This is a genomic window from Streptomyces sp. LN549 (genome assembly GCF_043203805.1).
Classification (GTDB): Bacteria; Actinomycetota; Actinomycetes; order Streptomycetales; family Streptomycetaceae; genus Streptomyces.
Genome location: NZ_JAZHRI010000002.1, coordinates 4916695 through 5143092 on the forward strand (window position 1 = coordinate 4916695; position 226398 = coordinate 5143092).

The 226398-nt window shown below is 71.4% G+C and carries 218 protein-coding genes and 3 pseudogenes (2 of these 221 cut by a window edge); 113 read left to right on the forward strand and 108 right to left on the reverse strand.

All coding sequences use genetic code 11. The features are described 5' to 3' along the window. The 3 genes in view from SH922_RS22250 to SH922_RS22260 are tightly spaced (at most 29 nt apart) and all read right to left on the reverse strand, a layout consistent with a single transcriptional unit that may run on beyond the window. A protein-coding gene (locus SH922_RS22250) for a transporter substrate-binding domain-containing protein (protein ID WP_393059649.1) crosses the window boundary here: on the reverse strand, positions 1 to 833 show its 5' portion. It extends 61 nt beyond the left edge of the window; 833 of the gene's 894 nt are visible here — the first part of the coding sequence; its start codon is at positions 831 to 833; its stop codon lies beyond the left edge, outside the window. A gap of 29 nt (positions 834 to 862) precedes the next feature. Continuing rightward, positions 863 to 1642 (reverse strand): hypothetical protein, encoded by a 780-nt coding sequence (locus tag SH922_RS22255; RefSeq protein WP_393059650.1) that lies wholly within the window; start codon positions 1640 to 1642, stop codon positions 863 to 865. Further along, complete coding sequence (locus SH922_RS22260) at positions 1639 to 2076, reverse strand: hypothetical protein (protein ID WP_393059651.1); 438 nt, start codon at positions 2074 to 2076, stop codon at positions 1639 to 1641. Before SH922_RS22260 ends, SH922_RS22255 begins: the two co-directional genes overlap by 4 nt. Positions 2077 to 2193: 117 nt before the next feature. On the opposite strand from SH922_RS22260, the gene SH922_RS22265 reads away from it, so the two are divergent. The 5 genes from SH922_RS22265 to SH922_RS22285 all read left to right on the forward strand — a co-directional run bounded on the left by SH922_RS22265 (position 2194) and on the right by SH922_RS22285 (position 6001). Continuing rightward, the gene (locus SH922_RS22265; protein ID WP_393059652.1) at positions 2194 to 2850 is read left to right on the forward strand and encodes a maleylpyruvate isomerase family mycothiol-dependent enzyme; all 657 of its coding nucleotides are present in this window, start codon (positions 2194 to 2196) and stop codon (positions 2848 to 2850) included. A 124-nt stretch (positions 2851 to 2974) separates the two neighbouring features. Further along, on the forward strand, positions 2975 to 3724 hold the full coding sequence (locus SH922_RS22270; RefSeq protein WP_393063652.1) for a LamB/YcsF family protein: 750 nt from the start codon (positions 2975 to 2977) through the stop codon (positions 3722 to 3724). Next, on the forward strand, positions 3721 to 4377 hold the full coding sequence (locus tag SH922_RS22275; RefSeq protein WP_393059653.1) for an allophanate hydrolase subunit 1: 657 nt from the start codon (positions 3721 to 3723) through the stop codon (positions 4375 to 4377). The genes SH922_RS22270 and SH922_RS22275 overlap by 4 nt, the downstream gene beginning before the upstream one ends. Further along, the gene (locus SH922_RS22280) at positions 4374 to 5240 is read left to right on the forward strand and encodes a biotin-dependent carboxyltransferase family protein (RefSeq protein WP_393059654.1); all 867 of its coding nucleotides are present in this window, start codon (positions 4374 to 4376) and stop codon (positions 5238 to 5240) included. The genes SH922_RS22275 and SH922_RS22280 overlap by 4 nt, the downstream gene beginning before the upstream one ends. A gap of 107 nt (positions 5241 to 5347) precedes the next feature. Next, positions 5348 to 6001 carry a GNAT family N-acetyltransferase gene (locus SH922_RS22285; protein WP_393059655.1) on the forward strand — a complete coding sequence of 218 codons (654 nt, stop codon included), beginning with the start codon at positions 5348 to 5350 and terminating at the stop codon, positions 5999 to 6001. Between the two features lie 30 nt (positions 6002 to 6031). Here the strand turns inward: SH922_RS22285 and SH922_RS22290 are convergent, their stop codons facing one another. Continuing rightward, on the reverse strand, positions 6032 to 8326 hold the full coding sequence (locus SH922_RS22290; RefSeq protein ID WP_393059656.1) for a heavy metal translocating P-type ATPase: 2295 nt from the start codon (positions 8324 to 8326) through the stop codon (positions 6032 to 6034). 248 nt (positions 8327 to 8574) lie between these two features. Here SH922_RS22290 and SH922_RS22295 point away from each other — a divergent pair, with 248 nt between their 5' ends. Together SH922_RS22295 and SH922_RS22300 are read left to right on the forward strand one after the other, a co-directional pair. Then, a complete protein-coding gene (locus SH922_RS22295) occupies positions 8575 to 9264 on the forward strand; it encodes a copper homeostasis protein CutC (protein ID WP_393059657.1) in 690 nt (229 codons plus the stop codon). Positions 9265 to 9590: 326 nt separating this feature from the next. Then, entirely contained in the window at positions 9591 to 12182 is a 2592-nt protein-coding gene (locus SH922_RS22300; RefSeq protein ID WP_393059658.1) for a glycoside hydrolase family 9 protein, read from the forward strand. A gap of 52 nt (positions 12183 to 12234) precedes the next feature. On the opposite strand, the gene SH922_RS22305 is transcribed toward SH922_RS22300, so the two are convergent. Continuing rightward, on the reverse strand, positions 12235 to 14313 hold the full coding sequence (locus SH922_RS22305; protein WP_393059659.1) for a HelD family protein: 2079 nt from the start codon (positions 14311 to 14313) through the stop codon (positions 12235 to 12237). A 350-nt stretch (positions 14314 to 14663) separates the two neighbouring features. Between SH922_RS22305 and SH922_RS22310 the strand changes: the two genes are divergently transcribed. After that, the gene (locus tag SH922_RS22310; RefSeq protein ID WP_393059660.1) at positions 14664 to 14849 is read left to right on the forward strand and encodes a hypothetical protein; all 186 of its coding nucleotides are present in this window, start codon (positions 14664 to 14666) and stop codon (positions 14847 to 14849) included. Positions 14850 to 14875: 26 nt separating this feature from the next. On the opposite strand, the gene SH922_RS22315 is transcribed toward SH922_RS22310, so the two are convergent. Continuing rightward, positions 14876 to 16519: a DNA repair helicase XPB gene (locus SH922_RS22315; RefSeq protein WP_393059661.1), complete on the reverse strand. Its 1644-nt coding sequence runs from the start codon at positions 16517 to 16519 to the stop codon at positions 14876 to 14878. 533 nt (positions 16520 to 17052) lie between these two features. Further along, the gene (locus SH922_RS22320) at positions 17053 to 19503 is read right to left on the reverse strand and encodes a helicase C-terminal domain-containing protein (RefSeq protein WP_393059662.1); all 2451 of its coding nucleotides are present in this window, start codon (positions 19501 to 19503) and stop codon (positions 17053 to 17055) included. A 75-nt stretch (positions 19504 to 19578) separates the two neighbouring features. Here SH922_RS22320 and SH922_RS22325 point away from each other — a divergent pair, with 75 nt between their 5' ends. Then, entirely contained in the window at positions 19579 to 20655 is a 1077-nt protein-coding gene (locus SH922_RS22325) for a hypothetical protein (protein ID WP_393059663.1), read from the forward strand. Between the two features lie 541 nt (positions 20656 to 21196). On the opposite strand, the gene SH922_RS22330 is transcribed toward SH922_RS22325, so the two are convergent. Genes SH922_RS22330 through SH922_RS22345 form a run of 4 tightly spaced genes read right to left on the reverse strand, consistent with a single transcriptional unit; the run spans position 21197 to position 25123 of the window. Beyond that, on the reverse strand, positions 21197 to 22174 hold the full coding sequence (locus SH922_RS22330; RefSeq protein ID WP_393059664.1) for an ABC transporter substrate-binding protein: 978 nt from the start codon (positions 22172 to 22174) through the stop codon (positions 21197 to 21199). 29 nt (positions 22175 to 22203) lie between these two features. Further along, complete coding sequence (locus SH922_RS22335) at positions 22204 to 23049, reverse strand: ABC transporter ATP-binding protein (RefSeq protein WP_393059665.1); 846 nt, start codon at positions 23047 to 23049, stop codon at positions 22204 to 22206. Beyond that, positions 23046 to 24116: a FecCD family ABC transporter permease gene (locus SH922_RS22340; protein ID WP_393059666.1), complete on the reverse strand. Its 1071-nt coding sequence runs from the start codon at positions 24114 to 24116 to the stop codon at positions 23046 to 23048. Before SH922_RS22340 ends, SH922_RS22335 begins: the two co-directional genes overlap by 4 nt. Next, positions 24113 to 25123 (reverse strand): FecCD family ABC transporter permease, encoded by a 1011-nt coding sequence (locus tag SH922_RS22345; RefSeq protein WP_393059667.1) that lies wholly within the window; start codon positions 25121 to 25123, stop codon positions 24113 to 24115. Before SH922_RS22345 ends, SH922_RS22340 begins: the two co-directional genes overlap by 4 nt. 122 nt (positions 25124 to 25245) lie before the next feature. Between SH922_RS22345 and SH922_RS22350 the strand changes: the two genes are divergently transcribed. After that, on the forward strand, positions 25246 to 25869 hold the full coding sequence (locus SH922_RS22350) for an HAD family hydrolase (protein WP_393059668.1): 624 nt from the start codon (positions 25246 to 25248) through the stop codon (positions 25867 to 25869). Here SH922_RS22350 and SH922_RS22355 read toward each other — a convergent pair. Beyond that, a complete protein-coding gene (locus SH922_RS22355; protein WP_393059669.1) occupies positions 25858 to 26292 on the reverse strand; it encodes a MerR family transcriptional regulator in 435 nt (144 codons plus the stop codon). The two genes, SH922_RS22350 and SH922_RS22355, sit on opposite strands and share 12 nt — an antisense overlap. A 48-nt stretch (positions 26293 to 26340) precedes the next feature. On the opposite strand from SH922_RS22355, the gene SH922_RS22360 reads away from it, so the two are divergent. After that, positions 26341 to 27168 carry an MBL fold metallo-hydrolase gene (locus SH922_RS22360; RefSeq protein ID WP_393059670.1) on the forward strand — a complete coding sequence of 276 codons (828 nt, stop codon included), beginning with the start codon at positions 26341 to 26343 and terminating at the stop codon, positions 27166 to 27168. Positions 27169 to 27373: 205 nt separating this feature from the next. Here SH922_RS22360 and SH922_RS22365 read toward each other — a convergent pair whose 3' ends face one another. Beyond that, a complete protein-coding gene (locus tag SH922_RS22365) occupies positions 27374 to 27598 on the reverse strand; it encodes a hypothetical protein (protein ID WP_393059671.1) in 225 nt (74 codons plus the stop codon). A gap of 210 nt (positions 27599 to 27808) precedes the next feature. On the opposite strand from SH922_RS22365, the gene SH922_RS22370 reads away from it, so the two are divergent. Then, positions 27809 to 28192 (forward strand): cold-shock protein, encoded by a 384-nt coding sequence (locus SH922_RS22370; RefSeq protein WP_285574602.1) that lies wholly within the window; start codon positions 27809 to 27811, stop codon positions 28190 to 28192. A gap of 18 nt (positions 28193 to 28210) precedes the next feature. Here the strand turns inward: SH922_RS22370 and SH922_RS22375 are convergent, their stop codons facing one another. From SH922_RS22375 to SH922_RS22390, 4 genes are read right to left on the reverse strand one after another with little or no spacing between them, the layout of a single operon-like run. Next, positions 28211 to 29068 (reverse strand): 1,4-dihydroxy-6-naphthoate synthase, encoded by an 858-nt coding sequence (locus SH922_RS22375; protein WP_393059672.1) that lies wholly within the window; start codon positions 29066 to 29068, stop codon positions 28211 to 28213. Further along, positions 29049 to 29753 (reverse strand): futalosine hydrolase, encoded by a 705-nt coding sequence (locus SH922_RS22380; protein WP_393059673.1) that lies wholly within the window; start codon positions 29751 to 29753, stop codon positions 29049 to 29051. The genes SH922_RS22375 and SH922_RS22380 overlap by 20 nt, the downstream gene beginning before the upstream one ends. 28 nt (positions 29754 to 29781) lie before the next feature. Further along, positions 29782 to 30261, reverse strand: coding sequence for a DUF2771 domain-containing protein (locus SH922_RS22385; RefSeq protein WP_393059674.1), 480 nt, complete (start codon positions 30259 to 30261; stop codon positions 29782 to 29784). 27 nt (positions 30262 to 30288) lie between these two features. Next, positions 30289 to 31737 carry an MFS transporter gene (locus SH922_RS22390; RefSeq protein WP_393059675.1) on the reverse strand — a complete coding sequence of 483 codons (1449 nt, stop codon included), beginning with the start codon at positions 31735 to 31737 and terminating at the stop codon, positions 30289 to 30291. Between the two features lie 419 nt (positions 31738 to 32156). Here SH922_RS22390 and SH922_RS22395 point away from each other — a divergent pair, with 419 nt between their 5' ends. From SH922_RS22395 to SH922_RS22405, 3 genes are all read left to right on the forward strand, one after another. After that, positions 32157 to 33092 (forward strand): DUF3027 domain-containing protein, encoded by a 936-nt coding sequence (locus tag SH922_RS22395; RefSeq protein ID WP_393059676.1) that lies wholly within the window; start codon positions 32157 to 32159, stop codon positions 33090 to 33092. A 578-nt stretch (positions 33093 to 33670) separates the two neighbouring features. After that, positions 33671 to 36883 (forward strand): sacsin N-terminal ATP-binding-like domain-containing protein, encoded by a 3213-nt coding sequence (locus tag SH922_RS22400; protein ID WP_393059677.1) that lies wholly within the window; start codon positions 33671 to 33673, stop codon positions 36881 to 36883. Between the two features lie 303 nt (positions 36884 to 37186). Continuing rightward, entirely contained in the window at positions 37187 to 37870 is a 684-nt protein-coding gene (locus SH922_RS22405; protein ID WP_393059678.1) for a calcium-binding protein, read from the forward strand. A 27-nt stretch (positions 37871 to 37897) separates the two neighbouring features. Here SH922_RS22405 and SH922_RS22410 read toward each other — a convergent pair whose 3' ends face one another. Then, positions 37898 to 40384, reverse strand: coding sequence for an HAD-IC family P-type ATPase (locus SH922_RS22410; protein WP_393059679.1), 2487 nt, complete (start codon positions 40382 to 40384; stop codon positions 37898 to 37900). 113 nt (positions 40385 to 40497) lie between these two features. Continuing rightward, positions 40498 to 40791, reverse strand: a complete 294-nt coding sequence (locus SH922_RS22415) for a DUF2530 domain-containing protein (RefSeq protein WP_393059680.1) — start codon at positions 40789 to 40791, stop codon at positions 40498 to 40500. Positions 40792 to 40973: 182 nt separating this feature from the next. Here SH922_RS22415 and SH922_RS22420 point away from each other — a divergent pair, with 182 nt between their 5' ends. After that, positions 40974 to 41429: a VOC family protein gene (locus SH922_RS22420; RefSeq protein WP_393059681.1), complete on the forward strand. Its 456-nt coding sequence runs from the start codon at positions 40974 to 40976 to the stop codon at positions 41427 to 41429. A gap of 373 nt (positions 41430 to 41802) precedes the next feature. Here the strand turns inward: SH922_RS22420 and SH922_RS22425 are convergent, their stop codons facing one another. Further along, positions 41803 to 42735 carry a LysR family transcriptional regulator gene (locus tag SH922_RS22425; protein WP_393059682.1) on the reverse strand — a complete coding sequence of 311 codons (933 nt, stop codon included), beginning with the start codon at positions 42733 to 42735 and terminating at the stop codon, positions 41803 to 41805. Between the two features lie 138 nt (positions 42736 to 42873). Here SH922_RS22425 and SH922_RS22430 point away from each other — a divergent pair, with 138 nt between their 5' ends. The 4 genes from SH922_RS22430 (at position 42874) to SH922_RS22445 (ending at position 47839) form a co-directional block, all read left to right on the forward strand. Continuing rightward, complete coding sequence (locus SH922_RS22430) at positions 42874 to 44124, forward strand: MFS transporter (RefSeq protein WP_393063653.1); 1251 nt, start codon at positions 42874 to 42876, stop codon at positions 44122 to 44124. Between the two features lie 244 nt (positions 44125 to 44368). Then, positions 44369 to 44968: a cysteine hydrolase family protein gene (locus tag SH922_RS22435; RefSeq protein WP_393059683.1), complete on the forward strand. Its 600-nt coding sequence runs from the start codon at positions 44369 to 44371 to the stop codon at positions 44966 to 44968. Positions 44969 to 45241: 273 nt separating this feature from the next. After that, the gene (locus SH922_RS22440; protein ID WP_393059684.1) at positions 45242 to 46186 is read left to right on the forward strand and encodes a recombinase family protein; all 945 of its coding nucleotides are present in this window, start codon (positions 45242 to 45244) and stop codon (positions 46184 to 46186) included. A gap of 204 nt (positions 46187 to 46390) precedes the next feature. Next, positions 46391 to 47839, forward strand: coding sequence for an NCS2 family permease (locus tag SH922_RS22445; RefSeq protein ID WP_393059685.1), 1449 nt, complete (start codon positions 46391 to 46393; stop codon positions 47837 to 47839). A gap of 52 nt (positions 47840 to 47891) precedes the next feature. Here the strand turns inward: SH922_RS22445 and SH922_RS22450 are convergent, their stop codons facing one another. Beyond that, positions 47892 to 48098, reverse strand: coding sequence for a ribbon-helix-helix protein, CopG family (locus SH922_RS22450; protein WP_326737854.1), 207 nt, complete (start codon positions 48096 to 48098; stop codon positions 47892 to 47894). Positions 48099 to 48243: 145 nt separating this feature from the next. Between SH922_RS22450 and SH922_RS22455 the strand changes: the two genes are divergently transcribed. From SH922_RS22455 to thpR, 3 genes are all read left to right on the forward strand, one after another. Beyond that, positions 48244 to 48684, forward strand: coding sequence for a MarR family transcriptional regulator (locus tag SH922_RS22455; RefSeq protein WP_350996774.1), 441 nt, complete (start codon positions 48244 to 48246; stop codon positions 48682 to 48684). Between the two features lie 96 nt (positions 48685 to 48780). Continuing rightward, positions 48781 to 50115: an MFS transporter gene (locus SH922_RS22460; RefSeq protein ID WP_393059686.1), complete on the forward strand. Its 1335-nt coding sequence runs from the start codon at positions 48781 to 48783 to the stop codon at positions 50113 to 50115. A 95-nt stretch (positions 50116 to 50210) separates the two neighbouring features. Continuing rightward, positions 50211 to 50774, forward strand: coding sequence for an RNA 2',3'-cyclic phosphodiesterase (thpR, locus tag SH922_RS22465; RefSeq protein ID WP_393059687.1), 564 nt, complete (start codon positions 50211 to 50213; stop codon positions 50772 to 50774). 121 nt (positions 50775 to 50895) lie between these two features. Here thpR and SH922_RS22470 read toward each other — a convergent pair whose 3' ends face one another. Next, the gene (locus SH922_RS22470; RefSeq protein ID WP_393059688.1) at positions 50896 to 51672 is read right to left on the reverse strand and encodes an alpha/beta fold hydrolase; all 777 of its coding nucleotides are present in this window, start codon (positions 51670 to 51672) and stop codon (positions 50896 to 50898) included. 90 nt (positions 51673 to 51762) lie between these two features. On the opposite strand from SH922_RS22470, the gene SH922_RS22475 reads away from it, so the two are divergent. Both SH922_RS22475 and SH922_RS22480 read left to right on the forward strand, forming a co-directional pair. Then, positions 51763 to 52287: a PadR family transcriptional regulator gene (locus SH922_RS22475; protein WP_393063654.1), complete on the forward strand. Its 525-nt coding sequence runs from the start codon at positions 51763 to 51765 to the stop codon at positions 52285 to 52287. 63 nt (positions 52288 to 52350) lie between these two features. Next, the gene (locus SH922_RS22480; protein ID WP_393059689.1) at positions 52351 to 53346 is read left to right on the forward strand and encodes an aldo/keto reductase; all 996 of its coding nucleotides are present in this window, start codon (positions 52351 to 52353) and stop codon (positions 53344 to 53346) included. A gap of 37 nt (positions 53347 to 53383) precedes the next feature. Here the strand turns inward: SH922_RS22480 and SH922_RS22485 are convergent, their stop codons facing one another. Continuing rightward, entirely contained in the window at positions 53384 to 53515 is a 132-nt protein-coding gene (locus tag SH922_RS22485; protein ID WP_393059690.1) for a hypothetical protein, read from the reverse strand. A 150-nt stretch (positions 53516 to 53665) separates the two neighbouring features. After that, complete coding sequence (locus SH922_RS22490) at positions 53666 to 54643, reverse strand: peptidoglycan-binding protein (protein WP_393059691.1); 978 nt, start codon at positions 54641 to 54643, stop codon at positions 53666 to 53668. Between the two features lie 374 nt (positions 54644 to 55017). Here SH922_RS22490 and SH922_RS22495 point away from each other — a divergent pair, with 374 nt between their 5' ends. After that, the gene (locus tag SH922_RS22495; protein WP_393059692.1) at positions 55018 to 55515 is read left to right on the forward strand and encodes a hypothetical protein; all 498 of its coding nucleotides are present in this window, start codon (positions 55018 to 55020) and stop codon (positions 55513 to 55515) included. A gap of 9 nt (positions 55516 to 55524) precedes the next feature. Here the strand turns inward: SH922_RS22495 and SH922_RS22500 are convergent, their stop codons facing one another. Then, positions 55525 to 56208 carry a glycoside hydrolase family 11 protein gene (locus tag SH922_RS22500; RefSeq protein WP_393063655.1) on the reverse strand — a complete coding sequence of 228 codons (684 nt, stop codon included), beginning with the start codon at positions 56206 to 56208 and terminating at the stop codon, positions 55525 to 55527. A 274-nt stretch (positions 56209 to 56482) separates the two neighbouring features. Continuing rightward, complete coding sequence (locus SH922_RS22505; RefSeq protein WP_393059693.1) at positions 56483 to 56752, reverse strand: LPXTG cell wall anchor domain-containing protein; 270 nt, start codon at positions 56750 to 56752, stop codon at positions 56483 to 56485. Between the two features lie 176 nt (positions 56753 to 56928). Here SH922_RS22505 and SH922_RS22510 point away from each other — a divergent pair, with 176 nt between their 5' ends. Continuing rightward, complete coding sequence (locus SH922_RS22510) at positions 56929 to 57930, forward strand: endonuclease/exonuclease/phosphatase family protein (RefSeq protein ID WP_393059694.1); 1002 nt, start codon at positions 56929 to 56931, stop codon at positions 57928 to 57930. A 95-nt stretch (positions 57931 to 58025) separates the two neighbouring features. Further along, the gene (locus SH922_RS22515; protein WP_393059695.1) at positions 58026 to 59126 is read left to right on the forward strand and encodes a hypothetical protein; all 1101 of its coding nucleotides are present in this window, start codon (positions 58026 to 58028) and stop codon (positions 59124 to 59126) included. 40 nt (positions 59127 to 59166) lie between these two features. Here SH922_RS22515 and SH922_RS22520 read toward each other — a convergent pair whose 3' ends face one another. Together SH922_RS22520 and SH922_RS22525 are read right to left on the reverse strand one after the other, a co-directional pair. Next, entirely contained in the window at positions 59167 to 59826 is a 660-nt protein-coding gene (locus SH922_RS22520) for a GNAT family N-acetyltransferase (RefSeq protein ID WP_393059696.1), read from the reverse strand. 226 nt (positions 59827 to 60052) lie between these two features. Next, a complete protein-coding gene (locus SH922_RS22525; RefSeq protein ID WP_393059697.1) occupies positions 60053 to 60808 on the reverse strand; it encodes an SDR family oxidoreductase in 756 nt (251 codons plus the stop codon). 95 nt (positions 60809 to 60903) lie between these two features. Between SH922_RS22525 and SH922_RS22530 the strand changes: the two genes are divergently transcribed. After that, positions 60904 to 61503, forward strand: coding sequence for a TetR/AcrR family transcriptional regulator C-terminal ligand-binding domain-containing protein (locus SH922_RS22530; protein WP_393059698.1), 600 nt, complete (start codon positions 60904 to 60906; stop codon positions 61501 to 61503). Positions 61504 to 61606: 103 nt separating this feature from the next. Here the strand turns inward: SH922_RS22530 and SH922_RS22535 are convergent, their stop codons facing one another. Beyond that, a complete protein-coding gene (locus tag SH922_RS22535; protein ID WP_393059699.1) occupies positions 61607 to 62620 on the reverse strand; it encodes an SGNH/GDSL hydrolase family protein in 1014 nt (337 codons plus the stop codon). 389 nt (positions 62621 to 63009) lie between these two features. Between SH922_RS22535 and SH922_RS22540 the strand changes: the two genes are divergently transcribed. Together SH922_RS22540 and SH922_RS22545 are read left to right on the forward strand one after the other, a co-directional pair. Next, entirely contained in the window at positions 63010 to 63588 is a 579-nt protein-coding gene (locus tag SH922_RS22540; RefSeq protein WP_393059700.1) for a dihydrofolate reductase family protein, read from the forward strand. A 91-nt stretch (positions 63589 to 63679) separates the two neighbouring features. Further along, on the forward strand, positions 63680 to 64267 hold the full coding sequence (locus SH922_RS22545; protein WP_393059701.1) for a hypothetical protein: 588 nt from the start codon (positions 63680 to 63682) through the stop codon (positions 64265 to 64267). A 39-nt stretch (positions 64268 to 64306) separates the two neighbouring features. Here the strand turns inward: SH922_RS22545 and sigJ are convergent, their stop codons facing one another. Beyond that, positions 64307 to 65251, reverse strand: a complete 945-nt coding sequence (gene sigJ, locus SH922_RS22550) for an RNA polymerase sigma factor SigJ (RefSeq protein WP_393059702.1) — start codon at positions 65249 to 65251, stop codon at positions 64307 to 64309. A 102-nt stretch (positions 65252 to 65353) separates the two neighbouring features. On the opposite strand from sigJ, the gene SH922_RS22555 reads away from it, so the two are divergent. Continuing rightward, positions 65354 to 65719: a hypothetical protein gene (locus SH922_RS22555; RefSeq protein ID WP_393059703.1), complete on the forward strand. Its 366-nt coding sequence runs from the start codon at positions 65354 to 65356 to the stop codon at positions 65717 to 65719. A 121-nt stretch (positions 65720 to 65840) separates the two neighbouring features. Here the strand turns inward: SH922_RS22555 and SH922_RS22560 are convergent, their stop codons facing one another. The 11 genes from SH922_RS22560 to SH922_RS22610 form a co-directional block, all read right to left on the reverse strand. Further along, positions 65841 to 66389, reverse strand: coding sequence for a DUF1062 domain-containing protein (locus tag SH922_RS22560; RefSeq protein ID WP_393059704.1), 549 nt, complete (start codon positions 66387 to 66389; stop codon positions 65841 to 65843). A 256-nt stretch (positions 66390 to 66645) separates the two neighbouring features. Then, on the reverse strand, positions 66646 to 67215 hold the full coding sequence (locus SH922_RS22565) for a hypothetical protein (RefSeq protein ID WP_393059705.1): 570 nt from the start codon (positions 67213 to 67215) through the stop codon (positions 66646 to 66648). Between the two features lie 263 nt (positions 67216 to 67478). Further along, positions 67479 to 68219, reverse strand: coding sequence for a dienelactone hydrolase family protein (locus SH922_RS22570; protein WP_393059706.1), 741 nt, complete (start codon positions 68217 to 68219; stop codon positions 67479 to 67481). Between the two features lie 318 nt (positions 68220 to 68537). Next, entirely contained in the window at positions 68538 to 69329 is a 792-nt protein-coding gene (locus SH922_RS22575; protein WP_393059707.1) for a class I SAM-dependent methyltransferase, read from the reverse strand. Positions 69330 to 69420: 91 nt separating this feature from the next. After that, positions 69421 to 70446 carry a hypothetical protein gene (locus tag SH922_RS22580; protein ID WP_393059708.1) on the reverse strand — a complete coding sequence of 342 codons (1026 nt, stop codon included), beginning with the start codon at positions 70444 to 70446 and terminating at the stop codon, positions 69421 to 69423. A 711-nt stretch (positions 70447 to 71157) separates the two neighbouring features. Then, a complete protein-coding gene (locus SH922_RS22585) occupies positions 71158 to 71631 on the reverse strand; it encodes a hypothetical protein (RefSeq protein ID WP_393059709.1) in 474 nt (157 codons plus the stop codon). 75 nt (positions 71632 to 71706) lie between these two features. Continuing rightward, a complete protein-coding gene (locus tag SH922_RS22590) occupies positions 71707 to 71922 on the reverse strand; it encodes a hypothetical protein (RefSeq protein ID WP_393059710.1) in 216 nt (71 codons plus the stop codon). Positions 71923 to 72345: 423 nt separating this feature from the next. Beyond that, positions 72346 to 73620, reverse strand: coding sequence for a DUF6357 family protein (locus SH922_RS22595; protein ID WP_393059711.1), 1275 nt, complete (start codon positions 73618 to 73620; stop codon positions 72346 to 72348). A gap of 95 nt (positions 73621 to 73715) precedes the next feature. Further along, entirely contained in the window at positions 73716 to 74336 is a 621-nt protein-coding gene (locus tag SH922_RS22600; RefSeq protein ID WP_393059712.1) for a hypothetical protein, read from the reverse strand. A 4-nt stretch (positions 74337 to 74340) separates the two neighbouring features. Next, positions 74341 to 74580, reverse strand: coding sequence for a DUF397 domain-containing protein (locus SH922_RS22605; protein WP_393059713.1), 240 nt, complete (start codon positions 74578 to 74580; stop codon positions 74341 to 74343). Further along, positions 74577 to 75389 (reverse strand): helix-turn-helix domain-containing protein, encoded by an 813-nt coding sequence (locus SH922_RS22610; protein ID WP_393059714.1) that lies wholly within the window; start codon positions 75387 to 75389, stop codon positions 74577 to 74579. The genes SH922_RS22605 and SH922_RS22610 overlap by 4 nt, the downstream gene beginning before the upstream one ends. A gap of 82 nt (positions 75390 to 75471) precedes the next feature. Here SH922_RS22610 and SH922_RS22615 point away from each other — a divergent pair, with 82 nt between their 5' ends. From SH922_RS22615 to SH922_RS22630, 4 genes are all read left to right on the forward strand, one after another. After that, positions 75472 to 75897 carry a hypothetical protein gene (locus SH922_RS22615; protein WP_393059715.1) on the forward strand — a complete coding sequence of 142 codons (426 nt, stop codon included), beginning with the start codon at positions 75472 to 75474 and terminating at the stop codon, positions 75895 to 75897. A gap of 110 nt (positions 75898 to 76007) precedes the next feature. Next, the gene (locus SH922_RS22620) at positions 76008 to 77012 is read left to right on the forward strand and encodes a hypothetical protein (protein ID WP_393059716.1); all 1005 of its coding nucleotides are present in this window, start codon (positions 76008 to 76010) and stop codon (positions 77010 to 77012) included. A 93-nt stretch (positions 77013 to 77105) separates the two neighbouring features. Next, positions 77106 to 77765 carry a TetR/AcrR family transcriptional regulator gene (locus SH922_RS22625; protein ID WP_393059717.1) on the forward strand — a complete coding sequence of 220 codons (660 nt, stop codon included), beginning with the start codon at positions 77106 to 77108 and terminating at the stop codon, positions 77763 to 77765. Between the two features lie 68 nt (positions 77766 to 77833). Then, positions 77834 to 78424, forward strand: a complete 591-nt coding sequence (locus SH922_RS22630) for a helix-turn-helix domain-containing protein (RefSeq protein WP_393063656.1) — start codon at positions 77834 to 77836, stop codon at positions 78422 to 78424. 1081 nt (positions 78425 to 79505) lie between these two features. Here the strand turns inward: SH922_RS22630 and SH922_RS22635 are convergent. The 5 genes from SH922_RS22635 to SH922_RS22655 form a co-directional block, all read right to left on the reverse strand. Continuing rightward, entirely contained in the window at positions 79506 to 79664 is a 159-nt protein-coding gene (locus tag SH922_RS22635) for a hypothetical protein (RefSeq protein ID WP_393059718.1), read from the reverse strand. Between the two features lie 205 nt (positions 79665 to 79869). Next, positions 79870 to 80040, reverse strand: a complete 171-nt coding sequence (locus SH922_RS22640; RefSeq protein ID WP_393059719.1) for a transposase — start codon at positions 80038 to 80040, stop codon at positions 79870 to 79872. A gap of 317 nt (positions 80041 to 80357) precedes the next feature. After that, positions 80358 to 80864, reverse strand: coding sequence for a hypothetical protein (locus SH922_RS22645; protein WP_393059720.1), 507 nt, complete (start codon positions 80862 to 80864; stop codon positions 80358 to 80360). 4 nt (positions 80865 to 80868) lie between these two features. Continuing rightward, entirely contained in the window at positions 80869 to 81480 is a 612-nt protein-coding gene (locus SH922_RS22650) for a DNA-directed RNA polymerase I subunit RPA34 (protein WP_393059721.1), read from the reverse strand. Positions 81481 to 81978: 498 nt separating this feature from the next. Continuing rightward, positions 81979 to 82209, reverse strand: coding sequence for a transposase (locus SH922_RS22655; protein WP_393059722.1), 231 nt, complete (start codon positions 82207 to 82209; stop codon positions 81979 to 81981). 43 nt (positions 82210 to 82252) lie between these two features. Between SH922_RS22655 and SH922_RS22660 the strand changes: the two genes are divergently transcribed. Further along, on the forward strand, positions 82253 to 82549 hold the full coding sequence (locus SH922_RS22660; RefSeq protein ID WP_393059723.1) for a hypothetical protein: 297 nt from the start codon (positions 82253 to 82255) through the stop codon (positions 82547 to 82549). A 262-nt stretch (positions 82550 to 82811) separates the two neighbouring features. Here the strand turns inward: SH922_RS22660 and SH922_RS22665 are convergent, their stop codons facing one another. After that, positions 82812 to 83567 (reverse strand): GDSL-type esterase/lipase family protein, encoded by a 756-nt coding sequence (locus tag SH922_RS22665; protein ID WP_393059724.1) that lies wholly within the window; start codon positions 83565 to 83567, stop codon positions 82812 to 82814. A gap of 58 nt (positions 83568 to 83625) precedes the next feature. On the opposite strand from SH922_RS22665, the gene SH922_RS22670 reads away from it, so the two are divergent. Further along, positions 83626 to 84627, forward strand: coding sequence for a WD40 repeat domain-containing protein (locus tag SH922_RS22670; RefSeq protein WP_393059725.1), 1002 nt, complete (start codon positions 83626 to 83628; stop codon positions 84625 to 84627). Positions 84628 to 84631: 4 nt separating this feature from the next. Here the strand turns inward: SH922_RS22670 and SH922_RS22675 are convergent, their stop codons facing one another. Then, positions 84632 to 85027 carry a PPOX class F420-dependent oxidoreductase gene (locus SH922_RS22675; RefSeq protein ID WP_393059726.1) on the reverse strand — a complete coding sequence of 132 codons (396 nt, stop codon included), beginning with the start codon at positions 85025 to 85027 and terminating at the stop codon, positions 84632 to 84634. Positions 85028 to 85128: 101 nt separating this feature from the next. On the opposite strand from SH922_RS22675, the gene SH922_RS22680 reads away from it, so the two are divergent. Continuing rightward, positions 85129 to 85638, forward strand: a complete 510-nt coding sequence (locus SH922_RS22680) for a GNAT family N-acetyltransferase (protein WP_393059727.1) — start codon at positions 85129 to 85131, stop codon at positions 85636 to 85638. 10 nt (positions 85639 to 85648) lie between these two features. On the opposite strand, the gene SH922_RS22685 is transcribed toward SH922_RS22680, so the two are convergent. The 9 genes from SH922_RS22685 to SH922_RS22725 all read right to left on the reverse strand — a co-directional run bounded on the left by SH922_RS22685 (position 85649) and on the right by SH922_RS22725 (position 93587). Then, on the reverse strand, positions 85649 to 86146 hold the full coding sequence (locus tag SH922_RS22685) for a DinB family protein (protein ID WP_393059728.1): 498 nt from the start codon (positions 86144 to 86146) through the stop codon (positions 85649 to 85651). 44 nt (positions 86147 to 86190) lie between these two features. Continuing rightward, positions 86191 to 86802 carry a Uma2 family endonuclease gene (locus tag SH922_RS22690; RefSeq protein WP_393059729.1) on the reverse strand — a complete coding sequence of 204 codons (612 nt, stop codon included), beginning with the start codon at positions 86800 to 86802 and terminating at the stop codon, positions 86191 to 86193. A 158-nt stretch (positions 86803 to 86960) separates the two neighbouring features. Beyond that, positions 86961 to 88079, reverse strand: coding sequence for a phosphoserine transaminase (gene serC / locus SH922_RS22695; protein WP_393059730.1), 1119 nt, complete (start codon positions 88077 to 88079; stop codon positions 86961 to 86963). 132 nt (positions 88080 to 88211) lie between these two features. Continuing rightward, on the reverse strand, positions 88212 to 89420 hold the full coding sequence (locus SH922_RS22700; protein WP_393059731.1) for a cytochrome P450: 1209 nt from the start codon (positions 89418 to 89420) through the stop codon (positions 88212 to 88214). Then, on the reverse strand, positions 89417 to 90682 hold the full coding sequence (locus tag SH922_RS22705; protein WP_393059732.1) for a cytochrome P450: 1266 nt from the start codon (positions 90680 to 90682) through the stop codon (positions 89417 to 89419). Before SH922_RS22705 ends, SH922_RS22700 begins: the two co-directional genes overlap by 4 nt. Beyond that, positions 90679 to 91326 (reverse strand): ATP/GTP-binding protein, encoded by a 648-nt coding sequence (locus SH922_RS22710; RefSeq protein ID WP_393059733.1) that lies wholly within the window; start codon positions 91324 to 91326, stop codon positions 90679 to 90681. Before SH922_RS22710 ends, SH922_RS22705 begins: the two co-directional genes overlap by 4 nt. Then, entirely contained in the window at positions 91307 to 91672 is a 366-nt protein-coding gene (locus SH922_RS22715) for a DUF742 domain-containing protein (RefSeq protein WP_219573777.1), read from the reverse strand. The genes SH922_RS22710 and SH922_RS22715 overlap by 20 nt, the downstream gene beginning before the upstream one ends. Further along, positions 91669 to 92097: a roadblock/LC7 domain-containing protein gene (locus tag SH922_RS22720; protein WP_393059734.1), complete on the reverse strand. Its 429-nt coding sequence runs from the start codon at positions 92095 to 92097 to the stop codon at positions 91669 to 91671. The genes SH922_RS22715 and SH922_RS22720 overlap by 4 nt, the downstream gene beginning before the upstream one ends. Further along, complete coding sequence (locus SH922_RS22725; RefSeq protein WP_393059735.1) at positions 92094 to 93587, reverse strand: sensor histidine kinase; 1494 nt, start codon at positions 93585 to 93587, stop codon at positions 92094 to 92096. The genes SH922_RS22720 and SH922_RS22725 overlap by 4 nt, the downstream gene beginning before the upstream one ends. Positions 93588 to 93867: 280 nt before the next feature. Here SH922_RS22725 and SH922_RS22730 point away from each other — a divergent pair, with 280 nt between their 5' ends. Continuing rightward, positions 93868 to 96795: an FAD-binding and (Fe-S)-binding domain-containing protein gene (locus SH922_RS22730; RefSeq protein WP_393059736.1), complete on the forward strand. Its 2928-nt coding sequence runs from the start codon at positions 93868 to 93870 to the stop codon at positions 96793 to 96795. On the opposite strand, the gene SH922_RS22735 is transcribed toward SH922_RS22730, so the two are convergent. Together SH922_RS22735 and SH922_RS22740 are read right to left on the reverse strand one after the other, a co-directional pair. Further along, a complete protein-coding gene (locus SH922_RS22735) occupies positions 96775 to 97938 on the reverse strand; it encodes a serine hydrolase domain-containing protein (RefSeq protein WP_393059737.1) in 1164 nt (387 codons plus the stop codon). The two genes, SH922_RS22730 and SH922_RS22735, sit on opposite strands and share 21 nt — an antisense overlap. Before the next feature lie 77 nt (positions 97939 to 98015). Continuing rightward, positions 98016 to 98954: a LysR family transcriptional regulator gene (locus tag SH922_RS22740; protein WP_393059738.1), complete on the reverse strand. Its 939-nt coding sequence runs from the start codon at positions 98952 to 98954 to the stop codon at positions 98016 to 98018. Positions 98955 to 99114: 160 nt separating this feature from the next. On the opposite strand from SH922_RS22740, the gene SH922_RS22745 reads away from it, so the two are divergent. The 11 genes from SH922_RS22745 to SH922_RS22795 all read left to right on the forward strand — a co-directional run bounded on the left by SH922_RS22745 (position 99115) and on the right by SH922_RS22795 (position 111501). Then, on the forward strand, positions 99115 to 100071 hold the full coding sequence (locus SH922_RS22745; RefSeq protein WP_393059739.1) for a DMT family transporter: 957 nt from the start codon (positions 99115 to 99117) through the stop codon (positions 100069 to 100071). A gap of 196 nt (positions 100072 to 100267) precedes the next feature. Then, positions 100268 to 100786 (forward strand): DinB family protein, encoded by a 519-nt coding sequence (locus tag SH922_RS22750; RefSeq protein WP_393059740.1) that lies wholly within the window; start codon positions 100268 to 100270, stop codon positions 100784 to 100786. 56 nt (positions 100787 to 100842) lie between these two features. Continuing rightward, the gene (locus tag SH922_RS22755; RefSeq protein ID WP_393059741.1) at positions 100843 to 100965 is read left to right on the forward strand and encodes a hypothetical protein; all 123 of its coding nucleotides are present in this window, start codon (positions 100843 to 100845) and stop codon (positions 100963 to 100965) included. 222 nt (positions 100966 to 101187) lie between these two features. Next, positions 101188 to 101982: a TIGR03084 family metal-binding protein gene (locus SH922_RS22760; RefSeq protein WP_393059742.1), complete on the forward strand. Its 795-nt coding sequence runs from the start codon at positions 101188 to 101190 to the stop codon at positions 101980 to 101982. After that, entirely contained in the window at positions 101979 to 103691 is a 1713-nt protein-coding gene (locus SH922_RS22765) for an acyclic terpene utilization AtuA family protein (RefSeq protein ID WP_393059743.1), read from the forward strand. The genes SH922_RS22760 and SH922_RS22765 overlap by 4 nt, the downstream gene beginning before the upstream one ends. Beyond that, the gene (locus SH922_RS22770; protein ID WP_393059744.1) at positions 103688 to 105286 is read left to right on the forward strand and encodes an acyl-CoA carboxylase subunit beta; all 1599 of its coding nucleotides are present in this window, start codon (positions 103688 to 103690) and stop codon (positions 105284 to 105286) included. Before SH922_RS22765 ends, SH922_RS22770 begins: the two co-directional genes overlap by 4 nt. Before the next feature lie 11 nt (positions 105287 to 105297). Continuing rightward, entirely contained in the window at positions 105298 to 107268 is a 1971-nt protein-coding gene (locus tag SH922_RS22775; RefSeq protein WP_393059745.1) for an acetyl/propionyl/methylcrotonyl-CoA carboxylase subunit alpha, read from the forward strand. Next, on the forward strand, positions 107265 to 108425 hold the full coding sequence (locus tag SH922_RS22780) for an acyl-CoA dehydrogenase family protein (RefSeq protein WP_393059746.1): 1161 nt from the start codon (positions 107265 to 107267) through the stop codon (positions 108423 to 108425). The genes SH922_RS22775 and SH922_RS22780 overlap by 4 nt, the downstream gene beginning before the upstream one ends. A gap of 204 nt (positions 108426 to 108629) precedes the next feature. Continuing rightward, on the forward strand, positions 108630 to 110204 hold the full coding sequence (locus SH922_RS22785; RefSeq protein WP_393059747.1) for a 4-coumarate--CoA ligase family protein: 1575 nt from the start codon (positions 108630 to 108632) through the stop codon (positions 110202 to 110204). Further along, complete coding sequence (locus SH922_RS22790; protein WP_393059748.1) at positions 110201 to 110935, forward strand: enoyl-CoA hydratase family protein; 735 nt, start codon at positions 110201 to 110203, stop codon at positions 110933 to 110935. Before SH922_RS22785 ends, SH922_RS22790 begins: the two co-directional genes overlap by 4 nt. Beyond that, complete coding sequence (locus SH922_RS22795; RefSeq protein WP_393059749.1) at positions 110923 to 111501, forward strand: TetR/AcrR family transcriptional regulator; 579 nt, start codon at positions 110923 to 110925, stop codon at positions 111499 to 111501. Before SH922_RS22790 ends, SH922_RS22795 begins: the two co-directional genes overlap by 13 nt. A gap of 10 nt (positions 111502 to 111511) precedes the next feature. Here SH922_RS22795 and SH922_RS22800 read toward each other — a convergent pair whose 3' ends face one another. Continuing rightward, on the reverse strand, positions 111512 to 111823 hold the full coding sequence (locus tag SH922_RS22800) for a hypothetical protein (RefSeq protein WP_393059750.1): 312 nt from the start codon (positions 111821 to 111823) through the stop codon (positions 111512 to 111514). A 152-nt stretch (positions 111824 to 111975) separates the two neighbouring features. Between SH922_RS22800 and SH922_RS22805 the strand changes: the two genes are divergently transcribed. From SH922_RS22805 to SH922_RS22835, 7 genes and pseudogenes are all read left to right on the forward strand, one after another. Further along, on the forward strand, positions 111976 to 112518 hold the full coding sequence (locus SH922_RS22805; protein WP_393059751.1) for a GNAT family N-acetyltransferase: 543 nt from the start codon (positions 111976 to 111978) through the stop codon (positions 112516 to 112518). Between the two features lie 50 nt (positions 112519 to 112568). Further along, positions 112569 to 112646: pseudogene (locus SH922_RS22810) on the forward strand (GNAT family N-acetyltransferase); the annotation flags it as partial. A gap of 302 nt (positions 112647 to 112948) precedes the next feature. After that, positions 112949 to 113707, forward strand: a complete 759-nt coding sequence (locus SH922_RS22815) for a GntR family transcriptional regulator (RefSeq protein WP_393059752.1) — start codon at positions 112949 to 112951, stop codon at positions 113705 to 113707. 2 nt (positions 113708 to 113709) lie between these two features. Further along, positions 113710 to 115017, forward strand: a complete 1308-nt coding sequence (locus SH922_RS22820) for an MFS transporter (RefSeq protein WP_393059753.1) — start codon at positions 113710 to 113712, stop codon at positions 115015 to 115017. A gap of 147 nt (positions 115018 to 115164) precedes the next feature. Then, positions 115165 to 115257 (forward strand): annotated as a pseudogene (locus SH922_RS22825) (transcriptional regulator); the annotation flags it as partial. Between the two features lie 81 nt (positions 115258 to 115338). Continuing rightward, positions 115339 to 115578 carry a DUF397 domain-containing protein gene (locus SH922_RS22830; protein ID WP_393059754.1) on the forward strand — a complete coding sequence of 80 codons (240 nt, stop codon included), beginning with the start codon at positions 115339 to 115341 and terminating at the stop codon, positions 115576 to 115578. Between the two features lie 15 nt (positions 115579 to 115593). After that, positions 115594 to 116181, forward strand: coding sequence for a hypothetical protein (locus SH922_RS22835; RefSeq protein ID WP_393059755.1), 588 nt, complete (start codon positions 115594 to 115596; stop codon positions 116179 to 116181). Between the two features lie 77 nt (positions 116182 to 116258). Here SH922_RS22835 and SH922_RS22840 read toward each other — a convergent pair whose 3' ends face one another. Beyond that, a complete protein-coding gene (locus tag SH922_RS22840) occupies positions 116259 to 116903 on the reverse strand; it encodes a hypothetical protein (protein WP_393059756.1) in 645 nt (214 codons plus the stop codon). Positions 116904 to 117091: 188 nt separating this feature from the next. On the opposite strand from SH922_RS22840, the gene SH922_RS22845 reads away from it, so the two are divergent. Next, positions 117092 to 117736, forward strand: a complete 645-nt coding sequence (locus SH922_RS22845) for a hypothetical protein (RefSeq protein ID WP_393059757.1) — start codon at positions 117092 to 117094, stop codon at positions 117734 to 117736. A 37-nt stretch (positions 117737 to 117773) separates the two neighbouring features. Here SH922_RS22845 and SH922_RS22850 read toward each other — a convergent pair whose 3' ends face one another. Then, positions 117774 to 118883, reverse strand: a complete 1110-nt coding sequence (locus SH922_RS22850) for a citrate synthase 2 (RefSeq protein WP_393059758.1) — start codon at positions 118881 to 118883, stop codon at positions 117774 to 117776. Between the two features lie 216 nt (positions 118884 to 119099). On the opposite strand from SH922_RS22850, the gene pdxH reads away from it, so the two are divergent. Both pdxH and SH922_RS22860 read left to right on the forward strand, forming a co-directional pair. Next, entirely contained in the window at positions 119100 to 119732 is a 633-nt protein-coding gene (pdxH, locus tag SH922_RS22855; RefSeq protein WP_393063657.1) for a pyridoxamine 5'-phosphate oxidase, read from the forward strand. Between the two features lie 364 nt (positions 119733 to 120096). Then, a complete protein-coding gene (locus SH922_RS22860; protein ID WP_393059759.1) occupies positions 120097 to 121458 on the forward strand; it encodes a PAS domain-containing protein in 1362 nt (453 codons plus the stop codon). A gap of 138 nt (positions 121459 to 121596) precedes the next feature. Here the strand turns inward: SH922_RS22860 and SH922_RS22865 are convergent, their stop codons facing one another. Next, on the reverse strand, positions 121597 to 122352 hold the full coding sequence (locus SH922_RS22865) for an SIS domain-containing protein (protein WP_393059760.1): 756 nt from the start codon (positions 122350 to 122352) through the stop codon (positions 121597 to 121599). A 207-nt stretch (positions 122353 to 122559) separates the two neighbouring features. Here SH922_RS22865 and SH922_RS22870 point away from each other — a divergent pair, with 207 nt between their 5' ends. Together SH922_RS22870 and SH922_RS22875 are read left to right on the forward strand one after the other, a co-directional pair. Next, on the forward strand, positions 122560 to 123252 hold the full coding sequence (locus SH922_RS22870; protein ID WP_136328905.1) for a metal-dependent transcriptional regulator: 693 nt from the start codon (positions 122560 to 122562) through the stop codon (positions 123250 to 123252). A gap of 638 nt (positions 123253 to 123890) precedes the next feature. Then, positions 123891 to 124784 (forward strand): alpha/beta fold hydrolase, encoded by an 894-nt coding sequence (locus SH922_RS22875; RefSeq protein ID WP_393063658.1) that lies wholly within the window; start codon positions 123891 to 123893, stop codon positions 124782 to 124784. A 31-nt stretch (positions 124785 to 124815) separates the two neighbouring features. Here the strand turns inward: SH922_RS22875 and SH922_RS22880 are convergent, their stop codons facing one another. The 3 genes from SH922_RS22880 to SH922_RS22890 form a co-directional block, all read right to left on the reverse strand. Then, a complete protein-coding gene (locus tag SH922_RS22880) occupies positions 124816 to 126465 on the reverse strand; it encodes a transporter (protein ID WP_393059761.1) in 1650 nt (549 codons plus the stop codon). Continuing rightward, on the reverse strand, positions 126462 to 127292 hold the full coding sequence (locus SH922_RS22885) for an ABC transporter ATP-binding protein (protein WP_393059762.1): 831 nt from the start codon (positions 127290 to 127292) through the stop codon (positions 126462 to 126464). Before SH922_RS22885 ends, SH922_RS22880 begins: the two co-directional genes overlap by 4 nt. A 94-nt stretch (positions 127293 to 127386) precedes the next feature. Next, a complete protein-coding gene (locus SH922_RS22890; protein ID WP_393063659.1) occupies positions 127387 to 128043 on the reverse strand; it encodes a bifunctional DNA primase/polymerase in 657 nt (218 codons plus the stop codon). Positions 128044 to 128365: 322 nt separating this feature from the next. On the opposite strand from SH922_RS22890, the gene SH922_RS22895 reads away from it, so the two are divergent. Together SH922_RS22895 and SH922_RS22900 are read left to right on the forward strand one after the other, a co-directional pair. Beyond that, positions 128366 to 129748 (forward strand): transcriptional regulator, encoded by a 1383-nt coding sequence (locus SH922_RS22895; RefSeq protein ID WP_393059763.1) that lies wholly within the window; start codon positions 128366 to 128368, stop codon positions 129746 to 129748. Between the two features lie 289 nt (positions 129749 to 130037). Further along, complete coding sequence (locus SH922_RS22900; protein ID WP_393059764.1) at positions 130038 to 131522, forward strand: hypothetical protein; 1485 nt, start codon at positions 130038 to 130040, stop codon at positions 131520 to 131522. 43 nt (positions 131523 to 131565) lie between these two features. On the opposite strand, the gene SH922_RS22905 is transcribed toward SH922_RS22900, so the two are convergent. After that, the gene (locus SH922_RS22905) at positions 131566 to 132846 is read right to left on the reverse strand and encodes an ABC transporter substrate-binding protein (protein WP_393059765.1); all 1281 of its coding nucleotides are present in this window, start codon (positions 132844 to 132846) and stop codon (positions 131566 to 131568) included. 174 nt (positions 132847 to 133020) lie between these two features. Between SH922_RS22905 and SH922_RS22910 the strand changes: the two genes are divergently transcribed. Both SH922_RS22910 and purU read left to right on the forward strand, forming a co-directional pair. Next, complete coding sequence (locus tag SH922_RS22910) at positions 133021 to 133467, forward strand: hypothetical protein (protein ID WP_266786353.1); 447 nt, start codon at positions 133021 to 133023, stop codon at positions 133465 to 133467. A 28-nt stretch (positions 133468 to 133495) separates the two neighbouring features. Beyond that, on the forward strand, positions 133496 to 134374 hold the full coding sequence (gene purU, locus SH922_RS22915) for a formyltetrahydrofolate deformylase (RefSeq protein WP_393059766.1): 879 nt from the start codon (positions 133496 to 133498) through the stop codon (positions 134372 to 134374). Positions 134375 to 134383: 9 nt separating this feature from the next. Here the strand turns inward: purU and SH922_RS22920 are convergent, their stop codons facing one another. Together SH922_RS22920 and SH922_RS22925 are read right to left on the reverse strand one after the other, a co-directional pair. After that, the gene (locus tag SH922_RS22920) at positions 134384 to 135748 is read right to left on the reverse strand and encodes a zf-HC2 domain-containing protein (RefSeq protein ID WP_393059767.1); all 1365 of its coding nucleotides are present in this window, start codon (positions 135746 to 135748) and stop codon (positions 134384 to 134386) included. Beyond that, a complete protein-coding gene (locus SH922_RS22925) occupies positions 135745 to 136374 on the reverse strand; it encodes an RNA polymerase sigma factor (RefSeq protein WP_393059768.1) in 630 nt (209 codons plus the stop codon). Before SH922_RS22925 ends, SH922_RS22920 begins: the two co-directional genes overlap by 4 nt. A gap of 405 nt (positions 136375 to 136779) precedes the next feature. On the opposite strand from SH922_RS22925, the gene SH922_RS22930 reads away from it, so the two are divergent. Next, positions 136780 to 137142, forward strand: coding sequence for an STAS domain-containing protein (locus SH922_RS22930; protein WP_393059769.1), 363 nt, complete (start codon positions 136780 to 136782; stop codon positions 137140 to 137142). A 104-nt stretch (positions 137143 to 137246) separates the two neighbouring features. Then, the gene (locus tag SH922_RS22935) at positions 137247 to 137768 is read left to right on the forward strand and encodes an EF-hand domain-containing protein (RefSeq protein ID WP_393059770.1); all 522 of its coding nucleotides are present in this window, start codon (positions 137247 to 137249) and stop codon (positions 137766 to 137768) included. A gap of 510 nt (positions 137769 to 138278) precedes the next feature. On the opposite strand, the gene SH922_RS22940 is transcribed toward SH922_RS22935, so the two are convergent. Further along, positions 138279 to 139817 (reverse strand): class I adenylate-forming enzyme family protein, encoded by a 1539-nt coding sequence (locus SH922_RS22940; protein WP_393059771.1) that lies wholly within the window; start codon positions 139815 to 139817, stop codon positions 138279 to 138281. Positions 139818 to 139961: 144 nt separating this feature from the next. Here SH922_RS22940 and SH922_RS22945 point away from each other — a divergent pair, with 144 nt between their 5' ends. From SH922_RS22945 to SH922_RS22960, 4 genes are all read left to right on the forward strand, one after another. Then, positions 139962 to 141155, forward strand: coding sequence for an amidohydrolase family protein (locus SH922_RS22945; RefSeq protein WP_393059772.1), 1194 nt, complete (start codon positions 139962 to 139964; stop codon positions 141153 to 141155). Positions 141156 to 141162: 7 nt separating this feature from the next. After that, positions 141163 to 142320 (forward strand): acyl-CoA dehydrogenase, encoded by a 1158-nt coding sequence (locus tag SH922_RS22950; RefSeq protein WP_393059773.1) that lies wholly within the window; start codon positions 141163 to 141165, stop codon positions 142318 to 142320. Positions 142321 to 142327: 7 nt separating this feature from the next. Next, positions 142328 to 143275 (forward strand): acyl-CoA dehydrogenase family protein, encoded by a 948-nt coding sequence (locus SH922_RS22955; RefSeq protein ID WP_393059774.1) that lies wholly within the window; start codon positions 142328 to 142330, stop codon positions 143273 to 143275. Positions 143276 to 143761: 486 nt separating this feature from the next. Further along, positions 143762 to 144277: an ATP-binding protein gene (locus SH922_RS22960; RefSeq protein ID WP_393059775.1), complete on the forward strand. Its 516-nt coding sequence runs from the start codon at positions 143762 to 143764 to the stop codon at positions 144275 to 144277. Between the two features lie 60 nt (positions 144278 to 144337). Here the strand turns inward: SH922_RS22960 and SH922_RS22965 are convergent, their stop codons facing one another. After that, complete coding sequence (locus SH922_RS22965; protein ID WP_393059776.1) at positions 144338 to 145264, reverse strand: cyclase family protein; 927 nt, start codon at positions 145262 to 145264, stop codon at positions 144338 to 144340. 83 nt (positions 145265 to 145347) lie between these two features. Here SH922_RS22965 and SH922_RS22970 point away from each other — a divergent pair, with 83 nt between their 5' ends. Beyond that, complete coding sequence (locus SH922_RS22970; RefSeq protein ID WP_393059777.1) at positions 145348 to 146265, forward strand: SDR family oxidoreductase; 918 nt, start codon at positions 145348 to 145350, stop codon at positions 146263 to 146265. Positions 146266 to 146619: 354 nt separating this feature from the next. Further along, a complete protein-coding gene (locus SH922_RS22975; RefSeq protein ID WP_393059778.1) occupies positions 146620 to 147669 on the forward strand; it encodes a Zn-dependent alcohol dehydrogenase in 1050 nt (349 codons plus the stop codon). A 50-nt stretch (positions 147670 to 147719) separates the two neighbouring features. On the opposite strand, the gene SH922_RS22980 is transcribed toward SH922_RS22975, so the two are convergent. Further along, a complete protein-coding gene (locus SH922_RS22980) occupies positions 147720 to 149192 on the reverse strand; it encodes an MFS transporter (protein WP_393059779.1) in 1473 nt (490 codons plus the stop codon). 122 nt (positions 149193 to 149314) lie between these two features. Here SH922_RS22980 and SH922_RS22985 point away from each other — a divergent pair, with 122 nt between their 5' ends. Then, positions 149315 to 150028: a TetR/AcrR family transcriptional regulator gene (locus SH922_RS22985; RefSeq protein WP_393059780.1), complete on the forward strand. Its 714-nt coding sequence runs from the start codon at positions 149315 to 149317 to the stop codon at positions 150026 to 150028. A 10-nt stretch (positions 150029 to 150038) separates the two neighbouring features. On the opposite strand, the gene SH922_RS22990 is transcribed toward SH922_RS22985, so the two are convergent. Continuing rightward, positions 150039 to 151031: a GlxA family transcriptional regulator gene (locus tag SH922_RS22990; protein WP_393059781.1), complete on the reverse strand. Its 993-nt coding sequence runs from the start codon at positions 151029 to 151031 to the stop codon at positions 150039 to 150041. A gap of 98 nt (positions 151032 to 151129) precedes the next feature. On the opposite strand from SH922_RS22990, the gene SH922_RS22995 reads away from it, so the two are divergent. Further along, the gene (locus tag SH922_RS22995; RefSeq protein ID WP_393063660.1) at positions 151130 to 152380 is read left to right on the forward strand and encodes an MFS transporter; all 1251 of its coding nucleotides are present in this window, start codon (positions 151130 to 151132) and stop codon (positions 152378 to 152380) included. Beyond that, entirely contained in the window at positions 152377 to 152796 is a 420-nt protein-coding gene (locus SH922_RS23000) for a DUF2809 domain-containing protein (RefSeq protein ID WP_393059782.1), read from the forward strand. The genes SH922_RS22995 and SH922_RS23000 overlap by 4 nt, the downstream gene beginning before the upstream one ends. On the opposite strand, the gene SH922_RS23005 is transcribed toward SH922_RS23000, so the two are convergent. Then, positions 152753 to 153085 (reverse strand): hypothetical protein, encoded by a 333-nt coding sequence (locus SH922_RS23005; RefSeq protein ID WP_393059783.1) that lies wholly within the window; start codon positions 153083 to 153085, stop codon positions 152753 to 152755. The genes SH922_RS23000 and SH922_RS23005 overlap by 44 nt on opposite strands. A 203-nt stretch (positions 153086 to 153288) precedes the next feature. On the opposite strand from SH922_RS23005, the gene SH922_RS23010 reads away from it, so the two are divergent. Continuing rightward, on the forward strand, positions 153289 to 154608 hold the full coding sequence (locus SH922_RS23010; RefSeq protein ID WP_393059784.1) for an MFS transporter: 1320 nt from the start codon (positions 153289 to 153291) through the stop codon (positions 154606 to 154608). A 5-nt stretch (positions 154609 to 154613) separates the two neighbouring features. Here the strand turns inward: SH922_RS23010 and SH922_RS23015 are convergent, their stop codons facing one another. Continuing rightward, complete coding sequence (locus SH922_RS23015) at positions 154614 to 155228, reverse strand: flavin reductase family protein (RefSeq protein ID WP_393059785.1); 615 nt, start codon at positions 155226 to 155228, stop codon at positions 154614 to 154616. Positions 155229 to 155493: 265 nt separating this feature from the next. On the opposite strand from SH922_RS23015, the pseudogene SH922_RS23020 reads away from it, so the two are divergent. Continuing rightward, a pseudogene (locus tag SH922_RS23020) lies at positions 155494 to 156006 on the forward strand (phosphatase PAP2 family protein); the annotation flags it as partial. A gap of 45 nt (positions 156007 to 156051) precedes the next feature. Here SH922_RS23020 and SH922_RS23025 read toward each other — a convergent pair. The 7 genes from SH922_RS23025 to SH922_RS23055 form a co-directional block, all read right to left on the reverse strand. After that, complete coding sequence (locus SH922_RS23025) at positions 156052 to 156738, reverse strand: response regulator (protein ID WP_393059786.1); 687 nt, start codon at positions 156736 to 156738, stop codon at positions 156052 to 156054. Between the two features lie 31 nt (positions 156739 to 156769). Next, entirely contained in the window at positions 156770 to 157483 is a 714-nt protein-coding gene (locus tag SH922_RS23030) for an ATP-binding protein (RefSeq protein WP_393059787.1), read from the reverse strand. Then, on the reverse strand, positions 157432 to 158205 hold the full coding sequence (locus tag SH922_RS23035; protein WP_393059788.1) for a sensor histidine kinase: 774 nt from the start codon (positions 158203 to 158205) through the stop codon (positions 157432 to 157434). Before SH922_RS23035 ends, SH922_RS23030 begins: the two co-directional genes overlap by 52 nt. A gap of 355 nt (positions 158206 to 158560) precedes the next feature. Beyond that, positions 158561 to 159400, reverse strand: a complete 840-nt coding sequence (locus SH922_RS23040; RefSeq protein ID WP_393059789.1) for an enoyl-CoA hydratase/isomerase family protein — start codon at positions 159398 to 159400, stop codon at positions 158561 to 158563. Positions 159401 to 159455: 55 nt separating this feature from the next. Further along, complete coding sequence (locus SH922_RS23045) at positions 159456 to 161684, reverse strand: acetate--CoA ligase family protein (RefSeq protein WP_393059790.1); 2229 nt, start codon at positions 161682 to 161684, stop codon at positions 159456 to 159458. A gap of 295 nt (positions 161685 to 161979) precedes the next feature. Next, on the reverse strand, positions 161980 to 162450 hold the full coding sequence (locus SH922_RS23050) for an FAD-dependent oxidoreductase (RefSeq protein ID WP_393059791.1): 471 nt from the start codon (positions 162448 to 162450) through the stop codon (positions 161980 to 161982). Positions 162451 to 162559: 109 nt separating this feature from the next. Next, positions 162560 to 163750 (reverse strand): flavin-containing monooxygenase, encoded by a 1191-nt coding sequence (locus SH922_RS23055; protein WP_393059792.1) that lies wholly within the window; start codon positions 163748 to 163750, stop codon positions 162560 to 162562. A gap of 148 nt (positions 163751 to 163898) precedes the next feature. On the opposite strand from SH922_RS23055, the gene SH922_RS23060 reads away from it, so the two are divergent. Both SH922_RS23060 and SH922_RS23065 read left to right on the forward strand, forming a co-directional pair. Further along, positions 163899 to 164351, forward strand: coding sequence for a DoxX family protein (locus SH922_RS23060; protein ID WP_393059793.1), 453 nt, complete (start codon positions 163899 to 163901; stop codon positions 164349 to 164351). Next, complete coding sequence (locus SH922_RS23065; protein ID WP_393059794.1) at positions 164348 to 164821, forward strand: Zn-ribbon domain-containing OB-fold protein; 474 nt, start codon at positions 164348 to 164350, stop codon at positions 164819 to 164821. The genes SH922_RS23060 and SH922_RS23065 overlap by 4 nt, the downstream gene beginning before the upstream one ends. Positions 164822 to 164893: 72 nt before the next feature. Here the strand turns inward: SH922_RS23065 and SH922_RS23070 are convergent, their stop codons facing one another. From SH922_RS23070 to SH922_RS23090, 5 genes are all read right to left on the reverse strand, one after another. Next, on the reverse strand, positions 164894 to 165484 hold the full coding sequence (locus SH922_RS23070) for a DUF1707 domain-containing protein (protein WP_393059795.1): 591 nt from the start codon (positions 165482 to 165484) through the stop codon (positions 164894 to 164896). Positions 165485 to 165555: 71 nt separating this feature from the next. Then, complete coding sequence (locus SH922_RS23075) at positions 165556 to 167640, reverse strand: ATP-binding protein (protein WP_393063661.1); 2085 nt, start codon at positions 167638 to 167640, stop codon at positions 165556 to 165558. Between the two features lie 77 nt (positions 167641 to 167717). Continuing rightward, positions 167718 to 168425, reverse strand: coding sequence for a DUF4255 domain-containing protein (locus SH922_RS23080; RefSeq protein WP_393059796.1), 708 nt, complete (start codon positions 168423 to 168425; stop codon positions 167718 to 167720). Continuing rightward, entirely contained in the window at positions 168422 to 171598 is a 3177-nt protein-coding gene (locus SH922_RS23085; RefSeq protein WP_393059797.1) for a hypothetical protein, read from the reverse strand. The genes SH922_RS23080 and SH922_RS23085 overlap by 4 nt, the downstream gene beginning before the upstream one ends. Positions 171599 to 171962: 364 nt before the next feature. Continuing rightward, entirely contained in the window at positions 171963 to 172694 is a 732-nt protein-coding gene (locus SH922_RS23090; protein WP_393059798.1) for a response regulator transcription factor, read from the reverse strand. 250 nt (positions 172695 to 172944) lie between these two features. Between SH922_RS23090 and SH922_RS23095 the strand changes: the two genes are divergently transcribed. The 14 genes from SH922_RS23095 (at position 172945) to SH922_RS23160 (ending at position 188077) form a co-directional block, all read left to right on the forward strand. Beyond that, positions 172945 to 174240 carry a hydrolytic protein gene (locus SH922_RS23095; RefSeq protein WP_393063662.1) on the forward strand — a complete coding sequence of 432 codons (1296 nt, stop codon included), beginning with the start codon at positions 172945 to 172947 and terminating at the stop codon, positions 174238 to 174240. A gap of 567 nt (positions 174241 to 174807) precedes the next feature. Further along, entirely contained in the window at positions 174808 to 176334 is a 1527-nt protein-coding gene (locus SH922_RS23100; protein ID WP_393059799.1) for a phage tail sheath family protein, read from the forward strand. A gap of 59 nt (positions 176335 to 176393) precedes the next feature. Next, positions 176394 to 176834 carry a phage tail protein gene (locus SH922_RS23105; RefSeq protein WP_124720830.1) on the forward strand — a complete coding sequence of 147 codons (441 nt, stop codon included), beginning with the start codon at positions 176394 to 176396 and terminating at the stop codon, positions 176832 to 176834. Next, positions 176831 to 177325 carry a hypothetical protein gene (locus tag SH922_RS23110; RefSeq protein WP_393059800.1) on the forward strand — a complete coding sequence of 165 codons (495 nt, stop codon included), beginning with the start codon at positions 176831 to 176833 and terminating at the stop codon, positions 177323 to 177325. Before SH922_RS23105 ends, SH922_RS23110 begins: the two co-directional genes overlap by 4 nt. After that, a complete protein-coding gene (locus SH922_RS23115) occupies positions 177322 to 177480 on the forward strand; it encodes a DUF6760 family protein (protein WP_393059801.1) in 159 nt (52 codons plus the stop codon). The genes SH922_RS23110 and SH922_RS23115 overlap by 4 nt, the downstream gene beginning before the upstream one ends. Before the next feature lie 4 nt (positions 177481 to 177484). Next, positions 177485 to 180478, forward strand: coding sequence for a hypothetical protein (locus SH922_RS23120; RefSeq protein WP_393059802.1), 2994 nt, complete (start codon positions 177485 to 177487; stop codon positions 180476 to 180478). Between the two features lie 82 nt (positions 180479 to 180560). After that, positions 180561 to 180986: a phage tail protein gene (locus SH922_RS23125; protein WP_326737971.1), complete on the forward strand. Its 426-nt coding sequence runs from the start codon at positions 180561 to 180563 to the stop codon at positions 180984 to 180986. Between the two features lie 109 nt (positions 180987 to 181095). Beyond that, complete coding sequence (locus SH922_RS23130) at positions 181096 to 181770, forward strand: LysM peptidoglycan-binding domain-containing protein (RefSeq protein WP_393063663.1); 675 nt, start codon at positions 181096 to 181098, stop codon at positions 181768 to 181770. Then, positions 181767 to 183539, forward strand: a complete 1773-nt coding sequence (locus SH922_RS23135; protein WP_393059803.1) for a VgrG-related protein — start codon at positions 181767 to 181769, stop codon at positions 183537 to 183539. Before SH922_RS23130 ends, SH922_RS23135 begins: the two co-directional genes overlap by 4 nt. A gap of 55 nt (positions 183540 to 183594) precedes the next feature. Further along, a complete protein-coding gene (locus SH922_RS23140) occupies positions 183595 to 183912 on the forward strand; it encodes a PAAR domain-containing protein (RefSeq protein WP_393059804.1) in 318 nt (105 codons plus the stop codon). Then, entirely contained in the window at positions 183909 to 184346 is a 438-nt protein-coding gene (locus SH922_RS23145; protein WP_393059805.1) for a GPW/gp25 family protein, read from the forward strand. The genes SH922_RS23140 and SH922_RS23145 overlap by 4 nt, the downstream gene beginning before the upstream one ends. Next, the gene (locus tag SH922_RS23150) at positions 184346 to 186307 is read left to right on the forward strand and encodes a putative baseplate assembly protein (protein WP_393059806.1); all 1962 of its coding nucleotides are present in this window, start codon (positions 184346 to 184348) and stop codon (positions 186305 to 186307) included. The genes SH922_RS23145 and SH922_RS23150 overlap by 1 nt, the downstream gene beginning before the upstream one ends. Continuing rightward, positions 186304 to 186867: a phage tail protein I gene (locus tag SH922_RS23155; RefSeq protein WP_393059807.1), complete on the forward strand. Its 564-nt coding sequence runs from the start codon at positions 186304 to 186306 to the stop codon at positions 186865 to 186867. The genes SH922_RS23150 and SH922_RS23155 overlap by 4 nt, the downstream gene beginning before the upstream one ends. A gap of 436 nt (positions 186868 to 187303) precedes the next feature. Further along, positions 187304 to 188077, forward strand: coding sequence for an NADase-type glycan-binding domain-containing protein (locus SH922_RS23160; protein WP_393059808.1), 774 nt, complete (start codon positions 187304 to 187306; stop codon positions 188075 to 188077). Between the two features lie 89 nt (positions 188078 to 188166). On the opposite strand, the gene SH922_RS23165 is transcribed toward SH922_RS23160, so the two are convergent. Further along, positions 188167 to 188916: an SDR family NAD(P)-dependent oxidoreductase gene (locus SH922_RS23165; protein ID WP_393059809.1), complete on the reverse strand. Its 750-nt coding sequence runs from the start codon at positions 188914 to 188916 to the stop codon at positions 188167 to 188169. 94 nt (positions 188917 to 189010) lie between these two features. Between SH922_RS23165 and SH922_RS23170 the strand changes: the two genes are divergently transcribed. After that, complete coding sequence (locus tag SH922_RS23170; RefSeq protein ID WP_393059810.1) at positions 189011 to 189619, forward strand: TetR/AcrR family transcriptional regulator; 609 nt, start codon at positions 189011 to 189013, stop codon at positions 189617 to 189619. A gap of 221 nt (positions 189620 to 189840) precedes the next feature. Here SH922_RS23170 and SH922_RS23175 read toward each other — a convergent pair whose 3' ends face one another. Then, positions 189841 to 190776: a LysR family transcriptional regulator gene (locus tag SH922_RS23175; protein ID WP_393059811.1), complete on the reverse strand. Its 936-nt coding sequence runs from the start codon at positions 190774 to 190776 to the stop codon at positions 189841 to 189843. 127 nt (positions 190777 to 190903) lie between these two features. Between SH922_RS23175 and SH922_RS23180 the strand changes: the two genes are divergently transcribed. Next, the gene (locus SH922_RS23180; RefSeq protein ID WP_393059812.1) at positions 190904 to 192148 is read left to right on the forward strand and encodes an MFS transporter; all 1245 of its coding nucleotides are present in this window, start codon (positions 190904 to 190906) and stop codon (positions 192146 to 192148) included. 468 nt (positions 192149 to 192616) lie between these two features. Here SH922_RS23180 and SH922_RS23185 read toward each other — a convergent pair whose 3' ends face one another. Next, positions 192617 to 193303 (reverse strand): alpha/beta fold hydrolase, encoded by a 687-nt coding sequence (locus SH922_RS23185; RefSeq protein ID WP_393059813.1) that lies wholly within the window; start codon positions 193301 to 193303, stop codon positions 192617 to 192619. A 150-nt stretch (positions 193304 to 193453) separates the two neighbouring features. On the opposite strand from SH922_RS23185, the gene SH922_RS23190 reads away from it, so the two are divergent. Beyond that, positions 193454 to 194467: a helix-turn-helix transcriptional regulator gene (locus SH922_RS23190; RefSeq protein WP_393059814.1), complete on the forward strand. Its 1014-nt coding sequence runs from the start codon at positions 193454 to 193456 to the stop codon at positions 194465 to 194467. Positions 194468 to 194693: 226 nt separating this feature from the next. Here the strand turns inward: SH922_RS23190 and SH922_RS23195 are convergent, their stop codons facing one another. Then, a complete protein-coding gene (locus tag SH922_RS23195; protein WP_393059815.1) occupies positions 194694 to 195278 on the reverse strand; it encodes a hypothetical protein in 585 nt (194 codons plus the stop codon). Positions 195279 to 195287: 9 nt separating this feature from the next. After that, complete coding sequence (gene htpX / locus SH922_RS23200) at positions 195288 to 196199, reverse strand: zinc metalloprotease HtpX (protein WP_393059816.1); 912 nt, start codon at positions 196197 to 196199, stop codon at positions 195288 to 195290. Between the two features lie 179 nt (positions 196200 to 196378). Here htpX and SH922_RS23205 point away from each other — a divergent pair, with 179 nt between their 5' ends. Then, positions 196379 to 197611: a cytochrome P450 gene (locus SH922_RS23205; protein WP_393059817.1), complete on the forward strand. Its 1233-nt coding sequence runs from the start codon at positions 196379 to 196381 to the stop codon at positions 197609 to 197611. A gap of 29 nt (positions 197612 to 197640) precedes the next feature. Further along, on the forward strand, positions 197641 to 197820 hold the full coding sequence (locus SH922_RS23210; protein WP_393059818.1) for a ferredoxin: 180 nt from the start codon (positions 197641 to 197643) through the stop codon (positions 197818 to 197820). A gap of 26 nt (positions 197821 to 197846) precedes the next feature. On the opposite strand, the gene SH922_RS23215 is transcribed toward SH922_RS23210, so the two are convergent. Both SH922_RS23215 and SH922_RS23220 read right to left on the reverse strand, forming a co-directional pair. Then, positions 197847 to 198512 carry a pyridoxal 5'-phosphate synthase gene (locus tag SH922_RS23215; protein ID WP_393059819.1) on the reverse strand — a complete coding sequence of 222 codons (666 nt, stop codon included), beginning with the start codon at positions 198510 to 198512 and terminating at the stop codon, positions 197847 to 197849. A 90-nt stretch (positions 198513 to 198602) separates the two neighbouring features. Next, on the reverse strand, positions 198603 to 199781 hold the full coding sequence (locus SH922_RS23220; RefSeq protein WP_393059820.1) for an acetyl-CoA acetyltransferase: 1179 nt from the start codon (positions 199779 to 199781) through the stop codon (positions 198603 to 198605). Between the two features lie 165 nt (positions 199782 to 199946). On the opposite strand from SH922_RS23220, the gene SH922_RS23225 reads away from it, so the two are divergent. Both SH922_RS23225 and SH922_RS23230 read left to right on the forward strand, forming a co-directional pair. After that, positions 199947 to 201221, forward strand: a complete 1275-nt coding sequence (locus SH922_RS23225; RefSeq protein ID WP_393059821.1) for an acyl-CoA dehydrogenase family protein — start codon at positions 199947 to 199949, stop codon at positions 201219 to 201221. Then, positions 201221 to 201772: a nitroreductase/quinone reductase family protein gene (locus SH922_RS23230; protein ID WP_393059822.1), complete on the forward strand. Its 552-nt coding sequence runs from the start codon at positions 201221 to 201223 to the stop codon at positions 201770 to 201772. Before SH922_RS23225 ends, SH922_RS23230 begins: the two co-directional genes overlap by 1 nt. A gap of 143 nt (positions 201773 to 201915) precedes the next feature. Here SH922_RS23230 and SH922_RS23235 read toward each other — a convergent pair whose 3' ends face one another. Beyond that, the gene (locus SH922_RS23235) at positions 201916 to 202563 is read right to left on the reverse strand and encodes a TetR family transcriptional regulator (protein ID WP_148019260.1); all 648 of its coding nucleotides are present in this window, start codon (positions 202561 to 202563) and stop codon (positions 201916 to 201918) included. A 321-nt stretch (positions 202564 to 202884) separates the two neighbouring features. On the opposite strand from SH922_RS23235, the gene SH922_RS23240 reads away from it, so the two are divergent. Together SH922_RS23240 and SH922_RS23245 are read left to right on the forward strand one after the other, a co-directional pair. Beyond that, complete coding sequence (locus tag SH922_RS23240) at positions 202885 to 203685, forward strand: VOC family protein (protein ID WP_393059823.1); 801 nt, start codon at positions 202885 to 202887, stop codon at positions 203683 to 203685. A 179-nt stretch (positions 203686 to 203864) separates the two neighbouring features. Further along, entirely contained in the window at positions 203865 to 206243 is a 2379-nt protein-coding gene (locus SH922_RS23245; RefSeq protein WP_393063664.1) for a PQQ-binding-like beta-propeller repeat protein, read from the forward strand. 138 nt (positions 206244 to 206381) lie between these two features. On the opposite strand, the gene SH922_RS23250 is transcribed toward SH922_RS23245, so the two are convergent. Next, complete coding sequence (locus SH922_RS23250) at positions 206382 to 207086, reverse strand: hypothetical protein (protein WP_393059824.1); 705 nt, start codon at positions 207084 to 207086, stop codon at positions 206382 to 206384. Positions 207087 to 207338: 252 nt separating this feature from the next. Between SH922_RS23250 and SH922_RS23255 the strand changes: the two genes are divergently transcribed. Then, positions 207339 to 207884 (forward strand): hypothetical protein, encoded by a 546-nt coding sequence (locus SH922_RS23255; RefSeq protein WP_393059825.1) that lies wholly within the window; start codon positions 207339 to 207341, stop codon positions 207882 to 207884. A gap of 54 nt (positions 207885 to 207938) precedes the next feature. On the opposite strand, the gene SH922_RS23260 is transcribed toward SH922_RS23255, so the two are convergent. Genes SH922_RS23260 through SH922_RS23270 form a run of 3 tightly spaced genes read right to left on the reverse strand, consistent with a single transcriptional unit; the run spans position 207939 to position 210324 of the window. Then, positions 207939 to 208715 (reverse strand): enoyl-CoA hydratase/isomerase family protein, encoded by a 777-nt coding sequence (locus tag SH922_RS23260; protein ID WP_393059826.1) that lies wholly within the window; start codon positions 208713 to 208715, stop codon positions 207939 to 207941. Positions 208716 to 208721: 6 nt separating this feature from the next. Further along, the gene (locus tag SH922_RS23265) at positions 208722 to 209162 is read right to left on the reverse strand and encodes a Zn-ribbon domain-containing OB-fold protein (RefSeq protein ID WP_393059827.1); all 441 of its coding nucleotides are present in this window, start codon (positions 209160 to 209162) and stop codon (positions 208722 to 208724) included. Between the two features lie 13 nt (positions 209163 to 209175). Next, positions 209176 to 210324 (reverse strand): lipid-transfer protein, encoded by a 1149-nt coding sequence (locus tag SH922_RS23270; RefSeq protein WP_393059828.1) that lies wholly within the window; start codon positions 210322 to 210324, stop codon positions 209176 to 209178. A 116-nt stretch (positions 210325 to 210440) separates the two neighbouring features. On the opposite strand from SH922_RS23270, the gene SH922_RS23275 reads away from it, so the two are divergent. Continuing rightward, a complete protein-coding gene (locus tag SH922_RS23275) occupies positions 210441 to 212000 on the forward strand; it encodes a FadD3 family acyl-CoA ligase (RefSeq protein ID WP_393059829.1) in 1560 nt (519 codons plus the stop codon). 5 nt (positions 212001 to 212005) lie between these two features. Here the strand turns inward: SH922_RS23275 and SH922_RS23280 are convergent, their stop codons facing one another. The 4 genes from SH922_RS23280 to SH922_RS23295 all read right to left on the reverse strand — a co-directional run bounded on the left by SH922_RS23280 (position 212006) and on the right by SH922_RS23295 (position 216212). After that, positions 212006 to 212302 carry a hypothetical protein gene (locus tag SH922_RS23280; protein ID WP_393059830.1) on the reverse strand — a complete coding sequence of 99 codons (297 nt, stop codon included), beginning with the start codon at positions 212300 to 212302 and terminating at the stop codon, positions 212006 to 212008. A gap of 106 nt (positions 212303 to 212408) precedes the next feature. Beyond that, positions 212409 to 212576: a hypothetical protein gene (locus tag SH922_RS23285; RefSeq protein WP_393059831.1), complete on the reverse strand. Its 168-nt coding sequence runs from the start codon at positions 212574 to 212576 to the stop codon at positions 212409 to 212411. A gap of 203 nt (positions 212577 to 212779) precedes the next feature. Continuing rightward, positions 212780 to 212992, reverse strand: a complete 213-nt coding sequence (locus tag SH922_RS23290) for a hypothetical protein (protein ID WP_393059832.1) — start codon at positions 212990 to 212992, stop codon at positions 212780 to 212782. Positions 212993 to 213209: 217 nt separating this feature from the next. Beyond that, positions 213210 to 216212, reverse strand: coding sequence for a BTAD domain-containing putative transcriptional regulator (locus tag SH922_RS23295; RefSeq protein WP_393059833.1), 3003 nt, complete (start codon positions 216210 to 216212; stop codon positions 213210 to 213212). Positions 216213 to 216446: 234 nt separating this feature from the next. Between SH922_RS23295 and SH922_RS23300 the strand changes: the two genes are divergently transcribed. After that, the gene (locus SH922_RS23300) at positions 216447 to 217679 is read left to right on the forward strand and encodes an amidohydrolase family protein (RefSeq protein ID WP_393059834.1); all 1233 of its coding nucleotides are present in this window, start codon (positions 216447 to 216449) and stop codon (positions 217677 to 217679) included. A gap of 52 nt (positions 217680 to 217731) precedes the next feature. On the opposite strand, the gene SH922_RS23305 is transcribed toward SH922_RS23300, so the two are convergent. Continuing rightward, on the reverse strand, positions 217732 to 218559 hold the full coding sequence (locus SH922_RS23305) for a MerR family transcriptional regulator (protein ID WP_393059835.1): 828 nt from the start codon (positions 218557 to 218559) through the stop codon (positions 217732 to 217734). Between the two features lie 65 nt (positions 218560 to 218624). Between SH922_RS23305 and SH922_RS23310 the strand changes: the two genes are divergently transcribed. Continuing rightward, positions 218625 to 218885, forward strand: coding sequence for a hypothetical protein (locus SH922_RS23310; protein WP_393059836.1), 261 nt, complete (start codon positions 218625 to 218627; stop codon positions 218883 to 218885). A 95-nt stretch (positions 218886 to 218980) separates the two neighbouring features. On the opposite strand, the gene SH922_RS23315 is transcribed toward SH922_RS23310, so the two are convergent. Next, positions 218981 to 219184: a cold-shock protein gene (locus tag SH922_RS23315; RefSeq protein ID WP_003967102.1), complete on the reverse strand. Its 204-nt coding sequence runs from the start codon at positions 219182 to 219184 to the stop codon at positions 218981 to 218983. 353 nt (positions 219185 to 219537) lie between these two features. Here SH922_RS23315 and SH922_RS23320 point away from each other — a divergent pair, with 353 nt between their 5' ends. From SH922_RS23320 to SH922_RS23335, 4 genes are all read left to right on the forward strand, one after another. Beyond that, on the forward strand, positions 219538 to 220416 hold the full coding sequence (locus tag SH922_RS23320) for a menaquinone biosynthetic enzyme MqnA/MqnD family protein (protein ID WP_393059837.1): 879 nt from the start codon (positions 219538 to 219540) through the stop codon (positions 220414 to 220416). Between the two features lie 366 nt (positions 220417 to 220782). Beyond that, positions 220783 to 222525: a serine/threonine-protein kinase gene (locus SH922_RS23325; protein WP_393059838.1), complete on the forward strand. Its 1743-nt coding sequence runs from the start codon at positions 220783 to 220785 to the stop codon at positions 222523 to 222525. Positions 222526 to 222597: 72 nt separating this feature from the next. Further along, positions 222598 to 223797, forward strand: coding sequence for a cyclic dehypoxanthinyl futalosine synthase (gene mqnC, locus SH922_RS23330; RefSeq protein ID WP_350991924.1), 1200 nt, complete (start codon positions 222598 to 222600; stop codon positions 223795 to 223797). Positions 223798 to 223808: 11 nt separating this feature from the next. After that, entirely contained in the window at positions 223809 to 224453 is a 645-nt protein-coding gene (locus SH922_RS23335; protein WP_393059839.1) for a hypothetical protein, read from the forward strand. A gap of 18 nt (positions 224454 to 224471) precedes the next feature. Here the strand turns inward: SH922_RS23335 and SH922_RS23340 are convergent, their stop codons facing one another. The 3 genes from SH922_RS23340 to SH922_RS23350 all read right to left on the reverse strand — a co-directional run. Then, positions 224472 to 225167 carry a DUF3152 domain-containing protein gene (locus SH922_RS23340; RefSeq protein ID WP_393059840.1) on the reverse strand — a complete coding sequence of 232 codons (696 nt, stop codon included), beginning with the start codon at positions 225165 to 225167 and terminating at the stop codon, positions 224472 to 224474. Positions 225168 to 225284: 117 nt separating this feature from the next. Then, complete coding sequence (locus SH922_RS23345; protein ID WP_393063665.1) at positions 225285 to 226097, reverse strand: DUF3152 domain-containing protein; 813 nt, start codon at positions 226095 to 226097, stop codon at positions 225285 to 225287. Between the two features lie 85 nt (positions 226098 to 226182). Continuing rightward, on the reverse strand, positions 226183 to 226398 hold the 3' portion of the coding sequence (locus SH922_RS23350; RefSeq protein ID WP_393059841.1) for a hypothetical protein. The gene runs 687 nt beyond the window's last position; the window shows 216 of its 903 coding nt (coding positions 688–903); its start codon lies beyond the right edge, outside the window; its stop codon occupies positions 226183 to 226185.

The following is a 226398-nucleotide window of genomic DNA, read 5'->3' on the forward strand; positions in this document are numbered from 1 at the left end:
GTGGGTTTGGCCTCGTCCCGAACGGCCTTGGGAACGGCGGGGAGGCTGTTCTGGAAATCGCGCTCCCACGAGGTCGCCTGGCGCACGTACTCCGTGAGCTTGTCGCGGAGCCGGACACAGTCCTTGCGGTGCCCCTTGGCCATGGCGATGCCGTAGTCGTTGGGCTCCCCGAACTTGATGCCGGGCACGACCTTGAGCGAGGGGTTGACCTGCATGAACCCGTAGAGGATCAGCTGGTCCGTGGAGACCGCGTCGACCTCCTTCTCCCTGAGCGCGTTCACGCAGTAGTTGGCGTCGTCCTCCGTACGCTTGACGATCTTGTCGTACGCCGCCTTGCTGAGCTCGTTGGCGGAGGTCGTGCCCTCCCAGACACAGACCACCTTGCCGTCGAGATCGCCCAGGTTTCGGATGCTCCGGTCGTTCGCACGGACGAGGAAGCCCTGGTGGGTGGAGGCGTACGGGCCGACGAAGTCGAGGTCGTCGCCGCCCTTGCTCTTGGGCGCCATCCGGGTCGGGGTGATCGAGAACGTCGCGGCCACCAGTTGGACGTCCCCGTCGTGCAGCAGACGGGCCCTGTTCTTGGACAGCACACCGCTGAACCGCGGGGTGTCGTAGCCGAGCATGTTCATGAGCGTTCCGACGACGGCGATGTCGAAGCCGTTGTACTCGCCGTCGTGCGGGGAGAAGCTCGTGCCCGGCTGGTCGCTCTTGGCTCCCACCTCCGTGTCGTTCCCCAGGATCGACGGGGGGTCGGAACTGCATCCGGTCGCGGTCACGTACAGGAGGGCCGCTGCGGTGAGGGCCGCCCAGCGGCGCTGAGCTGGTCCTGCCATCTCATACCTCGCTCCGTGTGAGTTGTCCGTCAGTCGTTGTGCAGGACGCCCTGCCGGTGCACCAGCCGAAGGGCGCAGCCCTCGGCGGTCCGCACCCGCAGCTCGAAGGTCACATCGGCCCGGTCCGCGAGATCACCGAGGCCGAAGTCGGTGGTGGACCGGGCGGGCAGTTCGGCCCTGCGCGGGGTGACGCTGTCGGTGACCGCGGTGAGCACGACCCTCGTCTTGTGGGAGCAGGCCGGTGCGTCCGGGTCGTCCTCTCCGATCTCCAGGGTGAGACGCAGCCGGGCTCGTCGGTCGGCACGGTCCGGCTGGGCCATCGTCAGGGTGAGCACGCTGTCCGGGGCGCCGGTCAGCGGCTGGGCCCCGCGCACATGGAACGTCGCCGCCACCTCACCGCTCCGCACGACGTTCTGGAACGCCCACCAGCTGATCAGGGCACAGACGAGTGAGGCGACGAGGAGCAGGTCGGGAAGCCGGAGCCCCGAGCCGTCCTTGGTGCCCCGCCCCTGCGGTCCGGGCGCCGCGCCGCGGTCGGGCCGGCGCAGGCTGATGTGGACGACGGAGGCGAGGAAGGCGAGCAGCAGGAAGGCGAAGAAGGCGACGTACTGGCTGCGAGAGCCGCCGGGCCAGTTCCAGATGGCGTAGCCGGCAAGGGCGACGGCGAGGAGCAGGAACAGCCAGCCCGTGACGAAGGAGGCGCGCTGGGTGAAGATCTGAAGAAGGGTGTCGGCCCTTCCCACCACCGTGTTGTTGGCACCGAACGACTGGTTGGAGACGTCTCCCCGGCCGCCTGGGTCCTGACTCACGGCCGGTCGTCTCTCAGATGCTGGTTGAAGTTTCCGACGCTCCCGATCACGGTGTTGTGATTGCCCCGGGAGGTGACCGAGACGGACGGGGCGGGCGCGGGCTCCGGGGCACGCAGCAGGTCCACGAGATCGTGATGGCCGGGTGGGCCGTTCAGCCACGTGGCCAGCGCCGCCGCGAGCCGCGCCCGATCGGTGTCGGTCAACTGGTTCAGCAGACGGTCCAGTTCGGCGGCGTCCGGTGCGGTGGGACCGGCCTCGTCGTCCGGGTCCTGTCCGCCCCCGCCGACGAGGCCGCGGAAGGCGCCCTCGCCCGCGTCCACGCTCCGGTCGGCGATGCGTTGCACGGTGCTGTCCATCAGTCCGTCGACCATGCGGCCGGCGAAGAAGGAGAAGTGAGGGGCAAGTTGGCCGGCAAGGTCGAACAACGGGGACACGATGGCTCCATGATTCGTCAGAGATCTGCCAACACTCTTGATTCCGAGGGTAGTTGAATGACTGCGAATAGTGCAGGGCTTCGAACGGCGACGGGTGAACGATGATTAGCTGGGTGCATGGCTGACGAACGTGATCCCGAGCTGCCAGGTCTCCTCCTGCGCACCGAGCGGGATGCCCTTCTCCCGCTGCTGCGGTCCGCCGCGGACGGCGACTTCGAACTGCGTACCGCGTGTCCGGGCTGGACGGTGCGGGACGTGCTCGCGCACTGCGGGTCCGTGCTGAGCCGGGTGGTGGAGAGCCGGTTCGGGCCGGATGTGTTCAGCCCCGAGTGCAACGACCGGGACATCGCCGAACGGGCCGGCTGGACGGACACGCAGGTGGTGGACGAACTGGAGCGGGGGATGACCGACGCCGGTCCGGTGATCGCCGCGGCGGGCGGGGTGCTGGACGCGGTGGCGCTGGGGGAGTGGGTGCACGCCGGGGACGTACGCGCGGCATGGGGGCTGGCCGGAGCGTACGAGGGCCCGGGGTTGCCGCACGCGCTCGGCCTCCTCGTCCCGCGTTCCCTGCGCCGGAAGGTGCCGCTGCTCGTCGCGGAGCTCACGGACAGCGGGCAGAACGTGGTCATCGGTGCGGAGCGGGACGGCCGGGCCCCCGGGCGGTACCGGGGCGACGGCGCGACGCTGATCAGGCTGTGCGCGGGTCGCCCGCTGGTGGGGACGCGGTACGAGCTGGAGGGTGTCCGGGAGCGCGAGCTCTCCCTCTTCGACTGAGAGGCCGTCCGAGACGCGAGGGCCTGCCGGCCGGGACGGGCGCTACGGTGCGCCCGTGACGAATATGACGAACCTGCCCGGCAGGACGGACGGGTTGGACCCGCTGGGTGAGCCGGTCGCGGTGATGGACCTCAACGCGGACCTGGGCGAGGGCTTCGGACGCTGGACGCTCACCGACGACGAGGCGCTCCTCGCGTGTGTGACCAGCGCCAACGTGGCGTGCGGCTTCCACGCGGGGGACGCCTCGGTGATGCGGCGGGTCTGTGACTCGGCGGCCGCCCGGGGCGTACGGATCGGCGCGCAGGTCTCGTACCGCGACCTGGCGGGCTTCGGGCGCCGCGCCATGGATGTGCCGGCTGCCGAACTGGCCGCCGAAGTCGCGTACCAGATCGGTGCGTTGCGGGTGTTCGCGGAGGCTGCCGGGTCCCGCGTCTCGTACGTCAAACCGCATGGCGCCCTCTACAACCGCACCGTCCGGGACGACGAGCAGGCCGCCGCCGTGATCGAGGGCGTCCGGCTGGCGGGCGGGGACCCGGCCGTCCTCGGACTGCCCGGCTCCCGGCTCCTCGTACGGGCCGCAGAGGGTGGTCTGACCGCCGTCGAGGAGGCCTTCGCCGACCGTGCGTACACCCCGCAGGGCACGCTCGTGCCGCGCGGGGAGCCGGGCGCGGTGGTGCACGACGCGGACGAGGTCGTTCGCCGCAGCGTGGGCTTCGCGGTGGACCGGTGTGTGACCGGGGCCGACGGCGGCCGGATACCCGTCGTCGCCCGCTCCCTGTGCGTCCACGGCGACACCCCGGGGGCCGCCGCGCTCGCCCGGCGGGTCCGGGCCGCGCTGGAAGAGGCGGGCGTCACGGTACGGGCGTTCGCATGAGTACGGCGGGACGGACCGGCCCGCCGCTCGTCGTGCTGCCCGCCGGGCCACGGGCGCTGCTGGTCGAGCTCGACGGCCGGGAGGACACGGAGGCGTTCCACGCGGAGGTGCTGCGGCGCCGCGCGGCGGGCGGACTGCCGTACGTGCGCGACATCGTGCCCGGCGAGCGGACGGTGCTGCTCGACGGCATCGCGCGGGGCACGGCCGCGCTCGCCCGGGAGCTGCGGACCTGGCACATACCGCCGCCGCTCCGCGACACGACCGCGGCGGTGGAGCTCCCCGTCGTCTACGACGGGCCGGATCTGGCCGACGTGGCCGAGGCATGGGGAGTGGCCGTCGCCGACGTGCCCCGCATGCACTCCGGAACCGAATTCCGGGTCGCCTTCTGCGGGTTCGCCCCCGGCTTCGGCTATCTGACCGGCCTGCCGGACCACCTTCACCTGCCGCGCCGGGCGACGCCGCGCACCCGGGTCCCGGCGGGCGCGGTCGCGCTGGCCGGCCCGTACACCGGGGTGTACCCGCGCCCGTCCCCCGGCGGCTGGCAGCTCATCGGCCGGATGCCGGACCCCGGCCCGCTGTGGGACCCGCACCGCGAACCGGCCGCCCTGCTGGGGCCGGGCGCGCGGGTGCGGTTCGTGGAGGCGGCGCGGTGACGGGGTCCGTCGAGGTCGTGCGCGCCGGGGCCCTGACCACGGTGCAGGACGAGGGCCGCGCCGGACTCGCGCACCTGGGGGTCGGACGGGCGGGCGCCCTGGACGCGCCCGCTGCCGCGCTCGCCAACCGGCTGGCCGGCAACCCGGTCACCGCCGCGGTCCTGGAGACGACCGCCACCGGCTGTGCCGTCCGCCCGGACCGCGCCGTGCGTGTGGTCGTCGGCGGTGCGCCGTGCCGGGTGGCGGTGGGCGGGCGGCCGGTGGCGTGGGGGGCCGCGGTGCACGTGCCGGCGGGTGCGGTGCTGGACGTGGGGCCCGCCGTGCACGGGCTGCGCAGCTACCTGGCGTTCGCGGGCGGCGTGGCGGCGGAGCTGGTGCTCGGCAGCAGATCCGCCGACCTGCTCTCCGGGCTGGGCCCGGCGCCCCTGCGCGACGGGGACGTGCTGCCGCTGGGGCCGCCCCCGCCGGCCGGCGCACCGCCCGTCGACGCGGTGCCGTGGCCGGGCGCGCCCGCCGTGCTCGTGCTCCCGGTGCACCTCGGCCCCCGCCACACGTGGTTCACGCCCGCCGCTCTCCGTACGCTCACCACCGAGGCGTACCGCGTCTCCGCGCAGAGCAACCGCATCGGCCTGCGCACCGAGGGCCCGGCGCTGGAGCGTTCCCGTACGGGTGAACTGCCCAGCGAGGGCATGGTGCTCGGCGCCGTCCAGGTGCCGCCGGACGGCCGCCCGGTGGTGTTCCTCAACGACCATCCGACGACGGGCGGTTACCCGGTGGTGGGCGTGGTCCCCGAACCGGCGCTGGCGGCGGCGGCACAGGCGGGCACGGGGACGGTGGTGCGGTTCGTGCGCGCCGGGAGGTGAGCGCGGGCGCGGTGATATTCGCAGGACACGGCCTGGTGTCTCTGGAACGCTCGGCACGCGGGTCCGCGCCCGCGTACGAAGCGTCCGAGCGACTGGATGGGTGAGCGATGGCTTTCGCGTTGGAAGGGCCGGTTCTGGAGGGCGTGCGCGTGCGCCTGGAGCCGCTGGAGCACCGTCATGCCGAGGGTCTGCTCAGGGCGGCCGAGGAGGACCGGAGCTCGTACCGGTTCACGTGGGTGCCCGGCCCCGACGAGGTCGACGGGTACATCGACGCCCAGCTCGCCCGCGCCGCCGCCGGAAAGCTGTCCCCTTACGTCCAGGTGGACCGGGCGTCCGGGCGGGTGGTCGGGGCCACGGCGTACTGGGAGCCCCGGTACTGGCTGGACGAGAACACGCTGAGCGCGATCGAGGTCGGCTTCACCTGGCTCGCCGCCTCCGCCCAGGGTTCGGGGATCAACGCCGAGGCCAAGTACCTGCTGTTCCGGCATGCGTTCGAGGTGTGGGGGGTGGCACGCGTCGACCTGAAGACGGATGCCCGCAACAGCCGTTCCCGGGCCGCGATCGAAGCGGCGGGAGCGAGCTTCGAGGGCGTGCTGCGGAACTGGTCCCGGTCGTGGGCCCCGGGCGAGGACGGGCTCCTGCGGGACTCCGCGGTCTTCTCGATCACGGCGGACGAGTGGCCGGACCGCCGGGCGCGGCTCGAGGAGCGCATCGCACGCGGCAGCGGACGGCCGGAGGCCCGGCTCCCCGTCGGAAGCTGAGTCCGGCCGCCCGCGGGGAGGGCGGGGGCGCTACGCCTTCGCCCGGAACCCGCGCAGCCGCAGCGAGTTGCCGACCACGAACACCGACGAGAACGCCATCGCCGCGCCCGCGATCATCGGGTTCAGCAGACCCGTCGCGGCCAGCGGCAGCGCCGCCACGTTGTAGGCGAAGGCCCAGAACAGGTTCGTACGGATGGTGCCGAGCGTCCTGCGCGACAGCCGGATCGCGTCCGCGGCGGCCCGCAGGTCCCCGCGCACCAGGGTCAGGTCGCCGGCCTCGATCGCGGCGTCCGTGCCCGTGCCCATCGCGAGGCCCAGGTCGGCCTGGGCGAGGGCGGCCGCGTCGTTCACGCCGTCACCGACCATCGCGACCGAACGGCCCTCCGCCTGAAGGCGCTTGACGACGTCGACCTTGTCCTGCGGCATGACCTCCGCGTACACCTCGTCGATGCCGACCTCGGCCGCGACCGCCTCCGCCACCGCCCGGTTGTCGCCGGTCAGCAGGATCGGCTTCAGACCGAGTGCGCGCAGCCGCAGAATCGCCTCCGCGCTGGTGTCCTTCACCGCGTCGGCCACCTCCAGGACCGCTCGCGCCTCACCGTCCCAGGCGACCGTGACCGCGGTCCGGCCCGCGGCCTCCGCTTCGGCCTTGCGGCGGGCCAGTTCCACGGGCAGGTGGATCTCCCACTCGGTCAGCAGCTGCTCGCGGCCGACGAGGACAGCGTGGCCCTCGACGACGCCCTGGACGCCGAGGCCGGGGATGTTGGCGAAGTCCTCGGGGGTGGGGAGGGGTGCTTGGGTGCGGTCGGTGGCTCCGGTGGCGACGGCCTGGGCGATGGGGTGTTCGGAGGCGTGTTCGAGGGCGCCGGCGAGGCGCAGGACGTCGGTCTCGGTGACTCCGTCGGCGGTGTGGACGGCCTGGAGGGTCATCCTGCCGGTGGTGACGGTGCCGGTCTTGTCGAGGACGATGGTGTCCACCCGACGCGTGGTCTCCAGCACTTCGGGGCCCTTGATCAGGATGCCGAGCTGGGCCCCGCGTCCGGTGCCGACCATGAGGGCGGTCGGGGTGGCGAGGCCCAGGGCGCACGGGCAGGCGATGATCAGTACGGCGACGGCAGCCGTGAACGCGGCCGTCAGCCCTTCCCCGCTGCCCAGCCAGAAGCCGAGCGTGCCGAGCGCGAGCGCGATCACGACCGGGACGAACACCGCGGAGATCCGGTCGGCCAGCCGCTGCGCCGCCGCCTTGCCGTTCTGCGCGTCCTCGACCAGCTTCGCCATCCGGGCCAGCTGGGTGTCGGCGCCGATCCGGGTCGCCTCGACGACGAGCCGGCCGCCGGCGTTCAGCGTCGCGCCGGTCACCGCGTCGCCGACCGTGACCTCGACGGGGACGGACTCACCGGTGAGCATCGACGCGTCCACCGCCGAACTGCCCTCCACCACGGTGCCGTCCGTGGCGATCTTCTCGCCCGGGCGGACCAGGAACCGGTCCCCGACCCGGAGATCCTCCGTGCCCACGGTGACCTCGCGGCCGTCGCGCAGGACGGTGACCTCCTTCGCGCCCAGTTCGAGCAGCGCCTTCAGCGCGGCGCCCGCCTTCCGCTTGGAGCGGGCCTCGAAGTAGCGCCCGGCCAGGATGAACGCGGTGACTCCGGCGGCTGCTTCGAGGTAGATGTTCCCGGAGCCGTCGCTGCGGCCGATCGTCAGCTCGAAGGGGTGCGTCATGCCGGTCATCCCGGCGGTGCCGAAGAACAGTGCCCACAGCGACCACAGGAACGCGGCCGAGGTGCCGACCGAGATCAGCGTGTCCATGGTGGCCGCGCCGTGCCGGGCGTTGGTCCACGCGGCGCGGTGGAAGGGCCAGGCTGCGTAGGTGACGACCGGGGCGGTGAGGGTGAGGGAGAGCCACTGCCAGTTGTCGAACTGGAGCGCCGGGATCATCGCCATCGCGATGACCGGCACCGCGAGCAGGACAGCGGTGACCAGCCGTTGCCGCAGCGGGCGGAGCTCGTCCGTCGCCTCGGCGGGCGCGTCGCCGGTCCGTACCGGGGGAGCGGGCTCCTGCGCTGTGTAGCCGGTCTTCTCGACCGTGGCGATCAGGTCCTGCACGGAGACGTCCTCGCCCCGGTAGCTGACCTTGGCCTTCTCGGTGGCGTAGTTGACGGTGGCCTCGACCCCGTCCATCCGGTTGAGCTTCTTCTCGATCCGGGCCGCGCACGAGGCACAGGTCATGCCGCCGATCGCGAGCTCGACCTCTGCGGCGACGCCGGTACCGGCGGTGCCGCTGGGGACAGCGGTGCCGGTGGTGGCTGCGGTCTGCGCGGACACGGGGCCTCCTCATTCGATGGCTCCATACCCCTGGGGGGTATGTATTACTGACTCAGGTATACCCCCTGCCCCTATGTGGGCGCAAGGGCGATTCCTCGTGGAAGTGCGGACCGCGCGCCTCCGGTCGCCTGTCGCGCGTCCGGCCTCGCGTATGTTCACGTTCGCGGTGAGGCTGCGCTCTCGGCCTACCGCCCCGTAGGCTGGCATTGGACTAGACCTATAGATGCTTCCTGGAGGATTGGGTTCCCATGAGCAACCGTGCAGTCCTGGAGGTGATCGCTCTCGACGCGGAGGACGCGGTCGCTGCCCAGGCGGGTGGTGCGGACCGGCTTGAGCTGGTCACCGACATGGCGGCGGACGGCCTCACCCCGTCCTGCGCGACGTTCGCGGCGATCCGCGCCGCGGTGGACATTCCGCTGCGGGTGATGCTCAGGGTGGCGGACGGCTTCGCGGCCGGCGACGTCGGCGTACTCGTACGCAAGGCGCGTGAACTGCGGGCGGAGGGTGCGGACGAGTTCGTGCTCGGCTTCCTGGACGAGGACGGCCACCCCGACCTCGTCGCGGTCGAGCGGATCGTCGCCGAGCTGGACGGCTGCAGGTGGACGTTCCACCGCGCGATCGACCGCGCCGCCGACCGGGACGCCCTGCGCAAGGCCCTCGCCGACCTGCCGGGCCTGGACACGTACCTCACCGCGGGTTCGGCCGCCGGGGTGGACGACGGCATCCCCACGCTGCTGGTCGAGGCGGCCCGCAAGGGTGAGCCGGGGTACGAGCCGCAGATCCTCGTCGGCGGCGGCCTGCGGCTGGAGCACCTGCCGGAGCTGCTGGGCGCGGGCATCGACGCCGTCCACATCGGCGGAGCCGCCCGGCCGGGCGGCTGGTCGGGTCCGGTGGACGCGGCGGCGGTCAGGGAGTGGCGGACGATTCTCGACGCGTAGGGGCCTCGGCGGTCGTGTGCGGGCGCAACGGGCGGGGGCGGGATGCCGGGACACGGCATCCCGCCCCCGCCCGTTGCGCGAGGGCGGTCCGCCAGCTCGTGCTGTCGCGACCCTGGCGCAACAAACGTCACCGGCTTCACAATGGCGGTACGGCGGTGTGGGAACGCTCCCACGGTGCCTCCCCGGCTGTGTTCACTGCTTGTGGGAGCGTTCCCACCGCTCATTCGTCACGTGTCGGACCGTCGACCTCTACCGAAAGGCCCCCGGTGAACGCCTCTCCGCCCCCGTCCCCCACCGGTCGCACCCGCGCCCGGCGCGGGCGCCGTGTGCTCGGGACATTAGCCCTCACCGCACTGTTCGGCGGTGCCCTCGCCGCACCCGGCGCCGCCGCCGAGGACCCCGACCCGGCCCCGGAGCAGATCACCAACGGTGACTTCGCCGCCGGCACCGCGCCCTGGTGGTGGACCGCCAACACCGCCGCCGCCGTCACGGACGGCCGGCTCTGCACCGACGTACCGGCCGGAACGGCCAACCCGTGGGACGTGATCGTCGGCCAGAACGACATCCCGCTCGTCGCGGGGGAGACGTACAGCCTCACCTACACGGCCACCTCCACCACCCCGCTGTCCATCCACACCAATGTGCAGATGGCCACCGACCCGTGGACCACGGACCTCTCCGCGACCGACTCGATCGGCACGGATGCGGCCCCCGTCACCCATGTCTTCACCGCCACCGCGGACCGCGACGCCGCCCAGCTCGCCTTCCAGATAGGCGGCAGCGACGAGGCGGCCACCTTCTGTCTCGACGACGTGTCCCTGCGCGGCGGCGCGGAGCCGCCCGTGTACGTGCCCGACACCGGATCGACCGTCCGCGTCAACCAGGTGGGCTACCTCCCGCAGGGCCCCAAGAGCGGCACCCTGGTCACCGAGGCGACCGAGCCGCTGCCCTGGACCCTCAGGGCCGCCGACGGATCGGCCGCCGCCACCGGCACCACCGTCCCGGGCGGAGTGGACCCGACCTCGCGCCAGAACGTCCACACGTTCGACTTCAGCGACGTCACGACCGCCGGTGACGGCTACACCGTCGAGGCGGACGGGCAGGTCAGCGAACCGTTCTCGATCCGGTCCGACCTGTACGACACCCTGCGCAGCGACTCGCTCGCGTACTTCTACCAGAACCGCAGCGGCATCGAGATCGACGCCGGCCTCGTCGGCGAGCAGTACGCACGCCCGGCCGGACACCTCGGCGTCGCCCCCAACAAGGGCGACACGGACGTACCCTGCCAGCCGGGAGTCTGCGACTACCGGCTCGATGTGCGGGGCGGCTGGTACGACGCCGGCGACCAGGGCAAGTACGTGGTCAACGGCGGCATCGCGGTCGCCGAACTGATGGACACCTACGAGCGGACCCTGACGGCCGACGGAGCGGAGTCCGCCGAACTCGGCGACGGCGCGCTGCAGGTGCCCGAGCACGGAAACAACGTGCCGGACATCCTCGACGAGGCGCGCTGGGAGCTCGACTTCATGATGCGCATGCAGGTCCCGGCCGGGCAGCCGCTCGCCGGAATGGTCCACCACAAGATGCACGACGCCCAGTGGACCGGCCTGCCGATGATGCCCCATCTCGACCCCCAGCAGCGCGAGCTGCACCCGCCGTCCACCGCCGCGACACTCAACCTGGCCGCCGCGGCCGCCCAGTGCGCCCGGCTCTTCGCCCCGTACGACGCGGAGTTCGCCGACCGTTGCCGTACGGCCGCCGAGACGGCGTGGACCGCGGCGAAGGCCCACCCGGACGTGCTCGCCGACCCCAACGACGGGACCGGCGGCGGGACGTACAGCGACAACGACGTATCCGACGAGTTCTACTGGGCCGCCGCCGAACTCTTCACCACCACCGGCGCCGCCCCCTACCGCCAGGCGCTCCTCGACTCGCCCCTGCACGGCGACACCGACGCGGCCTTCCCGGCCGACGGCGGCATGTGGTGGGGCGGGACCGCCGGACTCGGCGTGCTGACCCTGGCCACCGTGCCCAACGACCTGACCGCCGACCAGCTGGCACAGGTCCGCTCCGTGGTGACCACGGCCGCCGACCGCTACGCCGCCCAGACGGAGGACCAGCTGTACGGCGTCCCGTACGCCCCGGTCGGTCAGAACTACGTCTGGGGCTCCAACAGCCAGGTGCTCAACAACATGATCGTGCTGGCCACCGCGGCCGACCTCACCGGGAAAGCGGGATACCGCGACGCCGTACTGCGCGGCGCCGACTACCTCTTCGGGCGCAACCCGCTGAACCAGTCGTACGTCACCGGGTACGGCGAGCGCAGCTCCGAGAACCAGCACCACCGGGTCTGGGCGCACCAGAGCGACCCCGCCCTGCCCCACCCGCCCGCCGGCTCCCTCGCGGGCGGGCCGAACCTCACCGCCCCCACCTCCGGGGACCCGGAGGCCGCGGCCAAGCTCAACGGCTGTGCGGCGGCGATGTGTTACCTCGACGACAACGGTTCGTACGCCACCAACGAGGTCGCCGTCAACTGGAACGCGCCGCTGGCCTTCGTCGCGTCCTACCTGGACGACGCCGGTGACGGGGAAGGCCCGGCCCGCTCCTGCCGCGTCACGTACTCCTCGCACCCGTGGAGCACCGGCTCCACGACCACGGTCACGGTGAAGAACACCGGAACCCAGGCGCTCACCCCCTGGTCCCTGACCTGGCTGCTGCCGGGTGACCAGAAGCTCAGCCACACCTGGAGCGCCGAACTCGCCCAGTACGGGCGGACGGTCACCGCCGCACCGCTGTCCTGGAACCGCACCCTCGCACCGGGCGCGGCGGTCGACTTCGGGTTCAACAGCAGCGTCTCGGGCGCGGCCGTCGACCCCGGCACGGTCAAGCTGAACGGGAGGGCCTGCACGACGGGCTGACCGGACACCGGACACAGGGGTGGGGCGGCGTCACACCGCCCCACCCCCCGTTCTAGCCCAACTCCTGTGGCAACGGCGCCGCGTGAAGGACGATCAGCCCCGAAACCGCACGGGTCAGGGCGACGTACAGCCGGCGCAGCCCCGTCCGCTCGTCGGGCTCGCCGTCGACCACCGCGGCCGGTTCGTCCAGCACCACGTAGTCGTACTCCAGGCCCTTCGCCAGCGACGCCGGGACCAGCGTCAGCCGGGACTCCGCGGTCGTCTCCTGGCCGGGGGAGAGGTAGGCGTGACCTGCCGCCGTCAGCGCCTCGGCCAACGCGGGGATACGCGCGTCGGCGGCGATCAGACCGGTCGACCCCTCCTGCTCCAGCGACTCGTCACACGCCGCGACCACCGCCGCGTCCAGCGCGTCGGTGTCTGCGGCCCCCACCTCCCGGACCGACAGCGAGCCGGGCGACTCACGCACCGACTCCACCGCCGCGAGGCCGGGCGAGATCACGGGCAGCAGCCGGGAGGCGTACGCGATCACCTCGCGCGGCACACGGAAGCCCGCCGTCAGCTCCTCCACCACCGCGTCCGACTTCCCCAGGTGGTGCAGCGCCTGCTCCCAGCTCTGCGTCGACCACGGCGTCGTGCCCTGCGCCAGGTCGCCGAGGACGGTCGCCGACCCGGTCGAGCAGCGCCGGCCCACCGCCCGGTACTGCATGGGGGAGAGGTCCTGGGCCTCGTCGATCACCACGTGGCCGAGCGAATGCGTGCGCGCCACCAGATCGTTCGCCTCGTCGATCAGCACCGCGTCCGCCGCCGACCACTTCGCGGACTTCACACTGCGGGCCGGCTTCGTCCACAGGATCGTCTTCCGCTCGTCCTCGCTGAGCAGCCCGTCCGACTGCGCGGCCAGGAACTCCGGATCGGACAGCAGCCGCAGCACCAGCTTCGACGGGTCGACCGCGGGCCAGATCGCCTTCACCGCCGCCTTCACCGCCGGATTCCGCGCCACCGCGTTCTGCACCCGGTCGTCGGGCGCCTCGCCGGCCTCCTCCATCCGCACCAGCACGGCGTGCGCGATGCGCTGCGGCAGGGCCTCGTGCGCGGCCCCGTACCGCATGTCGCGGGCCAGCAGCTCCTTGACCATCTCCTCGATCTCGTACGCAGGCACCCGCCAGCGCCGGGACCCGCGCACCACCATCACCGGCTCCGTCGGCAGCGTCACGTGCGAACGGATCGCCCGCCTCAGGACCTCCGCCATCCGGGCGTCCCCCTTCACGACGGCGGCCCGCGCCTCGTCCGTGCCCCGGACCTCGACCTGTGCGGTCACCAGGTCGTCGACGGTCGCCTGCTTCACCTCCAGCTCACCGAGAGCCGGCAGCACCTGCTCGATGTAGTGCAGGAACGACTTGTTCGGCCCGATGACGAGCGTGCCGGTGCGGGCGAGGCGCTCCCGGTGCGCGTACAGCAGATACGCGACCCGGTGCAGGCCGACAGCGGTCTTCCCGGTGCCGGGACCGCCCTGCACGCACACGGTGCCGCCGAGCTCACTGCGGACGATCTCGTCCTGCTCGGGCTGGATCGTCGCGACGATGTCACGCATCGGACCGACACGGGGCCGCTCGATCTCCGCCTGGAGCAGCTTGCTGGTCTGCGCCGCCTCCGACGGGTCGGTGAGGTGTTCGTCCTCGTACGCGGTCAGCTCACCGCCGGTGTAGCCGAAGCGGCGCCGCTGACCGACGTCCAGGGGCTCGTTGCGGGAGGCCCGGTAGAACGGCTGCGAGACCGGCGCACGCCAGTCGATGACCATCGGATCGCCGTCGGCGTCGTGGACGTGGCGGCGCCCGATGTAGAACTGCTCGCCCTCCGCGCCCTCGGCCTGCGCCGCACCGACCACATGGAGGTAGTCCAGCCGCCCGAAGAAGAGCGGGGTGTGGGCGAGGTCGGCGAGCGACTTGATGCGGTCGGTGATCTGGGCCTGCAGCACTGCGGCGTTCACCCAGTTCGCCGTGACATCACGGATGTCGAGAGCCTGGGCGTCCTCGCGCATGGCGCGGAGCGCGGCGCGCGAGGCGGCGAGATGGGCGCGCTCATGGGCGAGGGGATCGGTGGTGGTGTCGCTTTCGTGTTCGTGCGCGGGCACGGTGTTGCCTCCGGCATTCAACGCAGGACGGCGGACCGCACCCCGCCCCGGTCACTGCGCGGGGGCGATGCGGTCCGCTCGGGGATCGATCACTGGCTGTCGGCCGGTTTCCGTCCGGTCGGCGGCGCTCCCCCGGCTGCCGGCGCGGGTCCTTGCGGACGGCCGGTACCACGGTGCGGGAGGCGGGCAGAGCGGCGATTGTAGCGACCGCCCGAGCCGGGCGCGAACGAATATCGGCACGCCTCCACCCCGTAGGGGACGGCATGCGACTACAGACGTAGCCGCGCCTCCGCGGGCTTCAGCCTCCGGGCCGACGCGGCGACGCACCCGTCCGGAGCACCATGGAAGACATGAGCACCGTCACCCTGAACCCGCGAAGGACCGGCCCCGCGCACGGCGCGACCGCGGCCACCGGTCAGCCCCACAACCACCGCACCGGAGAAGCCCTCCGCGCCGTCAAGGTCTTCGTACGGGCCGCGTTCGGCGTCGTCGTCCTCGGCGAGTACGCGGAGGAGGCGGGCGTCCGCCGGCACTGAGCGCGACGCCTCGCCCCCTCCGGCCCTCAGTTGTCCGTCAGCAGCTCGTCCGCGTCCACGATCCGGTACGCGTAGCCCTGCTCGGCCAGGAAACGCTGGCGGTGCGCCGCGAAGTCCTGGTCGATCGTGTCGCGGGCGACCACCGAGTAGAACCGGGCCTCGTGCCCGTCCGCCTTCGGCCGCAGCACCCGGCCCAGCCGCTGGGCCTCCTCCTGACGTGAGCCGAAGGTGCCCGACACCTGAATGGCGACGGTGGCCTCGGGCAGGTCGATCGAGAAGTTCGCCACCTTCGACACGACCAGCACGCTGATCTCGCCCTCGCGGAAGGCGCCGAACAGCTTCTCGCGCTGGGCGTTGCTCGTCTCGCCCTTGATCACCGGGGCGTTCAGGTGTTCACCCAGCTCGTCGAGCTGGTCGATGTACTGCCCGATGACCAGCGTCTGCTCGCCCTGGTGCTTGCGCACCAGAGCCTCGGTGACCTTCCGCTTCGTCGCGGTGGTCGCACAGAACCGGTACTTCTCCTCGGCCTCGGCGGTCGCGTACGCGAGCCGCTCGGAGTCCGTCAGGTTGACCCGCACCTCGACGCAGTCGGCGGGCGCGATGTAGCCCTGCGCCTCGATCTCCTTCCACGGTGCGTCGAACCGCTTCGGCCCGATCAGCGAGAAGACGTCCGACTCACGCCCGTCCTCGCGCACCAGTGTCGCGGTGAGGCCTAGCCGGCGGCGGGCCTGGAGATCGGCGGTGAACTTGAAGACGGGCGCGGGCAGCAGATGCACCTCGTCGTAGATCACGAGCCCCCAGTCGCGGGAGTCGAACAGCTCCAGGTGCGCGTAGACGCCCTTACGACGGGTCGTCAGCACCTGGTACGTGGCGATGGTGACCGGACGGATCTCCTTGCGCGTACCGCTGTACTCGCCGATCTCGTCCTCGGTCAGCGAGGTCCGCTTGACCAGCTCGTGCTTCCACTGCCGGGCCGAGACGGTGTTCGTGACCAGGATCAGCGTGGTCGCCTTGGCCTGCGCCATCGCGCCGGCCCCGACCAGCGTCTTGCCCGCGCCACAGGGCAGCACGACGACCCCGGACCCACCGTGCCAGAACCCCTCGACGGCCTGCTGCTGGTAGGGCCGCAGCGCCCAGCCGTTCTCGTCCAGCTCGATCGGGTGCGCCTCGCCGTCCACGTACCCGGCCAGGTCCTCGGCGGGCCAGCCCAGCTTCAGCAGCGTCTGCTTGACCTGCCCGCGCTCGGACGGGTGCACGGCCACGGTGTCCGGGTCGATCCGGGCCCCGACCAGGGGCTGGACCTTCTTCGACCGGAGGATCTCCTCGAGGACCGGCCGGTCCGTGGAGGTCAGCACCAGCCCGTGGACCGGGTGCTTGGAGAGGGTGAGGCGGCCGTACCGGTCCATCGTCTCGGCGATGTCGACGAGCAGCGCGTGCGGTACGGGGTAACGCGAGTACTTCACGAGCGCGTCGACGACCTGCTCGGCGTCGTGCCCCGCTGCGCGGGCGTTCCACAGGCCGAGGGGGGTCAGCCGGTAGGTGTGGATGTGCTCGGGCGCACGCTCCAGCTCCGCGAAGGGGGCGATCACACGACGGCAGGCGTCGGCCTGCTCGTGGTCGACTTCGAGGAGCAGCGTCTTGTCGCTCTGGACGATGAGGGGTCCGGTCACGCGCTTCGGCCCTTTCTACGGCGGGGTGGCCGTGTACCGGCCAAACGTCCAGTGTGCCGTATGTGGGGGCGGGGCGGTTCTGTGTGCCCCGGTCCGGGGCGCGGGGTTCCGTCCTCAATCGCCGGACGGGCTTGTTTGCGCGGGTGCTCCGCGGGGTTTGCCACGTCCGGTGGGTGGGGGTCCGGGGCCCCTCCGGGGCGTCTCCTCAAACGACGAACGTTCCGCGGGTACGCGGCGTGACCCGGGTATCTGTTCGTCGTCCTGCGGGGACTCCCCTGCACGGCCCCGGACCCGGCCGCCTTGTGTCTGCGGCAGTCGTATCGCCGGTGTGCAGACGCGGGCGAGGCCGGGTGGGGCCGTGCAGGGGAGTCCCCGCAGGAAATGGCGTACGACCCGGGTCCCCCGCGTCACCGGGTGCACACGCCATTTCTGAGGAGACGCCCCGGAGGGGCCCCACCCCCACCCGCGGGGCAAGCCGCACCCGAGCCCGTCCGGCGGCTGAGGACGATAACCCGCAGCCGCCCGCCCGAGGGCTACGTCTGGTCGTCCGCCAGTTCCGCCACGCCCGTGATCCGGTGGAGGGGATACGTGCGGACCTCGTCCGCCGTGTGGTCGTACGCCGTCACGTAGCCGCCCTCGACGCGGACCGGGGCGATCACCCGCTGGCTGGCCGCGCCCTCCGCGTTGACGTAGCCGATCCAGATCGCGGAGCCCGTCATCGCGGCGGCCTGGACGGTGACCAGGGTCTCGGCTGAGGTCGTACGCGGCAGGGTGCCCGCCGGAGCCGCGGGGCCGGTGTCCTTGTGGACGACCGTCGCGGCCGTGTCCCCGGCCCGGATCGCCCGGACGGCCGCGCCCAGCAGCGTGGGGTCGGGCACCGGAGGGCCCTCGGGTACCGGGACGGGAGCCGTGCGTGGCGGCGTGCGGCGGGCACCGGCGCGGGTGATCAGGACATCGCCGTCGGCGGACTCCGCGGCGGGCGCGTACCCCATCTCGCGCAGGCCGTCGAGGAGGGACGCCGGGTCGATCTGGGCGGCCAGGGCCGTCGGGGCGAGCCGGCGCAGCCGCAGGGTGGCGGAACGCTTGTCGGCGAGGATCTCGTTGAGGACGGCCTCGTCGTCGCAGCGGACGTACGAGGAGGCGGCGCCGATCCGCAGATGACCGTGGCGGCGGGCCACGTCGTCGATGAGGTAGCTGAGCGGCTGCGGCACCGGGGTGCGGCTGTGCGCGGCGAGGAAGGCGTGCAGGTCGGCGGCGGACTGCCCGGCGTCCAGGGCGCGGCGCACGGAGCCGGGCGTGAAGCGGTAGACCGTCGCGCCGCCCTTCGACTCGATGTCCGCGAGGGCGGCGAGCATGTCCGCGAGGGGGCGTTCCAGGGGGCCGGGGGCGACGGCTGTCAGGTCGGCCTGGAGCAGGACGTGGTCGAGGGGTTCCGGGATGAGCGGGGCGAGCCGGGCGGCGGCCTCGACGGGGCCGCCGGAGAGCAGGGCGCGGGTCTGCGAGGCGAGGGCGCCGCGGCCGGTGATGCCGAGGATCTCCGACTCGTTCAGCGTCCACAGGGCGATCCGGGACCGCAGATCGGTGGTGTCCCCGGCCGAGACGGAGGCGCCGCGCAGCGGGCGTTCCCAGCGGAGCCGGGCGAGCAGGGACTCCGGGTCCGGGGCGGTGCCGGGCGGCAGCGCGGCGAGCAGGGCCAGGACCCGGTGGCGGATCTCGGGCGCGGCGGACCGGTCCAGGTCGGGGCCGAGTGTGGACAGGGCGCGGCCCTTGGCGTCCTGGCCGCCGACCAGTCCCGAGGTGCGGGTGGCGGCGAGCCAGGCGGAGGCGAGCTCCACCCAGCGGTCCTGGGCGGACAGTTCCGTCCAGTCGTCGTATGCGGGGGTCGGTGCGTACCGTTCGTCCGCTTCGCCGTCGGAGGCCAGCAGCCCGGCCGCGTAGGCGAGTTCGATCCAGAACGCGGCGACGGGTTCCGAGACGTCCAGGGCGGCGGCGGTCTTCTTCAGCTCGCGGACGCTGAGGCCGCCGGCCCGCAGTATGGCGGGGCCGCCGCCGTTCCAGCTCTTCAGCAGCTCCTCGACGGTGGACACCGCGAGGAACGCCTGGCCCGCCGCCGCACTGTCCACACCCTGTGGATCGCGTTCGGCGACGGCCTCGACGGCGGGCGGCTGCGGTTCGGGCACGCGGTGGGCGCGCCCCGCGCGCAGATGCAGTGCGGCCTCGCGCGGCAGGACGACGGTGCGGGTCGACACGGGCAGCAGGAGCCCGCGGTCGCGCAGCCACTTCACGGGCGGGGTGGGGTTCGGGGTCACTTCGCCGTACGGCGGGCCCCAGACCAGCCGGTCCAGCACCGACAGCGCCTCCACCGGAGCGGTGTCGAGGAGTTCGCCCATCCGGGTGCGGTCGGTGAACAGCGCGGACAGGGCGCTCACCGCGGAGACCGGGTCATGGGTGGCGTGCAGCCCGGCCGCCGTCAGGATTTCCTGGAGCCGGCCCGGCGACATGCCGGCGGTGGCCTCGGCGACGGTCGGCCCGAGACCGGTGGGGGAGGGGTGCTGCGGGGACGGCGACAGCAGTTCGCGGGCGGTGCGCACCAGGCGCAGCCGGTCGTTCTCCCCCCAGACGAGGGCCTGTTCGCGCAGCGTGGCGAGGGCTCCGGGCAGCGCGGCCACGATCGCGGCGCCGGCGTCGTTCCGGTGCTCGCCGTCGTCCCGGCCGTCGCCGGTGAGCAGACCGAGCAGGATGTCGTACGGGGCGGGGTCGGGTGCGACCGCCAGCGCCTCGGCGGTCTGCAGGGCGAAGCGGTCGAGGTGTTCCAGGGCGCGGACGACGGAGGCACGGGTGCCGGCGCGCGTCGCGAGCTGGGTGATGTCGCCGGGCACGGGGGTGAGGAGATCCGGCCGGGCACGCAGCAGCCCGGCCAGTGACTCGTCGTCCCGGGCGCGCAGAGCCTCGGCGAGCGTCCGCGGTGGTGTGGTCATCCCCATCCGTCCCACGGTAGTCGCTCCGGACAGGCCCGAGGGCGCTACCGTCGGTGCAGGGCGGTAGAGGGGAACCATCGCGTGGGCATCGAGAGCGACCAGCTGGTCTATGACTACCTGAGCCGGGTCGGCGACCTGGCGCAGCAACAACAGCTGTCCTCGGGCGCCCGGATGAGGCTCGTTTCGGCGCTGCGGGGCGAGATCGACCGGCAGCGTGTGGCGCAGGCGGCGGACACGCCCGGGGCGGTGCGCCGCATCATCGGGAAGCTCGGCACCCCCGACGAACTGGTCGCGGCGGCGGCCTCGTCGGCCTCGTCGGCCTCGTCGGCCGAGGGGACTCCGCCGCTGCCGCAGGAGCCTGACCGGGGCGGCGCGCAGGGGGCGGGAATCCCGCGTCCCCGCCGGGCGAGGCTCCGGAAAGACAGTTCGCGCAAGGGCGCGTCGGAGGTGCGGGGAGAGGCTTCGCGGACGGCATCCTCCCCGCCGCACCGGGCGGGTTCGGACGAACTCGGGGCGTCCGGGGACGACACGGACTGGTGGAGCGTCGCCCCGGGTCGGTTCGGTGACGTCGGCGAGTTCGGCGCGGGGACCGATGTGCCGGGCTTCCGGGGCGGGGTGGAGATCCCGGCCGTGCTGAGGCCGCCGGTGCCGGATGACGACGAGGACGAGGACGACGGCGAGGACGACGCGTACGAGGACGCGGAGGAGTACGAGGAGGAGGCCGAGGAGGGGCGGGGCCGGCGGAGGTGGCTGCCGCGGCTGCGTCGGGGCCGCGACAGCGCCGAGGACGCCGCTCCCCGCGGCTTCTCGCACCCACTGCTCCTGCTGGCCGCCTTGCTGCTGGTGGCCGGTGCGGTGCTGGACACCCCGCAGGCGCTGCTTGCCCTGGCGGGCGGCTGGGGGCTCGCGTACGGCACGCGCAAACTGTCGCGGGCGCAGGCGAAGTGGGCGGTGATGGGGCTGCCAGGGGCGGTCGCGGTGGGCGCCCTCGTCTGGCTGTGGGGCCGGATGGACGGCCGATGGGGCGCGCCCATCGCGGAGGGGCAGATGGGGCCCGCGATCGGCGAGACGTGGCCGTGGGTGGTGCGGGGCGCGGCCGTGGCCTCCGCGCTCTACCTGGTGTGGCGTGCGCGGGGCCCTCGGCCGGGCGGGCGGTGAGGTCGCGGCGGTCCGGGGTGCGGGGCCCTTGGGCGGGCGGCTGCGTTGTTCACCCCGGTCCGGGGTGCGGGTTTTCGTCCTCAAGCGCCGGACGGGCTTGGGTGCGGCTTGCCCCGCGGCGTGCGCCTGCTTGGTGGGTGGGGGTGGGGCCCCTCCGGGGCGTCTCCTCAGAAATGGCGTGTGCACCCGGGTGACGCGGGGGACCCGGGTCGTACGCCATTTCCTGCGGGGACTCCCCTGCACGGCCCCACCCGGTCTCGCCCGCGTGTGCACGCCGGCTGTACTGCTGCCGCAGACGCGAGGCGGCCGGGTTCGGGGCCGTGAAGGGGAGTCCCCGCAGGACGACGAACAGATACCCGGGTCACGCCGCGTACCTGCGGAACGTTCGTCGTTTGAGGAGACGCCCCGGAGGGGCCCCGGACCCCCCACCACCGGGCCCCGCGGAGCACCCGCACGAACAAGCCCGTCGAGGGGGTCCCCCCATGCCCTTGAGGCTGTGGGGGAGATTGAGGACGGAACCCCGCGCCACAGAACCCCGTCGTCAGCCGGCCATCTTCGTCTGGAACTCGTCGAGGATCTGGCCCGCCGCCGTGTAGCCGATGCCGGCGATCCACAGGCGGTCGTCGACCTTGAAGACCTTGCCGTTCTTGGCGGCGGTCAGCCCCTTCCACAGGCCGCTCTTCATCGTCTTCGTCGTCCCCGCCTTGTCCGGGTCGCCGTACGTGGAGGTGAAGACGACGTCCGCGTCGGCGAGGTCGATCTTCTCGGGGGAGACGTCGTAGGAGAAGCCGTCCTTGGCCTTGTCGGTGATGGCGGGGCGGCCCATGCCGAGGTCGGCGAGGATCGAGCCGATGTAGTTCTGCTTGCCGTAGATGCGGATGTCGGCGCCCTCGACGAAGCGGACGAAGTTGACGTCCTTGGCCGCCGCCTTCTCCTTGCCGCCGATCGCCTCGGTCACCTTGGCGACATGGGCGTCGTACGCGGCGACGATCTTCTTCGCCTCGGCCTGCTTGCCGAGCGCCTCGGCGTGGACCTGGAAGTTCTCCTTCCAGGCGGTGCCGGTGGACTCCGTCATCACGGTGGGGGCGATGGCGCTGAGCTGCTCGTAACGGTCGCCGTCACGCACCTTGCTGGTGAGGATCAGGTCCGGCTTCAGGGAGGCGACGGTCTCCATGTTGGGGTTGGCGATCTCGCCGACCTCCGTGAGCTTCTTCGTCTTGTCCGCCGGCAGGTACGTGGGGAAGCCGTCCTCCGTCGCCGAGTGCGTCGCGCCGACGGGCTGCACGCCCAGGGTGAGGGCGGAGTCCAGCTCTCCCGTGTCGAGGACCACGACGCGCTTGGGTGCCACGGGGACCTTCACGTCGCCCATGGCCGTCTTGACGGTGTGGGTCGTGGCGGCGTCGGTCTTGGCGCTGCTGTCGGAGTCCGAGTCGGAGGAACCGCAGGCGGAGAGCGCGAGCACGCCGGTCAGGGCGAGGGCGCCGAGGGGGATGCCGCGACGGCGCAGGGCGGTGGACATGAAGTGCCTTTCGTGGGTGGTGGGCGGTGTCAGAAGGAAGGCGTGGGCTGCCAGGGCGCACCCGGTACGACGAGCGGCGATCCCGTCACCGGGTCCGGCACGATCACGGCTTCGAGGCCGAAGACCTCGCGCACGAGTGCGGCGGTGACGACGTCCTGCGGGTCGCCCTCGGCGACGATCCGGCCCGCCTTCATGGCGACCAGGTGGTCGGCGTAGCGGGCGGCCTGGTTCAGGTCGTGCAGCACCGTCACCACGGTCCGGCCGCGCGTGCCGTCGGCCGCCGGGGCGGCGAGCCGGCGCACCAGGTCGAGGACCTCCACCTGGTGGGCGATGTCGAGGTACGTGGTCGGTTCGTCGAGCAGCAGCAGATCGGTGTCCTGGGCCAGTGCCATCGCGATCCAGACGCGCTGGCGCTGACCACCGGAGAGCTCGTCCACCGACCGGGAGCCGAGCGCCGTGATGTCCGTGCGCTCCATGGCCTCGGTCACCGCCCGCTCGTCCTCCTGGGACCACTGCTGCCACCAGTGCTGGTGGGGCTGTCGGCCGCGGGCGACGAGGTCGGAGACGGTGATCGCCTCGGGGGCCACGGGGGTCTGCGGAAGCAGCCCGATCGACTGGGCGATCTTCTTCGTGGGGATCCTCGACAGCTCGGTGCCGTCCAGGAGCACCGCTCCGCCGCGCGGCTTGAGGAGCCGGCCGAGCGCGCGCAGCGTCGTCGACTTGCCGCAGGCGTTCGGCCCGACGATGACGGTCACCTTGCCGTCGGGGACGGCGAGGTCCAGCTCGTGGACGACGGTGCGGTCCTCGTACGCGAGAGTCAGCTCGCGCACCGTCAGCCGGCTGGTCGCGGCGTCCTGCTGCCGGGTCGTGGTCATGCGTTGCCTCCCGAGCGGCCACCGTGACCGCGGATGATCAGCCAGATCAGATACGGGGCGCCGACCGCCGCCGTCAGGACGCCCACCGGCAGTTCGGTGGGGGAGAAGAGTCTGCGGGCCAGCAGGTCCGCGAAGACGACGATCACCGCGCCGAGCAGGGCCGAGCAGAGCAGCGGGATCTGTGCGGTGCGGGTCATGCGGCGGGCGATCTGCGGGGCGAGCAGCGCCACGAAGTCGACAGGCCCGGCCGTGCCCGTGGCCACGGAGGCCAGGATCACGCCGAGGGCGACGAGCCCCAGCCGTACCCGCCCCAGCCGTACCCCGAGCGCGGTCGCCGTGTCGTCGTCCATGGAGACGCTGCGCTGGGCGCGTGCCGCCCACAGGACGGCGGGCAGCAGGATCAGCAGGGTCCAGCCGATGGGCGCGGCCTCGTCGTAGCCGCGGCCGTTGAGCGACCCGGTCATCCAGATCTGCGCCTGCTGGGCGACGAGGTAGTCGCCCTTGGTCAGGAACAGTGTGGTGACCGAGCGCAGCGCGATCGCGAAGCCGATGCCGATGAGGACGAAGCGGGTGGCGTGCAGCCCGCCGCGCCACGCGAAGGCGTAGACGAGCGCCGCGGCCGCGACCCCGCCGATCACCGACAGATAGGGCAGCACGGTGTACGAGGTGATGCCGAACGTCATCGCGCCGACCGTGAGCGCGCTCGCGCCCTGGCTGATGCCGATGATGTCGGGGCTGGCGAGAGGGTTGCGGGCCACGGTCTGGATCAGCGCACCGGCGATCCCGAACGCGAGGCCGACGAGCAGCCCGACCACCATGCGCGGCAGCCGCAGCGTGCCGACGACGAGTTCGTCGGCGGACGGCCGGCCCAGGAGCACGTTCATGACCTCGGACGGTGCGACGAAGCTCTCGCCGACGCAGAGGTAAGCGACACAGACGACGGCCAGCAGCGCGACGAGTGAGGCGGCGACGACGGAGGCCCGGCGGTGCAGCAGGAACCGTCCGCGCGCCCCTATGCGTACGAGGCTGTACCCGGCGGGCCGCACGGCGGCCGTCGGGGCGCTCATGCGGGCACCGCCTTCCGGCGCACCAGCGTGACCAGGAACGGCACCCCGATCAGGGCCGTCATGACCCCGGCGGGCACCTCGCTCGGCGGGAAGACGATCCGGCCGATGACATCGGAGACGAGCAGCATCACGGGTCCGATCAGGGCGGCCATCGGCAGGACCCAGCGGTGGTCGCTGCCGACGACGGCGCGGGCGATGTGCGGTACGGCGAGACCGATGAACGCGATCGGACCGGCGGCGGCGACCCCGGCCCCGGTGAGCACGGTCGCGCCGATACCGCCGACGATCCGTACGGTCGCGATCTTCTGCCCCAGCCCCTTCGCCATGTCCTCGCCGAGCGCGAGCGCGTCGAGGCCGCGGGCGACGCAGAGCACGAGAACCGTGCCCAACAGCAGGAACGGCCAGATCTGCTGGGCCACGTCGGCCTCGCGGCCGGCGATCGAGCCGACCTGCCAGAACCGGAACTCGTCCAGCGCGGACGCCTTCGTGGTCAGCACGGCCATGGTCACGGAGACCAGCAGCGCGTTGATCGCGGCGCCGCCGAGCGCGAGCTTCACCGGGGTGGCGCCACCGCGCCCGCTGGACGCGATGGCGTACACGGCGACGGAGGCGATGGCCGCCCCGGCGAAGGCGAACCAGACGTACCCGGTGAGTGTGTGGATCCCGGCGTACGCGATGGCGAGCACCACACCGACGGAGGCGCCCTGGCTGATGCCGAGGATGCCGGGGTCGGCGATGGGGTTACGGGTGATGCCCTGGAGCACCGTGCCCGCGAGCGCGAGCGAGGCGCCGACCATGAGGCCGATCAGGGTGCGGGGCACCCGCATGTTCCGGATGACCTCGGCGGCGTCGGAGTGCCCGCCGTGGAGCAGGGCGTCGATCACCTCGGACGGGGGTATGGAGCGCGCCCCGACGGCGAGGCTGAGCACTATGGAGATCAGCAGCGCCGCGACGGCCGCCGCCGTCGCGAGAGCGCGTCTGGAACGGCGTGGTGCGGCGGCTGGCATCGGACCCCATCGACAAGCGAGACAAGCGAAGCAAAGTAAGGCTTGGCTAAGTCTAAGTGCCGCCTGTGAGGGGCCGTCCGGCGGTGTACCGGGGTGGGCACGGGCTCGGCACAATGGACGGCATGGCTTCCCACGCACTGACGGTCGGCTTCGACCTGGACATGACGCTCATCGACTCCCGGCCCGGTATCAAGGCCGCCTTCCTGGCGCTCTCCGCCGAGACGGGTGCGGTCATCGACACCGATCTGGTGGTGAGCCGGCTGGGCCCGCCGCTGGATCAGGAGATCGCGCACTGGTTCCCGGCCGCCGACGTGGCCGCGATGGTCGACCGCTACCGCGAGATCTATCCCACTTATGCGATCGGATCCTCGCTCGCGATGCCCGGAGCGAGGGAGTCGATCGAAGCGATACGCGCGCTGGGCGGCCGGACGATGGTCGTCACCGCCAAGTACGAACCGAACGCGAAGCTGCACCTGACCCACCTGGGCATCCAGCCCGACGTGATCGTGGGCGGCCTGTGGGCCGAGGCGAAGGCGGAGGCGCTGCGGGAGCACGGGGCAGGCGTGTACGTGGGCGACCACACCGGTGACGTACGCGGCGCGCAGGCCGCGGACGCCGTCTCGGTGGGCGTGACGACGGGCCCGTGCGACGAGGCGGAGCTGCGTGCGGCGGGCGCGGACGTCGTCCTGTCGTCGCTGACGGAGTTCCCGGCGTGGCTGGAGACGTACATGTCGTCAAAGGGCTGACGCACCGGGGCCGCCGGGGCCGAACGCGGGTGAAGCGACATTGCCGACGGCCCGTTTGAAGTCGGGGCAGTCGACGATCGGCTCGTGGTCGCAGACGGCCGCGTGGCGAAGGCTGTCACGGAGGCGCGTGAGCCGGCCGAGCTGCTCGTCGAGGTCACGGGCCCGGGCGGCCATGCGCGTACGCAGGTCCGGATCCGACGGCTGGGCCACGAGGAACCGTCCGATCTCGGCGACCGAGAGCCCGGCGCTGCGCGCGCACGTGATCAGGGCCAGGTGCGCCAGCACGTCCGGGTGGTACGTACGCCGCAGGCCGTTGCGGCCCGCGGGAGCGATGAGGCCTTTCCTCTCGTAGAACCTCAGCGCCGAGGGCGCCAGTCCGGACGACCGTGCGACCTCGGAGATGTCCAGCAACGGCTCAGCCATCAAAGCCCCCTTGACTTGAATCGCGGTTCAAGTTGCAGCCTAATCGCCATGAAGATTCATCACCTGAACTGCGGATCCGTACGGACGATCGAGCCCACCTACGCCGGCCCGCAGCCCGCTCCCGCGGTGAACCACTGCCTGCTGATCGAGACCCCTGCCGACGGCCTGGTCCTGGTCGAGACGGGACTCGGGCTCGGTGACGTCCGGGATCCGGCAGGCACGCTCGGCACGGACTGGGTCGAGATGGCCGATCCCGCGCTCGACGAGGAGGAGACGGCCGTACGGCAGGTCGCCCGGCTGGGATACGCACCGTCGGACGTGCGCCACATCCTCGTCACGCACCTGGACGTGGACCACAGCGGCGGCCTGCCCGACTTCCCCGGTGCCCATGTCCACGTACTCGCACCCGAACTCGACGCGGCGCGCTCCGAGGCGCCCAACTTCCGCTACCGACCGGCCCACTGGTCACACGAGCCCCACTGGATCACCTACGGTCCCGAGTCCGATGAGCAGTGGTTCGGGTTCACCGCATTGCAGCCGAAGGGGCTGGGACCGGAGATCAAGCTCGTCCCCCTCGGCGGCCACACCGCCGGCCACACGGGGATCGCCGTACAGAACGGCGACCGCTGGCTTCTCCACTGCGGCGACGCCTACTACTACCACCGAGAGGTCGGCCCCCTGAAGGAACCCCATCCCCTGCTCGACGTCGTCCAGACGACCTCACAGGTCCACAGGGACCTGCGCCTCGGAACCCAGGCCCGGCTCCGCGAACTGCTCCGCGACCACGGTGACGAGGTCGAACTCTTCTCCGCGCACGACCCATGGGAACTGGCCCGCTACACGAGCGCCACGGGGGAGCCGCAGGCGACGGGTTGAGAGACATCCGGTCAGAAGCGGTCGGTCACGTCGAGGCCCATGCCGTCGGCGTCCGGGGAACCGGCGGCCGTCTCGCGTCTGCGGCAGTCGCAGGGCCGGTGTGCGGACGCGCGTGATTCAGGGTGGGGGCGCACCCCGCGGGGGACCCGCACCACTCAGCCCGTCCGGCGATCGAGGACGCAACCCCCGTCCCGGGCCGGGGCGACTACGGCTTCGCCGACCCCGCCCGTACCGAACGGACCACGCCGGCGGCGGCGATCAGGAAGCCGACGCCCATGAGCATGCACAGGGACCAGAAGACGGACGGAAGCGGGTGGGTGCCGAGGAAGAGCGGGGCCATGGTGGCCAGGGTCGACAGGGCGCCGAGGAAGAAGACGATCGCGCCGATGCGGACCAGCCGGTCCCCTGCGCCGGAAGATGTAGTACTCACCCCGCGATGGTAGTTCCCGGAGGCGGCGGACCACCCCCGGGCCGCCGGTGGGTGAAGCAGGCGCCGTTTCCGGACAGAGTCCGGATGACCAGGCTTGACGAGGGGTACTTCACCTGTGGAGGCTTCTGCCAGCAGGGGAAGCACGACCACAGGACGGCCTGACCTGCTGAGGCTTTGTTCCGGCATACGGGTTGAGATGGGGTGCGTGCTTTGCCGACTGGCAAGGTCAAGTGGTTCAACAGTGAGAAGGGCTTCGGCTTCCTCTCCCGCGACGACGGCAGTGACGTCTTCGTGCACTCGTCCGTGCTTCCCGACGGAGTCGACGCACTCAAGCCCGGCCAGCGCGTCGAGTTCGGCGTGGTCGCCGGACAACGCGGTGACCAGGCACTTTCCGTGGCGATCCTCGACCCCACCCCGTCCGTCGCGGCAGCCCAGCGCCGCAAGCCGGACGAGTTGGCGTCGATCGTGCAGGATCTGACGACCGTGCTGGAGAACATCACGCCGATGCTGGAGCGTGGCCGCTACCCCGACAAGGCTGCGGGCGCCAAGATCGCCGGTCTGCTGCGCGCGGTCGCGGACCAGCTCGACGTGTAGGACGGGTCCGCGGAGCCGTCAGACGAAAGACAGTGCGTCCGGGCCGAGCGGCGGAACCAGCCCCTCGGCCGCGGCGCGTGTCAGCAGGCCTCGGATCGCCGCGTAGCCGCTCTCGCCGAGGTCGGCGGTGAACTCGTTCACGTACAGACCGATGTGCTGGTCGGCGACGGACGGGTCCATCTCCTGTGCGTGCTCCAGGACGTACGGGCGCGAGGTCTCCGGGTCGTCCCACGCCATCCGGACCGATGTGCGCACCGACTCGGCGAGGAGCTTCAGCGTGTCCGCGCCCAGTGACCGCTTGGCGATGATCGCGCCGAGCGGGATCGGCAGCCCGGTCGTGTCCTCCCAGTGGCGGCCCATGTCGGCGAGGTTGTGCAGGCCGTAGTTCTGGTACGTGAAGCGCGCCTCGTGGATGACGAGACCGGCGTCGACCTTCCCGTCCCGCACCGCCGGCATGATCTCGTCGAACGGCATGACGACGATCTCGCCGACCCCGCCCGGGACGACCTCAGCCGCCCAGAGGCGGAACAGCAGATACGCGGTGGAGCGCTCGCTCGGCACGGCGACGGTCCTGCCCGTCAGGTCCGTGCCCGCCTCCTTCGTGAGGACGAGCGGCCCGCAGCCCCGGCCCAGTGCGCCGCCGCACGGCAGCAGCGCGTACTCGTCGAGGACCCACGGCAGCACGGCGTACGACACCTTGAGCACGTCCAGTTCGCCGCGCTCGGCCATGCCGTTCGTGATGTCGATGTCCGCGAAGGTGACATCGAGCGCGGGCGCGTCGGGGACCCTTCCGTGCGCCCAGGCGTCGAAGACGAACGTGTCGTTCGGGCACGGCGAGAAGGCGATCCGGAGGGGGTCAGGAGTCGTGTCGGTCATGGTGCGTCCAGCCTTCCAGTACGGGGGTGAGCTTCCCGAACGCCGCGGTGAGCGCGGCCAGCGCGTCGCCGATGCGCCAGGCGTCGCGGTCGCGGGGGCCGACGGCGTTGGAGACGGCCCTGATCTCCAGGACGGGCACGCCGGTCAGGGCGGCGGCCTCCGCGACGCCGAAGCCCTCCATGGCCTCGGCCACGGCGTCGGGGTGTGCGGTGAGGAGGGCGGCGGCGCGTCCGGCGCTGCCGGTCACGGTGGAGACGGTGAGGACGTCACCGGTCACCGCACGGGTCGCGGCGACCACCGCCTTCACCAGCGAACGGGGCGGGAAGTGCCAGACCCGGCCGAAGCCGAGTCCGGTGACGGGAACGAAGCCTGCGGGCGTCTCCGCGCCAAGGTCCGCCGCGCCGATGCGGCCGGCCACGACGAGGGAGCCGACCGGGGCCACCGGGGCGAAGCCGCCGCCGATGCCGGCCGAGATGACCAGGTCGTAGCGGTCCGCGGCCAGGGCGAACGCGGCCGAGGCCGCCGCGGCGGCCGGTCCCACGCCGCCCGCGAGGACGTCGTACGGGCCGGCGCGGTGGATCTCCGCGCCAGGCACCTTATGGACGGAGACCTCGCCGTCGGCCCCGGACGCACGCGTGACCGCGTCCCGTTCCACCGGGACAGCGGTCACGACAAGCACACGCACGGGGGGAGTCCTCCGAGGTCAGGAGGGGTTAGTCGGTCTTCTCGAGCTTGAAGTGCCAGATGCCGGTCAGCTTCTTGCCGTCGGTCTCCACGATGCTGATCTGCGTCGAGTTCGTGGTCTCGCCGGTCTGGCTGGAGAAGAAGGCGCTGCCCGGGATGGACCGGTAGGTCTTCTTGTACGGCTCCTGCTCGGCCTGCTGGCCGTTGATGAAGAGGGTCCAGCCGTTGTCCGCGACCTCGGGGTCGACGCCGAAGCGGACCTTGTCGTCCATCGCGACCTTGACGGTCTTCTCCGCCTTCTTGTTGAGGCAGCCCTGGATTTCGGATTCCTTGAGGGCCTTGCCGTCGTTGTAGCAGGACGCCTCGGTACTCACCGAGTTGTCGCCGACCGTCACGGTGGCGAGCGGCGTCGGCTTGTCGCAGGCGGAGAGGACAAGGAGTCCCGCGGACACGGCACCAAGAGCGACGCCGATTCGACGGCCCTTACCGGAGAAGAACGCAACGGTCATGGGCCGAAGGCTATCGGTCGCTCCGGCTCACGCCACGCGGGGGTGCGGCGAGCCGCGCCGCGCGGCGCCCAGCAGACCCCGTACGGACGTGGCGGCACCGAGTGCGAGGATGCCCGCGGCGACCGACATGCCCAGTACTCCGTTGAGGGGGAGGGCGATCCCGATCGCCCCGCCGGCCACCCAGGCCATCTGGAGCAGCGTCTCCGAGCGGGCGAAGGCGGACGTCCGCACTTCCTCCGGTACGTCCCGCTGGATCATCGCGTCCAGCGACAGCTTCGACAGGGCCTGGGTGAAGCCCGCCATGGCCGCGAGCGCGGCGACCATGACCGTGCTGAAGAAGACGGCGGCCAGCACGGCGACGGCCAGGGCCAGGCCCAGGACCGAGGCGATGATGATCTCGGGGCCGCGGGCCCTGAGCCAGGATCCGACGGCGGTGCCCAGCGCGTTGCCCACCCCGGCCGCCACCCCGACGATGCCGAGCGAGATCGCTGCGCTCTGCCCGGCCAGGGGGTGCTCGCGCAGCAGGAACGCGAGGAAGAAGATCAGGAAGCCGGAGAGTGCCCGGTGCGAGGCGTTGGCCTGCAGTCCGTGCAGGACCGACGGGCCGACGGAGCGCAGCCCCGGCCGCTTCTCGCCGTTCTTCTCCTTGGACTTCTCCTTGGACCTGGCCGGTCTGCTCCCGGTCCTGGGCGCGTCGGACTTCCTCGGCGGCTCCGGCCGGACCGTGTCCTCGCCGTGCGGCGGCACCAGGTGGGCCTTCCGCTCACCCTTCGCCGAGTCCACCTTGTGCGGCAGCGTGAAGGCGAGGACGGCGCCGCCGACGAAGATCGCGCACGCGCCGTACAGCGGCCACGGCGGCCCGATGGTCTGCAGCCCCGCCCCGATGGGCGCGGCGGCGCCGGTCGCCAGGAGACCGGCGAGGGTGACCCGCGAATTCGCCTTCACCAGGGAGAAGCGGGGCGGCAGCAGACGCGGTACGACGGCGCTGCGCACCACTCCGTACGCCTTCGAGCAGACCAGTACGCCCAGGGCGGCCGGATACAGCTCCAGGCCGCCCGTGGCGACCGCCCCCGACATGGTGAGCGCCAGCAGCGCCCGCGCCAGCATGGAGCCCGCCATGGCGGCGCGGCGGCCGTGCGGCAGGCGGTCCAGGAGCGGGCCGATGACCGGGGCCAGGAGGATGAACGGCGCCATGGTGACGGCGAGGTAGAGCGCGACCCGGCCGCGGGCCTGGTCCGTCGGTACGGAGAAGAACACGGTGGACGCGAGCGCGACGGTGATCATCACGTCGCCCGCACCGTTCACCGCGTGCAGCTCGATCAGCTTGCCCAGACCGGACTCACCCGCCCCGTGGGCGTGCGTCGCCTTCCGGATGCCTCGGGCGGTTCCGGTGAACGGGGTGTGGAGGGCATGACCGATCGACCGGCCCGTTCTGCGGAGCGGGCCGGATTCGTCGTGCGACCTGGCAGAAGCCACTTGGTCATAGTGCCCCAGTCCCCGGCATCACGAACCGAGATCGGGGCGGGGCGCGGCGTGCACCGCCCTGTCGGGTCAGTGATCGGGCAGGTGGCAGGGGGTGCGACACCACTGATCGGGGTGGCCGGAGTGCGCTCTTCACACGGGACACGGCGTCGGATACGGCGTCGTTTGGGACGGGCAGGTGGGCGGGGAGCGGCGGAGAGGGTAGCGTGCGTAGCGCGCCACCGGCGGTTGTTCTTGGCCGCGCGTCTCTCGGCGATCCCGCAGAATGGATCGCAGAAGGTGCGCCCGAGGCAGGCACAACGGGTGTGGACGTCGACGCGGCCCCCAGGTCCGCTCCGCCCGCAACCGTATGGCCGAAATCGATGGATGTGCTGGCGCGCTCGTGAGACTGGCGTAGGAGAGAAGCGAGACCTGTGAGTGCTGCGACGACGCGAAGCCGTACGGCCCGTACCCCCGTTCCCGACCGTCTGTGCGCCGAGGCCGTAGACCTCGCCCGCGCGGCGGCCGAGGAGGCGGCCGCGCCAGGGGTGGTGGGTGAGCATGTGGCCGTGGTCCCCGAGGGGGACCGGGTCGTCACCCACTACTTCGAGTGCAAGGACCCGGCCTACCGGGGCTGGCGCTGGGCGGTGACGGTCGCCAGGGCCTCTCGCGCGAAGAACGTCACGCTGGACGAGACGGTGCTGTTGCCGGGCACCGACGCGCTGCTCGCGCCGGAGTGGGTGCCGTGGAGCGAGCGGCTGCGGCCGGGCGACATGGGGCCGGGCGATCTGCTGCCCACCGAGGCGGACGACCTGCGCCTGGAGCCGGGCTACAGCGGCGAGGACGAGCTGCCGCCGAACTCCGCCGTCGCCGTGGTCTCGGGCGAGCTGGCCGATCTCGTCGAGTCCGAGGACGCGGAACTGACGACGCGCCCGGAGCCGCCGCGCCGCGGTTCGATCGCGGCGGTCGCGGACGAGCTGGGCATGCGGCGTGCGCGGGTGCTGTCCCGGTACGGGCTCCACGCGGCGGCCGACCGCTGGGACGAGGAGTTCGGCGCGAAGACGCCCATGGCGCAGGCGGCCCCGGCCACCTGCGTGACGTGTGCCTTCCTGGTGCCGCTCACGGGTTCGCTGAAGCAGGCCTTCGGGGTGTGCGCGAACGAGTTCGGTCCGGCGGACGGGCACGTGGTGTCCCTGTCGTACGGCTGCGGTGGGCACTCCGAGGCCGCGGTGATGCCGAAGCCGCCGAAGCCGGCGCCGCATGCGCTGGACACGATGCAGGTGGACGAGTACCCGCTGCGTCCGGCGCGGGATTCCGGCTCCGTGCCGGTGGAGACGGACGGTCCGTCGGAGGACCTCGGCCACTCCTGAGGCGACGGCCACGGGGTCCGGGGCTCTGCGGGGCCGCGGCCCGGGGGTGCCGCTTTCGGGGTGCGGGTTTTGTCCTCAAGCGCCGGACGGGCTGGTTCTGTGCGGGTTCCCCGCGGGGTGCGCCATTGTCCGGTGGGTGGGGGGTGGTGCCCCTCCGGGGCGTCTCCTCAGAAACGGCGTGTGCACCCGGCGACGCGGGGGACCCGGGTCGTACGCCATTTTCTGCGGGGAGACTCCCCTGCACGGCCCCACCCCACGTCTCCTGCGTCTGCGACACCGGCTCTGCGACGGTCGCAGACGCGGGGCGGCCGGGTCCGGGGGCGTGCAGGGGAGTCCCCGCAGGACGACGAACGGATACCCGGGTCCGCTGCGTACCCGCCGAACGCTCGTCGTTCGAGGAGAAGCCCCGGAGGGCCCCGGACCCCCACCCACCGGGCAAGCGCACCACCGGCGGGGAACCCGCACAAAACCAGCCCGTCCGGCGACTGAGGACGGAACCCCGAACCCAGGGGGGCGCACACTGGGCAGCGCGGGGTACGCGCAACCGGAGCACGGACAACGGACGAGGGAGTCACAGCGTGAGCATCATGGCGACCGAAGGGGCCGACCCATTCGGGACCGCGCGGCTGCGACGCGGCGTGCTCGATGCCTGGGGTGCGGGCCCCGCCCGCTTCCGTGAGGACGCCAACGCCGAGGAGGACCTCGCGCTCGGCGGCTACCGCGACCGCCTCGTCGTCGAGCTGGCCCAGAACGCCGCCGACGCCGCAGCCCGCGCCCACGTGCCCGGCCGGCTCCGGCTGACCCTGCACCCGGCGACCGCGGTCGCCCCCGCCGTCCTCGCCGCCGCGAACACCGGCGCGCCCCTGGACGCCACCGGCGTGGAGTCGCTGTCCACCCTGCGGGCCTCCGCCAAGCGCGAGGGCCACGAGGGGGCCGTCGGCAGGTTCGGCGTCGGGTTCGCCGCCGTGCTCGCGGTGAGCGACGAGCCGGCCGTCGTCGGCCGGCACGGCGGCGTGCGCTGGTCCCTCGCCGAGGCCCGCGAGCTCGCCCGCGGGGCGGCCGTCGGCAGTCCCGGACTCGGCGACGAACTCCGCCGCCGCGACGGACACGTACCGCTGCTGCGGCTTCCGCTGCCGGCCGAGGGCACCGCCCCCGACGGCTACGACACCGTCGTCGTCCTGCCGCTGCGCGACGGAGTCGCCGAGGACCTCGTCGGCCGGCTGCTCGACGCCGTCGACGACGCCCTGCTCCTCACGCTGGCCGGCCTCGACGAGATCGTCGTCGAAACCCCGGACTCCGTACGGACGTTGCGCCGCTCGCAGCACGGCCCGTACACGCACGTCGAGGACTCCGCACACGGCACGAACCGCTGGCGCACCGTCACCCACCACGGCCCCGTCGAGCCCGCCCTGCTCGCCGACCGGCCGCTGGAGGAACGGCTGCGCCCGCACTGGTCGGTGACCTGGGCCGTCCCCGTGGACGCGGAGGGCGCCCCGCTCACCCCCCGTACCGCCCCCGTCGTGCACGCACCGACGCCCACCGACGAACCCCTCGGCATTCCCGCACTGCTCATCGCCTCGCTGCCGCTGGACACCACCCGCCGGCACCCCGCGCCCGGCCCGCTCACCGACTTCCTGGTGCAGCGCGCGGCCGACGCGTACGCGGAACTGCTCGCCGACTGGCAGCCGGTGTCCGTCGCCACCATCGGCCTGGTGCCCGACAGGCTCGGCAAGGGCGAACTGGACGGTGCGCTGCGGGGCGCCGTGCTGGAGCGGCTGCCGCGCGTCGCGTTCCTGGAACCGGCCGCCCCCCGCGACCTCGCCGCCGAACCCGACCGGTGGGACAACTGGGACGCGGGGACGGAGAGCGCCCGCAAGGCCACCACCGCGCTGCGGCCCCTCGAGGCCGAGGTGCTGGAGGGGGTCGGCGCCGAGACGGTCTCCGTACTGGCCGAGGTGCTGCCCTGCCTGCTGCCCGCGGGACTTGAGCGCCGCAGCGAACTGCGGACGCTCGGCGTGGCCCGCGTCCCGCTGACCGAGGCGATCGACCGGCTCGCGGGCCTGGAGCGCGACCCCGGCTGGTGGCGGCGGCTGTACGACAGCCTGGCCGGAGTCGAGCCGGACCGGCTGTCCGGGCTTCCGGTGCCGCTCGCCGGGGCGGTGTCCCAGGGCGCGGACCCCGAGGCCCCGGCCGTCCCGCGTACGACGATCGGCCCCCGCCAGGTCCTGCTCCCGCTGCCCGGAGCGCTGACCGGCCCGGTCCTGGAGCGGCTCGGCCGGCTCGGGCTGAAGGTCGCGCATCCGGACGCCGCGCACCCGCTCCTGGAGAAGCTGGGCGCCCTGCCCGCCACCCCGCGCGCCGTGCTGACGACCCCGCAGGTGCGGGCCGCCGTCGCCGGTTCGCTGGACGCGGGCGAGATCTGGGACGAGGACGCGCTGGACGGCGACGAGCTCGTGGAGACCGTCCTCAGCCTGGTCCGGGACGCCGACCTGGCACCCGGCGACGAGCCCTGGCTCGGGGCGCTCGCCCTGCCCGACGAGGACGGCGAGCTCGCGCCGGCCGGTGAGCTGGTGCTGCCCGGCAGCCCGTTCGCCGCCGTCATGCGTGAGGGCGAACTGGCCTTCTGTGACGCGGAGCTGGCCGCCCGCTGGGGCGAGCAACCGCTCACCGCCTGCGGGGTGCTCGCCACGTTCGCGCTCGTCCGGGCCACCGACGTGGTCCTGGACCCGGACGAACTGGAGCCCCGGGACAGCGACTTCGCCGAGCCCGACGACGCCGGGCTGCTCGACGCCGTCGACGTGTGGTGCGAGGACATCCTCGACCAGCTCCCGGACACTTCCGTGCCGCCGGTCGCCACCGAGATCGTCGCCGTCCGCGACCTCGACCTCGTCGACGACGACGCCTGGCCCCAGGCGCTCGCCCTCCTCGCCCGGCCGCCGCTGCGTGACGCGCTGACCCAGCCGGTGCGCGTGCTGCTCCCGGACGGCACCACGCAGTCCGTACGCCCGTACACCGCCTGGTGGCTGCGCGACCACCCGGTGCTGGACGGCCGCCGCCCGGCCGGTCTGCGCGCCCACGGGGGCGATCCCCGGCTGGCGGGCCTGTACGACTCCGCCGACGCGACCGGCTTCGACGACGCGCAGGTACTGCGGGCCCTCGGCGTGCGGACCTCGGTGGCAGCCCTGCTGGACGAGCCCGGTGGCGCGGCCGAACTCCTCGGCCGGCTCGCGGACGAGGACCGCCCGGTCGGTCCCGTACAACTGCACTCCCTGTACACGGCGCTCGCCGATCTCGACCCGGAGCAGGTGACGCTGCCGGACGAGCTGCGGGCCGTCGTCGACGGCGAGGTGCGGGTCGTCGACGCGGCGGACGCGGTGATCGCGGACGCCCCGGACCTGCTGCCGCTGACCGAGGGCGTGGCGCTCCTGCCCGTCGCCCCGGCGAGCGCGGCGGAGCTGGCCGAGCTGTTCCAGGTGCGGCGGCTCGGCGAGAGCGTCGAGGCGGAGGTGACGTCCGAGGGCGAGGAGCACCAGGTCCCGGACCCGGTCCGCATCCTGCTCGGCGCCGGCACCCCGGACACGTACGTCGAGCACGGCGAACTGCGGGCGGGCGGCGTCGAACTGGACTGGCGCCGCACCCCGGACGGTGTGGTGCACGCCTCGACCTTGGAAGGTGTCGCGGCGGGCCTGGCCTGGGCGGCGGGCCAGTGGCCACGCCGCTTCGAGGTCGCGGCCCTGCTGGAGGACCCGTCGCGTACGGAGGAACTGGCCCGGGACCGCTGGTTCGACTGAGGCGCCCGGGACCGCTGGTTCGACGAAGGCGCCTCAGTCCGCTGGTTCGACTGAGACGCCCGAGTCCGCTGGTCGTCCCAGGCGCCCCGGACCGCCGACGTGTGATCTTCGCGGAATCTTCAGATTCCCGTACAACCCTTCACATGCGTTGCCTGTCTGGTCTGTTGAGTCAACGGACTCAACAGACCGATCGGCCCCACCGGTGCGCTGGCGCACCAGGGGCCCTTTCCCACGGGGAAACACATGCGCATGCGTACCTCCGCGACCGTTGCCGTCGGCGCTCTGGGCCTGCTGGCCCTCGCTGTGCCGGCCGCCCAGGCCAACGGCTCCTACGGCGACACCGCCATCACCAAGGTGTCGGTCAACGGTGGCAAGAACGTCGTGGTCGGCACCAGCCTCGTCAAGAAGTTCACCGTCGCGGTGACCGCCAAGGACAACTCCGGCATCAAGGGCATCGACATCGACCTGGAGGGCCCGGCGTTCGGCTACCTGTCGCCGGACAGCACCAAGTGCTCCGGGAGCACCTGCACCGCGTCGTTCACCGTCGACCCCAAGGTCGACCTGCCGTACTCGAACGACGTCGCCGGCACCTGGTACGTCAACGTCTGGGTGGACGCCAAGGACGGCGACTACAACTGGAAGGACAAGGCCGGCACCTTCAAGTTCCAGCGGGCGGCTTCGCAGACCGTCAACGCCGCCCCGGAGCCGGTGAAGAAGGGGAAGACCATCACGGTCACCGGCAAGCTGGCGCGGGCCAACTGGGACGACTTCAAGTACCACGGTTACACCAACCAGCCGGTCAAGCTGCAGTTCCTCAAGAAGGGCGGCACGGCCTGGACCACGGTGAAGACCGCCAAGACGAGCAGCATCGGCACCCTGAAGACCACGGTCACGGCCTCGGTCGACGGTTACTGGCGCTACAGCTTCGCCGGTACGGCCTCCACTCCGGCCGTCAACTCCACGGGTGACTTCGTCGACGTGCAGTAACCCCCGCGCGGTGGGCCGGCGCTCTCCCTACACCGGGAAGCGGCGGCCCACCAGGCGCCAGGCGTACTCCAGGGCGACCGAGGCCGCCACGGCGATGCCCACCGCCGTCCACGGCATCGTCGTGCCCACCAGTTTCAGGGCGAAGAAGTCCTGGAGCCACGGCACCACGAGCACGATCAGGAACGCCAGCCCCATGGCCGCCACCAGGCAGATCCGCCACCAGGTGTACGGGCGGGCGATGATCGCCAGGACCCACATCGAGACGAGGAACAGCGTGAGCGTCGCCGCGCTCGTCTCCGCGTCCAGCGCGCCCGTACCGGAGTAGTGGTTCCGGGCGATCAGGTACATCGCGAAGGTGGCGGCGGCCGCGATGGTGCCCGACGGGATCGCGTACCGCATGACGCGGCGCACGAAGTGCGGATGGGCCCGCTCCTTGTTGGGGGCCAGGGCGAGGAAGAACGCCGGGATGCCGATCGTCAGCGTCGACAGCAGTGTCAGATGGCGGGGCAGGAACGGGTACTCGACCTGGAAGCAGACGACCAGGACGGCCAGCAGCACCGAGTAGACGGTCTTCGTCAGGAACAGGGTGGCGACCCGGGTGATGTTGCCGATGACCCGGCGGCCCTCGGCGACGACGGACGGCAGGGTCGCGAAGCTGTTGTTGAGCAGCACGATCTGGGCGACGGCCCGGGTCGCCTCCGAGCCGGAACCCATCGAGACGCCGATGTCGGCGTCCTTGAGGGCGAGGACGTCGTTGACGCCGTCGCCCGTCATCGCGACGGTGTGGCCGCGGGACTGGAGGGCGGCGACCATCTCCCGCTTCTGCTGCGGGGTGACGCGGCCGAAGACCGTGTTCTCCTCCATGGCCGTGGCCATGGCGTCCGGGTCGGTGGGCAGCTTGCGCGCGTCCAGGGTGTGCTCGGCGCCCGGCAGCCCGAGCTTCGCGGCGACGGCACCGACCGAGACGGCGTTGTCCCCGGAGATGACCTTCGTGGCGACCCGCTGGTCGGCGAAGTAGGCGAGGGTCTTCCCGGCGTCGGGCCGCAGCCGCTGCTCCAGGACGATCAGCGCGCTCGGTACGGCTCCGGCGGCGATGTCCGGGGCGTCGAGCTCGCCCCGTACCCGGGCCAGCAGCAGCACCCGCAGGCCCTGCTCGTTGAGCTGCTCGATCTCGGTGAGTGCCGGGTCGCTCTCGGGGAGCAGCACGTCGGGGGCGCCGAGCAGCCAGGACGACTCGCGCCCGCCGCCCTCGTCGAACGTGGCGCCGCTGTACTTGCGGGCCGAGGAGAACGGCAGGGCCCCGGTGACTCCCCAGGCCCTCCCGTCCGGGACCGGGTAGGCGTCGATGATGGCCTGGAGGCTGGCGTTGGGGCGCGGGTCGGAGGCGCCGAGGGCGCCCAGGACGCGGTGCAGGTACGGCTCCTCGGCCCCGTTCAGCGCACGGACCTCGGTGACGTCCATGCCGCCCTCGGTGAGGGTGCCGGTCTTGTCCAGGCAGACGACGTCGACCCGGGCCAGGCCCTCGATGGCGGGGAGCTCCTGGACGAGGCACTGCTTGCGCCCCAGTCGTACGACACCGATCGCGAAGGCGACCGAGGTGAGCAGGACCAGGCCCTCCGGGATCATCGGGACGATGCCGCCGACGGTCCGGGCGACCGAGTCCTTGAAGTTGTTGTCCTTGACGACGAGCTGGCTGATGATCAGGCCGATCGCGGTCGGGATCATCATCCAGGTGACGTACTTGAGGATGGTCGAGATGCCGCTGCGCAGCTCGGACTGGACGAGGGTGAAGCGGGAGGCCTCCTCGGCGAGCTGTGCGGCGTAGGCCTCGCGGCCGACCTTGGTGGCGGCGAAGGCTCCGCCGCCGGCGACGACGAAGCTGCCGGACATGACGGGGTCGCCGGCCCGTTTCAGTACCGGGTCGGCCTCGCCGGTGAGCAGTGACTCGTCGATCTCCAGGCTGTCGGCCTCGGCGACGGTGCCGTCCACGACGACCTTGTCGCCCGGGCCGAGCTCGACGAGGTCGCCGAGGACGATCTCGGAGGTGGAGATCTCGGCCGCGACACCGTCCCGGCGCACCGTCGGTTTCGCCTCGCCGATGACGGCGAGGCTGTCCAGGGTCTTCTTGGCCCGCCACTCCTGCACGATGCCGATGCCGGTGTTGGCGATGATCACGAAGCCGAAGAGGCTGTCCTGGATCGGCGCGACGAACAGCATGATCAGCCAGAGGACACCGATGATCAGGTTGAACCGGGTGAGGACGTTGGCGCGGACGATCTCGGTCACGGACCGGGAGGAGCGCACGGGTACGTCGTTGACCTCGCCGCGGGCGATCCGCTCGGCGACCTCGGCCGCGGTCAGTCCGCGCGCGCCGGTGGCCGGAGCGGGCAGGTCCACCGGGTGGACCGGGTCGAGTTCGGAACCGGCGTCGATCTTCACCGGCCGTCCGGGGCCTGAGGATCCGGAGGAGCCGGTCGGCTGTTCCCCGGAGGGATCGAGTGCCCGCTGCGTCATGGTTCCGACGGTACGGGCGGAACGTCCGGTTCACCCACCGGGGGGCCGGAAGATCAGACCGGGGGAGGAGGGGAATGGTCCCGTGGCAGTACGGAGCCGGTCGAGCGGCCCGCTCAGGCGGTGGCGCCCGGGGCGTCCCCGGTGTCCCCGGCCTCGCCGCTCGCCGCGGCGGCCCGCTTGAGTGCCGCGTCGCGGCCCCGCACGTACCAGATGCCGATCAGTCCGAGCCCGGCACCGGCCAGGCAGGTCCAGACCCACCACAGGTGTCCGTGGTCGTCGAACCAGCCGTAGAAGGGGAGCTGGACCAGGAAGAGGACGAACCAGAGGATCGTGCCGCCGGTGATGGTCGCGACGACCGGCCCCTCCAGGGGCTCGGGTGCCTCGTGCTTCGGTGTCCACTTCGCCATGAGCTCAGTGTATGCGGCGCATGTGCAAAGGCTGTCGGGCCACGGCCATGGGGACCAGCGGTGCAGCCGTTGGCGCTAAGGACTTGATCTTGGTCGTCTAGGGCCTGTTGCGAAGGTGGAAGTGGATCGCCTGCGAAGGTGGAAGTGGATCGCCTGTCAGACCTGCCTGGGATGCTCCGAGCATGGAGATGACAGTGCAGCTGACGATCGACTGCTCCGATCCGCAGAGAATGGTGACTTTCTGGGCCGAGGCCCTGGGCTACGTGCCTGAGCCTCCGCCGGGCGGGCACGCCACCTGGCGTGCCTACTGGGCGGCCATGGGGGTGCCCGAAGCAGAGTTGCCGGCCGGTGCCGGGGACATTCCGGAGTCGATCATCGATCCCGCGGGACGTGGACCGAGGGTGTGGTTCCAGCAGGTTCCGGAGCCGAAGGTCGCCAAGAACCGGTGGCACTTCGACCTGAAGGTCGGTGGGGGCCGTGACGTCCCGCTGGACGTCCGCACACAGCGGGTCAAGGCTACGGTGGAACGGCTGGTCAAAGCTGGTGCCGCCGTGCTGCGGATCAAGGATGAGCCGGACATGGGGCTCTACGCCGCCGCTATGCAGGACCCCGAGGGCAACGAATTCGACGTCGTCTGAGCGCCGTTGCGACGGCCCGGCAGGTCTCCGAGGTCCGCGCCATCGCGGAGAAGCGGCTGCACACGACGGTCGCGAAGGCCGCCCGGCGGGCGGACCCGGCATTGCCCGGCGATCTGGTGGCCACGCTGAAGACGCCGGAGGGCAGGCGGTACTCGGAGCTGGAGCGGATGCGTCAGCCCGCGGCTGTCCCCGCTCAAGCACAAGAACCTCAACGTCCTGGGCCGCTATGGCTTCACCGCCTCCATCCCGGTCGGCGGCGGCCTGCGTCCGTTGCGCGACCCGGACGCGGTCGAACTCGACGATGACGACGAGGGGACGGAGGACTAGCTGTTGCGGCTCACGAGGCCGTTGCCGATGGTTGACGCGGTGCTGCCTACCGCTGTGTCCATGTGGGTGTCCAAGTCTCGCTGTCGAGGCGGTCGGGATGCGTGGAGCCGAGGTGGTTGCGGAGTGTGGTGAGCGCGGGGTGCGGGTTGTCGGGGCGCCAGATCAGTGAGTGCGGGTAGACGGGCGTCGGGTCGGTCACCGGGATGCGGCGCAGGTCGTGGCCGGTGGGCCAGACGAGGCGGGTGTGTTCGCCCATGAAGGTGGCCAGGGCCGGGGTGTCGGCGATGGTGTCGAGGAGCGCGTCGGAGCCGAAGTTGGGGCCGGTCGCCTCGATGGTGAGGCCGAACTCGGCGACGAGATCGTCGTAGTAGGCGGCCCACTCGGTGCCGGGGACGATGCCGGGCATCCAGATTCGGTGCCCGGCGAGCTGGGCGACGGTCACCGACCGGGCGCCCGCCAGCGCGTGGGCGGGGCCGGTGAGGAGCTGGAGCGGCTCGTCGAGCACCCGGACGGACTCCATGTCCTCGGGAAGGGGCCGGCCGGGTACGGCGACGGCGCGGAAGGACGCGTCGATCGCACCGGACCGGATCGCGGCGACGGCCGTCTCGATGTCGAGCAGCATCAGCACGTCGAGGTCGATCTCGGGGTGCGCGCGGTGGAAGCCGCGCATCAGGCCGGATGCCGCGCCGCGCGAGTTGATCACGTCGACGCGCAGCGGACGGCTGCCGGTGCGTACGGATGCGACCGCGCGTTCGGCGATGCGCAGCAGCTCGCGCGCGTGGGGCAGGAACGCCTGCCCGTCGATGGTGAGCTCGGCGCCGCGGGCGGTGCGGGTGAACAGTCGTGCGCCGAGGTTGCGCTCCAGCGTGGCGATGCGTTTGGAGACGGCCTGCTGGGTGACCGCCAGCTCGGCGGCGGCTTCCTGGAACTGCCCCGCGTCGGCGGCGGCGACGAAGGTCCGGACGGTGTCGAGGTCCATGCCGATCCACCTTAGTGCACAACGTTTGGTTGTGAATTGCTGGCAGATTGGTTGTTTGACCTGCTGTTGCACTGCGGGCTTTGCTCCTACTGGTCAACGTTGGTTTGTTCGGTTGGGACATTGGGGGGTGCGCTGAGCGTGGTGGGCAGGAGACGGTTGGGCCGGCAGTTCGGGTGGCTGTGGGCGGCGTATGGGGTCAGCACATTCGGCACGTGGCTCGCGTTCGACGCGTTCGCTCTGATCGCGATCCTTGTGTTGCGCGCCGGGCCGACCGAGGTGTCGGTGCTGGCAGCCGCGGGGCTGGCGGTGGGGGCCGCGGTGGCGGTGCCGCTCGGGCCGTGGGTGGAGTTTCGTCGCAAACGGCCCGTGATGGTCGCGATGGACCTGATCCGGTTCGTGGCACTGATGAGTGTCCCCGCCGCATACGCGCTCGGTCTGCTCAGTTTCGTCCAGCTCCTGGTTGTGTCCGTCGTCGTCGGTGCGGCCGACATCGCCTTCAACGCGGCCAGTGGCGCGTATCTGAAGGCGCTCGTGCGGCCGGAGGACCTGCTCGTCGCGAACGGGCGGTTCGAGTCCACGACCTGGACCGCCACCGTGCTCGGACCGCCGGTCGGCACGGCCGCGATCGGGCTGTTCGGCCCGGCGATGACCCTGGTGGCCAATGCGGTCAGCTATCTGCTCTCGGCCGCGGGAATCCGTACGATCGGCGGCAGTGAGCCGCGCCCCGTGCGCACCGGTACGCACGGGGCGCGGCTCCGGCCCGGCGACCTGCTCGAAGGGTGGCGGTACATCCTGACCCACCCGACCCTGCGCCCCTTGTTCTTCAACACGGTCCTGGTCAACGGCCTGATCCTGGCAACCTCGCCGCTGCTTGCCGTCCTCATGCTCGGCGACCTCGAGTTCGCACCCTGGCAGTACGGTCTCGCGTTCGGCCTGCCCTGCGTCGGCGGCATCATCGGCTCACGGCTGGTCCGCCGACTCGTCGCACGGTTCGGACGGCACAGGGTCCTGCTCACCGCCGGGACACTGCGCGCGTGCTGGTCGCTCGGGTTGACCTTCATCCAGCCCGGGATGGCCGGGCTCGTGCTCGTCATCGCGGTCGAGTTCGGACTGATCACCTGCATGGGCGTTTTCAACCCGGTGTTCGCCACTTACCGGCTCGAGCAAGTCCCGACGGACCGGATCGCCCGCACCCTGTCAGCGTGGTCGGTCACCAGCAAACTCACCATCGCAGCCCTAACCGCGATGTGGGGTCTGCTGGCCGGCGTCACCGGCCCCCGCACCGCGATCGCCATCGCCGGTCTTCTCATCCTGATCACCCCCTTCCTGCTTCCCCGGCACGACCACGCGCCGCACCACGAGGGAGATCTGATCCGGAGTAAAACGTGACACACCGCAACCCACAGCCCGCCGCCCGCCGCCCGCCCGAGAACAGGCTGCGGCCGGTCCGCCGATGCGCGTCCCGTCCAATCACTGGCTCTCCGCGAGTAACTCGGCGGCGCGCCAACTGCACTGTCGGACGTTCTGATCACAGCCGCAGCCGCCCTGCCGTCAATGCCCCTGCTCGACCTCCGCCTGAAACCACCAGTCGGCATGAGCGCCGACCAGCACCACCAGCAAGGAGAAAACTCGCGTGAGCACTGCCCCCGCGCTCGACCCCGCGCGCACCGCCCTTCTCGTCATGGACTACCAGCCCGCGATCCTGGCCCATCTGCCCGAAGGCTGGGACTACGAAGCCCTGCTGGCCCGGGTGGAAGGGGCCATCTCCGACATCCGCGCCAAGGGCGGCACCATCGCCTACGTCCGCGTCGGCTTCACCGAAGCCGACTGGGACGCGATCCCGGCCACCAACAAGTCCTTCGCCCCGCTGGCCCAGCACCGCCTCATGCACCACGAGGACCCTGCCACCGCCATACACGAGCGCCTGGCGCCCCAGGACGGCGACATCATCGTGCGCAAGATCCGCTTCGGCGGCATGTCCACCACCGACCTCGACGAGCAGCTACGCGAGCGCGAGATCACCACTCTGGTCATCTCCGGCTTCAGTACCAGCGGCGTCGTCCTGTCCACCGTCATCGACGCGGCCGACCGCGACTACCAGCTCTACGTCCTGTCCGACGGTGTCGCCGACCCCGACATCGAAGTCCACAACATCCTGCTCCATCGCGTCTTCCCCACACAGGCCAACATCATCGATACCGCCGAGTTGCACACCCTCCTCAGGGCCGACTGACTCCAACCGCCGAGCCAATCCCACGCACGGCCGCCACACCCACACTGTGCGGCGGCCGCCTGCACCAGTAGCACTCCAGAACTCTCATAAATGGTCATCTGTGAGAGTTCTGAGAACGGCCCGCGAGTGATCACGTTTCCGCAGGTCGCCACTCGCAAGAGTCCCCTCAGAACCCGCGCGTTGTGCGAGGCACTTCTGAGAGATTTCCCGCATGGATCTCACGCCGATCAGGCAGCAATCGCGGTAGAACGTCACGACTGCGCGAAATGTGACGTGCCCGCCGGCAGCGCCTGCCGCACGAGGGCCGGGAAGACCGCCGCGAAGTACCACACCCCGCGCTTCGTCCTCGTCCCCGCGCTCCGCGAGGAACTGGACCCAGTGCCCGCCGACCGCTGCCCCGGCCGGGTGTGGAAGCAGGGGCCTGCGCTCGCGGTGGTGCCCGCGCCCCGAACCGAACGGCCGGTGCGAATCGGATACGCCCGTACGTCGACCGCCCGGCAGGAACTGGCGAGCCAGCTCGAAGCCCTCCGCCGGGCGGAGTGCCACAAAGTCTTCTCCGAGCAGATCAGCACCCGCGTCAAGGTCCGGCCCGAGCTGGAGAAGGCGCTCGCGCTGGCCCACCAGTTCAGGGAGGCCGCACCCGAGACGCCGGTCATCTTCACCGTCCACGAGCTCAAGCGCCTCGCGCGCAACGCGGCCGAGCTGATGACGTTGTCCGCAGAGCTCCAGGCCGGCGGCATCCAGCTCGAACTCCTGACCGGCCCGCTCACCGGCGTCTACGACCCGAACGGCATGGGCGCCATGTTTTTCGCCGTACTCGCCGTCGCCGGGCAGATCGAGCGCAACTACATCCGGGAGAAGACCCTCGAAGGCCAGGTCATCGCCGCGTCCAAGCGCAACCACGGCGGACGCCCGAAGGTCATCGACGACGACATGCTCACCTTCGCCGTCGCCCGCAAGGACAAGGGCGTCCCCGTCCCCGAGATCGCAAAGAAGCTCACCATCAGGGTCGGGAAGAACGCGGGTAAGCACCCCTCGGTGGCCTCGCTGTATCGGGCGCTCGCGGAAGCCGAGTCTGCCGTGGTGGACAATGGCCTGCCGCTGCGGCCCAATTCCGTACGCATCCGTCGGCCCGAGGACCCGCTCACCCTCGAGGAGATCGACCTGCGCGAGCGGCTCCAGGCCCAGCCCCATCCGAACGCGGAGATCCGCAGCTAACGGCAGCGATCACGTGCTTAGCGCCAACGGCTGTACTGCTGGTCCCCATGGCCGGGCCAGTCGGCGCAAGGGTCTACGCGCGGAGATAGCGATATTTGCCTTATGTATTCATACTGAATCTGCTTACGACTGTCTCGAATTATTCGTATGAAAGTCCAAAGCTGACCATTTTTTACCCCCCTCTACGCACGACTGAGGTCATACATGTCCCCCTCGGCCACCGCTCCGGTCGACTCCACACCGCCCCCGTCGCCCACCGGCGGCCTGGACGGTTTCTTCAAGATCTCCGAGCGGGGGTCGTCGGTCGCGCGTGAGATCCGCGGTGGCTTCGCCACGTTCTTCGCGATGGCGTACATCATCGTGCTGAACCCGATCATCCTGGGCAGCGCGAAGGACATGTACGGCCACCAGCTCGACAGTGGCCAGCTGGTCACCGCGACGGTGCTGACCGCGGCGTTCTCCACCCTGCTCATGGGCGTCATCGGCAACGTGCCGATCGCGCTGGCCGCGGGCCTCGGCGTCAACACCGTGGTCGCCCTCCAGCTCGCCCCCCGGATGAGCTGGCCCGACGCGATGGGCATGGTCGTCCTCGCGGGCATCGTGGTCATGCTGCTCGTCGCGACCGGGCTGCGGGAACGCGTGATGAACGCCGTACCGACCTCGCTCCGCAAGGGCATCGCGATCGGTATCGGTCTCTTCATCCTGCTGATCGGTCTGGTCGACTCGGGCTTCGTCTCCCGTATCCCGGACATCGCGCACACCACCGTGCCGCTCCAGCTCGGCAACGACGGTCACCTCAACGGCTGGCCGGTCCTGGTCTTCATCCTCGGAGCGCTGCTCACCCTCGCGCTCATCGTCCGCAAGGTGCCGGGCGCGATCCTGATCTCCATCGTGGCGATGACGGTCGTCGCGCTGATCATCGACGCGGTCGCCGACCTGCCGGGCGAGGCCTGGGGCCTGACCGTGCCCCAGTGGCCGGGCAACCCGGTCGCCTCGCCCGACTTCGGGCTGATCGGCGAGGTCAGCCTGTTCGGCGGCTTCGACAAGGTCGGTGTCCTCACCGGCGTCCTGTTCGTCTTCACCGTGCTGCTGTCCTGCTTCTTCGACGCGATGGGCACCATCCTCGGCGTCGGCGACGAGGCCAGGCTGACCGACAAGGACGGCAACTTCCCCGGCATCAACAAGGTGCTGTTCGTCGACGGCATCGCGGTCGCCGCGGGCGGTGCGAGCTCCGCCTCGGCGGGCACCTGCTTCGTGGAGTCCACGGCGGGCGTCGGAGAGGGGGCCCGCACCGGCTTCGCGAGCATCGTGACGGGTCTGCTGTTCACGGCGGCGCTGTTCCTCACGCCGCTGGCGACCATGGTCCCCTCGCAGGCGGCCACTCCGGCTCTGCTGGCGGTCGGCTTCCTGATCATCGCGGGCTCGGTACGGGACATCGACTGGAGCGACTACACGCTCGCGATCCCGGCGTTCCTCGCCATGGTGATGATGCCGTTCACCTACTCGATCACCAACGGGATCGGGATCGGCTTCATCACGTTCTGTGTGCTGCGGCTGGCCGCCGGCCGCGGTCGCGAGGTGCCGGTGGCCATGTATGTGGTGTCGGCGGTCTTCGTCTTCTACTACGCGATGCCGGCGCTCGGCCTCACGTGATCCCGGGAGGGACACGGACGCGGGAGCGGGCTCACGGCCCGGGAGGTCTCCGTCAGGTGACCTCCTCGGCCGCGACCCCCTCCGCTCCGTAGAACTTCTCCGTCTCGTCGACGGCCGCCTGGAAGCGCTCGTCGAAATCGTCGCGAATGAGCGTCCGGACCACATAGTCCTGGACGCTCATTCCGCGTTTGGCGGCGTGCTGCTTGAGCCGGTCGAGCAGCTCACCGTCTATCCGCAGGCTGAGCACTGTCGATCCCATGGCAAGCAGGGTTACGTCCCGCGGGCCCGACGCGCGTGACTTTCCGGAATCGACTCACTCGTTTGGGTGATCGATTGGTGATCTGGCCCTCGCGCGTGTACCACCGAGTGGTCTTTAGGGTAGGTAATGAGTTACGCTAACAAACATGCCTGACCTGATCCACGACAGCGACAGTGCCGCCGCCGTGAGCTCCCTTCGTTCCGCCGTCATGCTGCTCGGCCGGCGCCTCAAGCACCAGCGCGTCGACGAGTCGCTGAGCCCCACCGAGATGTCGGTGCTCGGCACACTCGCGCGTTGCGGATCGGCCACCCCCGGTGAGCTGGCCCGCAAGGAGCATGTGCAGCCGCCGTCGATGACCCGCATCGTCGCGCTGCTGGAAGCCAAGGGACTGGTCAGACTGGAACCGCACCCCGATGACCGTCGTCAGAAGATGGTCAGCCAGACCGAGCAGGCCGAAGCCATGCTCGCCGAGAGCCGCGACAAGCGGAACGCCTGGCTGACCACCCTCGCCGAAGGCCTGGACGAGGACGAGTGGGAGACGCTGCGCAACGCGGCGCCCGTGCTGGAGAAGCTCGCCCACCTGTAGCGGAGCGGGCCGCGCCGGGCAGCGACCGGCGCACCGCCCCCACCGCCGCATCCCCGTCAGTCAGCGCAATGTCCACGCCCGAGGAGGCGAACCCTTTTGAGTACGGGATCCGGAGCAGACTCCGCCCCCGCACCGACTTCCACCCACGAGAGCAAGCCCGGCGGGACCTTCTCGTCGCTGAAGATCCGCAACTACCGCCTGTTCGCAACCGGCGCCGTGATCTCCAACACCGGTACCTGGATGTCCCGCATCACGCAGGACTGGCTCGTTCTGAGCCTCACCGGGTCCGCCGCAGCCGTCGGCATCACCACGGCACTCCAGTTCCTCCCCATGCTGCTCTTCGGCCTGTACGGCGGCGTCATCGCCGACCGGCTCCCGAAGCGCAAGCTCCTGCTCATCAGCCAGGCGGCACTCGGCCTGTGCGGGATCGCGCTCGCCGTGCTCACGCTCTCCGGTGTGGTCCAGGTGTGGCACGTCTACCTGATCGCGTTCCTGCTCGGCATGGTCACGGTCGTGGACAACCCGGCCCGCCAGGCGTTCGTCTCCGAGATGGTCGGCCCCGCCCAGCTGCGGAACGCGGTCAGCCTGAACTCGGCGAACTTCCAGTCCGCCCGGCTCATCGGTCCCGCCGTCGCGGGTGTGCTGATCACCTCGGTCGGGAGTGGCTGGGCCTTCATGTTCAACGGCCTGTCGTTCCTCGCCCCCCTCGTCGGCCTGCTGATGATGCGTACGAGCGAGCTGCACAAGGCCGTCGTCATCCCACGCGCCAAGGGGCAGCTCCGTGAAGGGCTGCGTTACGTCTCCGGACGCCCCGAGCTGATCTGGCCGATCGTCCTCGTCGGCTTCGTCGGCACGTTCGGCTTCAACTTCCCGATCTGGCTGACGGCCTTCGCGGACGAGATCTTCCACGGCGGCGCCGGGATGTACTCGTTCTTCAACATCCTCATGGCGGCCGGCTCCCTCGTCGGCGCGCTCCTCGCAGCCCGCCGCCGCTCCTCGCGGCTGCGGATGCTGGTGGCCGCCGGTACGGCGTTCGGCGTGCTGGAGATCATCGCCTCCATGGCGCCGTCCGTCTGGCTCTTCGCGATCCTGCTCGTCCCGATCGGCATGATCGGCCTGACGACCAACATCAGCGCGAACACCAGCGTGCAGATGGCGGCCGACCCGGCCATGCGCGGCCGGGTGATGAGCCTGTACATGATGGTCTTCGCCGGCGGTACGCCGGTGGGCGCCCCGATCGTCGGCTGGATCAGCGACGCGTACGGCGTCCGGACGGGTATGGCGGTCGGCGGGGCGTTCTCCCTGGTGGCCGCGCTCGGTGTCGGCTTCATGCTGGCCCGCGTCGGCGGCCTGCGCCTCAAGGTCGACCTGCGCCCGGGCCGCCCGCACGTGCGGTTCGTCCCGCGCGAGCAGCTGGCGACGGCGGCCTGAGAGCCGCCGCCGCACGGACGCGATACGGCCCCGCCCGGGGAATCGGGCGGGGCCGTACGCGCAGGACGGCGCGCCGGGCCTGCCAGACTCGCCGCATGAGACTCTTCGCCGCCGTCCTGCCACCGGCCCCCGCGGTCGAGGAGCTGCGCCGTGCCGTGGTCCCTCTGCGCTCCCTGCCCGGCGCCGACACGTTGCGCTGGACCGGGACCCCGGGCTGGCACTACACGCTGGCCTTCCTCGGGGAGGTCGACGAGGAGCTGCTCCCGGACCTGTACAGCCGGCTGGAGCGGGCCGCGCACCGGACCGAGGCGTTCGGGATGCGCGTCCACGGCAGCGGCCGGTTCGACGGGCGGGCGCTGTGGGCGGGGGCCGCGGGCGCGCTCGACACCCTGCGGCTGCTGGCCGAGCGCGCCCACGCCGCCGCGCGCCGGGCCGGGGTGCCGATGGAGGAGCACCGCCGCTACACCCCGCACCTGACCCTGGCCCGAAGCCGGGTCCCGGCGGACCTGACCCCTTTCACCGCAGCGCTCGAGGGCTTCGAGGGCCTGCACTGGGAGGCGGGTGAGCTCAGTCTCGTACGCAGTAGTCTGCCGGTGGACGGGGTGCCGGGGGAGCAGCCCAGGTACGAGGTGGTGCGGGCCTGGGGCCTGGGACGCTGAGCGGGGCGGTTACGCTCGACGGGTGGACCCGAAGACCAGAAACCGCATCATGGCCGCCGTGCTCGTGCTGATGTTCGCCGTCGTCGCCGTGGCGGCCGCGGTCGGCTGATGACGGCCTGCCTCAGCTGAACCCCCGCGCCGTCTCCTTCGCGAACGCCCCGGGGTTGTCGAGCATGATGTTGTGCCCGCAGTCCGGGACCGCGACCACGCGTACCCCGCCTGCCGTGAGCGCGTCCTCGCCGGGCAGCGGCCCGTCGCTCTCCGGCCGCAGGTAGGTCGCCGGGATCGGCAGCTCCAGCAGGAGCGCACGCATCGTCGGTGTCGTCCCGCGCGCCAGGTGGACCGCGCTGCGGTGCAGGGCCTCGGGCCCGGCGAGCCGCATGGTCGACCACCAGTGCGCGCCCACCCGCTCGCGCACCTCGTCCCGGCCGTGGGCCAGGAACTCCTCCTCCGTGTACGCGGCGATGCCGCTGCTGCCCGCCGGCGGCACCGGCGACGGGACGACCGGGTCGAGATTCGCGTCCACCAGCACCAGCCGTGCCACCAGGTGCGGGTGGCGGGCCGCGAGGACGATCGCCACCGCGCCGCCCATGCTGTGCGCGACGACCTCCGCGGCCCGGACGCCGGCCGTCTCCAGCGCGTCCGCGACGGCGTCCGCGTGCTCCTCCAGGGTGTAGCCGAAGTCCGTGGGCCGGTCGCTGATGCCGAAGCCGAGCAGGTCCATCAGCAGGGCGCGGCCGCCGGCGAGCAGCGGGTGGGTGGCGCTCGCCGTGAAGTAGGGGCCGCTGGAGGCGCCGAGTCCGTGCAGATAGAGCCGGGGCGGTGCGGCGGCGTCGTGGCCCGCGATCTCCACCCACCGGATACGCGCGCCGCCGGCCGTCACCTGTGCGTCCTGCATGTCTCCTCCTCGGATCCCGCTGCCCCTCGCAAGCATCGATGAGACTATACATCGGCATCGAGGTATAACGACATGGGGGAAGATACGGGAATGCTGGAACTGGCCATCCTGGGATTTCTGTACGAGCAGCCGCTGCACGGGTACGAGCTGAAGCGGCGGGTCGCCCACCTCACCGGCCATGTGCGCCCGATCGCCGACGGCACCCTCTACCCCGCGATCAAGCGGCTGGAGCGCGCCGGCTGGCTCGACCGCCGCACCGAACCCGGCAGTAGAGCCGCACCCCGGCACACGCTCACCCTCACCGACGAGGGCCGCGACGAGCTGCGCCGCCGGCTGCGCGAGGCCGGTGACCTGGACATCAGCGACGAGAACCGCTGGTTCACCGTCCTCGCCTTCCTGCGCCACCTCACGGACCCGGCCGAGCAGGCGGCCGTACTGCGCCGGCGGCTGGCGTTCCTGGAGGAGCCGAGCAGCTTCTTCTACGAGGGGGAGCGGCCGCTCGGAGCGGAGGCGTTCGACGACCCCTTCCGCCGGGGCCTGTTGGGGATCGCCCGCGCGACCAGTGAGGCGGAGCTGGGCTGGCTGGCCGGGACGCTGGCCGGACTCGAGGGCTGACCTCTGCGCGGATGCCGACGGGTGCTTGCTTCGAGCGGACTCGAAGGCGTTGGCTTGGGCCTCATGAAGTACACACATCTGGGACGCACCGGACTCGAAGTCAGCCGCCTCGTACTCGGCACCATGAACTTCGGCCCGCAGACCAATGAGTCCGACAGCCACACCATCATGGACGCCGCACTCGACGCGGGCGTCAACTTCTTCGACACCGCCAACGTCTACGGCTGGGGCGAGAACAAGGGCCGCACCGAGGAGATCCTCGGCACCTGGTTCGCCCGGGGCGGCGAGCGCCGGGACAAGGTGGTCCTGGCCACGAAGGTGTACGGGAACATGGCCGCCGACGGCGACGCCTGGCCCAACCACCACAAGCTCTCCGCGCTGAACATCCGGCGTGCCGTCGACGCCAGCCTCAAGCGGCTGCAGACGGACCACATCGACCTGTACCAGTTCCACCACATCGACCGGGACACCCCGGTCGACGAGATCTGGCAGGCCGTCGACGTCCTGATCCAGCAGGGCAAGATCCTTTACGCGGGCTCGTCCAACTTCGCCGGCTGGAAGATCGCGCAGGCCAACGAGACGGCACAGCGCCGGGGCTCGTTCGGTCTGGTCAGTGAGCAGTGCCTCTACAACCTCGCGGAGCGCCGCGCGGAGATGGAGGTCATCCCGGCCGCTCAGGAGTACGGCCTCGGCGTCATCCCGTGGTCGCCGCTGCACGGCGGGCTGCTCGGCGGCGCGATCCGCAAGGAGAGCGCGGGCGGCTCCGCCCGCTCGACCACCGGCCGGTCCGCCGAGGTGCTCGCCGACCCCGTGGCGCGGGCGCAGATCCAGGCGTACGAGGACCTGCTCGACAAGCACGGCCTGGAGCCGGGCGAGGTGGGCCTGGCCTGGCTGCTGACCCGTCCCGGTGTCACGGGCCCGATCAGCGGTCCGCGCACCCTGGAGCAGCTGGAGTCCGCGGTGCGCGCGGTCGACCTGGAGCTCTCGGACGAGCTGCTGGCCGGCCTCGACGAGATCTTCCCGGGCCCGGGCCCGTCGCCGGAGGCCTTCGCCTGGTAGACCCGGCAGGCCGGGCGGCCCGGGGTGCTGCGCGCACTCAGGCCGTCCGGCCGCTCCGGTGCGCGGAGGGGGCCAGGATCTGCCCGAGCACCCCGGCGGTGAGGAGCCGGACGGCGCAGCCGACCGGCAGCGCGCCGAGGGGCCCGAGCGGGGAGAGGTGGGCGGGCACTCCCCAGACGGTGAGGCCGTTGATCCAGCCGATGAGCTGACAGGCAGTGAGTGGCCCAGCGCGTCCCGGTACCGACCGGTGGGGGACCGCAGGTCGGTCCCCCACCCGCACGAGCGGCGTCACGAGGGTGCCTCAGGGGTCCGGCGCGCGTCAGCCGACCAGCGCCTGCCAGGTCACCGGGCCCGCCTCGCCGTCGACGACCAGCCGGTTGAGTCCCTGGTAGGTGCGCACGGCGGACGTGGTGACCGCGCCGAACGTGCCGTCGACCGCCAGGCCGGCGCTGCGCTTGTTCAGCGCGTTCTGCAGGGCCCGTACGTGGGAGCCGCTGCCGCCCTGCCGCAGGGTGTGGACGAGATGCGGCCAGGTCGCCGGTCCCACCTGGCCGTCGGCCACCAGGCCCTTGGCCTTCTGGAAACGCTTGACGGCATCGGACGAGACCGAGCCGTACTGCCCGTCGGCCACCAGGCCGTAGCCGCGCTGCGTCATCAGGTACTGAATGACGACGACCGTCTTTCCGCTCGCGCCGGGATCGATCCTGGGCCAGCCGCCGCCCAGGTCCACGCCCCGGGCGGCCATGAAGGTGACCGGGTTGCTCGTGACGCCGAGCCCTCCCGTATGTGTCTCGAAGTGCAGGTGGGGCCCCGTCACATTGCCGGTGGCTCCCATGTCGGCGATGCGCTGGCCGGCGGCGACCGTGGCGTTGAGCGCGACCCGGTAGGCGCTGAGGTGGCCGTAATAGGTGTACTGGCCGCTGCCGTGCGAGACGACCAGGGCGTTGCCGGTCCGGCCGGTGAGGCCGCCTCCCCATGAACGGCGGACGACCGTGCCGGCCGCCGCCGCGTACACCCCGGTGCCCGTCGAGTTCGAGACGTCCTGACCGGCGTGCGCGGCACCGCCCCGGGAGGCGCCGTAGTGGCCGCCGGCGGGGAAGCGGCCGAGAGCGGGGTTGGCCCATCTGCCGTTCTTCGGCGTGGCCGCGGAGGCCGTCGTGGCTCCGGTCTGCAGGCCCAGCACGGACAGGCCGAATCCGAGTCCCGTCCCGGCGATCAGTCCGCGGCGGGACAGCCCGCCGCGCCGCTCGGTCTCTTGCGTCGTCGCCTCGATCGCCGCTGCGCAGGAATCGCACATGTTCGCTCCCTCAGGTCCGCTGAATCGGGCACGGGTTGTCGACGTGGGCACCTCGTGAAACAGGTGATTGAAGTGAGCGCGTCAAGCGTGTCCACTCGCATGGACACTAGGGAAGCGGCACCGGTCGGGCCATAGGTCCACGGGCCCGGTCCGGGCCCATTACCGGCGGAACCGTTCCATGTGCCGGCCCTGCCCTAGCCCTTGATCGCGACGCGATACGCGGAGGCCCGCAGCACCACGGCGGATGCCGGGCCCGCCACGGCCCGCACAGTACAGCGATCATGCTGTCCGGCTGTCCGGCTGTCCGGCAGGCGGGATTTCCGGGGGCCGGTGGGTGCCGGATGGCGCACAGCCCGCGGCGTAGCCTGGGAACCGTGAATTCCACTCCCGCGGTACTGGCCGTTCTCGGCGACCTGCTCGCCGCCGCAGCTCCCGACGACCGCGGAGCTCTCTGGCAACTGGCCGAGCAGGGAAGGGAATTGGATGCCAACCTGGTCCGCCTGCCACCGGGCGCCGAGGTGGGGGAGCATCAGGAGGACGTACTGGACGTGCTTCTCGTGGTCCTGGAAGGCGACGGCCGCCTCACTCCGGGCGGCGGCGAGCCCCTCGCTCTGAGCCCCACCACTGTGATGTGGCTCCCGCGCACCTCGCGCCGCTCCCTGGCCGCGGGCCCGGACGGCCTCGCCTACCTCACGGTGCACCGCCGCCGTCCGGGTCTCCGGATCAGGAGTGCGCCGGCTGCTGCGGTGACGTACGAGGGGGGCGAGGCGCCCTGTGCCCTGGACCGGGTCTGCCCCGAGTGCGGCCGCATGGCGCAGGAGTCCGCACCGAAGTACTGCAGCGAGTGCGGTGGGCGCTTCCCGGGCCGCTGACCCCGGAGGTTATCCGCTCACGGTGATACGGGAGTTACCGCTGCTCTGGTAGCCCTCGGTCGCGAGGATCATGTAGTAGTTGAAGCTGCCCATGGGCATTCCGTGACTGGCCCACGCGTCGAAGTGGTTGCCCGTGGTGATGCTGCCGCCGGTCCGCTTCGACTGCCGGACGCTCCAGTACTGGTTGAACGTCTTGGTGCCCTCGACGGAGGGGGCGTTGGTCCGGGTCGTCTGGTAGATGTCGTACGTACCGCCGTCACTGCTGACCGTGCCCTTGTACGTGCCCGTGGGCCGGTAGGTGCCCCAGTTGTCGACGATGTAGTACTCCACCAGCGGGTTGGCCGTCCAGCCGTAGAGGGCCAGGTAGGCGTTGCCCGACGGGTTGAAGCTGCCCGAGTAGTTCACGGTCCGGCGTGCGCCGTTGCTCCAGCCCTTGCCGGCGACGAAGTTGCCGACGTTGCTCCATGAGGTGCCGTAACTGCCGCCGGACCCCAGGGTCATGGATACCGATCCGCCGCCGTCGGTCCAGAACGAGTAGTAGAAGCCGTTGTTGGTGCCGGTCTGGTTCGTGGTGATGGTCGTGTCGGCGTGGGCGGTGCCGGGCAGGACGAGCGCGGTCGTCGCCAGCGCCAGGGCGCCGGCTCCCCCGATGAAACCGCGGCGGCTGATCGGCTGGGCGGGAGTGCTGTCCATGTTCATGGTTCCTCCTCGTGAAGGCTGACCGGTGTGACGCCGACAGGCTCGTGCGACGTCATGTCCGTGTCAACAGTTTCGGCAAGTATTGCGAAACTACTTCTCCGGTTCGTTAGCCCTTGAGGGGAATACTCCCTGTTCAAAAGTCCCGCGCGGACGGCCGGGCGGGACTTTGTCAGCGGAAGCCCGGATTCAGGGTGCTTGTGAGGGTCGTGAAATTCCGAAAGTTTCGAGAAATGAACCGATCACACTCGGGGTAGTCGGATGGTGGGCGTCAGCGCTTCGGGCGACGGCGTCCCAGGAGGAAGAGGCCGGCGGCGACGAGGAGGAGGCTTCCGCTCGCCGCGAAGAGTGTGGCGGATGCGCCGGTGTCGGCGAGCCCGCCGACCGGTCCGTGGTGGTGCCCACCGTGGCCCGGTGGCGGGGTGGGGCGGCCATACGTGTGAGTCGGCGTCAGCCCGGTGAGTGCGGGTGCCGGGGCGGCACGGGATCGGTGGGAGTCGGTGTCGGCTCGGTCGGCGTCGGGTCCCCCGTGCATGGACATGGGCCGTGAAGCTCCGGCCGGACGCTCAAGTCCGTCGCGGATGCGCCACGTTGACGCGATGTCCGGGCCCCCCTTCTGCCGGCGTCGGGAGGGTCGCGCGAACGCGTCCGGAACTGCCCGCCCCCCGCAGCCCGTCCTGGACAGCAAGGTCAAGCAGACGGGAATCACGGAACATCATGGCGGAGCGGACGGACAGCGTTGTGACCACGACGGCGAAAGCCGGTGTCTCCTGGTGGGCGTGGGAGCGCCCGGGGCGCTGGGCGCGAGGCCGGGTGATCGCCGGGTTCGCCCTGCTCACGGCGCTCCTGATCGCGTTCCCCCGGGTACTGCCCAACCGGCCCGGACACCTGGGCAGTCTGCTGGATGCGTTCCTGCCGTGGCTCGGCCTGGCGGTCGTCCCCCTGCTCGCTCTGGCCCTGCTGCGCCGCTCGGCCACCGCACTGCTGTCCCTGCTCCTGCCGGTGGCGGCGTGGGCGTACGTGTTCGGCGGGCTGTTCCTCGCCGCGCCGGAGCCCGGTGAGCGCGACCTGGTCGTGGTGCAGCACAACGTGAGCGACGTGAACACGGACCCGGCCGGCACGGCCCGAACCCTGGCCGAGGCCGAGCCGGACCTGATCGCGCTGGAGGAACTGGTCCCGGCCGCCCTTCCGGCGTACGAGAAGGCCCTCGCCCCGCACTTCCGGTTCCACGAGGTCCGGGGCACCGTCGGGATCTGGTCGAAGCACCCGCTCTCCGACACGCGTGCCGTGGACATCAAGCCCAAGGAGATCACGGAGGGCTGGAGCCGTGGCCTGCGCACCGTGGTCCACACCCCGTACGGCGAAGTCGCGGCCTACGTCGCCCACTTGCCCTCGATCCGCGTCGGCGCGAGCGGGTTCGCCTCCTCCTGGCGGGACGAGAGCGCCCACCTGCTGGGCAGGGCCGTCGCCGCCGAGACGGTCGGCAAGGTGATCGTGCTGGGCGACCTCAACAGCACGGTCGACGACCGCGGACTCTCCCCCCTGACTTCGCAGCTGAACGCATCGGAGCGCGGCTTCGCGTTCAGCTACCCCGCGTCCTTCCCCCTGGCCCGGATCGATCAGGTCCTGGCCCGCGCGGCGACGGTCGGCCGCATCCACACCCTGCCCGCCACGGGCAGCGACCACCTCCCGGTCACCGCCCGCGTCACGCTGAGGTGAGGAGAACTGCCGGGCTGTCGGGCTGTGTGAAGATGCACGCATCATTGGCCGGTCCTGGGGAGGGTCCGGCGCGTAGCAGGGGTGGGAGCGCAGCAATGGGCAAGGGTGAGACGTCCATACCGGACGAGGAGTGGGAGCGCTTCCTGCGGGACGCGGAGGCGGGGGTCTCCGGTGCGCCCGAGGAGCCGTCGGCGCGGGCCCGGATGGTGACGCAGCGGCTGGGGGCGGAGTCGGGGTCTCCGGCAGGGTGGCGTACTCACCAGCCGCCGTCCCGGCAGAAGAGCAAGGTCTGGTACGTCGTGGGGTTCTTCGTCGCCGTCGCCCTGCTCGTCGTATCGCTGATTCCGGGGTGGGCGACCGGCTGGTTCGACGGTGGAGGCGGTGACACCGCGCCCCTCGCCGCCGAGTCGGAACGCCCGACCCGGCCGCCGGCGACGGAGCCCGCCGCGGAACTCCCCACCCTCGACGAACCGTTCAGAGGTTCTCCCGCAGCCCGGTGGGGAGACGGAGCGGCCGCGCTCACCCTGCCCGGGGCGCGGGCCACGGGCTGGATGAGCAAGGCGCAGGTCGCCCAGGCGCTCGAACGGTCGCGGGACTTCCTCGCCGCGTCCGGCCTCGATCACCGCGTGCTGCGCGGGGAGCGGCCCAGGAACGCGATCGTGCTGATGAATCCGCATCAGAAGGACGTCCAGGAGTACGTGACCGCGGCGCTGCGCACGCCCAGCGCCGAGAACGATCCGCTGCTGCTCTTCAGCCGCTTCGCGCCGTCGAAGGTGCGGGTCGTCGGGGACGTGGTGAAGACCCGCGGCCTGATCACGTACCGCGAAGGCAAGCGCGGTGCGGTCGAGGTGACGGCCGATGTCACGTACGTGTACCCGGTGGTACGCGCCGCCGCCGGCAGCGACGAGGTCACGCGCACGATCGTGCGCCGCGAGATCGTCATGAGCTGGGACGACCCGGCGAAGATCATCATCAAGCCGGGGACGTTCTCCCTGGTGTCCTATCGGTCGGACAGCGCCAACAGCGGCTGCGACAACCACACCGGTTACTTCGCCCCCGAGTTCGCCGCAGACCGTGCCGCCGACGACGACAGGCACGACGGTGCCGTGGTCGATCCGTACGACCGGAGCGTGTCGATGGACGTACTGGTGCCGGAGGGCGGCGATGGGGAATGCGGGACCGCCACCCGGCTGTGAGCGGGACGCGGATCGTGAACGCGGCCCGGGAACAGCCACGTCAGCCCGGGTTCCGGTCCCGCCCCTGAAGGTTCATCCCCAGGATGAACGCGGCGGGCTCCTCCACGAGCTCCTCGAACCCGAGGTGCCGGTAGAAGCCGACCGCGGCGGCGTTCGCCTTGCCCACGCCGAGGTGGACGCCGCGGACGCCGCGGGTGCGCAACTCCCCGAGCAAGGTGTGGATCAGACGGGATCCGTTGCCGCCGCCCTGTGCCTCGGGCAGGAGATCGATGTGCAGATGGGCGGGGTACGCGGCCGCCACATCGGCCGGCGCCGTAGGGGGGCGGTCGATCCACTTTCGCGCGAAGGCGTCGGCCGAGCCCTCGCGGCTCGGTGCTCCGCTGTGCCGGGCGCGGAGGGCGGGCCACCATTCCCGTTCGAGGGTCTCCTCGAACGCGACCGTGTCGGCGACGCCGAGGACGTACCCGGAGGCGGGCTCACCCGGGCGGGCGAGGACCCAGGCGAGGTCGGGGGCGTAGCGGAGGTAGGGGCCGAGGAAGACGTCGCCGGGGAGGCGGGGGTCCTCGAACGAGTCCGTCGCGTCCTTGCCCGACGCCGCGGTGCGCAGGCAGATCTCGTAGAGCCGGTCGGCCTCCGCCGTGTCGTCGGTGCGGGCGGCACGGATCCCGAACTCTGCGGCTGGTTGCGGACGGTCGTTCACGGGTGCCTCTCGGGGAGCGGACGGGGAGTCGAGGACCGGGGCCCCACGACCTCGGAACGATACGGCGCCCCCGCTCGTCGCGGCACTGCGCCCGCATCGCTCTCCACTCGGCCCGGACGCCACCGCCTCGCGGCACAGCCCGCCCCACAGCGTAGATCCGGCGAAACGATCAATGGCGACGGGAGAGTCGCGAGCGATGTGGGCGTTCCGCCGGACGGCCGCGGGCTCAGGCGATCCCGCCGTTCGCGTAGAGGACCTGCCCGTTGATCCAGCGGCCGGGGCCGGCGAGGAACGCGACAGCTTCGGCGATGTCGGCCGGCGTGCCGAGGCGCTCCAGCGGGGTACGGGACGCGATCGCGTCGACGACCTCCTTCGGCTTCCCCTCCAGGAAGAGGGGTGTGGCCGTCGGGCCGGGTGCGACGGCGTTCACCGTCACGTCGCGGCCGTTCAGTTCGCGGGCCAGGATCAGTGTCATCGCCTCGACGGCGCCCTTAGTGGCGGCGTAGGCCCCGTAGGTGGGCTGCTGCAGGCGGGTCACCGAGGTCGAGAAGTTGACGAGTGCGCCGCCGGTCCGGAGCGTACGGGCGGCGAGCTGCGACACGACGAACGTGCCGCGCACGTTGGTGCGGTGCATGCGGTCGAAGTCGGCGAGGTCGAGCTCGGCGATCGGAGCGAGGAGCATGATCCCGGCCGTGTTCACGACCACGTCGACGCCGCCGTACAGCTGCTCGACCGTCTCGAAGAGTGCGGCCATCGCGTCCTCGTCGGCGACATCGCCGCCGACCGCGGTCGCGACCCCGCCGGCTGCCACGACGGCGGCCACGACCTCGTCGGCGCGGGACTTGTCCCGGCCGTAGTGCACGACCACGGCGAGCCCGTCGGAGGCCAGCCGCTCGGCGACGGCGCGGCCGATGCCGCCGGAGGCGCCGGTGACGATCGCGACGCGGGGCGCGGATTCTGCGGATCCTGCGGTGGGGTTCATGGGGTGCGGCCTCCCTCAATATTTATGGACGACTCGTCCATAAAATAAATGTAGACTGATCGTCCATATACGGCAAGCCCGGAGGTCGAGCACAGGTGGACGAGCCGAAGGAGCCCGGCAGGCGCGGCCGCGGACGCCGCCCGGCCGCGGAAGTGCGGCAGGCCGTACTGGAGACCGCAGGGGCGATGCTGTTCGAGGCGGGGCTGACCGGGATCACCTTCGAGAAGGTGGCCGCCCGTGCCGGTGCGAGCAAGATGACGCTCTACAAGTGGTGGCCCTCGCCGGGGGCGCTCGCCTTCGAGGCCTACTTCGCGGCCGTCGAGGACACCCTCGCGTTCGCGGACACCGGCGACATCGAGCGGGACCTCACGGCCCAGCTCCACTCCTTCGTCGGCCTGCTCACCGCCCCGGCCACCGGCCATGTGATCGCCCAGCTCGTCGGTGCGTCGCAGACCGACCCCGCCCTGGCGGACGCGCTCGCGGAGCACTACACGCACCCGCGCCGGCGACTCGCGGTGGACCGGCTCACCCGCGCGCAGCGCGCGGGCCAGATCCGCGCCGAGGTCGATCCCCAAGTGGTCGTGGACCAGCTCTGGGGTGCCTGCTACCACCGCCTGCTGCTGCCGGACGAGCCCCTCGACACCGCCTTCGCCGACGCCTTGATCGGCAACCTCCTGCGCGGCATCCGGGGGTGAGGCCGCTCCGCGTGCGGGCCCGAACCGTGTCGACCGCCGACGTGGCAGAGGTCGCGCGGACGCCCCGTCCCATCGCGGCCGGGGCGTCCCGCCGTGCAGCCGCCTACTGGGAGGCGAGGGTCTTCCCGATCGTGTCCGCCACGGCTGCGGCCTGGATGTCGCGGCCGGTGCGGTTGGGGTGGACGTACCAGGGCAGCTTGATGCCTGAGAACTCCGCCTCGGACGTCTCCAGCATCGCGCCGATGCCGCGCCGGGCGCCGTCACACGCGGTGTTGGAGCCGGTCTGGCTGTAGAGGTCGGTGTAGGCGGCCCCGGCGTCCTCGGCGACCTCCTTCATGAGGTCGTTGAGAGGCTTCTGCACTCCGGTGTCCAGGAACTTCAGTGCGTCCTGCTCGATGTCCGCGAGCGGCTTCTCGGTCCCGCCCGGGATGTTGCTCAGACACTTGGTGGTGTCCGCCGGGACGATCCGCGGGTAGCCGACGAGCACGATGCGGGCGTCCGGGGATTCCTGCTTGATCTCGTCGATCATGTGGTGGAGATCCCCGAAGACCGTACCGAATTGGTGGTTGAGCCAGTCGGCTCCCTCTTCCCCCTTGAAGAACGTGGCGCACTCCGAGGCGGGCTGGGACGCGTCGACGGGCTCGGCGGGCAGGAGGAGACCCTCGTTGCCCCGGAGCCGTTCCGAGCACTGCTTCATGATGTTCGCGAAGCCGAGCGTGTTGCCGCCCATGCTGCCGACCACCAACTTCGTGTCCGGCTTGAGGGCGGTGATCTGTGCGGGCACGGACTCGAGCCCGAAGGGCGGGAGCGGCTGCGGGCGCCACACGTGGTGGATCTGGGCCGCACCGCAGGACACATCTGCCTGGACGTCGAGCGGAGTGCCGGCGGATGCGAGCTGCTCGGCCGCCTTGGCGGGGTAGTTCTCGGTGGCCCGGAAGCACGTTGCGGGGGTGCCGGCCGGGGAGATGCCGAAGTTGGCGGTGTACGAGTCACCGATGAACACGGTCGGCACGGGAGCGGCGGCGGGGGCAGCGGCAGGAGCGGCGACGGCGGCCGGGACGGCTGCCGACACGCACAGCCCGAGGGTCACGAGTGCGGCCACAGAGGTCTTGCGCACAGAGGTTCCTTCCGGAGTGCCCAGAAAAGGCACGTGATGGTTACTCAGCGCATTTAAGCGGCTCTGTAGAGTGACGCTTCGTGCAGTCGTTCCGTTCATGCCCCCGAATGAACCTGTCACCGAGGCGGTCGCGTCGGATCGCCACGTACGGATCGGCGCCGGAATCTGCGACCTGACCAGCACTTATCCACCGAAGGCATCGAGTGTCGCCCCGGAGAGAGTCTGCGCCTCGCTCGATGATCAACATCACCCGACCGTGGCTGTGGACTCCTGCCGGCGGACGCGCCGACGGCCGGCGTCCCGCCGGCAGGAGTCCACGGGCGATGAGTTCTGCCGTGGGCGCCGGTCAGTAAGAGCAGTAAGTGATCAGCGCACGTGAGGAGAACATCATGACCACCACCTACACCTTCGACGTCTTCTCCAGCCTCGACGGCTTCGGCGCCGCCGGCGGCGACTGGACCGGGTACTGGGGCAAGCAGGGCCCGGAGCTCCTCGACCACCGCCTCGGCCTGTACCGGGACGAGCAGCGGATGGTCTTCGGGGCCAACACGTACAAGCTGTTCGCGCAGATGCTGGCCGCGAGCACCGAGGAGTCCGATGTGCGGGACCCCTGGGTGACCCGGATGAGGAGCCTGCCTGCGACGGTGGTGTCGACCACGCTGGAGGGGCCCCTCGACTGGCCGGACGCGACCGTCGCGAGCGGCGATGCCGTCGACGTCGTCGCCCGGCTCAAGGAGGAGTCCGAGGTGCCGTTGCGCTCGCACGGCAGCCTGTCGATGAACAGGGCGCTGATGGCCGCCGGACTGGTCGACCGCGTCCAGGTCACGCTCTTTCCCGTGATCACCGGGCGGACCGGCCTGGACCCGATCTTCAAGGGTGCGGCCGACTTCGACCTCGAACTCATCGAGCATCGAACGCTCGACGGCCACATCCAGGAGCTCACTTACCGGCCCACGCTGCATGCCTGAGCCGACCGCGTAGGCGCCAAGGCTCCCGGGTCCAGCCCGTCGTACCAGGCGCCCCGGTCGGGGTGTCAGTGGCGCGCTGTACGTTGCGGCCATGGGCGTATACCTGATCAGTGTCGGCGCGGAGGAGTGGTTCGGCGAGGAGGAGGGGTGGGGGGAGATCGCTACGGCGCTCAACCACGAGTTGCGGCAACAAGGGCTGCCACCCTACGAGTCCGTGCCGAAGGAGAAGAGCTTCGTTCGCGATTCCGGGCAGGCCTTCGAGGAGAAGTTGATTTCCTCGATGGACGGGTTCGAGGCGCTGTGCGAGACGCACCTCTCGCGCGAGGAAACCGAGACTCTCTCCGGCTGGTCCGTGCTGGTGCCGTTCTCGCTCGACGAGGAGATCTGGTTGCCCATCGGATCCGCCTACAGCGAGTCGTCGACCATGGTCGCGGGCGCTCCCCAGGTGCTGGCACTCGCGGAACGGCTGGCGGCAGCCATCGAGTTGCCGGCCGAGACCCCTCGCATGTGCGACAACCTCGATCTGACCATGTGGTTCATGGACGGAGCAGCGAAGGAACTGGCCGCGGTCCGACCGGGGCCATGGAGCGGCGACCTGGACACAGCCTTCTACGTCGCACTGTTCCTGCGCGCTGCTGAGCACTCGGTGCGGCGGGGCTGCCCCATCGTCTACTCCTGAGCCGAGCAGACCACGGCGGCTGCCGAGGACGTGAGACCGTCACGTCGTCGGCTGCATCGCCGTCTCGTCACCGTCCCGCGCCCACGGCCGCAGCTTCTCCGGATTGCGGACCGCCCAGATCCGGGTGATGCGGCCGTCCACGATCTCGAACGAGGCCACGGTCATGACGGCACCGGCCCGCTGGGCCACCAGGCCCGGCACACCGTTGACCGACCGCTCCAGGAGTTCGAGCCCCGGGGCCTTGTCGGCGATGGCGACCATGTACTGGGCGATGAGTGCCCCGCCCTCGATCGGGCGCAGCGCGGTACCGACCAGGCCTCCGCCGTCGGCGGTCATCACGGCGGCCGGGTCGAGGAGGTCGACGAGGGCCGCGACGTTCTTGGTCTCCCACGCCTCCTTGACGTGCCGCACCGCCTCGGCCTGGCCCGACGTCGCCACCGGGGTGTGCGCGACGCGGACCCGCCGACGGGCGGAGGCCGCGAGCTGCTTGCACGCCGCGGAGGTCCGGCCGAGGACGTCGGCGATCTCGGCGAAGGGGTACCGGAACACGTCGTGCAGGACGAACGCCACCCGCTCGGCGGGCGTCATCGACTCCAGTACGACGAGGAAGGCCATGGTCACCGATTCGTCCAGGACCATCTGGTCGGCGGGGTCGGAGTGGTCGGTGCCGCGGCCCTGGTGCCACTCCGTGCGGTCGGGCAGCGGCTCCGGCAACCACGCGCCGACATAGCGTTCCCGGCGGGCCCGCGCCGAGCCGAGCACGTCCAGGCAGATGCGACCGGTCACCGTCGACAGCCAGGCGCCCGGGGACACGATCTCGGCCTGCCGGCTGCGTGGCAGCGCGTACCAGCGCGCGTAGGCCTCCTGCACGGCGTCCTCCGCCTCGGCCAGTGAACCCAGCAACCGATAGGCCACATTCAGCAGTTGGCGCCGCTCACCGGCTATGTCATCGGTACTCGTTCCCGCCGCCCCCGCCGTCCCCATGCTCCCGAACGCCCTCTCGCCTTACCTTTCGCGGGCCCGCGTCGTCGGGCTGGTAAGACCCTATCGATCTACTGCCCCCCGGGCGGAAAAGGGGACCGTGGCATGACAACCCAGGCGACGGCGACACAGCGCCGCATCTCGTTCCTGCAGATCGCGATCGCCCTGCAGACCCTGACCATCTTCCTTCAGGCGATCTCTGCCGGACTGCTGCTGACCTCGTCGTACGGAGAGACGCTGCACAGCGCCGGAGCCCGCGTCATGTACGGGGCCTCGATGCTGTACGTGATCGCGGCGGTGCTGGCATGGAAGCCGGGAGGCGGCTCGCCCCGGCCGATCTGGTACGCGTCCGGCTTCCTCGTCCTCGCCTCGGTCCAGGTCGTGCTCGGGATCGCCCACGTTCCGTCGGTCCATCTCCCTCTGGGCGTCCTGATGTTCGGCCTGAGCCTGCTGGCACTGGCCCGGCGCTGAAGCCCGGTACGGGCGCGTCGGGGGCGTCGGTGCGGGGGCTCCCGCGGGGGCGAGGTTCAGGCGGTTCAGGCGGGCCTGTCCGGCGGATCGTGCCGGACAGGCCCTGTGCCCCGGGGGCGGATCAGCGCTTGAGCGTGAAGGTGAAGTCGCCCGAGAGCCTGCCGCTCAGCCGTACGGCCGAGACGAGCTTCCCCTCCTTGATCAGCCGCTCGACCTCGGCCCGCGAAAGACCGCAGCCCTCAGCGATCAGCCGCGCCGGCCTGACCGGGATCTGCGCCCCGAAACGGACCGCTATGTCGATCACCTCGCGATCCAGGTGATCCGATCCGCCGGTGTCGAGACGCCAGGCGTCGTCCCAGTCGAGGGCGATGTGATTACGGCGTCGTACGACCGGATCCTGGAGCAGCTCGGCGGCCAGGCCGGGATCGTTGTCGTGCATCCGGTCCAGCAACTCCGGTCGTACGGAACGCACATGCGTCCGCTCCAGGATCGTGAGCCTGGTGGTCTCCCCGCATGAGGTGCAGAGGGCGAGGAGCCAGGCATCGAGCAGCTTGTGGTTCGCGTTGACGCGGAACTTGCCGTTCGCCCGGAAGCTCTCGGACGCGCACGTGTGGCAGCGGCGGAGGACGAGTGGCAGGCAAGTGGGCATGACAAACCAGGTGTTGAGCACAGGGGTACACCGATTTCAGGTGAGAAGTCCGCAGCAGAAATCAGCGCGGCGCACAGGTGCGACGCGCGACAGGTCAGCAGTGGGGAGGTCTCACGCGGTGTACAACGGAACGCCTTTGCCTAGACGACGTGGTTCGGCTTCGGCAGCACGATAGGGGTGCACAGCGGTGCCGTTCCACCGGTTTTTGTGCGCCTCGCCGGTGGGCCGTCGACGAGGCCCGCGCCCCGGGGCGATCGGCTCCGGCGGCGCCGGGACATCAGGAAGCGCTCGCGGACGCGCGAAGGTTGCGGGTACGGGCCAGGGGTGCGAGGCCGGCCATGAGGACGAGGGCGGCGAGCGGGATCAGATCAAGGTTCACGGCGATGAGGAGGAAGGCGACGAAGACGAGCACGGGGCTCCACACGGGAAGCCGCCGGGGCCGGGACGCGACCAGCATGGCCAGCAGGGTCAGGATGCCGAGCTGGAAGGCCAGGGGACCCGCCATCTCCAGAGGTTCGGGCAGCGGGGCGGCGTCGTCGAAGCGGGGGAACAGGTCGCCGAGGATCACCCAGAGGAAGCACCCGGCGCCGAACACCCCCGCGACCATGGCCGCACCGGCGGCCGCCGCTCTTCGCCCTGTGCCGGCGGGGACCATGCTGCGCAGCTCCACGACCAGGGCGCCCAGCAGGAGGAAGGCGGCGAAGAAGAAGGTGTGGCCGATGTTCCAGGCAGGCCCGGGCCCGTGGTCGCCGTCCCTGCCGTCGATGAGGCGGAACACGCCGTACAGGAGCAGGAACAGCGGAACGAGTAGGGCGAACAGGCGAGTTGAGCGCGTTGTCTCGGTCATACGACCACGGTCGCGGAGGGGCGGCTCGCGGGCTATCGGGATGACCCCCGGTGCGGCCCGGAGGTATCGCCCTGAGAAGTCCCTGACGAGGGGACCTGACAGGTCCGTGTCCCGGGCCCTGAGCCCCGGGTCTTCACGGAGTGGGACGGCTGACGGAAGCGCCGGTGGCCGAGCGCCGCCCCGACCGGCTGGTACCGCCGATGGCGGGTACGCCTCCGATCGGGGCGACTCCTACCGTCTGCTGCCGGCCCGGCAGCCCGGTCTCACTTCAGGTGCCGGGTGAAGAACTGACCCGCGGCGTCCCCGGCGAACTGCGGGACGCCGGTGTGACCGCCCATATTGGCGTTCAGGGACTTCTCCTCGGAGCCGAAGGCGTCGAACAGGTCCAGGGCCGCCTGCCGGTCGTTCCCCTCGTCGTCCCACTGCAGCAGGACGTGCAGGGGAACGGTGACCCGGCGTGCCTCCTCGAATATGGCGCGAGGCACGAGACTCCCGGCGAACAGAACGGCGGCCGAGATGCGCGGCTCGACCACCGCCAGCCGGATACCGATGGACATCACGCCCCCCGAGTACCCGACGGGGCCGTCGATCTCGGGCATCGCAAGGAGGGCGTCCAGGGCGGCCTGCCATTCCGGGACCACCTTGTCGACCAGCGGGAGGACGAGCGCGTCGACGATCTCGTCGCTGACCGGCTCGCCGGCCTTCATCACCCGCTGCAGATCGGCGCGGGCCTGCTCGATGGCGGGCCAACGGGGCCGGTCACCGCTCCCGGGGAGCTCGATGGTGGCCGAGGCGAAGCCATCCGCCGCGGCGTGCCGGGCCCGGTCCACCAGTCGGGGGTACATCCTGCGCAGACCGAGGGGAGGGTGGCCGAGCAGGATCAGCGGCGCCGGAGTGGATGCGGATGCCGATGCGGGTGTCCACAGGATGCCGGGGATCTCGCCGAGGGTGAATTCGCGTTCGAGGACGCCGTCGTCGAGGCGTTGCTCGGAAGTGAAGTGCATGGTCGTGCCTTTCGGGAGTGCTCACAGACGGCGCTCCCGGACGACCTATCGCCCGACCATGACTCCAGAGGGGAGCACCCATGTCGATACTGCGTTCACGGGTACCACCTCCTCGTTCTCTCGCACGGCCTCCGGGAGATTAGCAGGGGCCGCTGTGCCCCGCCAACGGGCTTTTGCGGAGGCTCCGTGGCCGGATGTTCGCGGAGCCGCTCACCACAAAGGAGGGCACGGCCCCTTCCGCCAGGGCTGGAGTTCGTGGGAGGCGTCGGCACTTGGCCATTCGGAGACACGGCCGTCTCGGCATGCCTCACGGCCGGGTCAGCCCGGCTTGACCGCCCGCGTTGCAAAATAGTTCGACATGTATGGAGCGGATGCGTTGGATTGGTGCGGCGCTTCCGCGAAGCCGGTGAGGACGAACCCCGCGGTGATTTGCCCGCCGATCTGGTCGGTGAGGGTGTGGCTGTATTCAAGAGGGGCATCCGCGCCGAACTTCGTGGCGCGTTCCTCGGCGGAGTACTGCGTGACATCGCTGTAGGGCAGCTTGTGCACGACGATCAGCTCGCCGCGCTCGTCGAGCGCCTCGTGGTCGAACAAGTACGCATCAGGGTTGAGGAAGCCCACGAGCAGAGTTCCGCCCGGTCGCAGGACGCGGAAGCACTCACGCCACACCGGTGCCAAGTCTGGTACGAAGAGGTTGGAGACCGGATGGAATACGACGTCGAATGTTGCGTCGCCGAAGGCGCTGAGGTCGCGCATGTCGCCCAGGACGGTGCGCAGCTCGAGTCCGTCGCGCGCCGCCACCATCTGGTCCTGGCCGAGCTGGCGGGGTGAGTTGTCGAATACGGTGACCCGCGCCCCTGCGGCGGCGAGGATCGGACCCTGCTGGCCACCGCCGGAGGCCAGGCCCAACACGTCCTTGCCGGTCAGGTCCGTCGGCAGCCAGGAGCGGTCGACTGGCTCACGCCCGATGAGAACAATCGACCAGTCGCCCATGCGGGCGCGCTCGACATCCTCAGCACTCACCGGCCTCGACCACTCGTTGCCCTCTTGGACACACTTGTCCCAGGCTGCCCGATTGTGGGCAACGGGGTCGACAACAATGTCCTGCACGTTCAACTCCCTGGTACAGCCAAGCGGACACCTGCGGTACTGACAGTTCGGTGCCGCCAGCCTGGCTCCGAACATGATCTCCGGACAGGTCCTAATCGGTCATGACGGCGCTGGGGGCCTCGCCGTTCAGCGCCTGTTGGGCGCGGGCGGTCGTGGTTGCGGCGAAGGACTGGAGAATTCCGAGGTCCGTGCCGCCGGCGCCCTCGTCCAGCATGACGATATTGATGACCACCGTTCCCACTCGGACCACTGCCATCGCGCCGGTCGCTTCGGTGATGCCGGACGTCGGGCTGTTGGCCCAATCGAAGGCGGCAGAGTCGTCGCCACCGACGTTCGGCAGAGCCACCGGTGTCGGCGTGGACCCGAAGTTCGCGTGCTGTCGCTTGCTCTCGGTGTATCCGGCGGTCGCCGCTTTGACGCTCTTGTAGGTCAGTACTTCGATCTGCGCCTGGTCGAACTCGAAGCCCGGAGTGTAGGCGGTCTGGACGTTGAGCACCGCGTCCGTGCACTTGTCACCCGCTCGGCAGTCGAACTCCCTGGGATAGTCGTCCCGCACGCCCCAGCCGGTCGGCAGGCTGTTCATGCCGGGCGAGATCTCCTTGACCACCGCAGGGTCCTTGAGGACTGTCACAGTGCTTCCGGACCCGGGTCCCTGTGCGGGGGAATCATCCGCATTGATCAACTGCTTTCCGCCGTAGAGGCCCAGGGCCAGCAACGCGACGAGCACAACAGCCGCGGCCAGCAGGGACAGGCGAACGTTGCGGGTGTTGGTGACGGTCACCCCTGCCGTGGAGATGATGGTCCGGCCCCGTACCGGGCTGTTGTCGAACGAGATGCCCGTGTTGATGCGGGGCTGGGCGGCAGGCGGCGGTCCCGCCAGGGCGAGGGCTATCCGCTCGGCGAAACGCGGGTCGGCGTCCACCTCCGCCTGGATCACGTTCCGCAACTCCGCGACGGCCGCGGGGTCGGTGGGACTGGCGTCGATGGTGCTGATCGCCGTACGGCCCCGATCGGTCGCCACGAGGCGGTCGCGCACGATCGTCGTGACGGTCTGTCCCACTTCGGCCCCGACCGCGGCGGCCGTGCCACTCGCAACCTGCGCGAAGATGGCTAACACTTGCTCGACCATGCGCCGTCGCCCCCTGATATCCGCACTGACAAGGGCCTCATTGTCCTCGCAGGCGCCCTGCCCCGCGGCAGTATCACCCATTCGACTTCCGCAAACGGCTCCAGGCCCAGCCCCACTCGAATACGGAGATCCGCGGCCAGGCCCTCGTGACGGAGCCCGAGTGCCTCACCGATCCGGATCCCGGTCTCCCACAGCAGCGCGAACAGAAACCGGTTCCGCAGCCGGGTGTACGCGTCCAGGATCGCCTGGACCTGGACGGCGGTCAGGATCGTCGGGTGGGTGCGGGGCGACTTCAGCTTGATCGTGCGGCGTCTCCAGGGCCGGCCGCCGACTAAGGGCTGTCCCGCAATTCCTGGCGGGCGCGCGACGACAGCTACGGCACCTCGCGGCGTTGTCGGGACGCCCGAATACATCCAGTATTCGGGCGTCCCTCCGCCTTGCGATGCACCGCATCTGACGCCGCGCGCTGATCCACCAGGAATTGCGGGACAGCCCTTGGGTGATACAGAAACGGCTTCCAGCCCGTGCGACGGGCGCGGAGCGGCTGCAGCTCGGTGACCAGATCGCCCAGGTCCACGCCGTGACGGGCGCGAAAGGCATAGAGACCGCTGACCGCCGACAGCCGCCAATGGGCTTTTGCGGAGGCTCCGTGGCCGGATGATCGCGGAGCCGCTCACCACAAAGGAGGGCGCGGCCCCTTCAGCCGGAAGTCAGGCTGCGGTGCGCTGCGGCCATGAACGCGGCCTTGTATGTCTCAAGGTGCTCGTTCACCTCGGTATCGCCGATCTCGCGCCACACCGCCTGGTTGAGCGCGTGCCCGTAGGCGCGGACGGGCTCGTGCAGCCGCTGGTCGCACATCAGCATCACATTGCCCGATGCGGTCCACAGCGCGGTCATGACGGGCCCGGCACCGGTCATCCACCCGTTCTCGTCGTCACCCCACGGCTCAGGACGGCTGTACGCGACCTGCTCGGCCTGCTGCGCTCGCGCGACGAACTCCTTGAGCACCGCCAACTGTTCCGCCCGGCGGCCCTCCGCCGTGGCCGCCGCCAGCCTGTGTCGCTCGGTGCGCTCGGCGGACCGCTGCGTCGCGCGCTGGGCAAAGGCGGTCAACCCGCCGCCGAGCAGGACACCGGCGAGCGACAGAACGGGTGCCCAGATCTCACCGGTCATCGCGAACCCCCTCCGAGACCACATGCATGATCATGGACATGCTATGCAGCGCAGGGGTGGCCCGGAGGGCAGTCGTCAGAAGATCCCGAAGAAGCGATCCGACCAGGTGGGCCGCTCAACATAAAGGAGGCTCGGCCCGTCGTACGCGCTCTCCAGCAGTTCCTCGGGAACCACCGAGTAGCCGAGCTCGACCGACGCTCGATCGACCTTGGCGAGATCGCCGTCGACCCGTTCGCCCTCGTTTCGAGCAGCTGGTGCAGCATCTGTACCTGGCCGAAGGCGGCCGTCCACTCAAGCGGTGTTCTGCCCTTCATCGCCTCGTGGATGTCCGCTCCGTGGCGCAGGAGCATGTCCACGGAGCTGTGGATGGCCCCGTTCCCCGGCCGTCGCTGCCAGCCCCAGCGGCACGGATCATCCGGATCATTCCTGGACCGTCCAAGGAGCGTCGACCTGTGCGGCGGAGTATTCGCCCGGGCCCGCGGGCCTCAGGCGGCTATCGGCGCTTCCGGGAAGGCCAGGGCGGGAGAGCCGCCCGTCCACCACGCACCGATCGCGAACGCGGCAGTGGCCTCCACGTACGCCGCACGGTCCACGCCGCCCGCCGGCGTCGGACTCTGGGCCGCGCGATACGCGGACAGCGTGCTCGACGCGCAGGACCGGTACGAGGCCCGCTGAGCCCATGTCGTACGGGCGCGGTCTGTGACGGTGGCGGGGCTACTCGGCGGCGGCGGCGGCGTCGCGTCGTCGGCGCGCGCGTTCGAGATCGGCGGCGTCCGACATCCAGGAGCCGTGCTCGTCGAGCGCGGCGCAGCCGCCCCGGACGAAGGCGCCCAGCAGCTTCCGGTATCCGCTCATCCCGTCGACCAGGCTGTACTCGACCCGGTACTCCGGATCCGACCCGTTCTCGCCCTTGCGCGCTGTCGTGATCCGGGCGAGCGAGTCCGCGTAGAAATGGAACTGGAGCCCCTCGCCCATCTCCTCGTCCTCGATGGTGAACACCTGGTTTTCCGAGCCGTAGCGGTCGGCGACGAACTCCCAGAACTCCGCGGTGGCGGTGCGGGGGTGGCTCCGGAGCCACTTCTTCTCGCCGTCCTTGTCGTCGGTGAACAACAGGCTCGTCTTCCTCGCGCTCTCACCGGACGTGGCGCTGTCGCCGACAGCCTCCTCGTCATCGTCCATGGGCGTGCTCCTGGTGCGGTCGACGGCCTCCGAGCACATCAGGAAGCTCACCGTCCGTACCGCGTCGTCGACGAGCTCAGGGTGCGCACGGCGTACGGCCGCTTCGACCGTCGCCGCCATCCGCTCCCAGTCGCGTTTGTCCGTGCCGCGCTTTCCCCGTCGCGGGTCGCGGCCGATCCGCATGCCGGCGCACGCCTGCTCCGCGGTGGCGATCACCCGCATGACCTCGGGCAGGAGCGCGGGGTTGACGGCATCGGGCAGCCGCCTCGGAATCGTCGCGCCGTGCAGGTACTGGCCCGTGTACATCAGAAGCGCGGTGTCGAGTACATCGAGTACCTGTCCGCGCTCGGCGCGACGGCGGTCCGCGTAGTACACCTGAGTTCGTTTCGCGTCTGACGTCTCTGTCGCCGATCGCATCGCCGCGCAGACCTGGCCGCGCTCCAGCAGATTGATGTCGGCTCCGTGGGAGATGAGAGGGCCCTTGGCCCACTGGATCCGTTGGAAGGTCGCGTCGACGTCCGCCGGTGCGGAAAGGAGGATCGGGTCCAGGAGCGCGACGGCGGCGTTCTCGTCGAGCGGGCCGCGGGTTCCGGCCGCGTCGCACAGCGGGATGACCGCGCTCCACAGCAGCAGGTGTCGGGCCAGATCCTCCCGGATCACCGCAAGATGGGCTTCCCCGATCGAGAACGTGAACGTGCGCGGGTCGTGGTTGGCGTCGGCCCCGGCGCCGAGCATCAGCTTCAGCTCGCCGTCCTCGCGGACCACGTTCGGGATCCAGCCGCTCCGGCGGGTGAAAACGACGTCTGTCATGGGCTCAGTCTTCACCATCGGACGAGACCGGCGAGAGCTGGCCGCCCTTGGTTCGTCGAACCAGCGGACCCGGCAAACGAGAACACTGTTTGGGCCTACTTCCGGGAAGGGAACGCCTCGTCGAGCGTGGGGACCGCGAGGTGGTCGGACGTCATCGCGTCCAGGACGTCGTCCACCCGCAGGTAGCGGCCCTGCTGGATCGCCGGCGTGATCCTGCCGATCGTGCCAGCCTCCCTGAGGTGGAACACGGTCCATCGACCCGGGAACGTGTCCGTGTCCAGGGGCTTCCCGTCACGCAGGATCTGCCGCGTCTGCTTGCTCGCGTTGCGGGTCCCCTCGATCTCCTGGTTGATGGTCTCCACCGCATCGACCCCGAAGACCGTTCCTCCGCCGCCTCGTTGATACATCACAAGCATCCGGGGGCGGGCAAGAGCCACGTGCTTGCTGTCGAGCGGGCAGATGTACGCGCGGTGCGTGGAGAGGTCGAGCATGGCCTGCTCGTTCGCCGGCACGATCACCGCGTGGTTGTGCAGAGAGCGGAACCAGCCGATCGCGGCTTCCTCGTTCCACACGAGCTTGTTGCGATTGCGGAACGCGGGATCTGCGACCAGGCCTCGGTACGCCATCAGCTCGATGCTGCGCGGCGGGCGTCCCACCAGGGCTCCGAAGTCGGCCCTGGTCAGGACCTCGGGCAGCTCGTCGAACCAGGTCGTCATCGAGCTATACCGCCGTGTGCTTGAGGAAGGCCGTCCAGGCGGCGGGGGAGAGGGTGAGCGCGGGGGCGGTGAGGTCCTTGGAGTCGCGGACGTGGACGGTGTGGGGGCAGGTGGCCACCTCTACGCAGTTGCCGCCCTCGCTACCGCTGTGGCTGGATTTGGTCCACGCCACGGCAACCTCGATGCAGTTGCCACTGTCGTTGCCGCTGTAGGTGCTCTTGGACCAGCGGAGACCGGTGCTCATATTTTCTGTGCCACCTGTTCGATCAGTTCCAGCGATTCTTCCGGGCTGAGAGCCTGCGCTCGCAGAGTCCCATACTTGCCGAACAGGTTGGCCAGGTCAGGTTGTTTGTCGACGAAGAAGCTGCCTCCCTGACCTTCGATGTAAGCGAGCTGGCGCCGCTGTTCCGTCTCCAGCAGGACGAAGGGGCCGTCCAGTCCGGCATGACTCTCTCGTTCCGGTGGCATCACCTGGATCTGTACGTGCCGTAGCTGCGCGACTTCGAGCACGTGACGCAACTGCTCCTTCTGCACGGCCTGCCCGCCGATAGGGCGGCTGAGGGCAATCAGTTCCACGACGAAGGTGATGTCCGGCAGCGGCTTCCTGGCCAGAAGGCTCTGTCTGTCCAGCCGGGCGGCTACTTTCCCTGCGATGTCCTCGTCGTCGTACGCGGGGTGGCGGCTCTCGAAGACCGCGTGTGCGTACGCCTCCGTCTGGAGTAGCCCCGGCATCACATGGGTCTCGTACGTGTGGAGGGCCGCAGCCATCGCTTCCTCCTCGGCGAACTCTGCGAACCAGGAGGCCAAGTGGGTGGTGTCCAGCTTCCGTGCAGCTGCCATCAGTGCACCTTGTGCACCAAGGACGTCGTCCGCGCGCGCGACGAAATTTCCCTTCGGCGGCCGGGCCCCTCGCTCCACCATCGCCACCTGCGACTTGGAGAATCCGATCTTCAGCCCTAATGCCTCCTGTGAAAGGCCGGCGCGCAGACGGAAGAAGCGCAGCAACTCCCCGAACATCTCGGCGCTACCGGCCCCGTTATTACTGGAGTGCACAGCCCTGACCCCCAAGTGCACAACAGTGCACAGACGCCTTGTGTCCCTGGTCACGGTACGTGCGAGTGCCGACGCTTTCCGTATGGAACAGAAAAATTCACCGGACCTGATGCCCTCCTGGATCCCCGCGACGGGCCACGCGCTCCGTCACGCCGGGATCCACTTCGACGCCGTACGGATCATCGGCATCCTGGGCGAGCAAGTTGCGTACGAAGTAATGCAGTTCACCGACTTTCGGGCCGGACCCATCGTCCGCTCGCGGATCGGGGAGCGGAGCATGTACTTCCTGCTGCCGCCCGGGAGCGCCCGTGAGTACCGATGGCCCGTCGGGGCCGAGGCGTTGGTGCGGGAGGGGGCGGCCTTCGTCGGGGTGCCCGCCTTGCACGGGCTGACGTACCCGCTGGACTGGCGTTCCCTGCCTACCGCCCAAGTCCCGTTCGTGGATGCGGAACTGCTGTTCGAGCTGCTGCGGGAGGTGGTCGACGACGAGATCCGTGCTGTACGGTGATCGCGTCATTACGCTCCGTGCGCTTCTGCGCATGGGGCGGCCCCCGGCGGTGCTACCAACACCGTATGCCGAGGGCCTTCACCCCACGATGGATCTGAGGTCCACCGAGAATGCTTTGTCATGCTATCTCGCCGTCCTACGGCTACGTGAAGGCCGCGCACGACATCGTGCGGCATCCGAAGCTCACCAGTGACGCGAAGATTCTCATCACCTACGTGCAGGGCCTCCCCGAGAAGTGGTCCGGTAGGCCTCTCGGTGAGCACGCCAAGAGGCTCGGCATCAAAGGGCGCGCCTACCAGAAGGCGAAGGGCCTACTCAAGGAGAACGGGTTCGTCCACGAGTGGCGGCGCCAGGACGGCGGCGGGCTCTGGGTGACCGATCAGCTCCTGTCCAATGTTCCGCTCACGGACCACGAGGCCCGGCGCATCCATGACAAAAGGGCTGAATCACCGCAGGTGGGACCGAATGAGCACTATCCGACGGTCGGTCATCCGAGTACTCGGTCCGTCGGTGGTTACCTACCCAAGGGTGAAGAACAGGAGAAGAACTCCTCCCACCCACCCACCGAAGAGCCGAAGCCTGCGGACGAAGCCGTGGAGCCCGAACCCACGGACCCGCAAGTCATCCAGGCCGAGCGCGTGTTGCTCTCTCTCAAACGCGTCGACGACCAGCTGCGCCTCGGGGCCCGTGAGGCCCGGGGGCTGGCCGGGACGGCCGCCGAATGGCTGCGGCGCGGGGTCGATGTTGCCGGGCTGCGGCTCGCGCTCACCAGGGGGCTGCCCAAGGACGGAGTGAGGTTTCCGTTCGGGTTCCTGGGCAAGCGGCTCGAAACCATGATGCCGTCGCCGGTACGCGTGGAGGAGCCCGCTCCCGTCCTCGCCGCCGTCAGGGAGTTCATCGCGTGCGAGGCGCAGCAAGAGGGCGCTGAGCACGTCTTCCGGCCCAAGGGGACCGAGACCGTGTGCCGGCCGTGTACGCAGCAGGCCGCCTGGGAGGCGCACACGGTCAAGTGGGACCCGCCGCCCCTGGACGACGACTTCGAGGAGCCCGAGTCGTTGCCCTGGCGGGAGCGGATCGCGGCGTTGCAGGCGGCGGATGCGGCTGCCGCCGAGTGAGGCGTACGGCTGTTCGCCGTGTGGCGGTAGCACCGTCTGCGCCGTGGAGCGAGCAAAGTGGGCGCGGGGGCCTGGACGGACCGAGGAGGACCGATGACGGATGCCGTAGTGGAGCTTTGGAGCGGAGTGCGGGCGGCGCGGGACCCTGCGTGGGTGCGTGCGCAACTCATGGCGGCCGGGCGGACCTTGTTCGCCGTGTACGGCTACGCCCGTACCACCGTCGAGGATCTGTGTGCCTCCGCGCACGTGGAAGTGCGGGACTTCCACCGCGAGTTCGAGTCGCGCGAGGCCCTGCTCGTCGATCTGTACGACGAGGTGGCGACGCGGGGCATGCGGGCGTCCGAGACGGAGTTGTCCGCCGAGGGCATGGAGACCTGCCCGACCGAGGAACGGGTCCGCAGGCTCTTCGACGCCTATGTGCAGGCCGTCACGCGGGACCCGCGCGAGGCGAGGGTGGCGTTCGTCGAGGTGCTCGGGGTCAGCAGGGAGATGGACGCCCACCTCACGATGTGGCGCTCGGTGTGGATCGAGTTCCTGACCCAGGAGGCCGAGCGCGCGAGGAGGCGGGGCCACTGCGTCGACGGCAACCTTGCCGTGGTGGTGAAGGTGCTGACGCGGTCCGTCGACGAGCTCCTCGCACACCACGGCCGTCGTCCGCGCCAGGTGCCGCCTGCCTGGCTGACCAGCGAGTTCACCCGGCTGTCCATGGCCATGATCGGACCGGTGGGCGGGTCGACGGACGTCTCCGGTTGACAGCACCACTTGCCGGGTCGGCAAATGGAGGGATGGCAGAAGACAAGGTTGGAGCAGAGGGCAGCGCGATGGGGGACGACGAGTTGTCGTCCGTCCTGACCGGCGTCGGGCCGCGGCTGCGCGCGCTGCGCACCGAGCGCGGGACGACGCTGGCGCAGCTGAGCGAGACGACCGGCATCTCGCTCAGCACGCTGTCCCGGCTGGAGTCCGGTGGCCGCAAGCCCACCCTGGAGCTGCTGCTCCCGCTGGCGAAGGCGTACGGGGTGCAGCTGGACGAGCTGGTCGGGGCTCCGGAGACCGGGGATCCGCGGGTGACCTTCCGGCCCTTCAAGCGGCACGGCATGACGTTCGTGCCGCTGACCCGGCACCTCAGCGGGGTGAACGCGTACAAGCAGGTCATGCCCGGGGCGACGGGTATGGAAGGGCCGGTCGAGCAGCGGGTGCACGAGGGGTACGAGTGGCTGTACGTGCTCTCGGGGCGGCTGCGGCTGGTGCTGGGGGACCACGACCTGGTGCTCACGGCGGGGGAGGTGGCGGAGTTCGACACGCACACCCCGCACTGGTGGGGGGCGGCCGGGCCGGAGCCGGTGGAGTTCCTCAGCCTGTTCGGACCGCAGGGGGAGCGGATGCACGTACGGGCGAAGCCGACGGGGAAGTAGGCGGGTACTCCTGTCCGATGTCTGTTCTCAGCGCCATCCTGCGGAGACTCCTGGGCTCGGAGCACCGGCCCCGCGGAATGTCCCCAGATTTGCAGCATTCCGGACGGAGTTGATCAGCAGTCGTGCCAGCAGGGAGTTCGCCATCCAGGCCGATATCCCTCATTCCGTTGGCGGTCGCCCGCTATTTCTGCCCGGCATTTTCGCATTTCAACTGGTCGTTTACCCGCTGTCGACTGACGATCTTTCCCTCTGATGTCATGTATTTGCCTGACTTCAAGGGGGATGAGGGTCGGACTGACTGGTCTATCCAGTCATCCCTGGAGGAATCAGGATGTCCGTCCAATGTGGTTTCTTCGACTCCGACGTAGAACCCTTCTGGAAGTTTCCTATTGAGGGGTTTCCCTTCGACGTGAAAGCTTTTGGGTGCCCCCACCGTGAAAACGCCCTGCGCAACCTCATCGGAATCGGATCCGCTGGCACTTCACAATGTTTGAAACGTGCTTTTGTCTCCACGTACTATGCGGATACTGATATTCGCGGCGGATACCCTGTCCCAGGAGCAGATGGGGTAGGCGATCACGACGTTCCCCTGGTCGTCCCAGCGATATCCGAATCTCACTGAACTTGGATCCGGCCCTCTGCAAGAGGTGAGTGTGAAGTTACTGAGAAGAAGTGCTGTGATTGCCAGCCTTCCCGGCCTGCTCAACACTTATAACCACCCTTTGTCGATCGGCAGCGATCTCGTACTGGTGTTTCGCGCCGGCGCCCACAGACCGCTTCCGCGGCCGCTACGCAAGTCTGGCCTGGTGCTGTTCATGCCACAACGGCCCTACATCGACAACTTCGGCGATCACTGCGGTCGGCAGCCTCGTGATCCTCTGGTCGCTGATGATCGCTGTGCGCGTCACGTTCCCCACCACGCAGCCATGATCGCCGATCCGAGATCGACGTCTCACCGCTAACCGTGCACGAGCTCGTTAGTAACGACTTCGATGGGGCCCCGCCTCGTCCTCGCGTGGGGACGGATTTAGTCTTCACTTCGGCGGCCCGCTGGCCTCGGCGGAATCGTAGAGTGACCAAGTCACCCATAGATGCCCACAGCCAGAGATATGACAGCGACTACCAGCATGGCGATTCTGATTGCCTTCATAGGAGATTCCCTACCCCCTACCTTCTCGATAATTATCCCAGCCACTACCAGCCCGAATAGGCAGCCGTAGCTGAAGCCCTCAAGGTTCATTTCGCCCTACCTCTGCACACAGGCCGATGTAGCGGATCAATTCTGCACGCTCCGCTACATTCCTTACGGGTGACGTTCATCTTAGCGTTGCTGGAGGAGCGAGCCTGTAGACCGCAAAAGCGTTCCGAGCGGCCCACAGGCTCCCCCATCTCTCACCTGCATACGCAGCCGCTTCAGCTCCTCACGCTCCGCCGGAGTCATCGGCTCACCACCCCCGCAGACCTGGGCGGCTTCGGCCGCACGTGCCCATTCCGCAGGGACTCGGTGTTGACACCAAGGTCCGTGGCGCCACCGAGTTGATGGACCGGCCGGTGGAGGCCACCAGCTTGATCGCATCCTGCTTGAACTCTTCCGAATACCGGGCTGTACCCACCACGACACCTCCATGCCAGATCCCACGATCTGATCCTCAAGAGATGTCCACAAACACGGACATACTTCACAGAAAGCGATTGCTATGCAGGCTGCAGTCCCGAAGGCTGCGACAAATGTAGTGCCGATCTCGACAACTTTCGTGAACCCGTCTACCAGGAGCTTTCTTCTTGCCCACCGCCGGGGTGACCCGTCCAACCACCCGTCAGGATGGAAACGGCTCACTGTACTCGGAGGTCAGAGCAGGCGTAATGGCCCGCCGAAGAATCCGACGGGCCAAAACGAAAGATCGAGGTTAAAGATGGACTGTCCTGGTTAGTGTCAGTCCATCCCGTCCAGGAGATCTCTGATGACAGACCTCTGTGGACGGGAGGCAGCCGGTGCCAGTTCCGCCAGGATCTCCACAGCCGTAGAAATCCATTCGGGATCACCGAGACGAACGGCTGCACCTTTTTCGACCGTTTGCCGTAGAAGTTCGTCCACTAGCTTGATGTGGTGTCGTGGATATTTTCGCGAATGATGGTCAAAATCGGCGGACCAGTCCTCGTATGGGCGGCGCAATGTCGCGGCGACGCTGGCACCACCACTTGCCGAGTATCCGGCACCTGAAAGGTTTGCAAGAATCTTCGCTGTTCGCGCAAGTCCCTTCGAGCTGGCAACTTTACCTGGTTGGGCCTCCAGGCTGAAGTTCATCAGGCGCGACCAGGCGATGGTCTCACGATCGGATTCGTCGACGCGATGGACGAGCCCTTCTGGTTCCAGCGCGAGGTGTTCCCCCGACGGGTCACCGATAACCCAAACATCTTGCACAAACTCCAGTGGGCCCATTTCGCTATGCATGATCGCCCGCAAACTGCCATGCGGCCCCAAGACTTGCCACATGCCCCTTCATGATGTTCTCTTCAAGTCGACTCAAGACTGACCTCATACCTGTTGAGAATGCCGCCAGAAGTTCCACAAACTTGGTGAATGCGTAGTCGAGCGCGAGTCCTCCTGCAACTGCACACACGCCGGCAGTCCCGAACGTGCAGGCCGCGATAGCTCCGTAGCCGAGAACGGTTCCCATACAGGCCCGATGCTTAGCCGTCCAGTCATACGCCTGGCTGATACCTCGCCCAACGGCAGATTCTATGGTGTTTTTCCGCGCATCACTAAAGTGCCCCTTTCGTGAGACTGCCGAAGGTGCCGTCCTTTTGGCGGCGTTCCTTATCTGCGGCCTTCTTTGCAGCGACAATTGCGGCACGCGCTTTTTGCGTGGCGTCGACTTGCTTTTTGTCTTTTTGCCCGGGAAGGTGACGGCTTTTCCGCTCTTGTTGATGTAGGGGCCGAGTTGCCACCGGATTCCGGTGGAGGCGTTTTTGGTGTAGCGGGTTTTGTCGCCCTTGACCTGGCCGGTGCCGCCGATGGGGTAGCCGTTGCCGCAGAGGTCTGCGGGGCGTATCAACGGCCCTGCGTGTCACGTGGCCCAGCGAGTGCGAGGCGGGATCGCAACCAGCGGAAATGCGAGCGCAGAAGTAAGGTGCGCTCGGTGCCACGGAAGGCGGGTCGCGATGCTATGTGAAATTTACGGAGTCCCTAATAAGGCGGCGCATCTTCTTGTAGACGGTCGCAGACTCGCGCCAGCTCGATTCCCGCTTGAGGCTTTCCTTGGTCACCCCCGCCTCTCCATCAGGATTATGTGCGGGAGACAAGTGATCTACGGAAATCAGAACCCCAATCCGAACTACGGAGATCCCAAGAAAGCGAGCCGCTTCAGGTTGAGAGGCCCAAGCATCATGAGAGACGGTCGGAACCCTCAACAACCCCTTCGGGTATCCTTTACCACTACCCATCGCGATAAATCTCCAAATCTAGTGCCAGAAACTCCGACATAGATAGACAAAAAATGCCACCTGCTCCAGCGGCCCATGACGCGCCCCTGCGCTCCAACGGCCCAAGTCGATCAGTCATCTATTGATCCCCTACGAATTGCCATGCGCAGTTCCGTGCTTTTCTGGCTGGTCGTACCGGGCTTCGTCCCGGCGTCGACGTCCGCCCGGCGCATCCACTTCCACAGCGTCATCGCGTGAACGCCGAAGTCGGCGGCCACCTGCTCGACCGTCACACCCGGGCCGCGGTTCCTCGCGACCCGCACGACATCCTCGCGGAACTCTTCCGGATAAGGCTTGGGCACAGCGACATCATTCCCACCTGCCCTACAGGGCAAGCCAGTTCAGATGTCACCCGATCGTGCATCAGACCCAGGCGACCGCCTCTGGCTCTACTTCGGCTCGGACACCTTCTACCTCGATGAGGTTGCCGACCTGATCCTCATAGGTGCCGTCTCCTGGGGTAACTACGACATGATCGCGCCCGGCGACGTCAACGCTGACGGCCGAGTCGACCTGTTGCCAGACAGAAGTCAGACGGAAGACTCCGTCTCTACGCCGGAACCGGACCGTCCGGCGAAGGTCTCGGCCACCCCATTACTGATATTCAAGCCACCGGTTGGGACGAAAACACCCACCCGCTGATCACCTCTGACGGCGACAGCGACGGAGACGGGAAACCCGACCTCTTCGCCACAAGCCACGACACCGGCAAGGAGCTCTACTTCTACCCCTCCCTCACGCCCACCACGATTGGCACGCCTACTGCCGTCGGCACTACCGACTGGCTCAACGTCCAGGCACTCAGCTGAACCAGCCAGGGAATCCAGCGGGGTCACCTCGTTGAGTGGCCCCCGCTGCGGTCATGGCTGGTGGGGGGCGGCAGGTCCGGAGCCGGTGGAGTTCCTCAGCCTGTTCGGACCGCAGGGGGAGCGGATGCACGTACGGGCGAAGCCGACGGGGAAGGGATGAGGGAGCCCTGCACGGCGCGGTACGGGCCGCCGATCCCCCACGCCTGGTGCATCGCGTCGGCGTAGGCGGCCGCGAGGCGGTGTTCGCCGGACGGGCCCGGGTGCGTGCCGTCGTACGTGTCCGTGTGGATGTCGTAGCCGGTCGGGTGCGAGGCCAGCAGGATCGGGGACGCCGGGGTGTCGAGGCCGGCCACGGTCTTGGCGAGGAGTTCGTTGAAGCGGGCGCACTCGGCGGCGAAGGGGGCGTCGGACTCCGCCCGGATGTTCGGTATGACGGGGAGCAGCACGCATTTGATGTGCGGGTTCGCCGTGCGGGCGGCGGTGAGGAACGCGTGGGCGTTCAGCGCGGTCTGCTCGCTGTCCGTGTAGAAGCCGAGGTCTATCAGGCCGAGGGAGACGAGCAGGATGTCCGCCCGGTGCTCGGCGACCGTGTCCGCGATCACCGGGGCCATGTGCAGCCAGCCCTCGCCCCAGCCGGCCAGGTGGCGGCGGGCCTCGGCGGGGAAGCCGGGGGCGGCGTACGCGGTCGAGACGGGCGTGCCCGTGTCGGTGTCGTGCAGCTCGGTGCGCGGGCCGACGATCGCGTACGGACCGTCGAAGGTCGCGTCGAGGTGCTGCCACATGCGGTAGCGCCATGTGAAGTCTCCGGCGCGTCCGATGGTCATGGAATCGCCGACACACATGAAACGCATGGCGCCATCATCGCGGATCATGACGCCGGCCTGCGACGTGACGATGGACACTTGTGCCATGCGTTCGTACCGACTGACCGTTTCCGCCACCGTTGCCGCGCTGCTGTCCTTCGCGGCGGTGGCCCCTGCCCTGGCCGACGACGGGGAGGCCGACCGGAGCTTCACGATCGAGGACCCGCAGATCACCGAGTCCAGCGGGCTGGCCGCCAGCCGCGCCCACCCGGGGATCTACTGGACGCACAACGACAGCGACGACGGGCCGTACGTCTTCGCCGTCGACTCCCGGACCGGGAAGACCGTCGCGCGGATCGCCATGAAGGGTGTGGGCGCGCCCCGGGACGTGGAGGCGATCTCGCTGGGGCCCGACGGGAATCTGTACGTCGGTGACATCGGCGACAACCTGAACGGCAGCTGGGACCACGTCTGGATCTACCGCTTCCCCGAGCCCAAGGAGCTCCGGGACGCGACGGTCCGGGCCACGCAGTTCGATGTGAAGTACGCCGACGGTCCGCGCAACGCCGAGGCGTTGATGGTCCACCCGAAGACGGGCCGCGTGTACATCGCGTCGAAGAACGAGGACGGCGGCGGGCTGTACGAAGGCCCCGCGAAGCTCACGACGGGTGGGGACAACGTGTTCCGGCGGGTCGGCGAGGTGCCGTGGGTGACGGACGGGGCGTTCTCGCCGGACGGCAAGGAACTGGTGCTGCGCTCGTACTTCAGCGCGCGCGGTTACCCCTTCGCGAACGGGAGGCTCGGCAAGGACTACCCGGTGGAGTCGCCGCTGCTCGGGCAGTCCGAGTCCGTGACGTACACGGCGGACGGCTCGGCGCTGATGTACGGCTCCGAGGGGGAGCAGAGCGATGTCGTGCGGGTGGACCTGAAGAACGGCGGGGGCGACGGGCCCGCCCGGGCGGGCGGCACGTCGCCGTCGGCCACCGGTGCGGGCGGTGCCGGGGGCGGGGACGGGGTGCCGGTGAAGGGCACCACGCTGACCGGGGTCGCCGTGCTCGCCGGGATCGGGCTGCTGCTGTTCCTGGGCAGGCGGCGCCGACAGGGGTGATCCCCTAGGCCTCGATCGGGCGGATCTCGTAGTGCAGGGTCCTGTCCCGCTTGATCTTGTGCGCGAGCGGGACGAGCACGCCGTGCATGGCCGGGTACTTGCGGGAGAGCATCCGGGCGGCGTGCGTGTTCTCCTTCGAACCGGCCTGGAGGAGGCGGGCGTGCGCGGTGATCTGCGGTCCCGTCGGCCGGCCGCGCAGGGTGCACGGGCCGATCCTCACGACGGGGTGGTTGCGCATCCGCTCCACCTTCCAGGCCGAGGAGAACGTACGGATGTAGGCGTGGTCGCCCTCGACGGCGATGTTGACGGGGGTGTCCGCGTGCGTTCCGTCCTGCCGCCGCGTGCTGAGCAGCACGGCGTACTGCTTCACGAACGGCTTCAGCTCAGGAATCGTCTGCATACCTTCCATGGTCCGCCGCCCCGGCGTCGTGTCATCCGCGCGGGCGGCGCCGGACGGGCTTTTCGAAGCCGTCGGTGAGCCCGGAGTAGGGTCGGCGGTCCATGACGACGAACAACGGGCCCGCGCCGTTCTCCACCGCCCGCCTCGATGCCCTGCCCCTGCGGGTGGCGTACGCGGACGAGATGGCGGCGGTGCTGGACGATCCCGGCCTCCACACCTTCACCGGCGGCGCCCCGGAGTCGGCCGAAGAACTGCGGGCCCGCTACGAGCGGCAGACCGCAGGATCCCCGGACCCGGACGAGCTGTGGTGGAACTGGGTGCTGCGGATCCGGGGCGAGGACTGTCTGGTGGGCTATGTGCAGGCCACGGTGCGCGGGTCCCGGGCGGAGATCGCCTGGGTGATCGGGACGCAGCGGCAGGGGCGGTGGTACGCGAAGGAGGCGGCGCGGGGCCTCGTCGCCCACCTGATGGGCGGGCGAGTGGTCCGTACCGTCGTCGCCCACATCCACCCCGACCATGCGGCGTCGGCCGCGGTGGCCGCGTCGGCCGGGCTGGTGCGGACCGGTGAGTGGGAGGACGGGGAGGAGCGGTGGGTGCTGGGGGAGCGGTGAGCCCGGTGCCTCAGCCGGCGGCGGGGTGGGTGCCCGTCGCCCCGTCGATCAGTTCGCGCACGATGTCCATGTGCCCGGCGTGCCGTACGACGTCCTCCAGCATGTGGATGAGGACCCAGCGCATCGACACCGTCCGCCCGTTCCACGACGTGCCCGTCGTGTCCAGGTCCGTGGCCTCGATGGCGCGGTCGGCGGCGGTGCGGGCGCGGTCGTAGAACGCCAGGATGTCCGCGGTCGTCTCGTCCGGGGCGATCGTCATGTCCTCGGTGGCCGAGTCGAACCAGAGCTTCTCGATCTCGAACCCGAACGGTGCGCAGAACCAGCCGTACTCGACGGTCGCCAGATGCTTGACCAGGCCCAGGAGATTCGTCCCCGTCGGGGTCATCGGGCGGCGCAGCTGTTCGTCGTCCAGCCCTTCGAGCTTCCACAGCACCGCATCGCGGTGCCGGTCGAGGGCGATGTGCAGGGACTCCTTCTCGCCACCGGTGTACGGCACGGTCTTCGTCATGGGCCGGACGGTAGCAACTGCCTCTGAAGGCCTGCCAGGCAGTTTCAGCTCCGGGCCCGGCCGGCCTTGATCAGTCCGGCGACGTCGAGGACCACTTCGGCGCCGATCGAGTCGGGGAGCGGGGCCTCCTGGCCGGGGGCGTACACCTCGTGGCGGTCGTAGGTGCCGCCGACGGGTTCTGTCAGGACGTGGACCCGACTGTGCTTGCGGTCGAGGATCACGTAGACGGGGATCTTGGCGCCGGCGTACGCGGCGACCTTGTGCCGCAGGTCGCTGCTGTAGTTGCTGGAGGTGACCTCCAGGACCAGGCGGAAGACGGCCGGGTCGTAGCAGTTGTTCTCGAGTCTGTGCTCGTCGAGATCGGCGTCGACGAGGGCCAGGTCGGGGATCGCGTAGTCCTCGGGGCCCTCGGGAAGCCAGAGACCGATGCCCTGGAGGACTCTCGACTCCTCGCCGTGGAGTCCTGCGGCGAGGAACGGGATCATGAGTGTGGTCAGTGCATCGGCGTGCGGGCCGTCCGGGGGTGGGGCCACGGTGATGACGCCTCCGATGATCTCGACGCGGTGACCCGGAAGCTGTTCCGCGAGCCTGTTGGCTGCTTCGAGCAACGGCTCCGGCTCATCGTCACAGGGGTGCTCGACTGCTGCTGCAGACATTGCGGGCCTCCTGGAATGGCTGGTGTCGAGAGCATCATCGTAGGACGGTGTGGCCGCATGCGGCGGGTAGGTGCCGCCGTCACCTCGCGGAGTGAAGCAGAAACGGCCCTGCGCACACACGGGCGTGTGCGCAGGGCCGTTTCTCGGGTGCGGAGGCGTTACAGCTTCTCGATCACGTAGTCGATGCACGCCGTCAGCGCCTGGACGTCCGACGGGTCGATCGCCGGGAACATCGCCACGCGCAGCTGGTTGCGGCCCAGCTTGCGGTACGGCTCCGTGTCGACGATGCCGTTGGCGCGCAGCACCTTGGCGATCGCGGCGGCGTCGATCTCGTCCGCGAAGTCGATCGTGCCGATGACCTGCGAGCGCTTGGCCGCGTCCGTGACGAACGGGGTCGCGTACTTCGACTCCTCGGCCCAGCCGTACAGGTGGCCGGAGGAGGCGGCCGTGCGGCCGGTGGTGAAGTCCAGGCCGCCCTGGGTGTTCATCCAGGTCAGCTGCTCGTTCAGGAGGAACAGCGTGGCCAGGGCCGGGGTGTTGTACGTCTGGTTCTTCAGGGAGTTGTCGATCGCCGTGGGCAGCGAGAAGAACTCCGGGATGTGACGACCGGAGGCGTGGATGCGCCCCGCGCGCTCCAGGGCCGCCGGGGAGAAGACGCCGATCCACAGGCCGCCGTCGGAGGCGAAGGACTTCTGCGGGGCGAAGTAGTAGACGTCCGTCTCGGTGATGTCGACGGGCAGGCCGCCCGCGCCGGAGGTGGCGTCCACCAGGACCAGGGAGCCGTCGTCGGCGCCCGCGACGCGCTTGACGGGCGCGGCGACACCGGTCGAGGTCTCGTTGTGCGTGAAGGCGTAGACGTCGACGCCCGCCTCGGCCTTCGGGTCCGGGTGGGTGCCCGGGTCGGAGGCGATGACGGTCGGGTCGGCCAGCCACGGGGCGAGCTTGGCGGCCTTCGCGAACTTCGACGAGAACTCGCCGAAGTTGAGGTGCTGGGACTTCGACTCGATCAGGCCGTGCGTCGCGATGTCCCAGAAGGCGGTGGAGCCGCCGTTGCCCAGGATCACCTCGTATCCCTCGGGGAGGGAGAAGAGGTCGCGCACGCCGTCACGTACCGCGCCGACCAGGTTCTTCACCGGGGCCTGGCGGTGGGACGTACCGAGAAGAGACGTACCGGTGGCGGCCAGCGCGTCGAGCGCCTCCGTCCGCACCTTGGAAGGACCGGCGCCGAAGCGTCCGTCGGCGGGCTTGATGTCAGCGGGAATCTGGATGTCGGCCACGAGTCGGAGCGTAGCCGCTCGCTGCGGCGGCTACGCATCCTGTCCGTCGGATGAGACAGGGGATCCGACTCGTGGACCTTGGAGGTACGTCCGTACGGGGCCGGGGCAGCCCATCGTCCGTACGGGGCCGGGTCAGCCCAGGTTGACCGGGAGGTCGAACAGGTCGTTCTGGGTGACGATCGGCTTGTTGCGCAGCTCGGAGGCCGGTACGGCCAGCTCCAGCTCCGGGAAGCGCTCGTAGAGGGCGGGGAGTGCGACCCCCGCCTCCAGGCGCGAGAGCGCGGCACCCGGGCAGACGTGCGGGCCGTGGCCGAAGGCGATGTGGCGGTTGGGGGAGCGGGTCGCGTCGAACTCGCCGGCGGTGGGGCCGTACTGCGCCTCGTCCCGGCCCAGCGCGCCGAAGGACACGATCAGGGCCTCGCCCTTGGGGAGGACCTTGTCTCCGACGGCGACGTCCTCCGTTGCGAAACGGATCAGGACGTGGGAGGTCGGGGTGTTCCAGCGCAGGGTCTCCTCGATCACGTTCTCCCACGGCAGCTCGCCGGAGAGGACCTGCTCGCGCTGCTCGGGGTGGGTCTGGAGCGCGGTCACGGCGTTCACGATCAGGCTGATCGTCGTCTCGTGGCCCGCCGCGATGATCAGCTGGAGGGTGTTGACGATCTCCTCGTTGGTGAGGTGGTCGCCGTCCTCGGAGGCCGCGATCAGGGCGCTGGTCAGGTCGTCGCCCGGCTCGGCCCGCTTCGCGTCGACGATCTTCGTGAAGAGCGTGCCGAGGTCCGCCATCATCTGCGGGACCTCCTCCGGCGGCGTCTGCGTCGAGAAGAACTTCTCGAAGAGCTCCTTGAGGCGGGGGTGGTCGGCGCCGTCCACGCCCATCAGCTCGCTGATCACGTTCATGGGCAGCGGGTAGGCGAACTCCGCCTTCAGGTCGACCTTCTCGCCCTTGGGCAGGGCCGAGAGGCGGTCCAGGCTCGCGGTCGTCAGCGCCTCGATGCCCGCGCGCAGCCGCTCCACCCGCTTCACGGTGAGGGCCTGCGCCACCAGGGTGCGCAGCCGGCGGTGGTCGGCGCCGTCGACGGTCAGCATGGAGCGGCCCGGGTTGGCGAGGCCGATCAGCGGCCAGTCCATCGGGATCTCGCCGCGCTGCCAGGCACCCCAGACGTTGATGTCCTTCACGATCCGGGAGTCGGTCAGCAGCTGCCGCGCCTCCGCGTGGTGCGTGACCGCGTAGCAGTGCACCCCGCCGGGCAGTTCCACCTCGGCGAGCGGGCCCGCGGCGCGCAGGGCGGCGCTCTCGCCGTCGAGGTCGGCGACGAAGGGGTCGAGGACGATGCGAGTCATATCTGGCCTCCGTTGGCGGATCCTGTGGCGGGGGTGGGTGTGAAGGCGACGGGCAGGTCCGTCAGACCCCGCAGCCACGGGGAAGGGCGCCGGCTGAGTTGTTCGGCGGGGACGTCCAGATCGATGTCCGGGAGGCGGTCCAGCAGGACCTCGATGCCGGTACGGGCGATGACCTCGGCGGTCTCCTGGGCCGGGAACGGGCAGCGGTGCTCGCCGTGGCCGAAGGACAGGAACGCGTTGTTGCCACCGGTCAGCGAGGAGCCGTCGGTGCGTACCTGCGGGTCGGCGTTGGCGGCGGCGAAGCCCAGGACCAGCAGGTCGCCCGCCTGGATGTGACGTCCCCCGATGTGGGTGTCGCGCGACGCCCAGCGGCCCGCGATGTTCTGCGTCGGGGTGTCCTCCCACAGGACTTCGTTCATGGCCTCGGCGACGCTGTGCCGGCCGCCGGAGAGCGAGGCGGCGAACCGGTCGTCGGTGAGCATCAGCCGCAGCGAGTTGCCCATCCAGTCCGCGGTCGGCTGGTGGCCCGCGGCCATCATGACCATGAGGTCCTGGGCGACCTCCTCGTCCGTGAAGCCGCCCGGGTCCGCCAGCATCCGGGTGGCGACGTCGTCGCCCGGCTCGGCATGCTTGTCGGCCAGCAGCTGGAACATCGACGTGGCGAGGTGCTGCTGGCCGGCCAGGGCGCGTTCGCGGCCGTCGATCATGTCGTTGATCGAGCCGACGAGCGCGTCGCCGACCGCGTCGCTGAAGCCGTAGATCCTGGCCAGGATCCGGGCGGGGAGCAGCATCGCGAACTCGGCGATGATGTCGGTCGAGCCCTTGGAGCAGAACCGGTCGATCAGTTCGTCGGCGAACTGCTCCGCGTACCGCTTGAGGGCGAACGGGTCGACCGCCTCCAGGGCGTTGCTGATCATGCGGGCGCGTTCGACGTGCCGGGGGCCGACCGTGTAGAGGATCGACGGCTGGTTGCGGCCGATCATCGGGAGCAGCGGCCAGTCGTCGGGGATGTGCTCCCACTGGCTCCAGAGGCCGGAGTCGCGGCTGAACAGCACCGGGTCGCTGGTGACCTGGTGCAGTTCGCGGTAGCCGAGGACGAGCCAGGCCGGGACGTCGCCGTCCAGGGCGATGGGTGCCACGGCGCCGTGGTCGCGGCGCATCTCCCGGTACAGCTGGGTGGGTTCGGTCTGGAACCGTGGCCCGGACAGGGGGATGCGTCCGTGTGCGGGGCAGCCCGGAGGCGGTTCGGGGGGCTGGGTCACGGGGTGGGCTCCGGGGTCTTCTCCGGAGCGACTTCCGGACGGGCGGCGGTGGAGCCGGCAGAGCCCCGCGAGAGGGCGTAGAGGTGCTCCACCAGGGTGATCAGGACGTACTTGCTGGAGGACCGGTCCCGGGCGTCGCACTCCACGAGCGGGACGTCGTCCGAGAGGGCGAGCGCCTCGCGGATCTGCTGCTCGGTGTGGAGCGGGCCGCCGAAGTCGTTGCACGCCACGATGAACGGCGTGCCGTGGTGCTCCAGCCGGTCGATGGCGTACCAGGAGTCGGCGAGACGCCGGGTGTCGACGAGGACGACCGCGCCGAGGGTCCCGGAGAACAGCCGGTCCCACAGGAACCAGAAGCGCTCCTGGCCGGGTGCGCCGAAGAGGTACAGCACGGAGCGGGCGTCGAGCGTGATCCGGCCGAAGTCGAAGGCGACGGTGGTGGACGTCTTCGACTGCACCCCGTCGAGGTGGTCGACGGCCTCGCCCGCGCGGGTCATCGTCTCCTCCGTGTTGAGCGGACGGATCTCGCTCACGGATCGGACCATGGTGGTCTTGCCGACCCCGAAGCCGCCGACGACGACTATCTTCAGTCCGTTGTCGGCCGTGGCCTGCAGGGCGGCACGGTCAGAGGTTGCGGAGTCCAACGAGCACCTGTTCCAGGATGTCGGGGTCGGGGAGCCGGTCCGCGACACGTGCGGTACGGGGGTGGCGGGCGCTGATCCGGCCGGTGTCGAGCAGATCGCACAGCAGGATGCGCACGATGCTGACGGGCAGGTTCAGTCCGGCGGCGAGTTCGACGACCGCGGTGGGCCGTTCGCACATCCGCAGGATCGTGACGTGCTCCGACTGCATGCCGGGGGCCGGCTCGCATTCGGAGACGACCAGCGTCACCAGGTCGAAGGCGGCCGAATCGGACCGGCTGCGGCCACCGGTGAGGGTGTACAGCCGGTCCGGGTCGTCATCCCGGCCGGGGCGGGGGCGGGGAGTCATACGCTCGCGGTTTCGGAGACCTCTGCGGACTCGCGCGGCGGGGCGACCAGGTGCTCGCCGAGCTGCTCGACGAGCTCGCTCATGTTGTGGCCGACGAGGCCGACGTCGGCGTTGTCGGAGGCGACGACCGCGAGGTGGGCGCCTGCCCCCGCCTCCACGATGAACAGCACCCCGCCGTAGAACTCGGCCATCGCGGACCGTACACCGCCGGTGCCGTCACCGAACTCGACGGACGCGCCGTGCGAGAGGCTCTGGATTCCGGCCGAGATCGCGGCCAGCTGGTCGGCCTGGTCGACGGAGAGCTCGGGCGTACGGCACAGCTTGAGGCCGTCCCGGGACAGCACGAGGGCGTGGCGGGCGCCGGGGGTGCGCTCAAGGAGCCCCTCCAGCAGCCAGTTGAGCTTCTCGTCGGTGGTCGCGGTCATGGGGTGTTGCCTTCCGGGTGCGGGGAGTTGGGCCGTACGGCCTGGCGGAAGCTGCTGAAGCGGGCTGCCTGGGCCTTGGGGTCGGACGTACGGGGCCGGGGGGTGGTGCCGTCGGTGGTCTCGGAGTCCGAAGCGTCGGGGGCGGTCGCGGCCCGGGCGCGGGACTCGGCGGCGGCCAGGGTGCGGCCGCGCGAGCGCTTGGGCAGGCCGCTCTCGCCGATCCGGGGGAGGCTGCCGGTGGTCTCCGAGCCGGAGTCGGAGCGCAGGGGCTCCTCGGGGCGGGCGGAGCCGGAGGAGGTGTCGGTGGTGCCGGTGCGGTCGGCGCCGGAGGCGTGGACCGGCTCGGGCTCGTGCGCGCGCGGCGTGGGGACCGCCGGGCCGGCGACGGGGGCGGGGGCCGGGGTGCGGGTGATGATCTCCTGGGGGAGCATCATGAGCGCGCCCGTGCCGCCGCGCGCCGACGGCCGGAACGAGACGGTCAGTCCGTGCTTGCGGGCGAGGCGGCCGACGACGGCGAGGCCGAGGCGGGTGCCGGAGAGGCCGGCCAGGTCCTGGTCGGTCGCGGAGACGGCGCGCTCCGCGCGGCGCAGCTGCACGTCGCTCATGACCAGACCGCTGTCCTCGACGGTCAGCACGATGCCGGCCGGGACCTCCTCCACGTACACATGGACCTCGGCCGTGGGCGGCGAGAAGTTCGCGGCGTTGTCGAGGAGTTCGGCCAGGGCGTGCATGACGCCCTCGGCGGCGTGACCGGCGATGGCGACATCACTGGTCGAGTGGAGACGGATGCGCTGGTATCCGCTGATCCGGCCCATCGCGCCGCGCAGGATGGACTCCATCACGATCGGCTTCGCCCAGCGCCGCCCGGAGCGGGCGCCGGTCAGCACGGCGATGGAGTCGGCCAGCCGGCCCGCCTGGGCGGTGCGGTGGTCCAGGTGGAGCAGGTCGCCCAGGACGTCCTCGGCGGAGTGCCGGTGCTCCATGTCGCGCAGGTCGGCGAGCATGCTGGTGGCCAGCGCCTGCATCCGTCCTGCGGCGTTGGCGCAGGAGGCGATGGCGGCGGAGCGCTCGGTGTCGCTGCGGGCGGCGCGGGCCTTGAGGCGCGCGTTGTCCGCGGTGAGCTGCTCGGAGCCGGCCGCTGCCTCCCTGGTGACGCGGGCCGTCTCGGCGGCCGCCGCGGCTTTGATCCGGGCGGTTTCGGCGGTGAACCGCTGGGCGTCGGCGGCCGAAGCCGACACCATCCGCGAGGTCTCGGCGGTGAACCGGCCGCTCTCGGCCGCGAGCAACTCGCGCAGCCGGTGTGCGGTGGTGCGGGCGTGGACGGCGACGGCGACGGCGACGGAGAGCAGCACCGCGGCGGTGCTCGCCCCCCAGGCCACTGCGGTTCTGACCGAGTCGGGAGCGGCGACGGCCGCCCACACGCACAGGGATCCGGTGAGGGCCGCGGTGACCAGCAGGGCCAGTGCGGTCGGCCGGGTTGAGGGGCGCAAGCGGAGTCCTTGGGGGGCGGACGGTGACGGATGGGACGGTTCGGGCGGGTCGTGACTGCAGTGATCAAATGCGACAACTGGAACAGATGATTCCCAGACAAGTCTGGGTCACTATATGAGAACTGACGATCTGTTTGGGAAGAACTTGTGGTGCTCTCTGTTCCGTTTGTGTTCGTGAGCCCGGCATATTCCGACGTATTGACGTAATCGGATTGACGTAGTCGGCGGAAACGCGCGGCGCCGCCCGGCAGGCAGGCCGGGCCGACGGCATCCTGTCCGGATGGCAACTGGTACGGCTTCGAACGGCAACGCCCCGAAGGGCGGTGCTCCGAACGACAGCGCCCCGAAAGGCGGCACTCCCGGCGGGCTCGTCCGTGAACTGAGCTCGTCCGTACGGGGCGAGGTCGCGTTCGACGCCACCGCGCGGGCCCTGACGACGATGGACGCCTCCAACTACCGCCGGGTCCCGCTCGGTGTAGTCGCCCCGCGCGACGCCGACGACATCGCCGCCGCGCTTGCCGTCTGCCGGGCCCACCAGGTGCCCGTCGTCCCGCGCGGCGGCGGTACGTCCATCGCCGGGCAGGCCACCGGCACCGGCGTCGTCCTCGACCTCACCCGGCATCTGCGGACCATCGTGGAACTCGACCCCGGCTCCCGTACCGCCGTGGTCCAGCCGGGCGTCATCCTGGACGACCTGCGGGCCGCCGCCGCACCGCACGGGCTGACCTTCGGCCCGGACCCCTCCACGCACAGCCGCTGCACCATCGGCGGCATGATCGGCAACAACTCCTGCGGCTCCCACTCGGTCGCCTGGGGCACCACCGCCGACAACGTCCACGCCCTGACCGTCGCCCGCTACGGGGGCGACACCCTGCGCCTGGAACGGGGCGCCGAAGGCCCCGCCGGGCTCCGCGAACTGGTCGCCGGTCACCTCGCCCTCCTGCGCACCGGATTCCCCGAACTCCCGCGCCGCATCTCCGGATACGCCCTCGACGCCCTGCTGCCGGAGAACGGGCCCGACCCCGCCCGCGCGTTCTGCGGCAGCGAGGGCACGCTCGGCGTGGTGACGGAGGCGACGCTCCGGCTCGTCGAGGCGCCCGCGGCCCGCGCGCTCGCCGTACTCGGCTACGCCGACGAGTCAGCCGCGGCCGAGGCGGCCGCCGGCCTGCTCCCGCACCACCCGCTGACCGTCGAGGGCATGGCCGCCGACCTCGTACGCGAACCCGCCGGACTGCCCCGCGGCGCGGCCTGGCTGTTCGTCGAGACGGGCGGCGCCACTCCGGCCGAGGCACGGGCGCACGCCGAGCGGATCGTGCGCGCCGCGGCCGCGGACGCGGTGGACGCCGCCGTCGTCACCGACCCGGCCGGACAGCGGGCCCTGTGGCGGATCCGCGAGGACGCGGCGGGAACGGCGACCCGGATGCCCGACAACAGCGAGGCCTGGCCCGGCTGGGAGGACTGCGCCGTGCCACCCGCCCGGCTCGGCGCCTACCTCCGCGACTTCCGCGCCCTGCTCGCCGAACACGGGCTGCGCGGGACACCGTACGGCCACTTCGGCGACGGCTGCATCCACGTCCGCATCGACTTCGACCTGCTGACCGTCGACGGCGTGGCCCGATTCCGCCGCTGCTCCGAGGACCTGGCCTCGCTCGTCGTCGCCCACGGCGGCTCACTGTCCGGCGAACACGGCGACGGCCAGGCACGCGCCGAACTGCTGCCCCGGATGTACGGGGACGAACTCGTCGCACTCTTCGCCCGGTTCAAGGACCTCTGGGACCCCGACGGCGGCATGAACCCGGGCATCCTCGCCCGCCCGGCCCGCCTGGACGAGAACCTCCGCTTCGACGTCCTGCCGCGCGATCCGGTCGACGTCGCCTTCGGCTACCCGCACGACGGCGGCGACTTCTCCGCGGCGGTGCGCAGGTGTGTCGGAGTCGCCAAGTGCCGTACGGAGAAGGCCTCCGGCCCGTCCGTGATGTGCCCCTCCTTCCGTGCGACCGGCGAGGAGGCCCACTCCACGCGCGGCCGGGCCCGGCTGCTCCACGAGATGCTGGCCGGCACCGCGGGCGGGGTGATCACGGACGGCTGGCGCTCGACGGAGGTGCGCGACGCGCTCGACCTGTGCCTGTCCTGCAAGGGCTGCCGCAGCGACTGCCCGGTGGGCGTCGACATGGCCACGTACAAGGCGGAGTTCCTGCACCACCACTACCGCCGACGGCTGCGCCCGGCGGCGCACTACGTGATGGGGTGGCTGCCGCTGTGGCTGCGCCTGGCATCCCCCTTCGCGGGCCCGCTGAACGCGCTGGCCCGGGTGCGGCCGCTCGCGGCCCTGGCCAAGCGGCTCGGGGGCATCGCGCCGGAGCGCGGGATCCCGGTGCTGGCGCGTGAGAGGTTCACCCGTTGGCTCGGGCGCCGGTGGGACAAGGGGGCGGTGATCCTCTCGGACGACCAGGTGGTCTCCGTCTGGCCGGACACCTTCACCGACCATCTCTCGCCCGAGGTGGGCCGGGCGGCGGTCAGGGTCCTGGAGGCGGCCGGCCGTACCGCGCTGGTCCCCGGCAGCGGGCTGTGCTGCGGCCTCACCTACGTGTCGACGGGCCAGCTGGACAAGGCCCGCAGGGTGATGCGCCGCACCCTGGACCGGATGGGCGTCTCGCTGGGCGACCCCCTGGTCGTCCTCGAACCGAGCTGCGCGGCGACGCTCCGCACGGATCTCCCTGAGCTCCTCCCCGACGACCCTCGCGCCGCCGAACTGGCCGCCTCCGTCCACACCCTGGCCCAGTACCTGGAGAAGTACGCCCCCGACTGGCAGCCCCCGCGCCTGGACCGCCCGGTCACCGGCCAGACGCACTGCCACCAGCACGCGGTCCTGGGCGACGAGGCGGACCGCAGGCTGCGTGAACGGGCGGGCCTGAGCGGAGAGCTGACAGGCGGCTGCTGCGGCCTGGCCGGCAACTTCGGCTTCGAACGCGGCCACTGGGAGGTGTCGGTGGCCTGCGCGGAGGACCAGCTGCTGCCGGCGGTACGGGAGGCGGCGCCGGGCACGGAGATCATGGCGGACGGGTTCTCCTGCCGGACGCAGCTGGGCCGGCTGGGCGGCGTCCGGGCGAGGCACCTGGCGGAGGTGCTGGCGGAGGGGCTGGCGGAGGGGCTGGGGCCGGGGGCGCCGCCCCCGGCCCCCCGCTCCTCAAACGCCGGAGGGGCCTGAGGCCGCCTTCACCACCGCCGCCACCAGGCGCTCGTTCTCCGGGGCCGCCCCGCCGGGGAACGCGAAGCGCCGGCGCGTGTAGCCGTACGCGATCCCGCTCGCCGGGTCCGCGAACGCCTGCGAGCCCGCCGCGCCGCAGTGGCCGTAGGCGTCCGCGCCCAGGGAGGGGTAGACCATCCCGGGCCGCTCGAAGCCGAGGCCGAAGTGGTCCACCTCCTCGGTCACCCGGTCGGTGCCCGCGAGCCCGGGGCGGGCGAACTCGGCGCGGGTCTCCGGCTTGAGCAGAGCGGGCCGGCCCGCGAACTCCGAGAGCGTGGCCGCGTACATCCCGGCCAGGGCGCGCGCCGAGCCGACGCCGCCCACCGAGGCCGGGCCGAGCGCCCGTACGGACGGGGTGTTGATCCACGCGACATGGTCCGTCGGTACGTTGAAGGCCACCGCCTTCAGGCCCTGCGGGTCGAACGGGCGGGCGGCCATCTCCGCCGCCTGCTCCGGCGTCGGGTTCATGGGCCGGATGGGGACGTAGCGCGGTTCGAGCCCGGCGGGCTGGCCCAGGTAGAGGTCCAGGCCGTACGGCACGCGGACGCGCTCCTCGAACAGTTCCTGGATCGAACGCCCGGTGGCCCGCCGCACCACCTCACCGGTGAGCGCGCCGATCACGAGCGCGTGGTAGCCGTACTCCTTGCCCGGCTCCCAGAAGGGGGCCCGCTCGGCCAGCCGGGCGGCGAGCACCCGGTCGTCGGCCAGGTCCGCCTCGGGGAAGCCGCCCTCGATGCCGAGCAGCCCGGCGCGGTGCCCCAGCAGCTCCCGCAGGGTCAGCGCGCCCTTGCCCTCGGCCGCGAACTCCGGCCAGTACGAGGCGACCGTGCGGTCCAGGTCGAGGCTGCCGTCCTGCACGAGCAGGGCGACGACGAGGTGGGCCGCACCCTTGGTGGACGAGAAGACGGCGGGCAGCGAGTCGCCCTCGATCCCGTCACCGGCCCAGAGATCGACGACCGGCCGGCCGTCCCGGTACACGGCGAGCTGCGCGCCCGGCTCGTTGTGCTCCTCGGTGAGTACGGCGGCGAACTCGTCCCGCACCGCCTCGTAGCCCGCGGCCACGGTGCCGTGCACGGTGACATCGCCTGCGCTGTGATCCGACATGGTGCCCCCTCCGGTCGGCGCGGCCCTCGCGCCTCTCTCACAGGGCCCCAACTGCACGTACGTACCCGGGCATTCCCCTATGGCGCACCGTCTCGCGCCACGATCTCGCGGGCCAGGGCGGCGAGATCGGCCAGGGCCGGGTGGCCGGGTGCGTCGCGACGGGCGAGCAGCACCGGGACGGTCGGGGCGTCGGTGAGCGGCCGGTAGGCGACCCCGGCGTGCGGGTGCATGCCGGCCGTCGACGCGGCCGAGACCCCGGCGCCCCGCCCCGCCGCGATGGCGGCCAGCCAGTCGTCGGTGTTGGCCACGGTCAGGGTGGCCGCGGGGCGGGCGGACGGGGGCCACAGTTCGGGGGTGGTGGTGCCGGAGACGGTGTTCAGGACGACGGTGCCGGTCGCCAGGTCGGCCAGCCGGAGTGTGGCGCGGGAGGCTAGGGGGCCGTCCGCCGCCACGGCGGCCACCCGGTCTTCCTCGTACAACACCTCCGTGACCAGCCCCGGCGCCTCTACGGGGCCGCGCAGCAGTGCGGCATCGACCTCGCCGCGGGTCAGTCCGGCGGTGCGGTCGTCGATCCGCAGGAGTTCCAGCGGGGTCTGCGGATGGCGCTCCTGCCAGGTGCGGAGCAGCGGGGTGGTGTACCGGCCGAACGCGGACCAGGCGTGCCCCAGCCGCAACGGCCATTGGCGCAGCCCGCCGGAGTCGAGCGCCTCGTCGAACGCGGCGACGGCGGCGGCGGCCTTGTCGCGGAAGACGACACCCTCGGCGGTGAGGGCGAGGTGGTGGGTGGAGCGGTCGACGAGGAGGACGCCGAGGTGGTGCTCCAGGGCGGCCAGGGTCCGGGACACGGCGGGCTGGGTGAGCCGGAGCCGGGAGGCGGCCCGGGTGATGCTGGACTCGTCCGCGACGGCGAGGAAGGCCCGAAGGTGGCGGATCTCGATGCCGCGGCCGGCGGCCCGGCCTGCTCTGTCGCCCGTGCCACTGCCAGTACCGCTGCCCGCACCCTGTTCCGCGCTCATGCGTGGGAAGCATAACGGCAGCCCAATCGGCATTTCACGCGCCGCGCTCAGGTCTCTACGGTTAAGGGATGGGCTGCACGCGATGAGTGCAGTATCTTCGATTCGATAGTGCACTATGCTGTACTGACGGTATTCGCGAACTCAGAAGGACAGGCCACAGGTGAACGACCAGGGCACCGCCGCAGAACCGGCCGCAGCCGCCGTTGCCGTCCCCGAGGCGGTCACCGCCCTCGGGGAGCGCGGCACCCGAGGCCGCGCCGGAGGACGCAGGGCGGCGCTCGCCCCGGTCGCACTGGTGGTGGCCGGCGGGCTCTCCGTCCAGTTCGGGTCGGCGGTCGCGGTGCTGCTCATGCCGAAGGCCGGCGCCCTCGGCGTCGTCACGCTGCGTCTCGCCGCCGCCGCCCTCGTCCTGCTCGTCGTCTGCCGCCCGAAGCTGCGCGGTCACTCGCGCGCCGACTGGGGCACGGTGGTGGCCTTCGGCATCGCGATGGGCGGCATGAACACGCTCTTCTACCAGGCCGCCGACCGCATACCGCTCGGCGCCGCCGTGACCCTGGAGGTGCTGGGCCCGCTCGCCCTCTCGGTGTTCGCCTCGCGCCGTCTCGTCAACGTGGTCTGGGCCGCCCTCGCACTGGGCGGTGTGCTCCTGCTGAGCGGCGGGGGCTTCGACCGGCTCGATCCGGTGGGCGCGGCCTATGCGCTCGGGGCGGGTGTCATGTGGGCGGCGTACATCGTCTTCAGCGCGCGCACCGGCCGCCGCTTCCCGCAGGCCGACGGGCTGGCCCTGGCGATGGTGGTGGCGGCCGTCCTCTCGCTGCCGCTCGGCATCATGGAGTCGGGCTCGAAACTCCTGGTCCCCTCCACGCTCGGCCTCGGCGCCGCCGTCGCGCTGCTGAGTTCGGTCCTCCCGTACACCCTCGAACTCATGGCGCTGCGCCGGCTGCCCGCGCCCACCTTCGCGATCCTGATGAGCCTGGAGCCCGCGATCGCGGCCGCGGCCGGATTCCTCATCCTCGACCAGGCCCTCTCCACGACGGACGCCCTGGCCATCGCGCTCGTCATCGGCGCGAGCATGGGCGCGGTACGCAGCCAGGTGCGGGGCGCCGGGAAGGGGTGAACCCGCGCGGTCGGAGGCCGTGGCGTGGGTGAACAGGGCGGCGCGGTCCGGCGCCGTCCCTTCCTCAGGGGGCGGCCCCGGGCATGGCCCCCGTGAGCCGGGGCTGGCGGCGCGCCACGCGGGAAATACCCCATTCCACCTGCGCGTCCAGGTGTTCGATCCTAGGGTGGTCGCGATATCCGACCTGGAGGAAAACATGCCGGAACGCGACGATCTGCTGGCGCTCGTGACCGACCAGCGCACCAATTTTCTCTACACCGTCGCGAATCTCGACGACACACAGGCACGCGCCCGCACGACCGTCAGCGAGCTGACGCTCGGCGGTCTGCTGAAGCACCTCGGGCTCGTGCAGCGGAGCTGGCTGGACGTGATCGAGGGCACCGCCCCGGTCAAGGTCGACTGGGCCGACCTGGACCCCGACGGCAACCGGATGACCGACACCGAGAAGCTGCCCGAGCTGCTGGAGGCCTTCCACGCCGCGGCGGCGGCGTTCGACCGTACGGTGCGCGAGGAGTCCGACCTCGACCGTGAGGTCACGCTGCCTGTGTACCCGTGGTCGCCCCCGGAGCCCGTCCTGTGGACGGTCCGCCGCGTCCTGTGGCACATCTTCCGCGAGATCGCCCACCACAGCGGCCACGCCGACATCATCCGAGAGGCGCTGGACGGCGCCAGCACGACGCTCAAGATGAAAGAGGCGGCGTCGAAGGAGCAGTAGGCCGCCGGCCCCGAGCCTCCTGTCGCTGCCGAGTCCGGCACGGCAGGAGGACGTTCATGAACCCGGAATCGAGCCGTCCCGGCATCACCGACCACCACTGCACCCGCACCGACGTCGCTCGGGCGGGCGCGTCCGTCGCCGACATGGCGACGGGGGCAACGTCGTCAGGCTGTTCCTGACGCCGGCCATCGGCGCCGCGGCGGCCGACCAGGGGGTGGCGGCGGCTCTGGCGGCCGGTACCCCCTTGCCCGGCTGACCGGACGCCATGCACCGGACGCCATGCCCCGGGGCGTATCCGCACCGGCATTCCGCCCTCAGAAAATCATGCAAGCATGCTTGCTTGTTTTCTCCCCCGCTGGCAGGCTCCGGGGCACACCGCCACGCCCCGAGGGGAGCGCACCGTGTCCGATGCCTCAGCCGTGCTCGACGACCTGCGCAGCGAGAGCGAGGAACTCGACCTGCTCGTCGCCGGGTTGAACGCCCCGCAATGGGCGGGCGCGACACCCGCCGAAGGGTGGACCGTCGCCCATCAGGTGGCCCATCTCAGCTGGACCGACGAGGTCGCGCTCCTCTCCGTCACGGAACCCGGGCGCTTCGGCGACGAGGTCGCCAAGGCGATGAAGGACCCCGAGGGCTTCGTCGACCGTGCCGCCGAGGAGGTCGTCACGGCGTACGCCCCGGACGCCCTGCTCGTGCGCTGGCGCACCGGCCGGGAGCGGCTCCAGGAGGCGCTGCGGGCGGCACCCGCCGGGACCCGGTTCCCCTGGTACGGGCCGCCGATGAGCGTGGCCTCGATGGCGACCGGGCGGCTCATGGAGACCTGGGCCCACGGACAGGACGTCGCCGACGCGCTCGGGGTGACCCGCACCCCCACCACCCGGCTCCGGCACGTCGCGCGGATCGGGGTCCGGGCCCGCGACTACGCCTTCCTCGTACGGGGAATCCAGGCGCCCGGAGAGGAGTTCCGGGTGGAACTGGAAGGGCCCGGCGGTGAGGTGATCGCCTATGGCCCCGAGGGCGCCGCCCAGCGCGTCACCGGGCCGCTGCAGGACTTCTGCCTGCTCGTCACCCAGCGCGCCCACCGCGACGACCTGGCCGTCCGGGCCGAGGGGGCCGACGCCGACACCTGGCTCTCCATCGCGCAGGCCTTCGCCGGGCCCGCAGGGGCGGGGCGCGCCCCGAAGGCGGGCCGATGACCGAGCCGCTGCGGATCGGCAACGCCTCCGGCTTCTACGGCGACCGCTTCGACGCCGTGCGCGAGATGCTCACCGGCGGCCCCCTCGACGTCCTCACCGGTGACTACCTCGCCGAGCTGACCATGCTCATCCTCGGACGCAGCCGGCTCAAGGACCCCGCGCGCGGCTACGCCACCACCTTCCTGCGCCAGCTGGAGGAAGGACTCGGGCTGGCCCGGGAACGCGGAGTGAAGATCGTCACCAATGCGGGCGGGCTCAACCCGGCCGGACTGGCCGACGCGGTAAGGGTGTTGGCCGAAAAGGCCGGCGTGCCCGTGCGCGTCGCCCACGTCGAGGGCGACAGCCTCCCCGTGCCCGACGGGTACCTCACCGCCAACGCCTACCTCGGCGGGGCGGGCATCGCCGCCTGCCTGCGGGCAGGCGCCGACGTCGTCGTCACCGGCCGGGTCACCGACGCCGCCCTCGTCACCGGGCCCGCCGCCGCCCACTTCGGCTGGGGGCCCGAGGACCACGACGCGCTGGCCGGAGCGGTCGTCGCCGGGCACGTACTGGAGTGCGGCACCCAGGCCACCGGCGGGAACTACTCCTTCTTCCGCGGCCACGACATCCGCCGCCCCGGCTTCCCCGTCGCCGAGATCCACGCCGACGGGACGAGCGTCATCACCAAGCACGACGGCACCGGCGGCGTCGTCGACCTCGGCACGGTCACCGCCCAGCTGCTGTACGAGACCGGCGGCGCCCGGTACGCGGGACCCGACGTCACCGCCCGGCTCGACACCGTACGGCTGTCCGCCGACGGCCCCGACCGGGTCAGGATCTCCGGGGCGCGCGGCGAGGCCCCGCCGCCCACCCTCAAGGCCGGACTCACCCGGCTCGGCGGCTGGCGCAACGAGGTCGTCCTCGTCCTCACCGGACTCGACATCGAGGACAAGGCGAAGCTCGTCCGTGACCAGATCGCCGACGCCTTCGCGCGTGCCGGGCGGCAGCCGGACGAGGTGCGGTGGGAGCTCGTCCGTACCGACCGGGCCGACGCGGCGACCGAGGAGACGGCGAGCGCACTGCTCCGGCTCGTCGTCCGCGACCAGGACCCCGACGTCGTGGGGCGCGCCCTCTCCGGCGCCGCGATCGAGCTGGCCCTCGGCAGCTACCCGGGCTTCCACGTCACCGCCCCGCCCGGGAAGGGAGCGCCCTACGGGGTGTTCGAGGCGCGGTACGTACCGGCCGGGGACGTGAACCATGTGGCCGTGCTCCCCGACGGGCGGCGCGAGGCGCAGGAGCCGGCCGCGCGTACGCAGGTCCTGGCGGACGTCGAACAGCCAGCGCTGCCGGCGCCGTTGGCCGCGGGCCCCACCCGGACCGCGCCCCTCGGGCTCGTCGCGGGTGCCCGCAGCGGCGACAAGGGCGGCGACGCCAACATCGGGGTGTGGGTCCGCAGCGACGAGGCCTGGCGGTGGCTGGCCCATGAGCTGACCGTCGAGCGGCTGCGGGAACTGCTCCCGGAGACCGCCGGCCTCACCGTCGTACGCCATGTCCTGCCGAACCTGCGCGCCCTGAACTTCACCGTCCACGGGCTCCTCGGCGAAGGCGTCGCCGCCCAGCACCGCTTCGACCCGCAGGCCAAGGCCGTGGGGGAGTGGCTGCGCGCACGCCGCCTGGAGATACCCGTGGCCCTGCTGGACAGCGCCGACGCACCGGAGGTGCACGCATGACCGTCCTGCCCACCGGGCTCGACACCGCGAGCCCCGAATACGCCACCCACCGAGCCGCCATGCTCGACAAGCTCGCCGAACTGGAGTCCGCGCACACCGGGGCGCTCGGAGGCGGCGGCGAGAAGTACGTCGAGCGGCACCGCTCGCGCGGCAAGCTCCTCGCCCGGGAACGGATCGAGCTGCTGATCGACGAGGACAGCCCCTTCCTGGAGCTGTCGCCGCTCGCCGCCTGGGGCAGTGACTACGCGGTCGGCGCCTCGCTGGTCACCGGGATCGGGGTGGTGGAGGGCGTGGAGTGCCTGATCACCGCCAACGACCCGACCGTACGCGGCGGCGCCTCCAACCCGTGGACGCTGAAGAAGGCCCTGCGGGCCAATGAGATCGCCTTCGCCAACCGGCTGCCCTGCATCAGTCTGGTCGAGTCCGGCGGTGCCGATCTCCCCTCGCAGAAGGAGATCTTCATCCCCGGTGGGGCGCTCTTCCGTGACATCACCCGGCTGTCGGCCGCCGGCATCCCGACCGTGGCCGTCGTCTTCGGCAACTCCACCGCGGGCGGGGCGTACGTCCCCGGCATGTCCGACCACACCGTCATGATCAAGGAGCAGTCGAAGGTCTTCCTCGGTGGCCCGCCGCTGGTGAAGATGGCCACCGGTGAGGAGAGCGACGACGAATCGCTCGGCGGCGCCGAGATGCACGCCCGCACCTCCGGGCTCGCCGACCACTTCGCCGTCGACGAGCAGGACGCCCTGCGCCAGGCCCGCCGCATCGTCGCCCGCCTCAACTGGCGCAAGGCGCATCCCGATCCGGGCCCCGCCGAGCCGCCCAAGTACGACGAGGACGAGCTGGTCGGCATCGTGCCCGGCGACCTGAAGGTGCCCTTCGACCCGCGTGAGGTCATCGCCCGGCTGGTCGACGGCTCGGACTTCGACGCGTTCAAACCGCTCTACGGGACGAGCCTGGTCACCGGCTGGGCGCGGCTGCACGGCTACCCCGTCGGCATCCTCGCCAACGCGCAGGGTGTGCTGTTCAGCGAGGAGTCGCAGAAGGCCGCCCAGTTCATCCAGCTCGCCAACCAGCGCGACATCCCGCTGCTCTTCCTGCACAACACCACCGGCTACATGGTCGGCAAGGAGTACGAACAGGGCGGCATCATCAAGCACGGCGCGATGATGATCAACGCGGTCTCGAACTCGAAGGTCCCGCATCTGTCCGTCCTGATGGGCGCCTCCTACGGCGCCGGGCACTACGGCATGTGCGGCCGGGCCTACGATCCGCGCTTCCTGTTCGCCTGGCCCAGCAGCAAGTCCGCCGTCATGGGCCCGCAGCAGCTGGCCGGGGTCCTCTCCATCGTCGCCCGCGCCTCCGCCGCCGCGAAGGGACTCCCGTACGACGACGAGGCGGACGCCGGACTGCGCGCCATGGTGGAGCAGCAGATCGAGTCCGAGTCCCTGCCGATGTTCCTGTCCGGGCGGCTGTACGACGACGGGGTCATCGACCCGCGCGACACCAGGACCGTCCTCGGGATGTGCCTGTCCGCCATCCACACCGCACCGGTCGAAGGCGCCCGCGGCGGCTTCGGCGTCTTCCGGATGTGAGAGGGACCGACATGATCAGCACTCTGCTTGTCGCCAACCGCGGTGAGATCGCCTGCCGGATCTTCCGCACCTGCCGCGCGCTCGGTATCGCCACCGTCGCCGTGTACTCCGACGCGGACGCCGAAGCCCTGCACGTACGGGAGGCCGACACCGCCGTACGGCTGCCGGGGGCCGCGCCCTCCGACACGTATCTGCGCGGCGACCTCGTGGTCGCGGCCGCGCTCGCGGCGGGCGCCGACGCCGTCCACCCCGGGTACGGCTTCCTCTCCGAGAACGCCGGATTCGCCGCCGCCGTGCAGGACGCCGGACTCGTCTGGGTCGGCCCGCCGGTCAAGGCCGTCGAGCTGATGGCGTCCAAGACCCGTGCCAAGGAGTTGATGGCCGCCGCGGGAGTGCCGCTGCTCGCCCCCGTCGACCCGGCGACCGCCACCGCCGAGGACCTGCCGCTGCTGCTGAAGGCCGCTGCCGGAGGCGGCGGGCGCGGCATGCGGATCGTACGGGAACTCGGCGATCTGCCCGGTGAGTTGACCGCCGCCGCAGCCGAGGCGCTGTCCGCTTTCGGGGACGGCGAGGTCTTCGCCGAGCCGTACGTGGAGCGTGGCCGGCACGTCGAGGTCCAGGTCATGGCCGACGAGCACGGCGGGGTCTGGGCGCTCGGCACCCGCGACTGCTCGCTCCAGCGCCGCCACCAGAAGGTCATCGAGGAGGCCCCCGCGCCCGGCCTCGACGATGCGCTCCGCGACCGGCTGCACGATGCCGCCACGGCCGCCGCACGGGCCGTCGGCTACCGGGGCGCCGGCACCGTCGAATTCCTGGTCGCCGCCGACGGGCGGCCGTACTTCCTGGAGATGAACACCCGCCTCCAGGTCGAACACCCCGTCACCGAGGCCGTTTTCGGCCTCGACCTCGTCGCCCTGCAACTGCGGATCGCGGAGGGCGAGCCCCTCCCCTCCGCCGAACCCCCGCAGCCCACCGGGCACGCCGTCGAGGCCCGGCTCTACGCCGAGGACCCGGCGCGTGACTGGCAGCCGCAGACCGGAGCGCTGCTCTCGCTCGACGTGCCGGACGAGCCCGGACTGCGCCTGGACACCGGATACACCGGTGGCGACACCATCGGCGTGCACTACGACCCGATGCTCGCCAAGGTCATCGCCCACGCCCCCACCCGCGCCGAGGCCGTACGCCTCCTCGCCCGCGCCCTGGAACGCGCCCGCGTCCACGGCCCCGTCACCAACCGCGAACTCCTCGTACGGTCCCTGCGCCACCCGGACTTCGCCGCCGCCCGCCTCGACACCGGCTTCTACGACCGGCACCTGGGGGAGCTGGTCGCCGCGTCCGAGGAGGTGGCCGTACGACTGGCCGCCACCGCCGCCGCCCTCGCCGAGGCGGCCCGTAAGGCCGTCGCCACCTCGGCGGGTGTCACCCGCTTCGGCGCCTGGCGCAACCTCCCCTCGCAGTCCCAGCTCAGGCGCTACCGCAGCGAGCCGGACGGCCGCGAGTACGGGATCACCTACCGCACCACCCGCGACGGCGTGGCCGTCGACACCGACGGCGTCCGTGTCGTCTCCGCGCGCCGCGGCCGCGTCACCCTCGAATCCGAAGGCGTCACACGGCACTTCGACGTCCTCGGCCGCGACGACCGGCTCTACGTGGACACCGCCACCGGCTCGTACACGTTCACCGCCCTGCCCCGTTTCACCGACCCCGCCGAACGCACCGAACCCGGCTCCCTGCTCGCCCCGATGCCCGGCACCGTCGTCCGCCTCGCGGACGGCCTCGCGGCCGGGGCGGCCGTCGAGGCCGGGCAGCCGCTGATCTGGCTGGAGGCGATGAAGATGGAGCACCGCATCCTCGCCCCCGCAGCCGGCACGCTCACCGCCCTGCACGCCGCCCCCGGCCTCCAGGTGGAGGTCGGCGCCCTGCTCGCCGTCGTCACCGAAACCGCAGACCCCGCATCGACAGCCTCTGAGGAGAACGCATGAGCACCGTCCTCGAAACCGAAGAGCACCAGGCCCTGCGCGCCGCCGTCGCCGCCCTCGGAAAGCGGTACGGGCGCGACTACATGACCTCCGTGGTCCGCGACGGAGCCCACCCCCGCGAACTGTGGGCCGAGGCCGCCAAGCTCGGCTACCTCGGTGTGAACCTCCCCGAGGAGCACGGCGGCGGAGGCGGCGGCATGGCCGAACTCTCCATCGTCCTGGAGGAGCTGGGCGCCGCAGGATCCCCGCTCCTGATGATGGTCGTCTCACCCGCCATCTGCGGCACCGTCATAGCCCGCTTCGGCACCGACGTGCAGAAGCGGCAGTGGCTCCCCGGCCTCGCCGACGGCAGCCTCACCATGGCCTTCGGCATCACCGAACCCGACGCCGGGTCCAACTCCCACCGGATCACCACCACCGCCCGCCGCGACGGCGAGGACTGGGTCCTCACCGGGCGCAAGGTCTTCGTCTCCGGCGTCGACATCGCCGACGCCACCCTCATCGTCGGCCGCACCGAGGACGCCAGGACCGGCAAGCTGAAGCCCTGCCTCTTCATCGTCCCGCGCGAGGCCCCCGGCTTCCAGCGGTCGCAGATCGACATGGAACTCCAGGCGCCGGAGAAGCAGTTCGAACTCGTCCTCGACGACGTACGCCTGCCGGCCGACGCCCTCGTCGGCGATGAGGACGCGGGGCTCCTCCAGCTCTTCGCCGGACTCAACCCCGAACGCATCATGACCGCAGCCTTCGGTATCGGCATGGGCCGCTACGCCCTGGGACGTGCCGTTGAGTACGCGAAGACCCGCCAGGTGTGGAAGGAGCCCATAGGTGCCCACCAGGCCATCGCCCACCCGCTCGCCCAGGCCCACATCGAACTCGAACTGGCCCGGCTGATGATGCAGAAGGCCGCCCGGCTCTACGACGACGGCGACGACATCGGCGCGGGCGAGGCTGCCAACATGGCGAAGTACGCCGCGGGCGAGGCCTGCGTCAAAGCCGTCGACCAGGCCGTGCACACCCTCGGCGGCAACGGCCTCACTCGCGAGTACGGCCTCGGGTCCCTGATCACCGCGTCCCGGGTGGCCCGGATCGCACCCGTCAGCCGGGAAATGATCCTGAACTACGTGTCCCACCAGTCCCTGGGTCTCCCCAAGTCGTACTGACAGGACCGGGGCCTGTCCGGGCCCGGTCCGTGGCCTGTCGGGGTCCGGTCCGTGGCCTGTCCGGGTCCGGTCCGGGGCCTTCCCACCCCTGCCGGCAGAGGCGATGCTGACCCTCTCCTCTCCACCACCGAACGGCTGCTCGGCGACCCCGCTGACCCAGGGCGGGGTGCCGGACAGGCCGTACCCGCGTCGAAGGGAACCGCCATGGTGTTCCACAGCGAGTACGAAGACGTCCCGGCCCTCGAAACACCCATCCACGAAACGGTCCTCGGCGGGGCCGCGGCCCTCGGTGACACCGTCGCCCTGATCGACGGCACCAACGGCATGAGCGTGACCTATGCCCAGCTCGACACCTTCCACCGCCGCATCGCCGCCCACCTCGCCGATGCGGGACTGCGCAAGGGCGACGTCCTCGCCCTGCACAGCCCCAACACGATCGCCTACCCGGCCGTCTTCTACGGGGCCACGCGCGCCGGAGCGTGCGTCACCACCGTGCACCCGCTGGCCACCGCCGAGGAGTTCGCCAAACAGCTCAAGGACAGTGGCGCCCGGTGGATCGTCACCGTGTCCCTGTTCCTCGACATCGCCCGGCAGGCGGCGGAACTCGCGGGCGGTATCCGGGAGATATTCGTCTGCGACCAGGCCGACGGCCACACCTCCGTGCTCGACATGCTGGGCTCCACCGCCCCGGAACCCGAGACCGAGTTCGGCCCCGAGGACATCGCCGCCCTCCCGTACTCCTCCGGGACCACCGGTGCACCCAAGGGCGTCATGCTCACCCACCGCTCCATCGGCACCAACCTGGAGCAGCTGCGCCCCTTCATCCCGATGAAGACCGGGCACCGCATCCTCGCCGTCCTCCCCTTCTTCCACATCTACGGGCTGACCGCCCTGATGAACGCCCCGCTGCGCTCCGGGGCCACGGTCGTCGTGCTGCCCCGCTTCGACCTCGACCAGTTCCTCGGCGTGATCCAGGAACACCGCATCGCCGGGCTGTACGTGGCCCCGCCGATCGTCCTGGCCCTCGCCAAGCACCCGGCCGTCGGCAACTACGACCTGTCCTCGCTGGAGTACATCGTCAGCGCCGCCGCCCCCCTGGACGCAGACCTCGCCGCCGCCTGCTCCGCCCGCCTCGGCCTGCCCCCCGTGCGGCAGGCGTACGGCATGACGGAACTCTCGCCCGGCACCCACGTCGTGCCCCTCGAAGCCGAGAACCCTCCGCCCGGCGCCGTCGGAAAGCTGCTGCCGAGCACCGAGATGCGGATCACGTCCATCGAGGACCCCGGGACGGACCTCGGTATCGACACCGAGGGCGAGATCCTCATCCGTGGCCCCCAGACGATGAAGGGCTACCTCAACCGCCCCGAAGCCACCGACGAAATGATCGACAGCGACGGCTGGGTGCACACCGGCGACATCGGACGCGTCGACGCGGACGGCTGGCTCTTCGTCGTCGACCGGGTCAAGGAACTGATCAAGTACAAGGGCTACCAGGTCGCCCCCGCCGAGCTCGAAGCACTCCTCCTCACCCATGCGTCGATCGCCGACGCCGCGGTCATCGGCGTGTACGACAGCGACGGCAACGAGATCCCGAAGGCCTTCCTCGTACGCCAGCCGGCCGCCCAGGACCTCACCGCCGACGACGTCATGGCGTACGTCGCCGAACACGTCGCCCCGTACAAGAAGATCCGCCGCGTCGAGTTCGTCGACGCCGTACCGCGCGCCGTCTCCGGCAAGATCCTGCGCCGCGAGCTGCGCGACAGGGAGAAGAAGCAATGACGCTCGCCCCACCCGCCCACGACCGGGGCATCACCACACTGACGCTCGACTCCCCGGCCAACCGCAACGCCCTGAGCGCACCGCTCGTGGCCGGGCTGACCGAGGCCCTCGACGCGTGCGCGGCGGACGACACCGTGCGGGCCGTGGTCCTCACCCACACCGGCAACACGTTCTGCGCGGGCGCCGACCTCAGGGCACCGGCCGACCCGCACGCCTTCGTCGCCCTCATGCGGCGCATCGTCACCCTGCCGAAACCGGTCGTCGCCCGTGTCACGGGGCACGTCCGGGCCGGCGGCCTCGGCCTGCTCGGCGCCTGCGACATCTCGGTGGCCGGCCCCGAATCCTCCTTCGCCCTCACCGAATCCCGCCTGGGCCTCGCTCCCGCCGTCATCTCCCTGCCCCTGCTGTCACGCATGGACCCCCGCGCGGCATCCCGCTACTACCTCACCGGCGAACGTTTCGACGCGACGGAGGCCGCCAGGACCGGCCTGGTGAGCATCGCCGCCGACGACGTGGACAAGGCACTCGTACCGGTACTCGACGGACTGCGCAGAGCCTCGCCCCAGGGGCTGGCCGCATCGAAGGAGCTGGTCACGGCTACTGTGCGGGAGACTTTCGACCAGTACGCCGAAGACCTCATCGCCCGCTCAGCGGCACTCTTCGCCTCCGACGAGGCCCGGGAGGGGATGACGGCCTTCCTGGAACGACGGGATCCCGCATGGCGGCTCTGACCCCACCCAAGCAGGACCGCAGCCGTGCCACCCGGCAGAAGCTCCTCGAAGCCGCGGTGGCCTGCCTCGCCGAACACGGCTGGGCAGGCTCCACCGTCTCCGTCGTCGCCGAACGCGCCGGGGTCTCCCGCGGCGCCGCCCAGCACCACTTCCCCACCCGCGAGGACCTGTTCACCGCAGCCGTCGAGTACGTCGCCGAGGAACGCTCCGCCGCCCTGCGCGCCGTCCCCGTCCAGGGCCGGGCCGCCGTCGTCGCCGCCCTCGTCGACCTCTACACGGGCCCGCTCTTCCGCGCCGCACTCCAGCTCTGGGTGGCCGCCTCCAACGAGGAACAGCTCCGCCCCCGCGTCACCGAACTCGAAGCACGCGTAGGCCGCGAGACCCACCGCATCGCCGTCGGCCTCCTGCACGCCGACGAGACCCGCCCCGGTGTACGGGAGACGGTCCAGGGCCTCCTCGACATGGCCCGCGGTCTCGGCCTCGCCAACGTCCTCACCGACGACACGGCCCGCCGCGGGCGGGTCGTGGCGCAGTGGGCGGCGCTGCTGGACGACGCGCTGGGGTGAGGGGCCCCGTTCACAGACCGTCGGCCCATCCGAACGCCGCCCTGTACGCGCGCCGGAGGGCGTGACCACCCCGGTCCCCATCGGCATGGGCCCAGACGAGCGCGACGGTGAACCAGAGCAGAACGCCCCCGCCGACGACGCCCAGCGCCGCGAACTTGCCGAACCAGCCGAGAAGGACCAGGACAACGGCGACGATGCCGGCACCGACGTGAGCAGGACCCAGCGCCACGGGCGCCGACCTGCGACGGGCCCTGCCCTGGGCCCGCTCCGCCGCGAAGCGCTGCCCGCTGACGGCCTGGGGCTCGTTCTCGTCGAAGCTCATGTTTTCCCCCGGGGTGTGGTCGGTCGACGGTGCGCGTGGTGGACACGGTCTCACCGGCGCCGGATGCCTGTCCTCCCGCATCACGCACGCAGTCCAAGCCGCTCCCGGATACGCTTTCTCCTCCCGAACACAGGCCAGGGAGGCCCCGCACCATGAGCAGCACCGCGTCACCTTTTCCCGACCGCATCGAGCTCACGGGAGAGGGCCTGGTCCTGCGCGACTGGACCGAGGGGGACGTGGCCGCGATGCCGGATCTGTTCGACCACCCCGATACCGCGTACTGGACACCGCTCGTCTCCCCCTTCGACGAAGCCGCCTCCCGTGCCCGGCTGGACAAGGCCCGGCAGCTGCGGGCAGAGGGCATGACCATCCTGCTCGCCATTACCACCGACGGCGGCGCGGCACTGGGCGAGGTGATGCTGCGGCGCGCCCCCGAAGGCACGGAGCTCGGTTACGCGGTCGGCCCGGCCCACCGAGGCCAGGGCCTTGCCGCGCGGGCGGTGCGGGTGATGGCCGCGTACGCCTTCGAGGAGCTGGGCGTGGAGCAGGTGATCCTTGAGCTGGAGGCCGAGAACACGTCCAGCCTCGCGGTGGCGAAGAAGACGGGCTTCCGCCTGCTCGACGTGCCACTGATCGAGGGCGAGGAGAAGGGCCGGCCGTACGTCCTCCAGACGTGGGGGCTGAACCGTCCCTGACGCAAAGGGGCGCGTGGTTCGTGAGGGCCCGTAGAGGCCAGGGTCGGGGCATGGCCGCGTACGAGACGATGTCGTTCCACCTCGAGACCGACCGGCTGATACTGCGGCCGTGGGCCGAGTCGGACGCCGGGGGATCCGGCCGGTGGCGGGGTGGGGGCGGCGGCACGGCAGGCGGTGCGGACTCCGGAACGGGGACGGGTGCGGGCATGGCCACCTGCACCGGCTGGGGCACTCCCGGCGCGAGGCGGTTCGCCCACCAGCTCGAAGCCCGGGTCCCGGGCCCCGAGCTTCGGAGGCGAGACGGTCATGCCTTGCGGAGTCGGCTCAGGGTGCCTCGGCGACATCTACTCCAGCAGCTTTTCCCAGGTGAAGTAGGTTGCCAACACCCCCTGGAAACCACTGATTGCCGCAGAAGACCGGAGGATCACGCATGCCCCGAGAAGCTCCGTACCTCGCGGTCGCCGACGGCCTGCGTGCGCGCATTCTCGCTCAGGAGTGGGAGGTCGGCGAGCGCCTGCCGCCCCGGGTGCGGCTCGCCGAGGAGTACGCGGTCGGGCGCAACGTCATGCAGAGGGCCATGGACCGCTTGATAGCCGACGGTCTCCTGGACGGACGCGCCGGCTCGGGCACCTACGTCCGTACCCCGCGCGAGCGCCTGAGGCTGGTTCGCTCGCGGCACCGGGATCGCCGGTACGGCTCCTCACCCTGCTCGGAGGCGAGACAGCAGGGCAGGGCCGACGCCTGGGATTCTCACAGCCGGGTGCGCGTCCCCGCTCCTGAAGGAATCGCCGAGCGGCTCGGGATCAGCCCGGGCGATCTCTGCGTCACCACGCATTACGAGTTCCTGTCGGAGGGGCAGCCCGTCCAGCTCTCCGAGTCCTGGGAGCCGCTGGCGCTCACGGACGGAACGCCGGTCGTGCTGCCCGAGACGGGGCCCCTGGCTGGAAAGGGGGTGGTCGAGCGTATGCGTTCAATCGGCGTGGTCGTCTCGACCGTGGTCGAGATCCCGCGCCCGGCTCGGGCCACCCAGACACAGGCGAACCTGCTGGGGATCGGCGTGGGCGAGCTCGTGCTGCAGATCGAGCGCACGATCTACGACAGCGACGGACGCCCGGTGGAAACCGCCGACATGGTCATTCCCGACGTGCGTCGAGAGGTGGTCTACGAGTTCGGGGTCGAGCGCACGTAGGCGTGGGGACGGCCAGGGGCGCCCTTCATTTCCAACGGCAGGGGATACGCATGTCAACGACGTCCCGGCTCGGACTCCTGGGCGACCGGGACTTCGGGCGCCTGTTCGCCGCCACCGCACTCGGTCAGCTGGGTGACCGCATCATCTTCCTGTCGCTGCCCCTGGTGGCCATCACGGCACTGGACGCGGACGAGTTCCAGGTCGGTCTGCTGGCGGCGATGACCACGGCCGGCTCGCTCCTGATCGGGCTTCCGGCAGGTGCGTGGGTGGACCGTATGCGCAAGCGATCGGTAATGATCGGCGCTGATCTCGTTCGCGCGCTGCTCCTCGTGACGATACCGATCGCATGGTGGATGGGCCTTCTCACCATCGAGTGGCTCTGCACGGTCGCTCTGCTCCACGGAGTGCTGACCGTCTTCTTCGATGTCGCGTACGTCAGCTATCTCCCGCACTTGGTGGGACGCGGGAAACTCGTGGAGGGAAACGCGAAGTTGTCGTCAGTGCGCTCGGTGACCAGTATCGGCGGCCCGGCGTTGGCGGGGCCGCTGGTAGGCCTGATCGGCGCTCCCGCGGTGCTCGTGGTGAGCTCGGCCGGGATGGCCATGTCGGGGCTGCTCGCGGCCACGATCCGCAAGCGCGAAGGGAGGCCGGAGCGCAAGGACCGTAACCGGTTGGGCCGAGAGGTGAGGGAGGGGCTGAAGTTCGTTCTGAAGCACCCGGCCTTGCGGGCCATGGTGCTCGGGGATTCGATATTCAACCTCTCTCTGGTCATGTACCAAAGCATGTTGCTGGTCTTCCTGGAGCGGGAGGCGGGGCTCCAGCCCTTCGGTATAGGCCTTGTCCTTTCGGGGATGGGTTGCGGTGCATTGCTGGGCGCGCTGCTGGCCACGACGATCTCCGAACGTACTGGGCACGGCCGGGTCATCTGGCTCGCGTCACTGCTCACTTGCCCACTGACCGCTCTCATGCCGTGGGCGCGACCGGGTTGGAGCGTGTACGTGGCCACTGTCGGGCTCGCGGCCCTTTCGATGGGAGGAGTCGTCCGCTTCGTGGCCCAATCAAGCCTTCAGCAGGCCATGACACCGGATCGGCTTCTGGGCCGGATGAGTGCGACGACTCGCTTCGTGTCCTGGGGCGGCATTCCTCTCGGCGGGCTTCTGGGCGGAGTGTCGGGATCGGTGTTCGGAGCAGCAGGCACGTTGTGGATCGGTGCGGCCGGGATGACGCTGAGCGTCCTTCCCGCATTCCTCTCACCGCTGCGCACCCTGCGTGGAATTCCCGCAGGGGCCGCCCCGGAGGTTGCGCGCTGAGGCCTCCCCGCGCGGAACTGCTCCCACCTCCCACTCGTACAGGGGGCTCCGTCACCTGCGTACGTGCGCTGCGCTGCCGGGCGTCAGCCTTCAGATTCTCGCGCTGAGTCATCGGTCCCATGCAGGGGTTGACGGGCCTTCATCCTGCTGGAAACGCCCGACTTCCAACACGTCGCGTACTCCGAGACGCAGCGCGGCAGCCTGCTCGTCGCCGACCCCGATGAGATCAGCATCCTGTCCCAGGAATATGCGATGCTGCGAGCTCAGGCCCTCAGCCCCGAAGACACCATGGGCCTGTTGGGCCCGTCTGCTGGGAGAGCAATGAGCACTGCACGCGCGTGGTTCAAGTCCAGCTACAGCGGCGACGAGGGCGGCCAGTGCCTCGAAGTCGCTCACGAGTGGCGGAAGTCCAGCTACAGCGGCAGCGAGGGCGGCGCCTGCGTCGAAGTCGCCGCGCACCCCGCCGCCGTACACGTCCGTGACTCCAAGAACCCCGAGGGCCCGGCGCTTGCTCTGCCGCCCGCCGCCTGGGCCGCCTTCACCGCGCACGTGGGCCACTGAGGTACTGGGGGAATCGTGGGTGACTACTTCCAGACGGTCGTCGACCTCGATGCCACCGAGCGGGACGCTCAGGAGCTCGGGGCCCGGGTCCTGGACTGGCTGATCGCGGAAGGCATCGTGGCCGCCGAGCGCACCGACTGCGTCCTGGGCGGCGACGGATACGGTCACGGCCCCGGCCCGCACTTCGCCAAGGCCGTCGGTGACCCGGACCCGGTCGACCTGTGGTCCAACGGGCTTCACGTCGAGACCGGCCGCACCGTCTTCGACAGCGGCCAGGGAGACGCGGGCGCGGCCACCTGCCCGCTCTGCCGGACCGAGATCCGGCTGGTCGACGAGGTGTGGGAGCCCATCGAGTCCGCCTGGGACCCTTTCAAGGGGCGGTTCCAGGACTGGGCCGAGGACGGTGGCGAAGGGATCGTGCACTGCCCGTCCTGCGGAGGCTCCTCCGGCATCGACCGGTGGAGCTGGGAGGACGACTACTACGCGTGCGGGCACCTCGGGTTCACGTTCTGGGGTTGGGCGGAGCTCACGTCCGACTTCACCCGGGAGATCGGCCGCAGACTGGGCGGCCACCGCACCGTGCTCCTCGCCGGAAAGCTTTAGACCCAAAGGCGGCCGGCCACCGGCCGGGCATGTCGTCAAGGACGAGATGCCCGGCGCGCGGACACGGGAACGGGCGGTCAGTTGGTCCAGATGACCGGGCTGTCGCTGTACGCGTCACCCTCCTCGAACGAGGCAGCCGCGATGGGCTCGGTCTTCGTGGCGCTGAGCGAGCAGGTCTCGTACGACGCGCCCTTGGTGGTGAACTCGCCCGGTGCCGACTCGTTGTCGCACTTGCCCGGGAGGTCGCCGATCAGGATGACGCCCGTGGGGGCACCGCCTTCCAGCTTGCCGCGCAGCCGCAGCGACGAGTACGCCAGGTCGGTGCCGCCGACGTTCTCGACCTTCATCCGGATGTAGTACGGCGTCATGCCCTTGGCCTTCGCGCCGAATGCGGCCATGTCGGCCTCGGCGCCCTTCTCGATCGCCGTGACGGTCACGGCGACGGTGCCCTTCTTCTCGGTCCCGTACTTGAACGGCAGAATCGCCCGGTCACCGATCTTGAGCTTCGTGCCCGGCGCGGCGACGTCACCACCGGCCGGAGCGGCAGCGTCGTCGCTGGGGTCCGCGGACGGGCTCTCGCCGGCCGGGTCGGACGATGCCGGAGCGGACGCCGAGGGCGACTCCTGTGCCGATGACGAGTCCTCGCCGTCATTGCAGGCCGTGAGCCCGAGCCCCAGGGCCGTGAGGGCGACAGCGGAGATGATGCGTCCCTTGTGCGTCATTTTGACCTAACTGGCAGTGAGGGCTGCCTCGTACGACAGCCGAAACGTTCATGACGCATCTCAGATTGAGGCGGAAATGACACAGGCGCGCCACAGGAATGCGACGGGTGCGGCACGGCTCGGCGGGCCGTGGTGCCTCGCGGCCTTCTCCAGTGCCTGCGCCGGTCGTGTCAGTGACATGTGGCACCGTGGACCGCGTTGACGGACGACAGGCCGGACCGCACCGAACCTCGGGGGAACGCGTGGGCGACTACTTCCAGACGATCGTGGACACGGAGATCTCGTCGGCGGACGCCGCGCCCATGGCCGCGCGCATCGTGGAATGGCTCGTCGCCGAAGGGGTCGTCGGCCCGGACCGCACCGAACCCGTCATCGGCAGCGGACCGGCGTACCCGCCGGGGCCCCGCCACCGCGCCGTCGTCGACAGCAGCGGCTGGAGCGAGCCGTGGGAGGCGGGCGGGCTGGAAGTGGTCACCACCCGCGCCGTGTTCGACGCCGGACAGTACGCGGAGGCCTCGGGCGCCGACTGTCCTCACTGCGGACGGACCACCGAACTCCGCGACGAGGAGACGTGGGACGAGATCCCCGGCGCTTGGGATCCCTTCGCCGCCGCCGAGCAGGCCTGGCTTGCCGACGGCGACGCGCCGGTCCGCTGTACGCACTGCCGCGCCGAGTCCCCGCTCACCGACTGGACCGGCATGGACGACGCCTTCGCGTACGGCAGCCTCGGCTTCACCTTCTGGGGGTGGCCCGACCTCACACCCCGCTTCCTCGCCGAGTTCGGCCGCCGCCTGGATCGGCACCGCACAGTCTGCATACGCGGCAAGATCTGACGGACGGGGCGGCCCCCGTCCGTCAGAGCTGAGGGTCTCAGTTCCCCAGGTCCGCCAGCTGATCGAATCCCGGGATCTCCCGCGGAGTGCGCGTCCCCGGTCCGATGTACTTCGCCGACGGCCGCACCAGGCGCCCCGTCCGCTTCTGCTCCAGGATGTGCGCCGACCAGCCCGCCGTACGCGCACACGTGAACATCGACGTGAACATGTGCGCCGGAACCTCGGCGAAGTCCAGCATGATCGCCGCCCAGAACTCCACGTTCGTCGCCAGCACCCGGTCCGGGCGCCGCGCGTGCAGCTCCTCCAGCGCGGCCTTCTCCAGCGCCTGCGCCACCTCGAAGCGCGGTGCGCCCAGCTCCTCCGCCGTGCGCCGCAGCACCCGTGCGCGGGGGTCCTCGGCCCGGTAGACGCGGTGGCCGAAGCCCATCAGCCGCTCGCCCTTGTCCAGGGCCTTCTTCACGTACGCGGTGGCGTCCCCGGTCCGCTCGATCTCCTCGATCATGCCGAGGACGCGGGACGGCGCGCCGCCGTGCAGCGGGCCCGACATCGCGCCCACCGCGCCGGACAGTGCGGCGGCCACATCGGCGCCGGTGGAGGCGATGACCCGGGCGGTGAACGTCGAGGCGTTCATGCCGTGCTCGGCGGCCGAGGTCCAGTACGCGTCGACGGCCTTCACATGCCGGGGGTCCGGCTCGCCGCGCCAGCGGATCATGAACCGCTCGACGACGGATCCGGCCTTGTCGATCTCGCTCTGCGGGACCATGGGCCGCCCCTGCCCGCGTGCGGACTGTGCGACGTACGAAAGGGCCATGACGGCAGCCCGCGCCAGATCGTTGCGCGCGGTCTTCTCGTCGATGTCCAGCAACGGCTTCAGGCCCCACACGGGCGCGAGCATCGCCAGGGCGGACTGGACGTCGACCCGGATGTCTCCGGAGTGCACCGGGATCGGGAACGGCTCGGCGGGCGGCAGGCCGGGACTGAACGCCCCGTCGACCAGCAGGCCCCACACGTTGCCGAACGACACCTGGCCGACGAGATCCTCGATGTCGACGCCTCGGTACCGCAGCGAACCGCCTTCCTTGTCGGGTTCGGCGATCTCCGTTTCGAACGCGACGACTCCTTCGAGTCCGGGTACGAAGTCGGACATCAGGCGGCTCCCTCGGATCGGCGGCTGCGAGCGGGCCTCAGGGCCCACCCAAGATACTGGCGGGTTCCGACGTGACCGGGAAGCGTGACATCCGGCACAGCTCCCCATTCCACCGTGTAACGGCGGGCGGACCTCCTTCGTGCCTGGCCGCTGCGGCAGGATGACACCGTGCCCACCGCAGACTCCTCCTTCGATTCCACCACCGATCCGGCCGCGATGCGCGAGCAGTACCGTTCCGAGGCCTTCACCGAGGCCGGTCTCGCCGCCGATCCGATGCAGCAGTTCGCCCGCTGGTTCCGGCAGGTCGCCGCGGGCGGGATGCTCCACGAGCCGAACGCCATGGTGGTGTCCACGGCGACCCCCGAGGGCCGGCCGTCCTCCCGCACGGTGCTGCTGAAGATGTACGACGAGCGCGGCTTCGTCTTCTTCACCAACTACGACTCCCGCAAGGGCCGCGAACTCGACGCCAATCCGCACGTCTCGCTGCTCTTCCCCTGGCATCCCCTGGCCCGCCAGGTGATCGTCACCGGCACCGCGTCCCGCGTTGCCCGCGAGGAGACGGTCGCCTACTTCCGCACCCGCCCCCACGGCTCCCAGCTCGGCGCCTGGGCCAGCGACCAGTCCACGGTGATCGCCTCCCGCGAGGAGCTGGTCCACCGGTACGAGGACCTCGCGGCCCGCTACCCGGAGGGCGAGAAGGTCCCGGCGCCCCCGCACTGGGGCGGCTTCCGCGTCGTCCCCGACACGATCGAGTTCTGGCAGGGCCACGAGAACCGGCTCCACGACCGGCTGCGGTACGTGAGGCAGCCCGGCGAAAGCGCGTGGCGCGTGGAGCGGCTGTGCCCGTAGGGCGGCACTGCCCCTGGCATGCAGAAACCCGCAGGCTCTGGTCCCTCCTTGCGGAGGAGCCGGCCGGACTTACCGGCGAGCCTGCGGGTCGGTGACTGCTTGGGTTTCGGCAGACAAGCCTGCCGAGGTGCACTGTGTGCGACGACGGGCTGTCAGCCCGCAGCCACCTCACGAATCCGATAAGACTGCACTTTTCGGATCACCTCCTTTCAACGTGTAAGACCACCTTAGGAACGTCCCCGGGCTCGCACAACCGAATTAATCGGAGCCATTGATTTCGGTGAAGTCGCTGTGTGCTGGGTCACGTTCGAGTTCAATGGGCTGACGTGCGGCAATGGCGGACACGTCCTGCAGGGGGTCCGGGATGAGTGCTTCCACGAGCAGCGGAACGACCGATGCGCTCGGCCCCGATCCGATTCCCGGGGCGGAGCTGCTGGCGGCTCTCCTCGACGGGATGGACGCCGCGCTGTGCGCCTTCGACGCTGACGGCACGGTCACCCACTGGAACCGCGAGGCCGAGCGGATTCTCGGCTGGTCGGCCGGGGAGGCCGTCGGGCGGCCCGGGTTCGCCGGGTGGGCCGTGCGGCGGGCGGACGCGGGTGAGGTGCAGGGGCGGCTGATGGCCGTCATGGACGGGCCCGGGCGGCAGGTGCACGAGTTCGCGCTGCTGCGCAAGGACGGCGGGCGGGTGCTCGTGCGGACCCAGTCGGCCGGGGTGCGCGGCGCGGACGGGAAGCCCGCCGGGGTGTACTGCGCCTTCAGCGAGGTCCATGCGCAGATCGATCTGGAGCGGTCCATCGCCCTGAGCGAGGCGCTTTTCGAGGACGCGTCGTGGGGCGTGGTGCTCGTGGACGTGGATCTGCGGCCGACCGTCGTCAACGCGCACGCGGCCCGCGCACTGGGCGGCGGCCGGACGACGCTGCTGGGCCGGCCGCTCGGTGAGCTGATCGTGCAGGGTGTGGAGGACCTGGAGGGTGCGCTCCAGCACGTACTGGCCGAGGGCGCGCCGGACGCCCCCGCCGAGCTGTGGGTGACGTTGCGTACGGGCGACGGCGACCGGCGGCGCTGCTGGCGCAGTGGATTTCTGCGGCTGGCCTCGCCGCTCGCGGAGGAGCCGGTGCCGCTGGGTGTCGGCTGGCTGTTCCAGGACGTGACGGCGGCGAAGCTGGCGGCCCAGGACGCGGACCGGGTGCGGTTCCGGTCCAGTCAGCTGCACCGGGCCTCGCGGTCGGCCGCCGAGTGCGAGGACCCGATGGAGGCGGCCACCTCGTCGCTGGACTACGCGCTCGCGGGCTTCGCCGACCATGCGCTGGTCGACCTGGTGGCGGGCGAGCGGCTGTTGCGCGCGGCTCAAACGCCGTCCGACGCGCCAGGCCCCTGCCTGCCGGTGGCCGGGGGCGGCATTCCGCTGCGGTACGCGCCGGGGCACCCGGCCCTGCAGGCGGTGGACCGTACGGGGTCGGTGCGGGCCTCGGCGGGTGCCGGTTCGGCGCAGGCGGCGGGGGAGTGGGCGACGGAGCGCCGGTGGCCGGCCGATTCGGTGCACGCCCTGTGTGCGGTGCTGCGGAGCCGGGGGCGGACGCTGGGCGTGGTGACGTTCCTGCGCTCGTCCCACCGCGCCGCCTTCGAGCGTCCGGACGCGGTGTACGCGGAGAGCGTGGCGGACCGGGTGGCGGCGTCGGTGGACCTGTACCAGGCGGTGAACTCCAGCCCGTCCGGCGATTGAGGACGGAACCCTCGCCGGGGCGGGCGCTTGAGGACGGAACCTTCGCCGGGGGCGGGCGCTTGAGGACGGAACCCTCGCCGGGGGCGGGCGCTCATCCCACGGACCCGGCCGCACCGCAGCCCGCCGCCGGCCAAGCGCTCAGTGCCGGTAGAAGATCCGGTCGGCGTACTCCGCCATCACACGGCCGTTCCACTCATGGCCCCCGTCGACGTTGCCCGACCGCAGCAGCGGCGGCTCGACGCCCCGCTCCAGCAGCCGTTCCGCCGCGGCGGCCATCATCGACTGCATGATCGCGCTGGTGACGACCGTCGACGCGGGGGCGAAGGGCGCCTCGATGCCGTCGACGTCCAGCTCCGCGTCGCCGATGGAGATCTTGCTGTCCAGGACGATGTCGCAGTGGTCCCGCAGGAATCCGCCCGAGCTGTGCCGGGACCGGGTGCCTTCCGCGTACGCGACCGAGGTGACGCCGATGACCTTCAGGCCCAGCGCGCGTGCGTTCAGCGCCATCTCCACCGGCAGGGCGTTGCGCCCGGAGAGCGAGATGATCACGAGGACGTCGCCCGCCTTCGCGGGGCTGGAGTCGAGCACCGCGCCGGCGAGGCCGTCGACCCGCTCGAGGGCGGAGCCGAGGGTCGCCGGCATGACGTCGACGCCCAGGGTGCCGGGGACGGCCAGCACGTTCATGAGGGCGAGTCCGCCGGCGCGGTAGACGACGTCCTGGGCGGCCAGCGAGGAGTGCCCGGCTCCGAAGGCGAAGAGTCTGCCGCCGGCCACGACGGTGTCGGCGATCGCGTCACCGGCTGCCGCGATGGCGCCCGACTCCTCGTCGCGCACGCGCTCCAGCAGGCCGATCGCTGCGTCGAAGAACTGACCGGCCAGCTTGCTTTCGCTCATCGAGGAGGGCCTTTCCGGCGGGGTGGGGTGTCCATGGGGGAGTCCGTACCGCCGATCACGTTGCGGTCTGGACCAGTGACATGTCAATACCGCACGGGCCGTTCCCGGCCTCGTCGGCAGAGCTCCTTCGGACGGCGCGGCACGGTTGTCGGTGCTATGCGTCAGAATTGGACGAGGGCCAGCGCACGACTGCATCGAGGGGCACGAATGTCCGGACTGATCGACACAACGGAGATGTATCTCCGCACCATCCTCGAACTCGAAGAGGAAGGCGTGGTCCCCATGCGCGCCCGGATCGCTGAACGGCTGGACCAGAGTGGTCCGACCGTCAGCCAGACGGTGGCGCGGATGGAGCGCGACGGCCTGGTGCAGGTCGCGGGGGACCGGCACCTGGAGCTGACGGAGGAGGGCCGCCGGCTGGCGACCCGAGTGATGCGCAAGCACCGGCTCGCCGAGTGCCTGCTCGTCGACGTGATCGGCCTGGAGTGGGAGCAGGTCCACGCCGAGGCATGCCGTTGGGAACATGTGATGAGCGAGGCCGTGGAGCGGCGGGTGCTGGAGCTGCTGCGCCACCCGACGGAGTCTCCGTACGGTAATCCCATCCCGGGCCTTGAGGAGCTGGGCGAGAAGGCCGAGGCCGACCCGTTCCTCGACGAGGGCATGGTCAGCCTGTCGGAGCTCGACCCGGGCGCCGACGGCAAGACGGTGGTGGTCCGCCGGATCGGTGAGCCGATCCAGACGGACGCCCAGCTGATGTACACGCTGCGGCGGGCGGGCGTGCAGCCCGGTTCCGTGGTCAGCGTGACCCAGTCGCCCGGCGGAGTGCTGGTCGGCAGCAGCGGCGAGGCGGCGGAGCTGGACTCCGAGGTCGCTTCGCACGTGTTCGTGGCGAAGCGCTGAACCTGGCGCGGCGTCGCGGACGTGAGCAAGCGCTGAGCGTGGCGATGCTCCGGATGTGAGCAAGCGCTGAAGTACGGGTGGCGGACGATCAGCGGTTGCTGTCGTCCGTTTTCCGTTTTTCCGTCCGGAATTGCAGCGCCCGGACGGATCGCGTGCCAGGCTGTCGCGGAGGGATACCTGAGAGTGTCGGCCGTCTGGCCGCACGGTCGGGGAGGGGAGCAGGGGTATGCGCCCGTCGTACTGGCATGTCCGGCCTGCGCACTGGGCGAAAGCTGTCGCGGTCCCGCCGGTTGCCCCGGCGCACGCGCCTGTGACGCGCGCCCCGGCATCCGAGTCACGCCCCCGGACCCATGGCCCCGGAGCGACGGATGGCCCCGGCGCCGCAAGGCGCCGGGGCCTGTCCTCCCCTGTTCCGACCTGGAGCCCCGAGCTCTCGAGGTCGGTTCCCGCGAGCCCTCATCCCCGAGTGGCTCGCCTCCCGGAGAAGATCTCCCCTCCGTGGCCGACGTCAATCCTGGGAGGCGGTCACTCGAACGAGCGGTGTTATGTGCCGGAACCCGGTTTTCGAATAAAGGTTCGATAGTCTGGCCGACGCGACCACATGGTGATCGAGGGACCAGAAGGGGGTGCCAGAACATATGGTGCGGCGCATCGATGTGACCGGAGCCGACGGCGTACGCCTCGCGGCCTGGGAGTTCGCCGACCCGCCCAAGGGGCGCGCGGAGACCGACCGCGCCGGGGGCGTCTTACTGCTCCACGGACTGATGGGCCGGGCCTCGCACTGGGCCCCCACCACCCGCTGGCTCGCCGAGCGGCACCGGGCGGTCGGCCTCGACCAGCGCGGACACGGCCGCAGCGAGAAGCCGGCCGGGGGTCCGTACACCCGCGATGCGTACGTCGCCGACGCCGAGGCCGCGATCGAACAGCTCGGCCTCGCCCCCGTCACCCTTGTCGGGCATTCGATGGGAGCGCTCACCGCCTGGCAGCTCGCCGCGAAGCGCCCCGACCTCGTCCGGGCCCTGGTCATCTGCGACATGCGGGCCTCCGCACTCGGTGCTGCCTCGCAGCGGGAGTGGGAGGACTGGTTCAATTCCTGGCCGGTTCCGTTCGCCACCCTGTCCGACGTACGGAAGTGGTTCGGCGAGGACGACCCCTGGGTGGAGCGCCCCAACCCGGCCCGCGGTGAGTTCTTCGCCGAGGTGATGGCCGAGCGCGCCGACGGCTGGCGGCCCGTCTTCTCCCGCCGGCAGATGCTCACCTCCCGCGCCACCTGGGTCTTCGACGCGCACTGGGAGGAGCTGGCGCAGGTCAGGTGCCCCACCCTGGTGCTCCGCGGTCTGGACGGCGAGCTGGGCCGGGCGGAGGCCCAGGAGATGGTCCGGGTGCTGCCCCGCGGGCAGTACGCGGAGGTGGCCGACGCCGGCCACCTCGTCCACTACGACCAGCCCGAGGGCTGGCGCGCCGCGGTCGAACCCTTCCTGGAGCAGCTCGCCGAGGACGCCCAGGACGACCGGGAGCCGGTGGCTCCGTAACGACCGGGCCCGGCCTCGGCTGCCGCGCCCGTCACCCCTTGCTGACCGCCGTCAGGATCTCCGGCAGCCGGTCCGCCGTGCGGGGCGCGGCGACCCGCAGCCCGCCCCAGGCGATCAGCGTCCCGTACGCGGCACCCACCGGCACCAGGAGCCACAGCAGGCCCTCCGCGTCGGAGAGGTGCAGCCAGATCGTCAGACCGATCACGGGTGCGCACAGCAGCGCCGCCGAGACCATGCCGCCGAGGATGGAGATCCAGGCGAGCCCGGCCTGCCCGGGGGCCACGTTCTTGAACGCGCCGTCCTGCGGGATCGAGTACGGGAAGTTCGCCGAGGCCACGGCACCCGTCGCCAGCATCGCGCCCAGCAGGGCGAACGACAGTCCCATGACCCCCGGCAGCACTGCCCAGTCCCCGAGCACCGCCGCCGTCAGGACAGTGACCAGGACCGTGTACGGGAGGGTGATCAGCAGCAGGGCCAGTGCCCGCGCCCGCAGTTCGAGGTACGCGTCGCGGGTCGAGGAGATCGTCAGCGCCACCATCCAGAACGCCGAGGTGTCCTGCCCGAACTGGTTGTACATCTGGATGCCGAGCATTCCGGCGCCGAAGCACGCGAAGTAGACCGACCCCGTGCCCTGCAGGGCGTTGAGCAGCGGCACGATCAGCCCGATCGCCAGCGCCGACACCCAGGCGGCCTTGGTCTTCGGGTCCCGTGCGACGTACCGCAGGCTGCGCTCCATCACCGTGCCGGTGCGCCCCTCGGGGAACAGCGCCCACAGGCCGGAGCCCTCCCGGCCGGACTTCCGGGCCGGTTCGGCGGCGGAGAGCGTCGAGCCGTCCGGCGCCGTCATCAGCTTCTCCAGGCTGCGCCGCCACAGCACCACCAGCAGGACCAGCGCGGCCGCGGAGAGGAGCAGTTGCACGGCGGCCCGCCCGTACGCCCCCTGGGACGCGGAGTCCACGGAGCCGATCGCCGAGGCGGGCGGCAGCCAGCGCACCACCTCCGCCGCCGGGTCGAGTGCGGAGAGGCCGCCCGCCCGGCCGAGCCGCTGCACGCCGAAGTTGACGGCCTGGATCCCGACCGCGATCACCAGCCCGCTGAGCACCGCCAGATCGCGGCCCTTGCGGGAGGTCAGCAGCCGGGTGTTGGCCGTGGCGACGGCCCGTGCCAGCGCGACGCAGACCAGCAGGGTCAGCGGGGCCGCCAGGACGGCGAACACCACCGCGCCCGGCCCGTGCGCCAGCGCGGTCACCGAACCGGCCGCCAGGCAGAGCGTGAACAGCGGTCCTATGCCGACCAGTGAGGAGACCAGCAGTGCGGTGATCAGGGGCCGGGGCCGCAGCGGCAGCATCACGAGGCGGCTCGGGTCGAGGGTCTCGTCGCCGGCGGCGAAGAAGAGCGGCATCACGGCCCAGCCGAGCGCCAGCACCGCTGCCAGCAGCACGACGAGGGAGCCCGCGTGGGCGTGGCCGCGCAGCGCGATCAGCCCGATCAGCTGGCCCAGGGCGATCAGCAGGGTGGCGACGACGGAGGCGATGTACACGGCCCGGCGGCCGGCCGACTGCCGCAGCCCGTTGCGGAGCAGGGCGAGCTTGAGCCGTACGAGGACGGGGACCAGTTCCGTGCCGCCCGCCGGGCCGCTCGTGCGGGGACCGGAGGCGGCCGGGGCGTCGAGCACGCTCATCGGGCACCGCCGAGCCAGTCCAGGGCGGCGCCGTTGTCGCGGTCGCCCGCGCCGACGAGCTCCAGGAAGGCGTTCTGGAGCGAGGACGCGTCGCCGCGGACCTGGGCGAGGGTGCCCTGGGCGCGGATGGTGCCCGCCGCCATGACGGCCACCCAGTCGCAGAGCGACTCGACGAGCTCCATCACATGGCTGGAGAAGACGACGGTCGCCCCCGACCCGGTGTAGCGCTCCAGCACTCCGCGGATGGTCTGGGCCGACACCGGGTCGACGCCCTCGAACGGCTCGTCGAGGAAGAGCACTTCGGGGTTGTGCAGCAGCGCGGCGGCGAGCCCGATCTTCTTGCGCATGCCCGTCGAGTAGTCGATGACGAGCTTGTGCTGGGCGCCCGCCAGGTCCAGGACGTCCAGCAGCTGGGTGGCCCTGCTGTCCACCTCGTCGCCGGGCAGCCCGCGCAACCTCCCTGTGTAGCCGAGGAGTTCACGTCCCGAGAGGCGTTCGAAGAGCCGCAGGCCCTCGGGCAGGACGCCGATGCGGGACTTCACCTCGACCGGGTCGCGCCAGACGTCCCGGCCGCCGATCTCGATCCGTCCCAGATCGGGGCGGAGCAGGCCGGTGACCATGGACAGGGTGGTGGTCTTGCCGGCGCCGTTGGGGCCGACCAGGCCGATGAACTTGCCTGCGGGCAGCGCCAGATCGATTCCGGCGACCGCGGTGTGGGCGCCGAACCGTTTCCACAGTCCTTCCACGCGCACCGCGGGCGGAGCCGCCCGCGGGACATCGGGCTCGACGGCCCGGTCGGCCCCGTCGATGTCTGTCCGGTCCGGCATGCTGCACGCCCTTCGAAGTCCCCTTGGAGCGTCCGGCGATGAGGGGTGCGACGTCGCACCCCTCATCGCCGGACGCTCCTGCTTGGGGGCCAGCCTACGAAAGGCGGCTCCGCGCGTCGGCGGCCTCGCGCCCGCAGGCGTAGGCGAGCGGGCTGATGAGCTCGTCCACCTCGGGCAGCCAGCGGTTGGTGGCGGAGGGGCCGCGGGCCCACTGCACGGCGCCGGCCCCGCCGACCCGGGTCGGTGGGGCGGCGATGTAGTGGCCCTCGCCGATTCCGCGCAGCCCGATCGCCGTGGCGTCCCAGCCGACCTTCCGGACGAGGCCGTCGGCCTTGGCGGCGGCGCCGGGCAGGACGAAGAACTGCATCCGGCGGTCGGGGGTGCGGGTGACCGGTCCGAGCGGCAGGCTCATCCGCTCCATCCGGGCCAGCGCCAGGAAACCCGCCGACTCCGGTACGTCGATCGCGTCGAAGACGCGGCCGGTCGGCAGCAGGATCGAGGCGCGGGGCTGCTGCGACCACATCCGGCGGGCCGCCGCGGCACTGCCGGTGGCCCTGCCCGCCCAGTCGGTCCGGGTCGGGTGGGCGCCGGGCACCGCGCAGCCGGTCTCACCGCACGAGCACCGTTCCGTGCCGTCGGCCGGCTCCAGCCAGGTGCCGGGGCACACGTCCCAGTGCCGCTCCTCCGCGTACCGCACCGCGGCGTCGAGCAGCTGCTCGGCTCGCTGCTGGGGGATCTGTGCGGCTTCCATGACTCCGATGGGCTCTTCCACGCACAGCACAACTCCCCCCGCCACCTGGGGTTACGGCCGCGGTGAGCGCGGTTACGGTCCATCGCTTCCGCATACGGGGCGCATCGATGCACGGGCGGGGGCGCGCGGGAGCGACGTCGGCGGCGGGCGGGTAGCCACATACCGGAGATCCGGCACAGTTCGCTCGGCAGTCTAGGGTGCACGCCGGGAGATAAGGGCAGAGACGCGTCAAAAGTGACCAACACGATGAATCGGCGAATTTCTCAGGCATATGTCGGGCAGTGATTCCTGCAAAGATCACTGCGGCCTCAGGGGGAGAAACATGGCAGCCAGGCCTCTCGTCGCACGCCAGCCGAACGAACGGCTCCAGGCGCTCATTCAGGAAGCCGGATGCTCCAACGCGGGCCTCGCCCGCCGCGTCAACATGGTCGGGGCCGAGCGCGGGCTCGACCTCCGCTACGACAAGACCTCCGTGGCCCGCTGGCTGCGCGGACAGCAGCCACGCGGCCGGGCGCCGGGAATCATCGCCGAGGCGCTCGGCCGCAAGCTCGGCCGTACGGTCACGATCGACGAGATCGGGATGGCCAACGGCAAGAACCTGGCCTCAGGCGTCGGCCTGCAGTTCGCCCCGACGGTGACCGGCGCGATCGAGCAGGTCTGCGAGCTGTGGCGCAGCGACGTCGGCCGCCGTGACTTCCTGTCCGGTTCCGCGGTCGCGTCCTCGGCGCTGGTCGAGCCCAGCCGGGACTGGCTGATCACCGGCGCGGACCCGCAGGTCGCACGGGTGGCCGGGGCCCGGGTCGGGATGCCGGACGTCGAGGCGGTGCGGGCGACGACGGCGGCGCTGGTCGACCTGGACCACCGGTTCGGCAGCGGTCATGTGCGGCCGGTCCTGGTGCACTACCTGAACAGCGTGGTCTCAGGTCTGCTCTCGGGGGCGTACCGCGAGTCGACCGGGCGGCAGCTGTTCGGGGCGGTCGCGCGGCTCACCGAGCTTGCCGGGTACATGGCGATCGACACGGGCCAGCCGGGCCTCGCCCAGCGCTACTACATCCAGGCGCTGCGCCTTGCCCAGGCTGCGGGCGACCGCGCCTACGGGGGATATGTGCTGGCCGCCTCGATGAGTCATCTCGCCGCGCAGCTCGGCAATCCACGGGAGATCGCCCAGCTGGCCAGGGCGGCCCAGGAAGGGGCGCGCGGGCGGGTCACCCCGCGGGCGGAGGCGATGTTCTACGCGGCGGAGGCCCGGGGCCACGCGCTGCTCGGCGACGCGCGTACCACGCAGGCGGTGGCGGGCCGGGCGCTGACGGCGCTGGAGCAGGCCGACCCGGACAGCGGTGACGATCCCGACTGGATCGTTCACTTCGACCATGCGTATCTGGCCGACGAGCTGGCGCACTGCCACCGCGACCTCGGTCAGGCGGAGGCGGCCGCGCGCCGGGCGAAGGAGGCCCTGGGCGGTCTTCCGGCGTCCCGTGCCCGCCGCCGGGGCATCGGTCTGGCCCTGCTGGCCGCGGCGCAGGTGCAGCTGCGTGAGGTGGAGCAGGCCTGCCACACCGGGACGCGGGCCATGGAGCTGCTGGGCACGGTGCGCTCCAGCCGGGGCGCGGAGTATCTGGACGACCTGCAGCAGCGTCTGCTGCCGTACGGGGACGAGCCCGCGGTGCGGGAGTTCGGCGCCCGTCTGGAGCTTCAGGCGGCCTGACGGGAGGGCGCTTCCGGGCCGCACAGTCCGCCGGCCGGGGCGGCTGCCTGCGGGTGCCCCCATTACCTGCGTCGTGAGGCCGCTGCGTGTTACAGCCCGTGTGAAGGGGTGGTGAGCGACAACACACGCTTGGCGAACGGCAGGGACCACCCGATAGCGTGAGCCGACGATTCCATAAGGCCGACCGGCACATGGGGGGTGGGTGAAGGAGCGGGACTGGGTGCGTGCCCAGCCCCGCGACGCCGCCCCCCATGTGCCGGTCGGACTAAGTTCACACGTAGGAGTCCTGGTGACACAGAGCGGACAGGGTGACGAGCAGCAGCTCCCTGCTGTACGACCCGCGCACGAGGGCATCGTGCTGCCCGCGGGTGGCGGCGAGCCCTGGACGCCGGGGGGACCCGCGGACCAGGCTGCCCCGGCAGGCGGTCAGCCGTGGGGGCAGCCCTGGGGACCGCAGGCACCCCACCAGGACCCTGCGCAGCAGGGGCCGTACGGGCAGCAGGCACAGCACGGGCAGTACGGCCAGGGACAGCAGGTTCCGGGGTACGGCCAGGTTCCGCAGGCACAGCCGCAACCGCCCGCCCAGCAGCAGCACCAGTCCCAGCAGCACCAGCCGTCGCCGTACGCCCAGCCGTTGCCGCCCGAGGCGGTACCCGGCGGGGGCGGCGACGTGGACGCCACGCAGTACATCGCGCCGATACCGGGCGGCCCCGGGCCGGGCGGCCTGCCGCCGGAGAACCCCGCGGAGTCCACGCAGTTCCTGGGCCGCGCCCAGCAGCAGGGGTACCAGCAGCCCGGCGGTCATGCCGCACCGCCGCCCGCGCAGGGCGGCCAGGACGCCGACGCGACCCAGTACATACCGCCCGTGCCAGGCGGTGCCCCGTACGGCATCCGGCCCGGGGCGCCCGGTGAGCGGCAGCCGCCCGCCGAGTTCGACAACCTCTTCCGCAACGACGAACCCGCGGGCGCCACACAGCAGATGCCCCGGTTCGACCCCTCGCAGCGCCAGCAGCACCAGCAGTACCCGCCCCAGGGCGGGCAGCAGCAGTACCAGGGCGGGCCGCCCCCGCAGGCGTACCAGCAGGCGCCCCCGTACACGGGCCCCGAGGACGGGCTGCCGCAGGACGGGCAGGACGGGCGGCGGAAGAGGTCCGCGCACGTCCCGCTGATCGCCGCGGTCGTTGTCGGCTGTGCCGTGATCGGGCTCGGTGCCGGCGCCCTGTTGAGTGGTGGCGACGACAAGGACGAGGACGGCAAGCCGCCGGTGGTGGCGGCGAGTTCGCCCGCGGCCCAGCCCTCCGCCAAGGCTGCGGTGGACCCGGCGAAGCCGCAGGCGGAGGCGCTCGACAAGCTGCTCGCGGACAGCAACAACAGCAGGTCCGCGGTGATCGGCGCGGTGGAGAAGACCAAGAGCTGCACCGACCTGGACAAGGCCGTGGCCGACCTCAAGGGCGCCGCCCAGCAGCGTCGCGATCTGGTGACCCGGCTCAAGGGGCTGTCGGTCGACAAGCTGCCGGACAACGCCCAGTTGACCGCATCGCTGACCAAGGCCTGGCAGGCATCCGCCTCGGCGGACGACCACTACGCCGCCTGGGCGGCGCAGGCCAAGAGCAAGAAGGTGTGCAAGAAGGGCAAGGCCCGTACGACGACGCAGACGCAGCAGGCCAACGTCCAGAGCGGTGAGGCGACCAAGGCCAAGAAGCAGGCCTCCAGACTGTGGAACGTCATCGCGACGAAGTACGGCCTGACGAAGCGCGCGTCCACGGCACTCTGAGCGCGGTGGACGCCAGGAGACCCCGGGTGCCGGTGCCGGGGTCTCAGTCGGTCGCGCTGGCGTCCGACAGAGTCTGCGTCACATCCACGAAGCCCTTCCTGTCGGCGACCAGCCGGCCCTCGCGCACGACCTGGAACGTCACCTTGCTGTTCACGATGCGCGGGTACGAGGCCGAGCCGATCATGTCCTCGTAGCGCCAGCGCAGTACGGGGGTGAGGCCGCCGGTGTTCACCTGGGTGCCGTGGGTGAGGGCCTTGGTGACCGCCCGGGACGTGATGTCCGCCTCGTTCAGCGACTCGACGATCGACTTCAGGGCGGTGTAGGCGATCCATGTCGTCTGCACGCCCGTGTCGTCCGGGTCGATGCGGTTGTCGCCGAAGGCGTGCTTGCTGATCACCCGGCGCATCAGATCCCAGCGGTTGTCGCCGGGGGCCGGGTACCACCCGGTGACGTACGCGCCCTCGAACGGGCTCGCACGGCCGCCGGTGCGGTCGATGAGCGGCTGTGCGATGCTGCCGAGGACCGAGGAGATCCGCACCGATCCGCCGGCCGGCTCCAGCCGTCTGAAGGAGTCGAAGAACGTCTCCGTGCGGTCACCGAGCACGGCCGTCACGCAGCCGCCGTCGGAGCCCGCCCCCGCCAGTGCGCGCCCGGCCGCCTCGTCGTACGACGTGGTTCCCTCGGCGGCCTGGACGTCGACCGGTGCGGGCCGGTGGGCCTCGGTGAGGCCGGTGTTGAGGAGCCACGCCTGGCTGTCGCCGCCCAGGGTGTCGGGCCGCACCAGCGAGACCTGGTCGCAGGTGGCGGCCAACTGCTTCGCGTTGCCCGCCAGGAGCGCCGACTGGCCGCCGGTGACCGGGTAGGACATGTAGCTCCGGAACTCCTCCTCGGAGGCGCCGTAGCCGCCGATGTACGGGATCCCGGCGAATTCGAGCGGTGTCATGGACGCCCGTCCGTGCCGGCTGTAGGAGCCGAGGACCGCGACGGCTTTCTCCTTGACGGCCCGGCGGGCGCAGTTGCCCGCGCCGATCGAGGTGTCCTGCTCGTCGCAGGTGATCACGCGCAGCTCGTGTCCGTCGATCCCGCCCTCGCCGTTGATCCAGCGGGCGTACGTCTGCGCCATCGCGGTCATGCCGGCCATGTTGACGGCGTCCGGGTCCGTGGCGCCGCTGGGTGCCCAGGTCACTACGGTGACGGGCTCCCTGGAGCCCCCCGATGCCCCAGGGAGTGCGCCGCAGCCGGTCATCAGCAAAGCCCCTGCCGCCACCGCACCGGTGAACAATCTGAAGGGGCGGGGGGAGGTGGGGCGTCGCCGTCCGGTCATGGGCACAGACACTTCACGTCCCCGGGTAACGCCACAGTGTGCTCCGTTCAACGCTCGGTGACGTACAGGTGAATTACAGGGGCCCGTAGGGGAAGCCGGAAAGGGAACGTACGATCGACAACCGTGCAGCAAGGTTCCGAGAACTCTTCCCGTCGCGGCCGTCGCTCCTCCACCATGGGCGGCATGCCGCTCAATGACATTCCTTGGTGGCGCTGGCGCAGCAACGTGCGCTCGGCGCTGCACATGCTCTCCGACCCCGTCTTCCATCACGAGTGCTGGCTGGCCGGCAGGGAGGGATACGGCGACGTCACCGACGCCGTGTACCGCCTGGTCGAGGACACCTGGCTCGACAACTGGTCCGCCGAGAAGTACGTCGGCACGGTCTTCCGGGACTCCGGAGAGGCCGCCCTCGTCGACGTCGCCGTGCTGCGGGTGCTGCGCATCATGCACCAGGTCGGCGCGGACGCCCCCGTCTCGGCCTACCTGGAGCATCACGGCTGGCCGGAGGCCGTGCGGGCCGCCCGCGAGGCCCATGTGCTGCTCGCCACGAACGACGGCGAGGACCCCGACGTCCCGCCGCGGTCGCTGGACGTGCTCCGCATCATGACCAGGACCGCCTGAGATCGGGGCGGTGTGGCACCCTACGGGGATGACCGCGCCGCAGCCTGCCGATACCGCCCCCGAGCAGTACGTCCTCACGCTCTCGTGCCCCGACAAACAGGGCATCGTGCACGCCGTGTCGAGCTATCTCTTCATGACCGGCTGCAACATCGAGGACAGCCAGCAGTTCGGGGACCACGACACGGGTCTGTTCTTCATGCGCGTCCACTTCTCGGCGGACAGCCCGGTGACGCTCGACAAGCTGCGGGCGAGCTTCGCGGCGATCGGTGACTCCTTCCGGATGGACTGGCAGATCCACCGGTCCTCGGACCGGATGCGGGTCGTGCTGATGGTCAGCAAGTTCGGCCACTGCCTCAACGACCTGCTGTTCCGTTCCCGCATCGGGGCCCTGCCGGTCGAGATCGCGGCGGTCGTCTCCAACCACACCGACTTCGCCGAGCTGGTCGCCTCGTACGACGTTCCCTTCCGCCACATCCCCGTGAGCAGGGAGAACAAGGCGGAGGCGGAGGCGCAGCTGCTGGAGCTGGTCCGCGAGGAGGACGTGGAGCTGGTCGTCCTGGCCCGCTACATGCAGGTCCTCTCGGACGATCTGTGCAAGCAGCTCAGCGGCCGGATCATCAACATCCACCACTCGTTCCTGCCGAGCTTCAAGGGCGCCAAGCCGTACCACCAGGCGCATGCACGCGGTGTGAAGCTGATCGGTGCGACGGCGCACTACGTCACGGCCGACCTCGACGAGGGTCCGATCATCGAGCAGGAGGTCGAGCGGGTGGGCCACGGCGTGACGCCGGACCAGCTGGTCGCCATCGGGCGCGACGTGGAGTGCCAGGCCCTGGCGCGCGCGGTCAAGTGGCACGCGGAGCGGCGCATCCTGCTGAACGGCCGCCGTACGGTGATCTTCGCGTAGTCCGGCGGTCTACAGCCTGCTGAGCGAGGCCGCCGCGAAGAGCACGTCCCGGATGGCGTCGCGGTCCCCGCGCTGCCCGGCCGCCGCCTCCACGGGCGGCACATGCCCCGCCACCAGCTGGCAGAACTCCACGCCGTCCAGCGCGACCTGCGCCACCGTGTGGTCGGGGGAGCCGACAGCGGCGGGGGAGTCCAGCGCGATGTACCAGTTGCCGCCGCCCGAGCCCTCGACCTCCAGATGGAGCGAGCGGCCCGGGGACCCGGCCGTCACCAGACGGCGGGCCGGACCGGCGAGCCCCGCCCTGCGCCGCACGGCCAGGGCGGCCGGCAGGAGCCGCGCCGCCAGGTCGATCATCCGGTGCAGGTGGGCGGCGGAGGGCGGCTCGTACGGGTAGTCCACCGCGTCCGCGATGTCACCGGCGTGCACCCAGCACTCGAACGCCCGGTCCAGCATGGCGTCCTGCAGCGGCAGAGCGAAGTCACCGTAGGAGACGGAGAGCTCCGAGACGCCGCGCCCCGCGAAGGACACGGTGCGGATGAGGGTGTGGCTCTGGTCGCGCCACGGTTCGCGGACGCTGCGGGTCGGCGGTCGCCGGGCGGAGGACCAGTACGTCTCGGTGCGCGAGGTGGGTGCGAGCGGCAGCCCGGAGCCCCTGCGCGGGGTGCCGGGGATGCTCTCCGCGAGTGGGTCGTCGAGGCCGAGGGCGGTGCTGACCAGGCCGTCGACGGTCATCAGATGACCGATGACACCGGCGACCGTCGTCTTGCGGTTCACCCCGCGCTCGTCCTCGAACCACTTCAGCCGCACCGGGGCGTGCCACTCCGAGTCGCCGATGTCGCGCAGCAGCGCGTCGAGCCGGGCCGTCTCGGCGTCGTACGGGGCGGCCCACTCCGGAACCGGGATCTTGGCCGGACGGCGGCTCAGGCAGTTCTCCAGCACCCGGGTCCGGAGAATCGGATCCAGGTCCAGGCTGCGGTCGGTGTGCAGCAGGCCGACCGCGTCGCGCAGTCGCAGGGCCTCGTCCGCGCAGGGGGCGCATTCCGTGAGGTGCGCCTCGACGGCCTCGGTCTCCTCGGCCGAGCACGCGGCCAGCGCCCAGGCTCCGAGAAGGGCCTTCAGGACGCGGTGCGGGAGCACCGGTGCGGGCGGGCCGGGCGGATCGTCGTCGGGCTGCGCCTGCTCCGGCGCAGGTTCCGGTTGCGGTTCCTGAGCCACGGGTACGGGCGCGGGTGGCGGCGGTGGGACGAACCGGCTCGGGTCGAAGTCGTCCGCGGCGGCCCGTGGGCCCGGTATGCGCGGGACGCCCCGCGCCACGTCGTCCCGGCCGTCTCCCTCGCGGCTGTCCTCCTCGCGGCCGTCCGCGTCGTCGGTCACAGCGGCCGCCCGTATCCGGGCGGTGAGGAGCCCTCCAGCGGCCGGGTGTGCGCGGTGGACAGCAGTTGCAGCCCCAGCCGCAGCCGGCGGCGCGCCTCGTCCTCGGTGACCCCGAGGTCGGTCGCGGTCTGCCGGTAGTCGCGGCGCTGGATGTACGCGAGCTCCAGCGCGGCCCGCAGTGGTGCGGGCATGGACGCGACGATGTAGTCGGCGCGGGCGGCGGCGGTGGCCAGGCGCACCCGTTCCTCCAGATCGGCCGGGCCGACGCCGGTCCCGTCGTACCCGTCGTCCTCCCCGCGTCCGCCGTACGTGCCGTAACCGTCGTCCGCCTGCGCGGCGGCGGTGGTCCTGCGCAGCCGCTGCACGGATTCGCGGTGGGTGAGACGGGCGACCCAGGAACGCATCGAGCCCTGCTTGGGGTCGTAGGCGTCGGGGTTCTCCCACACGTAACCGAAGACCTCGCGGGTGACGAGGTCCGCGGCGCTCTCGTCGTCGAGCATCCGGTTGGCCTGGCTGTGCACGAGGGAGGCGAACCGGTCGTAGAGCTCGCCGAGGGCAGCCGCCTCACCGCGTGCCAGCCGCTGCTGCATCCTGCGGTCCCAGCGGGGTGGTGCGTTTTTGGCCATGCGCCCCCCAGCCCTGTGCCGTCAGGGCCTCTCGCCCTGTACCCCTCGTCACACCGAATGTAGTCGGCAAGGCTGACCGAGCACGCCCCTTTACGGCAAGTACGTCCCCGCGATCGCCCTGGATGGTAGGGAATGCGGCGCCCTGCGGCGACGGAAGCGGACCTGAAGTGATCATTTCTGCCCGAAACCGTTCTGGGCCTTCCTGCGGGAGGCGGTGTTTCATGGGGAGCGCGCCGGGGCAGCCGCGAGGAGGAACGCAAACTTCCGGATCGCTGGAACCCCCGGAATCCCCGGAACGAGAGGCCCAGTCGCGTGAGCACACCATGCCCTCCCGGAAACCAACCTCCGGCTGCCACTTCCCACGCCCCCTGGCTTCCCCAGGAACGCTCCCGGAAGCCACTCGAAGTGGCCGAGGCCGAACAGGGCGTGTGGACCGTGCTGCACATGCGCGGCGAACTGGACCTGGTCACCTCACCCGTGGTCCGCCAGTCCGTCCACGACGCCGTGGCCGTGGGCTGCCACAACGTGGTGCTCGACCTCTCCGAGGTCTTCTTCTGCGATTCCAGCGGCGTCGGCGTCCTGATCGCCTCCCGCCGTCTGATGCGCTCCTGCGGCGGCCGCCTGAGGCTGATCCTGCCCGCCCGGGGCGCCGAGGAGGGCTCCCACGTCAACCGGGTGCTCGCCGCGCTGGGGGTACGCCGGCTGTTCGAGGTCTACCCGGACCGGGAGTCCGCCGTCGACGAGGAAGCCCAGCCCCTCTCGGCCTGAAACGGCTGCCGGCCGGTCGCCCGCCCGGACATTAATACCGGGTTGTCACACTGGTGACGCGCGTAAGTGACACGTGACGCCTGCGGGCGTCGTACGCTCCCCGCATGGACAGCGCAGAGTATGAGCGCAAGATCGCCTTCCGCTTCGCCGCCTTCGACCAGGACGGCAACGGATACATCGATCGCGCGGATTTCAACGCCGCCGCGGCCCGTCTGCTCACCGAGTTCGGTACGACGGCCCGCTGCGACAAGGGCCAGGCGCTCTACAGCGGGGCCGAGGCGTTCTGGCAGGGCATGGCGGGCATCGCCGACGTCGACGGGGACCAGCGGGTCACCCGTGAGGAGTTCGTGGGCGGCGCGGTGAAACGGCTCCGCGACAGCCCCGAGCGCTTCGCGGAGATCGCCCGCCCCTTCCTGCGGGCGGCGATCGCGGTGGCCGACCAGGACAACGACGGCGCGGCCGCGGTACCGGCGGTCGAGCGGGCCCTGCGGGTCCTGGGCGCGAGCCCGGACGCGGCGGCGTTCGCCGCACAGAGCCTGGACGCGGACCGCGACGGGCGGATCGCGGAGGCGGAGGCGGTGGCGGCGTTCGCCGGGTACTTCACGGTGATCGAGCCCGACGCGTAGCCCTTGGGCGGGCGGCAGCGGGGGCCTGTGCGTTGCCCCTTTCCGGGGCGGGGGTTCCGTCCTCAATCGCCGGACGGGCTTGGGTGCGGGGGCTCCGCGGGGTGCGGGTGCGCCACTGTCCGGTGGGTGGGGGTGGGGCCCCTCCGGGGCGTCTCCTCAGAAATGGCGTGTGCACCCGGTGACGCGGGGGACCCGGGTCGTACGCCATTTCCTGCGGGGACCCCCCTGCACGGCCCCACCCTGCATCAGTCGCGTCTGCACACCGGCCCTGCGACTGCCGCAGACGCCCGGCGGCCGGGTTCGGGGCCGTGCAGGGGAGTCCCCGCAGGACGACGAACAGACACCCGGGTCACGCCGCGTACCCGCGGAACGTTCGTCGTTTGAGGAGACGCCCCGGAGGGGCCCCGGACCCCCCACCACCGGGTCACGGCGCCCCCGCGGAGCACCCGCACCAACCAGCCCGTCCGGCGCTTGAGGACGGAACCCCGCACCCCGGTCCGGGGCGACCGGTCAACGGGCAAAGCGCGCACGCAACTGGTACTTCAGGACCTTGCGGAGTGCCTCGTTGCGGGGCAGCGCGTCCACCAGTTCCAGTTGTTCCGGCAGCTTGTGGACCGACAGGCCCTCGTCGCGCAGGTAGGCCGTCAGCTCTGGGAGGGTGAGGGGGGCGGTGTTCGGGGGTTGCTCCACCACCGCGCAGACGCGTTCGCCCCGCTCCTGGTCCGGGAGGCCGATCACCGCCGCGTCGCCCACGCCGGGGTGGCGGGCCAGGAGGTCCTCTATCTCCTTCGCCGAGATGTTCTCGCCCTTGCGGATGATGATGTCCTTCAGCCGGCCGGTGAGCACCAGGTGCCCGCTCGGCTTCACGTGTCCGACATCGCCCGTGATCAGGAAGCCGTCGGCGTCGAAGGGGCTGGCGGAGGCCAGGTAGCCCTGGCAGACCGCCTCGCCCCGCAGACGGACCTCGCCGTCCGTGTCGTACGGCAGCGGCTTGCCGTCCTCGTCGGTGATCCGGATCTCCATGCCCTCGGGCGGCCGCCCTTCCGTCTCGGCGAGGTGTTCCACCGTGTCGTCCGGGGCGCCCATCGTGATCATGGGGACCTCGGTCATGCCGTAGCCGTGGGTGAGCTGGACACCCATCTCTCGTACCACCGCGTGGTAGATCTCGGGCGGCTTCGGGGCGCCGCCGCCCGCCAGCAGGCGGAGGGTGGGGATGAGAGGGGTGGACGGGGCCTTGCGCTGTTCCGTCAGGAACATGGAGTAGAAGGCCGTGGAGCCGCCCGCGACCGTCACCCCGTGGCGCCGGTAGCCCGCGAGGGCGTCGGGCATCGCGAAGTGCTCGAACAGCACCGCGGGGAAGCCGTACAGCAGCAGCATCACGGAATAGTCCGGCCCGGCGACATGGGCGAACGGGAAGGCCATCGAGCCGACGTCGTCCGCCGACAGGTGCAGCGCGTGGGCCAGGCAGGAGCCGCCCGCGATCAGGCTGCGGTCGGTGTGCAGGACGCCCTTGGGGTCGGACGTGGTGCCCGAGGTCCAGTAGATCCAGCGCACCGTCGTGCCGTCCGCGGGCGGCGGGGGCAGGATCGCCGGGTCGGCGTCGGGGAGGGTGTCGTACGCCTCGAAGATCTGGGGCGGGTGTGCGAGGTCCGCCGACAGGCGGGCAGCCATCGCCGTGTGGTCGAAGCCGCGCCAGGTGCCCGGCACCGCGAAGAACTCCGCCTTCGACTCACGCAGTGCGAAGCCGACCTCGCGGTCGCGGTAGAAGGGGATGACGGGCGTCTGCACCGCCCCGATCCGGGCCAGTGCGAAGGACAGCAGCGCCGTCTCCAGCCTGGTCGGCAGCTGCCAGGCGACGACGGTCCCCGGGCGCACCCCCATGGCGTACAGGCCTGCCGCCACGCGTCCGGCCCGGGTGCGCAGTTCGCCGAAGGTGAGCGTGCGGTCGTCCTGGATCAGGAAGGGCCGGTCCGGCGTCAGGGCGGCCCGGCGTTCGATGAGCTCCCAGAAGGTGCCTGATGCACCCAGGGCGTGTGCGGTCTCGGTCACGGCGAACCCCTCACAGCTGACGGGTAGTCAGATCGTGCGGAGAGCGTAGAGCGCTGCGCCTTGTCGGTCCAGGGGTGCGGGGCTAGCCTGTGGGCGACGTCAATCTGACGGGTCATCAGAAAAGCGTGCGCCGAAGGGGACACCATGACGGAACTGCCTCGGATCGTCAGCGTCGACGACCATGTGATCGAGCCGCCGCACCTCTTCTCGACCTGGCTGCCCGCCAAGTACCGCGAGCGCGGCCCGCAGCCCCTGACCGCGGGCATCGGCGAGCTGGCGTACACCGGCGGCAAGTACGTCATCACCATGGACCCGGACGGGCCGCCCACCGACTGGTGGATCTACGAGGACCTCAAGTTCCCGTACAAGCGGAACATCGCCGCCGTGGGGTTCGACCGCGACGACATGACGCTGGAGGGGATCACCCGGGCGGAGATGCGGCCCGGCTGCTGGGACCCCGTCGAGCGGCTGAAGGACATGGACCTCAACCATGTCGAGGCGAGCCTCTGCTTCCCCACCTTCCCGCGCTTCTGCGGGCAGACCTTCGCCGAGGCCCACGACAAGGAGGTCGCGCTCGCCTGTGTGCGCGCGTACAACGACTGGATGGTCGAGGAGTGGTGCGGGGACAGCGGCGGCCGGCTGATCCCGCTGTGCATCATCCCGCTCTGGGACATCGATCTGGCTGTTGCGGAGATCAGGCGGAACGCCGCGCGCGGGGTGCGGGCCGTGACCTTCTCGGAGATCCCCACCCATCTGGGGCTGCCGTCGATCCACACCGGCTACTGGGATCCGTTCTTCGCGGTCTGCCAGGAGACCGGCACGGTCGTGAACATGCACATCGGGTCCAGCTCGCAGATGCCCGCCGCCTCCCCGGACGCACCGCCCGCCGTCCAGGCCGCGCTCTCCTTCAACAACGCGATGGCCTCGATGATGGACTTCCTGTTCAGCGGGGTGCTGGTCAAGTTCCCGCAGCTCAAGCTCGCCTACAGCGAGGGCCAGATGGGCTGGATCCCGTACGCCCTGGAGCGCGCGGACGACGTCTGGGAGGAGCACCGGGCCTGGGGCGGGGTGCGCGATCTGATCCCCGAGCCGCCGTCCACGTACTACTACCGGCAGATGTTCTGCTGCTTCTTCCGCGACAAGCACGGTGTCGCCTCGCTCGATGTCGTCGGGCGGGACAACGCGACGTTCGAGACCGACTATCCGCACGTCGACTCGACCTTCCCGCACACCAAGGAGGTCGCCCTCGATCACGTCAAGGGGCTGGACGACGAGACCATCTACAAACTGATGCGCGGGAACGCGATCCGGATGCTCGGTCTGGACCTCGACAAGTAGGCGTGTCATGGACCTCGCGTACACGGAGGAAGAGGAAGCGTTTCGGGCGCGGCTGCGGGAGTGGCTGGCCGCGGTGCTTCCCGGGCTGCCCGGGAAGCCGGACCCCGGTGACTGGCCGGGGCGGCGGGCGTACGACTCCGGCTGGCAGCGGCTGTTGTACGACGCCGGCTACGCGGGCCTGCACTGGCCCGCCGACGCCGGCGGCCGGGGCGCCACACCCACTCAGCACCTGATCTTCCTGGAGGAGACGGAGCGGGCCGGGGCGCCCTACGTCGGGGCGAACTTCGTCGGGCTGCTGCACGCCGGGCCCACCATCGCCGCCGAGGGCACTGCCGGGCAGCGGGCCCGCTGGCTGCCGCCGGTGCTGCGCGGCGACGAGATGTGGTGCCAGGGGTTCAGCGAGCCGGACGCGGGCTCGGACCTGGCATCGCTGCGTACCCGGGCGGTGCGTGACGGTGACGACTACGTGGTGAGCGGGCAGAAGATCTGGACCTCGCACGCGGAGGTCGCCGACTGGTGCGAGCTCCTCGTGCGGACCGACCCGGCGGTGTCCAAGCACCGCGGGATCAGCTGGCTCGCCATGCGCATGGACAGTCCGGGTGTCACGGTCCGGCCGCTGCGGACGCTGGCCGGGTCCACCGAGTTCGCCGAGATGTTCCTGGACGAGGTGAGGGTGCCCGTCTCGCACCGGGTCGGGGCGGAGAACGACGGCTGGCGGGTCACCATGGTCACGCTCTCCTTCGAGCGCGGCACGGCCTTCGTCGGTGAGGTCGTGGCCTGCCGTCGGACCCTGGACGCGCTGGCCGCCGAGGCCCGCAGGAGCGGGCGCTGGGACGACGCGGTGCTGCGGCGCCGTCTGGGCAGGCTCAACGCCGAGCTCCGGGCGCTGTGGCGGCTCACCCAGTGGAACGTCAGCGAGGCGCAGAGCACCGGTGGCGTCCCCGGGATCGGGGGCTCGGTCTTCAAGCTGCGGTACTCGCATGTCCGCCAGGAGCTCTACGAGGCGGCGGCCGAGGTGCTCGGCGCGGGTGACGCCCTCGATCTGGACCGGGAGTGGGTGCTGGACCGGCTGTCCTCGCTCTCGTACACGATCGCGGCCGGCACCTCGCAGATCCAGCGGAACATCGTCGCCGAGCGGATACTCGGCCTGCCGAAGGGGCGGTGAGCGGAGGGTGGACTTCCAGCTCTCACAGGACCAGCGGGCCCTGCGGGCGGGGATACGGGACCTGCTCGCCGGCCGGTTCGACAGGGACCGGATGCGGGCGGCGCACGACGGCGGTGGGGGCGTCGACCGTGTGCTGTGGCGGGAGCTCGGGGCGGCCGGGTTCTTCGCGCTGCGACTGCCGGAGACGGCCGGTGGCGTCGGCCTCGGCCTGCCCGAGTCCGTCCTCCTGTTCGAGGAGGTCGGGCGGGCGCTGCTGCCCGGTCCCCTGGCTGCCACCCAGCTTGCCGCGGGCGCGGTGAAGGGGGCGGCCGAGGGCGAGGCCGTGGTGGCTCTGGCGGAGGCGGGACGGCCCGTGGGGCACCTGGCGGACGCCGATGCGCTGCTGGTCCTGGACGGGGACCGGACGCGGGTGCTGAGCGGCGGGGTGCTGCGGCAGGTGGTGGACGAGGCCCGGCCCGTGCGGTCGCTCGACCCGGGTACGCCGCTGTGGCGAGTTCCGGATCTGTCCGGGCGCGAGGGCGAGCCACTGGCCGACGGGGCACGGTTGCGGTGGGAGGGTGCCCTGCTGACCGCGGCCGAACAGCTCGGCAGTTCGACCCGCAGCCTGGAGGCGGCGGTCCAACACGCCGGTGAGCGGGAACAGTTCGGAGCTCCGATCGGAGCCTTCCAGGCGGTCAAGCATCTGTGCGCCGGAATGCTGGTGCGGTCCGAGCCGGCCCGCAGCGCCGTGTACGCGGCGGCCGTGAACGCGGACCCGGTGGAGGCCGCCGGGGCCAAGCTCCTCGCCGACGAGGCCGCAGTCGACAACGCCCGCGACTGCCTCCAGGTGCACGGCGGCATGGGCTTCACCTGGGAGGCGGACGTTCATCTGCGTCTCAAGCGGGCCTGGCTGCGGGCCGGGCAGTGGGTGACGGCGGCGGACGCGGAGGAGGTGCTGGCGGCCGGTCTGGGCTGAACCCGGGCGGGTCGGTGCCCTGTGCATGCACGTGACGCGACGGACCCCTGAGGTTCACGCTGCGGAGTGACGCAGTGCAGTCGGTATGCGTCGATACCGGCTTGTGTCCTTTGCGTGATTCGTCACGGGGTGGAGTCGGCGCCGGGCTCGGGTACGCTCCGTTGGATGCGAGTGGTTCTGGAACCTGGCGATCCGGATGTGGCCTGTGCGGCGACTCCGGTTCGCGAGAGGTGCCCTGCTCGTGATCCACACGGAAGCGCCGGGCCTGCCGGGGAAACGATTCCCGGGGTTGTGACGCGCCTCTGTTCGACTCCCCGCAGCGCGCGTCGCACAGTATGCACCACGCGTACTCCTTCGCGATGGAATATGCCCGAAGCGCTTGTTGCGGTGACTGTACGTCAACCATGCTGTCTCGTAAGGGAATCACGTTCCGTGACCCTGAAGAGGCGCGAGGCGATGTGTCCGCCGGTTCGGATGGTGTGAGCGGTGCAGGTGCTTCAGGTTCAGTTGGAGGTCGGGCCCGACCCCGCGGAGGTCGGACGGGCCCGCAGATGGGCGCGTTCGAGGCTCGTCGGGTCCGGGATAGGAGACGACGAGCCGCTGGCCGAGACGCTCATCCTGCTCATCTCGGAGCTCGTCACCAACGCGGTCGTGCACACCGGCTGTCCGGCCGTGCTGCGCATGCTGTTCGGCTCGACGGGGGCCCCGGGCAACGCCGGGACCGTCCGGGTCGAGGTGGCCGACACCAGCTGCCGCCCGCCGCAGCAGCGGCACGCTGAGGGCGAGGACACCGGCGGCCGCGGTCTTGAGCTGGTCGACGGCCTGGCCGACCGCTGGGGCTGGCAGCCGGAAGGCGCGGGCAAGCGCATCTGGTGCGAGGTCGACCGGGGCATTCCGCTGATGCAGGTGCAGCTGCAGCCCGGCCCCGAGCGTGAGGGTGCCGATGGGTGCGGCGCGAGTGTGGCGTACGAGGCGTCGCACGCCGGAATCCACCGCGCGTAGCACCACCGCCGCGCGCGGGGACGCCTGCCGCGCAGCGGGTTCCCGGTGTGCGGCCGTGGCTCAGAGGATCGCGACCGGGGCGACCGGCGTGCCGGTGGCGCCTACGAAGGGCTCCGGCATGGCGGAGAGCAGGAAGGCATAGCGCCCCGCGTCCGCACAGGCTGTGGACAAGCCCTCCAGGTTCCAGTTCTGGCCCTGGAGCATGCCCATCTCGACCAGGTCGAGTGCGTGCACCCCCAGCCACAGGTCCTCGATCTCCGGCGGGAAGATCTCGAAGGTCAGCGTGTCATTGGCGACCGCGGCCACATCCCGGGCCCGGAACCACTCCGGCGTACGGATCGAAAGGCCCGGTGACGGATACCCGTAGGCGTTCTTGTCCCCGGAGAGGTACACCTGCACCTGTCCCGTCCGTACGAGGACGATGTCCCCGGACCGCACCCGGACCCCGGCCAGATCCTCGGCCGCCTCCAGGTCCTCGGGGGTGACCGCGTGGCTGCCCGGCAGCCGGTCCACGCCCTGGGCGCGGGCCACGTCGAGGAGGACCCCGCGCGAGACGATGTGCGGTGCCTTGTCGATGCCGCTGAACTGCGCGCCGCCGTGGGCGGTGATGGTCGCGGCGGGCCGGCCGTTGTAGATCTTCCCCGAGTGCGAGGCGTGGGTGAGCGCGTCCCAGTGGGTGGCGGTCTGGAGGCTCAGGACCGCGGTGTCGTCGCTGGTGGCGACGGTGCCTGGACCGAAGAGCTCCTGGTTGATCTGGACCATGGTGTGCAGCGGATTGACCCGCCCCGGGATCAGCCCGTTCTGCACGCCGTCCTGCTGGAGCGGGAGCGCGAGCGGGATGCGCAGGCCGCTGCGGACGGTGGCCGCGGCCTCGCGTACGACCTCGTCGGTGATGAGGTTGAGCGTCCCGATCTCGTCGTCTGCGCCCCAGCGACCCCAGTTGTTCACGCGCTTGGCGAGGTCGTGGAACTCGGCCGGCAAAGACATGGCGCCTCCTGGGGCTTGTGCCGGTGGACCTGATGACCCATAGAATCTAACGGTCCGTCAGAAACCGCGGGAAGGGGCCGGGCATGGGGAACTTCTTGGCAGGCAAGGTCGTGGCCGTGACGGGTGCCGGACGCGGCATCGGGCGGGCCGTCGCGCTCGCCGCGGCGGCAGAGGGGGCGCGGGTCGTGGTCAACGACTACGGCGTCTCCATCGAGGGAGGTGAACCCGCCAGCGAGATAGCCGAGTCCGTCGTCAAGGAGATCGTGGCGGCGGGCGGAGAGGCGGTCGCGGTGGCGGACGACATCTCCACCATGGCCGGAGGGCAGCGGGTCGTGGACACCGCGCTCGCGCAGTTCGGCCGGATCGACGGGGTCGTCTGCGTCGCCGGGATCCTGCGCGAACGCATGCTGTTCAACATGTCCGAGGCGGAGTGGGACCCCGTGGTCGCCACCCACCTCAAGGGCACGTTCACCGTCTTCCGGGCAGCGTCGGCGGTGATGCGCAAGCAGGAGGGAGCCGGCACGCTCATCGGTTTCACGAGCGGCAACCACCAGGGCAGCGTCGCCCAGGCGAACTACAGCGCGGCCAAGGGCGGCATCATCTCGCTGGTCCGCAGCGCGGCGCTCGGTCTGCACAAGTACGGCGTCACGGCGAACGCGGTCGCGCCGGTGGCGCGCACCCGGATGTCCGCGAACGTCCCCATGGAGCTCAAGGAGATCGGCGAACCGGAGGACGTGGCGGCGCTCGTCGTCTACCTGCTCAGCGACCGGGCACGGGCCGAGAAGATCACCGGCCAGGTCTACACGATCGCGGGCCCGAAGATCGCGGTCTGGGCCCAGCCGAGGGAACTGCGCGCGGGGTACGCGGAGGGGGCGCCGTGGACACCGGAGCGGATCGCGGACTTCCTGCCCGGGACGGTGGGCACGGACCCGATGCCGATGCTGGCACAGCTGGAGGACATGGCGGCGGCGGCGAAGGCCGCGGCGCGCCCGAACGCGTAGCCGGGTGGGCATATTGCCGCCAGGAGGCGGGCGCCCGCTGCCGCCTCTGCGACACGGTGTCCCTGCCCCCTGCGGGGCGGGTGCGTGCCTGGGCTTGCTCCTGCGGGTGGGCCTTCGCTCATGCGGGGCGCGAGGCGCAAGTTCAGCCCCTCCGGCGATTGAGGAGCGGGGGCGCGGGGGCGGAGCCCCCGGTTGCCGGTCGCGCGGGCTCGTTGCCGGGGCGCTGCGCCGGACCCCGGTCCCCAAACGCCGGACGGGCCTGATTGCCCCGTACACGTACGAGTGCAGGAAGGGCCCCGGGAATTCAGGGAACACCACCGCCGAGCGCGTGCTCGGCCTACCGAGGGAGCCGAGATGAGAGGCGTCGTCTTCGACGGCAAACGGACCGAGGTCGTCGACGACCTGGAGATACGCGACCCCGGCCCCGGCGAGGTGCTGGTGGGTGTGGCCGCGGCCGGGCTCTGTCACAGCGATCTGTCGGTGATCGACGGGACGATCCCCTTCCCGCTGCCGGTCGTGCTCGGCCACGAGGGCGCGGGCGTGGTCGAGGCGGTCGGCGCGGGCGTGAGCCATGTCGCGCCCGGAGACCATGTGTCCCTGTCCACGCTCGCCAGCTGCGGCGCGTGCGCGCAGTGCGACCGGGGCCGGCCGACGATGTGCCGGAAGGCGATCGGAATGCCGGGGCAGCCGTTCTCGCGCGGCGGGAAACCGCTGTACCAGTTCGCGTCCAACTCGGCCTTCGCCGAACGGACCCTGGTCAAGGCCGTGCAGGCGGTCAAGATCCCCAAGGACCTGCCCCTGACCTCGGCGGCCCTGATCGGCTGCGGGGTGCTGACGGGAGTCGGGGCCGTACTGAACCGGGCCAGGGTCGACCGCGGCGAGAGCGTCGTCGTGATCGGCACCGGCGGCATCGGGCTCAACGTGATCCAGGGCGCGCGCATCGCCGGCGCGCTGACGATCGTCGCGGTCGACTCCAACCCGGACAAGGAGGCGGTGGCCCGGCAGTTCGGTGCCACGCACTTCCTCACCTCGGCCGAGGGGGTCAAGGAGATCCTGCCGCACGGCGCCGACCACGCCTTCGAGTGCGTGGGCCGCACCGAGCTGATCCGTACCGCGATCGATCTGCTGGACCGGCACGGACAGGCGATCCTGCTGGGCGTACCGGCGGCGACGGCCGAGGCGTCGTTCCTCGTCTCGTCGATGTACCTGGACAAGTCGATCCTGGGCTGCCGTTACGGCTCCTCGCGCCCGCAGCGGGACATCGCGCTGTACGCGGAGCTGTACCGGGAGGGCCGGCTGCTGCTGGACGAACTCGTCACCGAGACCTACCCGGTGGAGGACTTCGCCAAGGCGGCGGACGACGCGCACCACGGGCGGGTGGCCCGGGGGGTGCTGGTCTTCTGAGGGGCGGGCGCGGCCGGAGTACCGGCCGCGCCCGGGTCCGGGGACCTTGTTCAGAGGGAAACGCTCCGGGCGTCCTCCCCCGCCTGCCTGCCGATGGCATCCGGTTCGGCTGCCGCCTGCGGCTTGCGCAGGGAGAAGGCGAGCAGGCCGCCGACGGCGGAGGCGGCGCCCCCGATCCACATCGCCCTGCGGAGCCCGTCGGCCACCTCCGCCACCGCCGGGGCGGCCCCGGCGTCCCCGGCCGTACCTGCGGTGGCCACCGCGACGAGCAGGGCGAGCCCCGCCGCGCCGCCGATCTGCTGAGACGTGCTCGCCAGTGCGGAGGCGATGCCGGCTTCCTGCGGGGCGACACCGGACGCGGCGCAGGCGAACATCGCGGGGAAGGTGACGCCGCCGCCCACACCCCAGACGACCAGGCCGGGGACCAGGTGCCAGAAGGAGGCGTCGGCGGACATGGCGACCGCCAGCGCGACCATGCCGACGCCGTTCGCGGTCATGCCCAGGAAAAGGGTGGTCCGTGGGCCCAGCCTGCCGAGCATCGCCCCGGCCAGCTTGAGCGATGCCCCCATGGAGATCACCGTCAACGGCACGAAGGCGAGGCCGGCCTTCAGCGCGTCGTAACCCAGCACGCCCTGAAGGTAGTTGGTGAAGATGTAGTACGAGCCACCCAGTGCGCTCTGGAAGACCAGGATGATCAGGATCGCTGTCACCAGGCTCCGGTTACCGAACAGTCGCAGGGGAACGAGCGGGTCCTTCGTCCGCTTCTCGACCAGGGCGAAGACGGCGAGGACCACGGCACCGGCCACGATCGAACCGGCCCCGCGCAGCGATCCCCAGCCGGCCTCCGGGCCGCTGACCAGGCCGAGTACGAGGAGCGAGGAACCGACGGTGGCGAGCAGCGCACCGAAGGCGTCGAAGCCGTTCCGGTCGGGGGCCGTGCGCGCGTCGGGCGCCAGCACGGCGGGCGCGGCCACGGCGGCGAGCAGGGCGAGCGGGACGAGGACGAACAGCACCCACTCCCACCCCCACGCCTGGGTGAGCACGCCGCCGAGCAGGGCGCCGGCCGCCAGTCCGCCGCTGCCGGCCGCGCCCCAGAGGGCGAGCGCCTTGTTGCGCTCGGGCCCCTCGGCGAACCGGGTGTGGATGAGGGCGAGGGTGGCGGGCGTGAGCAGCGCGGCTCCGAGACCCTGGAGCGCGCGGGCGGTGACGAGGAGGGCGGGACTCTCCGCGAATCCTCCCAGCAGGCAGGAGAGCCCGAAGACCGTCAGGCCCAGGACGAACACGCGACGGGCGCCCAGCCGGTCGACCGCGCGGCCACCGAACAGCAGTAATCCGCCGAAGGCCACCGCGTAGGCGCTGACCACCCACTGCAGGGACTGGGTGCTGAAGCCGAGCGCACGGCCGATCTCCGGGAGCGCGACGAACACGATGTTGTAGTCGACGGCGACGATGAACTGGGCGAACGCCAGCAGCGCGAGCATGGCCCCGGTGCGCCGCGCCGGGGGGACGGGAAAGGTGACCACTGATCCGACTCCTGAGTGCACATCATGGATTTCCACGCCGTGGATTCATACGCTGTGGAATTACTACACGGTGTGTAGTGACTGCACGGAGGTTAGTACGTGCACGCTGTAAGCTGTCAAGCGTGGGAGACCAGACACCGAACCGCCGGGCTCGCCTCCGCGCCGAAACGGGCGCGGAGATCAAGGCGATCGCCCTCCGGCTCATGGCCGCCAGCGGGCCGGACGCGATCACTCTTCGTGCCATCGCCCGCGAGATGGGCATGACGGCAGGCGCCATCTACGGCTACTACGCGACGCGCGACGACCTCATCACCACGCTGATCAGGGACGTGCACACCTCGCTCGTCGACACGCTCGAAGCTGCCCGGGACACGGCGCTCCGCGATGACGCGGCCGGCCGCATGCTGGCGTGGGCCGGAGCGTTCCGTGAGTGGGTGCTGGCCAACCCTGAGGGGTTCCGGCTCATCTACGGCGACCCCGTGCCGGGCTATGTGGCCCCCGAGGGGGGTGCGGCGCCCGAAGCGGGGCTGCGTACATGCGCGGGGCTCACCGGACTCGTCGCCGACGCCTGGCCCGAGGCGGAGTCCCGCCAGTCGCAGGGCGACCACCGGTGGTCCGACTTCGACCCCCACCTGACGGCCATGGTGCAGGAGCGGTTTCCCGGACTGCCTCCCGCGGCGGTCGCGTTGGCCCTGCGCGTCTGGGGGCGCCTGCACGGACTGGTGTCCCTGGAGGTGTACGGCCACCTGCGCCATCAGACGCTCGATCCGGGGAAGGTCTACCGCGCCGAGATGCTCGATCTGCTCGCCTCGCTGGGCCTCGCGGCACAGGCGTAGGGCGGTCGCCTCAGACCCGGTTCGCCTCCGTCGACCGGAACGTCCGCCGGTACACCGTCGGTGACACACCCAGTGCCGCCTGCAGATGCTGGCGCAGCGAGGTGGGGGTGCCGAAGCCGGCGTCCCGGGCGATCCGGTCGATCGACAGGTCGGTGGACTCCAGCAGATGACGGGCCCGTTCCACCCGCTGCCGGGTCAGCCACTGCACCGGGCTGATCCCGGCCTCCTCGCGGAACCGCCGGGTGAACGTCCGTACGCTCATCGACTCCTGCTGCGCCATGTCGCGCAGCAGGATCGGCGACTCCAGCCGCCCGAGCGCCCAGGCGCGGGCGGTGGTGGTGGCCGAGGCCCCCGTGTCGGGGACCGGGCGCTGGATGTACTGGGCCTGGCCGCCGTCGCGGTGCGGCGGTACGACCGTGCGCCGGGCGACGTCGTTGGCGACGGCGGCGCCGTGATCGCGGCGCACCATGTGCAGGCAGAGGTCGATGCCGGCGGCCACCCCGGCGGACGTCAGGACGTCGCCGTCGTCGATGAACAGGACGTCGGGGTCGACCCGGACGGCGGGGAACAGCTTCTGGAAGTGGTCGGCGGAGGACCAGTGGGTGGTGGCCGGGCGCCCGTCGAGGTATCCCGCCGCAGCGAGGACGTAGCTGCCGGTGCAGATGGAGACCATCCGGGTGCCCGGCCTGATGTACGCGAAAGCGGCGGCGAGTTCGTCGGTCAGCCGGCCCTCGGTGTGGACGGGGCCGAGTTCGTAACTGGCGGGGATGACCACGGTGTCGGCCGTGGCGAGGATCTCCGGGCCGTTCTCGACGGTGATGCTGAAGTCCGCGTCCGTGCTGACCGGGCCGGGTGGGCGGACCGAGCAGGTCACGACTTCATAGAGTTTTCGGCCCCGGTTCAGCGGCTCGGAGCCGAGTGAGCGCCCGAAAATCCTTTGGGGGATGCCCAGTTCGAAGGGGAGTAGTCCATCAAGGGCGAGAACGACGACCCGGTGCGGCACGGTACGGACTCCCTTCGGCACTAGCTGGTATAGACCATAAACTGATACATGTCATCGGTGTGAAGGAAAAGTCAGCAGACCTCGCGGGCATTCCCGCCGTGGACCACGAAGCCGCTTTGCGCGGCTCCCCGCCCCTGTTGTCGTTGCCCCTTGGGCCGGACCCGCTCTGGAACCGGAACTTCCGGCTCTTTTTCGTAGCCCGGACCGCGGCGCTCTTCGGTGACGGAATGATTCCGGTGGCGCTCACCGCGGGTCTGCTGGGGGCCGGGCGGCCGCACTCCTCGGTGGGGTACGCGCTGGCGGCCTGGATGGGGCCGCTGGCTCTGTTCGTTCTCTTCGGCGGCGTCCTGGCGGATCGTTTCACCCCGCGTCGGATGATGATCATCGCCGATGCGCTGAGGCTGATCGGCGCCTCCGTGCTCGCGGTCTCCTTCGCCATCGGCAACCCGCCGCTGTGGGCGGTGTACGCGCTGAGCGCGGTGGCCGGCGTGGGAGCGGCGCTCTTCCAGCCGGGCGTCGCCTCGACCGTGCCGCGAGTGGCCTCGGACGTGCAGCGAGGCAACGCGGTGCTGCGGGTGTCCGAGGCGCTGATGACCATGGCGGGCCCTGCGTTCGCGGGCCTGCTGGTCGGACTGGCGAGCGCCGGGGCGGTCTACGCCGCGAACGCGTCGACGTTCCTGGTCTCCGGCGTCTGCCTCTTCCTTCTGAGGCTGGCGCCCGCCCCGTCGGACGAGGCGCCGCGCGGCACCTTCGTCGCGGAACTCGTCGACGGCTGGCGCGAGTTCAGGGCGCGCAGCTGGCTTTGGGGGGTGATCGCGATCTGGACGGTGTACGGCTTCACCGTGCTCGGTCCGATGCTCCCGCTCACCGCCGTCGAGGTTACCGAGGCGCACGGTTCGGGGACGTACGGCGCGATGATGGCGGTGAACGGCGCGGGCAGCGTCGTCGGCGGCCTGCTGGCCCTGCGGCTGAGGCCGCGCCGTCCGCTGGCGGCAGGTGCCGTCGCTCTGACCGGGGTGTGCGTGAACCTGGTGGTGCTGGGGCTCGGGCTGCCGGTGCCCGCCCTGGGGGCGGGGCAGTTCGTGACGGGCGCGGCGTTCGCGTTCTGGCTGGTGATGTGGTCGACGACCGTCCAGACGCACGTGCCGCCGGAGGCGCTGAACCGGCTGCACGCGTACGACGTGGCCGGCTCGCTGCTGATGCTGGCGGCGGGCCGCGCGCTGGCGGGGCCGGTCGCGGACCGGGTGGGCGCCCCGGAGGTGCTGCTCGCCGGCGCGGTGATCAACATGCTGGCGGTGGGCGTGCTGCTGGCGGCCCGGCCGATCCGGCGTCTGGAGCGGATCGGGTGAGCGCGCTCGGCCCAAGTGCGCCCCGGGCCCGGGCCGTTGCGGCAGGGGTGGCCGTGCTGACCGTAGTGGCCGGGCTCGGGGTGCGTACCGTGACTGACGGCGCTGTCGCCAAGTACGCCGGGGATGCGCTCTACACCGTCCTGATCTGCGCCCTCGTCGCGCTGTGCGCACCCCGAGCCCGGCCGCTCGCCGTGGCCGGAGCCGGGCTGGGGATCAGCTGGGCGGTCGAGCTGCTCCAGCTCACCGGGGTCCCGGCGGAGCTGTCCCGGCACAGCGCGGTGGCGCGGCTGGTGCTCGGATCGACGTTCAACGCACCTGATCTGCTCTGGTACGCGGTGGGGGCGGCGGCCGCCTGGGCGGCCCGTACGGCGGCTACTTCGCGCGCGCCCGGTCCTCGGACTGCTGCATCTCGATGACGCGGAGGACGTGTGCGCTGGTCTGCCGGCGCACACTGCCCGCGACGAGCAGCGCCGATCCGGCCACCGAGAGGGGCGCGGAGAGGGCCAGGAGGACCAACTGCTTGGGCATGGTGCTGTCCAGTTCGCAGACCGACGACGCGCGGAAGCAGTACAACGTGTCGTCCTGGTCCCACAGCAGGAAGCCCAGCCACACCCACAACACGCAGGCGACGAGCAGCAGAACGGCGCCCCAGCCCTGCATCAGCGCGGACCTGTGGTGAAAGTGCTGGCGTTCGACCCACTGCATGAGAATCCCCCGGGACCTGGACGAAGTGGCGTGGACGCGTACGCACGCACCGTCGCGGTGCGCCCGGCCGCCGATCGACGCAGATCGTACGCGCACGGGGGCCGCCGGGTCCCGTGCGGACGGCGGGACGTGGCCCGATCCCTGCGAACCATGTCCTTCGGGCCACTCGTGGGAGGGGCGGCGGAGGCCGGATGCTGAGCGGCGTGAGTCAGACAACCGAAAGCGCCGCCCGGGACAACCTCCCGCGCCCCGCCGTCAAGGCACCCCCTCGCCGCCGCATCCACCGCGCCTGGATCGTCGCCGCCGTCACCTTCGTGACGATCATCGGCGGTGCTGCCTTCAACGCTCTGCCCGGGCTGCTCATCGACCCCCTCCACGAGGAGTTCCACTGGTCGCGCGGGGAGATCGGCCTGGCCGTCTCCCTCGACATGGCGCTGTACGGGCTCACCGCGCCGTTCGCCGCGGCGCTGATGGACCGGTTCGGCATCCGCCGGGTCGTGGTCGTCGCGCTCAGCGCCGTCGCGGCCGGTGCGCTGGCCAGCGTCTGGATGACCGCGGCCTGGCAGCTGATGATCTATTGGGGGCTGCTGGTCGGGCTCGGCACCGGCGCGATGGCGATGTCGTTCTCCGCGACGGTCACCAACCGCTGGTTCGTCGCCCGCCGGGGCCTGGTCACCGGCATCCTCACCGCGGCCGGCGCCTCGGGGCAGCTCGTCTTCCTGCCCCTGTGTGCCTGGATCGTCGACCGGCACGGCTGGCAGCCCGCCTCGGTGACCGTCGCCCTGGCCGCACTGGTCGTCGTCCCGTTCGTCTGGCTCCTGATGCGCGACCACCCGGCCGACGTGGGCCTCGCCCCGTACGGCGGGGAGTACGTGGCGAAGCCCGCGCCCGCGCGCGGGGCGGCGAGCCGGACCGTACGCGTCCTGGTCGACGCGGCCCGCACCGGACCCTTCTGGCTGCTGGCCGGGTCCTTCGCGATCTGCGGCGCCTCGACCAACGGCCTCATCCGCACCCACTTCGTGCCCTCGGCGCACGACCACCACATGCCCATCACCGCGGCGGCCTCGCTGCTCGCCGTCATCGGGATCTTCGACATCATCGGCACGATCTTCTCGGGCTGGCTCACGGACCGCTTCGACGCACGCCGGCTGCTCGCCGTCTACTACGCGCTGCGCGGGGTCTCACTGCTGTTCCTGCCGCTCCTGATGCAGGCCACCGTGGAGCCGCCGATGGTCTTCTTCATCGTGTTCTACGGACTCGACTGGGTCGCCACCGTCCCGCCGACCCTGGCCCTGTGCCGGGAGCAGTACGGCGAGGACAGCGCGATCGTCTTCGGCTGGGTCCTCGCCTCCCACCAGGTGGGTGCGGCGCTGGTGGCGTTCCTGGGCGGGGTGGCGCGTGACCACTTCGGCTCGTACAACGTGGTCTGGTACTCGGCGGGGGCGCTGTGCGCGATGGCGGCGCTGATGGCACTGATGATCCGCCGGGTGAAGGGCCTGCCCGCGGACACCGTCCCGGGGTGAGCCGCTCAGCCGCTGAAGTGCCCGAACACCCCCCGGTGGAACAGCAGCGGACCTTCCCCGTCCCCGTCCGCGGTCGCCCCGAGCGCCTCCACCCGGCCGACCACGATCAGATGGTCGCCGCCGGTGTGGACGGCCTGGATGCGGCAGTCGACCCAGGCGGGCACGGAGTCCAGCAGCGGCGAACCGGTCGCGGGGGCGGGGGAGTGCGCCACCCCGGCGAACTTGTCGGCCCCGCTGACCGCGAAGCCCCGGCACAGCGCGCCCTGGTCGGCGCCGAGGATGTTGACACAGAAGGCCCCGGCGCGGGCGATGCGCGGCCAGGTCGTCGACGTACGGGCGACCATGAACGTGACCAGCGGCGGGTCCAGTGAGAGCGAGGCGAACGACTGGCAGGCGAAGCCCGCCGGACCGTCCGGGTCGGCCGGGTCGTGCGCCGTGACGACAGTGACACCACTCGCGAAGTGCCCCAGTACGCGGCGGAATTCGCCCCGGTCGAGCGGCAGCCGCTCGTCGTCGGCGACGGCCCGCAGAACCGGGCGCGGCAGTGGATCGACCCGCTGAGGACCGGCGGCCGTCGCGGCGCCGACGGACCTGAGGTAGCGGACTGCGGTTGCGGCCATGCCTGCGTGTCCCATCACCCTTCGATTAGAACTGACGACACGTCAGATAGGAAGGGGTGGGGCGACCCCCGACCTTCGTCAGGGGTGACCCCTGCCGTTCGGCCCGGGAGTTCCGCCTCCCTCGCTCCTAGGTTCGGGCCTCATGAGAAGAGAATCCGGAAGCAGGACCCGGAGCGCACGGCCCCTGCTCGCCTGCGCAGTCCTGGGTGCGGGGGCGGCCACCGTCGTGGGCCTCGCCCCAGGAGGCCTGGGGACCGAACAGGCCATGGAGGTGACGGACGGTGCATCGGCGTCGGTGTACCGCTCGGTGACCGGGGCGGCGGCCGATGCGCCCTCCTGGGCGGGAACGCTGCTGGAGGCGGCCTGTGACGGGACGCTGGTGGCCCTCGGGCTGCTGCTCGTGTGGGTCTGGTGGAGTGCCGTACGCCGGGCGGACACCCGGGGCACCGCCGGCGCCGTGCTCACCGGGATCGGCACCGTCCTCGCCTACGCGAGCAGTGAGGCCGTGAAACTCGTCGTCGACGAGGAGCGCCCCTGCCGGGTCCTGCTCCGTGGCGCGGCGGCGGTCGCCGATTGTCCGCCGCCCGGCGACTGGTCCTTCCCGAGCAACCACGCCACCCTCGCGGCCGGACTCGGGGTGGGCCTGGCCCTGCTGCGGCCTCGACTGGCCGCCGTGACCCTGCCGTTGGCCGCAGAGGCGGCGCTGCTTCGGGTCGTGGTGGGCGCGCACTATCCGCACGATGTGCTGGCCGGCGCGTTGCTCGGCGGGTCGGTGGTCGCGGCCGTGCTGCTCGGCTTCCTCCCGCTCGCCGGGGCGGCGGTGTCAGCGCTCGGCGGGCGGTTCCGCAGGGGCGACGACCCCGGCCTCGTGGGCGACGACCGCCGCGGCGGCCCGGTTGTCCACACCCAGCCGGGCCAGGATCGAGCTCACGTGCGCCTTGACCGTCCCCTCGACCAGGTGGAGCCGCCGCGCGATCTGCCCGTTGGACAGCCCGCTGCCGAGGAAGGCCAGCACCTCGCCTTCCCGGGCGGTGAGCATCCTGACCCGTTCCCGGGCGGCGGTACGACGGCCGGCCAGGGCGCCCGCGCCCGTCGCCGAGAGATGGGCGACGACCCGGGCCGCGACCTTCGGTGACAGATAGGCGGCGCCGTCGGCCACCGCGCGGACTCCCGCGATCAGTTCCTCGGGCTCGCCCGACTTGATCAGGAACCCGGCGGCGCCGCCTCCGAGTGCCTGGAGGATGTAGTCGTCCTCGCCGAACGTCGTCAGCATCACGATGCCCGTCTCCGGCACGGTGCGCCGGATCTCGGCGGCCGCCTCGATGCCGTTCGTCCCCGGCATCCGGATGTCGAGCACGGCCACGTCGGGGTGGTGACGGTGCACCTGCTCCACGGCCTCGTGCCCGTCCGAGGCCTCGACGACGACCTCGATGCCCGGGTCGGTGGACAGCACGGCACGCACCCCGGCGCGGATCATCGGCTCGTCGTCGGCGATGAGGACGCGGATCATGAGTCTTCCTCCGTGGTGCGGGAGCGGGCGTTCATGGGGCGAGCGCCTCCTTGGACATCAGCAGGCCGTCCCGGAAGCAGAGCCGGTACGCGTCCCCGGACCGGTCGTCGAAGCGGTCGGCCGTCATCGCGTAGTACGCACACGTGATGCCCGGCCCCTCGGGCTCCCCGGCCACGGGCCGCTGCGTCGTCTCGCGTTCGGGCAGCACGCGCGTCACCGAGGCCCGGTCCTGGCCCACCCGCAGCCGGGCGAAGTCGCCCGGGTCCAGGACGGACTGCCGGGCCGAGTGGATGTCCCACCCCATGAGCGCGGCACTCAGGACCGCCCACGCCACCAGGGGCAGCACGACGGCGAGGGTCAGGGCCCGGCGGGCGCGGCTGCGGGCGTGCCGGTGCTCCGGGGGCAGGGCTTCCCGGACGACCCGGGGCGCGGCGGCCGGGAGGCGGGCGGGCAGGGTGTGCGGGAGGTGAGCGGTGACCGCGAAGCCGCCGTCGTGCGGGCCGTGCACGAAGATGCCGCCCGCCAGCCGCACGCGTTCGTCGAGCCCGATCAGCCCCAGCCCGGTGCCGGGAACGTCCGGTCCGCCCGCCGGTACGGGTGCCGGGCCGTTCTCGACCCGGACCGTCGTCGCCCCGGCCGTGTGCGTCAGCCGCACGTCCACCCGGGCCTGCGGTGCGTGCTTGGCCGCGTTGGTCAGGGCCTCCTGTACGACGCGGTGGGCGGCCCGCGCGGCCGGCGGGGGCATCGCGCCGGCGTCGCCCTCGACGTGGAGGGTGACCGGGAGACCAGCGGCGGCGGCCTCCGCGACCAGCCGGGGGACACCGGTGCCCGGCGGTCCGGGCGGCCGTCGTCCGCCCGCTCGTCCGCCTCCTCGCGCAGCAGGCCGACCACTTCGCCGAGCCGCTCGACCGAAGCCGCCGCCCGGGCGCGGATCTCCCCGGCCGCGGCCCGGTGGGCCTCGTCCAGGCCGGGTGCGAGTTTGAGGGCGCCTGCCGACAGGGCGATGAGGCTGAGATCGTGTCCGAGGAGGTCGTGCATGTCCTGCGCGATGCGGGCCCGTTCACGGGACCGCGCCTGCTCCGCGACGAGCCGCTGTTCGCGCTCCAGCCGCCCTGCCCGCTCCCAGCCGGCCCGGACGAGCTCCTGGTACTGACGCCAGAAGCGTCCCGCGAACCACGGCAGCATCGCGGCCACCACGACCACCGCGACGAACCGTCCCGCCATCAGCAGCCAGGAGGGAACCAGGGCCACCGCCACCACCCCGCCGGCCACCACCGCGACGAGCACGAGGACGGTCGGCCCGGTCCTGCCCGGCTCGCGCCCGGCGAGGAACGCCGTCACCGCGGCGGGCAGCGCCCACCACAGACTGACCGTGCTCAGCGCGACGCACACCGCGGCGGCAACCGCCAGCAGGTTCCCCGGGGCGACGGCCCGCCCGGCCGCGCCGCTGATCTTCGCTCTCTCCACCCGGACGACCGTACGCATGCGAGGGCCGATGCGGCACTGCCGAAAGTCATGGGTGCCGAAGGGCATGGGTGGCGACGCCGTGACCGGCGGACGGCCGGGAAGCGGCAGCGGCTTCCCGGGCTCGACCGGATCGAAGGCAGCGCGACCCTGTTCTGCAGCCCGGACACGCGGGCTGCACCCACGCGGACGGACCTCACCCACGCGGACGGACCTCACCCGCGCGGACGGACCGCACCCGTTCGGACGGACCGCACCCCGTTCGGAACGGTGCTGCGGTTGCCGGACCCGTCCCGCCCGGATCGGGACACCGGCGGACTGTCACCCCCGTGTGAGCCGGGCCTACCCGCGCCAGCCCTTAGACCCCCCGGTACTTCGGCACCCGCCGCTCCACGAAACTCGCCACACCCTCGTTGGCGTCCTGCGTCGTCATGTTGATCTCCTGAGCCATGGCCTCGGCGGCGAACGCCGCGGCCCGGCCGTCGTCCATCGACGCGTTGACGAGCTGCTTCGTGAGGGCGATCGCGCGGGTCGGCCCCTCGGCCAGCCGCTGGGCCCAGGCCCGCGCCGTCGCCGTCAGCTCGTCGTCCGGAACGGTCCGGTTCACCAGGCCCAGGCGTTCCGCCTCCACCGCCGGGAGCGCGTCGCCGAAGAACATCAGCTCCTTGGCGCGCTGCGGGCCGATCAGGCGCGGCAGCAGGTACGCCCCGCCGCCGTCCGGCACGAGCCCGCGGCGCACGAACACCTCGATGAACCTCGCCGACTCGGCGGCCAGCACCAGGTCGCAGGCGAACGCGAGATGGGCGCCGATGCCCGCCGCCGTGCCGTTGACCGCCGCGAGGACGGGCTTCTCGCAGTCCAGGACGGCGGCGATCAGCCGCTGCGCGCCGAGCCGGATCGTACGGGCCACATCGCCCGGCACCCGTTCGCCGGTGGCGCCGGCGCCGCGCAGGTCGGCGCCGGCGCAGAAGCCGCGGCCGGTGGCGGTGAGGACGACGGCCCGGACGGCGGGGTCGGCGGAGGCCTCGGCGAGCAGGGCGATGATGCGTTCGCGCTGGTCCCAGGTGACGGCGTTCATCGCCTCGGGGCGGTTGAGCGTGATCCAGGAGACGCCGTTGTCAGTGGTGTGGAGTATCAATGATTCAGGCGGTCCGGACGGGTCGGCGTGGTCGGTGGTGTCTTCGGGGGAGGACGGCATGAGGCAGCTCCTGGGCAGGTGGCGGGCTCGGCGGCGGGCGGGGCGGTGGCTTCGGTCAGCGGCAGACGGCGAGCGCGTCCAGCGCCACCGCGCCCTGCCCGCGGCCCAGCACCATCAGCGGATTGATGTCGAGTTCGCTGAGGTCGTCGCCGAGTTCCAGGGCCATTCGCTGCACCCGCAGGACGACCTCGACGAGCGCGTCCACATCCACGGGCGGGCCGCCCCGCACGCCTTCCAGCAGCGCCCGGCCGCGCAGTTCGCCGAGCATCGCCCGCGCCTGGTCCTCGCCGAACGGCGGCACCCGCACCGCCGCGTCGTGCAGCACCTCGACGAGTACACCACCGAGGCCGACCGTCACCGTCGGTCCGAACAGGGCGTCCTGCGTGACGCCGACCATCATCTCGACGCCGCGCTCCACCATCTGGCAGACCAGGATGCCGTCCAGCTCGATGCCCTCGTAGCGGGCGATGTCGGTGAGCTCGCGATAGGCGTCCCGCACCTGACTGGCGGAGGTGAGGCCGACCTTGACCAGTCCCAGCTCCGTCTTGTGGGCCAGCTGCGCGCCGGACGCCTTCATGACGACCGGGTAGCCGACGAGCCCCGCCGCCCGGACAGCCGCTGCGGCGCTGGTCACCAACTGCTCGCGTGGCACCCGGATTCCGTACGCCCGCAGCAGCTGCTTCGCCGCGTGCTCGCTCAGCTGGTGGCCCGGGCGCATCAGTGCCTGCGCCTTGCGGAAGGAGGGGGACGGTGTGCGCGGCGCCTCGTCGAACGGGGAGCGGTAGGAGGCGGCGAAGCGGTGGTGGTCCAGATAGGCCTTCACCGCGGTGATGCAGTTGCCGAACGTCCGGAAGGTGGCGACGCGGGACGATCCGAGCAGCGTGGTGCGGTAGGCGTCCTCGGTGCCGACCGGAGAGCCCCACACCACGCACACCAGCTTGTCCGTGGCCTCCGCCGCGTCCACCAGGTCCTGCGCGAGTTTGTCGCTCATCGGCGGGAAGGGGCCGGTGATCGGACAGATCAGCACCCCCACCTCCGGGTCGGCGAGGATCGCGTCGATGATCTTGCGGCCGCGCCAGTCGCCGACCGGGTGGCCGCCGTTGTCGACCGGGTTCGCCACGTTCAGGTAGCCGGGTATCCAGGTGTGCAGCTCGGCCTGCTTCTCCTCGGACAGCACCGGGAGCGAGAGCCCCGCCCCGGTCGCCAGGTCCGAGAAGTGCGCGCCCGTGCCGCCCGAGATCGAATAGACGACGACGCCGTCGGCCAGCGGTTTGCGGGCCCGGGCCAGCAGGGCCGCGGTGTCCTGGAGTTCGTCGAGGCCGTCCACCCGGATCACGCCGAACTGCCGCATCGCCGCGTCGACGACCTGGTCGGCGCCGGTCAGCTTGCCGGTGTGTGACGCGGCCATCCTGGCCCCCGTCTCCGTACGTCCCACCTTGACCGCCACCACCGGGACACCGGCCCTTGCGGCCCGGTCCGCGGCGAGCAGAAAGGAGCGCCCGTCCTTGAGTCCTTCGACGTAGCAGGCGATGGCCCCGACCTCGGGGCGCTGGGAGAAGTACGCGATGAAGTCGGCGGTCTCCAGGTCCGCCTCGTTGCCCGTGGGAGCCCAGTGCGAGAGCCGCACGCCCAGCTCCTGGAGCGTGTAGACGGGGCGGCCCTGGTGGCCTGACTGGGTGATCAGCGCGATCGCCGGCCCGTCCAGGTCGTCGCGGAACTCCTCGAAGGCGTTGAGGTTGGTGTTCGGGCCGAGCAGCCGCAGTCCCGAGCGCTCCACGGCGGCGGCCAGCCGGGCCTGCGCGGCGGCGCCCTTTGCACCGGTCTCCGCGAAGCCGGAGGCGAAGGCGACGGCGAACTTCACCTTGGCCTGCGCGAGCTCCTCGATGACGGGGAGCGGGTCGCCGACCAGCAGTACCGCCAGGTCCACCTGTTCGGGCAGATCGGCGACGGAGGGGGCGCAGGCCCGTCCGAAGACGGTCTCGCGCGTGGGGTGCACGGGATACAGCCGTGCCCCGACCCGCTCGGCCCAGGCGATCAGCTGCCGGGTGATTCCGGTGTTGGGCCGTCCCTCGGTGTCGGACGCGCCGATGACGGCGACGGACTCCGGCCGGAAGAACCGGTCCAGATCCGGCACGGGCGCGTGCAGCGGGCGACCGCTGACATCGAGGTCGCCCTCCGCGGCGGCGGCCGCCATGCTGTGGACGGCGGCATGCGGTTCCTCGCCGCAGGCCACCACCCTGGCGCGGAAGTCGGTGGTGAGGGTGCCGTGAGTCGATCCAAGCATCGTTCCGCCCACTCCTGCTCGAAAGTCCGTCGGCACTTGTGGTGCCCGGCCCGCGCCCAGGGAAGTCCGGAAAGTCGGGGGAGGTGGCGGTGCGGGGCCGGGCCCGCACCCTGTCCCATCCACTCCCCGATCGCCGAACCCTCTTAGCTGACGCACTGTCAGGTTACTGAACTGACGGCCCGTCAGGAATGGTTGTGCAGGCAAAGGTTGAGAGCGGTGGCCGGGAACTGCCCCGAACCACCGCTCTCACGTACCGACGCCCCTCGGGGGATCGGGCCGACACCGCCCGGGCACATCAGAGGCCGGCGACGACCTCCTTGGCGACGCGCTCGCCCGAGCGGACCGCGCCGTCCACGTATCCGTTCCAGTGCGTCGACGTCTCCGTGCCCGCCCAGTGGATCGCCCCGACGGGCGCGCGCAGCGCGGTGCCGTAGCGGGTCAGGACGCCGGGCGGGAGCGCCGGGTTGAGTACCCGGCCGCCGACCCGGTCGCGTGCCTCCGGGGCCAGGACGGACTTGCCGGCGGGGGCCAGGTCGCGGGCGGCGGTGAGGCCGGCCGGCCCGCCACCGACCACGGCGACGTCCACCTCGCGGTGGTCGGCGCCTGCTGCGGCCGGGGCCCCGGTGCTTTCCGCCGCCTGTGCGGTGCCTGCCGCGGTGAGCGCCGGGACCCCGGCGGCCGCCGCACCGCCCGGCATCGCGCGCCGGGTCACCGGTCCGGGGGCCGGCTGTGGGGTCTGACCTGTTCGTTGACGTGCCACGTGCATCCTCCGTACCAGGGTGGGATGCCCCGCCGGGAGTGCCCGGCGGGGGGCCGTGCTGTGCGAACGGCAGGGTCGTCCCCGGACGCGCGCGGGGAGGACGGGGTGATGCGGGTCAGGCGGTGCGGGCCAGCCGCTTGGCGATCTTCCGTGCGTCCAGGGCCATTTCGCGGAACATGCCGCTGATCGGGTTGGTGAACCCGGTGAAGTACAGGCCGGGTGCCTGCTTCGGCGTACGGCCGCCGTGTGCCACCGGCCGGCCCCGGGCGTCCAGCACCCCGAGGTGACCGACCAGCGGCTCCAGGGCGCGCAGATAGCCGGTCGCGGCGATCACCGTGTCCGGGGTGATCCGGGTCCCGTCCGCCAGCACCACCGCGTCCTTGTCGAACGACTCGACGGCCGCCACCGGCACCACCCGGCCGCGCTTCACCGCGTCGATCAGCCCCACGTCCTGGACCGGGATGGCCCCGTCCTTGACCCGGGAGTACAGGCCCGTGTCCGGGCGGGGCAGCCCCTGTTCCGCGAGGTCGGGCACGGCGACGCGGGCCATCAGACCGCCGGCCCGGTCGACGAGCGCGACGGGCAGCCGGCGCACCAGGATGCCGGTCGCCTGCGCGGGCCAGCCCGCCGTGGAACGGCGCACGATGTGCGGAACGGTGCGCACCGCGAGCCGCACGCGCGACGCCCCGCCCTCCACCAGGTCGACGGCGATCTCCGCCCCCGTGTTGCCGACGCCCACGACGAGGACGTCCTTGCCCGCGTACGGGGCCGGGTTGCGGTAGTCGGAGGCGTGCAGCAGCTCGCCCGTGAAGGTGTCGCGCCCGGACCAGTCGGGGATCCGCGGGGTGTGGTTGTAGCCGGTGGCCACGACCACGGCCCGGCCGGTCAGTTCACGCCCGCCGGTTGCGGTCAGCCGCCAACCGGTGCCGTCCGCCGCCCGGTCGACGCGGGAGACCTCGACGCCCGTCACCACTTCAAGACCGTGGTGCTCGACGTACTTCTCCAGGTAGCGCACCACGTCGTCCCGGGAGACCCAGCGGCCGAACCTGCGGGGCATGGCCAGCCCGGGGAGGGCGGACCGGCGCCGGGTCGTGTGCAGGTGCAGCCGGTCGTAGTGGCGGCGCCAGGACGCGCCGACGTCCCCGGACTTCTCCAGGACGACGGCCCGCACCCCCTGCGCGCGCAGGGCCGCGGCGGCGGCCAGGCCGCCCGGGCCGCCGCCGATGACGTAGACGGGGCGGTCCTCGGTGATGTCGGTGGGGGCCGGGGTGCGGCTGCTACCGGCGGTAGGTGTGCTGTCGGACATGCTTCGGAGCGTAATCGCGCGACTCCTTGATGGGTATCGGTCAAGGCCGGAATCGATTGCGAATTGATCACGGGTGCACGCCTCTTGCGCAGCCCGCCGCCATCGGGTGAACTGACGTACCGTCAGATTACGTGAACGGGAGGGCCCCATGCGGACGATCTGGCTCGACGGAGCCGAGTGGCTCGCCGTGCTCCGAGCAGGCCTCGGCCTGTGGTGGCTGGAGAGCTGGCGCCACAAGGACAAGAAGGGCTGGTTCGAACGCGGCACCGGCATCGCGTGGGCGGCGGACGTCGCGGGCAAGCACCGCTGGCCCGTGGTCCGGACCGGCTTCGAGAAGATCGTCGCACCGCGCCCGAAGAGCATGGCGTACGTCGTCGTGTACGCGGAACTCGCCCTGGGCCTCGGTCTGGTGACCGGCTTCCTGACCCCGGTCGCCCTGGTCGCGGGGCTCCTGCTCAACCTGCTCTACCTGGTGCTGATGATCCACGACTGGGCCGAGCAGGGGCAGAACGCGATGATGGCGCTCATCTCGCTCGTCGCCCTGTTCACCATGTCCTGGCAGACCTGGTCCCTCGACGACGCGATGGGACTCTTCCTGTGACGACCCCGACCCCGACCCCGACCCCTGAGTCAGCACCGGCCCCGACCCCGGGAGCAGCAGCCCCCGCCCCGTCCCCCCGCTACGACCTCCCGGAGCCCGACGCCTTCACCCGCCCCTACTGGGACGCCGCCGCGGAGGGGATCCTGCTGCTGCGCGGCTGCCGGGACTGCGGCCTGGCGCACCACTACCCGCGCGAGTTCTGCCCGCACTGCTGGAGCGAGGACGTCGAGTGGGAGCGGGCGAGCGGCCGGGCCACGCTGTACACGTGGTCCGTCGTCCACCGCAACGACCTGCCCCCGTTCGGCACCCGCGTGCCGTACGTCGCCGCGGTCGTCGACCTGGCGGAGGGGCCGCGGATGATGACGGAGATCGTGGAGTGCGAAGAGTCCGCGCTCGCCATCGGGATGGAGCTGCGGGTCACCTTCCGGCTGGAGGAGGGGGGCGAGGCGGTGGCGGTGTTCCGGCCCTGAGCGCGCAGCCTCGGCGGCGCGAGGGAACGTGTTCCGCGGAGTCGCACGGGCCGGCCGGTGCCGACGGACCGTTCAGCGCGACAACTCCTTGCGCTGCTTGCGGCGTTCCCAGAGGTTCGGGTAGCGGATGACCACACCGCCAGCCCCGCACGAACCCGTGACCCGGAGCACCGGTGTGCCCGGCAGCCGTTCGCCCGAGGTCTTGTCCTTCAGGCCGCCGAAGCCGAGGTCCAGTGCGTCCGTGTCCGCCTTCCAGCCCACCGGGACCACGAACACCACCCCGGCCATCTGCGCGTCCACCTCCACCTCGATCTCACGCAGCCGGCACTCGGCCCGCGCGAAGTCGAGGCGTACGCCGCCCAGGCCTCCGTACGCGAGAATCCGCGGCGGCACCTTCCACCGGCCGGTCCGGGTCACGCCGTGGATGCCGCCCTTCAGGACCAGCGGCTCGTCCGATTCGAGCACGACCGGTCCCAGGTCATCGGTGAGCGGCGCCAGTTCGGCGTGGGTCTTGGCCGTGAGCGCCAGCCCCAGGCGCTCGTCCAGCTCTTCGAGGTCGATGCGCCCCTCGGCCGCCGCCTCCCGCAGCTGTTCCACCACCGCTTCGCGGTCGGCGTCGGAGGCGCGCATACGGCCGGCGGATCGCGAGGGTTCTGCAGTCATGCCGCAGATGATACGGACGCCGCGACGCGAGACCAGGGTTCGAGGCCGCGTCCCCGGCCATGATCCGTCGGTTACTCCCCGCGCCGGGTGCGCTCGAGCCACGGGCCGAACTCGCTGTCCAGGACCAGCCGTCCGAGTTTGCGGTACTCGGCGAGCACCGCCGAGACGAGCTGATCCGTGTCCAGGGGCAGCCCCGACTCCGCCGTCTGGTAGGCAGCGGTGACCGCGCAGGCGCGGATGGATCCGCCCGTCAGCTCGAACCGCTCCGCACACGTCCGCAGGTCGAGACCGGGCGCGCGGGGGATCTCCGTGCCCAGGCAGCGTTCCCACAGGGCCAGCCGCTGCTGTGCGTCCGGTACGGGGAAGTCGGCGACCACGTCGAGACGGCGGGTGAACGCCTCGTCGAGGTTGGCCCGCAGATTGGTGGTGAGCACGGCGATGCCGTCGAAGGACTCGATCCGCTGGAGGAGGTAGGCCGACTCCACGTTGGCGTGCCGGTCCTGCGCGTCCTTGACCTGCGAGCGCTTCCCGAAGACGGCGTCCGCCTCGTCGAACAGCAGCACCGCGTTGACGTCGGACGCCTCGACGAAGATCCTCTCCAGGTTCTTCTCGGTCTCACCGATGTACTTGTCCACCACGGAGGACAGGTCCACGACGTAGAGCTCCATGCCCAGGTCGGCAGCGACCACCTCCGCCGACATGGTCTTCCCGGTGCCGGACTCCCCGGCGAACAGTGCGACGATGCCCCGGCCCCGGCCACCGCCCGGCCGCATCCGCCACCGGCCGAGCACCTGCTCACGGTGGCGTGCGCGCAGCGCCAGGTCGGACAGCTGGTGGCGGGTCGCCGGGGGCAGCACGAGGTCGTCCCAGCCGACCGTGGGCTCGATGCGGCGGGCGAGCCGGGCCAGTCCCGCCCCGTTCTGGGCCCGGACGGCGGTGCGCAGGTCCTGTGCCTCCACCGGGCGGCCCTCCAGGGCGGCCAGCCGGGAGGCGACGGCGGCGGCCCTGCGTATCTGGCCGGAGTCGAGCCGGTAGGCGCGGGTGGCGTCGACGAGGTGCGCGTCGGCCGTCGCGGTCCCGGCGGCGAGGCCTGTCGGGGAGCCGGCCGCGGTGAGCTCCCGGTGCCACCGCCGGGCCGCGTCCGCCGGGTCCGGAGGCAGGACGTGGACCGTCACGGGGCTCTCGCCGGCCCACAACGGGTCCCAGTTCTTCTTCCCGTACACGATCAGGGGGGAGCCGCCGCCGACCGCCTCGCAGAGCGCGCCGATCAGCCCCGCGCCCCCGGGCCGCTCGGGGGCGAGCGTCTCCAGCGGCCCGAGGACGAGACCACCACCGGTCAGCCGCGCCTCGGTCGCCAGGACCCGCGCGGTCCGCACCGGTTCCGGGGCGGCGGCCAGGGCCGCGACGTCCACCACCAGCGGGCGGAGTCCGGCCGCGTGGAGCGCGTCGGCGGCCAGCCGGCCGGGGTCGCCGCCGCGGTCCAGGAGATGCACCAGGCCGCTGCCGGTACCCAGCGCCGCCACGACCCGCAGCGTCGTCGGACACCGGTCCGGCTCCTCCGCAGGCCCCTCATCCTGCCCGGCCACCCGGACGAGACCGTGCAGCCTTCCGTCCACCCCGTCGTCGCCGAGCAGATGAGCGGTGACCCGGTCCGGTACGCGCAACACCCGTGAGAGCAGCGGACGGTCGGCGTCCAGCACCTCCACGAGACCGGCCGCGACCAGGGGGGCGGACGGGGAGAAGCGGAAGCGGCCGGAGCCCGCGGCGGGCAGTCCGCAGAGTTCGAGGGCCAGGCCGATCGTCGCCCTGCGCCGGGTGAGGTCGTCGTTGAGATAGCCGTACAGCCACTCGAACCGTGCGTCGATGTCCGGGGCCATCGCGACCAGCAGCAGGCCGACATCCGGCGCGACCAGGCCGAAGTTCTCCGCGAGGGCCGCGATCCTGCCTTCCGCCGGGGAGTGCGGCGGGGCGTCGGGGCCATGGGCCGGGACGGGGAGGAACGCGTCGCGGGAGTCCAGGATCCGCTCGGCCGCTGCGGGGGTCAGGTACTGCCCCCGGTACGGATCGTTCGGTTCCGGGTCGGTGTCCTGGCGCAGTGCGACCGCGTGCCGCACCCGCCGCTCGATGTGACCCAGCCGCTCCCAGAGGTCCTCCACAGCCGTCGGCGGGGTGCCGGCCGCCGGCGGGGTGCCGTCCGGCTCCCGGAAGCCGGCCGGGGCCTCGTACGCCGTGGTCACCGGGCCGGACCTCCACGCCTGCGCCGGCCCGGCGGAAGCTGCCGTTCACGCTCGGCCGCGAAGCCCTGCCCGTCGGCGTCGGACGCCCCGTCGTAGCGCAGCCGTCGTCCCGGTTCGGTCGCCTCGCCGGCACGTTCGGGCGTCGTCCGCACCAGCAGGCCTTCGGTGACCGGTGGCCCGACGGCCGTCACCTCGCCGGCCAGGGGTGCCCACACCCGCAGGTCGATCGCGGCCTTCAGCTCGCCGCCGAGTGCGGACCACACGTCCACGGTGGAAGGCCGGTCGCCGGAACCCGCGGCCGCCGCCTCCATCTCCACCGTCAGCCCCAGCGTGGCAAGGCTGCCGGTCAGCATCCGGGCGGGCAGGGCGTCCGTGTGGATCACGCAGCGCAACACCTCGGAGAGCAGCCGGTGTTCGTCCTGCGGTCGGTTGGTCCACGCGGTCAGGAGATAGGTCAGTTCGAACCAGCGCGGAGGCGTCCGCCGTCCCGTGACGACGCCTTCGCCGTCGTACTCCTCGGCGGTGCCGGTACGGCGGCGGGTGGCGTCCTCCCGGATCCCGTAGAGAAAGATGCTGACCGTGGGAGCGTTGCGCCGCGCGGCCCAGTCGCTCGTCGGGGCGTCGAAGACCAGGTCCACCCCGCTCTCCTGGAGGCCGGCGTCGGCCAGCAACAGCCGCAGTGCCTCGTCGACTTCGTGGATCACCTGCGTCCCACCTCGTCCGGCGGGACGATGGTGCCGGCCACCACCAGGAAATCAGTGGTGACGGGGCTGAACCCCGGCCCCGAGGCCGTGATGGTGCGCGGCCCCGTCCGGTCCTTCACCAGGATCAGCAGCTGGGCGATGAAGGTGCCGTCGCCGCCCGGCCGGGCCGGCGGCGCGGTCGCCGTGATCCCCGGCTTCCAGGTGAGCTTCACCGGTACACCGGGCGGGAAGTCCTTGCCGCGCACCGAGGTGACGAACCCGGGTTTGCCGACCTCGGGCACCGAGACGATGCGCGGCTGGAGGATGCGCAGCGGGATCCGGGAGACGTTGTCACCGCGGTCGGCGTCGGTGCCGGTCGTGGTCAGTGTCCCGGTGACCTTCGTCCGCAGGGCCCGGTCCGGGGCCAGGACCACCCGCAGGACCGAGGAGCCGCCCGGCGCCAGGTCGGGAAGCGCGCACACCCCGTTGGCGCATCCTGCCGGGAGGGTGGCCACCGGGATCCCGGCGGGCAGCCCGAGGCGTAGCCGCAGGCCGGTGGCGAGCGCGTTCTTCCCGTTGCGCACGGTGTACGTCACCACGACCCGCCCGCCCACGTATCCGGGGCTGGGCTGGGCCCGCACGACGACCCCGGGGCCCGCCTCGGGCTCGGGCGGCAGCGGGGCGGGCGGCTGTGCGGGCGGTACGGGGGTGGGAGCCGAGGGCGACGGGGTGGGCTGCGGGGGGACGTCCTGGACACGAACGTCCGTCCCGGTGGCGTTGTCCGAGGGGTTCGGGTCGACGACGGCACCGGTGACCGACCAGCCCATCCGCCAGGGCCCCGTCGTCACGCCCGTCAGCCGCGCGGTGACCTCCACCTCGGCGCCCGGCCGCAGCACGCCCAGGTCGCAGCTCGGTGAACCGGCGCCGCAGGAACCGGAGTCGGTGGTGAGCTCCTCCAGGCGTACGCCCGGCGGGGTGTCGGCGACGAACGTGGTGCCGGGGGAGGGGGCCGGACCGCGGTTGGTGACGGTGACCGTCACCGACACCGAGGAACCGGCCTCCACCGACGGGCCGACGGGCGGCGCGGTCAGCGCCAGGTCGACCTGCTGCTGGAAGGCGGGCTCCTTCTGGCGGCCCGGCAGCTTCGTGGTCAACGGGGTCAGCGTGCCCTTGGCGAGGTCGAGCTCGGAAAGCTGCTCGGGGGAGTTCGGGGCGATGTCCCGGCGGTGGCTCAGCACCAGCCGCCCGGCGTCCGGCGACCATGCCACGTCACGCGGCTGGTAGGGCCCGGTGGCCGAGACGTCCGGGATCGGTTCGCCGCACGCGGCGGGGTCGTCGCGCCGGTAGGACGGCAGCACGACCCGGCAGTCCTCGCCGTCCGGCGAGGTGACGACGACGCTCGCCCGGTGGTTGATCTGGTCGGCGCGGTCCTTGCGGTTGAAAGCGATGGCCGTGCCGTCGGGGGAGAAGGCGGGGCTGTCGTCGATCACCTTGCACTCGCCGGGGCAGCCGGTGACGCTGAGGTCCTCCTGCTGCTCCAGGGCCTTCACCGGGGCGGTCCAGACGTGCTTGATCCCGCCGAGGCCCCGGATCACCTCGTTGCGGGTGAAGGCGATCGTGGTGCCGTCCGAGGACCAGGCGGGCTGGGCGTCGCCGCCCGCCACCTCCCCCGCGGGCGGGACGACCTCGCCGATGATCTTCTTCGTGGCGACGTCGGCGATGAGGACCCGGCTCGGCCGCGCCGTGCCACCGGCAGCTGCGGGAGACGTCCGGGTGAAGGCCAGCTTGGTGCCGTCCGGGGAGAAGGAGGGGTCGGTGTCCCAGTCACCGGCACCCCGTCCTTCCAGGTCCATGGCCGCCGCGGTGGTCCCGTCGGTGTCGGTCAGCCAGATCCGCTGGATACGCACGTTGTCGACGGTTTCGAAGCGGGTCACGGCGATGTTCCGGCCGTTCGGCGTGTACGTCTGCCGCTCGGTCCAGGGGTCGTAGCCGGCCGCCGGGTGGAACAGCGGATCGTCGGCGGGGTCCTCACTGGTGTTGGTGCGGGCCCTCGGGTCCTCACGCAGCACGTCGAGCCTGAGGTCCCGGGGGTCCGAACCGTCCTGCCGCATGTCCTGGAGCGTGACGAGGTCCGGCTCCTTCGTGGTCCTGCGGGTGACGACCACCGTCCCGGAGTCCGCCGGCCCGAGCCAGGCCGGTGCGTCCACCTGGCGGTCCTCGAAGAGCATGCTGTCCGGCGTCACGTCACCGGTGAGGGTCGTCCGGTACACGTGGTCGTACAGGGCGCATCCGCAGTCCGTGTTGGGGCTGAGGAAGAGGAGACGGTTTCCGTCCGGGAGCCAGGCGGCCGAGCGGGTGCCCCAGCCGGCGCGATCGCCGGTCAGCAGGGGGCGGTCGGTCCCGATACCGCGGGTGATCCGCAGCCGGTACCCGGTGTCCGTGTCCGACTCCGGCTCCACCTGCAGTGTGTACACGACGAGGGCCCGGTGGGCGTCGTCCTTCACCGGGTTCCACTCCGGCTCGCTCGCCTCGCCCTCCGCCGCGTCACTGATCCGGGTCACCGGCCCACCGGCCAGCGCCTGTTCGTAGATCTGAGTGCGCTGCCCCGGGCCGTTGTCACACGCGTACGCGATCCGGGTGCCGTCCGGGGAGAACGTGGGAGAGGTCTCGTCGGTGGCGGTGTCCGTCAGCTGTTGCAGGCCGGAGCCGTCCACGCCGATCGACCAGAGGTCGCGCTGAGTAGATCCCCCGGGGCCGGGCCCGGCCGAGTCGAACACCACGGTCCGTCCGTCCGGGGAGAGTTCGGGGTGTGCGGCGTCAAGGCCGTGGGTGAGCCCGAGGAGGGAGCCGTCCGCGCCGCGCACGTACACCTGGGGCTTCACCTCGTCGCGGAGGCTGGTGAAGACCAGCACCTCACCGCGCCCGAAGGCGTCCTGGTCGTAGTGCGCAGGACCGGTGCCGAACAGGTCGTCGCTGGCCGTTTCGGAGGTGACCCGCCCGAGGCTCCGGTGCCCGGTGCCGGCGAAGGCGATCCGCCCGGTGTCCGCGGGCGCATCGGCCGCGGCGGCGACCGCTTGTGACGCACCCTGCGGGGCGGACACGGAGCCCGCCACCAGCAGCGGAGTCAGCAACACCACGACACCGCTCAGCCGGCGCAACCGGATACGGCGTGCCGGGACAGCAGGACCGGCCACGGTCCACCTCACAGTCTTGTCGATGGTTCTCCACCTCAAGCATCGGGCCCGAGAGGGAACGGGGACAGGGGCCGGAGTACCCGGAGCGGGGGAAGACCTGATGCCCTTTGCGGCAGGAAGGCCTCCGTCGCCGCGTCGATCCCGGTGATCCCGGAGCGGCTGCGCGGCTTCAGGCTCGGGGTCTCCGTCGCTCTCCTCGCTCTGAACGCCTCAGGCGTCGTCATCCGGGACAGCCCTCAGGCCGGCTGCAGCGGCCTGCCCCAGTCGCCCCGGGGCGCCGCGGGGGCAACAGCCGTTGCCCCTGCGGGCCCGTCGTCATGGGATCCCGCGGGAGTCCACCGCCCCGGCGGAAGCCGGGCGGGGCTCAGATGAGGCCGTGCCGCATGGCGTAGCCCACCGCGTGGGCCCGGTTGCGCAGATCCAGCCGCGTCGCCACTTCGTGCAGCACGTTCTTGACGGTGCGTTCGGAGTACGACGTCTTCTGCGCTATCTCCGCGGTGCCGTACCCCTCCGACACCAGCCTGATCATCTCCGCCTCCCGCGCCGTGAGGGTGGAGAGGGAGAGCCCCCGGGGGTCGAGCACCGTGCGGTGAAGGCTGCTGACGTGATCGAGGAGCTTCCCGAGGAGGTCGCCCGGCAGCACCCCTTCCCCTTTCGCGATCGCCGTGACCAGATGGACGAGACGGTCCTGGTCGGCCTCGCCGCGCCTCAGGACGGCGGCGACGCCGTACTCGATCAGGGTCTGGAGCGCCCCCGGCTCGAAGAAGCCGACGACGAGACCGGTGCGCGTGGAGGTGTTGCGCTGGAGACGGTGCAGGAGCTGGACGGTGGCCTCGTTCACCATGTCCACCACTACTAAGGAGACCTGCGCACGGTCGGCCTCCTCTTCCGGTATCAGCTCTATCTCCGGCCGCAGGCGCAGCTGGTGCACCATGCCGCTCTGCAGGATCAGGTCCTCCGCGTACACCGCAACGGAGACCCGGCCTGCCGAGGACCTCGTCGGCGTGCCCTCCGTGGGTTGCTCGGGGACGGAGGGCATGCGGCTGCGCCCGCCCGCCACCCCTGTCTTCGTCAGATCTGTTGTGGTCATGGTCATGTGCTCGTCTTCCTCAGCTGCTTCCGCCGGTTCCCCGATTGGTGACTGCGCCGGTTCCCGATACGTCGGGCGTCGTGCTCGCTCGTTCCGGGACCGGACAGGGAGACCTGGCCCGGGGGCGGGGCGCGAGGAGGCGGCGCGGGTGTGCCGCCAGGGCACCGGCGCTGCCCGCACGTTGCCCTCCCGCCTCTGCTGCCGGGACCGGGGCGCGGCCTAACGTCGCATCGTGACCACATCTGCCGAATTCGACATACCCACGGTGACGGTGTCGCCAGGCGCCGAAGCGACGACCACGCTGACCGTGCGCAACGACGGCGACATCGTCGAGGCGTACGCCCTCGAAGTGGTCGGCGACTGTGCGGCATGGACCACGGTGGAGCCGGAGCGGGTCTCCCTCTACCCGGGCACCTCCGAGACCGTGACGGTGCGGCTCGCGCCGCCCCGGTCCCACGAGGTCAAGGCGGGCGAAGTCCCCCTGGGGGTACGGGTCCTGCCCGCGGAGCACCCCGAGTCGGTGGCCGTTCCCGAGATGACGGTGGTCGTCGAACCGTTCCGCGAACTCCGGGCGAGGCTGGAACCGGGCCGGCGCAGGGGCTGGCTGGGCGCCCGCTTCCGGGCCTCGGTGCAGAACCGTGGGAACGCTCCCGTCGACGTCGTGTTCACCGGCAGGCAGGAGGGGGAGGAACTCCGCCTCGCCTTCACGCCGGAACGCCGGAGCCTGCAACCGGGCGAGTCCGCCGAGGTGGGCCTGCGGGTGCGGGCCCGGAAGCTGATCTGGTTCGGAGCTCCGGCCACCTGGCCGTTCGAGGTCGGAGCCGTGGACAGCGAGGGGGCCGACACCGAGGGCGACCGGCCCGGCAGGCCGGAACCCCTGCCCGGTGAGTTCGCGCAACTTCCGCTGCTGCCCAAGTGGTTGCTGATCGTCCTGGCGGCGCTGCTCGCGCTGCTGCTGGCGTGGTTCGCACTGGTGCGGCCGGAAATCCGCAGCACCGCGAAGGAGGCGGGCACCAAGGCGGCTCAGGAGGAGAACCGGGAACGGCCGCAGGGTGGTGCGGCGACCGGTGGCGGCACCGGCGGCGCCACCGGCGGTCAGAGCCAGGAGCCGGGCACCGGAACGGGCAAGGGCGGGACCGCCGGCGCCGGCACGGGCGGTTCCGGATCGACGGGTGGCGTGGGCGAGTTGAACGCCCAGCAGAGCTCCGAGACCATCGACGTGCAGACGGGTGCCGGAGCCAAGCAGGACGGGACGTATCAGGTTCCGCAAGGAAAGGTATTCGGCGTCACCGACATCGTGGTGGCGAACTTCCAGGGAGATGAAGGGGTGCTGACCATCTCCTTCGGTGAGCGGAAGATCACCACCATCGCTCTGGAGACGTTCCGCAACCAGGACTATCACTGGGTCACCCCCATTCGGATTCAGGAAAACGCCAAGGTCACCGCTTCCGTGACCTGTTCCAAACCTGGAACTCCGGCGACCGGGAAGCAGGCCTCCAAGTGTCACCAAGTGCTCAATGTCAGTGGTGTGCTGAGCGATTTCGCACCGTAGGAACGATAGCGCCGGATTCCTGACCGTCCGTTCCAGTCGCGTGAACAAACAGGGTCCCTGCCAGCGGAAACCTCCACCTGGCCGTTCATCTGGGTGTGGTTCTTCACACACCGGTCCGGGGGAGGCAACCAAATCGACGGAGTGGTTCCGACCGGTGAACACCGGTGTTTTGCGGGTGATTCCCGGTCTTTCGCGGGCGGACGGATCCGCTCGAACTGAGAATGCTCCTGCTCACAGGAGCGGATCAGGGTCTCCGGGCCTCTGCGGCGACCGTGGAAATCCGGCCGCTCCGGCCGCCCGAACTCAGTAGTTTCTGGCTGAAACTAACCCCTGCCGTGTCGAGTGGGCGGGCTGCGGGGATTCCCGGGCCCGCCTTTTCGGACGCCGTGCCGCAGCTGTCGCACCGTCATCCCGGCGGCCACGGCCGGGAGGGGCCCTTCCCGGCCGCCCGGGGTGCCCGGGAAGGCAGCTGCCCTGCCCCGTGACCAGGACTCTGAGGCCTACTGCCCGCGGACATCCCCGGGCAAGACTGGACAGGCGAACGACTGACCACCCGAAGGAGCGAGCATGCCGTCGTACCTCACCCCAGGTGTATACGTGGAGGAGGTGCAGTCCGGAGCACGGCCCATCGAGGGAGTCGGCACCGCGGTCGCAGCCTTCGTCGGGTTCGCGGAGACCGGCCCCTTCCACCGGCCGACGCTGGTGACGAGCTGGGACCAGTACGTATCGGCCTTCGGTACCTTCACTCCCGACACCTACCTGACGCTCGCCGTCCACGGCTACTTCAGCAACGGCGGCGGCGCGGCGTACATCGTGCGGATCGGCGGCCCGGCGGAGGACGCGGCGCAGGGCTCCGCGCCCGCGGCTGCCCCGTCCGTCGCCATCGGCGGCTTCCTGGTCTCCGCCCGGCCGGGCGCCGGTGACGGCCTCTCCATCGAAGTCGCCGACCCCGAGGGCGAGAACCCTCCGGAGGACCGGTTCCGGCTGCTGGTGCGGCAGGGCGGCAAGGTGGCGGAGACGTACGACACCTCCGTACGCAAGAACGTCAAGGGCTACCTGGTCACCCAGGCCCGCCAGTCCAAGCTCATCGAGGTCACCGAGCAGCCCGGGGCGGCGCAGACCCGCCCCGAGAAGCAGAGCCTCTCCCTCGCGCCCGCCGCTCCGGACGCGGGCACCACCGCTCGGACCGGCCCGACCGAGTACGTCGGCGACGCGTCGGCCCGTACGGGCATCGCGGCCCTTGAGGCGATCGACGAGATCACCATGGTCGCCGTCCCGGACCTGATGAGCGCCCACCGTCGCGGCGACATCGACGACGAGGGCGTCAGGGCCGTGCAGCTGGCCGTCATCGCGCACTGCGAGCAGATGGGCGACCGGGTCGCCGTCCTGGACACCCCGCCGGGGATGAACGCCCAGCGCGTCCGCACCTGGCGCAACGACGACGCCGGATACGACTCGCGCTACGCCACCGTGTACTACCCGTGGCTCAAGGTCCTCGACCCGGCGACCGGTCAGCAGACCCTGATCCCGCCGAGCGGCCACGTCGCCGGCGTCTGGGCGCGCAGCGACGCCGAGCGCGGGGTGCACAAGGCGCCCGCCAACGAGGTCATCCGTGGCGCGCTGGACCTGGAACTCCGCCTGAGCAAGGGCGAACAGGACCTGCTCAACCCGATCGGCGTCAACTGCGTCCGCGCCTTCCCCGGGCGGGGCATCCGCATCTGGGGCGCCCGGACGCTCGCGTCCGACCCCGCCTGGCGCTACCTCAACGTGCGCCGCCTCTTCAACTACCTGGAGGAGTCCATCCTCCTGGGCACCCAGTGGGTGGTCTTCGAGCCGAACGACGACCGCCTCTGGTCGAGCATCCGGCGCAACGTCACCGCCTTCCTCACCGAGGAATGGCGCCGGGGCGCGCTCTTCGGGCGGACTGCGGAAGAGGCCTTCTACGTCAAGTGCGACCGTGACAACAACCCGCAGGAGTCCATCGACCTCGGTCAGGTGGTGTGCGAGATCGGCGTCGCCCCGGTGAAGCCCGCGGAGTTCGTGATCTTCCGCCTTTCGCAGTTCTCCGACAGCACCAGCCTCGTCGACGAGTGACCCGTCCTCGTCGAGGACTGACCCCAGCAGGCAACGAACGGAACAGGTGACACACAGTCATGGCAGAGGGCGATGCTCTTTCCACCCACGTCTTCGGCGTGCAGCTCGGCGGCTATCTCGTGGAGTCGATCCAGGAGATCAGCGGTCTGACCGTCGAGGAAGAAGTCGTCGAGGTCCGCCAGGTGACCGCCGAGGGCAAGCAGATCATCCGCAAGCAGCCCGGTGCGCGCCAGGCCGGTGAGGTGACGATCACCCGCGGGCTCGACAAGAGCAGCGAGTTCACCAAGTGGATCAAGGAGACGCTGAACAACGGCGCCGTCGACACCGCACGCCAGAACCTCACCATCGAGATCAAGGACTCGAAGGGTGAGACCGTCCGTCGCATCCAGCTGATGCAGGGCTGGGCCAGCAAGTGGGAAGGCCCCTCGCTGAAGGCCGGCGAGTCCAGCGCGGCGACGGAGACGGTCACCATCACCTTTGAGGAGATCGTGGTCGAATGAGGCGCAGGACCGTTTCCGGCGGCGGCCTCGACGAGGTACTCGACACCCTCGCCGCCGCCGCGCCCGCCCCGCGCGAGGACGCGCCGACGCCGCCTCCCGCCCGGGAGCGGGACCGTCAGGACCTGCGCACGGAGTTCGAGTTCGAGCTCCCCCGCGGGTACGTCGACGACGAGGGCCAGGTGCACCGGAGCGGGTCGATGCGGCTCGCCACGGCACGGGACGAGCTGCGCCCGCAGATCGACCTGCGGGTCAAGGAGAACCCCGCGTACCTGAGCGTGGTGCTGCTCAGCCAGGTCATCACCCGGCTCGGCACCGTCACCGATGTGCACGCAGGGGTGGTCGAGCGGATGTACGCCACGGACGTGGCGTTCCTCCAGGACTTCTACCGCCGCATCAACAGCGAGGGCCACACCCACGCCGCGGTGACGTGCCCGCTGTGCCACGGGTCGTTCGAGGTGGACCTCTCGGGTGAACGCCTGGGGGAATCGTGACGTACGCGCCTTCCCGGCTGCGGGAGGAGCTCGCGTACATCGCCTACCACTTCCACTGGCAGCGTGAGGACATTCTCGACCTCACCCATGGTGAGCGGCAGGAGTGGGTGAAGGAGATAGCGCGGATCAACACCCGCGTCAACGAGAGCGGGTGAGGGCGTGGAGTTCAGGGACTGGTTCGGCAGGGGGAGCCGGCGGCAGGCCGCCGGCCCGCCCGGCTCGGGGCCTGCGGGGGACGGCACCGGAGACGGTACGGAACCCGCGGCTGCCGTGCCGGAGGCCGTCCGGCCCGCGCGTCCGGACGCGGACTGGGACGGCGGCTGGCGGCGGGTCGCGCCACCCGTCGTGACCGTCGCCCGGTCCTCGATCGGGGTGAGCGACGGACTGCGCTTCAGGTCCCGGCTCGCCTCGTGGCAGAACGTCGCGTACGGAGGCGAGCTCGGCCACGCCGTCCTGCCCTCCGCGCCGGTGGGCCTCATCCACGGTGTGGCGCGGCCGGGTGTCGCCCGTCCCACCGCCCCCGGAACGCCGCCCCTTCTCCTGCGCGCCGCTGCCGGCGGACAGGAGGAGCCGGTCCAGGCCGCTCCGTCCACCGCCCCGGGGCGTACGCCTGCCGGGCAACGGACCCCGGCAGCCGTCCAGAGGCCGGGCGGCACGCAGTCCCGGAGCACCGCCGGGCGTGAACCGGCGGGCCGGCCGCCCGGCTTGGGCGAGGCGGCCCCCGTGGCCGGGGCGACCGCCAGGACCGGGGCGACCGCCAAGGCCGCAGCGGCCCCCGTCGCCCCCGCGTCCGCGGGCACCGGACCCACCACCACTCCCGCACCCACCGCCGCGTCGCCGCAGGCGCGGCCTGCCCCGGTCCGGCCCCGGCGCACCGCGCCGTCCCTGATCGTCGCCCGCCGGCCGGCGACGGCCCTGCGGAACCTCGCCGCCGTCGTGCCTGCCGGAGCGTCCGCACCGGCCACGCGGGCCGAGCCGGCGGCCGGGCCCGGCCGTACGGACTCCGCGAGCGTGCAGCCCGGGGCGCGCCTGCCCGGCGTCCCGCCCGAGCGTTCCCCGGGCGGGCCTGCCGGACCTCCCGTACGTCCCGCCCTGGGCAGGCCTCTGCGTCAACTTCCGCCCGGCGTGGCTCCCTTCGGCCCGTCCGGCAGGGACGGCGGCGCACCCTCCGGCTCAGCCGTGCCGCAGGACCCGGCCCTGCCCGTGGTCCAGCGGCAGACGCCGGAGACGGCCGCTCCCACGGCCGCTTCCCCCGCTCCGGCGACCCCCTTCCCGGGGCGGGGGAGGCCGCAGGCGCAGGGGCAACCGGAACAGGGCACGGCGGGACGCCAGGAGAGCCGGCCGCCGACGGAGCGCCAGGTGGCGGGGCGACAGCCTTCGGTTCCCGGTGCCGCCCCGGCATCCGGGCCCGCCACCACGCGGGCCGGCACACCTGGTCCTTCGCCGGTCGTTCAGCCCGCACCCGCAACCCCCGCACGCCGCACGGGTGCGTCCGCACCGGACGACGCCTCCGCCCTCGCGCCCCGCGGCCCGGCTTCGCAGGCCCGCATCAGGGGCGGGCTCGGCGCACCCCTCTCCTCCCTTCCGCCGACCGCCGGCACCTCGCACGACGCCCCGCTGCTCGGGGACCCCCGTCGCGCGCGGCCCGGAACCACGGGCCCGCTGCCGGGCGGCCCGCAGGCGGGGGAGCCGCCGACGTCCGCGCCCTCCGCGCAGGCGCACACCGGAATGCCCCTGCGCCCTCCGGCCCACCCCGGCGCCGGGTCCGCTTCCCCTTCCGGGCAGCCGGCGGCCGTCCAACGGGCCGCGGACACCACCCGCACGTCCACGACCACGGTCACGCCGTCCACTCCCACGGCCCCGGCCACTGCGCCCTCTCCGGTACGCATCCGGCGGATCGCCCCGCGAGGGCCCGAGGGACAGGCGCCGGGGCCTGCCGTGGGAGGAGGTCCCGCGCCGGTGGCCGTCCAGCGGTCGCGCGCCCTGCTCACCGCACGGACGCTGACCGTGAATACCGGTGCGGCCGAGGGCTTCACGGCACCGGTATCGGCCGCCACCACGCGGCCGGTCGTGGCGGCGACCTGGCGGCGCGACGTCCGGCGGCCGGGCTCCGACGGGCCGCCCCCGGCCGGCGGCGGCGGCACGCGGGCAGAGGAGCGGCGGGACACCCGGACCACCCCGGACGCCGTCACGCCCGCAGGACCGGAGCGTCGGACCCCCGGCGCCACGGTCCAGCGGTCCGTGACAGGCACTCAGTCCGCCGGCAGCCCGTCGGCCGGCAGCTCATCGGGCAGTGGCCCGTCGGCCGGCGACCCGAGTCCGAGCGCCCGGGCGCAGGTGCCCCCGCGCTCCTCAGGCTCACGCCGTACCGCCCCGCGAGCACATGCACCGGGCGAAGGCGGGAAGGCCGGGAGCGCCGGCAGCCCCGCCACGGCCAGGTCCGTCCGGCCCTCCGTCCGCTCCCTCGTACGCCTGGTCCAGCGCTCGGCGCGTGGCGCCGCCCCTTCCGTGCCGCCCCCGCCCGGCGACCATCCGCCCGGCCGGGAACCATCCGGGCCCCCCGCCACCCGCCGGGCCGAACCGCCGTCCCCCGCACCGCAGTCCGCCCCGCCCGGGCCCTCCGCGGCACCGCCCGTCCCCGTAGTGCGCCCGCATCCGCCCGGATCCGCCCGGCCCGGGGGCGCCGCCGTGCCGGTGCAGCGCCTCCAAATGCCGGTGGTACCCGAAACCGGCGTACCCGCCACCGGGCCCGCGCCGGCGAGCGACGCCCCGTCCGGTGCACCGCAGGAGCTCGCCGTACGCGCCTCACGCCCCGCCCCGGTCCGGCCCGGCGGAGCCCCGGGAAGCCCCGCGCCCCGGAGCCCTGCCCCCGGCAACCGTGCCCCGGGCTCCCGGGCCCAGGCGCTCCAGCGCGCGGTGGACGAGGCGGGGCTCGCCGGGGTCCCGGTACGGGCGGTGCAGCCCAAGCCGGCCCGTACCCCCGCCACGACCGCACCGGAAGCCGGCGGAACGCCGCGATCGGACGAGGCCACCGGCGGCGTGGACATCGAGGAACTGGCCCGCCGGCTGCTCGACCCGGTCAGCAGGCTGATCCGGGCGGACCTGCGCAGAGGACGGGAGCGCTCCGGACGGCTGCACGACGGCCGCCGCTGAGGCCCGCACCCGACGGCACCCCACGGACCGCAGAGAACCCGCCCGCCACCCCACGGACAGCAGAGAAGAAGAAGAGAAGCACATGACGGACAACATCTTCGCGACGAGCGTGTTCTTCAAGCTCGCCATCGGGGGGAGCGACCTCGGGGCCTTCCACACCTGCTCGGGGCTGGGTGCAGAGGTGGAGCTGGAGCAGTACGCCGAGGGCGGCAACAACGGCTTCACCTGGCAGCTGCCGGGGCGGATCACCTGGACCAACATCACGCTGACCCGCCCCGTCACCGCCGACACGCTGAAGATCGCGCGATGGCTGAACGAGACGACCCAGCGGGTGGAACGCAAGGACGGCGAGATCGTCGCGCTCCGTCCGGACCTCAGCCGGATCATCAGCTGGCAGGTCCAGGGCATCGTGCCGGTGCGCTGGCAGGGGCCCTCCTTCGACCCGTCCAGTTCCGAGGCGGCGATCGAGACCCTGGAGATCGCGCACGAAGGCCTGGTGCCGTCCTGATGGGCCGTCCGTTCCGCAGTGCCCGAGCCGATGACGTGGACGAGCAGGAAGGAGGAACTCCGTGGCAGCGACTGCCCGTACAAGCCGTGCCCGTGCCCAGCTGACCATCATGGAACCGCCGGCGGACGTGGGAGCCAAACCGGCCGGCACCCTTGCCCGGCTCACGCTGCAGTTCAATCCGGCGACGCTCTCCCTGAGCAAGAGCACCGAGTGGCGGCGCACCCCCTCCCGGACGGCCGGCGAGTCCGCGCTGCCGGAGTTCGTGGGCAGCGGGCCCCGGTCGCTGTCCCTGGACGTCTTCCTGGACGCCACCGCCACCCACGACAACTCGGTGGAGAAGGCGGTGGAGCAGCTGATGACGGCCTGCGTGCCCACCCCGAGCAGCCTGGGCCGCAAGAAGCCGTCGAGCCCCTGGGTGCGCTTCGACTGGGGAACGTCGAAGACGACGTCGTTCGACGGGGTCCTGTCGAGCCTCTCCGTCTCGTACACGCTGTTCGACGTCGACGGGAAGCCGCTGCGCGCCACCTGCTCCCTCTCGATCGAGGAGGCGAGCGTCGACCCGGCCGGCCAGAACCCCACGTCCGGATCGCGGGAGGCACGCCGTACCCACCGGGTCGTCGCCGGTGACAGCCTGCCGCTGCTCGCCTGGCGCGAATACGGAGACGCCACCGCGTGGCGCACGATCGCCGAGGCCAACGACATCGACGACCCCATGCAACTGGCCCCGGGCACGGAACTCCTCGTGCCCGGACTGGAAGACCACGCCCCGGAGGGCACCCGGTGACCGCACCCGCCCGTTCCTTCGCCGCCGACCCGATCGTCGAGGCGCCCGCCGAGCTCCCCCAGGCCTGGGCGGCCCAGCTCGTGAGCTGTGCGGTCGACGAGAACGTCGGCCTTCCGGACACCGCCGTACTGACGTACCGGGACCCCTACCACACGCTGCTCACCGCCACCGGAATCACCATCGGCACACCGTTGAAGATCTCGGTGGTCACGGTCCAGGAGCGGGCGCGTGAGCGGCTGTTCACCGGCGAGGTCACCGCACTCGAACTCGACAGCGACACCACCGGCTCCTTCACCGTCGTCCGCGCCTTCTCCAAGGCCCACCGGCTCCAGCGCGGGCGGAAGGTGGTGGCCTTCCGCAACATGAAGGCCGCCGACATCGTCCGCAAGGTCGCCGCCGGTGCCGGACTCACCTGCGGGAAGGTCGAAGCGGCACCCGTCATGTACAAGCAGCTCACCCAGCCCAACGTCTCGGACTGGGACTTCCTCCAGTACCTCGCGGGCGAGAGCGGCGCGCACGTACGGGTGGACGAGAAGGGCCTGTTGCAGTTCGTGAAGCCGAAGCCCGCCGCCTCGGCGCCCTCGCCCTCCACCTCCGCCACCCGGCATCCGATGGTGCTGGAGTACGGGCGCAACCTGCTGGCCCTGCGCGCCGTGCTGACCGGCGCGGACGGGGCGGACAGCGTCGAGGTGCGCGGCTGGGACGTGGAGACCAAGACCCGGCTCGTGGCACGCGAGCCGTCAGTCCGCTCCACCACGGTGGTCCCCGGGATGAGCCCGTCCGTCGCGGCCGGGGCGTTCGGCCCGAAGGCCCGGATGACGGTTGCCGACACCCCGTACCGGACCCAGGCCGAGGCCGGTTCGGTCGCCGGCGCGGTGGCCGCACGGGTCAGCTCCGGCTTCGGGGAGATCGAGGCGGTCGCCGAAGGCAACCCCCGGCTGCGGGCCGGTGAACCGGTCGCCCTCGGCAACGTCGGACCCGCGTTCGCCGGCCGCTACACGGCGACGGCGGCCCATCACGTCCTCGACCCGCACGGCGGCTACCGCACGACCGTCCTGGTCAGCGCCGCCCCCGACCGCTCCCTGACCGGGCTCACCGGCGGCGGCGACGTATCCCCGCGCGGCCCCCGCATTCCGGGCCTCGCGATCGGAGTGGTCACCGACATCCGCGAGGGCAAGGGCAAGGGCGAACGCGGTTCGGTCCGGCTGAAGTTCCCCTGGCTCGACGACACGTATGTGTCCGACTGGGTCCGTACGGTGCAGTGGGGCGGCCAGGGCGGCGGCGGGGTGTTCAGCCCCGAGGTCAACGACGAGGTGCTGGTCGGCTTCGAACAGGGCCTGCTGGACAGCCCCTACGTGCTGGGCGGCCTCTACAACGGCGTCGACAAGCCGTCGCCCCACGACGTGCCGCTGGTCGACCCGACCAGCGGAAAGGTCAACCGACGCTCCCTGGTGTCCCGTTCGGGCAACAGGATCGAGCTGCTCGACGCCCCGCGCGGCCCGTCCGGAGTGCGGCTCGCCACCGGGGACAAGCAGTTGGAGGTCACCCTGGACGAGCGGAAGGGCGAGATCGCGCTGAAGGTGTTCGCCCGCGGCACCTCCCGGGTGCTGAGTTCCCTCTCCCTCGGCCGGTCCGGGATCACGCTCGACGCCGGTACGGGGAACGTGAACGTGAAGGGAGCCTCGGTGACCATCAACGGCAAGACCGGGGTCACCGTGGACGGCGGACTGCTCGCCGTCCTCAAGGCCAGGCTCATCCGGATCAACTGACCCCCGAACCCGCCCACCGGTACGACTTCCCGGCCCAGCAAGGAGAACAGCAGCCATGCCCCCCGCAGCCCGCACGGGCGACCCCACCGTCCACGGAGGACTCATCGGCACCCCGCCACCGGGTGCGGTGGCCGTGGCCACCGTGCTGATCGGCGGCCGGCCGGCTGCGGTCACCGGCAGCCTGCACGTGTGCGTCATCCCGCCGCACGCCCTGCTCGGACCGGGCAACGTCGTCATGCCGAACCCGGCCGCAGCGGCCGGCGGCATGGTCCTGATCGGCGGACTGCCGGCCGCCCGCATGGGAGACACCACCAGCTGCGGCGCCAAGATCATCAGCGGCGCGCCGAACGTCCTGATCGGAGGACCGCTGTGAGCACGGGCGGATTCATCGGCCGCGGCTGGGGCTTCCCGCTGCGGGTCGGCGCCACGGGCGGCATCGGCATGGTCGAGCGGGACCAGGAGATCGAGGAGGCCATCGCTCTGGTGCTCGGCACCGCACCGGGGGAGCGGCCGATGCGGCCCGAGTTCGGCTGCGGCATCCACGACTACGTCTTCGCGCCCGGCGACGGCGCCACTGCCGGGCGCATAGCTCACGAGGTGCGTACGTCGCTGGAGCGCTGGGAGCCACGCATCGAGGTGACGGACGTGGTGGTCGCCTTCGACACCGTCGACGAGGGAACCCTCTACATCGACGTGCACTACACCGTGCGGTCCACCAACGACCTGCGCAACCTCGTCTTCCCCTTCTACACCATCCCGTCCTCCGGGAGCCCCGAGGCGAGTTCCGAAGAAGCGGGGGCGGCCTGATGTCCCTGCCCTCCCCCAACCTGGACGACCGGCGCTTCCAGCAACTCGTCGACGAGGCCAAGCGGTACGTCCAGCAGCGCTCTCCCGAATGGACCGACCACAACGTCTCGGACCCCGGGGTCACGCTCATCGAGACGTTCGCGTACATGGTCGACCAGCTGCTGTACCGGCTGAACCGGGTGCCCGACCGGAACTACTCCGCCTTCCTCGACCTGCTGGGCGTGCAGCTGTTCCCGCCGACGGTCGCCCGCGCCGACGTCGACTTCTGGCTGTCCGCGCCCCAGCCGGACACCGTGCGGCTCCCGGCCGGAACGGAGGTCGCCACCGCCCGGGGCGAGACGGAGGAGGCGGTGGTCTTCTCGACCGCCGATGACCTGGCGATCGTGCCGAGTTCACTGATCAGGCTGGTCACCGCCCCCGCGTCCGGAGACCAGACCGACCGCACCGCGCCGCTGGGTGCGGGCAAGGACATCCCCTGCTTCCAGTCCCGGCCGGAGCCGGGCGACGCCCTGCTGTTCGGGCTGCCCACCGCCGTACCCCGGTGCATCGTCGCCGTACGCCTCGACAGCCGGGTGGAGGGCGTCGGCGTCGACCCCCGGCAGCCGCCGCTGGTGTGGGAGGCGTGGGACGGCGCCCGCTGGGTGCCCTGCCTGACGGGGACCGACAGCACCGGAGGGCTGAACAAGCCCGGTGAGGTCACCGTGTTCGTCCCAGCCGGGCACACGGCCTCGGTGACGGCCGGAGTCCGGGCCGGGTGGCTGCGCTGCCGGGTCACCGCCCCGGAACCGGGCCAGCCCTTCTACTCGGAGTCGCCGACGATCCGGGAGGCCGAGGTGTTCACCGTCGGCGGCACCACCGGCGTCGAACACGCGGAGACCGTCCTCGACGTACCGCTCGGCACCTCCGAAGGGGTCGCCGGCCAGAGGTTCTCCGTGAGCAGGGTGCCACTCCTGCTGGACGGGGAGCCGCCCGTCGTCCAGGTGTCCTCCGCCGAGGGCTGGCAGGTCTGGACACCGGTGGAGCACTTCGGCGCCTCGTCCCCGGACGACAGGCACGTACGGATCGACGCCGTCAACGGCGAGTTCGCCTTCCCGCCGGAGGTCCGCGAAGCGGACGGCACGATGCGTGTCTACGGGGCCGTGCCCCCCAAGGGCGCCCAACTCCGCATCCCCCGCTACCGGACGGGCGGCGGGTCGGCCGGGAACGTGGCCCGCGGCGCCATCCGGGTCCTGCGCAGCTCGGTGCCGTACGTCGCCGGCGTCGACAACCGCGAGGCGGCCCGCGGCGGGGTCGAGGGCGAGAGCGTCGAGAACGCCAAGGTGCGTGCGCCCCACATCCTCCGGGTCCAGGAACGGGCGGTCACGGCCGAGGACCACGAGGTCATCGCCCGCGAGGCCGCGCCCTCGCTGCGCAGGGTCCGCTGCCTGCCCGCCGTCACGGGCGAGGGCGGTGCGGTGCGCGTCCTGGTGGTGCCCGACGCGGTCCCCGACGAAGGCGGCCGGCTGCGGTTCGAGCAGCTGATCCCCCCGGACTCGGTGCTGGCGGCGGTCGCCGGGCGGCTCGACGAACGGCGACTGGTCGGCACCCGGCTGATCGTGGAGCCGCCCGCCTACCAGGGCGTCACCGTCGTCGCCGAACTGGTGGCGGCCGACGGCGATGTGGACCGAGTCCGCGCCGAGGCACTCGACGCGCTGTTCCGCCACATCGACCCACTGCGGGGCGGCGCGGACCGGACCGGCTGGCCCTTCGGCAAGCCCGTGCAGTACGGCGAGATCTTCGCCGTACTGCAGGGCGTGCGCGGAGCCCGCCTGGTGGACGAGGTACGGCTGTTCCCCGCCGACCCGCTCACGGGACGACGGGGAGCGGCGGCCGAACGGATCGACGTAGCCGCGAACGCCCTCGTCTTCTCCCACCAGCACCAGGTCGTCGTCACCGCGGCCGGGGCCGGTGAGCGTCCATGACCAGGGCCGCGGTCCCCGGGCTGCCCAGCCGCTACCCGATCGGCGGGCTGCTGCCCGCCCTGTACGCGGACGACGACCTCGCCCAGCGCTTCACGGCGGGCCTCGATACCGTCCTGGCACCCGTGCTGTCGACCCTCGACAACCTCCCGGCCTACTTCGACCCCGCGCTGACCCCGGACGACTTCCTGCCCTGGCTGTCGTCCTGGGTCGGGGCCGACTTCGACCCCGCATGGCCGGTGGAACTGCGCCGGGCCGTCGTCGCCCGTGCCGTCGAGCTCCACCGGTGGCGCGGAACCCGCCGCGGCCTCACCGAACACCTCCGGCTCTGCTTCGGCGTGGAGGCCGACATCCAAGACGGCGGCGGCGCCGCCTGGTCGTCGGAGCCGGAGGGACAGCTCCCTCCCGCCCCGACCGGGGAACTGCTGGTACGGGTCCGGGCGCCGGCCGGGAGGCCGGTGGACGCGGCCCGCGTCCTGGCCGTGGTCCGGGCCTCGTGCCCCGCTCACCTCACCTGCCGGGTGGAGATCCTCCCAGGCGCACCGGACGAGACAGGAGACTGATGTGACGCGCTCGTGCCCGGCGTGCGGAGCCGCCAACGGCGAGGACGAGGACTTCTGCGGAAGCTGCGGTACGTACCTGGGGTGGTCGTCGCGCCGCGCCCGAACCCAGGCTGCGGTGCCGGAAGTTGAAGAACCTCCGGCCCCGGAGCCGGCCGCCCCGCCTGCGGCCGCGGCCTCGCCGCCGCCCCCGGTACCGGCCCCACGCCCCGTACCCGCACCCGCTCCCGCACCGGCTGCGGAGGAACTGCCGCGACCCCCGGCAGTCGAGCCGGAGGCGGCGGCCGATCCGGAGCCCACCCCGGCACGACGGGCCGAGCCCACCCCCGTGCGACCGGCGGCCCCGCCCACCCCCGTACCCCCGCCGGCCCCGCCCACCCCCGTGCGTCCGGCGCCGCCGGGCCCGGTGCGGCCGGAACCGCCGGCCGAGAACGAGCCCGTGGTGGCCGTACAGCCCGGTGTGCCGATCGCCCAGCGCCCCGTCGTCAGGCCGGTGGCGGCGAACGAGGAGCCGGACGGTGCGCCCTGCCCGTCGTGCGGGACACCCAACCGGCCGGGACGCAGGTTCTGCCGCAGCTGCGCAGCCCCGCTGAAGCCGGGTGAGCAGGCCGAAGCGCTGCCCTGGTGGCGTACCAGGTGGCCGTTCGACCGCAAGGTGCGGGCAGGGTCGGGGCGGCTGCTGCGGGGGAGCGTGCTGGCCCTGGTGATCGTCGGGATCCTGGTCGCGGGCTTCCTGCTCGTGCCGGCCGGGCGTTACGTCGTCGAGGACGTACGGGACAAGCTCGGCGGCACGGGGGAGATCAGCCCCACCGACGTCACGGCGAGCGCCGCCGCCCCCGGCCACCCCGCGAAGTCGGCCGTGGACGGGGTGACGAACAGCTACTGGGGCGCCCCGAAGCCCGGCGCCTCGCTCACCGCCGAGTTCGAGAAGCCGTTCCGGCTGGTCGGCGTCACGGTGCACACCGGGGTGTCGACGAAACCCGAGGCGTTCCGGCAGGGCGCCAGGCCGACACAGGCGGACCTACGCATCATGACGAAGGACGGGAAGGTCCACGAGAAGCCCTGGACACTCACCGACAAGCCCGGCGAACAGACGGTACGGACGGGCATCAGTGATGTCGTCTCCATCCAGTTCATCGTGCGGGAAGCGGCAGGACAAGGGGACGGGCACCCGATCGCCCTCGGGGAGATCGAGTACTTCAAGCGCACCTGAGGGCGGCACCGCGAGACTGTCCGACGCCGCCCCCCTTCACCGGATACGCGGCGTGGAACTCGTGGGCATGGAACTCAGGAGCGTGGAACTCAGATCTGGTTCAGGCCGCCGTCGACGTACAGGCTCGAACCGGTGATGAAGCTGCTCTGCTCGGAGGCGAGGAAGGCCACGGCCGCGGCGATCTCCTCCGGGCGCCCGAGCCGGCCCAGCGGCACGTGCGCAGCCAGTTGCTGCCTGAGGCCGGCGGCCTGCTCCGGGTCGGGAGCGAGCCCCGACAGGCCAGGGGTATCGGTCGGGCCCGGCGTGACGGTGTTGACCCGGATGCCGCGTCCCTTGAGCTCGTTGGCCCAGGTGCGGGCGAACGACCGGGTGGCGGCCTTGGACGCCGCGTACACGCCGAAAGCCTCCGCGCCCACGTCCACGTTGGTGGAGCCGTTCAGGATGACCGAGGCGCCGTCGTTGAGCAGGGGCAGCGCCTTCTGAACGGTGAACAGCGTCCCCCGGACGTTGATGTCGAAGAGGGCGTCGAAGTGCTCCTCGGTGACCTGCTCAAGCGTCACGAACGCGGCGACGGAGGCATTCGCGAACAGTACGTCCAGGCCGCGTCCCCGGCTGCGGATCGTCTCGTAGAGGCGGTCCAGGTCGGCCGGGTTCGAGATGTCGCCGATCACGGCGGTGGCGGCTGAACCGATCGTTTCGACGGCCGCGTCGAGTTCGGGCTTGCGCCGGCCCGTGATGAACACGTGTGCGCCCTCGGCCGCCAGTCGTACGGCGCTGGCCAGGCCTATTCCGGTGCCGCCGCCGGTGACGAGAGCGGTCTTCCCCTCAAGCGATCCCATGTGAACAACCTCCTCGAAGTTCTGCATCGATCGATGCAGAAATCGAACCGTAGCACTTCCGCATCGGTCGATGCGGAAGAGGTAGGCTGCGGGAGTGGAGACCAGGAAGAACGCCCCGATCGGCAGGCCGCGAGGATTCGACGTCGAGGAAGCCCTTGAGCGCGCCATGCTGGTCTTCTGGGAACACGGCTACGAGGGGGCCAGCCTGTCCGGCCTGACCGAGGCGATGGGCATCTCCACCACCAGCATGTACGCGGCCTTCGGCAACAAGGAGGAGCTGTTCCGCAAGGCCCTGGAGCGCTACACGGAAGGGCCGGGCGCCTACCTGACCCGGGCCCTGGAAGAGCCCACCGCCCTCGGCGCGGCCACCGCGATCCTGGCCGGTACCGTCCGGACCACCACCCGCCCGGCCCGGCCCCACGGGTGCCTGGGCGTCCAGGGCGCCCTGGCCGCCAGCGACTCCGGGCGCGGAGTCCGTGACCTCCTCGCCGCCTGGCGCAACAACGGCTGCTCCTCCGTCCGGGCGCGGTTCCAGCGGGCCGTCGACGACGGCGAACTGCCGCCGGAAACCGATCCGGGACTGCTGGCCCGCTACGTCACCACCTTGGCCTTCGGCATCGCGGTGCAAGCCGCGAGCGGTGTCGGCCGCGACGAACTCCAGGGGATGGCCGACGCCGCCTTGCGTAACTGGCCGCTCTCCTGAGGCCACGGCCCCCCGTTACTCCCCGGGCACGAGTTGGGCCGTCACCACTCCGTGCGGCAGCTCCGAGGTGGTTGCCTGCCCCCACACCGTCCACGTCCGCGACTCCAAGGTCACCGACGGGCCCCACCTTCGCCGTCGCCCCCGCCGCCTGGACCGCGTTCCCGGGGCACGCCGCGAACGGCTGACCAAGAGGCCCCGTGGGCACGGGGGTGTCCGGACGTTCAGTGCGGATTCACCCAGTCCGGTGTCCAGGTCCCGGCGGCGTCGGGGCGGGCCGCTGTGGCGGCGAGGTGGGCGCGGAGGGTGGCCAGCGCCGGGTGGGGGTTGTCGCGGTGCCAGAGGAGCGAGTGCGGGTAGACGGGCGCCGGGTCGGTCACCGGGATGCGGCGCAGGCCGTGGCCGGCGGGCCAGATGAGGCGGGTGTGCTCGCCCATGAACGTGGCCAGGGCCGGGGTGTCGGCGATGGTGTCGAGGAGCGCGTCGGAGCCGAAGTTGGGCCCGGTCGCCTCGATGGTGAGGCCGAACCCGGCGACGAGGTCGTCGTAGTAGGCACCCCATTCGGTACCGGGCACGATGCCGGGCATCCAGATCCGGTGCCCGGCGAGCTGGGCGACGGTCACCGACCGGGCGCCCGCCAGTGCGTGGGCGGGGCCGGTGAGGAGCTGGAGCGGCTCGTCGAGCACCCGGACGTACTCGATGTCCTCGGGAAGGGGCCGGCCGGGCGCACCGACGGCGCGGAAGGACGCGTCGATCGCACCGGACCGGATCGCGGTGACGGCCGCCTCGATCTCGAACAGCATCACCACGTCGAGTTCGATCTCGGGGTACGCGCGGTGGAAGCCCCGCATCAGGCCCGACTGCGCGCTGCGCGAAGCGATCACGTCGACGCGCAGCGGACGACGGCCGGGGCGCACCGACGCGACCGAGCGCTCGGCGATGCGCAGCAGCTCGCGCGCGTGGGGCAGGAACGCCTGTCCGTCGATGGTGAGCTCGGAGCCACGGGGGGCGCGGGTGAACAACCGCACGCCGAGGCTGCGCTCCAGCGCGGCGATGCGCTTGGAGACGGCCTGCTGGGTGATCGACAGGTCGGCGGCGGCCTTCTGGAACTGGCCCGCTTCCGCGACGGCGACGAAGGTACGTACTGCTTCGAGGTCCACGCCGATCCACCTTAGTGAACAACGGATGGTTGTGAGTGGTGGGCCGTGCGGTTGTTTGACCTGCGGCTGTGATGCTCGCTTAGCTCTCCCGGGTCAACGTCGGCTTGTTCGGGTGGGAGCGCTGCGCATGGTGGGCAGGAGACCGTTGGGCCGGGGGTTCGGCTGGCTGTGGACGGCGTATGCGGTGAGCGCCTATGGGTCAGGGCTGGGGTTCGGTGCATTGCCGCTGATCGCTGTGCTGGCCTTGGACGCCGGTCCCGCCGAGGTGTCCGCGCTGTCGGCGGTGGGGCCCGCGGTGGGCGCGCTGATCGCGCTGCCCCTCGCGCCGTGGGTGGAGTTCCGTCGCAAGCGCTCGGTCATGATCGCGATGGACCTGACCCGGTTCGTGGTCATGGCGACGATCCCGGTCGCCTATGCCTTCGGGCTGCTCGGTTTCGTACAGCTGCTCGTGATCTCGGCCGTGGTCGCCGCAGCCAAGATCGCCTTCAACGCGTCCAGTGGCGCCTGCCTCAAGGCCCTCGTCCGGCCGGACGACCTGCTCGTGGCCAACGCGCGGTTCGAGTCCACGAACTGGAGCTCCATCGCGGTCGGGCCACCGCTGGGCGGGGCGGCGATCGGCCTGTTCGGTCCGGTCGTCACCGTCGTGGCCGACGCGTTCAGCTACCTGCTCTCCGCGCTGTGCATCACCGCGATCGGCGGCCCGGAGGAAGCGCCGCAGAAACCCGGCAAGGACCCGGCCCGGGCGGGCGCGTTGCTCGACGGCTGGCGACACATCATGGGGCACCCCGGCCTGCGGGCTCTCTATCTCAACCAGATGCTCGTCACCGGTCTGATCATGGCCACCGAACCCCTGCTGGCCGTGCTCCTCCTCCGCCAGCTCGGCTTCCCGCCCTGGCAGTACGGCCTCGCCTTCGCCGCTCCCTGCGTCGGCGGGCTCATCGGCTCGCGGCTCGCCCGCCGTGTCGTGGCCCGCCACGGCCGCCCCTGGGTCTTCCGGACCGTCGGCACCCTGCGCGCCGTCTGGCTGATCGGCCTGGCCTTCGTCCGTCCGGGCGTCGTCGGCCTCGTCACCGTGATGGCGGTCGAGCTGGCGATCATCATCAACATGAGCCTGTACACCCCGGTGCTCGCCACCTACCGGCTCGAACAGACACCCGGGCATCTCGTCGCCCGCACCTTGTCGGCCTGGTCGATCGGCCAGCAGGCGTCCATCGCCGTCCTCACCGCGCTCGCCGGGCTGCTCGCCGACGCCACCGGCCCACGCGCCGCCCTCACGGTCGCGGGACTGCTCATGCTGACCACCCCGCTCCTGCTTCCCCGGCACGACCAGACGTCGCAGCGCGAGCCGGAACCGGCCCGGAACCCCTCATGACGGTCTCGGCGCAGGCCGATGAACAAAAGTCGGTACCGGGCCGCCGGCGTCTGCTGCGCGCGCTGGTACTCAAGCCGTAGATCGTGATCTTGCTGGTCGGGGCCGGTGCGGAATCGGCTGCGGCCACCGTTGATCATCGTGAGTTGTCGACAAACGAAGATCAGGCGGTGGCCATGGATGCCGGCGCAATACCCGCCCGGTGGCGGTCGATGTTCGACCAGGCAACGGGACGCATCGCCGGCCGGTTCGCCCGGGTCGAACCCCGCCGTCGGGCACGGGCATTGATGCTGGGCCTACTGTCTGACCGGACAGTGCGGTGGTCGATTCCCGGCCGACCGCACTCGGTGGCAGCCGATGCACCAACAGCCGCCGAGCATGCCGTTGTTGCCTTCGACGAGTTCGGCGAACGCGTCCCAGGCCGAGGCGTTCAGCCGGCGGACGGTGCAACCCACGGTCAAAGCCCCGTTCTCAGTGCCCGGCTGCCACTGCCCCAAGGAGGCGGGCGAGCTCGGCCGGCTTGGTGAACATCGGCCAGTGGCCGGAGTCGATGTCGACGAACTCGACCTGCTTGGCCCTGGTGAGCTCCGGCGCCTCGCCGGCAGCGATCCATTCGCGGGCCTGCTCCGGGGTGAACTCCGGGCAGACCACCACGACCGGAACCTCATAGCGGCGCTCGTCCGACAGCCGGACCACGCCCCTGGCCACCTGCTCGGGGACGGGGATGGCATCGGCTTCGATGCGCTGCCGCAGTTCCTCGTCGAGGTCGGCGCTGTCCGCACCCTCGAACGGGCCCCAGCCAGGGAAGGGCATGGCGCCGTCGCGCATCGCGAAGAAGTCGGCGTACGGCTGGCCGTCCTCGTTGGGGAAGCCGCCGATCAGCGCCAGCTTGGCCACCCGCTCCGGGCGCGCGTCAGCGGCCAGCCAGCCGAGGGTGCAGGCGGCCGAGTGCGCAACGAGCAGGGGCTTTTCCGCCGTTGCATCGACGGCGGCGAGGACCGTCGCCAGCTGCTCGTCGAGCGTGGCGGACGGGCGTCCGTCGCCCTGGCCCGGAAGGGTCACCGGCCGCGGGCGGTGACCGAGCGTCTCAAGGGCCGGTGTCACCGCGTCCCATGCGGTGCCGTCCAGCCACAGACCACCGATGAGCAGGATTTCCATAGTGAGATCAACTTTCCGTCGAGGTTGGAGCGGAGACAGCAGCCGAAGGCGTCGAGTCGACGCGGCCTGCCTGACCGGGCTTTGCCAGGCTAGGAGAGGTTCAGGACGATCTGCTTCCTGATTGTCAGGAAGCCGCCTACGCTGTCCGAGGTGGAGACTGGAACGAGCCCCACCGCCCGCGCGCTGCGCACCCTTGAGATCCTGCGGATCCGCCCCGGCACGACGGCCGAGCAGCTCGCGGAGCGGCTCGGGGTGACCGACCGCGCCGCACGTCGCTACGTCGCGATCCTCCGGGAGGCCGGCATCCCCGTGGATTCCGTGCGCGGCCCGCACGGTGGCTACCAGTTACGGCGCGGGACCAGGCTGCCGCCGGTGAGCTTCACCCAGACCGAAGCGCTCAGCCTGGTCATGGCGGTGCTCGACGGCAGGCCCGCCGCCACCGACCCCGGAGATCTCGTCGGCTCCGCCCTCGGCAAGGTCATCCACGCGCTGCCCGAGGGGATCGGGCGTCAGGCGGCCGCGCTGCGCGAGCATGCCGCTGCCGCGCCCGATCCGAGTGCGGTCTACGCCGATCCCGCCGTCACGAGCGCCCTGGTGGACGCGATCGCGTCCAAGCGGCGGGTGGTGATCACCTACCGGAGCGAGGCCGGCAACCAGTGGCAGGCGGAGGTGGACCCGTGGGCGGTCGTCGTACGCCGGGCGCGCTGGTACCTGCTCTGCCATTCCCATCGCGTGGACGCCGTGCGCACCTACCGGGTCGATCGGGTACTGGCGGCCGAGGAGAGTGCGGTCGGGTTCCGGATGCCGGAGGACCTCGACCCGGTCACGGTGCTGGAGGAGAACCTCGGCACCGGATGGGCCTATCCCACGCGGGTGCTCTTCGACGCACCGGTGGAGCGGGTCGTCCCGTGGGTCGGGCCGTCGATGGGACGGCTCGAACCCGTCGGGGCGGCGGGAGAGCACTGCGTGCTCGTCGGTAGTACCCGCAACCCGGCGATGTACGCGCAGGAGTGGCTGGCGGCGGTCCCTTTCGCCTTCCACGTCGTGGGCGGGACGGAGCTTCGGGATGCGGTTGCCGACCTGGCGTCCCGCCTTGGCGCGGCCGTGTCCGAACCGGCATCGGGGGCGGGACAGGGCTGGCGCCAAGGCGTCGGTGGCGAGTGAACTCCTGGTGGCTCTGGCGGAGGTCTGCCTTCACCGCATGCCTGCACGGCGACAGCTTCACAGCCGCGCCGAACTCGTAGTCGAACTCGTACGAGAACTGCTTGCGGGCGCCGTACCCACAGGCACTGCGTCCAGCGGTGTGCCCCTGTCGCGTCTTGATCGCGACGTGGGCGCCGCGCCGGTCGTGCCCGTGGCCTGACGAGCCCGGTGCGGTGGCCGACGGGTCTCACAACCCCGGCGCCCCCCACACCGGGAACCACCGCCCCAGGTCCTTCTCCACCCGCAGGTCGTCCCCGAGGGCGGCCCGGACCTGCAACTCCAGCTGGCTGTCGCGCTTCTCGCCCCCGCCGGGCACCGGGGCGAACGGGTAGAACGTGCCGCGCTTGTAGAGGTAGACCAGGGCCAGCGGCCGGCCCTCCGCGTCCCGGAAGCCGATCAGGGAGCAGAGCAGCTGCGGGCCGAAGCCGCCGTCCTGGAGCAGGGTGTTGACCGCGTGCAGGTCGTTGACCAGGGCCGCGATGTCCTCGGCCGGCTGCCGGGCGAGCAGCCAGGTGTATCCGTACGCGTCCCGGCTGAACTCCACCGGAATGCCGCCGCGCTCCGTGTCCGCGTCCAGCAGCTCCCGTACGTCCTCCTGGATACGGGCGAAGGTGGCACCCTCCACGCCCGCGAAGCAGACGGAGCCGAGTCCGGTCGGGACGAAACCCGTCGCCGCCTGGAGGGTGAGGGCGGCGGACGGGACGGCGAAGAGCTGGTCGAGGTCGGGGCGGACCGGCTTGCTGCGGCCCAGGATGGTGTCGAGCAGACCCACGGGGGCTCCTTACGGGCGGGACAGGTCGGCGGAGATGCGTGCCAGCTGGTCCAGACGCTGTTCCAGCGTCGGATGCGAGGAGAGCAGCCGGCCGATGCTCTCCTTGGAGGAGAAGGCCGGGACGAAGTAGAAGGCGTTGTACGGCTCCGCCTTCCGAAGGTCCTCCGTCGGGATCCGGGCCATCTGCCCGCTGACCTTGGTGAGGGCGGAGGCGAGGGCCGAGGGGCGGCCGGTGAGCAGGGCGGCCGTGCGGTCGGCGGACAGTTCGCGGTAGCGCGAGAGCAGCCGGGTCAGCAGGAAGCTCAGGGCGTAGACGACCGCACTGATCAGCGGGATCAGCATGATCGCGATACCCATGGGGTCATTGCTGCGGCTGTTGCGGGAGAAGCCGCCCCAGAGCGCGACACGGGTGATGATGCCGGCGAGGACGCCGAGGAACGAGGCGATCGTCATGACGGCGACATCGCGGTGCGCGACGTGCGACATCTCGTGGGCGAGGACGCCCTCCAGCTCCTCCGGCTCCAGTCTGCGCAGCAGACCCGTCGTGGCGCAGACGAGGGCGGTCTTCTCGCTGCGGCCGGTGGCGAAGGCGTTCGGTACGTCGCTCTCGGCGATGGCGACCCGGGGCTTGGGCATGTCGGCGAGTGCGCAGATCCGGTCGATGGCGCCGTGCAGCTCCGGCGCCTGTTCGGACGTGACCTCGCGGGCGCCCATGCTGAAGGCCGCGATGCGGTCGCTGAACCAGAACTGGGCGACGAACATGCCCCCGGTGATGATCAGGATGATCGGCCAGGCACCGCGGAGCACGGCCAGCAGGACGCCGACCAGGACCACGTACAGCAGGCCGATCAGGAACATGGTGGTGACCATGCGTGTGGTCAGACCGCGGTCGGGGGCGTACCGGCTACGGGTTTTGGTCATCGGTGACCTCCAGTCCTCACCTGCCTCCCATAGTGCTCCTCGGCTGTCGAAAGCGGATAAGGGCGGGCAGGTGGCGCGCTTCGGGGGATATGGCCGAACATCACCTAGCCGTTTAGGTGCCTGAGGCATCTAGTGGTGGGTGATCGGTAGGACGCCCCCCTCTCCTCGCGAGGTCCGCCATGACAGAGACAGACACGCAGACAGACACGCAGACCGAGACACAGACCGGGACCATCTCCTTCCCGCAGAACCGCACCTGCCCCTATCACCCGCCGACCGGCTATCCGAGCGCGAGCCGCGGTCAGCAGTCGGTGTCCCGCGTCCGGCTCTTCGACGGCCGTCCAGTGTGGCTGGTGACCGGGCACGCCGAGGCGCGGGCGCTGCTGGTGGACCCGAGGCTGTCGTCCGACCGGGAGAATCCCGCCTTCCCGTTCTTCGCCCCGCGGCTGGCGGAGACCTCCCGGCGGCGCGTCGAACTGTTCGGCCTCGACGATCCGGAGCACAACGTGCAGCGCCGGATGCTGATCCCGAGCTTCACGGTCCGGCGGGCGGCGGCACTGCGGCCGAGCATCCAGGAGATCGTCGACCGGCTGCTCGACGCGATGGCCGAGCAGGGGCCGCCGGCCGAGCTGGTCAACGCCTTCGCACTGCCCGTGCCCTCCATGGTCATCTGTGCGCTGCTCGGCGTGCCCTACGCGGACCACGAGTTCTTCGAGGTGCAGTCCCGCAAGCTGCTGCGCGGCCCCGCGGCTTCCGACGTCGACGCAGCGCGAGAAGCTCTCGACGAGTACTTCCGTACCTTGATCGAGCGGAAGCGGCGCGACCCGGGCGAGGGGCTGCTCGACGAGCTCATCGCCAAGCAGTTGGAGACCGGGGCGGTGGACCTCGACGAGCTGGTGCGGCTGGCCCAGATCCTGCTCGTGGCCGGTCACGAGACGACCGCGAACATGATCTCGCTCGGCACTCTCACCCTTCTCCAGCACCCGCACCAGCTGGCCCTGATGCGTGAGGGCGCCGCCGGGATGGCCTCGGTGGTCGAGGAACTGCTCCGCTTCCTGTCCATCGCCGACGGGATCTCACGGGTGGCCGTCGAGGACATCGAGGTGAACGGGGTGACCATCCGGGCGGGCGACGGTGTCCTGCTGTCCGCCTCGGTGATCAACCGGGACGAGGCCGTCTACCCGTCGCCGGACGAGCTGGACCTCGGCCGCGATGCGCGCAACCACGTCGCCTTCGGGTTCGGCATCCATCAGTGTCTGGGCCAGAACCTCGCGCGGGCCGAACTGGAGATCGCGCTGCCCGCGCTCTTCGGCCGCCTGCCCGGACTGAGGCCGGCGGTGCCCGCCGAGGAGATCCCGTTCAAACCGGGGGACACGGTGCAGGGGCTCCTCGAACTGCCCGTGACGTGGTGACCGGAAGCCGGGCGGAAGGACGGACGGACATGGGGATCGATATCGACCGGGACGTGTGCATCGGGGCCGGGCAGTGCGCGCTCGCCGCGCCGAAGGTGTTCACCCAGGATGACGACGGGCTCAGCGAACTCCTGCCGGAGGCCGAGCCCGGGCCCATGGTCGGCGAAGCCGCCCGCGCCTGTCCCGTACAGGCCATCACGATCAACTGACCCGGGCCCCGGAGCGGCGGGTGCTGTCAGGGCCAGAGCAGCTCCCGCGCCCAGCCCGTACCGTCCCGGTGGTAGCGCAGCCGGACGTGCCGCCGCCGGGCGTCGCCCTGGAAGAACTCGACCTCGCGCGGCTCGACCACGTACCGCGTCCAGCTCGCCACCTCCGCGTCCGGCTCCTCGGACGCCCGCTGCCACGCGGCGTCCGAGGCCCGGTCGAGTTCTCCCGTCGAGCCCAGCACCTCGCTCTGCCGCCCCACCAGCGCCGAGGCCAACGCCCCGGTCGAGCGGGCGTGCAGATCGGCGCGGCTCTCGGCGGGGGAGCAGGCGGTGACGGGGCCCCGGACCCGCACCTGCCGGCCCTGCGCGGGCCAGTAGAAGCCGAGCGCGGCGTACGGGCGGGCGGCGAGCTCACGGCCCTTCGCGCTGGTGGCGTGCGTGGCGAAGTGCCAGCCGCGCTCGTCGGCGTCGTGCAGCATCAGCGTGCGTACGTCCGGATGCCCCTCCGTGTCCACGGTGGCCAGCGTCATCGTGTGCGGCTCGGCCTGTCCGGCCGTGACCGCCTCGGCGAACCAGGCGTGGAAGAGGGGGAGGGGAGCGGGGGGTGCCACGGCCGGGTCGAAGGCGGGGAGCTCGATGTCCCAGACGCGCTGGGCGTGGAGGAGGTCGAGGAAGGGCTTCTGTGCGTCGCTCATGGCTCCATTCCACAGGACGGGCGGCAGGATCATCGGGGGTGGAGGCGGACGAGTTCTTCAGGCCTGGCGACGGAACGCAGGCCCGGCCCCTCACCCCCGACCCAGCACCACCGTCCCCGACGAGCAGAACCAGCCGCCCGTCCCCGACGCCACCGCCAGTTCCGGCAGCCGGCCCCCCGCCTTGCGCACCTGACGGGCCCCCGCCTCGCCGCGTAGCTGGCGTACCGCCTCCACCAGCAGGAACAGTCCGCGCATCCCGGGGTGGCAGGCGGACAGGCCACCTCCGTCCGTGTTGACCGGGAGTTCGCCCGTGAGGCCCGTGCGGCCCTTCTCCATGAATGACCCGCCCTCGCCCTTCGCGCAGAAACCCAGGTCCTCCAGCGTCACCAGCGTCATATAGGTGAACGCGTCGTAGATCTCGGCCAGGTCGATGTCCGCGGGCCGCACCCCCGCCCGTTCGAAGGCGAGGCGTCCGGACACGGCGGCGGGGGAGACCGTGAAGTCGTCCCACTCCGACATGGTGGAGTGCGAGACGTGCTCGCCGGTGCCGAGGATCCAGACGGGGGCCTTCGCCGTGTCCGGTACGTACTCCTCGGCCGCCAGCAGCACCGCGCAGCCGCCGTCGCTGCGGATGCAGCAGTGCAGCTTAGTGAACGGGTCGGCGATCATCGGGCCCGACAGCACCTCGTCGACCGTGACCGGCGTGCGGAACATCGCGTCCGGGTTGGCCGCCGCGTTCGCCCGCGCCTGCACCGCCACCTCGGCGAGCTGCTCCAGGGTGGTGCCGTACTCGTGCATGTGGCGGCGGGCGGCCATCGCGTACTTGGCGATCAGTGAGTGGCCGTAGGGCACCTCGAACTGGAGCGGGCCGCGGGCCCCGAAGGAGAGGTTGGACGTGCGGCGGCCCGCCTTGATGTCCGCCCGGGCCGTCGAGCCGTACACCAGAAGTACGGCGTTGGCGCGGCCCGCGGCGATGGCGTCCGCCGCATGAGCCGCCATGACCTCCCAGGTCGATCCGCCGACGGAGGTGGAGTCCACCCAGGTGGGTTTCAGCCCCAGGTACTCGGAGACCTCGACCGGGGCGAGCGTGCCGAGGCCGGCGGAGGCGAAGCCGTCGACCACCGACCGGTCCAGGCCCGAGTCGGCGAGAGCGCGGCGGGCGGCCTGGGCGTGCAGGGTGTACGGCGTGGCCGTGTCGACGCGTCCGCAGTCGGCGAGGGATATGCCGACGACAGCGACCTTGCGGCAGGAAGAGGGCGTGGCAGGCATGAATCTGACGGTACATCAGATCAGGGGGAGTGAACCGCCGTGCGGGGCTCGGATCCTGTGGTCCCTGTCGCGTTGCGCGACTCTGGGAATCTCGCTGCTTCACCCCTAGCATGACGGCCCGTCAGATCAGAGGCCGTTCGGCCTCTGAGGGGAAGGAGCCCGACGATGGATGCCGCCTTCACCGCGGAACAGGACGAGATCCGCCGTACCCTGCGCGAACTGCTGGCCGAGCACGGCGGACCCGACGGTGCCGGGAGCACCGCCGCGACACCGGACGGACCCGACGGCGGCAGGAGCGCCGCCGCGACACCGGACGGATACGACACGGCACTGTGGCACCGGCTCGCCCGGGACCTCGGGCTGCCCGGACTCGCCCTTCCGAAGGAGTACGGAGGCGGGGGCCGCGGCCCCGCCGACCTCGCCGTTGCCCTGGAGGAGACCGGCCGCGCCCTGCTGCCGTCCCCGCTGCTCGCCACCGCCGTGCTCGCCGCCCCCCTGGTCCTCGCCCTCGGTACCGGGGAGCAGCGCGCCGCCCTGCTGCCGTCCCTCGCGGCGGGCGAGCTCACCGCGGCCCTGGCCGTCCCCGGCGGCTCGCTGTCCACCGCGCTCGGCCTCACCGGCGATCTCACCGGCGGCGCCTGGGCGGGCGGCGGCCGGGCGGGCGGCGTGCAGGCCCGGCCGGCCGGCGGCGACGGCGGGTGGCGGCTGTACGGGGAGGCGGCCCAGGTGCTGGACGGGCACAGCGCCGGACTGCTCCTGGTCGCCGCCCACGCGGGCGGCTTCCCGCGCAGCCGCACCCTGCTGTTCCTGGTCCGGGCCGACGGGCCCGGGTCGCCCGCCGGTCTCGTCCGCACCCGGCAGGCCTCACTCGACGAGACCCGGCCGCTGGCCCGGGTCCAGCTGCGCGACACCGAGGCCGAACTCCTCGGCACCGACGACACCGTGGACGTGACCGCCGCGCTCGCGGCCACCGGGCGCACGGCCGCCGTCGTACTCGCCGCAGAGGCGGCCGGGGCGGCGGCGAGCGCGCTGGAACGGACGGTCGACTACGTCGGGGAGCGTGAGAAGTCCGGCCGGGCGGTCGGGTCCTTCCAGGCGGTGAAGCTCCGGCTGGCGGATCTGTACGTACGCGTGCGGTCGGCCCGCTCCGCCGCGTACTACGCGGCCTGGGACCCGGAGTCCGGCGGACTCGCGCTCGCCCAGGCGCTGGAGGCGCTCCGGATCACCACCGCCGAAGCGGTTCAGCTGCACGGGGGCATGGGCTGCACCTGGGAGGACGAGGCGCAGCTGTACTTCAAGCGGGCCGCGTCCGACGAACTGCTCCTCGGCCCCGTCCAACGGCTCCGCGACCATGCGGCCCAGCGGGCCGGGCTGTTCGGCCAGGAGCCGCACGGCGGCCCGGCAGGGCACGGGCCGACGGCCGGGCAGGTGGCGGTCTGATGGCGCCCGGTGTCCGGCTCGTCCAGAAGGTGTCCTCGACCCGCCTCTTCGCGCGGATCGCCCCGCACGTCGTGCCCGCCATGGACCGCACGGTGCACCGGCTCACCCGCGGCCGGGTGCTGCTCAGCGCGCAGATGCTGCCGGGGGTGGTGCTGACGGTGCCGGGGGCGCGCAGCGGGCAACTCCGGACCACCCCACTGGCCTGCATGCCGCAGCCGGGTGAGGGCGGGCCGGGCAGCTGGATTCTGGTCGGCAGCAACTTCGGCCGTCCGGGGCATCCGGCCTGGACGGCGAATCTGCTGGCGCGTCCGGAGGCGGCCGTCATCAACTGGAAGGGCAGCGACATTCCCGTACGGGCGAGGCTGCTGGCAGGGGAGGAGCGGGCCCGGGTGTGGGAGACGGCGCTGAAGTTCTGGCCGCCCTATGCGGCCTACCAGGCCCGGATCGACCGGGAGATCCGGTTGTTCCGGCTGGAGAGGCGGGAGGCGCTGGAGACGCTGGAGCAATCGGGGCCGTCGGGGCCGTTGGAGGGGCGCGACGGTCCTGCGTGACGTGACGGGGGCGGGGTGGGCGGTGTTCTGTCACGTGCGGGAACGCCGACGGCGGACCACATGCGTGGTCCGCCGTCGGTGAGACAGGACCTGGGGCGCCCGGGATCACCGCGCGTCACCCAGTACGGGTTCCGGCGCGGGCGCTACTTCGTCGGCTTCTTGCCGGTGATGCCCAGATGCACCAACAGCGCTAGGTTCGGCTTGAGTTCGGCCTGCTTGACGCCCCAGGTGGTGAAGCCCTTCTGGTGCGAGGCGACGGCGGCCAGCATGGCGACCAGGGAGCCCGCCATCGCCGCGGCGCTGACGTCCTTGTCGACCTTGCCCTTGGCCTGGAGCTCCTTGACCGAATCCGTAAGGGAGTTGGTGACGGAGTTCAGGATCTTCATGCGGATCTTGTAGAACCGCTTGTCGCCCTCGGCCGCACCGAGGTCGACCACGCGCAGGATGGCGTCGTTGCGCCGCCAGAAGTCGAGGAATCCCTCGACGAGTTCTTCGGCCGCCTGCCATCCGGACTTGCCGACCCAGGAGCGTCCGGCGACCAGTTCGGTCAGTCCGGCACCCTCCTTGGCCATCTCTTCGGCGATTTCGAGGACGGCGCCCTCGACGTCGGGGAAGTATTGGTAGAAGGTCGCGGGTGAAGTCCCCGCCTTCCGGGCGACGTCGATGACTTTGACGTCCCGGTACGGCGAGGAGCTGAGCATCTCGCTGAGGCAGTCGAGCAGCTTCTGCCGCGTCGCCTGTCCGCGTCGACCGGCCACGCGGCCGTCGACGGTGCGTACTTGTCCTGTCATGCCGTCAGCTTACCGACGGGTGATCGGAGCGCGATTCGGCCGACTGCAAATGGGGAGTGCGGCAGGTGCGGTGGGGGGAGTGAGGGGATTTCGGGGGATGCGCCCCACAGCCTCCCTTCCGGTTCCCCACAGTCTGACTAGTGTTATCAACAGCCTGTGGACAACTTCCGTGGATAACTTTCCGTGAGGTTGGCGCGACGACGGCGTCCGAGGGTCCCTTATCGGGCATATGTTCGATGTGGTGAGGTCGGAGCGCGGGGCATCCGGCGCGCGGCTACGTTGGGTGTGACGAGCGTCACCACGACGGAAGGATCCGGGCCCATGGCCGCATTCGCGCAGTCCGCGCCGTGCTGGGTGGATGTGCAGCTCCCCGATCTGGAAGCGGGCAAGCGCTTCTACGGTGAGCTCTTCGGCTGGACCTTCCGGGCGGGCGACGGCCCCTTCGCCGACGCCCTCAGCGACGGAAAGCTCGTCGCCGCCCTCGCCGCCAAGCAGGACGGCCGGATGCCGACGGCCTGGGGCGTCTACTTCGCCACCGACGACATCACCGCCTCCGTAGCCCGGATCCGCGAGTCCGGCGGTCAGGTGATCACCGACCCCGTCCGGGCCGGCCGGGCCGGGGTGCTCGCCCAGGCCGCCGACCCCGGCGGTGCGGTGTTCGGCCTCTGGCAGGCCGGTGAGCGCAAGGGCTTCCAGAAGCAGAACGAGCCCGGCTCCTTCTGCTGGACCGAGGTCTACACCCGGCAGAAGGACGCGGTCGACACCTTCTACGAGCAGGTCTTCGGCTTCCGCTCCACGGATCTCGACGAGTCCGGCACCGGTGATCCGGGCACCGCGGAGTCCGGCGTCGACTTCCGCATGTGGTCCCCCGCAGGCACCGAACCGGGCCCCGACACCGCGGTCGGCGGACGGAGCGTCATCACGGACGCGTTCCCCGCCGTAATGCCCAGCTACTTCCTCAGCTACTTCGCCGTGGCGGACTGTGACGCGTCGGTCCGCACCGCCGTCCGGCTCGGCGGCCGGGTCTCCGCACCGCCCTTCGACATCCCCTACGGACGGATGGCGGTCCTCCAGGACGACCAGGGCGCCGTCTTCGCCGTACTTCAACCGCCGGTGTCCTGATACGGCACGGAGTGCCACGAGACACCCCGATCCGCCCCCGGGTTCGCAACCCGGGCCTCGGCCAGGAAGAATCGGGGTGCGCACCGCCGGGTGGTGCCCACTGATGAGACGCTGCACACGGCGGGTTTTTCGCGGACCCCTCCTCACGGAGGTCCGTACGGGGAGGTGGCAGGCAAGTGGTGGAGCAGCTGACGCAGCACGACCCGAGGCGGATCGGCCCGTTCGAGGTGCTGGGACGGCTCGGGGCCGGCGGCATGGGGCTGGTCTATCTCGCCCGCTCGGCGTCCGGCCGGCGGGTGGCGATCAAGACGGTCCGTACGGAACTGGCCGAGGACCAGCTGTTCCGGGTCCGCTTCACGCGCGAGGTGGAGGCCGCCCGCGCCGTCAGCGGCTTCTACACGGCCGCCGTGGTCGACGCCGACCCGCGCGCCGCCGTGCCCTGGCTCGCCACCGCCTACGTGCCCGCGCCCTCGCTCGAAGAGATCGTGAATGAGTGCGGGCCCATGCCGACCCAGGCCGTGCGGTGGCTGGCGGCGGGCATCGCGGAGGCCCTCCAGTCCATCCACGGGGCGAAGCTCGTCCACCGCGACATGAAGCCGTCCAACGTGCTCGTCGTCGAGGACGGCCCCCGGGTGATCGACTTCGGGATCGCGTCCGGTGTCTCCAACACCCGGCTCACCATGACGAACGTCGCCGTGGGCACGCCCGCGTACATGTCGCCCGAGCAGGCGCGGGACTCGCGCAGTGTCACCGGCGCCAGCGACATCTTCTCGCTCGGCTCGACGCTCGTCTTCGCCGCGACCGGCCATGCCCCGTTCCACGGGGCCAACCCGGTCGAGACGGTCTTCATGCTGCTCCGCGAGGGCCCCGACGTCAGCGGTCTGCCCGACGATCTGCGGTCGCTGATCGAGTCGTGCATGCAGATGGACGCCTCGATGCGGCCCACCCCCGCCGAACTGCAGGCCCAGCTCTCCCCGCACCTCTTCGCCTCCGGCAGTGACGACAGCGGTACGGCGTCGGCCTGGCTGCCGGTGTCCGCCACCGCGATGATCGAACAGCGCCGCGGCGGCGGACGCGCGGTGGCCGTCGCGCCGCCCGTTCCGCCCGCACCGGTGGCGCCGCCCCCGCAGCCGCCGGCCGCCGACTGGGACAACGCCTGGCGCAGCGGCGCCGAAGGGCGCCCGCCGGCCGCGCCGCCGGCGCAGGTGCCCGACGGCGGCCCTGTGCGGCTGTCCGGCGTGCACGTGCCGATCGGTCCGGGCCCGCGCGCCCAGGACGTACGCGCTTCGGCGGCCGCCGCCGAGGCCGGTCCGGCGACCGGCTGGGTGCGCCCGCCCGTCGGGGTGAACGGGGCGGTCACCGCCCCGACCGCTCCCGTGCCCGCCCCGGCGCACGCGCCCGACAGCGCGCCCGCCGACCCGGGGCGCTGGCGGCCCTGGCGGTTCCGGATGTCGAACGACGTGTGGGGGACCCCCGTCGTCGTCGGTGACCTGCTGTACGTCACCTCCTTCGAGGTGCACGCGCTGGACACCGGCAACGGGCGGCGCCAGTTCAAGACCCGTGACGTGGCCTGGGCGATGGCCGTGGACGGCGGCAGCATCCTCGCCTCCGACGGGCCGTCGCTCTACGCCCTGGACGCGACGAGCGGCAGCGAGCGGTGGCGGTTGCAGACCGACGCGTGGGTGTACTCCCTGAAGGCCGAGCGCGGCACGGTCGTCACCGGCACCCGGGGCGGCGGCGTCCAGGCATGGGAGGCCTCCACGGGCGAGAAGCTCTGGGAGATCACCGGCGCGCAGACGGACTTCGAGACGGCGGAGGCCGGACCTGCCCTCCACGACGGCACGGTCTACGTCTGGCAGGACGCCCGGCTGCGGGCCGTCGACGCGCGGACCGGCACCGAGCGCTGGTCCTATCCGGTCGGCGACGCGGCCTCCTGCGGCGGGGTGCCGGTCCGGGTGACCCCGGCACCGGACGGCTACGTCTACGTCTCCGCGGGGACCCGGGTCCTCGCCGTGGACATCGGCTCCGGCCACGTGCGCTGGCACTTCGAGTCACCGGCGGTCTTCCTCTCGCCGCCCGCCTTCGCCCCCGGCCCGGCCGTCACCGGTGGCGGGGTGTACCTCGCGGACTACCTCGGCACGGTGTACGCACTGGACGCCTCGACCGGCAAGGACCGCTGGCGCATCGCCACGGAGTCCCGCCAGTCGATCGAGCCGGTGCTGGTGGTGGCGGGCAACGTGCACGTCGGCAGCGGCAGCGCGCTGTACACGCTGGACGCGGTCACGGGCACCCCGAAGTGGCGGTTCGCCGCGGGCGGCGAGGTGGTGGGCGCACCGGTCGTCGCCGACGGTCGCGTCCACTTCGGCTCCGCCGACCACGTCCTGTACACGCTGGACGCGGTGGGCGGCCAGCTCCGCTGGAAGCTCGCCACGGGCGGCGAGATCACCGGTTCGCCGGTGGCGCAGGGCGGTGTGGTCTACGCGTGCAGCAAGGACCGCTGCGTGTACGCGCTGGACGCGCTGAAGGGCACGGGCACGGGCAACAGGGCCCGCGGGTAGGTCTTCCGGCCGGGGTTCCTCGGCCCTTCCCGCCCCAGCCGGCCCGGCACTCGGCCGATCACCCCAGCCCGTCCGGCACTTGGCCGACCACCCAGGCCGGTCCGGGGCTTGGCCGACCGCCCGGGAAAGCTGCCGGGGTCACCCCCGGCCGGGGCCACCCGGGTGGTCCGGCGGGTCCTGGACCGGATACGTCGCGGTCGGCTCCGAGTCTGGGTCACGCGGGGGCCTGGACGACGGACCCGAGGACGGGCCCGACGGCGGACCCGAGGACGGCCCCGACGGCGGACCCGACGGCGGACCCACGTACGGGTCCACCTCCGGCTCCGGCCACGGACTCGTCTGCACCGAAGGCCCCGGCTCCCGCGTCGGCGGCCACGTGTCCGGATCCGCCGACCCCGGCGCAGCGTAGGGCTGCGCGACCCGGTGACGCCGGATCCGCCCGGACATCAGCGCCGCCCCCAGCAGAAGCAGCACTCCGCCGCCCGCCGCGCCCGCCACCCCCTGCTGCAGTCCGGAACCGTCGGCCGCGATCGTCAGGCTTCCCTCGGCCTGCCCCTGGCGCACCATCCACAGCACCGTGAACCCGAGCACCAGTACGCCCGCGAGGGCGACCATCGGCCGGAAACGGAGCACCACGCCCACGACCGCCAGGACCGCGGCGAAGAGAAAGGGCAGCAGAATCGAACCGAGAACGCCGGGGTGCGCCCCGGTGATGCCGGTGAACAGGTCGTCGATCTCGTAGTACCGCCCGAGGCGGCCGTCGTACCAGTTACGGAAGGGGCTCAGCACGGCGGCCGCCGCTCCTAGGAGAGCGACGATCGAGCCGAGGACGTTACGGATCATGTCCGGCACCTCCCGCGGGGCGTGGGAGGCAGGCGCCGCCGGCCGGCAACGCGGATCCTCACCGCTCTCGACTCGACGCTACGCCGGGGCCATGACCCTCGCCACCAGACCGATGATGACGAGACCGTGACAGGGTCATGACCGAGCTGCCGGGCCGGCCCCGTCATGCTGTGCGCTACGGTGTCGCGCGGCCGTCCGGCAGCCCGGCCGGCCCGCAGTACACAAGAGGGACAACACAAGGGGGACGTACCGATGGTGCGGCAACACGTGAAGCTCACAGTGGTCCTGGTGGCGGTGGTACTCGCCCTCACCGGATTCAGCAGCGGCAGCAAGGGCGGCAAGAGCCGGAGCGGAAAGAGCAAGTCGAGCAGCAGCAGTGGCGGCGGGTGCTCCAACTCCAAGAAGAGCAACGGCACGTACCACGACACCGACTACGACGACGATGACGACTACAGCTCGTCGAGCAGCTCCTCCGGTTCCACGTACGGCACCCCGACCCCCACCGCCACCGCGACGGACGCCCCGCAGGCGTACGTCTTCCGCTGTGCGACACCCCGCAAGGGCAAGCGCAAGGCCGTCACCAGCTCCACCGTGCGACTCACCGCGAACGCGCTCGGCAGCCACACGTACGAGGTCGACGTGACGTTCCTCGACGCGGCAGGCAACACCGTCGACACGGGTGAGGCGACCGTGGAGGCGGACAGCGGCGAGACGAAGACCGTCTCCGTCCGGATGGACAGCCCGCGCAAGGTGTCCCGCGTGAAGAAGTGCACGGTCACCGCCGAGCTCAGCTACTGACCGGCACCGGCCGCTCCGCCTTCACCACAGCGGGAATCACCGCAACGCGGGGATTCACCGCAACCGGAATTCGCCGCCCCCACCCCGCCCCCTGAACAGCTCCGCCTGCTGCTCCGGCGCCAGGTTCCCGAGCGCGATCAGGTGCGGGGCGTGGGCGAAGGCCTGCGCACGGGCCGCCTCCTTCGCGGACCAGAGCGCCCGTACCGTCCCCTGGACCCCACCGGTCGGGTACGAGGCGATGACCGCCGCCGCCCGCAGCGCCGCCGCCACCGCGCCGCCGGGCGGGGTCACCTCGCTGACCAGCCCGGTCTCGTACGCGCGCCGGGCCGTGACCCGTTCCGCCGTCCCCATCAGGGACATCCGGGCCACCTCACCGAACGGCATCCGCTGCGCCATGGCGATCGCCTCGTACGCGCTGACCATGCCGTACGTGGTGTGCGGGTCGAAGAACGTCGCCTGCTCGGACGCGATGACGAACTCCGCCTCGCCCAGCAGATAGAACGCCCCGCCGCAGGCCATCCCCTCCACGGCCGCGATCACCGGCTTCCACAGATCGTTGGCCTTGGGCCCGATCGTGAGCAGCGGATCGTCGATCGTGTACGGGGACGAGGGCTGCGGGACGTCCACACCCCGGTCGATCCCGGTGCAGAACGCCCGCCCGCCGGCCCCGGTGATGACGACGGCCCGCACTTCGTCGTCATACCGGAACGCCCGCCAGGCCGCGATGAGTTCGGCGGCCGTCGGGAGATCGATCGCGTTGTGCTTCTCGGGCCGGTCCAGGGTGAGCAGCGCGACCCCGGTCTCCTTGTCCGTCTCCGTGCGCAGCGCCATCCCAGGTCACCGTTCCAGCGTCCAGCGGACCAGGGTCGCGTCGGGGGAGGCGGGACAGAAGACCGCCTTCACCGCCGCCCCGATCCGCAGCCGCGCCGGATCGACGGAGTTCAGCGGTGCGTCGGGCCCGCTGACCACGTTGCCGACCAGCCTGATCTCCGGGGCGTCGGCCAGCTCGACGATCACGGCGTTGTACGGGGCCTGGGCGGCGTAAGCGGGGAGCAGGGGCGGATGCGGCAGCACGTACGACCAGATGCGGCCGCGTCCGCTCATCACCCGCCACTCGCTCTCGAACGACTGGCAGCGCGGGCAGCACGGCCGGGGCGGGAAGCGGAGCCGGCCGCAGTCCGGTGCGGCGCACGCCTGGACGCGCAGTTCGCCACGGGCCGCGTACTCCCAGAAGGGGGCGCCGTCCTCGTCGACGACGGGCAGCAGAAGGTCATCCATCGGGGGCAGCTCCTCAGTTCCTCAGCAGTACGGCGGACGTGGGGACGCCCTCACCGGCGGTGACCAGGCAGGTCGAGGCGTCCGGGACCTGGGCGGTGGAGATGCCGCGCAGCTGCTTCACGCCCTCGTTGATGAGGTTGAAGCCGTGCACGTACCCCTCGCTGAGCCCGCCGCCCCCCGTGTTGATCGGCAGCCGCCCGCCGCTCTCCAGCGCCCCGCCCTCGGTGAACGCGGCGCCCTCGCCGCGCCCGCAGAATCCGTACCCCTCCAGGGAGAGCGGAATGAGCGGGGTGAACGCGTCGTAGATCTGGGCTACATCGACGTCCTCGGGGCCGAAGTCGGCCTGCTTCCACAGCTGTCGGGCTGCCGTCCAGGCGGGGCCGGTGAGCGGGTCGTCGTTCCAGTAGTTGACCATCCCGTGGTGCTGGGCGGGCAGTCCCTGGGCGACGGAGTGGAGATAGACGGGCTTCTGCCGGCAGTCGCGGGCCCGTTCGGCGGAGACGATCACGCAGGCCAGGGCCCCGTCCGTCTCCAGGCAGTTGTCGAAGAGGCAGAGCGGCTCGCTGATCCAGCGCGAGGTCATATACATGTCGCGGGTCAGCGGGCGTTCGTACATCACCGCGGCCGGGTTCTGGTTGGCGCGGTTGCGGCAGGCGAGCGCGACGTTGAAGAGGTGGTCGCGGGTCGCCCCGTACTCGTGCATGTACCGCCGGGCCAGCATCCCGATCTCGTCGGCGGGCCGCAGCAGTCCGTAGGGCCGGGTCCACTGCGCGGGGGTGGGCAGCTGCACGGCGGTGTTCTTCCAGGGCCGCGGTCCCGACCCCCGCTTCCGCGACCGCCAGGCGACCCCCACGCTCGCCTGTCCGGTGGCGACGGCGGACGCGAGGTGCGCGAGGGTCGCGCAGGAGCCACCACCCCCGTACCCCACCTTGCTGAAGAAGGTGACGTCACCGGCCCCGATCGCCTTGGCGATCTCGACCTCGTCGGTCTCCTCCATCGTGTACGAGGCGAACGCGTCCACCTCCGACGCGGCGATGCCCGCATCGTCGAGCGCCGAGAGGATGGCCCGGCACGCCAGGGTCTTCTCGGACTCGGGCAGATGCTTCGCGAACTCCGTCTGCCCGATACCGGCTATCGCTGCCTTGTCCTTGAGCGTCGCCACCCGCCACCTCCGAGACCGTCATGACTGCTGACAGCGGAGGAGGCTACAGCTAATCTGACGGATAGTCAGCTACGAGGCGGCTACTGCGGTTTTCCGGTTCGGCGGGAGGGCACGAGATGCGCGGCGACGAGGAATGGTCCACCGTCCCGAACCTGGTACGGGCAGCGGCGGAACGGTACGGGGACCGGGAGGCGGTGGTCGAGGGCCGCACCCGGATCACGTACGCGGAACTCGGCGACCGGGTGGAGCGGGCCGCCGCCGCGTGCATGGCCTCGGGCGTGGAGCCGGGGGACCGGGTCGCGGTCTGGGCGCCCAACACCCTGGACTGGATCGTCTCCGCGCTGGGAGCGGTGACGGCCGGCGCGGTCCTCGTCCCGCTCAACACCCGCTTCAAGGGCACGGAGGCGGCGTACGTCCTGGAGCAGAGCCGGGCGAAGCTGCTCTTCGTGACGGGCACCTTCCTCGGTACGTCGTACGTGGCGTCCCTGCGCCGGTCCGAGGCCGAACTCCCGCACCTGGATCGGGTGGTGGTGCTGGCCGACACCGCACCCGAGGCCGACGACTACGTGACCTGGAAGGACTTCCTGGCGTCGGGGGAGGGGATATCCGCCGAGCAGGTACGTTCACGGGCTGACACCATCCCCGCATCCGCCCCCTCCGACATCATCTACACCTCGGGCACCACGGGCCGCCCCAAGGGTGCCGTCATCAGTCACACCCAGACCCTGCGCTGCTACGCGATCTGGAGCGAGCTGGCCGGTCTGCGCGAGGGCGACCGCTATCTGATCGTGAACCCGTTCTTCCACACCTTCGGCTACAAGGCGGGCATCATCGCGTGCCTGATGCGGGGCGCGACGATGGTCCCGCAACCGGTCTTCAACGTGGACACGGTCCTCGCCAACATCGCGGCCGAACGCATCTCGGTCCTCCCCGGACCTCCCACGCTCCACCAGTCCCTCCTGGACCACCCGGCCCGCGCGAGCCACGACCTGTCCGCCCTCCGTCTGGTGGTGACGGGCGCGGCGGTGGTCCCCCTCCAGCTGGTCGAACGCCTGCGCACGGAACTGAACATCACCACGGTCCTGACCGCCTACGGCCTCTCCGAGGCGAGCGGCATCGTCACGATGTGCCGCCGCGGCGACCCGTCGGAGGTGATCGCCTCCACCTCGGGCCGGGCGATCCCCGGCACGGAACTGCGCGTCCTGGCCGCCCCCGGCACCCCGGGCGAGATCATGGTCCGCGGCTTCAACGTGATGAGCGGCTACTTCGAGGACCCGGAGACCACGGCCGCCACGATCACCTCGGACGGCTGGCTGCACACCGGCGACGTGGGCATCCTGGACGAGGAGGGCAACCTCCGGATCACGGACCGGATCAAGGACATGTTCATCGTCGGCGGCTTCAACGCCTACCCCGCGGAGATCGAACAGCTCCTGGGCCTGCACCCGGACGTGGCCGACGTCGCCGTGATCGGCGTCCCCGACCCCCGCCTCGGCGAGGTCGGCAAGGCGTACGCGGTGCGCCGCCCGGGCGCCACGGTGACGGCGGACGACCTGATCGCCTGGTCGCGGCGGGAGATGGCGAACTACAAGGTGCCGAGGGCGGTGGAGTTCGTCAGCGAGCTCCCGCGCAATGCGAGCGGCAAGGTGGTGAAGGGGGAGCTGCGGGGGCGTTGACGTGCTCAGCCCGCCCCGGGGCGGGCGACGGGCAGGTCCAGTTCCCGTGCGGACTCGATCAGCCGCTTGTCGTACACGACGAACGAGAGGAGAGCTCTGCCCAGCCCTTGTGCAGCGGCCAGGTGCAGGGCATCCAGGGAGCGGAGCCGGTTGCCGGGCCGGCAGAGGAGATCCGGAGCGAGGTGGGGCCCGGGGCATTCGAGGCGGTTCGCCTGCTCGGGTCCACCGGCCTGCACGGCCACGGCCCTCGCGGGGCGGCAGCGGGGGCGGGTGGGCGTCTTCACCTCGGACGAGGACGACATGGGGAAGCTGTGCGGGGCGGGGGAGAGGGTGCGGGGGTGTAGGGGGACGGCAGAGGGGCCCGAACCGGGTGGCTCGGGTCCCTCTGGCGCTTACGCGTGCGGTGGTTCAGCCTGCGTGTGCGTCCTGCGGGGTCACCACGGTGGCGTGGGTGTTCTGGGTGGTGACGGGGGTGTCGCCGGTTGCGTGCGTGTTGGCCAGGGCCGGCGACGCGGCGCCGATGCCGAGGGCCACGGCGAACGCGGCGGCGACGAGTGTCTTCTTCGTACGGGTCATTCCAACTCCTGTGATGGGAGCGAGCTTCCGGACGTGAAGTGACGCTAGTGACAGGGGGGGCGATGACGGTACCCCTCTGGCGGGAAGTGGTCGAACGTCGACGCGATCGCGTCGATCGCCCGGACGCGGACATGCAGTGGCCGCGACGGCTCCCCCTCCGCGCCGCCGCGGCCACTCCCCCCGTGCCCCCGTCGTGTCAGGTTCTAGGCCTTCTCGGAACCCGCGTGGTTCTCCTGTGTCTTGAGAAGGTCCTTCGGGGTCCCTCCGGCGTGGTTCTCCAAGGTGACGATGCCTTCGGTCACGCTGCCCGCGTGGTTCTCAAGCGGGGTGACCGTTCCGCCATCGGCGGCCGGGCTGCCCGCGTGGTTCTCCTGCGTGGTGGCGTCAACGGCCTTGGGCTTAAGTGCGTCGCTCATGCGTGTCTCCCAGAGGTCTAGCGTGCTCGGTCGGCCATGCCCGTCCGGCGACTCCCCCGTGGGCCGCCGGACGGGCGTATCAGGGCCGTTCACCCTAGTGGTGCGGTTCCCCGTACAACCCGCCTGCCCCCCGACGCGACGGATTGATAGGTATAAGACTGACGAGTGGCGATAAACGTTCGATGAACGCTGTTGGCATTCGGCAGGGGACGTTGCCTCAGGCAGCGGCTGCGAGGGCAAGGAGCTCGCGGACTTCGTCTGCCTCTACGGCTCCGGTTTGCTCGTAGATGGACAGAGCTTCGTGCCAGCATGCGCGTGCACGGTCGATCTGGCCGAGATACCGGAGGGCGCGGCCCAGTGTGGTCAGGACGTTGCCACGCATCCATTCGCCCCCGATGACTCGAAGAGCAAGTGCCTGTTCCGCATGCTGGGCAGCGAGTGCCGGGCCGTGGGCCGCCAAGTGCGCTTCGGCAATGCGGAAGTGGGTGGATCCTTCCCAGAGGCGCTGGCGGTTACCTTGGAACACGCGCAAGGCCTCTGCCAGTTGCTCAAGCGCATCGGCGGACCTCCCGGCTCGGGTGAGCGCGATACCGAGTGCGAAACGGCCATTGGCTGTGCGGAGGCTCAATCCCATGCCGTCAAAAATGGCCGTTCCCTGCTGGGCGAGTTCCACGGCACTTCGGGTGCGGCCCATGTCCACGTAGATCCGGGAGAGATTGCACAGCGCAGATGCCTCGCCCACCAGGTTCTCGTCCGAGCGGTAGTTGTCTATGGCCTCCTGCAGGAACTTTTCGCCGTCCGCGTGCCGACCCTGGTAGAACGCGATGATGCCGCGGTCGTTCGGAGCCCAACAGACAGGGATCGGGTCGCCGGAGTCCCTGGCGAGTTCCATCGCGTGATTGGCTTCTTCGTCCGCCAGCGCGAACCGGCCGGACACGAGGTACACCGTGGACAACGAGGCCCGGGCTCGCGCTTCTGAGCGAGGGTCGTTCGCCGCTCGTGCCGCATCACGCAGGGCGATGCCGGTTGTCTCGTACTGACGGGAGTTCGCGCCTGACTCGGCCAAGTCCTTAGCCGCACAAAGCAGGTCCACAGCGCGTCGGAGCATGCCGTTCGAGGCGCTCTGATGTGCGCAGGCGAGCAGGGCATTGGCCTCGCTGTAGAGCCAGTCCACGGCTGCATGCCCGTCGGTGAATTCAAGGCCTGGATGATCAGGGGTCACGAGATGGGCGACCGCCCGATCCCCCGGCCGCTCCAACGCATAGACCCGCGTCGCAGTAGCCAGATAGAAGTCCAGCAGCCGCGACAGCGCCAGCTCCCGCCCCTCCGGCGACTCCTCGTCCCGCTCCGCGCATGAACGCGCGTAGAGGCGCACCAGGTCGTGGTACCGGTAGCGCCCGGGGGCCGCCGACTCCAGGAGGCTCGTGTCGACCAGGGCCTCCAGGAGGTCCTCCGCTGCGTGCACCTCCAGGTTCAGCAGGGCCGCCGCTGCCGCCAGGGAGATGTCCGGGCCGTCCGCGAGGCCCAGGAGGCGGAAGGCGCGGGCCTGGGCCGGTTCCAGCTGGCCGTAGCCGAGTTCGAAGGTGGCCTTCACCGCGAGGTCGCCCGCCTGGAGCTCGTCCAGCCGGCGGCGTTCGTCCGCGAGCTTCGCGGCCAGGACCGAGACCGTCCAGGTGCGGCGGGCGGCCAGGCGGGAGGCGGCGATGCGGATGGCGAGGGGGAGGAATCCGCAGGCGGCCACCACGTCGAGGGCCGCTTCGCGCTCGGAGTTGATGCGCTCCTCGCCCACGATGCGGGTGAAGAGCTGGAGCGCCTCCTCGGGCGACATCACGTCGAGGTCGACCAGGTGCGCACCCGCCAGGTCGACCATCCGCACCCGGCTGGTGACCAGGGCAGCGCAGCCCTCCGTGCCGGGGAGCAGGGGGCGGATCTGGGCCGCGTCGTGGGCGTTGTCCAGGAGGACCAGGATGCGGCGGCCGTCGAGCGTGGAGCGGTAGAGCGCGGCGCGTTCGTCCAGGGAGTCGGGGATCGCCGAGTCCGCCGTGCCGAGGGCGCGCAGGAACGCGCCGAGGACCGTTTCCGGCTCGGCGGCGCGGGAGCCCGCGCCCTGGAGGTCGACGTAGAGCTGGCCGTCCGGGAAGTGCTTGCGGGCCTGGTGGGCGACATGGACGGCGAGGGTCGTCTTGCCGACGCCGCCGATGCCGGCGAGGGCGGAGACGGCCATGACCGAGCCCTCCGCGGTGGCGAGGCGGCGGCCCAGTTCCCGGACGAAGCCGAAGCGGCCGGTGAAGTCGGGCACCGTGGCCGGTAGTTGCGCCGGGCGGACCGGTGCGGCGGCCGGAGCGGGTTCGTCGGCCGGGCGGGCCAGCTCCTCGTCCGCCTGGAGGATCCGCGCCTGGAGCGCGGAGAGTTCGGGGCGCGGGTCGACGCCCAGTTCCTCGGCGAGCAGCCGTCGGGTGTCGGCGTAGACGGCGAGCGCCTCGGCCTGGCGGCCGCTGCGGTACAGGGCCACCATCAGGAGCTCGCGCAGCCGTTCGCGCAGGGGGTGCGCGGCGGTGAGCGCGGTCAGTTCGGAGACCGCCTCCGCGTGGCAGCCGACCTCCAGATCCAGGTCGAGGCGGGTCTCGGTGAGCTGGAGCCGCCACTCCTCCAGCCGGGTGCGCTGGTTCTCCGCGTACGGGCCCGGCACGGAGGCCAGCGTCTCGCCGTCCCAGAGGCGGAGTGCTTCGTCCAGTAGCGTCCTGGCCCGGTAGCGGTCGCCCGACGCCCGGGCCTTCTCCGCGTCGGCCGCCCGCTCCTGGGCCACGGTCAGGTCGAGCGCCTCGGGCCCGATCCGCATCGCGTACCCGCCGGAGTCGCTCGCCAGGGTGAGCGGGCCCAGGGTCTTGCGGAGCCGGGAGGCGTACGTGCGTACCGCGGCCAGGGCCTGGGAGGGCGGGTCCTCGCCCCAGATGGCGTCGATGAGTTCGGCAGCCGTGGCGGTGCGCCCGCCCCTCAGGAGCAGGGCCGTCAGCAGGGCGCGCTGCATCGGTGAGCCGGACGGCAGCGTCTCGTCGCCCCGCCGGGCCCGTACCGGACCGAGCACGGAGAAGTGCAGACCGGCGTCCTTCGCCGGCTGCTGCTCCACCGGCCGCTGTTCCGCCGGCCACTGTTCCGTCGACCGCTGCTCCGGGGCGCGTTGCTCCGGAACACGTACCCGTGGCCCGTCGTCACGGCCCATTGCTGTCTCCTTGTCCCGCTCTGTGCGCTGCCCGGCACGGTCGCACATGTCCGGATCCTGTCGGGGCTATCCGGATTGCTCCATACCGTTGGTATCGCCGTCAACAGTCTGCCTTGTGAATGGGGGCCGCGTCAGCAGTGGATGACTCTCTGCACAAGCCCTCGACAACGATTGTGGAACGGGGCCCCGTCAAGAGAGCTGACGGTTCGTCAGATCAACGCTACCTTGGTACGCATGGAGACCTTCCCGAAGATCATCTCGGTGGACGACCACACGGTGGAGCCCGCTCATGTCTGGCGGGACCGGCTCCCGTCCAAGTACGCGGACTCCGGACCGCGCATCGTCCGGGCGCCGCTAAAGGAAATGACCTTCATGGGTGGCAAGTTCGCGCCTGTGATGGGTGCGAAGGGGGACGACGGGCCGGTCGGCGACTGGTGGGTGTACGAGGACCTGCACCGCCCGCTCACCCGGCTCGACACCGCGGTCGGCTACGACCGGGACGAGATCAGGCTCGAAGTCATCACGTACGAGCAGATGCGTCCCGGTTCGTTCTCGGTGCCGGAGCGGCTCGCCGACATGGACGTCAACCACGTCCAGTCCGCCCTCTGCTTCCCGACCTTCCCCCGCTTCTGCGGCCAGACCTTCACCGAGGCGAAGGACCGCGAACTCGGACTGCTGGGGGTGCGCGCGTACAACGACTGGATGGTCGAGGAGTGGTGCGGGCCCGACGCGCACGGCCGGCTCATCCCGCTCACCCTGGTCCCGCTCTGGGACGCACGGCTGGCCGCCGACGAGGTCCGGCGCAACGCCGCCCGCGGGGTGCGTGCCGTGGCGTTCTCCGAGATACCTCCGCATCTCGGACTGCCGTCCATTCATACGGACGAGTGGGATCCGTTCCTCCGGGCCTGCGACGAGACGGGGACGGTGATCGCCATGCACATCGGCTCGTCCTCGAAGATGCCGTCGACGTCGGCCGACGCCCCGCCGGCGGTCGGCTCCACCATCACCTTCGCCAACTGCTGCTTCTCGATGGTCGACTGGCTGATGAGCGGCAAGTTCGAACGCTTCCCGAACCTGCGGATCATGTACGCGGAAGGCCAGATCGGGTGGATTCCGTACATCCTGGAACGCGCCGACGTGGTCTGGGAGGAGAACCGTGGCTGGGGCGGGGTGGCCGACAAGGTCCACCGGCCGCCGTCGGAGCTGTTCACCGAGCACGTCTACGGCTGCTTCTTCGACGACGCCTTCGGGCTGAAGAACCTGGACTCGATCGGGGTGGGCAACGTCCTGTACGAGACGGACTACCCGCACTCCGACTCGACCTGGCCCAAGTCGCGCGAGGTCGGCGAGGCGCAGATGGGGCATCTGGACGCCGATGTCGTGGACCGCATCGTGCGCCGTAACGCGATCGACCTGCTCGGACTGACCGCCGACGGGCTGTGGGCGGGACCCGGCGCCGGGGCGTGAACGAGAGGGATGGCGGGGCGGGTGGCCGGAGGCGCCGCCCCGCCCTCCCGGATCAGGCCCGGATGACCGGCTCCTGAAGCTCCGTCACCCACTTGTCCTCGTCCTCGGGGCACTCCAGGTTGACCTCCCGCGCGTACCCCGCCGACCGGTGACCGCCCGCGTCGATCCCCCGGGCCAGGGCCTGGGCCGTCGGCAGGATTCCGGCCATCGAGCCCCGGTGGACGATCGTCGCCGCCTCGAAGGGCGGCAGCTCGACCACCGTGACGCCGGTGTCACCCACCGGCCCCACCGGGGCCGAGACCGTCACCCCGGCGTGGACGACGATCGCGCCGCCGCCCTCCGGGGCGTCCTCGTACCGGGCGATCCCCGGGCCCGTCGGGGAGACCCCCGCCTCGCCCAGCAGCGGGAACAGCCGCTCGTACAGCGGGCCGATCACCGGCGTGATGTCCTCCGGTTCGTACCCCGCGGCCACCGCGGTCAGCTCCGCGACCCGTACCGCCGGAACGCTCTTGATCACGACATCTTCCACGGGCATGTGTCCCTCGCTCTCGATCGACCGGAGCCTCGCCTCGACCTGGGTCAGCCGGGCCGCCGCCGCGGCCATCGCCGCCTCCAGCTCCACTCGTCGCAGCCGCAGCATTCCGCGCAGCTCCTCCGGGCCCACCTCCTCGTCGAGGACGGCTCGCACCTGCTGGAGCGTGAAGCCGAGGTCCTTGAGGGCGATGATCCGGTTGAGCCGGGCGAGCTGGGCGGCGCCGTAGTAGCGGTAGCCGGTGGCCGGGTCGGTACGGTCGGGGTGCAGCAGCCCGACGGCGTCGTAGTGACGCAGCATCCGGGCCGACACCCGCCCGTACCGGGCGAAGTCTCCGATGGTGAACATGATGTCTCCCAGTGGAAGGCCTCACACGGCGTCAAGGTCAAGCATCGCAGTGGCCGGACCCGGATGTGATCCAGGCCACGGGAACTCCCGGGCCGGCGCGCAGGACGTCGTGTCGCTGGCCTTCCTGGAGGCGTGGCGGCTGCGCGGAACCCTGCGGGAGTCGTCGCAAGGAGCTGGTCCTCGACGCGAACAGCTACGACTACCTGCGTCTGCGTGCCTACCTGGTCCAGGACACCGAGCTGGGCGAGAAGGGCACGGTCACCGAGCTGCAGGCCGTACTCGACCGCGGCGTCGTGGACAGCCGGGACGAGACGCCCGCCAGGTAGGGGGCCGAAGGCAGGAGCCCTGCTCCTCCGCCGAGGCGGAGGAGCAGGGCTCCTTGGGTACTGCGTTACCGGCCGCGATCGGCCGACCCGGGCAACTAGGCCGGGGTGACGTTCTCAGCCTGCGGACCCTTGGGCCCCTGAGTGACGTCGAAGTTCACGACCTGGTTCTCCTCGAGGGAGCGGAACCCGGACGCGTTGATCGCGGAATAGTGGACGAAGACATCCGGGCCGCCGCCGTCCTGGGCGATGAAGCCGAAGCCCTTTTCAGCGTTGAACCACTTGACGGTTCCGGTAGCCATAAGCCCTCCTTGGGCCAAAGGGTTGCCCTGCTCCAGAACCTGCAAAGAAGTCTGAAAACTACAAAAGCCTGCGGGTTACATGCTCCGCAGGCTCTGTACTGCAAGGGAAACCAAACTGCAACTTGGCGTTGAGCCTAGCATGCAGCATGTGCGGAAGGGTAGAGGGAAAGATCACTTCACCCGGATGTTTGATTGCCGCGCGGATGCGCGCACCGGGAGGCCCTTCCGGGCGTCTTCACGGACCTTCCCGAGAGGCCATCGGTATCCATTGCGGGGCCCCCGGAAGAGGGGCCCGTGCGACGCCGCGCGCCCCCGGTGAGACCGTCGTCCGGTCGCGGGTCTAGCCTCGCGATGTGGACAATTCAACCGTCTCAACCGTCGCAGGCGACGACCGTCGCAGCCGGCCGCGCGTCGGCCACATCCAGTTCCTGAACTGCCTTCCCCTCTACTGGGGGCTCGCGCGGACCGGAACCCTGCTCGACCTGGAGCTCTCGAAGGACACCCCGGAGAAGCTCAGCGAGCAGCTGATCAGGGGCGATCTGGACATCGGCCCCGTCACCCTCGTGGAGTTCCTGCGCAACGCCGACGACCTGGTCGCCTTCCCCGACATCGCGGTCGGCTGCGACGGGCCCGTCATGTCGTGCGTGATCGTGTCGCAGCGGCCCCTGGAGGACCTCGACCGGGCCCGGGTGGCGCTCGGCTCGACCTCGCGCACCTCCGTACGGCTGGCGCAGCTGCTGCTCGCCGAGCGGTTCGGTGTCACCCCCGACTACTACACCTGCCCGCCCGACCTCGGCCTGATGATGCAGGAGGCGGACGCCGCCGTCCTCATCGGTGACGCCGCGCTGCGCGCCAACCTGCACGACGCCCCCCGGCTCGGGCTCCAGGTCCACGACCTGGGCGCGATGTGGAAGGAGTGGACGGGGCTGCCGTTCGTCTTCGCCGTCTGGGCCGCGCGCAAGGACTACCTGGCGGCCGAGCCCACCGCGGTGAAGAAGGTCCATGAGGCGTTCCTGGCCTCGCGGGACGTGTCCCTGGAGGAGGTCACCAAGGTCGCGGAGCAGGCCGCGCGCTGGGAGGCCTTCGACGCGGAGGTCCTGGAGCGCTACTTCACGACGCTCGACTTCCGCTTCGGGTCCGCGCAGCTGGCGGGCGTCAAGGAGTTCGCGCGCAGGACCGGTCCGACGACGGGCTTCCCGGCGGATGTGAACGTCGAGCTTCTCGGCGGCTAGCGGTCGCGCCGGGCTTCCTCCGCCCCGTGCCGTCGGTACCGGCGGCACGGAATGCCCGGCCATTCCCGCCGTTCCCTTGTGCGGAACCCCCGGGTGGATGTGCGGATATCGATTCGGGTGAATTCGCGTTGAATGGCCGATTGGTGGAATGTGTCGGACGTGCGTCCCGATCCCTTCCGGGACGCACGTCCCCGACCCCTTCCGTAAACGACCGGCGGAACGGCACATTCACGCCTTTTGTTGTGGTGAATGACGCCGTTCGTTCCCTTGGGGACGAAATCGGCGGATGGTTTCCCCTGTGACCCGATGACCTTCGCCCCTAGGCTTCGGTCGGAGGTCCGGCCGGTCCACAGGGGGAGTCCGTATATGCAGCCGCTCGAAGCCGGCGAACCGCTGAGCATCGGTGCCTACCGGCTGCTCGGCCGGCTCGGCGCCGGCGGCATGGGCCGCGTCTATCTGGGGCGCAGCGCGGGCGGCCGTACCGTCGCGGTCAAGGTCGTCCACCCGCACTTCGCGCTCGACGAGCAGTTCCGTGCCCGCTTCCGGCGCGAGGTGGACGCGGCGCGGCGGATCGGTGCGCAGTGGACCGCGCCCGTCCTGGACGCCGACCCGGACGCCCCCGTTCCGTGGGTGGCCCACGGCTACGTGGCCGGGCCGCCGCTATCGGAAGCAGTCACCGAGCACGGGCCGCTGCCCGAACAGGCGGTACGCACCCTGGGCGCCGGGCTCGCCGAGGCGCTGACCGCGGTCCACGGGCAGGGCCTGATCCACCGGGACGTGAAGCCGTCCAACGTCCTGCTCGCCCTCGACGGCCCCCGGCTCATCGACTTCGGCATCGCCCGGGCCATCGACGCCACCGCCTCGCTCACCTCCACCGGTGTCTCGGTCGGCTCGCCCGGCTACATGGCGCCGGAGCAGATCCGCGGCCTGGACATCTCGGGCGCGGCCGACATCTTCTCGCTGGGAGCGGTGCTCGCGTACGCGGCGACCGGCGCCGCCCCCTTCCTCGGCGACTCCTCCGCAGTGCTCCTCTACAAGGTGGTGCACGAGGAACCCGAACTGGGCGAGCTGGAGGGCGGGCTGCGCGACGTCATCGCCTCCTGCCTCGCGAAGGACCCGGCCGTCCGGCCCACCCCGGCAGAGCTCGCCCGGCAGTTGGTGCCCGGCGGTGCGGCGGCCTCGGTGGCGGCGGGCTGGCTGCCCGGTCCGCTGGTGCGCGAGGTCAGCCGGTCGGCGGTCGCCCTGCTCGACCTGGAACCGCAGGCGGCGCCGCTGCAGTCGGGGCCGGTGCCGTTCAGCAACCCCTCGCTGGGGACGGCCGGGGTGGACGGCCCGCTCGGTGTCTTCGGCCCGCCGGTCGAACCGCCCCCGGCGTCCGGGCCGACCCCGCCGCCGCGGTTTCCCGCCACCGGGACGGGCGGGGTGCCCGGGCAGCGCACCCCCGATCCCCGGTTCGCCGTCACCATGAGCGCGGACTCGCGGCCGGGCGAGCACCGGGGGCGCAGGCTCAGCTGCACCGTCGCCCTCGCGGTGGCCGGTGCGCTCGCCGCGGTGACCGTGGGCAGCGCGTTCCTCTTCGACCTGATGCCTGGCGGGGGCGGTGCCGACAGCGCAGGGCACGGCGACGTCGGCGCGACCCCGTCCGCCACCTCGCCCGGCACGTCCTCGGGCACCTCCGACGCCGAGACGCCCGCACCGGCGGGCTCCGGGGCCGGCTCACCGGACCAGGTCACCGCGGTCCCGGACGCCTTCATCGGTACGTGGCGGGGGCCGCTCACCGAGAAGACGACCGGGGCGCCGCACGGCACACTCACCGCGGTGTTCGAGAAGGGGGGGAAGGGCGCCGAGGTCGTCCACATGACGACGACGATCACGGGCCTCGGCGTGGACGTCAGCTGCTTCAGCATCGCCACCCTCACCTCCGGAACGGACAAGGAGCTGAAGCTCAGGGAACGCGCCGATCCCGAACGCCCCGGCACGGCCGGGCTGTGCACCACCACGCCCGCCGACCTCCACTTCACCCGCGCAGCCGACGGCACCCTGCGGTTCCGGTCCGACGAGCGGGGCGCCGGACTCCCGTACGGCACGCTGATCCGGTCCGGCCGCTGACCCGCACCGGCGCTGGCGTACGCTGAGCCGGTCCGTAGATCCGTTGAAAAACCGCCGAAAGGTGACAGCCCGGTGACCGAGAAGGCCGACCTCCAGCCCATCCTCGACCGAGCCGCCGAAGGCGGCCGGATCACTCCGGCGGAGGCCCTCGACCTCTACCGGTCGGCGCCCCTGCACGCCCTGGGCGCGGCAGCCGACGCCGTGCGCCGGCGCCGCTACGCCGGTACGGAGCACATCGCGACGTACATCATCGAGCGCAACATCAACTACACGAACGTGTGCGTCACGGCCTGCAAGTTCTGCGCCTTCTACGCCGCGCCCAAGGACACCGCCAAGGGCTGGTCCCGCGACCTCGACGACATCCTGCGCCGCTGCGCGGAGACGGTCGAGCTCGGCGGCACGCAGATCATGTTCCAGGGCGGGCACCACCCGGACTACGGCGTGGAGTACTACGAGGAGCACTTCTCCGCGATCAAGAAGGCGTTCCCGCAGCTGGTCATCCACTCGCTGGGCGCCTCCGAGATCGAGCACATGGCCCGGATCTCCAAGGTCTCCGCCGAGGAGGCCATCCAGCGGATCCACGCCGCCGGGCTCGACTCCTTCGCCGGCGCCGGCGCCGAGCTGCTCCCGGCCCGGCCGCGCACCGCGATCGCCCCGCTCAAGGAGTCCGGCGAGCGCTGGCTGGAGATCATGGAGATCGCCCACGGCCTGGGGGTCGAGTCGACCTCCACCATGCTGATGGGCACCGGCGAGACGAACGCCGAGCGCATCGAGCACCTGAGCATGATCCGCGACGTGCAGGACCGTACCGGCGGCTTCCGCGCCTTCATCCCGTACACGTACCAGCCGGAGAACAACAAGCTGAAGGGCCAGACGCAGGCCACGCTCTTCGAGTACCTGCGGATGATCGCCATCGCCCGGATCTTCCTGGACAACGTCGCCCACATCCAGGGCTCCTGGCTCACCACGGGCAAGGAGGTCGGCCAGCTGTCGCTGCACTACGGCGCGGACGACCTCGGCTCGATCATGCTGGAGGAGAACGTCGTCTCCTCCGCCGGCGCCAAGCACCGCTCCAACCGCCTGGAGATCATCGACCTGATCCGCAAGGCGGACCGGGTGCCGGCCCAGCGCGCCACCACGTACGAGCACCTCGTCGTGCACGACGACCCGGCGAACGACCCGGTCGACGAGCGCGTGGTCTCGCACATCTCGTCCACCGCGATCGAGGGCGGCACCGCCCACCCGGAGCTCAAGCTCCTCAACGCCAACTAAGGTCTGTCGCCTTGCTGACGATCCACACCGCCGCCCTGCTCCTGCCGGGCGGCGGTCGTGCTCCCGTGCCCGGCGGCGCGGTGGCCGTGCAGGACGCGGTGACCGTCGCCTTCGGCCCGTACGGGGAACTGGCCGCGTCCCACCCCGCCGCCCGGGTCCGGCGCTGGCCGGGCGTCCTGACCCCGGGGCTCCTGCAACGGGACGCGGTCCGGCTGCTGGAGGGGTCGTACTTCCCCGATCCGCGTGAGGCGGACACCCTGGGCACGGCGCCGCTGACCGGCGAGGCGCTCGACGCGCTCGGGCCGGACGACACCTGGCGGGCCGGCAGCGTACGGCGCGGGCTGCACCGGATGCTCCGGCACGGGACGACCGCGGCGACGGCCGCCCCCACCGCATCGTCCGCCCTGATCACGGCCATGCGCCGGTCCGGGCTGCTGGTCATCGGCACTCAGGCGCACCCCGGTGGCGCGCCGCGGCTCGACCCGCTGGCCGGGGCCGTGGCGGTGGCCGGGGCGATGGCGGCACCGCTCACCGTCGGGGGGCGGGCCGATCTCGCCGCCTTCGACGTGCCGGACGAGGAGGCCCTGCTCGCGGCGGGCGGGGCGAGCTGTGTGGCGACGGTCGCGGCGGGGCGACTGGTGTACCGGGGCAGGTAGGCGGCACTCGCAAGGGCGTCACGGCACCGACGGGCCGCCGAGGTAACGGCCTTTCGCGTCGTAGGGCCAGGCGTTGGAGACGCATCCCCTGAGGCCGTAGATCTGCTGCATCATCGCGGGGGCGGGGCGGCCCTTGCCGGGGCAGGTCTCGTGGCCGTGGCCCAGCCAGTGGCCCACCTCGTGGTTGACGATCAGGGCACGGTAGTCGGCCAGCGGGCCGTGGAACTCCGGCGAACCCCGCTGCCAGCGCTTCAGGTTGACCATGACGTCGGTGCCGACCCGGCAGTTGACCTCGCCATGGGTGTCGAGGCCGCCCTTCCCGCAGATGCGGTCGGTGGTCGCGGGTGTGGCTATCCGGATGACCAGCCCCGCCGGGCCCTCGGCGACCTGGCGGAAGGAGTGCTCCCCGTGGTGCGACCAGCCCCGCGGCGCGGCCAGGACGCGGGCCACCTCGGCGGCGGCCTCGTCCGCGTCCAGGCCGGAGCCCTTCTCCACCTCGACCCGGTAGGCGTCGCCCTTACCGGTCTCCGAGGCGCCCGCGCGGGCCACCGTGAAGGTGGCGGATGCGGAGGACGTACTCGGATCGTGCCCACCGTTCCACCGGATGCCCACCACGGCTGCCGCGACCAGCACGACCGGCACGGCGGCCTTGACGAACAGCCGGTTCCGGCCGCCTTCCCGTTGCCCGCTCCGGCGAGTACTCCCTGCGGGCATTTGCGCCCTCCCCAGTCCTCGGTGGTTTCCACTCCCCGTTCTAAGGACCGGTGTCGGGGCCAATTGGTTCAGTCCACTTGCAAACGAGGTGAGGGCCGGGCGCGGGTCCGCGGAGCGTCACCGTACGGAAGGGCCGCCGAGGTACTGGCCTTTCGCGTCGTAGGGCCAGGCGTTGGAGACGCATCCCTTGAGGCCGTAGATCTGCTGCATCATCGCGGGGGCGGTGCGGCCCCTGCCGGGGCAGGTCTCGTGGCCGTGACCGAGCCAGTGCCCGACCTCGTGGTTGATGATCAGGGCGCGGTAGTCGGCGAGGGGGCCGTGGAACTCCGGCGAACCACTCTGCCAGCGCTTCAGGTTGACCATCACCACCTCGGCCAGCCGGCAGTTGACCTCGCCGTGGGTGTTCATGTCGCCCGTCGCGCAGATGCGGTCGGTGGTTGCCGGGGTGGCGATACGGATGACCAGCCCGGCGGGCCCCTCGGCGACCTGGTGGAACGAGCGCGCCCCGCCGTGAGCCCAGCCGCGTGGCGCGGCCAGGACGTCGGCGATCCGGGCGGCCGCCTCGTCCGGGTCCACGCCCGAACCGTTCTCGACCTCGACCCGGTAGGCGTTCCCGCCGCCGGACGAGGCCCCCGCACGGGCGACCGCGAACGTGCCCGGGCCGGATGCGGGGACACGGGGAGGCCTGCCGGCCCGCTGGGCAGCGGAGCGGGAGGGGGCCGGGGAACGGGTGGGAGGCGCGGTGGTCGTCCGCGGCTTCGCGGTGGGGGAGGACGACGTGGCGGCCGGGCGCGGGGCCGGGCCGGAGCCCGACGGCTCCGGCCCGGCCGCCGAGGCCGAGGCCGACGGGTCGTCGCCGCCCGCCCACCGGGGAGCGGCGACCGCGGCGACGCAGATCAGCGTCGCCGGGACGAGTACCGCGACCAGCACGCGTATCCGGCTGCGGCGCCGGCGCTTCTGCCGGGCGAGCCGACTGCCTCCCCGGCTCCGCCGTTGTCCCTGGTGCCGTCCGCTGTCAGCCGCCACGAACGGAGTGCTCCTTGTCCTCCATCGGATGCCCGTCCGCGTACTTCACGAGCTTCAGGAACCTGGAGTCACGGACGACGTGGAGCAGTTGGTCCACGTTGACCGGCGCCGACACCATCGAGGAGTCGTCACCGTCGACCGAGAGCCTGACTCTGCTGCTGCCGTACGTGAACGAGAGTTCGACGCCGGTGATGGCCTGCGAGCC

Bases quoted from the DNA above. Each gene is read 5' to 3' on its own strand.
- SH922_RS22545 (WP_393059701.1), top strand. From the start codon at position 63,680: ATGGGCGTATACCTGATCAGTGTCGGCGCGGAGGAGTGGTTCGGCGAG.
- SH922_RS22945 (WP_393059772.1), top strand. From the start codon at position 139,962: ATGACGGAACTGCCTCGGATCGTCAGCGTCGACGACCATGTGATCGAG.
- SH922_RS22840 (WP_393059756.1), bottom strand. From the start codon at position 116,903: ATGACGCACAAGGGACGCATCATCTCCGCTGTCGCCCTCACGGCCCTG.
- SH922_RS22830 (WP_393059754.1), top strand. From the start codon at position 115,339: ATGAGCACTGCACGCGCGTGGTTCAAGTCCAGCTACAGCGGCGACGAG.
- SH922_RS23185 (WP_393059813.1), bottom strand. From the start codon at position 193,303: ATGGAAATCCTGCTCATCGGTGGTCTGTGGCTGGACGGCACCGCATGG.
- SH922_RS22700 (WP_393059731.1), bottom strand. From the start codon at position 89,420: ATGACTCGCATCGTCCTCGACCCCTTCGTCGCCGACCTCGACGGCGAG.
- SH922_RS23050 (WP_393059791.1), bottom strand. From the start codon at position 162,450: ATGCACGTGGCACGTCAACGAACAGGTCAGACCCCACAGCCGGCCCCC.
- SH922_RS22470 (WP_393059688.1), bottom strand. From the start codon at position 51,672: ATGCAGGACGCACAGGTGACGGCCGGCGGCGCGCGTATCCGGTGGGTG.
- SH922_RS22785 (WP_393059747.1), top strand. From the start codon at position 108,630: ATGGTGTTCCACAGCGAGTACGAAGACGTCCCGGCCCTCGAAACACCC.
- SH922_RS22685 (WP_393059728.1), bottom strand. From the start codon at position 86,146: ATGACGAAGACCGTGCCGTACACCGGTGGCGAGAAGGAGTCCCTGCAC.
- SH922_RS23250 (WP_393059824.1), bottom strand. From the start codon at position 207,086: ATGATCCGTAACGTCCTCGGCTCGATCGTCGCTCTCCTAGGAGCGGCG.
- purU (WP_393059766.1), top strand. From the start codon at position 133,496: ATGACCGCGCCGCAGCCTGCCGATACCGCCCCCGAGCAGTACGTCCTC.
- SH922_RS22385 (WP_393059674.1), bottom strand. From the start codon at position 30,261: ATGACCGTTGCGTTCTTCTCCGGTAAGGGCCGTCGAATCGGCGTCGCT.
- SH922_RS23165 (WP_393059809.1), bottom strand. From the start codon at position 188,916: ATGGGATCGCTTGAGGGGAAGACCGCTCTCGTCACCGGCGGCGGCACC.
- SH922_RS22555 (WP_393059703.1), top strand. From the start codon at position 65,354: ATGACAACCCAGGCGACGGCGACACAGCGCCGCATCTCGTTCCTGCAG.
- SH922_RS22415 (WP_393059680.1), bottom strand. From the start codon at position 40,791: ATGGCGAAGTGGACACCGAAGCACGAGGCACCCGAGCCCCTGGAGGGG.
- SH922_RS22645 (WP_393059720.1), bottom strand. From the start codon at position 80,864: ATGGGCCCACTGGAGTTTGTGCAAGATGTTTGGGTTATCGGTGACCCG.
- SH922_RS23220 (WP_393059820.1), bottom strand. From the start codon at position 199,781: ATGCCTGCCACGCCCTCTTCCTGCCGCAAGGTCGCTGTCGTCGGCATA.
- SH922_RS22950 (WP_393059773.1), top strand. From the start codon at position 141,163: ATGGACCTCGCGTACACGGAGGAAGAGGAAGCGTTTCGGGCGCGGCTG.
- SH922_RS22620 (WP_393059716.1), top strand. From the start codon at position 76,008: ATGCTTTGTCATGCTATCTCGCCGTCCTACGGCTACGTGAAGGCCGCG.
- SH922_RS22925 (WP_393059768.1), bottom strand. From the start codon at position 136,374: ATGGCCAAAAACGCACCACCCCGCTGGGACCGCAGGATGCAGCAGCGG.
- SH922_RS23055 (WP_393059792.1), bottom strand. From the start codon at position 163,750: ATGTCCGACAGCACACCTACCGCCGGTAGCAGCCGCACCCCGGCCCCC.
- SH922_RS22265 (WP_393059652.1), top strand. From the start codon at position 2,194: ATGGCTGACGAACGTGATCCCGAGCTGCCAGGTCTCCTCCTGCGCACC.
- SH922_RS23295 (WP_393059833.1), bottom strand. From the start codon at position 216,212: ATGGGCCGTGACGACGGGCCACGGGTACGTGTTCCGGAGCAACGCGCC.
- SH922_RS22690 (WP_393059729.1), bottom strand. From the start codon at position 86,802: ATGTCTGCAGCAGCAGTCGAGCACCCCTGTGACGATGAGCCGGAGCCG.
- SH922_RS22910 (WP_266786353.1), top strand. From the start codon at position 133,021: ATGGGCGGCATGCCGCTCAATGACATTCCTTGGTGGCGCTGGCGCAGC.
- SH922_RS22850 (WP_393059758.1), bottom strand. From the start codon at position 118,883: ATGTCCGACTTCGTACCCGGACTCGAAGGAGTCGTCGCGTTCGAAACG.
- SH922_RS23105 (WP_124720830.1), top strand. From the start codon at position 176,394: ATGGCAGAGGGCGATGCTCTTTCCACCCACGTCTTCGGCGTGCAGCTC.
- SH922_RS22570 (WP_393059706.1), bottom strand. From the start codon at position 68,219: ATGCACTTCACTTCCGAGCAACGCCTCGACGACGGCGTCCTCGAACGC.
- SH922_RS23230 (WP_393059822.1), top strand. From the start codon at position 201,221: ATGGCGCCCGGTGTCCGGCTCGTCCAGAAGGTGTCCTCGACCCGCCTC.
- SH922_RS22525 (WP_393059697.1), bottom strand. From the start codon at position 60,808: ATGAACCCCACCGCAGGATCCGCAGAATCCGCGCCCCGCGTCGCGATC.
- SH922_RS22330 (WP_393059664.1), bottom strand. From the start codon at position 22,174: ATGTCCACCGCCCTGCGCCGTCGCGGCATCCCCCTCGGCGCCCTCGCC.
- SH922_RS22500 (WP_393063655.1), bottom strand. From the start codon at position 56,208: ATGGACAGCACTCCCGCCCAGCCGATCAGCCGCCGCGGTTTCATCGGG.
- SH922_RS22630 (WP_393063656.1), top strand. From the start codon at position 77,834: ATGGGGGACGACGAGTTGTCGTCCGTCCTGACCGGCGTCGGGCCGCGG.
- SH922_RS22720 (WP_393059734.1), bottom strand. From the start codon at position 92,097: ATGACCGCGACCACCGACGAGAAGCTCAACTGGCTGCTGGAGGGGCTC.
- SH922_RS23005 (WP_393059783.1), bottom strand. From the start codon at position 153,085: ATGCAGTGGGTCGAACGCCAGCACTTTCACCACAGGTCCGCGCTGATG.
- SH922_RS22625 (WP_393059717.1), top strand. From the start codon at position 77,106: ATGACGGATGCCGTAGTGGAGCTTTGGAGCGGAGTGCGGGCGGCGCGG.
- SH922_RS22875 (WP_393063658.1), top strand. From the start codon at position 123,891: ATGGTGCGGCGCATCGATGTGACCGGAGCCGACGGCGTACGCCTCGCG.
- SH922_RS22540 (WP_393059700.1), top strand. From the start codon at position 63,010: ATGACCACCACCTACACCTTCGACGTCTTCTCCAGCCTCGACGGCTTC.
- pdxH (WP_393063657.1), top strand. From the start codon at position 119,100: ATGCGCGAGCAGTACCGTTCCGAGGCCTTCACCGAGGCCGGTCTCGCC.
- SH922_RS23030 (WP_393059787.1), bottom strand. From the start codon at position 157,483: ATGCCCCCGCCGGCCGCGCGGGCCGCCCACCGCGTCGTACAGGAGGCC.
- SH922_RS23150 (WP_393059806.1), top strand. From the start codon at position 184,346: ATGTCCCTGCCCTCCCCCAACCTGGACGACCGGCGCTTCCAGCAACTC.
- SH922_RS22410 (WP_393059679.1), bottom strand. From the start codon at position 40,384: ATGACGCAGCGGGCACTCGATCCCTCCGGGGAACAGCCGACCGGCTCC.
- SH922_RS22445 (WP_393059685.1), top strand. From the start codon at position 46,391: ATGTCCCCCTCGGCCACCGCTCCGGTCGACTCCACACCGCCCCCGTCG.
- SH922_RS23060 (WP_393059793.1), top strand. From the start codon at position 163,899: ATGCGGACGATCTGGCTCGACGGAGCCGAGTGGCTCGCCGTGCTCCGA.
- SH922_RS22790 (WP_393059748.1), top strand. From the start codon at position 110,201: ATGACGCTCGCCCCACCCGCCCACGACCGGGGCATCACCACACTGACG.
- SH922_RS22750 (WP_393059740.1), top strand. From the start codon at position 100,268: ATGCCGGAACGCGACGATCTGCTGGCGCTCGTGACCGACCAGCGCACC.
- SH922_RS22600 (WP_393059712.1), bottom strand. From the start codon at position 74,336: ATGACGACCTGGTTCGACGAGCTGCCCGAGGTCCTGACCAGGGCCGAC.
- SH922_RS22965 (WP_393059776.1), bottom strand. From the start codon at position 145,264: ATGTCTTTGCCGGCCGAGTTCCACGACCTCGCCAAGCGCGTGAACAAC.
- SH922_RS23275 (WP_393059829.1), top strand. From the start codon at position 210,441: ATGCGCGGCGACGAGGAATGGTCCACCGTCCCGAACCTGGTACGGGCA.
- SH922_RS23260 (WP_393059826.1), bottom strand. From the start codon at position 208,715: ATGGCGCTGCGCACGGAGACGGACAAGGAGACCGGGGTCGCGCTGCTC.
- SH922_RS23155 (WP_393059807.1), top strand. From the start codon at position 186,304: ATGACCAGGGCCGCGGTCCCCGGGCTGCCCAGCCGCTACCCGATCGGC.
- SH922_RS22355 (WP_393059669.1), bottom strand. From the start codon at position 26,292: ATGGCTGAGCCGTTGCTGGACATCTCCGAGGTCGCACGGTCGTCCGGA.
- SH922_RS22375 (WP_393059672.1), bottom strand. From the start codon at position 29,068: ATGACCGACACGACTCCTGACCCCCTCCGGATCGCCTTCTCGCCGTGC.
- SH922_RS22295 (WP_393059657.1), top strand. From the start codon at position 8,575: ATGAGCAACCGTGCAGTCCTGGAGGTGATCGCTCTCGACGCGGAGGAC.
- SH922_RS22340 (WP_393059666.1), bottom strand. From the start codon at position 24,116: ATGAGCGCCCCGACGGCCGCCGTGCGGCCCGCCGGGTACAGCCTCGTA.
- SH922_RS23090 (WP_393059798.1), bottom strand. From the start codon at position 172,694: ATGACCATGACCACAACAGATCTGACGAAGACAGGGGTGGCGGGCGGG.
- SH922_RS22670 (WP_393059725.1), top strand. From the start codon at position 83,626: ATGCGTTCGTACCGACTGACCGTTTCCGCCACCGTTGCCGCGCTGCTG.
- thpR (WP_393059687.1), top strand. From the start codon at position 50,211: ATGAGACTCTTCGCCGCCGTCCTGCCACCGGCCCCCGCGGTCGAGGAG.
- SH922_RS22350 (WP_393059668.1), top strand. From the start codon at position 25,246: ATGGCTTCCCACGCACTGACGGTCGGCTTCGACCTGGACATGACGCTC.
- SH922_RS22755 (WP_393059741.1), top strand. From the start codon at position 100,843: ATGAACCCGGAATCGAGCCGTCCCGGCATCACCGACCACCACTGCACC.
- SH922_RS22800 (WP_393059750.1), bottom strand. From the start codon at position 111,823: ATGAGCTTCGACGAGAACGAGCCCCAGGCCGTCAGCGGGCAGCGCTTC.
- SH922_RS23305 (WP_393059835.1), bottom strand. From the start codon at position 218,559: ATGTTCACCATCGGAGACTTCGCCCGGTACGGGCGGGTGTCGGCCCGG.
- SH922_RS23215 (WP_393059819.1), bottom strand. From the start codon at position 198,512: ATGAGCGACGCACAGAAGCCCTTCCTCGACCTCCTCCACGCCCAGCGC.
- SH922_RS23210 (WP_393059818.1), top strand. From the start codon at position 197,641: ATGGGGATCGATATCGACCGGGACGTGTGCATCGGGGCCGGGCAGTGC.
- SH922_RS23110 (WP_393059800.1), top strand. From the start codon at position 176,831: ATGAGGCGCAGGACCGTTTCCGGCGGCGGCCTCGACGAGGTACTCGAC.
- SH922_RS22680 (WP_393059727.1), top strand. From the start codon at position 85,129: ATGACGACGAACAACGGGCCCGCGCCGTTCTCCACCGCCCGCCTCGAT.
- SH922_RS22795 (WP_393059749.1), top strand. From the start codon at position 110,923: ATGGCGGCTCTGACCCCACCCAAGCAGGACCGCAGCCGTGCCACCCGG.
- SH922_RS23290 (WP_393059832.1), bottom strand. From the start codon at position 212,992: ATGAGCGACGCACTTAAGCCCAAGGCCGTTGACGCCACCACGCAGGAG.
- SH922_RS22605 (WP_393059713.1), bottom strand. From the start codon at position 74,580: ATGAGCACCGGTCTCCGCTGGTCCAAGAGCACCTACAGCGGCAACGAC.
- SH922_RS22425 (WP_393059682.1), bottom strand. From the start codon at position 42,735: ATGGACCTCGACACCGTCCGGACCTTCGTCGCCGCCGCCGACGCGGGG.
- SH922_RS23265 (WP_393059827.1), bottom strand. From the start codon at position 209,162: ATGGATGACCTTCTGCTGCCCGTCGTCGACGAGGACGGCGCCCCCTTC.
- SH922_RS22865 (WP_393059760.1), bottom strand. From the start codon at position 122,352: ATGAGCGAAAGCAAGCTGGCCGGTCAGTTCTTCGACGCAGCGATCGGC.
- SH922_RS23340 (WP_393059840.1), bottom strand. From the start codon at position 225,167: ATGCCCGCAGGGAGTACTCGCCGGAGCGGGCAACGGGAAGGCGGCCGG.
- htpX (WP_393059816.1), bottom strand. From the start codon at position 196,199: ATGACCAAAACCCGTAGCCGGTACGCCCCCGACCGCGGTCTGACCACA.
- SH922_RS22775 (WP_393059745.1), top strand. From the start codon at position 105,298: ATGATCAGCACTCTGCTTGTCGCCAACCGCGGTGAGATCGCCTGCCGG.
- SH922_RS22675 (WP_393059726.1), bottom strand. From the start codon at position 85,027: ATGCAGACGATTCCTGAGCTGAAGCCGTTCGTGAAGCAGTACGCCGTG.
- SH922_RS22735 (WP_393059737.1), bottom strand. From the start codon at position 97,938: ATGTCGGATCACAGCGCAGGCGATGTCACCGTGCACGGCACCGTGGCC.
- SH922_RS22595 (WP_393059711.1), bottom strand. From the start codon at position 73,620: ATGACAGACGTCGTTTTCACCCGCCGGAGCGGCTGGATCCCGAACGTG.
- SH922_RS22880 (WP_393059761.1), bottom strand. From the start codon at position 126,465: ATGAGCGTGCTCGACGCCCCGGCCGCCTCCGGTCCCCGCACGAGCGGC.
- SH922_RS23285 (WP_393059831.1), bottom strand. From the start codon at position 212,576: ATGACCCGTACGAAGAAGACACTCGTCGCCGCCGCGTTCGCCGTGGCC.
- SH922_RS22890 (WP_393063659.1), bottom strand. From the start codon at position 128,043: ATGGAAGCCGCACAGATCCCCCAGCAGCGAGCCGAGCAGCTGCTCGAC.
- SH922_RS23300 (WP_393059834.1), top strand. From the start codon at position 216,447: ATGGAGACCTTCCCGAAGATCATCTCGGTGGACGACCACACGGTGGAG.
- SH922_RS22480 (WP_393059689.1), top strand. From the start codon at position 52,351: ATGAAGTACACACATCTGGGACGCACCGGACTCGAAGTCAGCCGCCTC.
- SH922_RS23130 (WP_393063663.1), top strand. From the start codon at position 181,096: ATGGAACCGCCGGCGGACGTGGGAGCCAAACCGGCCGGCACCCTTGCC.
- SH922_RS23040 (WP_393059789.1), bottom strand. From the start codon at position 159,400: ATGCCGTCCTCCCCCGAAGACACCACCGACCACGCCGACCCGTCCGGA.
- SH922_RS23140 (WP_393059804.1), top strand. From the start codon at position 183,595: ATGCCCCCCGCAGCCCGCACGGGCGACCCCACCGTCCACGGAGGACTC.
- SH922_RS23255 (WP_393059825.1), top strand. From the start codon at position 207,339: ATGGTGCGGCAACACGTGAAGCTCACAGTGGTCCTGGTGGCGGTGGTA.
- SH922_RS22895 (WP_393059763.1), top strand. From the start codon at position 128,366: ATGGCAGCCAGGCCTCTCGTCGCACGCCAGCCGAACGAACGGCTCCAG.
- SH922_RS22320 (WP_393059662.1), bottom strand. From the start codon at position 19,503: ATGGGGATGACCACACCACCGCGGACGCTCGCCGAGGCTCTGCGCGCC.
- SH922_RS23225 (WP_393059821.1), top strand. From the start codon at position 199,947: ATGGATGCCGCCTTCACCGCGGAACAGGACGAGATCCGCCGTACCCTG.
- SH922_RS22780 (WP_393059746.1), top strand. From the start codon at position 107,265: ATGAGCACCGTCCTCGAAACCGAAGAGCACCAGGCCCTGCGCGCCGCC.
- SH922_RS22805 (WP_393059751.1), top strand. From the start codon at position 111,976: ATGAGCAGCACCGCGTCACCTTTTCCCGACCGCATCGAGCTCACGGGA.
- SH922_RS22870 (WP_136328905.1), top strand. From the start codon at position 122,560: ATGTCCGGACTGATCGACACAACGGAGATGTATCTCCGCACCATCCTC.
- SH922_RS22420 (WP_393059681.1), top strand. From the start codon at position 40,974: ATGGAGATGACAGTGCAGCTGACGATCGACTGCTCCGATCCGCAGAGA.
- SH922_RS22660 (WP_393059723.1), top strand. From the start codon at position 82,253: ATGTCACCCGATCGTGCATCAGACCCAGGCGACCGCCTCTGGCTCTAC.
- SH922_RS22360 (WP_393059670.1), top strand. From the start codon at position 26,341: ATGAAGATTCATCACCTGAACTGCGGATCCGTACGGACGATCGAGCCC.
- SH922_RS22585 (WP_393059709.1), bottom strand. From the start codon at position 71,631: ATGACCGGTGAGATCTGGGCACCCGTTCTGTCGCTCGCCGGTGTCCTG.
- SH922_RS22665 (WP_393059724.1), bottom strand. From the start codon at position 83,567: ATGCGTTTCATGTGTGTCGGCGATTCCATGACCATCGGACGCGCCGGA.
- SH922_RS22510 (WP_393059694.1), top strand. From the start codon at position 56,929: ATGGCGGAGCGGACGGACAGCGTTGTGACCACGACGGCGAAAGCCGGT.
- SH922_RS22740 (WP_393059738.1), bottom strand. From the start codon at position 98,954: ATGAGCGCGGAACAGGGTGCGGGCAGCGGTACTGGCAGTGGCACGGGC.
- SH922_RS22815 (WP_393059752.1), top strand. From the start codon at position 112,949: ATGCCCCGAGAAGCTCCGTACCTCGCGGTCGCCGACGGCCTGCGTGCG.
- SH922_RS23280 (WP_393059830.1), bottom strand. From the start codon at position 212,302: ATGTCGTCCTCGTCCGAGGTGAAGACGCCCACCCGCCCCCGCTGCCGC.
- SH922_RS23315 (WP_003967102.1), bottom strand. From the start codon at position 219,184: ATGGCTACCGGAACCGTCAAGTGGTTCAACGCTGAAAAGGGCTTCGGC.
- SH922_RS23015 (WP_393059785.1), bottom strand. From the start codon at position 155,228: ATGGCCGCAACCGCAGTCCGCTACCTCAGGTCCGTCGGCGCCGCGACG.
- SH922_RS22905 (WP_393059765.1), bottom strand. From the start codon at position 132,846: ATGACCGGACGGCGACGCCCCACCTCCCCCCGCCCCTTCAGATTGTTC.
- SH922_RS22615 (WP_393059715.1), top strand. From the start codon at position 75,472: ATGGAACAGAAAAATTCACCGGACCTGATGCCCTCCTGGATCCCCGCG.
- SH922_RS23125 (WP_326737971.1), top strand. From the start codon at position 180,561: ATGACGGACAACATCTTCGCGACGAGCGTGTTCTTCAAGCTCGCCATC.
- SH922_RS22515 (WP_393059695.1), top strand. From the start codon at position 58,026: ATGGGCAAGGGTGAGACGTCCATACCGGACGAGGAGTGGGAGCGCTTC.
- sigJ (WP_393059702.1), bottom strand. From the start codon at position 65,251: ATGGGGACGGCGGGGGCGGCGGGAACGAGTACCGATGACATAGCCGGT.
- SH922_RS22285 (WP_393059655.1), top strand. From the start codon at position 5,348: ATGGCTTTCGCGTTGGAAGGGCCGGTTCTGGAGGGCGTGCGCGTGCGC.
- SH922_RS22345 (WP_393059667.1), bottom strand. From the start codon at position 25,123: ATGCCAGCCGCCGCACCACGCCGTTCCAGACGCGCTCTCGCGACGGCG.
- SH922_RS23100 (WP_393059799.1), top strand. From the start codon at position 174,808: ATGCCGTCGTACCTCACCCCAGGTGTATACGTGGAGGAGGTGCAGTCC.
- SH922_RS22770 (WP_393059744.1), top strand. From the start codon at position 103,688: ATGACCGTCCTGCCCACCGGGCTCGACACCGCGAGCCCCGAATACGCC.
- SH922_RS22450 (WP_326737854.1), bottom strand. From the start codon at position 48,098: ATGGGATCGACAGTGCTCAGCCTGCGGATAGACGGTGAGCTGCTCGAC.
- SH922_RS23180 (WP_393059812.1), top strand. From the start codon at position 190,904: ATGGTGGGCAGGAGACCGTTGGGCCGGGGGTTCGGCTGGCTGTGGACG.
- SH922_RS22975 (WP_393059778.1), top strand. From the start codon at position 146,620: ATGAGAGGCGTCGTCTTCGACGGCAAACGGACCGAGGTCGTCGACGAC.
- SH922_RS22765 (WP_393059743.1), top strand. From the start codon at position 101,979: ATGACCGAGCCGCTGCGGATCGGCAACGCCTCCGGCTTCTACGGCGAC.
- SH922_RS23240 (WP_393059823.1), top strand. From the start codon at position 202,885: ATGGCCGCATTCGCGCAGTCCGCGCCGTGCTGGGTGGATGTGCAGCTC.
- SH922_RS22935 (WP_393059770.1), top strand. From the start codon at position 137,247: ATGGACAGCGCAGAGTATGAGCGCAAGATCGCCTTCCGCTTCGCCGCC.
- SH922_RS22335 (WP_393059665.1), bottom strand. From the start codon at position 23,049: ATGACCACGACCCGGCAGCAGGACGCCGCGACCAGCCGGCTGACGGTG.
- SH922_RS22885 (WP_393059762.1), bottom strand. From the start codon at position 127,292: ATGCCGGACCGGACAGACATCGACGGGGCCGACCGGGCCGTCGAGCCC.
- SH922_RS22455 (WP_350996774.1), top strand. From the start codon at position 48,244: ATGCCTGACCTGATCCACGACAGCGACAGTGCCGCCGCCGTGAGCTCC.
- SH922_RS22970 (WP_393059777.1), top strand. From the start codon at position 145,348: ATGGGGAACTTCTTGGCAGGCAAGGTCGTGGCCGTGACGGGTGCCGGA.
- SH922_RS22505 (WP_393059693.1), bottom strand. From the start codon at position 56,752: ATGTCCATGCACGGGGGACCCGACGCCGACCGAGCCGACACCGACTCC.
- SH922_RS22635 (WP_393059718.1), bottom strand. From the start codon at position 79,664: ATGAACCTTGAGGGCTTCAGCTACGGCTGCCTATTCGGGCTGGTAGTG.
- SH922_RS22715 (WP_219573777.1), bottom strand. From the start codon at position 91,672: ATGACTCCCCGCCCCCGCCCCGGCCGGGATGACGACCCGGACCGGCTG.
- SH922_RS23325 (WP_393059838.1), top strand. From the start codon at position 220,783: ATGCAGCCGCTCGAAGCCGGCGAACCGCTGAGCATCGGTGCCTACCGG.
- SH922_RS22275 (WP_393059653.1), top strand. From the start codon at position 3,721: ATGAGTACGGCGGGACGGACCGGCCCGCCGCTCGTCGTGCTGCCCGCC.
- SH922_RS23070 (WP_393059795.1), bottom strand. From the start codon at position 165,484: ATGACTGCAGAACCCTCGCGATCCGCCGGCCGTATGCGCGCCTCCGAC.
- SH922_RS22860 (WP_393059759.1), top strand. From the start codon at position 120,097: ATGAGTGCTTCCACGAGCAGCGGAACGACCGATGCGCTCGGCCCCGAT.
- SH922_RS23205 (WP_393059817.1), top strand. From the start codon at position 196,379: ATGACAGAGACAGACACGCAGACAGACACGCAGACCGAGACACAGACC.
- SH922_RS22490 (WP_393059691.1), bottom strand. From the start codon at position 54,643: ATGTGCGATTCCTGCGCAGCGGCGATCGAGGCGACGACGCAAGAGACC.
- SH922_RS23235 (WP_148019260.1), bottom strand. From the start codon at position 202,563: ATGACAGGACAAGTACGCACCGTCGACGGCCGCGTGGCCGGTCGACGC.
- SH922_RS22565 (WP_393059705.1), bottom strand. From the start codon at position 67,215: ATGACCGAGACAACGCGCTCAACTCGCCTGTTCGCCCTACTCGTTCCG.
- SH922_RS22475 (WP_393063654.1), top strand. From the start codon at position 51,763: ATGCTGGAACTGGCCATCCTGGGATTTCTGTACGAGCAGCCGCTGCAC.
- SH922_RS22730 (WP_393059736.1), top strand. From the start codon at position 93,868: ATGGCAACTGGTACGGCTTCGAACGGCAACGCCCCGAAGGGCGGTGCT.
- SH922_RS22310 (WP_393059660.1), top strand. From the start codon at position 14,664: ATGAGCACCGTCACCCTGAACCCGCGAAGGACCGGCCCCGCGCACGGC.
- SH922_RS23045 (WP_393059790.1), bottom strand. From the start codon at position 161,684: ATGCTTGGATCGACTCACGGCACCCTCACCACCGACTTCCGCGCCAGG.
- SH922_RS22270 (WP_393063652.1), top strand. From the start codon at position 2,975: ATGGACCTCAACGCGGACCTGGGCGAGGGCTTCGGACGCTGGACGCTC.
- SH922_RS23025 (WP_393059786.1), bottom strand. From the start codon at position 156,738: ATGATCCGCGTCCTCATCGCCGACGACGAGCCGATGATCCGCGCCGGG.